General features: G+C 63.0%; 221 protein-coding genes, 3 tRNA genes, 1 other RNA gene, 2 pseudogenes and 1 riboswitch (1 of these 228 cut by a window edge). Of the genes and pseudogenes, 133 read left to right on the forward strand and 94 right to left on the reverse strand.

The annotated features are described in order from the left end of the window. Positions 1-76: 76 nt before the first annotated feature. Positions 77-1,066 (forward strand): AurF N-oxygenase family protein, encoded by a 990-nt coding sequence (locus RhoBH5_RS14845; protein ID WP_270008463.1) that lies wholly within the window; start codon positions 77-79, stop codon positions 1,064-1,066. Here RhoBH5_RS14845 and RhoBH5_RS14850 read toward each other — a convergent pair. Further along, complete coding sequence (locus tag RhoBH5_RS14850) at positions 1,063-1,812, reverse strand: TetR/AcrR family transcriptional regulator (protein ID WP_003944575.1); 750 nt, start codon at positions 1,810-1,812, stop codon at positions 1,063-1,065. The two genes, RhoBH5_RS14845 and RhoBH5_RS14850, sit on opposite strands and share 4 nt — an antisense overlap. A 96-nt stretch (positions 1,813-1,908) precedes the next feature. On the opposite strand from RhoBH5_RS14850, the gene recO reads away from it, so the two are divergent. From recO to RhoBH5_RS14865, 3 genes are read left to right on the forward strand one after another with little or no spacing between them, the layout of a single operon-like run. Then, entirely contained in the window at positions 1,909-2,724 is an 816-nt protein-coding gene (gene recO, locus RhoBH5_RS14855; RefSeq protein ID WP_029255636.1) for a DNA repair protein RecO, read from the forward strand. Further along, complete coding sequence (locus RhoBH5_RS14860; protein ID WP_003944543.1) at positions 2,681-3,499, forward strand: isoprenyl transferase; 819 nt, start codon at positions 2,681-2,683, stop codon at positions 3,497-3,499. The genes recO and RhoBH5_RS14860 overlap by 44 nt, the downstream gene beginning before the upstream one ends. Then, positions 3,496-3,918: a YbjN domain-containing protein gene (locus RhoBH5_RS14865; RefSeq protein WP_019749000.1), complete on the forward strand. Its 423-nt coding sequence runs from the start codon at positions 3,496-3,498 to the stop codon at positions 3,916-3,918. The genes RhoBH5_RS14860 and RhoBH5_RS14865 overlap by 4 nt, the downstream gene beginning before the upstream one ends. Before the next feature lie 5 nt (positions 3,919-3,923). Here RhoBH5_RS14865 and RhoBH5_RS14870 read toward each other — a convergent pair whose 3' ends face one another. Together RhoBH5_RS14870 and RhoBH5_RS14875 are read right to left on the reverse strand one after the other, a co-directional pair. Beyond that, complete coding sequence (locus RhoBH5_RS14870; RefSeq protein WP_003944514.1) at positions 3,924-4,355, reverse strand: Fur family transcriptional regulator; 432 nt, start codon at positions 4,353-4,355, stop codon at positions 3,924-3,926. Between the two features lie 11 nt (positions 4,356-4,366). After that, complete coding sequence (locus RhoBH5_RS14875; RefSeq protein ID WP_003944457.1) at positions 4,367-4,750, reverse strand: ArsR/SmtB family transcription factor; 384 nt, start codon at positions 4,748-4,750, stop codon at positions 4,367-4,369. Between the two features lie 198 nt (positions 4,751-4,948). On the opposite strand from RhoBH5_RS14875, the gene RhoBH5_RS14880 reads away from it, so the two are divergent. Both RhoBH5_RS14880 and RhoBH5_RS14885 read left to right on the forward strand, forming a co-directional pair. Beyond that, a complete protein-coding gene (locus tag RhoBH5_RS14880) occupies positions 4,949-6,340 on the forward strand; it encodes a glycine--tRNA ligase (RefSeq protein ID WP_003944491.1) in 1,392 nt (463 codons plus the stop codon). A gap of 94 nt (positions 6,341-6,434) precedes the next feature. Further along, positions 6,435-7,016, forward strand: a complete 582-nt coding sequence (locus RhoBH5_RS14885; RefSeq protein ID WP_030536596.1) for a dihydrofolate reductase family protein — start codon at positions 6,435-6,437, stop codon at positions 7,014-7,016. Here the strand turns inward: RhoBH5_RS14885 and RhoBH5_RS14890 are convergent. After that, a complete protein-coding gene (locus tag RhoBH5_RS14890; RefSeq protein ID WP_064113209.1) occupies positions 6,991-7,482 on the reverse strand; it encodes a MepB family protein in 492 nt (163 codons plus the stop codon). The two genes, RhoBH5_RS14885 and RhoBH5_RS14890, sit on opposite strands and share 26 nt — an antisense overlap. 48 nt (positions 7,483-7,530) lie before the next feature. Further along, a complete protein-coding gene (locus RhoBH5_RS14895; RefSeq protein ID WP_030536594.1) occupies positions 7,531-7,896 on the reverse strand; it encodes a nuclear transport factor 2 family protein in 366 nt (121 codons plus the stop codon). Positions 7,897-8,034: 138 nt separating this feature from the next. On the opposite strand from RhoBH5_RS14895, the gene RhoBH5_RS14900 reads away from it, so the two are divergent. Beyond that, positions 8,035-8,841 (forward strand): helix-turn-helix domain-containing protein, encoded by an 807-nt coding sequence (locus tag RhoBH5_RS14900; protein ID WP_054827649.1) that lies wholly within the window; start codon positions 8,035-8,037, stop codon positions 8,839-8,841. Here the strand turns inward: RhoBH5_RS14900 and RhoBH5_RS14905 are convergent. Together RhoBH5_RS14905 and RhoBH5_RS14910 are read right to left on the reverse strand one after the other, a co-directional pair. Then, a complete protein-coding gene (locus tag RhoBH5_RS14905; RefSeq protein WP_003944487.1) occupies positions 8,816-9,553 on the reverse strand; it encodes a polyprenol monophosphomannose synthase in 738 nt (245 codons plus the stop codon). The two genes, RhoBH5_RS14900 and RhoBH5_RS14905, sit on opposite strands and share 26 nt — an antisense overlap. 99 nt (positions 9,554-9,652) lie before the next feature. Beyond that, on the reverse strand, positions 9,653-11,719 hold the full coding sequence (locus RhoBH5_RS14910) for a TPM domain-containing protein (protein ID WP_064113212.1): 2,067 nt from the start codon (positions 11,717-11,719) through the stop codon (positions 9,653-9,655). 69 nt (positions 11,720-11,788) lie between these two features. Between RhoBH5_RS14910 and RhoBH5_RS14915 the strand changes: the two genes are divergently transcribed. Together RhoBH5_RS14915 and RhoBH5_RS14920 are read left to right on the forward strand one after the other, a co-directional pair. Beyond that, positions 11,789-12,478: a YdcF family protein gene (locus RhoBH5_RS14915; RefSeq protein ID WP_007731109.1), complete on the forward strand. Its 690-nt coding sequence runs from the start codon at positions 11,789-11,791 to the stop codon at positions 12,476-12,478. A 5-nt stretch (positions 12,479-12,483) separates the two neighbouring features. After that, a complete protein-coding gene (locus RhoBH5_RS14920; protein WP_270008464.1) occupies positions 12,484-13,782 on the forward strand; it encodes a deoxyguanosinetriphosphate triphosphohydrolase in 1,299 nt (432 codons plus the stop codon). Between the two features lie 13 nt (positions 13,783-13,795). Here RhoBH5_RS14920 and RhoBH5_RS14925 read toward each other — a convergent pair whose 3' ends face one another. Beyond that, the gene (locus RhoBH5_RS14925) at positions 13,796-15,346 is read right to left on the reverse strand and encodes a serine/threonine-protein kinase (RefSeq protein ID WP_064113213.1); all 1,551 of its coding nucleotides are present in this window, start codon (positions 15,344-15,346) and stop codon (positions 13,796-13,798) included. A 72-nt stretch (positions 15,347-15,418) separates the two neighbouring features. Here RhoBH5_RS14925 and dnaG point away from each other — a divergent pair, with 72 nt between their 5' ends. Further along, a complete protein-coding gene (gene dnaG / locus RhoBH5_RS14930) occupies positions 15,419-17,338 on the forward strand; it encodes a DNA primase (protein ID WP_030536590.1) in 1,920 nt (639 codons plus the stop codon). 1 nt (position 17,339) lies between these two features. On the opposite strand, the gene RhoBH5_RS14935 is transcribed toward dnaG, so the two are convergent. Then, complete coding sequence (locus tag RhoBH5_RS14935) at positions 17,340-17,591, reverse strand: hypothetical protein (protein ID WP_003941570.1); 252 nt, start codon at positions 17,589-17,591, stop codon at positions 17,340-17,342. Between the two features lie 136 nt (positions 17,592-17,727). Between RhoBH5_RS14935 and RhoBH5_RS14940 the strand changes: the two genes are divergently transcribed. After that, positions 17,728-17,800 (forward strand) — tRNA-Asn (locus tag RhoBH5_RS14940). A gap of 56 nt (positions 17,801-17,856) precedes the next feature. On the opposite strand, the gene RhoBH5_RS14945 is transcribed toward RhoBH5_RS14940, so the two are convergent. Together RhoBH5_RS14945 and RhoBH5_RS14950 are read right to left on the reverse strand one after the other, a co-directional pair. Then, entirely contained in the window at positions 17,857-18,480 is a 624-nt protein-coding gene (locus tag RhoBH5_RS14945) for an HAD-IA family hydrolase (RefSeq protein ID WP_223304513.1), read from the reverse strand. A 132-nt stretch (positions 18,481-18,612) separates the two neighbouring features. After that, positions 18,613-18,810 (reverse strand): hypothetical protein, encoded by a 198-nt coding sequence (locus tag RhoBH5_RS14950; RefSeq protein ID WP_003941659.1) that lies wholly within the window; start codon positions 18,808-18,810, stop codon positions 18,613-18,615. A gap of 177 nt (positions 18,811-18,987) precedes the next feature. Between RhoBH5_RS14950 and RhoBH5_RS14955 the strand changes: the two genes are divergently transcribed. Next, a tRNA-Ile gene (locus RhoBH5_RS14955) sits at positions 18,988-19,061 on the forward strand. Between the two features lie 580 nt (positions 19,062-19,641). Here RhoBH5_RS14955 and RhoBH5_RS14960 read toward each other — a convergent pair. Both RhoBH5_RS14960 and RhoBH5_RS14965 read right to left on the reverse strand, forming a co-directional pair. Continuing rightward, on the reverse strand, positions 19,642-20,610 hold the full coding sequence (locus RhoBH5_RS14960; protein ID WP_270008465.1) for an HTTM domain-containing protein: 969 nt from the start codon (positions 20,608-20,610) through the stop codon (positions 19,642-19,644). After that, positions 20,607-21,098: a hypothetical protein gene (locus RhoBH5_RS14965; protein ID WP_020969946.1), complete on the reverse strand. Its 492-nt coding sequence runs from the start codon at positions 21,096-21,098 to the stop codon at positions 20,607-20,609. The genes RhoBH5_RS14960 and RhoBH5_RS14965 overlap by 4 nt, the downstream gene beginning before the upstream one ends. Positions 21,099-21,464: 366 nt before the next feature. Here RhoBH5_RS14965 and RhoBH5_RS14970 point away from each other — a divergent pair, with 366 nt between their 5' ends. The 4 genes from RhoBH5_RS14970 (at position 21,465) to RhoBH5_RS14985 (ending at position 24,383) form a co-directional block, all read left to right on the forward strand. Continuing rightward, a complete protein-coding gene (locus tag RhoBH5_RS14970; protein ID WP_270008466.1) occupies positions 21,465-22,181 on the forward strand; it encodes an SGNH/GDSL hydrolase family protein in 717 nt (238 codons plus the stop codon). A gap of 158 nt (positions 22,182-22,339) precedes the next feature. After that, positions 22,340-22,492, forward strand: a complete 153-nt coding sequence (locus tag RhoBH5_RS14975) for a hypothetical protein (RefSeq protein WP_270008467.1) — start codon at positions 22,340-22,342, stop codon at positions 22,490-22,492. Positions 22,493-22,749: 257 nt separating this feature from the next. Continuing rightward, the gene (locus tag RhoBH5_RS14980) at positions 22,750-23,154 is read left to right on the forward strand and encodes a hypothetical protein (RefSeq protein WP_230793128.1); all 405 of its coding nucleotides are present in this window, start codon (positions 22,750-22,752) and stop codon (positions 23,152-23,154) included. Between the two features lie 710 nt (positions 23,155-23,864). After that, positions 23,865-24,383 carry a DinB family protein gene (locus RhoBH5_RS14985; RefSeq protein WP_030536585.1) on the forward strand — a complete coding sequence of 173 codons (519 nt, stop codon included), beginning with the start codon at positions 23,865-23,867 and terminating at the stop codon, positions 24,381-24,383. Here RhoBH5_RS14985 and RhoBH5_RS14990 read toward each other — a convergent pair whose 3' ends face one another. Both RhoBH5_RS14990 and RhoBH5_RS14995 read right to left on the reverse strand, forming a co-directional pair. After that, positions 24,384-25,856 carry a mannitol dehydrogenase family protein gene (locus tag RhoBH5_RS14990; protein ID WP_065352619.1) on the reverse strand — a complete coding sequence of 491 codons (1,473 nt, stop codon included), beginning with the start codon at positions 25,854-25,856 and terminating at the stop codon, positions 24,384-24,386. It abuts the gene before it with no gap. A 7-nt stretch (positions 25,857-25,863) separates the two neighbouring features. Beyond that, the gene (locus RhoBH5_RS14995; protein ID WP_228402289.1) at positions 25,864-26,874 is read right to left on the reverse strand and encodes an NAD(P)-dependent alcohol dehydrogenase; all 1,011 of its coding nucleotides are present in this window, start codon (positions 26,872-26,874) and stop codon (positions 25,864-25,866) included. Positions 26,875-27,013: 139 nt separating this feature from the next. Between RhoBH5_RS14995 and RhoBH5_RS15000 the strand changes: the two genes are divergently transcribed. The 13 genes from RhoBH5_RS15000 to RhoBH5_RS15060 all read left to right on the forward strand — a co-directional run bounded on the left by RhoBH5_RS15000 (position 27,014) and on the right by RhoBH5_RS15060 (position 41,851). Beyond that, positions 27,014-28,012 carry a sugar-binding transcriptional regulator gene (locus RhoBH5_RS15000; protein WP_270008468.1) on the forward strand — a complete coding sequence of 333 codons (999 nt, stop codon included), beginning with the start codon at positions 27,014-27,016 and terminating at the stop codon, positions 28,010-28,012. A gap of 63 nt (positions 28,013-28,075) precedes the next feature. Continuing rightward, entirely contained in the window at positions 28,076-29,428 is a 1,353-nt protein-coding gene (locus tag RhoBH5_RS15005; protein ID WP_030536581.1) for an ABC transporter substrate-binding protein, read from the forward strand. Beyond that, complete coding sequence (locus RhoBH5_RS15010) at positions 29,425-30,375, forward strand: carbohydrate ABC transporter permease (protein WP_019748978.1); 951 nt, start codon at positions 29,425-29,427, stop codon at positions 30,373-30,375. Before RhoBH5_RS15005 ends, RhoBH5_RS15010 begins: the two co-directional genes overlap by 4 nt. Beyond that, entirely contained in the window at positions 30,375-31,241 is an 867-nt protein-coding gene (locus RhoBH5_RS15015) for a carbohydrate ABC transporter permease (protein WP_050657016.1), read from the forward strand. The genes RhoBH5_RS15010 and RhoBH5_RS15015 overlap by 1 nt, the downstream gene beginning before the upstream one ends. Positions 31,242-31,268: 27 nt before the next feature. Then, positions 31,269-32,363, forward strand: coding sequence for an ABC transporter ATP-binding protein (locus tag RhoBH5_RS15020; RefSeq protein WP_042450146.1), 1,095 nt, complete (start codon positions 31,269-31,271; stop codon positions 32,361-32,363). A 47-nt stretch (positions 32,364-32,410) separates the two neighbouring features. After that, a complete protein-coding gene (locus tag RhoBH5_RS15025) occupies positions 32,411-33,328 on the forward strand; it encodes a carbohydrate kinase family protein (protein ID WP_007731141.1) in 918 nt (305 codons plus the stop codon). A gap of 95 nt (positions 33,329-33,423) precedes the next feature. Beyond that, positions 33,424-35,640 carry an MMPL family transporter gene (locus tag RhoBH5_RS15030; RefSeq protein ID WP_270008469.1) on the forward strand — a complete coding sequence of 739 codons (2,217 nt, stop codon included), beginning with the start codon at positions 33,424-33,426 and terminating at the stop codon, positions 35,638-35,640. Between the two features lie 18 nt (positions 35,641-35,658). Then, entirely contained in the window at positions 35,659-36,861 is a 1,203-nt protein-coding gene (locus RhoBH5_RS15035) for a sensor histidine kinase (RefSeq protein ID WP_058039428.1), read from the forward strand. Beyond that, positions 36,858-37,532, forward strand: a complete 675-nt coding sequence (locus tag RhoBH5_RS15040) for a response regulator transcription factor (RefSeq protein WP_042450142.1) — start codon at positions 36,858-36,860, stop codon at positions 37,530-37,532. Before RhoBH5_RS15035 ends, RhoBH5_RS15040 begins: the two co-directional genes overlap by 4 nt. Before the next feature lie 64 nt (positions 37,533-37,596). Continuing rightward, positions 37,597-38,901 carry an HNH endonuclease signature motif containing protein gene (locus RhoBH5_RS15045; protein WP_270008470.1) on the forward strand — a complete coding sequence of 435 codons (1,305 nt, stop codon included), beginning with the start codon at positions 37,597-37,599 and terminating at the stop codon, positions 38,899-38,901. Between the two features lie 308 nt (positions 38,902-39,209). Continuing rightward, positions 39,210-40,337: an NDMA-dependent alcohol dehydrogenase gene (locus RhoBH5_RS15050; protein ID WP_270008471.1), complete on the forward strand. Its 1,128-nt coding sequence runs from the start codon at positions 39,210-39,212 to the stop codon at positions 40,335-40,337. A gap of 36 nt (positions 40,338-40,373) precedes the next feature. Then, the gene (locus RhoBH5_RS15055; RefSeq protein WP_007735479.1) at positions 40,374-41,213 is read left to right on the forward strand and encodes a serine hydrolase domain-containing protein; all 840 of its coding nucleotides are present in this window, start codon (positions 40,374-40,376) and stop codon (positions 41,211-41,213) included. 128 nt (positions 41,214-41,341) lie between these two features. Next, positions 41,342-41,851 (forward strand): DUF3145 domain-containing protein, encoded by a 510-nt coding sequence (locus tag RhoBH5_RS15060; RefSeq protein WP_042445731.1) that lies wholly within the window; start codon positions 41,342-41,344, stop codon positions 41,849-41,851. 110 nt (positions 41,852-41,961) lie between these two features. Here RhoBH5_RS15060 and RhoBH5_RS15065 read toward each other — a convergent pair whose 3' ends face one another. The 6 genes from RhoBH5_RS15065 to aceE all read right to left on the reverse strand — a co-directional run bounded on the left by RhoBH5_RS15065 (position 41,962) and on the right by aceE (position 50,441). Continuing rightward, on the reverse strand, positions 41,962-43,395 hold the full coding sequence (locus RhoBH5_RS15065; protein ID WP_003941597.1) for an acyl-CoA carboxylase subunit beta: 1,434 nt from the start codon (positions 43,393-43,395) through the stop codon (positions 41,962-41,964). A 108-nt stretch (positions 43,396-43,503) separates the two neighbouring features. Beyond that, on the reverse strand, positions 43,504-44,754 hold the full coding sequence (locus RhoBH5_RS15070; RefSeq protein WP_003941591.1) for a KasA/KasB family beta-ketoacyl-ACP synthase: 1,251 nt from the start codon (positions 44,752-44,754) through the stop codon (positions 43,504-43,506). Positions 44,755-44,761: 7 nt separating this feature from the next. Further along, a complete protein-coding gene (gene acpM, locus RhoBH5_RS15075) occupies positions 44,762-45,037 on the reverse strand; it encodes a meromycolate extension acyl carrier protein AcpM (RefSeq protein ID WP_003941649.1) in 276 nt (91 codons plus the stop codon). A gap of 84 nt (positions 45,038-45,121) precedes the next feature. After that, the gene (locus RhoBH5_RS15080) at positions 45,122-46,030 is read right to left on the reverse strand and encodes an ACP S-malonyltransferase (protein WP_064689135.1); all 909 of its coding nucleotides are present in this window, start codon (positions 46,028-46,030) and stop codon (positions 45,122-45,124) included. Positions 46,031-46,157: 127 nt separating this feature from the next. Beyond that, complete coding sequence (locus RhoBH5_RS15085; protein WP_003941635.1) at positions 46,158-47,486, reverse strand: PucR family transcriptional regulator; 1,329 nt, start codon at positions 47,484-47,486, stop codon at positions 46,158-46,160. Between the two features lie 99 nt (positions 47,487-47,585). Then, positions 47,586-50,441 (reverse strand): pyruvate dehydrogenase (acetyl-transferring), homodimeric type, encoded by a 2,856-nt coding sequence (aceE, locus tag RhoBH5_RS15090; protein ID WP_270008472.1) that lies wholly within the window; start codon positions 50,439-50,441, stop codon positions 47,586-47,588. 233 nt (positions 50,442-50,674) lie between these two features. Between aceE and RhoBH5_RS15095 the strand changes: the two genes are divergently transcribed. The 6 genes from RhoBH5_RS15095 (at position 50,675) to RhoBH5_RS15120 (ending at position 53,831) form a co-directional block, all read left to right on the forward strand. Next, the gene (locus RhoBH5_RS15095) at positions 50,675-51,235 is read left to right on the forward strand and encodes a hypothetical protein (protein WP_238704674.1); all 561 of its coding nucleotides are present in this window, start codon (positions 50,675-50,677) and stop codon (positions 51,233-51,235) included. A gap of 177 nt (positions 51,236-51,412) precedes the next feature. Further along, positions 51,413-51,838, forward strand: a complete 426-nt coding sequence (locus RhoBH5_RS15100; RefSeq protein ID WP_003941575.1) for a DUF3052 domain-containing protein — start codon at positions 51,413-51,415, stop codon at positions 51,836-51,838. Between the two features lie 35 nt (positions 51,839-51,873). After that, a complete protein-coding gene (locus tag RhoBH5_RS15105) occupies positions 51,874-52,338 on the forward strand; it encodes a peroxiredoxin (protein ID WP_003941619.1) in 465 nt (154 codons plus the stop codon). Positions 52,339-52,370: 32 nt separating this feature from the next. Beyond that, positions 52,371-52,442: transfer RNA gene (locus RhoBH5_RS15110), tRNA-Val, on the forward strand. 91 nt (positions 52,443-52,533) lie between these two features. Then, on the forward strand, positions 52,534-52,758 hold the full coding sequence (locus RhoBH5_RS15115) for a hypothetical protein (RefSeq protein WP_161120648.1): 225 nt from the start codon (positions 52,534-52,536) through the stop codon (positions 52,756-52,758). 65 nt (positions 52,759-52,823) lie between these two features. Next, a complete protein-coding gene (locus tag RhoBH5_RS15120; RefSeq protein WP_270008473.1) occupies positions 52,824-53,831 on the forward strand; it encodes a cobalamin biosynthesis protein in 1,008 nt (335 codons plus the stop codon). Here the strand turns inward: RhoBH5_RS15120 and RhoBH5_RS15125 are convergent. The 3 genes from RhoBH5_RS15125 to RhoBH5_RS15135 are packed head-to-tail and all read right to left on the reverse strand — an operon-like array spanning position 53,772 to position 55,932. Next, positions 53,772-54,710, reverse strand: coding sequence for an SURF1 family cytochrome oxidase biogenesis protein (locus RhoBH5_RS15125; protein WP_042445745.1), 939 nt, complete (start codon positions 54,708-54,710; stop codon positions 53,772-53,774). The genes RhoBH5_RS15120 and RhoBH5_RS15125 overlap by 60 nt on opposite strands. Positions 54,711-54,758: 48 nt before the next feature. Beyond that, positions 54,759-55,250, reverse strand: a complete 492-nt coding sequence (locus RhoBH5_RS15130; protein ID WP_007735468.1) for a low molecular weight protein-tyrosine-phosphatase — start codon at positions 55,248-55,250, stop codon at positions 54,759-54,761. Beyond that, a complete protein-coding gene (locus RhoBH5_RS15135) occupies positions 55,237-55,932 on the reverse strand; it encodes an HAD hydrolase-like protein (protein WP_270008474.1) in 696 nt (231 codons plus the stop codon). The genes RhoBH5_RS15130 and RhoBH5_RS15135 overlap by 14 nt, the downstream gene beginning before the upstream one ends. A gap of 56 nt (positions 55,933-55,988) precedes the next feature. Here RhoBH5_RS15135 and cobC point away from each other — a divergent pair, with 56 nt between their 5' ends. From cobC to RhoBH5_RS15155, 4 genes are all read left to right on the forward strand, one after another. Further along, entirely contained in the window at positions 55,989-57,023 is a 1,035-nt protein-coding gene (cobC, locus tag RhoBH5_RS15140; protein WP_050656437.1) for an Rv2231c family pyridoxal phosphate-dependent protein CobC, read from the forward strand. After that, complete coding sequence (locus RhoBH5_RS15145) at positions 57,020-58,153, forward strand: Nif3-like dinuclear metal center hexameric protein (RefSeq protein ID WP_270008475.1); 1,134 nt, start codon at positions 57,020-57,022, stop codon at positions 58,151-58,153. Before cobC ends, RhoBH5_RS15145 begins: the two co-directional genes overlap by 4 nt. 108 nt (positions 58,154-58,261) lie before the next feature. Then, the gene (locus RhoBH5_RS15150; protein WP_003941604.1) at positions 58,262-58,999 is read left to right on the forward strand and encodes a zinc ribbon domain-containing protein; all 738 of its coding nucleotides are present in this window, start codon (positions 58,262-58,264) and stop codon (positions 58,997-58,999) included. Beyond that, positions 58,996-60,135, forward strand: coding sequence for a bifunctional RNase H/acid phosphatase (locus RhoBH5_RS15155; protein ID WP_042445757.1), 1,140 nt, complete (start codon positions 58,996-58,998; stop codon positions 60,133-60,135). Before RhoBH5_RS15150 ends, RhoBH5_RS15155 begins: the two co-directional genes overlap by 4 nt. A gap of 29 nt (positions 60,136-60,164) precedes the next feature. Here RhoBH5_RS15155 and RhoBH5_RS15160 read toward each other — a convergent pair whose 3' ends face one another. Together RhoBH5_RS15160 and RhoBH5_RS15165 are read right to left on the reverse strand one after the other, a co-directional pair. Next, on the reverse strand, positions 60,165-61,400 hold the full coding sequence (locus RhoBH5_RS15160; RefSeq protein ID WP_042445760.1) for an SLC13 family permease: 1,236 nt from the start codon (positions 61,398-61,400) through the stop codon (positions 60,165-60,167). A 28-nt stretch (positions 61,401-61,428) separates the two neighbouring features. Next, on the reverse strand, positions 61,429-61,956 hold the full coding sequence (locus RhoBH5_RS15165; protein ID WP_007735458.1) for a DUF1697 domain-containing protein: 528 nt from the start codon (positions 61,954-61,956) through the stop codon (positions 61,429-61,431). Between the two features lie 54 nt (positions 61,957-62,010). Between RhoBH5_RS15165 and rnpB the strand changes: the two genes are divergently transcribed. From rnpB to RhoBH5_RS15180, 3 genes are all read left to right on the forward strand, one after another. Then, positions 62,011-62,425: RNase P RNA component class A (gene rnpB / locus RhoBH5_RS15170), an RNA gene on the forward strand. A 319-nt stretch (positions 62,426-62,744) separates the two neighbouring features. Continuing rightward, positions 62,745-62,930, forward strand: coding sequence for a hypothetical protein (locus RhoBH5_RS15175; protein WP_007735457.1), 186 nt, complete (start codon positions 62,745-62,747; stop codon positions 62,928-62,930). Between the two features lie 108 nt (positions 62,931-63,038). Then, a complete protein-coding gene (locus RhoBH5_RS15180; RefSeq protein WP_007735456.1) occupies positions 63,039-64,448 on the forward strand; it encodes an RNB domain-containing ribonuclease in 1,410 nt (469 codons plus the stop codon). On the opposite strand, the gene pip is transcribed toward RhoBH5_RS15180, so the two are convergent. Genes pip through panB form a run of 3 tightly spaced genes read right to left on the reverse strand, consistent with a single transcriptional unit; the run spans position 64,432 to position 66,803 of the window. Beyond that, the gene (pip, locus tag RhoBH5_RS15185) at positions 64,432-65,445 is read right to left on the reverse strand and encodes a prolyl aminopeptidase (protein WP_270008476.1); all 1,014 of its coding nucleotides are present in this window, start codon (positions 65,443-65,445) and stop codon (positions 64,432-64,434) included. The genes RhoBH5_RS15180 and pip overlap by 17 nt on opposite strands. Next, a complete protein-coding gene (locus RhoBH5_RS15190) occupies positions 65,445-65,882 on the reverse strand; it encodes a hypothetical protein (protein WP_007735455.1) in 438 nt (145 codons plus the stop codon). The genes pip and RhoBH5_RS15190 overlap by 1 nt, the downstream gene beginning before the upstream one ends. A 51-nt stretch (positions 65,883-65,933) precedes the next feature. Continuing rightward, the gene (gene panB / locus RhoBH5_RS15195; protein ID WP_064074745.1) at positions 65,934-66,803 is read right to left on the reverse strand and encodes a 3-methyl-2-oxobutanoate hydroxymethyltransferase; all 870 of its coding nucleotides are present in this window, start codon (positions 66,801-66,803) and stop codon (positions 65,934-65,936) included. Between the two features lie 207 nt (positions 66,804-67,010). Here panB and RhoBH5_RS15200 point away from each other — a divergent pair, with 207 nt between their 5' ends. The 3 genes from RhoBH5_RS15200 (at position 67,011) to RhoBH5_RS15210 (ending at position 73,041) form a co-directional block, all read left to right on the forward strand. Beyond that, entirely contained in the window at positions 67,011-68,582 is a 1,572-nt protein-coding gene (locus tag RhoBH5_RS15200; RefSeq protein ID WP_030537557.1) for an alpha/beta hydrolase, read from the forward strand. Positions 68,583-68,689: 107 nt separating this feature from the next. Beyond that, on the forward strand, positions 68,690-70,030 hold the full coding sequence (locus RhoBH5_RS15205; RefSeq protein WP_003941637.1) for a glutamine synthetase family protein: 1,341 nt from the start codon (positions 68,690-68,692) through the stop codon (positions 70,028-70,030). After that, positions 70,027-73,041, forward strand: coding sequence for a bifunctional [glutamine synthetase] adenylyltransferase/[glutamine synthetase]-adenylyl-L-tyrosine phosphorylase (locus RhoBH5_RS15210; protein ID WP_042921890.1), 3,015 nt, complete (start codon positions 70,027-70,029; stop codon positions 73,039-73,041). Before RhoBH5_RS15205 ends, RhoBH5_RS15210 begins: the two co-directional genes overlap by 4 nt. Before the next feature lie 9 nt (positions 73,042-73,050). Here RhoBH5_RS15210 and RhoBH5_RS15215 read toward each other — a convergent pair whose 3' ends face one another. Continuing rightward, positions 73,051-73,911, reverse strand: coding sequence for a spermidine synthase (locus tag RhoBH5_RS15215; protein WP_007735449.1), 861 nt, complete (start codon positions 73,909-73,911; stop codon positions 73,051-73,053). A gap of 166 nt (positions 73,912-74,077) precedes the next feature. Here RhoBH5_RS15215 and RhoBH5_RS15220 point away from each other — a divergent pair, with 166 nt between their 5' ends. The 4 genes from RhoBH5_RS15220 (at position 74,078) to RhoBH5_RS15235 (ending at position 77,846) form a co-directional block, all read left to right on the forward strand. Beyond that, positions 74,078-75,205: an NDMA-dependent alcohol dehydrogenase gene (locus RhoBH5_RS15220; RefSeq protein WP_003941634.1), complete on the forward strand. Its 1,128-nt coding sequence runs from the start codon at positions 74,078-74,080 to the stop codon at positions 75,203-75,205. 188 nt (positions 75,206-75,393) lie between these two features. Beyond that, a complete protein-coding gene (locus RhoBH5_RS15225; protein ID WP_003941629.1) occupies positions 75,394-76,215 on the forward strand; it encodes an alpha/beta fold hydrolase in 822 nt (273 codons plus the stop codon). A 59-nt stretch (positions 76,216-76,274) separates the two neighbouring features. After that, positions 76,275-77,306, forward strand: a complete 1,032-nt coding sequence (locus RhoBH5_RS15230; protein ID WP_047270821.1) for a cupin domain-containing protein — start codon at positions 76,275-76,277, stop codon at positions 77,304-77,306. An 18-nt stretch (positions 77,307-77,324) separates the two neighbouring features. Beyond that, the gene (locus RhoBH5_RS15235; protein WP_270008477.1) at positions 77,325-77,846 is read left to right on the forward strand and encodes a hypothetical protein; all 522 of its coding nucleotides are present in this window, start codon (positions 77,325-77,327) and stop codon (positions 77,844-77,846) included. A gap of 48 nt (positions 77,847-77,894) precedes the next feature. On the opposite strand, the gene RhoBH5_RS15240 is transcribed toward RhoBH5_RS15235, so the two are convergent. Then, positions 77,895-78,581, reverse strand: coding sequence for a GntR family transcriptional regulator (locus RhoBH5_RS15240; protein WP_003941581.1), 687 nt, complete (start codon positions 78,579-78,581; stop codon positions 77,895-77,897). Positions 78,582-78,709: 128 nt separating this feature from the next. On the opposite strand from RhoBH5_RS15240, the gene RhoBH5_RS15245 reads away from it, so the two are divergent. From RhoBH5_RS15245 to RhoBH5_RS15255, 3 genes are read left to right on the forward strand one after another with little or no spacing between them, the layout of a single operon-like run. Further along, a complete protein-coding gene (locus RhoBH5_RS15245; protein WP_080961199.1) occupies positions 78,710-79,630 on the forward strand; it encodes a sulfurtransferase in 921 nt (306 codons plus the stop codon). A gap of 43 nt (positions 79,631-79,673) precedes the next feature. After that, complete coding sequence (thiM, locus tag RhoBH5_RS15250) at positions 79,674-80,519, forward strand: hydroxyethylthiazole kinase (protein WP_054186673.1); 846 nt, start codon at positions 79,674-79,676, stop codon at positions 80,517-80,519. Further along, entirely contained in the window at positions 80,519-81,628 is a 1,110-nt protein-coding gene (locus RhoBH5_RS15255; RefSeq protein WP_047270824.1) for an LLM class flavin-dependent oxidoreductase, read from the forward strand. The genes thiM and RhoBH5_RS15255 overlap by 1 nt, the downstream gene beginning before the upstream one ends. Here RhoBH5_RS15255 and RhoBH5_RS15260 read toward each other — a convergent pair. Both RhoBH5_RS15260 and RhoBH5_RS15265 read right to left on the reverse strand, forming a co-directional pair. After that, positions 81,621-81,971, reverse strand: a complete 351-nt coding sequence (locus RhoBH5_RS15260; RefSeq protein ID WP_047270827.1) for an inorganic pyrophosphatase — start codon at positions 81,969-81,971, stop codon at positions 81,621-81,623. The two genes, RhoBH5_RS15255 and RhoBH5_RS15260, sit on opposite strands and share 8 nt — an antisense overlap. A gap of 2 nt (positions 81,972-81,973) precedes the next feature. Then, the gene (locus tag RhoBH5_RS15265; RefSeq protein ID WP_230691714.1) at positions 81,974-82,753 is read right to left on the reverse strand and encodes a helix-turn-helix domain-containing protein; all 780 of its coding nucleotides are present in this window, start codon (positions 82,751-82,753) and stop codon (positions 81,974-81,976) included. Between the two features lie 56 nt (positions 82,754-82,809). Here RhoBH5_RS15265 and RhoBH5_RS15270 point away from each other — a divergent pair, with 56 nt between their 5' ends. After that, positions 82,810-83,202 carry a VOC family protein gene (locus RhoBH5_RS15270; protein WP_047270830.1) on the forward strand — a complete coding sequence of 131 codons (393 nt, stop codon included), beginning with the start codon at positions 82,810-82,812 and terminating at the stop codon, positions 83,200-83,202. A gap of 72 nt (positions 83,203-83,274) precedes the next feature. On the opposite strand, the gene RhoBH5_RS15275 is transcribed toward RhoBH5_RS15270, so the two are convergent. The 5 genes from RhoBH5_RS15275 to RhoBH5_RS15295 all read right to left on the reverse strand — a co-directional run bounded on the left by RhoBH5_RS15275 (position 83,275) and on the right by RhoBH5_RS15295 (position 86,664). Beyond that, complete coding sequence (locus tag RhoBH5_RS15275; protein WP_270008478.1) at positions 83,275-84,318, reverse strand: alpha/beta hydrolase; 1,044 nt, start codon at positions 84,316-84,318, stop codon at positions 83,275-83,277. A gap of 151 nt (positions 84,319-84,469) precedes the next feature. Beyond that, positions 84,470-84,808, reverse strand: coding sequence for a DUF3349 domain-containing protein (locus RhoBH5_RS15280; protein WP_118603013.1), 339 nt, complete (start codon positions 84,806-84,808; stop codon positions 84,470-84,472). 11 nt (positions 84,809-84,819) lie between these two features. Continuing rightward, positions 84,820-85,146: a DUF3349 domain-containing protein gene (locus RhoBH5_RS15285; protein WP_003941653.1), complete on the reverse strand. Its 327-nt coding sequence runs from the start codon at positions 85,144-85,146 to the stop codon at positions 84,820-84,822. A gap of 34 nt (positions 85,147-85,180) precedes the next feature. Next, entirely contained in the window at positions 85,181-85,462 is a 282-nt protein-coding gene (locus tag RhoBH5_RS15290; protein WP_003941641.1) for a hypothetical protein, read from the reverse strand. Positions 85,463-85,476: 14 nt separating this feature from the next. Next, positions 85,477-86,664 carry an inorganic phosphate transporter gene (locus tag RhoBH5_RS15295; RefSeq protein ID WP_270008479.1) on the reverse strand — a complete coding sequence of 396 codons (1,188 nt, stop codon included), beginning with the start codon at positions 86,662-86,664 and terminating at the stop codon, positions 85,477-85,479. Between the two features lie 187 nt (positions 86,665-86,851). Here RhoBH5_RS15295 and RhoBH5_RS15300 point away from each other — a divergent pair, with 187 nt between their 5' ends. From RhoBH5_RS15300 to RhoBH5_RS15320, 5 genes are all read left to right on the forward strand, one after another. Then, on the forward strand, positions 86,852-87,247 hold the full coding sequence (locus tag RhoBH5_RS15300) for a PPOX class F420-dependent oxidoreductase (protein ID WP_042445944.1): 396 nt from the start codon (positions 86,852-86,854) through the stop codon (positions 87,245-87,247). Positions 87,248-87,343: 96 nt separating this feature from the next. Then, on the forward strand, positions 87,344-87,802 hold the full coding sequence (locus tag RhoBH5_RS15305) for a DUF5994 family protein (RefSeq protein WP_270008480.1): 459 nt from the start codon (positions 87,344-87,346) through the stop codon (positions 87,800-87,802). 156 nt (positions 87,803-87,958) lie between these two features. After that, positions 87,959-88,390 carry a hypothetical protein gene (locus RhoBH5_RS15310; RefSeq protein ID WP_270008481.1) on the forward strand — a complete coding sequence of 144 codons (432 nt, stop codon included), beginning with the start codon at positions 87,959-87,961 and terminating at the stop codon, positions 88,388-88,390. A gap of 106 nt (positions 88,391-88,496) precedes the next feature. Beyond that, positions 88,497-89,633 carry a hypothetical protein gene (locus tag RhoBH5_RS15315; RefSeq protein WP_270008482.1) on the forward strand — a complete coding sequence of 379 codons (1,137 nt, stop codon included), beginning with the start codon at positions 88,497-88,499 and terminating at the stop codon, positions 89,631-89,633. Between the two features lie 264 nt (positions 89,634-89,897). Then, complete coding sequence (locus RhoBH5_RS15320; protein WP_143173040.1) at positions 89,898-91,124, forward strand: MFS transporter; 1,227 nt, start codon at positions 89,898-89,900, stop codon at positions 91,122-91,124. Positions 91,125-91,144: 20 nt separating this feature from the next. Here RhoBH5_RS15320 and RhoBH5_RS32685 read toward each other — a convergent pair. Next, positions 91,145-91,327 (reverse strand): annotated as a pseudogene (locus tag RhoBH5_RS32685) (transposase); the annotation flags it as partial. On the opposite strand from RhoBH5_RS32685, the gene RhoBH5_RS32690 reads away from it, so the two are divergent. Then, on the forward strand, positions 91,303-91,485 hold the full coding sequence (locus RhoBH5_RS32690) for a hypothetical protein (RefSeq protein WP_442972460.1): 183 nt from the start codon (positions 91,303-91,305) through the stop codon (positions 91,483-91,485). The pseudogene RhoBH5_RS32685 and the gene RhoBH5_RS32690 sit on opposite strands and share 25 nt — an antisense overlap. Here the strand turns inward: RhoBH5_RS32690 and RhoBH5_RS32695 are convergent. The 3 genes and pseudogenes from RhoBH5_RS32695 to RhoBH5_RS15335 all read right to left on the reverse strand — a co-directional run. Continuing rightward, positions 91,477-91,637, reverse strand: a pseudogene (locus RhoBH5_RS32695) (IS110 family transposase); the annotation flags it as partial. The gene RhoBH5_RS32690 and the pseudogene RhoBH5_RS32695 overlap by 9 nt on opposite strands. A gap of 102 nt (positions 91,638-91,739) precedes the next feature. Further along, the gene (locus RhoBH5_RS15330; RefSeq protein WP_125051370.1) at positions 91,740-92,282 is read right to left on the reverse strand and encodes a hypothetical protein; all 543 of its coding nucleotides are present in this window, start codon (positions 92,280-92,282) and stop codon (positions 91,740-91,742) included. A 129-nt stretch (positions 92,283-92,411) separates the two neighbouring features. Beyond that, positions 92,412-93,341 (reverse strand): GIY-YIG nuclease family protein, encoded by a 930-nt coding sequence (locus RhoBH5_RS15335; protein ID WP_270008483.1) that lies wholly within the window; start codon positions 93,339-93,341, stop codon positions 92,412-92,414. A gap of 655 nt (positions 93,342-93,996) precedes the next feature. On the opposite strand from RhoBH5_RS15335, the gene RhoBH5_RS15340 reads away from it, so the two are divergent. Next, positions 93,997-95,034, forward strand: coding sequence for an LppP/LprE family lipoprotein (locus RhoBH5_RS15340; RefSeq protein WP_270008484.1), 1,038 nt, complete (start codon positions 93,997-93,999; stop codon positions 95,032-95,034). A gap of 363 nt (positions 95,035-95,397) precedes the next feature. After that, on the forward strand, positions 95,398-95,661 hold the full coding sequence (locus tag RhoBH5_RS15345; protein ID WP_125051366.1) for a hypothetical protein: 264 nt from the start codon (positions 95,398-95,400) through the stop codon (positions 95,659-95,661). Between the two features lie 174 nt (positions 95,662-95,835). On the opposite strand, the gene glnA is transcribed toward RhoBH5_RS15345, so the two are convergent. Continuing rightward, positions 95,836-97,272, reverse strand: a complete 1,437-nt coding sequence (gene glnA / locus RhoBH5_RS15350; protein ID WP_003941609.1) for a type I glutamate--ammonia ligase — start codon at positions 97,270-97,272, stop codon at positions 95,836-95,838. Positions 97,273-97,485: 213 nt separating this feature from the next. Between glnA and RhoBH5_RS15355 the strand changes: the two genes are divergently transcribed. After that, positions 97,486-97,959 (forward strand): RDD family protein, encoded by a 474-nt coding sequence (locus RhoBH5_RS15355; RefSeq protein ID WP_003941579.1) that lies wholly within the window; start codon positions 97,486-97,488, stop codon positions 97,957-97,959. 73 nt (positions 97,960-98,032) lie between these two features. Here the strand turns inward: RhoBH5_RS15355 and RhoBH5_RS15360 are convergent, their stop codons facing one another. From RhoBH5_RS15360 to sucB, 5 genes are all read right to left on the reverse strand, one after another. Next, entirely contained in the window at positions 98,033-98,788 is a 756-nt protein-coding gene (locus RhoBH5_RS15360; RefSeq protein WP_003941625.1) for a DUF4191 domain-containing protein, read from the reverse strand. Positions 98,789-98,864: 76 nt separating this feature from the next. Beyond that, a complete protein-coding gene (gene lipA, locus RhoBH5_RS15365; protein WP_003941610.1) occupies positions 98,865-99,875 on the reverse strand; it encodes a lipoyl synthase in 1,011 nt (336 codons plus the stop codon). 51 nt (positions 99,876-99,926) lie between these two features. Further along, positions 99,927-100,688, reverse strand: a complete 762-nt coding sequence (gene lipB, locus RhoBH5_RS15370) for a lipoyl(octanoyl) transferase LipB (RefSeq protein ID WP_270008485.1) — start codon at positions 100,686-100,688, stop codon at positions 99,927-99,929. 29 nt (positions 100,689-100,717) lie between these two features. Then, complete coding sequence (locus tag RhoBH5_RS15375) at positions 100,718-101,605, reverse strand: TIGR01777 family oxidoreductase (protein ID WP_003941584.1); 888 nt, start codon at positions 101,603-101,605, stop codon at positions 100,718-100,720. A 120-nt stretch (positions 101,606-101,725) separates the two neighbouring features. Further along, on the reverse strand, positions 101,726-103,474 hold the full coding sequence (gene sucB / locus RhoBH5_RS15380; RefSeq protein ID WP_058039509.1) for a 2-oxoglutarate dehydrogenase, E2 component, dihydrolipoamide succinyltransferase: 1,749 nt from the start codon (positions 103,472-103,474) through the stop codon (positions 101,726-101,728). Positions 103,475-103,838: 364 nt separating this feature from the next. Between sucB and RhoBH5_RS15385 the strand changes: the two genes are divergently transcribed. Beyond that, positions 103,839-104,189 carry an oxidoreductase gene (locus RhoBH5_RS15385; protein ID WP_065456602.1) on the forward strand — a complete coding sequence of 117 codons (351 nt, stop codon included), beginning with the start codon at positions 103,839-103,841 and terminating at the stop codon, positions 104,187-104,189. 55 nt (positions 104,190-104,244) lie between these two features. Here the strand turns inward: RhoBH5_RS15385 and RhoBH5_RS15390 are convergent, their stop codons facing one another. Beyond that, positions 104,245-105,762 carry a leucyl aminopeptidase gene (locus tag RhoBH5_RS15390; RefSeq protein ID WP_019748919.1) on the reverse strand — a complete coding sequence of 506 codons (1,518 nt, stop codon included), beginning with the start codon at positions 105,760-105,762 and terminating at the stop codon, positions 104,245-104,247. A 158-nt stretch (positions 105,763-105,920) separates the two neighbouring features. On the opposite strand from RhoBH5_RS15390, the gene gcvT reads away from it, so the two are divergent. Together gcvT and RhoBH5_RS15400 are read left to right on the forward strand one after the other, a co-directional pair. Further along, positions 105,921-107,021, forward strand: coding sequence for a glycine cleavage system aminomethyltransferase GcvT (gene gcvT, locus RhoBH5_RS15395; protein WP_270008486.1), 1,101 nt, complete (start codon positions 105,921-105,923; stop codon positions 107,019-107,021). A gap of 32 nt (positions 107,022-107,053) precedes the next feature. Then, positions 107,054-108,157: a branched-chain amino acid aminotransferase gene (locus tag RhoBH5_RS15400; RefSeq protein WP_003941766.1), complete on the forward strand. Its 1,104-nt coding sequence runs from the start codon at positions 107,054-107,056 to the stop codon at positions 108,155-108,157. On the opposite strand, the gene RhoBH5_RS15405 is transcribed toward RhoBH5_RS15400, so the two are convergent. From RhoBH5_RS15405 to RhoBH5_RS15430, 6 genes are all read right to left on the reverse strand, one after another. Further along, entirely contained in the window at positions 108,151-108,972 is an 822-nt protein-coding gene (locus tag RhoBH5_RS15405; RefSeq protein ID WP_007730045.1) for a dienelactone hydrolase family protein, read from the reverse strand. The two genes, RhoBH5_RS15400 and RhoBH5_RS15405, sit on opposite strands and share 7 nt — an antisense overlap. A 123-nt stretch (positions 108,973-109,095) precedes the next feature. Further along, positions 109,096-110,070: a GlxA family transcriptional regulator gene (locus tag RhoBH5_RS15410; RefSeq protein ID WP_019748916.1), complete on the reverse strand. Its 975-nt coding sequence runs from the start codon at positions 110,068-110,070 to the stop codon at positions 109,096-109,098. A 9-nt stretch (positions 110,071-110,079) separates the two neighbouring features. Then, positions 110,080-110,847 (reverse strand): adenosylcobinamide-GDP ribazoletransferase, encoded by a 768-nt coding sequence (locus RhoBH5_RS15415; protein WP_080572302.1) that lies wholly within the window; start codon positions 110,845-110,847, stop codon positions 110,080-110,082. Between the two features lie 2 nt (positions 110,848-110,849). After that, on the reverse strand, positions 110,850-111,995 hold the full coding sequence (gene cobT / locus RhoBH5_RS15420) for a nicotinate-nucleotide--dimethylbenzimidazole phosphoribosyltransferase (protein WP_047270132.1): 1,146 nt from the start codon (positions 111,993-111,995) through the stop codon (positions 110,850-110,852). A 23-nt stretch (positions 111,996-112,018) separates the two neighbouring features. After that, positions 112,019-112,606, reverse strand: a complete 588-nt coding sequence (gene cobU, locus RhoBH5_RS15425) for a bifunctional adenosylcobinamide kinase/adenosylcobinamide-phosphate guanylyltransferase (protein WP_019748913.1) — start codon at positions 112,604-112,606, stop codon at positions 112,019-112,021. Positions 112,607-112,608: 2 nt separating this feature from the next. Further along, positions 112,609-113,265 carry a DUF3043 domain-containing protein gene (locus RhoBH5_RS15430; RefSeq protein WP_007730051.1) on the reverse strand — a complete coding sequence of 219 codons (657 nt, stop codon included), beginning with the start codon at positions 113,263-113,265 and terminating at the stop codon, positions 112,609-112,611. A gap of 134 nt (positions 113,266-113,399) precedes the next feature. Between RhoBH5_RS15430 and RhoBH5_RS15435 the strand changes: the two genes are divergently transcribed. The 3 genes from RhoBH5_RS15435 (at position 113,400) to RhoBH5_RS15445 (ending at position 116,142) form a co-directional block, all read left to right on the forward strand. Then, the gene (locus RhoBH5_RS15435; protein ID WP_270008487.1) at positions 113,400-114,467 is read left to right on the forward strand and encodes a glycerate kinase family protein; all 1,068 of its coding nucleotides are present in this window, start codon (positions 113,400-113,402) and stop codon (positions 114,465-114,467) included. Between the two features lie 150 nt (positions 114,468-114,617). Then, positions 114,618-114,968, forward strand: a complete 351-nt coding sequence (locus RhoBH5_RS15440; protein ID WP_007730053.1) for a HesB/IscA family protein — start codon at positions 114,618-114,620, stop codon at positions 114,966-114,968. Between the two features lie 196 nt (positions 114,969-115,164). Continuing rightward, positions 115,165-116,142, forward strand: coding sequence for a carbohydrate kinase family protein (locus RhoBH5_RS15445; protein ID WP_270008488.1), 978 nt, complete (start codon positions 115,165-115,167; stop codon positions 116,140-116,142). Between the two features lie 63 nt (positions 116,143-116,205). Here the strand turns inward: RhoBH5_RS15445 and asnB are convergent, their stop codons facing one another. After that, complete coding sequence (gene asnB / locus RhoBH5_RS15450; RefSeq protein ID WP_003941790.1) at positions 116,206-118,131, reverse strand: asparagine synthase (glutamine-hydrolyzing); 1,926 nt, start codon at positions 118,129-118,131, stop codon at positions 116,206-116,208. Positions 118,132-118,450: 319 nt separating this feature from the next. Here asnB and ctaC point away from each other — a divergent pair, with 319 nt between their 5' ends. Together ctaC and RhoBH5_RS15460 are read left to right on the forward strand one after the other, a co-directional pair. Further along, positions 118,451-119,515: an aa3-type cytochrome oxidase subunit II gene (gene ctaC, locus RhoBH5_RS15455; protein ID WP_030537048.1), complete on the forward strand. Its 1,065-nt coding sequence runs from the start codon at positions 118,451-118,453 to the stop codon at positions 119,513-119,515. 39 nt (positions 119,516-119,554) lie between these two features. Continuing rightward, positions 119,555-119,971: a cytochrome c oxidase subunit 4 gene (locus tag RhoBH5_RS15460; protein WP_003941723.1), complete on the forward strand. Its 417-nt coding sequence runs from the start codon at positions 119,555-119,557 to the stop codon at positions 119,969-119,971. 109 nt (positions 119,972-120,080) lie between these two features. Here the strand turns inward: RhoBH5_RS15460 and RhoBH5_RS15465 are convergent, their stop codons facing one another. After that, positions 120,081-120,470: a DUF3224 domain-containing protein gene (locus RhoBH5_RS15465; protein WP_030537047.1), complete on the reverse strand. Its 390-nt coding sequence runs from the start codon at positions 120,468-120,470 to the stop codon at positions 120,081-120,083. Between the two features lie 66 nt (positions 120,471-120,536). On the opposite strand from RhoBH5_RS15465, the gene RhoBH5_RS15470 reads away from it, so the two are divergent. Further along, on the forward strand, positions 120,537-120,833 hold the full coding sequence (locus RhoBH5_RS15470; RefSeq protein ID WP_042921853.1) for an antibiotic biosynthesis monooxygenase family protein: 297 nt from the start codon (positions 120,537-120,539) through the stop codon (positions 120,831-120,833). Between the two features lie 151 nt (positions 120,834-120,984). Here RhoBH5_RS15470 and qcrB read toward each other — a convergent pair whose 3' ends face one another. The 4 genes from qcrB to ctaE all read right to left on the reverse strand — a co-directional run bounded on the left by qcrB (position 120,985) and on the right by ctaE (position 125,315). Then, positions 120,985-122,589, reverse strand: coding sequence for a cytochrome bc1 complex cytochrome b subunit (qcrB, locus tag RhoBH5_RS15475; RefSeq protein ID WP_007730057.1), 1,605 nt, complete (start codon positions 122,587-122,589; stop codon positions 120,985-120,987). Positions 122,590-122,648: 59 nt separating this feature from the next. Continuing rightward, complete coding sequence (qcrA, locus tag RhoBH5_RS15480; RefSeq protein WP_007730058.1) at positions 122,649-123,791, reverse strand: cytochrome bc1 complex Rieske iron-sulfur subunit; 1,143 nt, start codon at positions 123,789-123,791, stop codon at positions 122,649-122,651. Next, entirely contained in the window at positions 123,788-124,639 is an 852-nt protein-coding gene (gene qcrC, locus RhoBH5_RS15485) for a cytochrome bc1 complex diheme cytochrome c subunit (RefSeq protein ID WP_270008489.1), read from the reverse strand. Before qcrC ends, qcrA begins: the two co-directional genes overlap by 4 nt. 64 nt (positions 124,640-124,703) lie before the next feature. Beyond that, the gene (ctaE, locus tag RhoBH5_RS15490) at positions 124,704-125,315 is read right to left on the reverse strand and encodes an aa3-type cytochrome oxidase subunit III (protein ID WP_007730060.1); all 612 of its coding nucleotides are present in this window, start codon (positions 125,313-125,315) and stop codon (positions 124,704-124,706) included. A gap of 127 nt (positions 125,316-125,442) precedes the next feature. Here ctaE and RhoBH5_RS15495 point away from each other — a divergent pair, with 127 nt between their 5' ends. Together RhoBH5_RS15495 and trpD are read left to right on the forward strand one after the other, a co-directional pair. Beyond that, positions 125,443-125,931, forward strand: a complete 489-nt coding sequence (locus RhoBH5_RS15495) for a hypothetical protein (RefSeq protein WP_030537046.1) — start codon at positions 125,443-125,445, stop codon at positions 125,929-125,931. A gap of 139 nt (positions 125,932-126,070) precedes the next feature. Continuing rightward, positions 126,071-127,162, forward strand: a complete 1,092-nt coding sequence (trpD, locus tag RhoBH5_RS15500) for an anthranilate phosphoribosyltransferase (RefSeq protein ID WP_003941751.1) — start codon at positions 126,071-126,073, stop codon at positions 127,160-127,162. An 8-nt stretch (positions 127,163-127,170) separates the two neighbouring features. Here the strand turns inward: trpD and RhoBH5_RS15505 are convergent, their stop codons facing one another. Both RhoBH5_RS15505 and RhoBH5_RS15510 read right to left on the reverse strand, forming a co-directional pair. Beyond that, entirely contained in the window at positions 127,171-127,446 is a 276-nt protein-coding gene (locus RhoBH5_RS15505) for an Lrp/AsnC family transcriptional regulator (RefSeq protein WP_003941677.1), read from the reverse strand. A 78-nt stretch (positions 127,447-127,524) separates the two neighbouring features. Then, entirely contained in the window at positions 127,525-129,285 is a 1,761-nt protein-coding gene (locus RhoBH5_RS15510) for a DEDD exonuclease domain-containing protein (protein WP_176741994.1), read from the reverse strand. Between the two features lie 521 nt (positions 129,286-129,806). Further along, positions 129,807-129,985: riboswitch (cyclic di-AMP (ydaO/yuaA leader) on the forward strand. A 14-nt stretch (positions 129,986-129,999) separates the two neighbouring features. On the opposite strand from RhoBH5_RS15510, the gene RhoBH5_RS15515 reads away from it, so the two are divergent. The 4 genes from RhoBH5_RS15515 to RhoBH5_RS15530 all read left to right on the forward strand — a co-directional run bounded on the left by RhoBH5_RS15515 (position 130,000) and on the right by RhoBH5_RS15530 (position 134,573). Further along, complete coding sequence (locus RhoBH5_RS15515) at positions 130,000-130,557, forward strand: C40 family peptidase (RefSeq protein WP_003941754.1); 558 nt, start codon at positions 130,000-130,002, stop codon at positions 130,555-130,557. A 324-nt stretch (positions 130,558-130,881) separates the two neighbouring features. Beyond that, positions 130,882-131,934 (forward strand): C40 family peptidase, encoded by a 1,053-nt coding sequence (locus RhoBH5_RS15520; RefSeq protein WP_003941704.1) that lies wholly within the window; start codon positions 130,882-130,884, stop codon positions 131,932-131,934. A gap of 74 nt (positions 131,935-132,008) precedes the next feature. Beyond that, positions 132,009-133,367: a peptidase MA family metallohydrolase gene (locus RhoBH5_RS15525; RefSeq protein WP_223304499.1), complete on the forward strand. Its 1,359-nt coding sequence runs from the start codon at positions 132,009-132,011 to the stop codon at positions 133,365-133,367. Positions 133,368-133,445: 78 nt separating this feature from the next. Then, positions 133,446-134,573 (forward strand): glycosyltransferase family 4 protein, encoded by a 1,128-nt coding sequence (locus RhoBH5_RS15530; protein WP_003941734.1) that lies wholly within the window; start codon positions 133,446-133,448, stop codon positions 134,571-134,573. Positions 134,574-134,669: 96 nt separating this feature from the next. On the opposite strand, the gene RhoBH5_RS15535 is transcribed toward RhoBH5_RS15530, so the two are convergent. Next, entirely contained in the window at positions 134,670-136,481 is a 1,812-nt protein-coding gene (locus tag RhoBH5_RS15535) for an AMP-dependent synthetase/ligase (protein WP_270008490.1), read from the reverse strand. Between the two features lie 159 nt (positions 136,482-136,640). On the opposite strand from RhoBH5_RS15535, the gene RhoBH5_RS15540 reads away from it, so the two are divergent. The 8 genes from RhoBH5_RS15540 (at position 136,641) to RhoBH5_RS15575 (ending at position 143,271) form a co-directional block, all read left to right on the forward strand. Next, entirely contained in the window at positions 136,641-137,027 is a 387-nt protein-coding gene (locus RhoBH5_RS15540; protein WP_003941776.1) for a hypothetical protein, read from the forward strand. A 63-nt stretch (positions 137,028-137,090) separates the two neighbouring features. Beyond that, complete coding sequence (locus RhoBH5_RS15545; RefSeq protein WP_003941701.1) at positions 137,091-137,528, forward strand: SRPBCC family protein; 438 nt, start codon at positions 137,091-137,093, stop codon at positions 137,526-137,528. Beyond that, positions 137,529-138,779, forward strand: coding sequence for an ArsA family ATPase (locus tag RhoBH5_RS15550; protein ID WP_270008491.1), 1,251 nt, complete (start codon positions 137,529-137,531; stop codon positions 138,777-138,779). It begins immediately after the preceding gene. Next, positions 138,776-139,171 carry a hypothetical protein gene (locus RhoBH5_RS15555; protein ID WP_065456612.1) on the forward strand — a complete coding sequence of 132 codons (396 nt, stop codon included), beginning with the start codon at positions 138,776-138,778 and terminating at the stop codon, positions 139,169-139,171. Before RhoBH5_RS15550 ends, RhoBH5_RS15555 begins: the two co-directional genes overlap by 4 nt. 124 nt (positions 139,172-139,295) lie before the next feature. Next, complete coding sequence (locus RhoBH5_RS15560) at positions 139,296-140,336, forward strand: ROK family protein (RefSeq protein WP_020969875.1); 1,041 nt, start codon at positions 139,296-139,298, stop codon at positions 140,334-140,336. 94 nt (positions 140,337-140,430) lie between these two features. Continuing rightward, complete coding sequence (locus tag RhoBH5_RS15565) at positions 140,431-141,237, forward strand: lysophospholipid acyltransferase family protein (protein WP_047270098.1); 807 nt, start codon at positions 140,431-140,433, stop codon at positions 141,235-141,237. 66 nt (positions 141,238-141,303) lie between these two features. Then, a complete protein-coding gene (locus RhoBH5_RS15570) occupies positions 141,304-141,795 on the forward strand; it encodes a polyadenylate-specific 3'-exoribonuclease AS (protein ID WP_003941683.1) in 492 nt (163 codons plus the stop codon). Between the two features lie 90 nt (positions 141,796-141,885). Next, positions 141,886-143,271 (forward strand): class II 3-deoxy-7-phosphoheptulonate synthase, encoded by a 1,386-nt coding sequence (locus RhoBH5_RS15575; protein WP_007730070.1) that lies wholly within the window; start codon positions 141,886-141,888, stop codon positions 143,269-143,271. Between the two features lie 83 nt (positions 143,272-143,354). Here RhoBH5_RS15575 and RhoBH5_RS15580 read toward each other — a convergent pair whose 3' ends face one another. Together RhoBH5_RS15580 and pknB are read right to left on the reverse strand one after the other, a co-directional pair. Further along, complete coding sequence (locus RhoBH5_RS15580; RefSeq protein ID WP_270008492.1) at positions 143,355-143,783, reverse strand: protein-tyrosine phosphatase family protein; 429 nt, start codon at positions 143,781-143,783, stop codon at positions 143,355-143,357. Between the two features lie 27 nt (positions 143,784-143,810). Further along, complete coding sequence (gene pknB, locus RhoBH5_RS15585) at positions 143,811-145,874, reverse strand: Stk1 family PASTA domain-containing Ser/Thr kinase (protein WP_270008493.1); 2,064 nt, start codon at positions 145,872-145,874, stop codon at positions 143,811-143,813. Positions 145,875-146,177: 303 nt separating this feature from the next. On the opposite strand from pknB, the gene RhoBH5_RS15590 reads away from it, so the two are divergent. Next, positions 146,178-146,546 carry an Rv2175c family DNA-binding protein gene (locus RhoBH5_RS15590; RefSeq protein ID WP_003941747.1) on the forward strand — a complete coding sequence of 123 codons (369 nt, stop codon included), beginning with the start codon at positions 146,178-146,180 and terminating at the stop codon, positions 146,544-146,546. 20 nt (positions 146,547-146,566) lie between these two features. On the opposite strand, the gene RhoBH5_RS15595 is transcribed toward RhoBH5_RS15590, so the two are convergent. From RhoBH5_RS15595 to RhoBH5_RS15610, 4 genes are all read right to left on the reverse strand, one after another. Beyond that, positions 146,567-147,511: a phytoene/squalene synthase family protein gene (locus RhoBH5_RS15595; RefSeq protein ID WP_007730072.1), complete on the reverse strand. Its 945-nt coding sequence runs from the start codon at positions 147,509-147,511 to the stop codon at positions 146,567-146,569. Positions 147,512-147,521: 10 nt separating this feature from the next. Next, positions 147,522-149,099 (reverse strand): alpha-(1->6)-mannopyranosyltransferase A, encoded by a 1,578-nt coding sequence (locus tag RhoBH5_RS15600; protein ID WP_003941737.1) that lies wholly within the window; start codon positions 149,097-149,099, stop codon positions 147,522-147,524. A 98-nt stretch (positions 149,100-149,197) separates the two neighbouring features. After that, on the reverse strand, positions 149,198-150,790 hold the full coding sequence (gene crtI, locus RhoBH5_RS15605) for a phytoene desaturase family protein (protein ID WP_030537040.1): 1,593 nt from the start codon (positions 150,788-150,790) through the stop codon (positions 149,198-149,200). A 2-nt stretch (positions 150,791-150,792) separates the two neighbouring features. Further along, on the reverse strand, positions 150,793-151,932 hold the full coding sequence (locus tag RhoBH5_RS15610) for a polyprenyl synthetase family protein (RefSeq protein WP_080961139.1): 1,140 nt from the start codon (positions 151,930-151,932) through the stop codon (positions 150,793-150,795). Positions 151,933-152,102: 170 nt separating this feature from the next. Between RhoBH5_RS15610 and RhoBH5_RS15615 the strand changes: the two genes are divergently transcribed. Further along, complete coding sequence (locus RhoBH5_RS15615) at positions 152,103-153,092, forward strand: methylenetetrahydrofolate reductase (RefSeq protein WP_003941803.1); 990 nt, start codon at positions 152,103-152,105, stop codon at positions 153,090-153,092. A 49-nt stretch (positions 153,093-153,141) separates the two neighbouring features. Here RhoBH5_RS15615 and RhoBH5_RS15620 read toward each other — a convergent pair whose 3' ends face one another. The 3 genes from RhoBH5_RS15620 to RhoBH5_RS15630 form a co-directional block, all read right to left on the reverse strand. Then, entirely contained in the window at positions 153,142-153,936 is a 795-nt protein-coding gene (locus RhoBH5_RS15620; RefSeq protein ID WP_064444269.1) for an LppM family (lipo)protein, read from the reverse strand. Between the two features lie 70 nt (positions 153,937-154,006). Next, positions 154,007-155,605 carry a phytoene desaturase family protein gene (locus RhoBH5_RS15625; protein WP_042452826.1) on the reverse strand — a complete coding sequence of 533 codons (1,599 nt, stop codon included), beginning with the start codon at positions 155,603-155,605 and terminating at the stop codon, positions 154,007-154,009. Then, positions 155,602-156,207: a GNAT family N-acetyltransferase gene (locus tag RhoBH5_RS15630; protein ID WP_003941672.1), complete on the reverse strand. Its 606-nt coding sequence runs from the start codon at positions 156,205-156,207 to the stop codon at positions 155,602-155,604. The genes RhoBH5_RS15625 and RhoBH5_RS15630 overlap by 4 nt, the downstream gene beginning before the upstream one ends. A 147-nt stretch (positions 156,208-156,354) precedes the next feature. Between RhoBH5_RS15630 and RhoBH5_RS15635 the strand changes: the two genes are divergently transcribed. Both RhoBH5_RS15635 and RhoBH5_RS15640 read left to right on the forward strand, forming a co-directional pair. Next, on the forward strand, positions 156,355-156,906 hold the full coding sequence (locus RhoBH5_RS15635; RefSeq protein WP_223304500.1) for an SAV_6107 family HEPN domain-containing protein: 552 nt from the start codon (positions 156,355-156,357) through the stop codon (positions 156,904-156,906). Positions 156,907-157,143: 237 nt separating this feature from the next. Next, positions 157,144-157,590 (forward strand): DUF3040 domain-containing protein, encoded by a 447-nt coding sequence (locus tag RhoBH5_RS15640; protein ID WP_003941660.1) that lies wholly within the window; start codon positions 157,144-157,146, stop codon positions 157,588-157,590. Here RhoBH5_RS15640 and RhoBH5_RS15645 read toward each other — a convergent pair. Next, entirely contained in the window at positions 157,587-157,781 is a 195-nt protein-coding gene (locus RhoBH5_RS15645; protein WP_003941749.1) for a hypothetical protein, read from the reverse strand. The two genes, RhoBH5_RS15640 and RhoBH5_RS15645, sit on opposite strands and share 4 nt — an antisense overlap. 403 nt (positions 157,782-158,184) lie before the next feature. Between RhoBH5_RS15645 and mraZ the strand changes: the two genes are divergently transcribed. The 23 genes from mraZ to RhoBH5_RS15760 all read left to right on the forward strand — a co-directional run bounded on the left by mraZ (position 158,185) and on the right by RhoBH5_RS15760 (position 184,697). Then, on the forward strand, positions 158,185-158,616 hold the full coding sequence (mraZ, locus tag RhoBH5_RS15650; protein ID WP_003941779.1) for a division/cell wall cluster transcriptional repressor MraZ: 432 nt from the start codon (positions 158,185-158,187) through the stop codon (positions 158,614-158,616). Between the two features lie 190 nt (positions 158,617-158,806). Further along, positions 158,807-159,820, forward strand: a complete 1,014-nt coding sequence (gene rsmH / locus RhoBH5_RS15655) for a 16S rRNA (cytosine(1402)-N(4))-methyltransferase RsmH (protein WP_007730079.1) — start codon at positions 158,807-158,809, stop codon at positions 159,818-159,820. After that, positions 159,817-160,461 (forward strand): hypothetical protein, encoded by a 645-nt coding sequence (locus RhoBH5_RS15660; protein WP_003941715.1) that lies wholly within the window; start codon positions 159,817-159,819, stop codon positions 160,459-160,461. Before rsmH ends, RhoBH5_RS15660 begins: the two co-directional genes overlap by 4 nt. Further along, the gene (locus tag RhoBH5_RS15665; RefSeq protein WP_003941764.1) at positions 160,458-162,332 is read left to right on the forward strand and encodes a peptidoglycan D,D-transpeptidase FtsI family protein; all 1,875 of its coding nucleotides are present in this window, start codon (positions 160,458-160,460) and stop codon (positions 162,330-162,332) included. Before RhoBH5_RS15660 ends, RhoBH5_RS15665 begins: the two co-directional genes overlap by 4 nt. A gap of 183 nt (positions 162,333-162,515) precedes the next feature. Further along, on the forward strand, positions 162,516-164,150 hold the full coding sequence (locus RhoBH5_RS15670) for a UDP-N-acetylmuramoyl-L-alanyl-D-glutamate--2,6-diaminopimelate ligase (protein ID WP_042921840.1): 1,635 nt from the start codon (positions 162,516-162,518) through the stop codon (positions 164,148-164,150). After that, on the forward strand, positions 164,147-165,715 hold the full coding sequence (locus RhoBH5_RS15675; RefSeq protein ID WP_050655309.1) for a UDP-N-acetylmuramoyl-tripeptide--D-alanyl-D-alanine ligase: 1,569 nt from the start codon (positions 164,147-164,149) through the stop codon (positions 165,713-165,715). Before RhoBH5_RS15670 ends, RhoBH5_RS15675 begins: the two co-directional genes overlap by 4 nt. Beyond that, on the forward strand, positions 165,712-166,794 hold the full coding sequence (gene mraY, locus RhoBH5_RS15680; RefSeq protein WP_003941699.1) for a phospho-N-acetylmuramoyl-pentapeptide-transferase: 1,083 nt from the start codon (positions 165,712-165,714) through the stop codon (positions 166,792-166,794). Before RhoBH5_RS15675 ends, mraY begins: the two co-directional genes overlap by 4 nt. Positions 166,795-166,799: 5 nt before the next feature. Continuing rightward, a complete protein-coding gene (gene murD, locus RhoBH5_RS15685; protein ID WP_270008494.1) occupies positions 166,800-168,323 on the forward strand; it encodes a UDP-N-acetylmuramoyl-L-alanine--D-glutamate ligase in 1,524 nt (507 codons plus the stop codon). Beyond that, on the forward strand, positions 168,320-169,798 hold the full coding sequence (gene ftsW / locus RhoBH5_RS15690; RefSeq protein WP_270008495.1) for a putative lipid II flippase FtsW: 1,479 nt from the start codon (positions 168,320-168,322) through the stop codon (positions 169,796-169,798). Before murD ends, ftsW begins: the two co-directional genes overlap by 4 nt. After that, positions 169,795-170,964: an undecaprenyldiphospho-muramoylpentapeptide beta-N-acetylglucosaminyltransferase gene (gene murG / locus RhoBH5_RS15695; protein WP_003941767.1), complete on the forward strand. Its 1,170-nt coding sequence runs from the start codon at positions 169,795-169,797 to the stop codon at positions 170,962-170,964. The genes ftsW and murG overlap by 4 nt, the downstream gene beginning before the upstream one ends. After that, entirely contained in the window at positions 170,961-172,469 is a 1,509-nt protein-coding gene (gene murC, locus RhoBH5_RS15700) for a UDP-N-acetylmuramate--L-alanine ligase (RefSeq protein WP_030537033.1), read from the forward strand. Before murG ends, murC begins: the two co-directional genes overlap by 4 nt. A gap of 164 nt (positions 172,470-172,633) precedes the next feature. Beyond that, positions 172,634-173,272 carry a cell division protein FtsQ/DivIB gene (locus RhoBH5_RS15705; protein ID WP_007733212.1) on the forward strand — a complete coding sequence of 213 codons (639 nt, stop codon included), beginning with the start codon at positions 172,634-172,636 and terminating at the stop codon, positions 173,270-173,272. Between the two features lie 239 nt (positions 173,273-173,511). Next, complete coding sequence (ftsZ, locus tag RhoBH5_RS15710; protein ID WP_003941788.1) at positions 173,512-174,699, forward strand: cell division protein FtsZ; 1,188 nt, start codon at positions 173,512-173,514, stop codon at positions 174,697-174,699. Between the two features lie 108 nt (positions 174,700-174,807). Continuing rightward, positions 174,808-175,575, forward strand: coding sequence for a peptidoglycan editing factor PgeF (gene pgeF, locus RhoBH5_RS15715; protein WP_007733207.1), 768 nt, complete (start codon positions 174,808-174,810; stop codon positions 175,573-175,575). Positions 175,576-175,581: 6 nt separating this feature from the next. Next, positions 175,582-176,331 (forward strand): YggS family pyridoxal phosphate-dependent enzyme, encoded by a 750-nt coding sequence (locus RhoBH5_RS15720; protein ID WP_030537030.1) that lies wholly within the window; start codon positions 175,582-175,584, stop codon positions 176,329-176,331. 85 nt (positions 176,332-176,416) lie between these two features. Next, positions 176,417-177,067: a cell division protein SepF gene (locus RhoBH5_RS15725; RefSeq protein WP_003941752.1), complete on the forward strand. Its 651-nt coding sequence runs from the start codon at positions 176,417-176,419 to the stop codon at positions 177,065-177,067. Positions 177,068-177,256: 189 nt separating this feature from the next. Continuing rightward, positions 177,257-177,535 (forward strand): YggT family protein, encoded by a 279-nt coding sequence (locus RhoBH5_RS15730; protein ID WP_003941780.1) that lies wholly within the window; start codon positions 177,257-177,259, stop codon positions 177,533-177,535. Positions 177,536-177,676: 141 nt separating this feature from the next. After that, positions 177,677-178,504 carry a DivIVA-like cell division protein Wag31 gene (gene wag31, locus RhoBH5_RS15735; protein ID WP_003941722.1) on the forward strand — a complete coding sequence of 276 codons (828 nt, stop codon included), beginning with the start codon at positions 177,677-177,679 and terminating at the stop codon, positions 178,502-178,504. A 49-nt stretch (positions 178,505-178,553) separates the two neighbouring features. Beyond that, entirely contained in the window at positions 178,554-178,868 is a 315-nt protein-coding gene (locus tag RhoBH5_RS15740) for a hypothetical protein (RefSeq protein ID WP_007733197.1), read from the forward strand. 281 nt (positions 178,869-179,149) lie between these two features. Then, positions 179,150-182,263: an isoleucine--tRNA ligase gene (gene ileS, locus RhoBH5_RS15745; protein ID WP_270008496.1), complete on the forward strand. Its 3,114-nt coding sequence runs from the start codon at positions 179,150-179,152 to the stop codon at positions 182,261-182,263. 68 nt (positions 182,264-182,331) lie between these two features. Next, the gene (locus RhoBH5_RS15750; RefSeq protein WP_270008497.1) at positions 182,332-182,670 is read left to right on the forward strand and encodes a TfoX/Sxy family protein; all 339 of its coding nucleotides are present in this window, start codon (positions 182,332-182,334) and stop codon (positions 182,668-182,670) included. Between the two features lie 36 nt (positions 182,671-182,706). After that, positions 182,707-184,071 carry a DNA polymerase IV gene (locus RhoBH5_RS15755; protein WP_042452844.1) on the forward strand — a complete coding sequence of 455 codons (1,365 nt, stop codon included), beginning with the start codon at positions 182,707-182,709 and terminating at the stop codon, positions 184,069-184,071. 131 nt (positions 184,072-184,202) lie between these two features. Continuing rightward, positions 184,203-184,697 carry a hypothetical protein gene (locus RhoBH5_RS15760; RefSeq protein ID WP_223304502.1) on the forward strand — a complete coding sequence of 165 codons (495 nt, stop codon included), beginning with the start codon at positions 184,203-184,205 and terminating at the stop codon, positions 184,695-184,697. A gap of 83 nt (positions 184,698-184,780) precedes the next feature. Here the strand turns inward: RhoBH5_RS15760 and RhoBH5_RS15765 are convergent, their stop codons facing one another. The 3 genes from RhoBH5_RS15765 to RhoBH5_RS15775 all read right to left on the reverse strand — a co-directional run bounded on the left by RhoBH5_RS15765 (position 184,781) and on the right by RhoBH5_RS15775 (position 188,005). After that, positions 184,781-186,172: a glutamate decarboxylase gene (locus tag RhoBH5_RS15765; RefSeq protein ID WP_042921836.1), complete on the reverse strand. Its 1,392-nt coding sequence runs from the start codon at positions 186,170-186,172 to the stop codon at positions 184,781-184,783. 142 nt (positions 186,173-186,314) lie between these two features. Continuing rightward, positions 186,315-187,082 (reverse strand): sensor domain-containing protein, encoded by a 768-nt coding sequence (locus RhoBH5_RS15770; RefSeq protein ID WP_270008498.1) that lies wholly within the window; start codon positions 187,080-187,082, stop codon positions 186,315-186,317. Then, positions 187,079-188,005, reverse strand: a complete 927-nt coding sequence (locus tag RhoBH5_RS15775) for a hypothetical protein (RefSeq protein ID WP_003941753.1) — start codon at positions 188,003-188,005, stop codon at positions 187,079-187,081. The genes RhoBH5_RS15770 and RhoBH5_RS15775 overlap by 4 nt, the downstream gene beginning before the upstream one ends. A gap of 68 nt (positions 188,006-188,073) precedes the next feature. Here RhoBH5_RS15775 and lspA point away from each other — a divergent pair, with 68 nt between their 5' ends. From lspA to dnaE, 5 genes are all read left to right on the forward strand, one after another. Continuing rightward, positions 188,074-188,760, forward strand: a complete 687-nt coding sequence (gene lspA, locus RhoBH5_RS15780) for a signal peptidase II (RefSeq protein WP_058039462.1) — start codon at positions 188,074-188,076, stop codon at positions 188,758-188,760. After that, positions 188,757-189,683, forward strand: a complete 927-nt coding sequence (locus RhoBH5_RS15785) for an RluA family pseudouridine synthase (protein WP_007733161.1) — start codon at positions 188,757-188,759, stop codon at positions 189,681-189,683. The genes lspA and RhoBH5_RS15785 overlap by 4 nt, the downstream gene beginning before the upstream one ends. Next, positions 189,680-190,363, forward strand: a complete 684-nt coding sequence (locus RhoBH5_RS15790) for a hypothetical protein (RefSeq protein WP_007733159.1) — start codon at positions 189,680-189,682, stop codon at positions 190,361-190,363. The genes RhoBH5_RS15785 and RhoBH5_RS15790 overlap by 4 nt, the downstream gene beginning before the upstream one ends. After that, positions 190,360-191,313, forward strand: a complete 954-nt coding sequence (rarD, locus tag RhoBH5_RS15795; RefSeq protein WP_007733157.1) for an EamA family transporter RarD — start codon at positions 190,360-190,362, stop codon at positions 191,311-191,313. The genes RhoBH5_RS15790 and rarD overlap by 4 nt, the downstream gene beginning before the upstream one ends. Positions 191,314-191,412: 99 nt before the next feature. After that, on the forward strand, positions 191,413-194,949 hold the full coding sequence (dnaE, locus tag RhoBH5_RS15800) for a DNA polymerase III subunit alpha (RefSeq protein ID WP_007733155.1): 3,537 nt from the start codon (positions 191,413-191,415) through the stop codon (positions 194,947-194,949). Between the two features lie 92 nt (positions 194,950-195,041). On the opposite strand, the gene RhoBH5_RS15805 is transcribed toward dnaE, so the two are convergent. Beyond that, complete coding sequence (locus RhoBH5_RS15805) at positions 195,042-195,275, reverse strand: hypothetical protein (RefSeq protein WP_003941759.1); 234 nt, start codon at positions 195,273-195,275, stop codon at positions 195,042-195,044. Between the two features lie 186 nt (positions 195,276-195,461). Between RhoBH5_RS15805 and RhoBH5_RS15810 the strand changes: the two genes are divergently transcribed. From RhoBH5_RS15810 to ilvA, 3 genes are all read left to right on the forward strand, one after another. Then, a complete protein-coding gene (locus RhoBH5_RS15810) occupies positions 195,462-195,896 on the forward strand; it encodes a nitroreductase family deazaflavin-dependent oxidoreductase (RefSeq protein ID WP_003941666.1) in 435 nt (144 codons plus the stop codon). Positions 195,897-195,993: 97 nt separating this feature from the next. Beyond that, a complete protein-coding gene (locus RhoBH5_RS15815) occupies positions 195,994-197,769 on the forward strand; it encodes a pyruvate dehydrogenase (RefSeq protein ID WP_042452851.1) in 1,776 nt (591 codons plus the stop codon). 78 nt (positions 197,770-197,847) lie between these two features. Further along, a complete protein-coding gene (gene ilvA, locus RhoBH5_RS15820; protein ID WP_270008499.1) occupies positions 197,848-199,203 on the forward strand; it encodes a threonine ammonia-lyase IlvA in 1,356 nt (451 codons plus the stop codon). A gap of 13 nt (positions 199,204-199,216) precedes the next feature. On the opposite strand, the gene RhoBH5_RS15825 is transcribed toward ilvA, so the two are convergent. After that, positions 199,217-199,738, reverse strand: coding sequence for a TetR/AcrR family transcriptional regulator (locus tag RhoBH5_RS15825; RefSeq protein ID WP_007733148.1), 522 nt, complete (start codon positions 199,736-199,738; stop codon positions 199,217-199,219). Between the two features lie 128 nt (positions 199,739-199,866). Between RhoBH5_RS15825 and RhoBH5_RS15830 the strand changes: the two genes are divergently transcribed. Further along, a complete protein-coding gene (locus RhoBH5_RS15830) occupies positions 199,867-201,408 on the forward strand; it encodes an MFS transporter (RefSeq protein WP_042452853.1) in 1,542 nt (513 codons plus the stop codon). Positions 201,409-201,429: 21 nt separating this feature from the next. On the opposite strand, the gene treZ is transcribed toward RhoBH5_RS15830, so the two are convergent. Next, positions 201,430-203,151 (reverse strand): malto-oligosyltrehalose trehalohydrolase, encoded by a 1,722-nt coding sequence (gene treZ / locus RhoBH5_RS15835; protein WP_208690521.1) that lies wholly within the window; start codon positions 203,149-203,151, stop codon positions 201,430-201,432. Between the two features lie 69 nt (positions 203,152-203,220). Continuing rightward, the gene (locus RhoBH5_RS15840; protein WP_270008500.1) at positions 203,221-204,582 is read right to left on the reverse strand and encodes an NAD(P)-binding domain-containing protein; all 1,362 of its coding nucleotides are present in this window, start codon (positions 204,580-204,582) and stop codon (positions 203,221-203,223) included. A gap of 96 nt (positions 204,583-204,678) precedes the next feature. On the opposite strand from RhoBH5_RS15840, the gene RhoBH5_RS15845 reads away from it, so the two are divergent. The 4 genes from RhoBH5_RS15845 to RhoBH5_RS15860 all read left to right on the forward strand — a co-directional run bounded on the left by RhoBH5_RS15845 (position 204,679) and on the right by RhoBH5_RS15860 (position 207,524). After that, positions 204,679-205,563, forward strand: coding sequence for a helix-turn-helix domain-containing GNAT family N-acetyltransferase (locus tag RhoBH5_RS15845; protein WP_208690523.1), 885 nt, complete (start codon positions 204,679-204,681; stop codon positions 205,561-205,563). A 64-nt stretch (positions 205,564-205,627) separates the two neighbouring features. Further along, positions 205,628-206,014: an ArsR/SmtB family transcription factor gene (locus RhoBH5_RS15850; protein ID WP_047270115.1), complete on the forward strand. Its 387-nt coding sequence runs from the start codon at positions 205,628-205,630 to the stop codon at positions 206,012-206,014. Then, positions 206,011-207,114 (forward strand): ACR3 family arsenite efflux transporter, encoded by a 1,104-nt coding sequence (gene arsB / locus RhoBH5_RS15855; protein WP_208690524.1) that lies wholly within the window; start codon positions 206,011-206,013, stop codon positions 207,112-207,114. The genes RhoBH5_RS15850 and arsB overlap by 4 nt, the downstream gene beginning before the upstream one ends. Continuing rightward, complete coding sequence (locus RhoBH5_RS15860; RefSeq protein WP_003941758.1) at positions 207,111-207,524, forward strand: arsenate reductase ArsC; 414 nt, start codon at positions 207,111-207,113, stop codon at positions 207,522-207,524. The genes arsB and RhoBH5_RS15860 overlap by 4 nt, the downstream gene beginning before the upstream one ends. Positions 207,525-207,545: 21 nt before the next feature. Here RhoBH5_RS15860 and RhoBH5_RS15865 read toward each other — a convergent pair whose 3' ends face one another. Genes RhoBH5_RS15865 through RhoBH5_RS15875 form a run of 3 tightly spaced genes read right to left on the reverse strand, consistent with a single transcriptional unit; the run spans position 207,546 to position 210,335 of the window. Then, a complete protein-coding gene (locus RhoBH5_RS15865) occupies positions 207,546-207,677 on the reverse strand; it encodes a hypothetical protein (RefSeq protein ID WP_007733137.1) in 132 nt (43 codons plus the stop codon). Next, positions 207,674-208,264, reverse strand: a complete 591-nt coding sequence (locus tag RhoBH5_RS15870; RefSeq protein WP_270008501.1) for a TetR/AcrR family transcriptional regulator — start codon at positions 208,262-208,264, stop codon at positions 207,674-207,676. The genes RhoBH5_RS15865 and RhoBH5_RS15870 overlap by 4 nt, the downstream gene beginning before the upstream one ends. A gap of 58 nt (positions 208,265-208,322) precedes the next feature. Then, entirely contained in the window at positions 208,323-210,335 is a 2,013-nt protein-coding gene (locus tag RhoBH5_RS15875; protein WP_270008502.1) for an MFS transporter, read from the reverse strand. 179 nt (positions 210,336-210,514) lie between these two features. On the opposite strand from RhoBH5_RS15875, the gene RhoBH5_RS15880 reads away from it, so the two are divergent. The 3 genes from RhoBH5_RS15880 to RhoBH5_RS15890 are packed head-to-tail and all read left to right on the forward strand — an operon-like array spanning position 210,515 to position 211,804. After that, complete coding sequence (locus RhoBH5_RS15880) at positions 210,515-210,709, forward strand: DUF1918 domain-containing protein (protein WP_003941743.1); 195 nt, start codon at positions 210,515-210,517, stop codon at positions 210,707-210,709. Between the two features lie 57 nt (positions 210,710-210,766). Beyond that, entirely contained in the window at positions 210,767-211,390 is a 624-nt protein-coding gene (locus RhoBH5_RS15885; RefSeq protein ID WP_050655320.1) for a TetR/AcrR family transcriptional regulator, read from the forward strand. Between the two features lie 57 nt (positions 211,391-211,447). Then, positions 211,448-211,804 (forward strand): PLD nuclease N-terminal domain-containing protein, encoded by a 357-nt coding sequence (locus tag RhoBH5_RS15890; protein ID WP_003941757.1) that lies wholly within the window; start codon positions 211,448-211,450, stop codon positions 211,802-211,804. Position 211,805: 1 nt separating this feature from the next. Here the strand turns inward: RhoBH5_RS15890 and RhoBH5_RS15895 are convergent, their stop codons facing one another. Further along, entirely contained in the window at positions 211,806-212,696 is an 891-nt protein-coding gene (locus RhoBH5_RS15895) for a LysR family transcriptional regulator (protein ID WP_042921818.1), read from the reverse strand. 83 nt (positions 212,697-212,779) lie between these two features. On the opposite strand from RhoBH5_RS15895, the gene RhoBH5_RS15900 reads away from it, so the two are divergent. Then, positions 212,780-213,676, forward strand: coding sequence for an EamA family transporter (locus RhoBH5_RS15900; protein ID WP_042921816.1), 897 nt, complete (start codon positions 212,780-212,782; stop codon positions 213,674-213,676). A 34-nt stretch (positions 213,677-213,710) separates the two neighbouring features. Here the strand turns inward: RhoBH5_RS15900 and RhoBH5_RS15905 are convergent, their stop codons facing one another. Beyond that, positions 213,711-214,304 (reverse strand): TetR/AcrR family transcriptional regulator, encoded by a 594-nt coding sequence (locus RhoBH5_RS15905; RefSeq protein ID WP_003941729.1) that lies wholly within the window; start codon positions 214,302-214,304, stop codon positions 213,711-213,713. Positions 214,305-214,359: 55 nt separating this feature from the next. Between RhoBH5_RS15905 and RhoBH5_RS15910 the strand changes: the two genes are divergently transcribed. Further along, the gene (locus RhoBH5_RS15910; RefSeq protein ID WP_230587613.1) at positions 214,360-214,779 is read left to right on the forward strand and encodes a PaaI family thioesterase; all 420 of its coding nucleotides are present in this window, start codon (positions 214,360-214,362) and stop codon (positions 214,777-214,779) included. Between the two features lie 18 nt (positions 214,780-214,797). Here the strand turns inward: RhoBH5_RS15910 and RhoBH5_RS15915 are convergent, their stop codons facing one another. The 5 genes from RhoBH5_RS15915 to RhoBH5_RS15935 all read right to left on the reverse strand — a co-directional run bounded on the left by RhoBH5_RS15915 (position 214,798) and on the right by RhoBH5_RS15935 (position 222,770). Beyond that, positions 214,798-215,727, reverse strand: a complete 930-nt coding sequence (locus tag RhoBH5_RS15915; RefSeq protein ID WP_047270119.1) for an NADP-dependent oxidoreductase — start codon at positions 215,725-215,727, stop codon at positions 214,798-214,800. Between the two features lie 66 nt (positions 215,728-215,793). Further along, positions 215,794-216,606 carry a mycofactocin-coupled SDR family oxidoreductase gene (locus tag RhoBH5_RS15920; protein WP_047270120.1) on the reverse strand — a complete coding sequence of 271 codons (813 nt, stop codon included), beginning with the start codon at positions 216,604-216,606 and terminating at the stop codon, positions 215,794-215,796. 94 nt (positions 216,607-216,700) lie between these two features. Further along, entirely contained in the window at positions 216,701-219,067 is a 2,367-nt protein-coding gene (gene treY, locus RhoBH5_RS15925; RefSeq protein ID WP_270008503.1) for a malto-oligosyltrehalose synthase, read from the reverse strand. A gap of 13 nt (positions 219,068-219,080) precedes the next feature. After that, complete coding sequence (glgX, locus tag RhoBH5_RS15930; protein WP_030537109.1) at positions 219,081-221,420, reverse strand: glycogen debranching protein GlgX; 2,340 nt, start codon at positions 221,418-221,420, stop codon at positions 219,081-219,083. A gap of 57 nt (positions 221,421-221,477) precedes the next feature. Continuing rightward, positions 221,478-222,770 (reverse strand): adenosylmethionine--8-amino-7-oxononanoate transaminase, encoded by a 1,293-nt coding sequence (locus RhoBH5_RS15935; protein ID WP_030537108.1) that lies wholly within the window; start codon positions 222,768-222,770, stop codon positions 221,478-221,480. Between the two features lie 38 nt (positions 222,771-222,808). On the opposite strand from RhoBH5_RS15935, the gene RhoBH5_RS15940 reads away from it, so the two are divergent. The 3 genes from RhoBH5_RS15940 (at position 222,809) to RhoBH5_RS15950 (ending at position 226,234) form a co-directional block, all read left to right on the forward strand. Then, on the forward strand, positions 222,809-223,954 hold the full coding sequence (locus RhoBH5_RS15940) for an 8-amino-7-oxononanoate synthase (protein WP_007733119.1): 1,146 nt from the start codon (positions 222,809-222,811) through the stop codon (positions 223,952-223,954). Then, positions 223,951-224,634 carry a dethiobiotin synthase gene (gene bioD, locus RhoBH5_RS15945; RefSeq protein WP_007733117.1) on the forward strand — a complete coding sequence of 228 codons (684 nt, stop codon included), beginning with the start codon at positions 223,951-223,953 and terminating at the stop codon, positions 224,632-224,634. The genes RhoBH5_RS15940 and bioD overlap by 4 nt, the downstream gene beginning before the upstream one ends. Positions 224,635-224,821: 187 nt before the next feature. Beyond that, complete coding sequence (locus RhoBH5_RS15950) at positions 224,822-226,234, forward strand: GGDEF domain-containing protein (RefSeq protein WP_231915827.1); 1,413 nt, start codon at positions 224,822-224,824, stop codon at positions 226,232-226,234. 61 nt (positions 226,235-226,295) lie between these two features. On the opposite strand, the gene RhoBH5_RS15955 is transcribed toward RhoBH5_RS15950, so the two are convergent. From RhoBH5_RS15955 to RhoBH5_RS15965, 3 genes are all read right to left on the reverse strand, one after another. Next, on the reverse strand, positions 226,296-227,678 hold the full coding sequence (locus RhoBH5_RS15955) for a tripartite tricarboxylate transporter permease (protein WP_003941745.1): 1,383 nt from the start codon (positions 227,676-227,678) through the stop codon (positions 226,296-226,298). After that, entirely contained in the window at positions 227,675-228,166 is a 492-nt protein-coding gene (locus tag RhoBH5_RS15960; protein ID WP_003941716.1) for a hypothetical protein, read from the reverse strand. Before RhoBH5_RS15960 ends, RhoBH5_RS15955 begins: the two co-directional genes overlap by 4 nt. A 76-nt stretch (positions 228,167-228,242) precedes the next feature. Further along, positions 228,243-229,100: the 3' portion of a hydroxymethylglutaryl-CoA lyase gene (locus RhoBH5_RS15965; RefSeq protein WP_270008504.1), read on the reverse strand. The gene runs 111 nt beyond the window's last position; the window shows 858 of its 969 coding nt (coding positions 112-969); the start codon falls outside the window, past its right edge; its stop codon occupies positions 228,243-228,245.

Genomic DNA, 229,100 nt, shown 5'->3' on the forward strand with positions numbered 1-229,100 from the left:
ACGCGGTGTCCCATTATGTTTGACCTCATTCAAGTCCGTCGACTGCAATCGACGGACTGGCCGTGAGGAGACACCGATGGCTCGGTCAGCGTCGATCGAAGTGGAAAAGCCGTACCACCAGGTACTGCAGACTTTGTCCGAGGGCTCAGTTGCCCGCAGTTTCGATCCCTATCTCGACATCGACTGGGATTCACCAGAGTTCGCGATCGATCCGCATGATCCGAGATGGGTGCTCTCGTCCGTGTCGGACCCCCTCGGGGCGACGCAGTGGTACCAGGATCAGTCGTTGGAGCGTCGAATCGCCATGGGAATGTGGCGTCAGGCGAACGTGACCAAGGTGGGTTCGGCCTTCGAGAGCATCTTGATCCGGGGAATGCTGCAATACATCATGGCGCTACCCAACCAGTCGCCTGAGTTCCGGTACTGCCTGCACGAGATGACCGAAGAGTGCAATCACATCAAGATGTTCCAGGAACTCGTCAATCGCATGGACATCGACGTGCCGGGTATGCGTCCGATGTTCCGGCGACTGTCGCCGATCATCGGAGTGCTGGGAGCAAAGTTCCCGGTCATCTTCTTCATCGGCATTCTGGCTGGTGAAGAACCGATCGACCACTTCCAGAAGGATCTCATCCGTGAGGGTAAGGACACGCCGCCGGCGATGCTCCGCACCATGGAGATCCACATCGCCGAAGAAGCGAGACACATCTCGTTTGCTCACGAGTTCCTGCGCAATCACGTCCCCAGACTCAGTCGTACGAGTCGAGCCATCACATCGGTCGCCTTCCCCGGCGCGATGCGTTGGCTTGCGGGTGAAATCATGTCACCGCCAAAGGAATTCGCCGAAGAATTCGGAATCCCGGACGAGGTGATGAAGAGCGCCTTCTGGGGGAGCCCGCATTCACGCCGCATCCTGGGTAACTACTTCGGCGAAATGCGAGCCCTGGCAGACGAACTCGGATTGATGAATCCGGTGTCGAAGCGTGCGTGGCGAAAGCTGCGCATCGACGGCGACTACGCCCGCTACCGCGGCGAGCCGAAGCGTTCCGACAAGACCCGGATCTAGTCCGGCCGCGAAGTTCCTCCGTCGGAGGACACCAGCTCGGCTATGAGCGTGGACAATTCGACATGGGGATCGATCTGTAGTCCGCTCGAGCGGGCAACGCCGTCGAACATGTACCAGGTGTATTTCGCGAGGTCGGCGACGATCTCTTCGCGGCTCGGTTTCGGATCGGTGCTTCGGACCCAGTGGGTGAGCGTGCCCTCGACCATTGTCACCACTGCGAACGGTAGTGAATCGAAGGGTGAGGAGTCGATCCCCACGGATCGACCGACTTCGGTGATAGTGGTGCGGGCGGAGTCGGCGATTGTGGCCTTCAGACTGCTGATCGCGTCGATGCTCTCGTCGTCGTAGTCGGTGGGGCCGGTACCCATGAACTCGTGAATCCGCGGATGCTCGGTGATCCACTCGGCGACGGCGCTGATGGTTCGGGTCAGGATCTGGTCGAGAGTGCCTACCGAAATGCTCATCGAAGCATCCAGGGCCGCCGCAAATTGGCCGAGCACAAACGCTCGCACTCGTCGATCGAGGTCGTCTCGGCCGCTGAATTGGCGGTACACCACCGACTTGGCGAGGCCGGCACGATCGGCGATCTGCTGGACGGACACCTCGGCACCTGCCGCACGCTCTTCGATCAGTTCGACCGCCGAGGTGAGTATCCGTTTCTGACGCTCGGAGTTGTGTCGCTCCCACCGCGCTTCGCGACCGGTCAACTCTGCAGTGACAGGTTGCACAATTGCGTCGCTCGGCATCGCGCCAGTCTATCCGGACGGACCTGCCGTGTTTCCGACTTGTCATCGGGCGCGGCATCGGGATCGGTCGTCGGTACAACGTGGGACACTGGTCGAGTGAGGTTGTATCGAGACACGGCGGTGGTGCTGCGCCTGCACAAACTGGGCGAAGCCGACCACATCGTCACGTTGCTCACCCGTCAGTTCGGGTTGGTACGTGCCGTGGCCAAAGGTGTCCGCCGAACCACCTCCAAATTCGGTGCCAGACTCGAACCGTTTGCTCACATCGACGTGCAACTACTTCCGGGCAAGAATCTCGACATCATCACTCAGGTGCAGACGGTCGACGCATTCGCCACCGACATCGTCGACGACTACAGCCGGTACACCACGGCCTGCGCCGTACTCGAAACTGCCGAGCGGTTGGCCGGCGAGGAACGCGCGCCGGCCCCGCAGCTTCAGCGATTGACGGTGGGAGCACTGCGTGCGATCGCCGAGCAGGCACGACCGGTCGAGTTCGTGCTCGACGCGTTCTTGTTGAGAGCCATGGGCTATGCGGGTTGGGCGCCTGCCCTCGAAGAGTGCGCCCGCTGCAGTGCTCCTGGACCGCACCGGGCCTTTCATGTCGCCGCAGGCGGAGCCGTGTGTACCTATTGCCGCCCGGCGGGTGCTGCGACGCCGTCGCCCGGAGTGCTCGACTTGATGGAAGCCCTGCTCCGAGGGGAGTGGGAGGGTACCGATTCGGCGCCCGCGACGCTGCGGACGCAAGCCAGCGGACTGGTCGCGGCACACCTGCAGTGGCATCTCGAGCGCCAATTGCGGACGTTGCCGCTGATCGAGCGTTCGAGGCCGCATGCAGCCGTCGAGGTCGACTTGCCCGTGAGGCAGGATGGAACACGTGATTCGACGACGCGAACCGCGAACTCCGCTTGATTCTGCTGCTGACCGGGTGATCCGACCACCGGACCCACATCCGTCCGGGGCGACCCCGCCGATCCTGCAGACCGAACTGATCCCGCGCCACGTCGCTTTGGTGATGGACGGCAACGGACGATGGGCGCAGGAGCGCGGTCTGCCCCGAACCGCCGGGCACGAACGCGGCGAAGCTGTCCTGATGGACACCGTCTGCGGGTGCATCGAGATGGGTGTCGAGTGGCTCTCCGCTTACGCCTTCTCCACCGAGAACTGGAAGCGCAGTCCCGACGAGGTTCGATTCCTGATGGGCTTCAACCGTGATGTCATCCGCCGTCGACGCGACGAGATGAACGAAATGGGTGTGCGTGTTCGCTGGGCCGGTCGTAAGCCACGCCTGTGGGCCAGCGTGATCAAGGAACTCGAGATCGCCGAAGAGCTGACCAAGAACAACACCGTCATGAACTTGACCATGTGTGTGAACTACGGCGGCCGGGCCGAAATTGCCGATGCGGTAAAGGAAATCGCGAAGCGTGTCGCGGCCGGTGAGATCAATCCGGACAAGATCACCGAGGCGACGGTTGCCAAGTACCTCGACGAACCCGACATGCCGGACGTCGATCTCTTCCTGCGTCCGTCGGGGGAACAGCGGACGTCCAATTTCTTGATCTGGCAATCCGCCTACGCCGAAATGGTGTACCAGGAGAAGCTGTTTCCCGATTTCGACCGCCGCGACCTTTGGGCCGCCTGCGTCGAGTACGCCTCACGCGACCGTAGATTCGGTGGCGTCAAATGACAGGGGAGAACATGACCGACACCACCGACGAAGCAGCCCGCCTACAAGAACGCGCGGCCGCCTCGCTGGCGCATTTCGTGACGGTTGATGTTGCCGCCGACGGATCACTGGGTTTCCAATACTCCGGCGCGCTGTGTTCCATCCAGGCGATGAATCTGTCCGAGGGTCTGGACGTGCTGTCCATGACGTGCGTTCTCGCATGGGACCGACCGGTGAGCGCGGCACTGCATCGCAAGGTGGCCGAGCGGAATCGCACCATCCAATTCGGCTCCATCGCGGTGTTCGGCCACGGCAGTCTGGCGGACGTCATCCTGCGTTACACGTTCCCTGCCGCCGGACTGGACGACGAGGCACTGACCACGATGTTGCTACTGGCGCTCACCGGTGCCGATACCGCCCGGCAGGGTTTGATTCCCTGACGCTCTCAGGCGGCGGCGCAGTCGCGGCAGGTGCCGAAGATCTCGACGGTGTGACTCACTTCGGTGAAACCGTTGTCCTCGGCGATGGTCTGTGACCACTGCTCGACCGTCGGGCCCTCGACCTCGACGGTGAATCCGCAGTTGCGGCACACCAGGTGATGGTGGTGCCCGGAGGAGCAGCGTCGGTAGACGGACTCACCTGTGTCGGTGCGTAGGACGTCGATGGTTCCGGCGTCGGAGAGTGCCTGCAGCGTGCGGTAGACGGTGGTCAGGCCGATGCCTTCACCTCGCTTGCGCAGTTCGTCGTGCAATTCCTGTGCCGACTTGAATTCGTCGATGTCGTCGAGCAGGGCGGAGATGGCGCTGCGCTGTTTCGTGGAACGAACGCCGACTGTGGCCGGTCCACGTTTCGAGGTCGTACTGCCCGGGGTGTTCATGCGGTGGAATCTCATCCTTCTTCGGCGTGGGCGACAGCGTCGACGACGATGTGTGCGAGGTGATCGTCGACGAGTCGATAGAGAACTTCTCGTCCGTTGCGCTCGCCGCGGACGACGCCCGCTGCTTTGAGTACGCGCAGATGCTGGCTGATGAGTGGCTGAGTGACACCGAGAGCTCCGACGAGTTCGTGAACGCAACGCTCCGACTCGTGCAACTGAAGCACGATCGCGATCCGAACGGGTGCAGCGAGCGCCCGCAGAATTTCGCCGGCGGCCGCCAGGGTTTCCTTGGGCGGCACGGGCGCGGGCGGTGCGGCTTCGAACGGGTCGTGCGTGTGTCCGAGGTCGGAATGATCATGGCTTTTGTGGAGATCGCCGGTATCCGCAATGCTCACAGCGAGGCTCCTTCGAGGGGTAGATCATGATGTCCGGGCATAGCCATCTCACCACATTATTGCAAATCACTTTCATTTTGATATGCACAAGTATGCATGTCAACCTTGGACGGAAGTGCGTGGCAGCCGCCAGATAGGCTGATGGTGCGAAAAGCGCACGAAAATCATGCATCTATTACCCAGATGGAGAGCAATCGAGTGGCACCCAAGTCCAAGATCGAAGCCGTTGTCAATCTCGCCAAGCGGCGAGGCCTGGTCTACCCGTGCGGTGAGATCTACGGCGGTACCAAGTCCGCATGGGACTACGGCCCATTGGGTGTCGAGCTCAAGGAGAACATCAAGCGCCAGTGGTGGCGCAACATGGTCACCAGCCGCGAGGACGTCGTCGGCCTCGACTCGTCGGTGATCCTGCCCCGCGAGGTGTGGGTCGCGTCCGGTCACGTCGGTGTCTTCAACGACCCGCTCGTCGAGTGCCTCAACTGTCACAAGCGTCACCGTCAGGATCACCTGCAGGAGGCGTACGCGGAGAAGAAGAAGCTCGACAACCCGGACGACGTCTCGATGGATGTCATCGGTTGCCCCGACTGCGGCACCGTCGGCCAGTGGACCGAGCCGCGCGACTTCAACATGATGCTCAAGACGTACCTCGGCCCCGTCGAGAGCGAAGAGGGTATGCACTACCTTCGCCCCGAGACCGCTCAGGGCATCTTCGTGAACTTCGCCAACGTGCTGACCACCTCGCGTAAGAAGCCGCCGTTCGGCATCGGCCAGATCGGCAAGAGCTTCCGCAACGAGATCACCCCCGGCAACTTCATCTTCCGCACCCGCGAGTTCGAGCAGATGGAGATGGAATTCTTCGTCAAGCCGGGCGAGGACGAGCAGTGGCATCAGTACTGGATCGACTACCGCCTTGACTGGTACACCGGCCTCGGTATCAACAAGGACAACCTGCGTCTGTACGAGCATGCGCCGGAAAAGCTTTCGCACTACTCGAAGGGCACGACCGACATCGAGTACCGCTTCCACTTCCAGGGCAGCGAATGGGGCGAGCTCGAAGGTATCGCGAACCGTACCGACTTCGATCTCTCGACGCACTCCAAGCACTCGGGCACCGAGCTGAACTACTACGACCAGACGACGGGTGAGCGGTACACGCCGTACGTCATCGAGCCGGCGGCCGGTCTCACGCGTTCGCTGATGGCCTTCCTGGTCGACGCCTACACCGAGGACGAGGCGCCCAACTCCAAGGGCGGCGTCGACAAGCGCACAGTGCTCCGCCTGGATCGTCGACTCGCTCCCGTCAAGGCTGCCGTTCTGCCGCTCTCGCGTAACGCGGACCTGACGCCGAAGGCCAAAGATCTTGCAGCGCAGCTGCGTCAGAATTGGAACGTCGAGTTCGACGACGCCGGCGCCATCGGTCGTCGTTACCGTCGCCAGGACGAGATCGGCACACCGTTCTGCATCACGGTCGACTTCGACACTCTCGAAGACCAGGCTGTGACGGTGCGTGAGCGTGACTCCATGGCGCAGGAACGCGTCGCCCTCGATCAGGTGGAAAGCTACCTGGCCGCACGGCTGATCGGCTCCTGATTCTCGTTCGAAGCTGACGGGCGGTCCTTCTCAATCGAGAAGGACCGCCCGTTTTCTCTTTCCCCGATGGTCCTTCAGGCGCAGGATCGAAGTTATGAGAAAACTCAGCGTGACCAACAGCGTGACTCTCGACGGTGTCATGCAGGCACCTGGTGGGCCGGACGAGGACCGTCGTGGCGGATTCGAGCACGGTGGGTGGGCAGCACCCTTCAACGATTCCGTCATGGCGCAGAAGATGGGGGAGGGGATGGCGAAGAAATCGGCGTTGCTGTTCGGACGCAAAACCTACGAAAACTTCGCCTCGTACTGGCCGTTTCAGACCGACAATCCGTTTACCGAGGTGCTCGACAACACGCAGAAGTACGTAGCGTCAAGGACTTTGGGTGAACCGCTGCCGTGGAAGAACTCGACCTTGTTGAAAGGTGATGCCGCCGACGCGGTCGCCACGCTCAAGGAAAGTGAGGGCCCGGATCTGGTGATTCTGGGCAGCGGCGACTTGATCACGTCCTTGGCCGCGCGACGTCTCGTCGACACCTACACTCTGCTGATACATCCGCTGGTTCTCGGAACCGGGCGCAGATTGTTCCCCGACGGAGCTGCGCTCGCTCAGTTCACCCTCACCGACAGCGTCCCTACGACAACAGGCGTCATCATCGCGACGTATCAGTTGAGCTGAACGCAGTTGAGCTGAACACAGTCGAGCTGAGTACATCAGGGAACTCGCCGAAATGCCGGATCTGCCAGCGCTGAGTTCTGACTGCTTGCGCGCTGGTCGGCGTAACCCAGGGCGCATAGACCCGGACAGCGCGCTTACCGCCGGAGAAGTTCGTCGAGACGATGTCGTGTTCGACGAGGGTTTCGACGGGAAAGACGAAGTGCCCCGAACGCTCTTCGTCGTATACCTTCACCACGAACAGCATCACGCGGTCGCCGATGTCGAAGGGGCGGATGGGCCCGGCTTCGGAACGGCGCCACAGTGTGACGAACTGACCGAGCTTGGTCGGCGTCGTCTTGGCGGTTCGATAGACGGTCGGAAGGCCGTTGACGGTCAACGTGTGAGCGCCGTACTCAGCACCCTCGGACTCGGGAATCGGTGTGGACCAGGTAAATCCGTCGGCGTTCATCGGCACCGATGATGCCACGAACCACCGACAGCCTTCGTGACGAACGCTGTCGGTGGTAGTCCCGATTCAGGCCGAAGGCACCTTGTCGAGGAACCCGAGGACAAGCGTCACCCGGCCGTCGTCGTCGCGTTCGAGTACGTCGAATCCGTCGATCAGTGACTCGGCCCCCGACGGGCCGAGAGCCCAACCGAATCGAGCCTGTCGGTGATGCGCGTCCACCGGTCCGACGAGGGTGAAGTGCATGCCCGGAAATTGTTGCTGCACAGCGTTGATCATCGCGTCGATCTGATCGTGTCCGGTGACGTCCGCGAGCGGATCGGTGTAGCGACCGCCGGGTGCGAACAATTGCTCGACCCGTGCTTTACGGGCGGTGGTTTCGGTTTCGTTCCACATGTCGATGTAGGCGTCGGCGATTGCGTCGAAGTCGCTCATGGTCGCTCCCTTGATCAGTTTCCGGTGGTGAATGTCCGGCGGCCTCGCCGGCTGAGACCACTGTTCCTCCGAAACTGCTTCGGGTCGATTACCTCTGAGGTCATGGCCTCGGCTACCTCGGGTCGCTAACTTGAAAGAATGACCTTCGAGACGATGGACGTGGGCTCCGAACTCAAGCGGTGGCGGGAGCGGCGAAGGCTCACTCAGTTGGGTCTCTCGGCCGCGGCAGGAGTGTCGACCAGGCATCTGAGCTTCATCGAAACCGGCCGCTCCAAACCAAGCCGGGACATGATCCTTCACCTGTCCGAATGTCTGGATGTTCCTCTACGACAACAGAACACGCTTCTGCTGGCAAGTGGCCACGCGCCGGAGTACTCGCAGAAGTCGTTGGCAGAAGCGCCGATGTCAGCGGTGAGTGAGGCTATCGATCGCATCATCGACGCGCATGACCCGTATCCGGCCGTGGTGGTCGATCAGCAGTGGGAGATGGTCGCCGGGAACCAGGCCGTGGGAATTTTGACCGCGGGCGCCGCTGATTTCCTCCTGGAACCACCGGTGAACGTATTGCGTCTGAGCTTGCATCCCGAGGGCATGGCGCCGCGGATCGTGAACCTCGCGCAGTGGCGGGCCCACCTGCTCACAAGGCTGGCTCGGGAAGTGGAGGTCAGTGCGGATGCGCAGCTGTCGTCGTTGCTCGACGAGCTGCGCGCCTATCCGAGCGGCGGAGACTGGCACGACGACCGCGCGAATTCCCTGCTGGTTCCGTTGCGTGTACGCGTCGGCGATACCGAACTGGCGATGTTCAGCACCACCACCGTGTTCGGTACGCCGCGCGACGTCACGCTCGCAGAGATTGCGATCGAATCGTTCTACCCGTCGGACACGCAGACGGCCGACTACTTTCGATCGGCCGCCGAGGTCACAGGGACTTCTTGCCGAACTTGAGCTTCCACGGCACCAGAGCAGACTCCAACTGAACCGAGAGACTCATCTTGGAGACGCCTTCGGTGCGCTCCTCGAAGCGGATGGGCGTTTCGGCGATCTTCATGCCGCGCTGAACAACTCGGTAGTTCATCTCGACCTGGAACGCGTAGCCGTTGCTCTGCACCGATTCGACGTCGATGTCGCGCAAGGTCTTTGCATGCCAAGCCTTGAAGCCGGCGGTCGCATCCTTGACGTGCAGTCGCAGAATGGCGTTGACGTAGAAGTTCGCCCAGGCGGACAAAGCCTTGCGGTGCCACGGCCAGTCGCCGGCGACTGCGCCGCCTTCGACGTAGCGGGAGCCGAGAACGACTGCCGCATCGGTAGTGGTGAGGATCTCGATCATGGCGGGGATCGCTTCGGACGGGTGCGAGAGATCTGCGTCCATCTGAATGACGATGTCTGCGTTCTCTGCCAGAGCCCGGCTCATGCCCGCGACGTAAGCACGGCCGAGACCGTCCTTGACCGTGCGGTGAAGCACTCCGACCGGGATGGGACCATCGATACCCAACTTGTCCGCAACCTCGCCCGTTCCGTCGGGGGAGTTGTCATCCACCACGAGGACGTGCAGGTTCGGGATCTTCAACGCGGCGAGGCGATCGACGAGCTTTGGCAGGTTCTCACGCTCGTTGTATGTAGGTACAACGACGGTTATCTGCGGGGCGACGCTTTCCATAACACCTTCGTATGATCTGTGATCCCGACTTGCCGGATGAAGCGTACGACGAGTGCGGTCGTGAACAAAGTAGGGATTTTACTACCTCGACGGGATCCGTCAGAACCGGCCGCCGCCGCCTCGACTGGTTCGGCCGCCGCCCCCGCCGCCGAAACCCCCGCCGCCGCCACCGCGACCGGAGCGTCCGCTGCTGCTCGGTCCGCCGTACGAGCGGGGCCCGCCGCCACCTCGCAGAATGCTGTTGATCAGGATGCCGCCGAGGATCGCTCCCGTCGCATCGCCGCCGCCACCGCGGGGTCGTTGGTTTGCTTCCCAGGTGTTGACGTCGTTCTGCGCGGCGCGAAGTGAGTGCGTCGCCAAGGTGGTCGCGGCCTGGGCGTGTTGCAGTGCCTTCGACGGATCCGAGGCCTGCAATTGCTGGGCCGCCTGCAGGTGCCGCTGAGCCTCGGCGTAGCGAGTGCGCGCCTCCGCCCCGATCGCGCCGCGCCTGGTTCCGAGGAAGTCGCCTGCAGCGGTCACCTGAGCCTGTGCGGCCAGAATGTCCTGGGCGAGGCGCTGCTGTGCACGTTCGAGCTGCTGCTTCTGCTCCTGAGCGTCGGCAAGAAGCGCGTCGAGTTGGGCGTCGGCTGCGACGATCTGGTTGAAGGCTGTCAGCGGATCGCTGTCCTTCGACGTCTGAGCATTCGCCAACGCTGCCTGGGCTGCGGCCTTCGCGTCCGCCAACTTCTGCCCGCCTTGCGCCAGGTAAGCGTCCGCAGCGGTGATGCCCTGCTGGACGTCGTCCATCGCGGACGGAAGTGTCGCGATGGCGTTTCGGATGTCGTCGGCGGCGTGATCGACGCCGTCGAGTAGCTTGCGTGCCTGATCGAGGGCGGCTTCGGCGGTGCGAATCGCAGTGACGGCAGCGCCTTGCTTACCGGCCGGCAGCGCGGTGGCATCGCGGCCTTCCTCGATCGACTTCTCGGCGAGCGTCAGGCGTTCACTGGCCATCGTGACGTTGTTCACGACAGATGCCAGCGTCGGCGCGGGGAATTGATCCTTCAATTTGGTCAGAATCGCCTCGGATTCGGGCAAGCGCACGCTGAGAGAAACAACACTCTGCGTCAACGCATCGAGGCGGGCGGGGGCGTTGATGAGAAGGTCGCGGAGTCCGTCGAATTCCTCGACGCGAGCTTCGAGTTCTTGGTCGGCTCGACCGCACGAGGAAATGATGTCGATCAGCATCTGTCGGCGTTGATCGGGAGTTTCCGGGATGGCGTCGTCGAGTCGCTGCCTGATCGCGAAGGCTTCGGCGAGGGTGGCCTTGGCCTTGTCGAATGCTGCCGAGAAGGGTGCGACGGCGGAATCTCCGAACTCGCTGCGGGCCAGATCGAGCTCCTCCTGGCTGCCGGCGATCGCGTTGTCCGTCTCGACGAGGATCTCCTTCGCGCGTTCGTCGAGCGTCGGCAGCGGGAGTGCGTTGAGGCTGGCGATGTCGTCGGGGGAGATGTTCTTCGCGGCTTCGACGCTTGCCTTGTTCTTGTCGTTCTTGCGCTTACGTGAGTACAGGACCACACCGCCCGTCCCGACCACCACAGCGCCGCCCGCGATGAGGAGTGTTCCGACTCCCATTCCGCCGCTCGTGTTGTTCGCGTCGCCGAGTGCGCCGGCCGCGGCAATTGCCGCGCCGGTCCAATCATCCTCGGCAAGAGCCGGTTCCACCGCGTCGGTATTGATCGATTCGATGTCGGAATCCGTGATGTTGCTCAGCTCAGCGGGCACATCGAGGTAGTAAGCACGCTCCGCCGTGGCAACTGCAAGCAGGACGGACTTGGTACTCAGCGTCGACTTCGTGGCTGTCTGCTGTGCCCACGCCTGGCCACCCAGGTTGTTGAAATCGGGGACGAACGCGACCCACAGATCGATCTGGTGGTCTTCGCCGAGTTGATCGATCGCGGCTTGTATATCGCTGCGTTGCCCGGAATCGAGGACCCCGGAGGTGTCGGTGATGTGATTCGGCAACACCATCGGGGCGTCCGCCGAGGCGAGCGCAGGACTGAAGACGAGCGCCAGCAAAGCGAAAATCGCAGCGACGGCGGCGGCGCTTCCCCGACGCCGAACGGGTCGGGTGGTTGTCCGACTCTGCTCTACCGAGGACAACTGCGCGAAGTGTGGTGCGAGGGCCATGACGCAAATCTATCCGTTGTGGCGCGTCGGCATCGGAGGTGATCGCTGCGAACTGGCAGAATTGCGGGAGTGAAACCTGCTTTCGGTAACCGCCCCCACGACCCATCACCCTCGCGGGCGGGCGGCTTCGGGGCAGGATTGGCTCGCTGGACGCGCCGTCTGATCGCCGGTGCGGTGTTGATGGCCGTGGTTCTGGTCGGGGGTACTGCGTTCCGGGTGTGGCAGGTGGCGCGCATCGACGACACGCGGCCGGCCGACGCGATAGTCGTTCTGGGCGCGGCTCAGTATTCCGGCACTCCGTCGTCCGTCTTCGAGGCCCGACTCGAGCAGGCGTACAAGCTGTACAAGCGCGGAGTGGCTCCGCAGATCATCACTGTCGGCGGTAAACAAGAAGGCGACGAGTACACCGAAGCGGCGTCGGGAAAGATGTATCTGACCGATCGCGGAATTCCTTCGAGTGCGATCACCGCGGTGGAGACCGGTTCGGACACACTGCTCAGCATCGACGCAGTCAGTGCCGAGATGTCTTCGCAGGGAATCAATTCCGCCGTCCTGGTCAGTGACCCGTGGCACTCCTTGCGAACGCGGACGATGGCCCGCGACACAGGACTCCAGGCGTGGACCGCACCTACTCGTCAGGGCCCGGCTGTCTTCACCCGCGAATCCCAGTTGCACGGAATCGCTCGCGAAACCGGCGCGCTGCTCTGGTATCAGCTCACGCACTTCTCGGCAGACTTCCCCTACACGGCAGGGCAATAGAGACCATGACAGCTCACACCACCTACGGAGGCGGCACCTACTCCGAACACGACCTCGAACGTCGTGTCGTCGAGGCGCCGAAGCGAGCGGGGTTGCCGGGTTCGCAGATCGCAGCGGCGCAGCATCGTTCGGACTTCTCGCGAGATCGGGCGCGTGTCCAACACTCCGCGGCTTTGCGGCGCTTGGCCGACAAGACCCAGGTTGTCGGCCCGCGCGACGGTGACACACCTCGCACGCGGTTGACGCACTCGATGGAGGTCGCACAGATCGGGCGAGGGATCGCCGACGGACTCGGTTGCGATCCGGACCTGGTGGACCTCGCCGGTCTCGCGCACGACATCGGGCACCCACCGTACGGTCACAACGGCGAGAAGGCCCTCGACGAAGTCGCCAAGGACTGCGGAGGTTTCGAGGGCAATGCGCAGAATCTGCGGATCTTGACCAGCCTCGAACCCAAGATCCTGCGCCCCGACGGTCTGAGCGCAGGCCTCAATCTCACCAGGGCGTCACTCGACGCAGCCATCAAGTATCCCTGGACCCGCCCTGAGCCCGGCGCGAAGTTCGGGGCATACGACGACGACGCAGAGGTGCTCGCCTGGGTTCGCGAGGGAGCGCCCGAGCGTCGGCAATGCCTGGAAGCTCAGGTCATGGACTGGGCCGATGACATCGCCTATTCCGTGCACGACGTGGAGGACGGGGTGATCGCAGGCCGCATCGACCTTCGCTCGCTTGCCGATCCGTCCGAGCAGCGCGCACTGGCAGAACTGGGGGCCTCCGAGTTTCGCGGATTGGTAGTCGACGATCTGATCGAAGCCGCCCAACGGCTGTCCGAACTCCCCGTCGTACGCGGGGTCGGAAGTTTCGACGGAACACTCGGAAGTTCCGTCGCGTTGAAGAATCTGACGAGTGAATTGGTGGGACGCTTCGCCACCGCGGCGATCGCCAGCACCCGGCTGACACACGGTGACCGACCCCTCTCGCGCTATCAAGCCGACCTCGACATACCCGAGGCCGTCGCATCCGAGGTGGCATTGCTCAAGACCGTGGCGCTGTACTACGTGATGTCCGACGCCGGACACAAAGCGCGTCAGGATCGGCAGCGTGATCGTGTTCATCGCGTCGCGGAATGGCTGCTGGCAACTGCGCCGGCCGGGCTCGATCCGATCCTGCTGCCCGCGTGGGAACGCGCCGCAGACGGCGGTGCTCGGGTCCGGGTGGTGGTGGATCAGATCGCGTCGTACACGGAGAGTCGGCTCGAACGGGTGGACAAAGCGAGCCTGGGCGCGCAGGCCAGCTGGGGCTGAGCCACTTACGCCCTCAGCAAGTCATCCGCGTCGACGGGTCGGTAGTGGTATCGAGCCACTTGCCGTAAGCGTCGCCACCTGCTGCGCGAACGTCCTTGCAGATCTTCGACTCGGTGTTCCCGGATTCGCGATACACCGTGTAGATCGCCGTCCCCGAATCGGAGACTTGACGCAGTGACGGGCAGGACTGGTCTGTGCGTAGGTATTTCGAGCCGGGGAACGCGTCGAGGTAGTTCTGGATCTCGCTGGCGTACGTTGCCGGATCGGTGGCATTGGCCAACACCACGATTCCGGTTCCTTTGCATGAGGGGACGGTGATCGGCTTGCTCACCCCGAGATCGCCGTTCTTCGTGGCGGGGTTCGGCGCCCGCGTGGTGGTGGTTGCCTGCTGTCCGGCGGTGGGTAGCGGCTCGAGCTTCGGCGTTCTGACCGGATCCTGAATGGGTGCCAGTGCCGACGTGGCGGTGGAAGCTGCTACAGCGGTTGGTGATTCGGGGCCCGAATTCCCCAGCGTCACCCAGGCCGCCGTGCCTCCTGCGGCCAGAACGAGTGCAACTCCAGCCGCACCGATCGCGATCGGTGCTCGGTTTCGCTTGGTCTTTGTCACGATGTGCGTGTAGTTCCCGTGAGCGGGATTCGCCGTGGTGTAGGTGGGCTGCCCGACGATCGTGGGTTGCAATCCGCCGGCGGCACCGGGGGTGTGGGTCGTCGAGAGGGCCTGCCGCGCTTGGAGTGCGAGCGCTCCCGTAGTCGGATAGCGGTGTGCGGGATCCTTTGCCATGCCGCGAGCCACGGTGGCGTCAAGGCCTTGCGGGAGCGACGGAACCGCCAGTGTGGGGCGTGGCGGCGGAGCGTTCAGGTGCGAATTGACCAGATGCTCGATGCTTGTGGTGTTGAAAGGTGTTGTTCCGGTGAGTGATTGGTAGAGGACACAAGCCAGGGAATAGACATCCGCTGCGGCCGTCGGCGTTTCGATTCCGAACCGCTCCGGCGCCATGTATGCATACGAACCGACTGCGCTTCCCTCGGTGGTGATCTTCGTGTCCGTCTGTGAGTATGCGATTCCGAAGTCGACGAGGTAGGCGAAGCCGTTGTTCGTGAGAATGATGTTGTCTGGTTTGACGTCACGATGGATGAGCCCGCGGGCATGGGCGGCGTCCAACGCCGACGCGATTTGCGAGACGATGTCGACGGCTCGTACGGGCGTGAGTCGGCCGAATTCGGTCAACTCGGCTCGCAATGTGTGGCCTTCGACCAAACGCATGTCGATGAAGAGGACTCCGTCGATTTCGCCCCAGTCATGCACCGGGATCACGTGCGGTTCGTTCAGGGCGGCGGTGGCGCGAGATTCTCGGCGGAAACGAGCTTGGAATGACGGGTCGGCCGCAAGCTCTCGATGGAGCAACTTGAGTGCGACCAGGCGATCCTTCGAGGTGTCGTACGCCTCGTACACTTCACCCATTCCGCCTCGGCCGAGGAGGCTACGCAACTCGTACACGCCGAATCGGGTTCCTGATCGCCCTTCGTGCGCGCTCGAGGCGTTTTCAGTCATCGTCGGTCCCATCGCTGCGGTGCAGAGTCGGCCATCAACATATCGTTGTCAGGAGGTGCCGGGGGACCGCCTAGACTGATGTACGTGGCGGGCCGAATTTCTGACAGAGACATCGCGGCCATTCGCGAACGCACTCGCATCGAGGACATCGTCGGTGAATACGTTTCACTCAAGCGTGCCGGTGGCGATTCGATCAAAGGTCTGTGTCCCTTTCACGACGAGAAGTCGCCGTCGTTCCACGTGCGACCCAATCACGGCCTCTACCACTGCTTCGGCTGCGGTGAGGGTGGTGACGTGTACTCGTTCCTGCAGAAGATGGATCACATCAGCTTCGTAGAGGCCGTCGAGCAGTTGGCGGATCGACTCAGCTACACGATTTCGTACGAGGGCGGCGGACCGTCCGTTCAGCGCGATCGCGGCACCCGTGCACGCTTGATCGCAGCAAACGCGGCGGCTCAGGAGTTCTACGCCGCTCGTCTGCGCGAACCCGATGCCCAGGCGGCTCGCGACTACCTCACCGAGAGAAACTTCGACGGTGCAGCGGCCCTGCAGTTCGGGTGTGGATACGCGCCAGAAGGTTGGGACACTCTCACAAAACACTTGATGTCCAAAGGTTTCGAGTTCAAAGAACTAGAAGCAGCCGGGCTGTCCAAAGAAGGCCGGCGAGGTCCGATCGACCGGTTCCATCGCCGACTTCTGTGGCCGATCCGCAGCGTCGCCGGTGACGTCATCGGCTTCGGTGCCCGCAAGCTCTTCGACGACGACACCATGCCGGGTAAGTACGTCAACACGCCGGAAACGATTCTCTACAAGAAGTCTCAGGTCCTGTTCGGCTTGGACCTCGCCAAGCGCGACATCGCCAAGGGACACCAGGCGGTAGTCGTCGAGGGTTACACCGACGTCATGGCGATGCATTTGGCCGGCGTCAAGACCGCCGTCGCTTCGTGCGGGACCGCCTTCGGTGAGGAGCACCTTGCGATGCTCCGTCGACTCCTGATGGACGACAGCTACTTTCGCGGTGAAATCATCTACACCTTCGACGGTGATGCCGCGGGGCAGGCCGCTGCGATGAAGGCGTTCGAGGGTGATCAAAAGATGGCCGGGCAGACGTTCGTCGCCGTCGCGCCCGACGGAATGGACCCGTGCGATCTGCGTCTGAAGTCTGGTGACGCCGCCGTTCGCGACCTCGTGGCACGGCGCACTCCGATGTTCGAGTTCGTGGTGAAGTCCATCCTCACCGAACACGATCTGGAGACCGCTGAAGGTCGTGTCGAGGCACTGCGTCGTACCGTGCCCGTCGTTGCGCAGATCAAGGAATCAACTCTGCGCGACAGCTACGCGAATCTGTTGTGCGGATGGGTCGGTTGGGACGATCTTCCGTCGGTTCGACGACGCGTGCGTGACGAAGCTCGCAAACGGGCGTCGACGCGCGGATCGTCACCGGCGCCCAAGCGTCGTCAGGTTGTCGACCAACCTGCTGCCGATGCGCTTGCGCTGCCGATCGGAATCTCCAGGCCCCGGCCCAACGATCCCGCGCTCTCGACGCAGCGAGCTGTCCTCAAGGCCGCATTGCAGCACCCTGGCATCGCCGGCAGTGTCTTCGACTCGTTGCCGCCCGAGACGTTCACCCACCCCGCCTACGTTGTCATCAGACAGGCAATGGCTGACGCCGGTGGAACGAGCAAGGGACTCGGCGGCGCCGAGTGGATCGAAGTCGTCACCAAGGGCGTCGAAGACATGACGGTGGCCTCGGTTGTATCTGAGCTGGCCGTCGAACCGATGCCGTGTGACGAAGACACGGTTCCGCGCTACATCAACGGAGTGCTCGCACGACTGCAGGAAGCGTGGGTGGGCGAGCAGGTTGCCGACCTCAAATCCAAGCTTCAGCGCGTTTCACCTGCTGCAGCCCCCGAGGAGTACAACTCACTGTTCGGCGACCTCGTGGCGCTGGAGCAGTATCGCCGACAGCTGCGTGAGCAGGCTGTCGGCGACCAAAGCGTCTGACCTAACGGTTTTTCTTCAACTGGTCGTGGGGGACCAGAATCGTAGTCTCCTCGTTGATCGGCTTCATCGGCTCGAGCTTGGGCTGAGTACTCAGTGAGTCGGCCAGCTTCTGCCGTGACGCGTCCAACACCTTCTTGGTGGCCGGACTGGTGGCCACCGCCTTCGCGGCCCGGCTGATCTGCTCGTATCGTGCGCGGCCCGCTTTGGTTCCCAGGACGTACCCAGCTGCAACACCGATCAACAAACGCATCATTCCTGCTTCCCTCCAGCACCGATCGTCCTGACTCCATCCTGCCTGATGACTCGCTGGGCAGGCGATTTGGTACTTCGGTGAAGGATTCGCTACAGTTTCTCAGGCAACGCCGGAACGGGCGAAGCGAGCAAGACAATCCCCTGTAGCTCAATTGGCAGAGCTTCCGACTGTTAATCGGACGGTTGCTGGTTCGAGTCCAGCCGGGGGAGCAGCGAAGTCCCTCACCTGAGAAATCGGGTGGGGGGCTTTCTTGTTTTGATCTGACCTAGTGCGCTCGCAGCAGACCCACCGATCGAAGTGCCGATTCGACGTCTGCCGCCTTGTTTGCTTGTTCGCCGCGAATTCCCAGCCGTCGAGCGCTGAGGACGTTCACCGGGTTGTCGTCGACGAAGAAGGTCTGCTGTGGACGCGCATCGAGCAACTCCAGCGCAGCCAGGAAGGCCGCAGGTTCGGGTTTGGTAGCTCCGAGCATGCAGGAGAAAACATGCTCGTCGATTGCCGATGGAGTTACGACACTCTCGATGGCGGCCAAGAGAACAGGTCCGTTGTCGGAGAGTGTGGCGACCACGACCCCCTCGCTTCGAAGCGCGATTGCGAGATCGATGACCGCGCGGTCCGGGATGAAGGCCTTGGCCCAGGCTCGGCGTAGCTCGTCGCGGTCACCAGGAAACCCGAGTCGTCGAAAGCGTTCCAGGATCGCGGTTTCGGAGTGAATGCCGAGATCGCATTCCTGGTCGAACCCGGACGCGAACACGAGGGCATGAATCTCGTCTTCCGTGACGCCGATTGCCGCAGCCAGTTCTGCGGCGCGACGGTCAGGCTCGAATCGACACAGCACACCGCCCAGGTCGAACAACACGAGTTCAGGTGGTCCGCTGTCGTTCGCCATGTCGGAGAGGATAGGCGGCATCAGCATCAGTGAACGCGAAGCGAAGATGATGGCGGCGGAGATGCGAAAAGCCCGACGCAAGTGTCTGCGTCGGGCCTTCGGTGGAACCGTCGAACTGTTTGACCGGTGCGCCTACTTCGCTGCGCGATCCGAAGGCTCGAACAGCCGGATGATGTGGCTGGGGTTGATGTAGTAGACACCATTCGGAGAATTGAGAACGAGAGTGTCTTCGGTGAAATCGGTGACGGTGCCGTTCAGTTTCGCGCCGTCGGACATGATGATCCGGATCGTGGCCTTCGAGTTCTTGAATTCGGTCAGTGCAAGCTTCATGTGGTGATCCTGTTCCGTGGGGTGTGCACTCCCACGGTATCGGCTCATCGCGCCTGTGCCGACCAACCTTGGAAGACTCGACTCGAAAGAGTGCAACGCGTCACCGCCTGCCCGATTGTGATCCGCGTCGGATGTGCCGGTAACATTCGGATTCGCCGCGATGCATCGCATCCGGATGGGGCGGTAGCTCAGTCGGTTAGAGCCGTGGACTCATAATCCATTGGTCGCGGGTTCGAGCCCCGCCCGCCCCACATTCAGTTGCCGTGAGCCCGCGGGTCAGCCCCAATGACTTTTGTCGAAGATCATGCTCCAGACGATCGCCAAGGCGACAAGTGCACAGAGTGCAATCACCAAGACATTCGCCCACACATTGTTGGGATTGAATCGCCTGGCAATGCGCCTGCGGTTGCGTCTGAGTCGAGCGTTCGTGGTCACACAAGGAATCGTCGCATCATGATCGTCGATCGCAGATGAGGTGAAAGTCTCGGATCCAGATGACCAATTTCCCGACAGTGTCGAATGTGCAACGCTTCTGGGCGTGACCGAGCAGACAGCTGGCAAGAAACCATTTTCGCCTGGTGTTAGTGCAGGCAGTCGAGCCGACCCCCGCGGCTCGACTGCCCCCAACACGCGACGTGGGGTCCGAATGGCGGCGCCGAATTGGCGATTGGGGCGCCCGTCTGCGAACCAAATGTCAGCGAAAGTAGAAGTTCTCGGAATTTCATTGGGAGACAGTAGGTTTCTTTGATCCCCAGGTTGAGGGAGCCTGGGGATCGCCTACCTGTGATTGGGGCACTCCCGAACTGTGACGGAAAGGTCCGCTCCCGGATATTAGATTTTCGGTGCGTCCGAACTGGCCGGAGATACTTGACGTGGAGTTTCCGGCGCCGACGTTCTACCGATATCGGGCCTTCTGCCCAGGGCTCGCTCGGTGACCCATACGGCAGGTGCCGACAGGAACGGCAGATACACGAAGATATAGCTGTCGAACTCGATGCCCAACGCGAGATAAACCCCAAGGTGAAACCCGAGTAAGACGACGATCCCGATTCTGAACAAGACAGGGAAGAGCACGGCAACGATCAACCAGCCTTCAGCAAAGACAGTGGCGTAGTCGAGTGCCTTCCATAGCCACTCCGAATGGATATCGAATAGTTCGTGGGTCAGCGGACCGAGCTTGGTGGGGTCAGCGACGTCTCGCGCAACGTAGCCCCGGGTTGCCTGCAATTCGGGTTTCAGCCAGCCCGACGCAGCTTTGGGTAGTGCCGCTGTAAACAGGGCGTAGGCGACCGTCACTGCCCAGATGAGCATGGGCAGTCCGCGGGTTTGAAGTGCTTTGCGTTGTGTGCGTGAACGTCGTGCGTCGAGGGACCATGCGGCGCCCCATCCAGCGGCTGCCATGGCCACCGGCAAGATTTCGAAAAGAATGAAGTGGTCGACCTTGCCGAAGGAATTGACCAACCCGCTGCCGGTCATGAGCGTGAGGGTCATTGCGATGGACGCGACCGTCGTTCGATATCCGACCAAGATGGCGATCGCCAGGATGAATCGGGCGACTTCGAGTCCGACGAGGAAGTTCTCGGAGGGTGGTGACGACAGCAGGGAGAACGGACCGGATTGCGGATGAAACAGAATCGAGGGAACCTCGCCCGCCCACGTGTAGTCGATGGGAAACGCGATCACATATAGCGCGAAGAGGATTCGAATGACAGCGAGGAACCTCGCATCCCCGCGGTACGCCTCGCACAACTGATCGATGTGGTCGCGCAGGAACAACAGAGTTCCCGCACGGGCACTCATAGATCAACCCTTGTCGTTTCGCACGGGTCAGTTGACGCATCGGTTCCGTCGGTGATGTCGATAATTGTTTTGCGCCAGCAGAACTCGATACTGTCCGGGATGGCACCACTTCCGACTTCGACGCTGCGGTTTCGGAGCCATTCGACCAATTCAGGGTCCGCGGTTCGGGTGTTGCGGTCGCCTGCCCCGCTGGGGCGGAACGCATAATCGAGTGATGCTCTCGCGGATGAGTAGCGAATATCGCCGGCGAGATCCACTGGGTTGGGACTGATCGTGGATCCGTCGGTGTAATGGAGAGTGATATCCAAGCCACTCCCACTGAACTCGCCGTCTGCATTGGGCACGCCACCGAAGCTGGGCATGCGAATTGTCGGGTACGGCTCAGGGCGGACACCGAACGAGTAGGCGCCTTGCACGAGGAGTACGACTGCGAGTGCTGCGATCGCGATCAGTCGCCGATTGCTGCGCTTTGCTTCTGTTTCCGGCATGTCGACGTTCTTCCTGGCACCTGGTGCCGGTTTCTTCGAATGAGAAAAATAGAGGGGATTGCCGAGCGAGGGGACTGGGTGTTGTCGCGCGTCCGTGCAGATGTGCCGAAAGTAGTTGAAGTGTCGACGAAATATAGCTGCGCGATTGCCGCTTGTCGCAGTGTTGATTTGAAAATGGACTTTGGTCCGTCGAATGGGGGACAGTGTGCCCTGAATGCTTTGCCGCGCCTTAACTTCCAGCAAGCTTCGCCCCAGTCTGCTGTGAGAGCGGGATTTCACTCCTTCGTTGATGGCCGATTCAAGCGGAACGACAGATGCTTGACACTCGCTCAGAGGCAACATGATTCGACCCCGTATGTTTACGGGGTGACCAAACCCAACAAGCGAACTGTCGCCGTCATCGGTGCCATGGTTTTCACCGTCGTAGCGGTGATCTTAGGATTTGCGTACGAGCAATCCCGAGACAGTCGGGCAACTGCCTCTGTATCGCAGCCTGACAATTCGGCGCCGGCGCTGAATGCCCCTGCCGACGACTTCGACACCGTCGCAATTTTGGGGGACTCGTACTCGATTCCGAACACGACGGGAGATCATTGGCCGGCGCTGCTCGCCTTCGATCGTCGCTGGTACCTGGCAGATTTTGCGAGCGGTGGCACCGGCTACGTCCAGGGAAACGAGGAAAAAGGCAAGATACCGTTCGGTGCGAAAATTGATCAGGTCGTTGCGGTGAATCCCGAGGTCGTCATCATCGCCGGCGGTCGGAACGATGTTTCGTACCCGCTCGAGGTGCGAGATGCGACTCGGGAGTTGTATGCGCAGCTACGAGATCGGCTTCCTCACGCCAAGGTTGTCGTCATCGGCCCCATCATGGACAACCGGCCTCCATCCGAGACCGCTGTCAATGTCAACGATCGAATCCGTTCCGCCGCTGAGCAGTACAAGCTGCCTTTCATTGATGCGCTCGCCGAGAACTGGCTGTCGGACCCGACGTTACTCAAGGAAGACGGCATGCATCCCACGCCGGCAGGTCAAAGGCTCATGTTCGAGAAGATCAGCGAGCACCTTCACTCGCTCGGTCTCTAGCTCTGAAGGAAAGCGAAGTGGACCCCGCAGGCGCGGGGTCCTCTTTTTCGTGAAAAGTATTGTCGGACTTAGGTCATCAGTAGCGAGGACTTTGGGCGCAGTCCTGGCTGGCCGGCTGCCTCACACGGTGATGGAGAAGTTCGGGTAAGAAAGCTCTCGTGGACTGTGTCGCCGCCCCTATCCGCGTTGCGGCTTTCGTGCATCGCAGTTCACCGCAGGTGATGCACGCGCGGCGATACCTACGCCGGGAGCTCGTCGGCGGAATGTCGTTCTTGTCCCTTGCCGGTGGCTCGACCATCACTGCAGCCTGAACGGAGATGGCAGGGACGGCGTAGATCATGTCGACAAGTTGGCCACCCCTGATGTTCTGCGCTACCCGTGATCAAACCGGGCAATCGGAACAAAGTGCTTGTCGAAGAGTTACAGTTGATGTTAATATGTAACGATAGGTCGCAAATGAACAGCGGCTTCGAGGTCGCGCTACCGGAAGCCGATGGGCGCCGGGGGAGATTCGTCTGCTGTCGATGGACGCGACGCCGTTGGGCCGCACGGATAAAGGCTCTGCGAATTGCGCCGGGTCGCACCCCTGATCAACCTGACAGACCAACGTAACGGAGAACATACTGTGACAATCAAGAACTCGATCGGGCCTGGTGTCGAAGCCGATCATGGAAACAGGCTGTTCGGCAACACTATTCGATCAGCTGAAGGTGAGGAACTGGTCCAGCGGCTGAATGCCATGTTCGAGCGAGCGAACAGCGCAGGTCAGGTGGTGAATCAACGAGAACTCTCGACCGTGCTTTCTGTGCGGAGATCCGAGGGTTCGCCGGGCGACCGGTCGATTCCGGCGCCTGACAGGCTGATGCATGCGATCGAGGGACTCTCGTACGAATCCCTTTCCCTGTTGATTTGTGCGGCCGAGCATTTACTGCGTTCGGAAGGGGTACATGTCGACTCGACGCCCTTCACGTGAGGGGCGACGAGACCCGTCGAGGAAATCGAAGTGATCGGTCCGTCGCCGACGAACGAGTATTTTGTCACGAACGGAATGACGTAGTTACGTCGTCGTTTGTAATTCTGTTGTGCGACCGGCGAATCAGGCCTCCGGCGTTGCTCAGTCGCACGATCCCGATTCCGCTGCTTCGAAGGCTTCTTGGTGCGCTCACGCGCCTCAGCGTCGAATCCTCTCCAGTCGTCGTGCGGTCCGCTCATGTCATCGCGGATTCGATCGATCGGCGACGTGGAATCAGTCGGAGTATGTCCAGTTCTTCGGCCGATCCGAGTATCGACCGGCAAATCTTGTCGACGGAGTCAGATGCCGGATACCGGCACCGAAATACGGATCAACATTCACCTCGGGAAGCCGCATGAAGTGAATTGACTATCGCAGTCTGCTGTTGTGGTGTGAACGCTGCCCAGGCGCTGGCGGAACCCACGAGTTCAGGGACATCGTTCCATCCAGGGCTCTGTAGCCGGGCCAACGCCGCCTCGACCGTCCCGAAAACTTCGAGGTACGCATGTGCGTCGTCGCATGTGAAGGCGAGTTCGTGGGGTTCCGCGTCGCCCACGTCCCCGCCACACGAAGTAAGCATCAGCACGAATGGAGTCGCAATAGCGATCATGATTCGCTTCATCGGCCAATCGAAGCAGACTGACCCCGCCCTGGCGGACTATTCTCGATCCATGCCGATCACCCCGGATACAAAGAACTGGACCTGGGTCCTCGAACGCCCATGCGCCGAGTGCGGGTTTGATTCGTCCGCTGTGGCGTTCGCGGATGTTCCAGATCTTGTGCGTAGCAATGCCGTCTCGTGGGCCGAGGTACTGGAGCGCGAGAATGTGACGGAGCGGCCGGACAGCGAAACATGGTCAGCGCTGGAGTATTCCGCCCACGTACGCGACGTGTTCCGGATCTTCAAGGTGCGGTTGGAACAGATGCTCGAATTCGACGATCCGCGATTCGAGAACTGGGATCAGGACGCAACAGCCGAGGCCGAGCGGTACAACGACCAAGATCCGGCAAAGGTGGCATCGGAATTGTCCGACGCCGCGGCGGAGGTCGCGAATGCCTTCGAAACCGTGCCAGAGGGTAGCCGCCAACGACGGGGTCTCCGCAGTGACGGATCGGCGTTCACCGTCGAATCGTTGGCGGCCTACTTCATTCACGATCCGATCCATCACCTGCACGACGTCTCGGTGTAGTCAGAGCCCGCGCACCTCCTCGAGGGTTCTTCTGGCTCCGACGGAGTGCAATGAGTCGAGGGTCTTTCGGAAGCTAGCGACAAATCGGCGATCGTCCACGAGATCGCCGAACACTTGGCGGTACCCGATGAAGGCCAACGGGTCGCTCGACTGTTTCTGGGCGAGCGGCACCAGAGTGTCCGACAGCTGATCGACGACGGTGATGGGATCTCCGTTCTCGTCTGTGCCCTCGGCGTAGCGGGCCCAGCTAGCGACAATTGCGGTGGACAGGTTGATCGACCCACCGGTGTCGAGTTGGTTCCGGATGACGGGCAACAGCCACTTGGGAATTCGATCGGACGACTCGGCACACAGACGTGCAATCGTGTCGCGGATCTGGGGGTTCGAGAATCTTTCGATGAGGGTCTTCTTGTACTGATCGAGGTCGACGCCGGGTACCGGGTCAAGGGTCGGCGTCGCTTCGAGATTCATGTAGTCGAGCAGGAACCCCGACAAGAGTTCGTCCTGGCATGCCTCGTGGACCAGGCGGTATCCGGCAAGGTAGCCGAAGTACGCGATGCCTTGATGGCCGGCATTGAGAAGGCGCAGTTTCATCAGTTCGTACGGGCGAACATCCGGCACGAGATTGACGCCGGCATTCTCCAGAGGTGGCCTGCCTGAGGTGAACTCGTCCTCGAGGAACCACGCGGTGAACGGCTCAGCCGCGACCGGCCACTGATCTTCCACGCCAAACGTCTCGGCGATCTCGGTGGTCACCTCGGCTGTCGTGACGGGTGTGATCCGGTCGACCATGGAGTTGGGGAAGGCGCCGTTCTCGTCGATCCACTCCGCAAGTTCGGGATCCTTCAGGGCGGCGAACGCTCCGACTGCCGTCCTGGCGACCGATCCGTTGCCTTCGATGTTGTCGCAACTCATGATCGTGAACGGGGCGAGGCCCCGGTCGCGACGGAGTGCGAGTGCCGCACAAATCAGACCGAAGGTGGTGTGGGGGAGTGTTCCCGGCTCGAGATCGTGCATTACAGCGGGATCGGACGCGTCGAACTCACCCGTAGTGTGCGAGATGTTGTATCCGCCCTCGGTGATGGTGAGAGATACGATTCTCGTCGATTCGGATGCCATCTTTTCGATCACCGCCTCCGGATCCTCCGGAGCGAACAGGTACTCGACGATCGACCCGATGACCCGGGCCTCGAGGGTTCCGTCAGAATGCTTGAGCGCCAGCGTGTAGAGGCAGTCCTGCGCGCGGAGAGCGTCTTTCATCCGCTTGTCCGACGGCATCACTCCCACTCCGCAGATTCCCCAGTCGAAGCCCTCACCGCGTCGCAGGAGATCATCGATGTACATGGCCTGGTGTGCACGGTGAAAGCCTCCGACACCGAAATGCACTATGCCAGTAGTGACTTTGCTCCGGTCGTAGTTCGGCACTTCGAGTGCAGCATCGAAGTCGAACAGGGTCTTCGTATTGAGTTCCATGAAAGTACTAGTCTCCTTCGGCGACGATGACTACGGCTTTGATGCTGCCGAGAATGCAATCGGCCACCAGGGCCTCTTGCGACTGTTCGAGTGAAAAGCGTGCTGTGACCATCGAGTCCAGATCGACGCGCCCGGCAGCGACCAATGCGGCGGCGATCGGCCACGTGTTGGCGTACCGGAACACTCCGGTCAGCATCAGTTCGCGATTCTGAATGATCGGGACCGGCAACGGTATCTCGTCGGCACCCATTCCGACCAGAACGACGGTCCCAGCGGGCCGAACTGCGTGAATCCCGTCGATCACCGCGGCCGTGGCACCCGAGGCGTCGATGAATGCGTCGACGGCCAGCGAGCGTACGTCGCTCTCACGTGGATCAACGACGGTTGTTGCGCCGAATTTCAGTGCCACATCACGTCGGGCCGCATCGATGTCCGAGACGATGACTTCCGTCGCGCCGAATGCCTTGGCCACCTGCGTCGTCACGATTCCTACCGGGCCGGCGCCGGCGATCAACACCCGAGAGCCGGCAGTGATCCCCGCCTTCTGGGCTGAGGCGATCCCTACGGAGAGTGGCTCGAACAGCGCAGCTGCCTCGTAGGACACGGAATCTGCGATGGGATGGGCGAAGTCGGCACCGATCGTGACGTAGTCGGTCAGCGCACCGTCGATCGGCGGCGTCGCGAAGAACTCCATATGAGGGCAGAGGTTGTATCTGCCTGCCTTGGATTCGGGACTTGTCGGATCGGGCTTCTGAGGCTCGATGGAGACACGCTGCCCGATGCGTGTTGGGTCGACGCCGTCACCGACCGCGGCGATGCGTCCCGATGCTTCGTGTCCGAGAACGAGCGGTGAGTTGACTACGTAAGGGCCGATGCGACCTTCGTGAAAGTAGTGCGCGTCCGACCCGCACACGCCCACGGCATGGATGCGAACGAGGACCTCACCCGCCTTCGGGGACGGTCGTGGTCTCTCGACCATCTGCATCTTTCCGGTCTCGACGAGGACATTTGCCCGAATTGTCGCAGGTAGATCGACGGATTCTCCGGAAACTGTTGTGTGGGTCACAACGTAGATGTTAGCTTAATGAGCATAAGAACATCTAGTGAGCATTTGCTCACGATCGAGAAACTTTGAACCTGATGCACAAGGAGACCGTGTGAACCAGTCGGCTCAGCCCACAGGACTCAAGTCGTCGAAGTTGCCCGCTTCCGAGGATGTGCGGCTCGCCTTGCGGGCGGCGACGATGTATCACCTCGAAGGCGCCACTCAGGCGGAGATTGCAGCGAAATTGGGCGTCTCGCGGCCGACAGCCGGGCGACTGTTGGCCAGGGCGCGGACGCAAGGTTTGGTCAGGGTCGAGATTTTGGTACCGCCGGAGCTCGAAGGTTCGGTGAACACGGAGTTGGAATCGAAGCTGGAGAAGCACTTCGGGTTGGCCGAAGTGTTGATCGTCCCCGAAGCGATTTCGGATGCGGACGACCCGGACTTCGACGCACTCGGTCGACGAGCAGCGGAAGTTCTGGTTCGTCGTCTGCAGCCTTCGAGCGTTCTCGGGTTTACCTGGGGTCCGGAAACCGTTGCGGTAGCAGGATCTTTGCCGGACAAGACCGCGAAGTGCTCGGCTGTGGTACAACTTGACGGCTCCATGACGGTGACCGACTACCAAACCGGTGTCGACTTCACCATCGGCCGATGTGCACAACAGTTGCAGGCCAATCCTATTCGTCTCAACGCTCCGCTGTATGCCGACCCGGCGACCGTGGAGTCGATGCGAAACGACTCGGTGATCTCGAAGGCGCTGCAAGCCGGAACTGATTCCGACATCATGGTTTTCGGAGTCGGTGCCGTCTCGACCGCGACGACCTTGTTTGCCGGTAGCTTCGTCGACTCGACCATGCTGGACGAGTTGGAAAGTCGAGGCGCTGTCGGTGAAATCGGCGGCCGTTTCTACTCGGTCGACGGCAATCCAGTGGAGGGGCCACTACCTGAGCGAACGGTCTCCGTATCGCTCGACGCAGTGAAATCCTGCGATCAGACGATTCTGATTTCGGGAGGAACACACAAACGCCAGGCCGTTCTGGGCGCATTGCGCGGAGGTTTGGCAAACGTACTCGTCACCGACGTCGAGTGCGCCCAGTGGCTGCTCGAAGGCTAGCGATCTCACGAGTTTCGCGGTCCGAGCGCGCGACTGACACGCAAGTGTGAAGGAAGGTAATCCGTGAAAACAGGAAGACGAGTGTGGGGCGCTGCCGCGGCGGCGCTCTGCCTCCTGGTGTCGGGATGTGCGGGCGCTGGTGCGCTCGGTGGTTCCGGCGAACGAACAGTCACCATCGCGATGGTGTCGAACTCGCAGATGCAGGACGCCATCAAACTGGCGCCGGCTTTCGAAGCCGAGAACCCTGGCATCGACCTCAAATTCGTCAGCCTTTCCGAGAACCAGGCGCGCGCCAAGATCACGGCGTCGACGGCAACCGGCGGCGGTGAGTTCGACGTCGTGATGATCAGCAACTACGAGACACCTCAGTGGGCCGCCAACGGTTGGCTCACGAACCTGTCCGACTATGCAGACACGACGCCCGGTTACGACGAGGACGACTTCGTACCGTCGATCAAGACTTCTCTGTCGTACGAGGACAGTATGTACGCGGTCCCCTTCTACGGGGAGTCGTCGTTCCTGATGTACCGCAAGGATCTGTTCGATCAGGCGGGGATTACAGTTCCCGAAGACCCGACGTGGCAAGAAGTTGCAGGTTGGGCAGCACAGTTCGACAACCCGGACGCCAAGATGGCGGGAATCTGCTTGCGCGGAAAGCCTGGCTGGGGTGAGGTACTCGCACCGCTGAACACCGTGATCAACACCTTCGGTGGACGCTGGTACGACGAGAATTGGAATGCGCAGCTGACCAGTCCGCAGGTCGAGGATGCGGTTCAGTTCTACGTGGACACGGTCAAGGAGCACGGTCAGCCGGGTCCTGCCACAAGCGGATTCGGTGAATGTGCAACACAATTCGCGCAAGGCAACACGGCGATGTGGTACGACGCGACGTCGGCTGTGTCGGTTCTCGAGGACCCTGCGTCGTCGAAGGTAGTCGGCAACATCGGATATGCGAAGGCCCCGAAGGTCGAGAAGTCCGATCCTGGTTGGCTCTACACGTGGGCGCTCGGAATCCCGGAGTCGGCAAAGAACAAAGATGACGCCTGGAAGTTCATTTCCTGGATGACGAACAAGGACTACATCCAGAAGGTCGGAACCGAACTCGGCTGGTCGAGAGTTCCTCCGGGAAGTCGCCTATCGACCTACGAGATTCCGGAATATCAAGAGGCCGCACAGGCATTCGGTCCGATCACCCTCGAATCGATCAACAATGCAGATCCGAAAAACCCGACAGTGCAACCGGTTCCGTACACCGGCGTCCAGTTCCTCACCATCCCTGAGTTTCAGGACCTGGGCACTCGCGTCAGCCAGCAGATCAGTGCGGCCATCGCGGGTCAGAAGAGCGTGAAAGAAGCACTCGAACAATCCCAGCAGTATGCCGAGGTGGTCGGCAAGACCTATCAGGAGAACCGATGACTACGGTTGCCGAGCCCAGAACTACGGTGGACGACGCGCCACCGGTCCGGGTCGAAAAGAAGATCTCCCGCGCCGAGGGTTGGCGTCGTAGAGGTCCCCTGTTGCCGGCGTTGATCTTCTCGATCGTCGTCACCCAGATTCCGTTTCTGTTCACCCTCTACTACTCGACGCAGTCGTGGAACCTAGTCCGGCCGGGATCGCGGCACTTCAACGGGTTCGACAACTACATAGAGGTTTTCAAGGACAGTCAGTTTCGGGAAGTCGCGGTCAACACGGTCATCATGATCGTGGGAACCGTCATCGTTTCCGTGATCCTCGGACTCGCGCTGGCGCTGCTACTCGACCGCGCATTCCTCGGTCGGGGGATCGTGCGGACACTGCTGATCACGCCGTTTCTCATCACTCCCGTCGCCGGCGCATTGCTGTGGAAGACAACAATGTTCGACCCGGTGTTCGGTATCGTGAACTTTGTCCTCCAGCCTTTCGGCGTCGGCCAGGTCGACTGGGTCAGTAAGTTTCCGCTCGCCGCCGTCATGATCAATCTGATCTGGCAGTGGACGCCCTTCATGATGCTGCTCATTCTGGCCGGTTTGCAGTCCATGCCCCGAGACATTCTCGAAGCCGCACGAGTGGACGGAGCCAAGCCGTTTGCGATGTTCCGCGAACTGACGTTGCCGCACCTGCGCCGCTTCATCGAACTCGGTGCAGTTCTGGGTGCGATCTACCTCGTGAACACCTTTGACGCGGTGTACATGATGACCTCGGGTGGGCCCGGCGTGGCCAGCTCGAACCTGCCGTTCTACATCTACCAGCGCGCGTTCCTCGGCTTCGACGTAGGTCAAGCTGCGGCGATGGGTGTCGTGACAGTGATCGCGACGATCATCGTGTCGACACTTGCGCTCCGATTGATCTTCAAGAGCTTCACCGGCAACGAGGAGGCGGCGTGATGACTGCCGTAGAGACGACAAGCGCGACGACCGACAAACCCGTCGTCAAGAAAAAGAAGAGCAGTAAGTTCAGTCCGTGGTCGGTCGTGGCGTGGATCGCCGCTCTCGGATTCTTCTTCCCGGTCTTCTGGATGGTCCTGACCGCGTTCAAGACCGAGGCAGACGCCTACACGGATCCGCCGAAGCTGTTCTTCACTCCCACCCTCGAACAGTTCCGTGCCGTCCTCGACTCCGGTCTCGGCACGACGCTGGCAAACTCCGCATTTGCGACGGCCATGTCGACGATTCTTGTTCTGCTACTGGGTGTTCCGGCTGCGTTTGCATTGTCGCTTCGCCCGGTAGCCAAGACTCAGGACGTTCTGTTCTTTTTCATCAGTACCAAGATGCTCCCAGTCGTCGCTGCAATCGTGCCGCTGTATGTGATCGTCAACGACATCGGATTGCTCGACAACATCTGGGCGCTGGTCATCTTGTACACATCGATGAATCTGCCGATCGCAGTGTGGATGATGCGTTCGTTCTTTCTCGAAGTCCCCGGCGAACTTCTCGAAGCTGCCAGCATGGACGGCGCGAGTTTGTGGACCTCGGTTCGCGAGGTGATCCTCCCGCTGATCTCGCCCGGAATTGCTGCGACTGCGCTGATCTGCGTGATCTTCTCGTGGAACGAATTCTTCTTCGCCGTCAACCTGACAGCTGTTCAAGCACAGACGATTCCGGTCTTCCTGGTCGGGTTCATCACCGGCGAGGGCCTGTACTGGGCTCGGCTCTCCGCGGCAGCGACCATGGCGGCATTGCCCGTCATCCTGGCCGGGTGGTTCGCCCAGAACAAACTGGTGCGCGGCCTGTCCTTCGGTGCAATCAAATAATTCTCCTCACCCTCTCAGGAGTTCGTCATGGCTGAAATCTCGTACCAGAAAGCGTCTTGCATCTACGAAGGTGCCGGGACCCTCGCTGTCGATTCACTCGATCTCGACATCAACGACGGGGAGTTCATCGTGCTCGTCGGTCCGTCAGGTTCCGGAAAGTCCACGGCCCTGCGCATGTTGGCAGGGCTCGAGGACATCGATTCCGGCGCGATCACCATCAACGGCAAGGACATGACCGATGTCCCGTCCAAGGATCGCGACATCGCAATGGTCTTCCAGAATTACGCGCTGTACCCCAACAAAACCGTCGGGGAAAATATGGGGTTCGCGTTGAAGATGCGCGGTGTGCCCGTCGAGGAGCGTAAGAAGAAAGTGGCCGAAGCGGCCAAACTGCTTGACCTGACTGACTATCTCGACCGCAAGCCGGCCAAGCTTTCCGGTGGTCAACGGCAGCGAGTTGCCATGGGCCGAGCTATCGTTCGTGAACCGCAAGTGTTCTGCATGGACGAGCCGCTCTCCAACCTCGACGCAAAGCTACGCGTCCAGACCCGCACGCAGATCGCGGCGTTGCAGCGTCGTCTCGGAACCACCACCGTCTACGTCACGCACGATCAGGTGGAAGCGATGACGATGGGTGATCGAGTGGCAGTGCTCAAGGGCGGCAAGTTGCAACAATTCGCCTCTCCGACCGAACTTTACGATCGGCCGGCCAATGCGTTTGTTGCCGGCTTCATCGGATCTCCAGGTATGAACTTGGTAACGGCGCCGGTCAGTTCGGGTGGGGTGCGTTTCGGTGACGTCGAGGTTCCGCTGGACCGCGAGCAGATGGCGGCAATCGCCGCGGCCGGTCTGGCTTCGGTCACAGTAGGAATTCGACCCGAGCAATTCCAGGTGGTTGCCGCTGGAGACGGAATCGCAGCTCAGATCGACCTGGTGGAGGAACTGGGCAACGAGTCGTACATCTACGCGCATGTGCCCGGTACCGAAGCCGACCCGATCTCGCTCGTTGCCCGCACCGGCGGGCGATCGAAGCTGCAGTACGGCCAGACGCTGGGCTTCGAGCGGGTGGACGGCCTCGTTCACCTCTTCGACCCGGCTACGGGCGAGCGTGTGGGTAGCTGAATCCCATCACATCCATCTTCGACTGGTGAGAAGGTTAGGGTCTACCGATGAGTGATACACGCGAACGATCCGTCGTGGTGTGTGGTGAGGGACTGGTTGATCTGGTTCCGGTGGGGGAGAACTTCTCACCCAAGTTGGGCGGTGGACCGTTCAACGTTGCGATTGCACTGGGTCGACTCGGATCCGACGTGGGATTCGTCTCTCGCTTGTCCACAGACGCTTTCGGAGATCGGATGATCGACTCGCTGGCCGCGTCCAATGTCGACACAACTGGGGTCGAACGTGGGCCCGAGCCGACAACTCTGGCCGTCGTGAACCTTGCAGCGGACGGAGGTGCGCGGTATTCCTTCTACCTCGAGGGAACGGCGGATCGACAGTTCGCGCTGCCGAAACTTCCCTCTGCCCGGGCATTCTCGTTCGGAACGCTGTCGCTGGTGCTCGAGCCCGGGGCCTCTGCCTACGAAGCTTTGCTGCACGAAGCACACGCCCGCGGTCGACTCACCATGGTCGACCCCAACATTCGTCCGGCGGTGATCTCCGACCCGGACGCGTATCGACGACGGTTTCGTTCGTGGTTGCCCGCCATCGATATTCTCAAAGTGAGCGACGACGACGCGAAGTGGTTGGGTTCGGTCGACGGCGCCGAGTGGCTCCACGAAGGCGTCGGCGCCGTCCTGCTCACCCGTGGTGGTGACGGGTTGCGGTTGATCACCGAGGAACTCGATGTTTCGGTGCCGGCGCCCGCGGTCGACGTCGCGGACACGATCGGTGCGGGCGATACCGTTCACGGAGCCCTGTTGGCCTACCTTGATCGTCACGACGCACTCGACGTCGCTGTTGTGCGTGCGTTCACCGAGGCAGATTGGTCGGCCGCGTTGACCTTTGCCGCACGCGCGGCAGCCGTCACCGTGTCACGTCCCGGGGCGGATCCGCCGTGGTCAAGGGAGTTGGGCCTGCCCGTCTAGCACTGGGGACCACCGCCCTACTGCGAGCGCAGTACGTCGAACTGCCTACCTGTGCACGATGTGCGACGGGGTCGTGTATCGGCACAGTGACACGCATGTCGATATTCCTGTACAAACTCTCGCGACTCGCGTTTCGGCGCCGTTGGGCAATGGTGGGCTTCTGGGTCGTCCTGCTGGTGGCGGGCGGAGTAGGCGCAGCAACGCTGTCCGGTCCGACCGTCAATACGTTGTCGATTCCGGGCACCGAATCACAAGCGGCGCAAGATCTTCTGGCTGAAAGATTTCCGCAATCGTCCACCGACGGAGCCAGTGCTCGCATCGTCTTCGAATCTCCGGCGGGCACGACGCTCACCGATCCGGCGATTCGACAATCCGTCAGTGACTTGGTCTCTGCGCTCGGGAAGGATCCTGAGATTGCAGCGGTATCGGATCCGTATGCCTCCGGCGGAGTGTCGCCGACTGGGACGATCGGATACATGCAGGTCTCCTATACCGCCGACTCGATGGACTTACCGGACAGTTCGAAAGAACTGCTCGAGTCCGCCGTCCACGACGCCGCGGATTCAGGGCTGGCAGTCGATGTTGCCGGCAACGTGCTGATGGAAAGCAGCGCCGAATCGATGGGAGAGGTGATCGGAGTCGCGATCGCCGCGGTGGTGCTGACCGTCACCTTCGGTTCCTTGGTTGCGGCGGGGCTTCCCTTGATCAGCGCGTTGATCGGCATCGGCATCGCGATCTGCACGATCACAATCGCAACTGGTTTCATCGAATTAGGTTCGAGCACAACCGTCCTGGCAATGATGCTGGGGCTCGCCGTGGCGATCGACTATTCGCTCTTCATCGTCTCGCGCTACCGCTCCGAACTACGTGACGGACATGATCCAGAAATTGCTGCGGGCCGCGCAGCGGGGACTGCGGGTTCGGCCGTAGTGTTCGCGGGGTTGACGGTGCTCATCGCATTGGCAGGACTGTTCGTCGTGAACATCCCGTTCCTGACGAGCATGGGTCTGGCTGCAGCATTCGCAGTTGCTGTTGCAGTGGTGATTTCACTGACGCTGCTGCCCGCCACACTCGGATTTGCAGGGTCGCGCGTCATGAGTCGGTCTGATCGTCGACTGCTGGCGTCCGGCGGTGAACTGACACACCGGAAACAGTCGGAGGGGGCGGGCTCGCGATGGGCCAAGTTCGTGATCCGGCGTCGAGTTCCGGTTTTGCTCGCGTCAGTCCTCGGGCTGGGATTGCTGGCGATCCCCACATTCGGAATCAACCTGAGTTTGGCGCGCCCACCAGTGCCCGACACAACTGCCGCCAGGGCTACCGACCGACTATCCGAGGGGTTCGGTGCCGGGTTCAGCGGTCCGCTCATGGTGGTCGTCGACGTTGCCGACGCCGCAGATCCGGCAGCGGCATTGAGCGGCGCCCAGGAAAAGCTCGGTGCTCTGCCCGACGTAGCGGCAGTGACGCCGCCAGCACTCAATCAGGCCGGCGATACAGCAGTCATCACGGTGGTTCCCTCGAGTGGCCCGGAAACCGAGGCAACAAAGGCGCTCGTCGCAGATATACGTGAGGTCGCCGGATCACTGACCGACGAGACCGGAGCCACGATGTCGGTCACCGGTCAGACAGCGTTGACGATCGACGTTTCGGATCGCCTGGCCGACGCCCTGGTTCCCTACCTCGCATTGGTCGTCGGCCTCGCCTTCATCCTCCTGATGTTGGTGTTCCGCTCGATCTTGGTACCACTCAAGGCAACTCTCGGATTTCTGCTCTCGATCGGTGCGACGTTCGGTGTGCTGGTCGCGATCTTCCAGTGGGGTTGGTTCGCCGGCATTCTCGGAATCGAAGGTCAAACCGGATCAGTTGTGGCGATGTTGCCCATCTTCATGATTGGCATCGTCTTCGGGTTGGCGATGGACTACCAGGTGTTCCTGGTGACCAGAATGCGTGAAGCGTTCGTCCACGGTGACGGACCGGATGAAGCAGTCGTGAAGGGCTTCGACCAGGGCGCGCGAGTGGTCACGGCCGCGGCGCTGATCATGATCGCCGTTTTCGCGGGCTTCATCTTCGGCGGCGACGCCTTCATCATGCAGATCGGACTCGGACTCTCGTTCGCGGTTCTGTTCGACGCCTTCGTGATTCGTATGACCGTCGTACCGGCCGTCATGTCCCTGTTGGGCTCGAGGGCATGGTGGTTCCCCTCATGGCTGGACCGGTTGGTCCCGAACGTCGATGTCGAGGGGGAGCAGTTGACTGCGCTGCTCGCAGATTCGAAGGAATCCAGTGAACCCACGAGCGACAAGTTGTCGGTGTGACCCGGATACGGTAGATCGATGACTTCGACATCGACGTGGGGTCGATGGTGTGCGGAACACCCGCGCACCATCGACCTGGCACTGGCGATTCTCGTGCTCCTTGCCACGTGGACGGCGCACCGCATCGCGCTCGACGGCAATGACACCCGCGAGGTCACGGTTGTGGGAGTGCTTGTAACAGCGATCGCAGCGGCAACCATCGTGTTCCGAAGGCGCTATCCGTTCTCGGCACTGGCGGTGGCAGTACTCCTCGGCGTATTGATGATTGCACTGTCAGCGCCGCCGAATGCCGGCACAGGTTCCGCAGCGATGGTGTGCCTCTACTACGTTGCCAGCACGAGTGACCGCCGGAGGACCTTCTTCGCAGCGGCGAGCACAGTCAGCTCGCTGATGCTCGTCACGATCTTCCTGGGAGTGGGGAACAATCTCCTGCAGGAGGCACTGGGGTTGTTGGCTTGGTTGCTGATGGCAAGTTTTGCCGGCGCCGAGGTCCGTTCTCGCCGAGCCTATCTGGAGTCCGTCGAGGCGCGCGCGGTGCAAGCGGAAAGAATGCGCGAGGACGAGGCCCGACACCGCGTCGTCGAAGAAAGGATGCGGATTGCGCGAGACCTGCACGACGTTGTCGCGCACCACATTGCCTTGGTCAACCTGCAAGTCGGGGTCGCGTCGCACTTGATCGGGAAAGACCCGGAGAAGGCGACGACTGCACTACGCGGAGTGGAGGAAACGTCCAAGGCGGCACTCGATGAAATTCGGGCCACGGTCGGAGTTCTCCGTGATGCTCAGGACGGTGATCGCTCGATGAAGCCGGCTCCGGGGCTTTCGGATCTACCGGCACTGGTGGATCAATTCGTCAGTGCAGGAATGGAAATCGATGTGCGCGCTGTGGGTTCGCTGCGCCCACTCGGGCCCGCAGTAGATCTCACAGCGTACCGAATTATCCAGGAGGCACTCGTGAATGCGAGCAAGCATGCGCTGCCAGGAGCCGTCACCGTGTCGTTGTCATACGAAGCCGAGGTTCTGATGCTGTCGGTCGAAAACGCCGGAACGGCAGTGCCTTCGACGTCACCACCCGGGTACGGACTGCTGGGAATGAAGGAGAGGGCACAGGCGATGGGAGGCGAGGTCTCAGCAGGATTCCGCGCCGACGGGGGATTTCGTGTGGACGCCCAACTACCGCTTGTCTCGGTGTCCAGGGGTTCGGAGCGTGAGGAGTCGTGAGTATTCGGGTGGTAGTGGCAGACGATCAGGCGCTCTTCCGTCAAACGCTTGCGCTGCTGATCGGTTCGGAAGAGGACATGGAGGTGGTCGCCGAGGCGGCAGACGGAGAGCAGGCATTCCAGGCGGCGCTCGAGCATCGACCCGACGTTGTATTGATGGACATTCGAATGCCAGGCACCAGCGGAGTCGAAGCGACCGCCATGATTGCCGATCATCCGGATTTGACCGACGTGCACGTGTTGATTCTTACCACCTTCGAAGTGGATGAGCATGTGGCACAGGCGATCCGGGCGGGAGCCAGCGGCTTCATCGGCAAAGGAATCCGAGCCGAGGATCTACTCGATGCTGTTCGGACGGTCGCAGGTGGGAACTCTTTGCTGTCGCCGATTGCGACCAGCGCGTTGATTTCTCGGTTCCTTTCCACTCCGTCGCGGGCCGACTCGACTTCTGGGATTTTCGGTCAGTTGACCCCACGCGAACTCGAAGTGGTAACCCTCGTTGCCCTCGGGATGTCCAACGACGAAATCGCTGCGGAATTGGTGATCAGCGCGGTCACGGCAAAAACGCACGTGAACCGGGCGATGACAAAACTGGATGTCCGCGACCGCGCGCAACTGGTGGTTCTCGCCTATCAATGCGGTGTGGTGATTCCGGGACGCTCGGTGGATTGACTCGAGAAACTCTTGACTCGAACGGGTGTTCGAGTATTGTTTGGGGAGGGGATCGGGGGATTCAATGAGTGTCTTGTTGTCGGATGTGGTGTCTGGTTCTGCGGTGGGGTTGCGCGGACGGTTGTGGCAGTTGACTGCTGCTGAGTTGCGTGAGGCTGCTGTCGACGCGAGTGTGGAGATTCTGCGCCTCGAGGCGGTTCGAGTGGCCGTGGTGGACGAGTTGTCGTTGCGCCCGGATGATCAGGTGATTGCCAGCCGCGGTGTGGGTGCGTGGTTGGCGGCCAACACGATGCTGCAGGTTCGGGACGGGAAGAAGATCGCCGCCCTGGGTGCAGCTTTGCGGCCGTTTCCGGCGGTGGCGGCTCGGTTCGATGGCGGGGACTGCTCCTTCGAGCACGCCGTGTTGATCGTGGCGTTCTGCGAGTCACCGCCGAAAGGCATGCCGGAGGAGGCACTCCCGAAGTGTATCGATTTGTTGTTGGCTGCTGCGTCGGGTGTGGAGGCGACGACGACGAAGGTGCGGAACGTGATCGCGACGTTGGAGAGGTTGTTCGAATCGGATGAGATCCCGCCCGCCGAGGACATCGACCGGAACGAGCTCCGCATCGCCTCGACATTGAACGGTCGAGTGGTGGTGCGTGGTGATTTCGACGCCCTCACCGGAGAAATGCTGCTCTCGGCCCTGTCGAATCTGACGATGCCCACCCCAGCACCGGATGGGACGCCGGATGCCCGGTCGGCGGCGAAACGCACCGCGGACGGGTTCACCGAACTGATCCGCCGCTATCTGGACTGCGCCAAGACCGGTACCGATGGTGGTCAGCGTCCGCACGTGAACGTGCACATCAACGCTCGGGATCTGGCGGAGCATCGGGACTGCGCCGCCGCACCCGCTGCTTCTGATGACGGAATGGCTGTGTCGGATCTCGATGTCGGGCACATGCCCTGGCTCGGGCCACTGTCCGTGTCGCAGACCAGGCTCCTCGGGTGTGACTGCTTCCTCTCCACCGTCCTGCTCGACGATCACGGCGCGCCGCTCGATGCGAAACCAGGGAAGAGGTTGGTCACCGCCGAACAACGCGTCGCCCTCATCGCCCGAGACAAAGGCTGCGCCTTCCCGGGCTGCACATGCGTGCCCGCCTGGACTGATGCGCACCATATCCGGCACTGGGCGAACGGCGGCCCGACGGTGATGAACAACCTGGTCCTGCTGTGCCGTTCACATCACCGGCTGATGCACCGCAAATCCGAGTTCGTCGGCAAATGGGAAATTCGGATCGGTGTCGACAACAAACCGTGGTTCATCCCGCCACCCTCGATCGACCCCGGACAGCAACCCAGGCCGGCGAACACCACCTTCAAAACCTGAGGACGAACCTCAGATGCACCAGAACATGCCCAGGTCTGTTTCAGACCCGCTGCTCTGTGTCCGACCGATTGGTGGGAGGTGGAGTCGAATGGTTGCGTGCTTTCGGGGCGGCTCTACTTTCGGGTGCCCGTGTGGCCTGTCCCACTCAGTGGGTCATTATTCCGTCGTTGCCGCGCCGGTTGTGCCAGGTCATTTGGACGTCTGACCTGCAGTGCAAAATCTTTCGTTAGAACACGTTCCAATTTCGCAGATTTGTGGCTATGGTCACAGAGATAGATGCGGGTGTGCGAATGAAAGGGTGAAGTGACGTGAAGACCAAGGGTGCAATCCTGTGGGGCCTCAATGAAAAGTGGTCCGTCGAGGAGATCGAGATCGGTGAGCCGGTAGCCGGCGAAGTTCAGATTCGCATGGAAGCGGCCGGAATGTGCCACTCCGATCACCACATCGTCACCGGCGCGACCCCGATGCCGTCGTTCCCCGTCATGGGTGGGCACGAGGGTTCGGGCGTCATCACCAAGCTCGGCCCGGAGGTCAAGGGTCTGGAGGTCGGCGACCACGTCGTTCTGTCCTTCATTCCGGCTTGTGGAACCTGTCCGGCGTGCTCGGCCGGCCATCAGAACCTGTGTGACCTCGGGATGGGCCTCCTCAGCGGCCAGGCCATCAGTGACGGTACCTACCGAATCCAGGCTCGCGGCGAAAACGTGATCCCGATGTGCCTGCTAGGGACGTTCTCGCCCTACATGGTCGTGAACCAGTCGTCAGTGGTGAAGATCGACAAGGATATTCCGTTCGAGGTTGCCGCACTCGTCGGTTGCGGCGTCCCGACCGGTTGGGGATCGGCAACCCACATCGCCGATGTGAAGCCCGGCGAAGACGTTGTGATCATGGGTGTCGGCGGCGTCGGTATCAGTGCGCTACAGGGTGCAGTTGCATCGGGCGCCCGGTACATCTTTGCCATCGACCCCGTGCCGTGGAAGCGTGAGCAGGCTCTGAAGTTCGGCGCAACGCACGCTTTCGAAAGCGCTGCCGCTGCCATTCAGCCGATCATCGACGCTACGTATGGCCGCATGGCACAGAAGACGATCATCACCGTCGGCGAAATGAAGGGTGAGTACGTCGAAGAAGCGATGATTCTGACGGCAAAGGCCGGCCGTTGTGTCGTCACCGCAATGGGGCACCTGACGGACATGGATGTGAAGCTGAACATGTTCCTGATGGCGATGCTTCAGAAGGACCTTCAGGGCAACATTTTCGGCGGTGGCAACGCTCGCCAGGACGTGCCGAACCTCCTCGCGATGTACAAGGCAGGCAAGCTGAACCTCGACGACATGGTGACTCGGACCTACACGCTCGAAGGCGTGAACGACGGCTACCAGGACATGTTGGATGGCAAGAACATCCGCGGCGTCATCCGCTACACCGAAGCTGACTGGTGATCGGAAGCACAACCCTTGTGCCAGTAGTCTGATCGGGTGCCCAGTACTCACAGTCTCGACGTAATCCAGCAGTGGCCGGTCGACAATGCGGCAGCGGTCGTCCTCTCCGGAAAGAATCCCGGTGAGGGCGACCGCATTCGTGGTTTCAGTGGCGACCAGGCGCATGTTTTCCCCCTGGCTTCGGTGACAAAACTGTTGTGCGCCTACGCGATTCTCGTGGCAGTGGAGGAGGGGGCGGTCGAGTTGGATGGGCCGGCCGGGCCTGAGGGGTCGACCGTTCGTCATCTCCTCGCACATGCTTCGGGATTGGCATTCGCCGAACGTGTTGTTCAGGCTCCGGTGGCGTCGAAGCGGATCTACTCGAGTGCGGGGTTCGAGGTGCTTGCCGAGTTGGTTTCCCGGGAGACCGAGATCGAATTTGCCGACTATCTGGCCGAGGCGGTGTTCGCGCCGTTGGCGATGACCAGCGCGGCTCTTGTCGGTCCGGCCGGTCACGGTGCGCAGGCATCGGCAGACGACTTGGCCAAGTTCGCGGCTGAACTGCTCTCGCCGACTCTGGTCTCGGCGCAGACGTTCGCAGAGGCGACAACTGTGCAGTTCCCGGGGCTCAACGGAATTCTTCCGGGTTACGGCTCTCAGCGCCCCAACGACTGGGGGCTCGGATTCGAAATTCGGGGCGACAAGCGTCCGCATTGGACGGGTCTCGAGAACTCGGCCGCTACCTTCGGTCATTTCGGCCAGTCCGGGACGTTCCTGTGGGTCGATCCCACGATCGATACTGCGTGCGTCGTGCTTACCGATCGCGATTTCGGTGATTGGGCCAAGCCTTTGTGGACCGAATTGTCGGATGGCGTGGTCGGTGAAGTTTCGCGGTAGAGCACAAATTTCTCTCCTTCCACTGGCGCAACACGGGTAACACAAGGCACACTGTTCAATCGAGCGTGCTGCACGAACTCGACAGAGGTCGTTGGGGAAGACGTCCCTCGTCGAAGCAGGAGGCTCGAGTGCGCGAAATGAATCAATTCGCGGACGTGACGACTGGTGTGGTTTACATCCACTCGTCGCCCGCGGCGCTGTGCCCGCACGTGGATTGGGCTTTGTCCGCCACGTTGGACAGCCCTGCCAAGCTCAGATGGACCTCACAGCCTGCCTACGACGGGCTTCTGCGTGCGACGACGGACTGGACGGGTCCCGTCGGAACCTGTGCCCGCCTGGTCGACTCGCTACGCGCGTGGCCGATGTTGCGGTTCGAGGTCACCGAGGACCCGAGTCACGGCGTCGACGGCGAACGGTACAGCCATGTGCCCGGTCTGGGCCTGTGGCGCGGATCCACCAGTGCGAACGGTGATGTCGTCGTAGGGGAGATGAAACTGCGGTCCATCATGAATTCCGGTGGAGACATCGCCGCGGAAATCGATCGGGCGATAGGTACACCGTGGGACGAGGAACTCGAACCCTTCCGGAGTTCAGGCGAAGGTGCCGAAGTGACATGGCTGCGAAGGCGTGTCAGCTGACCGAGGTCCATCCTGAACCCGGAGTGCTCTCGCGGCTTGAACGACAAAGACTCGAATGACAAAGGTGGGCCCCGCCGTATCGGCGAGGCCCACCTTGCTGTCCAGGGTTGTCAGAGCGGAATGTTCTTGTGCCGCGCGCGGACAGATGGTGCAGACGCGAGGGCAGCGGTCACGATGCTGCGAGTCTTCGCCGGGTCGATTTCCTCGTCGACGACGCCGATTTCGACCGCGCGGTCGACGCCGCCCGCGATTGCCTCGTGCTCGGCAGCGAGTCGGTCGTGCAATGCTTCACGCTCGTCGTCCGGTGCAGCTGCGAGGGCCCGCTTGTGCAGGATGCCGACAGCAGCCTTCGCACCCATCACGGCTACTTCGGAGTTGGGCCAAGCGAATACGGCCGTGGCTCCCAGTGCTCGCGAGTTCATCGCGATGTAGGCGCCGCCGTAGATCTTTCGAGTGACGACGGTGACGCGGGGGACCGTTGCCTCGGCGAAGGCGTGAAGTAACTTCGCTCCGCGTCGGACAACGCCTTCCCACTCCATCGAGACGCCCGGCAAATACCCGGGAACATCGACGACGACCACGAGCGGCACGCCGAATGCGTTGCACAGTCGCACGAATCGAGCGGCCTTCTCTGCACTTTCGGAGTTCAGGCACCCCCCGAGTCGCAGTGGGTTGTTCGCAATGACGCCAACGGTGCGTCCGGCCATCCGGCCGAAACCGGTGACGATGCTCCGAGCGTAATTGCCTTGCAGTTCTTCGAAACTCGACTCGCCTTCGACGTTGTCGAGCATTTCGTGAACGATCGGACGAACGTCGTACGCGCGTTTCGCGGAGGCAGGCATCATGGCGCGCAGATCGCTGTCGCCGAGTTCCGCTGCCCGCTGATCGAATTCGCCCTGCTCGCACATCATCGAGACCAGGCGGCGCGCGCGGTGCAATGCGTCGGCCTCGTCGTGTGCGGCGATGTGCGCGACACCCGACTTCTTGGTGTGTGTGTCCGGACCGCCGAGTGACACCATGTCGACCTGTTCGCCGGTGACACTACGAACTACGTCTGGCCCGGTGACGAACACTCGGCCTTCCGGCGCCATGATCACGACATCGGTGAGGGCTGGACCATACGCGGCTCCGCCAGCGGCAAAGCCGAGCACGACGGAAATTTGAGGTATGAGACCCGACGCGCGGACCATGGCCTCGAAGACCAGTCCGACGGCGTGGAGCGCCTCGACGCCTTCAGCCAGACGCGCGCCACCGGAGTGCCAGAGGCCCACGATGGGGGACTCTTCCTCGATAGCGGTATCGATGGCTTTGACGAGGTGTTTGCAACCGTCGACGCCCATGGCGCCACCCATGACAGTGGCGTCGGAGCAGTATGCGATGGTGCGGACGCCGTCGATGTTTCCGGACGCGGCGAGCACACCGGACTTGTCACGGGCGTGGAGCGGCACTGTTGTGCCGGGGTCGAACAGATTTTCCAGGCGCGCAAGAGGATCGCGCGGGTCTGTCGATGATTCGGACTTTGTCACGGGGGCCAGGATGGTCATCGCGTCCTCCTTCAGTACGAGCCTTGGGTGGAACGAAAGGTCGGTGTTGTCCGCGGGTGACGTTGTGTTGCAACGACACCCGCGGACAGGTGCAAACCGCGGTTCGGGCTAGGCCCGACCGAAGGCGAGCGCGACATTGTGCCCACCGAAACCGAACGAGTTGTTCAGTGCGAAATCGAAAGAGCCGGTTCGGGGTTCACCCTTGACGACATCGAGATCGATTTCTGGATCCTGGCTGTCAACATTGAGCGTGGGCGGGATGATCCCGTCACGCACTGCCAGAACCGTGAGGACTGATTCGAGGGCGCCGACAGCGCCGATCGAGTGTCCCAGCGCGGATTTCGGGCCGTACACCGCAGCGTGATTGCCGACCGCTGCGTTGATTGCCTTTGCCTCTGCGATGTCACCGATCGGCGTCGCAGTGGCGTGGGCGTTGATGTGCTTGATGTCGGACTTCGTCAGTCCGGCCATCTCGATTGCTCGGGTCATGGCTCGCGCCGCGCCCAGGCCTTCCGGATGCGGTGCCACGATGTGGTACCCGTCCGAAGTGATTCCGGAACCAAGCAGGCGGGCGTGAATCGTTGCCCCGCGTGCCTTGGCGTGCTCCTCGGTTTCGAGGATCATCAAGGCGCCGGCTTCGCCGAAGACAAATCCGTCGCGGTCCTTGTCGAAAGGACGTGAAGCTGCGGCCGGATTGTCGTTGTTGGTGCTCATCGCACGCATCATGGCGAAGCTCGCGATCGGAACGGCGTCGATGAAGCTCTCGACTCCACCAGCCACAACCATGTCCGCGTCACCCATGACAAGCATGCGGTGAGCGTGAGCAATTGCCTCGGAACCTGAGGAACATGCCGACACCGGAGTGATGACGCCACCGCGGGCCCCGAGTTCGAGTCCGACCGTTGCGGCCGGTCCGTTGGGCATGACCATCTGCACCGAGAACGGGGACACCTTGCGGTATCCGCCGCCACGGAGCTTGTCGACGGCGTCGATGAGCGTGTCGCCGCCGCCGAGTCCGGTGCCGATGACAACGGCCAGGCGGTCCTGATCGACTTCAGGGCTGCCGGCGTTGCTCCAGACCGTGCGACTCAACGTGAGGGCAAGGCGTTCCACCCAGCTCATCCGTCGAATTTCGACGCGGGACAAGCCCTCGTCCGGTGAAACCTTCAGGTGCCCGCCGATGCGAATGGGAAGGTCGAACTCGTCGATGAACGGGTCATCGAGGATTCCGATGCCGCTTTCGCCGGCGAGGAGCGCCTTCCACGTGCCATCCACATCACCAGCCACCGAGGTCGACGTCGCGAGGCTCGTGACGACGATGTCGGGGAATTTCCCTTTGCGGGTAGAAGCGGAAGTCACGGTCGGCTCACTCTGCGTTCTTGGCTTCGGCGCCTTCGGCTTCGAGCTTCTGGATGTACGCGACGATGTCGCCGACGGTGCGCAGACCTGCAAGATCCTCGTCGGGGACCTTCACGCCGTACTTGTCTTCGGTCTGAACGGCGATCTCGACCATGGACAGGGAGTCGATATCGAGGTCGTCCACGAAGGACTTGTCGACGGTGACCTCGGAAGGCTCGATACCGGTGACCTCCTCCACGATCTGGCCGAGTTCCGCGATGATTTCTTCCTGAGTGTGGGCCACTGGTGTGGCTCCCTTCTTGATCGATTGAGGTGGGGTGAAACGTCCGGCCGCCGTTCGGGCTGATCGGCCGGGTGGGCGTCCGAGCTAGGTCAGCTCGGACAGTGCGGAGATATCCTCCGGGTTCTTGAGGGCCACCGTCGGTGTGCCACGCATTTCACGCTTGGCAATTCCGACGAGGGTTCCGGCCGGCGGGAGTTCCACGATCGCGCTGACTTCTGCTGTCCGCAACGACGCGGAGCAGAGGTCCCAACGAACGGGGCGGGTTACCTGCGCGGCAAGCTTGGTGAGGGCGTCGGCGCCCGAGGAGACGGGTGCGCCATCCGAGTTGGAAAGCAGCGTGCGCGTCGGATCGGAAGGGGTGATCTTGGCGGCAGCAGCTGCGACGGCGTCCTGCGCAGGCGCCATGAAGCGGGTGTGGAAAGCTCCGGCGACGGGTAGTGCGCGGACTCGGGCCTTTTCGGGTGCGTTTGCTGCGAGTTCTTCGAGCGCGGTGAGCAGTCCGGCCGCCACGATCTGGCCGGCCGCATTGCGGTTGGCTGCTTCCAGCCCGAGTTCTTCGATTCGTGCGAGCACTTCGGCTTCGTCTCCACCGAGAACGGCTGACATGCCCGTGGGCTCGAGCGCACAAGCCTTGGCCATCTCGGCGCCACGGAGGGCGGCAAGCGCGACCGCGTCGTCAGCGGAGATAACACCGGCGACCGCAGCAGCGGCAAGTTCACCCACCGAATGGCCGGCAGCGATGACGTCGGCGCCGAGGAGCCCACGTGATTCGATTTCCTCGTATGCCAGCAGAGCAGCGGCAACGACGAGGGGCTGGGTTACCGAGGTGTCGGTGATTTCTTCGGCGGTCGCGGTCGTGCCGAGTCGGACGAGGTCCAGGCCGGCTGCCTTCGACCACACTTCGAGGCGGTCTTGTGCTCCGGGCAGTGCCAGCCAGGGGCTGAGCATGCCGGGTGTCTGAGAGCCCTGTCCCGGGGCGAGCAACGAAATCACTTATTAAGAGAACACCGCCGCGAGCGACCTGCGAGATGTCGGTCGCGATGAACTCTGGCGAAGTGTTTTGTAGGGTTCCCACAAAATCCCACGTCGCGCTCGGCCATCGAAATTGGACGCTCAGGGGTTACAGGTTTGTTTGTCCGGATGTTAAAGATGTGACTGAAGTAACCGAATTGTTCGATTTGAGATCGATTTGTGTCAATCGGCCCACGGTAGCGGCGATCCGTAGTACATACGCGTCGCGTGGATTCGTTGGATCCCGGCCGGTAACTTCGGCGATTCGCTTCAAGCGGTACCGAACGGTATTTGGATGAACAAACAGAAGACGTGCACAAGTCTCAACCGCACCTCCACAGTCGAGATAACTGTCTAAAGTATCGGTCAAGACTGTGCCGGATTCAGCTAAAGGTGCGACGAGGAAATCGCGAAGAGCCTTCACGGCAGCGGCGTCTCCCAGTAGTGCCCGTTCCGGGAGCAGTTCAGTCGCGAAAACGGGACGAGGTGCGCCGCGCCACCCGGCAACAGCCTTGATTCCCGCCAGCGCTTCGGACGCACTGAAGTGCGCTGCGCTCAACGAGGGTGTCGTCGGGCCGATCACCACCGGCTCGTCGGCGAAACTCATGAGCAGGTCTTGAAGGAATTGGCTGCCTTCCGTCTTACTGCTCAGCTCGCCGCTGACGATCATCACCAGTCGCGGACCCTGCACCACGGCGAGAACAGCGCGCCCGTGCGCGGCGGCAGTCGCGTGGACGGTGCCGGCAACCGAGACCCGCTCGTCCGGCGGGGGAGACCCGACGATGACGGTGGCCGGAGCCGTGGCATCCCAGTTCAAGGTGGCGGCGCGAGAGAGCATGTCCGAGCCGGTGTCTCCCTGCACGACGGCGTCGACGACGAGCGCTTCCAGTCGCGTGTCCAGGGCACCCCGCGACTCGGCAGCGCTTGCGTACACCGTCGCTGCTGCGAAACCGAGTTCACGCCCGTAGCGCAGGACGGCTTCTGTCAGCGCGATCAGCTGCTGATCGTTGCGGGCGAGAGCCGGCAGCCATTTCTCGAAGAACTCCATCGCCACCCGGACCATGTCGACGGTCTGGCGCAGCGTGAGCTGTCGAGCAAGATCCTGAGGGATGACCGGAAACGACTCGTATCCGAAGCTGATCTCCGAGTCGAGTTGCCGCAGCCATTCCAGGAAATTCACCACCGACGTCTGCACCAACAGTTGAACGTCGGCGCGTTGCGAAGCGTCGAGACTGTCGAAGAACGGAAGCTGCTCCTCCATCACGGTCACGGCCTCGGTGGAGAGCCGGCCGGAGAACTGTTTGACGCGGCGGAGCAAGGCTTCTGGAAGTGGATCGCGAACCTGACGACGGCGGGCGAGTACAGCCTGCAACCCGGACGACTGTGGTCGAGTGCGGCGTACGCCCTCTTCGGGTTTCTCGGGATCAGGTTCGGGCATGAGAAAAACCTACGCCCATCGCCGCAGCGGATGTCGAGATGACACCCGCGGCGATGGGCGTAGGTCTGTTTTCGATCGCTGGGACTGTTGCTTTACGACTTAGGCGCTACCGGTGTCCCCGGTCTGCTCGGGAGCAGCATTCACGTCGTCGATGCGGTATCGGCTCGCTGCTTCGACGGCCTTCGACCGCTCGATCGATCCTTCCTTCGCCAAACCGATCAGCACGGCAACGACGATGGACTCGGCATCGACGTTGAAGTAACGACGCGCAGCGGTGCGGGTGTCGGAGAAGCCGAACCCGTCCGTGCCGAGCGTGGTGTAGTCGCCGGGAACCCACTGACGGATCTGGTCCGAGACCGCCCGCATCCAGTCCGAAGCCGCAACTACGGGGCCTTGGGCCGACGACAACGCCGTGGTGACGAAGGGAACCGGAGCATCCTCGGACGGATTGAGCAGCGCCTGACGTTCGCATTCGACGCCTTCGCGGCGCAGCTCACCCCAGGACGTGACCGACCAGACGTCGGCCGAGACGCCCCATTCGTCGGCAAGTAGCTTCTGCGCGCGCAGCCCCTCGGGCATCGCGACACCGGAGACGAGGATCTGTGCCTTCGGGCCGGATGCTTCGGACGTCTTGTAGAGGTAGATGCCCTTGAGCAAGCCCTCGACGTCGAGACCTTCGGGCTCGGCCGGCTGAACGTACGGCTCGTTGTAGATGGTCAGGTAGTAGAAGATGTTCTCGCCACCGAAACCGTCGACGCCCTCGGTGCCGCCGTACATGCGGCGCAAGCCGTCCTTGACGATGTGCGCCAACTCGTACGAGAACGCGGCGTCGTACGTGACAGCTGCGGGGTTGGTGGATGCCAGGAGCAGCGAGTGTCCGTCGGCGTGCTGGAGACCTTCACCGGTCAGAGTGGTACGACCGGCGGTGGCGCCGAGAACGAATCCCCGAGCCATCTGGTCGGCAGCCGCCCACAGGCCGTCGCCGGTGCGCTGGAAACCGAACATCGAGTAGAAGATGTACAGCGGAATCATCGGTTCACCGTGGGTGGCGTACGACGTGCCGACTGCGGTGAACGAAGCCGTCGAACCGGCCTCGTTGATGCCCTCGTGCAGGATCTGGCCGATCGGGCTCTCCTTGTAGGCGAGCATGAGTTCGGCGTCGACGGACGTGTAGAGCTGCCCGTTGCGGTTGTAGATCTTCAGCGACGGGAACCACGAGTCCATACCGAACGTGCGAGCCTCGTCCGGGATGATCGGCACGATGCGCTTGCCGATCTCCTTGTCGCGCAACAGTTCCTTGAGGATGCGCACGATCGCCATGGTGGTGGCGACTTCCTGCTTGCCCGAACCCTTGCGGATGACGTCGTACGTCTTGTCCTCGGGGAGCTTGAGCGGCGCCGCATCGGTGTTACGGGAAGGCAGGAACCCGCCGAGTGCTTTACGACGGTCGAACATGTACTTGATCTCGGGAGCGTCCGCGCCCGGGTGGTAGTACGGAGGCAGGTACGGATCCTTCTCGAGCTCGGCGTCCGAGATCGGGATGTGCTGCATGTCGCGGAACGCCTTGAGATCGTCCAGCGTCAGCTTCTTCATCTGGTGCGTGGCGTTGCGGCCCTCGAAGTGCTTACCGAGGGTGTAGCCCTTGATGGTGTGCGCCAGGATGACCGTCGGCTGGCCCTTGTGTGCCATGGCCGCTGCGTAGGCGGCGTGGACCTTGCGGTAGTCGTGGCCACCGCGCTTGAGGTTCCAGATTTCCTGGTCTGTGAGGTCCTTGACCAGTTCCTTGGTGCGGGGGTCACGTCCGAAGAAGTGATCGCGTACGAACGCGCCGTCGTTGGCCTTGTACGTCTGGTAGTCACCGTCCGGCGTCACGTTCATCAGGTTGACCAGTGCGCCGTCGCGATCGGCGTGCAGCAGCGCATCCCACTCGCGACCCCAGACGACCTTGATGACGTTCCAGCCGGCACCGCGGAAGAACGATTCCAGTTCCTGGATGATCTTTCCGTTGCCGCGGACCGGGCCGTCGAGGCGCTGGAGGTTGCAGTTCACCACGAACGTGAGGTTGTCGAGGCCTTCGGTTGCCGCGACGTGAGCGAGGCCGCGTGACTCGGGCTCGTCCATTTCGCCGTCGCCGAGGAATGCCCACACGTGCTGATCGGTGGTGTCCTTGATGCCGCGATCGTTGAGGTAGTGGTTGAACCGGGCCTGGTAGATGGCGTTCATCGGGCCGAGGCCCATCGAGACCGTCGGGAACTCCCAGAAATCGGGAAGCAGCCGCGGGTGCGGGTAGGACGGCAGTGCGCCGCCGAAGTCGGCGTGGGACTTCTCCTGGCGGAATCCGTCGAGCTGTTCCGCGGGGATCCGGCCCTCGAGGAAGGCGCGTGCGTAGATGCCGGGGGAGGCGTGACCCTGGATGAAGATGTGGTCGCCACCGCCCGGGTGTTCCTTGCCGCGGAAGAAGTGGTTGAAGCCGACCTCGTACAACGCTGCCGAGGATGCATAGGTGGAGATGTGACCGCCGACGCCGACGCCCGGTCGCTGAGCGCGGTGGACCATGATCGCGGCGTTCCAACGGATCCAGGCGCGATAGCGGCGCTCGACCTCTTCGTCACCGGGGAACCACGGCTCGTTTTCGGTCGGAATCGTGTTGACGTAGTCGGTCGACGTGAGCGCGGGGAGTGCGACGTGCTTCTCGCCGGCGCGTTCGAGCATGCGGAGCATGAGGTAGCGGGCACGCGTGGGTCCGGATCGATCCAGAAGTCCGTCGAATGATTCGAGCCATTCGGTGGTCTCGTCCGGATCGATGTCCGGCAGGTACGACGCAACACCTTCGCGAATGACGCGAACGCGACCGTCGGTTCCCCCCGGCGTATTCGACGCGGGCGAACCCGACTCGCCGGCGGCGCCTGAATCGGCGTTCTGCCCGGACGCGGGACCCTGGATCAGGTCAGACAACGTGTGCTCCTCATTGGTTTGGGGACGCGTGGTGGGGCGTCCTTACATAGGTGATCGAGGCCTTGTTAGGTCCGACGCACTTCCATCGTGAATATGGCGCGTACCTCATCTTTCACCATCCCGGTCGGTCCGGCATACCTCGCCTCTGGTTACTCTCGGGTAGCGTTTTTCGGCGTGACGCAGGGGTGTGATGGTTCCCCGTAGTCACAGGCTTGGGGGATCGATCGGAACGTATGAAGGGGTGGGAAAAAATAAACAAAGAAATCAATTACGGCAGGGTCGGGGCGTGGGTCTCGGTCGGATCGATCGCAGTGGGACTGTCGGTGATCGTGGGATGTTCGGCGGCGGTGACCGGATCGGCAGTACCCAATGAAGCGCACGTGGCTGCATACCAATCCGAGGTGAGTATTTCGATGGCCGCCGCGTCCTCGTCGAAAGCGGCGGCAGATGCGGCAGAGGCAGCTTTCGCGATCTGTGAGGAAGCGGTCTCTCGATCGAAAAACGACGTGGTTGCGTTCAATGCCTACGTCGACGCCGGAAATCATGGTGAGACCGACCTGAGAGCCGAAGCAAGCGCTGCTGCTTCCTCGGCAAGGGAGACGGCCTCGTGGTTCGACTCGGTCGCGAGTGAACTTCCGACGCAACTTTCCGGACTGTTCGCCGAATTGGCCGCGAACCTACGTTCATCTGCTGTCGTGATCGAGAGTGATCATTCGGCCGATGAAATCAATTCGATCAGCGATACGAGCAATTCGATTCGCAAGTCGATCTTCGATGAATGTGGATCCCTGTGACCTGCGGTAATCCGCAGGCGTAAGGTTCGCCGTGTGTCAGAAGACGATCTTTGGTGAAAGTTTTCGGCGTGGTCGGCTTGCGCTAACGCCTCAGACCATGTTCGCTTTCCCTAATTGATCGTCAAACGGTAGGTGTGCGGGGTCGCCACACACCATCAACAAAAGGAGGACCCCACCGTGGTCGCCGCGGCGGATGCCCAGAACTACGCTCAGAAACTCGGGATTACCACTGACATGGTGGTGCAGGAACTGGGCTGGGATGAGGATACCGACGACGGCATTCGTGCCGCGGTTGAGGAAACCATCGGCGGGGAAATGCTCGACGAGGATTCCGACGAGGTCATCGATGTCGTGCTGCTGTGGTGGCGCGACGAGGACGGTGACCTGGTGGACGCCCTCATGGATGCCATCGGGCCCCTCGCCGACGAAGGCTTCGTGTGGGTTCTCACTCCCAAGACCGGTCTCGACGGACACGTCGAGCCCAGCGAGATCGCCGAATCGGCGCCGACTGCCGGCCTGACGCAGACATCGGCAGCCAACCTCGGTGACTGGTCGGGAAGTCGACTGGTTCAGCCGAAGGCTCGTCCGGCCAACAAGCGCTGACCCGGTCCTTTCCGCACTTTCCCAAGGAATCGCACATGCCTCTCGAAGTTGGTGCCCAGGCACCGGATTTCACCTTGAAGGACCAGAACAACCAGGAAGTCTCGCTAGCAGATTTCCGCGGTAAGAAGAACGTTCTGCTGGTCTTCTATCCGTTGGCCTTCACCGGGACTTGTCAGGGGGAACTCTGCAAGGTCCGTGACGAGCTTCCGAAGTTCGAGAACGACGACACTGCCATTCTCGCGATTTCTGTCGGTGCTTCGCCGACTCACAAGATCTGGTCAGCTGAGCAGGGATACACATTTCCCTTGCTGTCGGACTTCTGGCCGCACGGTGAGGTCGCTCAGAAGTACGAGGTGTTCAACGACAAGTTGGGCTTCGCGAATCGTGGCACCTTTGTCATCGACAAAGACGGAATCATTCGTTTTGCCGAGATGAACGGCCCCGGAGAAGCCCGTGACCACGGACTTTGGGCAAACGCGCTTGCCGCGCTAGAGTCTTAGAGCACTCCCGGTGAGGGTCTCACCGGGAGTTCGGGCGTGTAGCTCAGTGGTAGAGCTCTGGTTTTACACACCAGCGGTCGGGGGTTCGAAACCCTCCGCGCCCACCGAAGAATTCAAGCCCCGATCTGCGTCGACGCAGATCGGGGTTTTTTCATTTTCGGCAACGAATTGTCCGCAATACGCCATTCTGGACGCATGTCCAGTTCTGTGATCGAAGTAGCCGTCGACCCGACGCGCGTGCATCCCACCCGTCCGCACATACACATCGCCGAGATGCCCAGTCTCAGTGTTGCGTTGTTCGCGGGGCAGACGCTCCGGGTTCGTTCCCAGAGCGACGCACTGGCGACCGGGATTGCCCGTGTCTGGGAAATCAACCGAATGCACCGCTTGATCTACCTGACGATCGACTGGGACGGGTAGAGATCGGCTCGTGCAGACACGTGACGGTTGGCCAGAGAACGAGCGTCGCTGCTACAACTACGCTCGTGCAGATTTCGGTTCGTTCGTCCCAATCTCGATTCAATGCGCGAGCTGCCGGGCTTCTCCTCGGCTTCGTCGCGGATCGGGCATTCGCCGATCCGGGGCGGTTCCATCCGGTTGCCGGCTTCGGAACCGCGGCTATCGCGCTGCAGAAGATGTCCTACCGGGACTCGCGAGCGGCCGGAACACTTCATGTCGCTGTGCTCTTGGCCGGCACCGCTGGACTTGGGCTCGCAGCCGAAGCAGCGTCGCGCCGGGCCGGTTGGGTGGCCGTCACGGGTACGACGGCGATAGCTACCTGGGCCGTGCTCGGCGGGACGTCGCTTGCACGCACCGGCATCGATATGGCCGCTCGATTGGAGGCGTCACAGGTCGATCGCGACCTGACGAAAGCGCGTGAGCTACTTCCTTCACTCTGTGGACGCGATCCATCGGTGCTGGGCGAGGAGGGCCTCACGCGTGCAGCGCTGGAGTCGGTCGCCGAAAACACCTCGGATGCAAGCGTCGGTGCAATGTTCTGGGGTGCAATTGCGGGCGTGCCGGGTCTGTTCGTCTACCGCGCTGCCAACACACTCGACGCGATGATCGGCTACCGCTCCGAGAAATACCTCAGATTCGGGTGGGCTGCGGCGAGGTTCGACGACCTAGTCAACATCGTCCCCGCTCGGCTGACCGGTGCGCTGACGGCTGCGTGTGCACCGGTGGTAGGCGGCTCGGTTCAGGAATCACTGGCAGCGTGGAAACGCGACGCAGCGGCTCATCCAAGCCCCAATGCGGGCGTCGCGGAAGCGTCGGCGGCAGGGGCGTTGGGCATTTCGTTGGGTGGTCGGACCGAGTACGCGCACGGGGTGGAGATGCGTCCCGTCCTCGGCCGCGGGACTGTGCCGACGCCGAACGATCTGCGCCGCGCGTCGAGGCTTTCGTCGGCGGTGCAGATCAGTGCAGTTGTGGTGTCAGCGGGTATTGCCGTATCGATCGGCAAGTTTGGCTTCCTGCGCCGTCAGCGGCACTGATTCCGGCTCCGGCTTCTTGCGACGGCTGAAGGTACGAGTCGGTTCGGCGGGGGGTGCGGCAGGCGCGGATACCGGCGCTTCCGGGGTCGTCTCGGTAGCGGCGTCGTCCGCTGCGAAGCCGTCGACAGCTGCTTGAGCTGCCTTCTCCTTGCGACGTTCGCGCCACTCCGCGCGAATGAAGTAGGCCAGTCCGAGCGGCGCCATGATGCCGAACGCCAGCCACTGGAACCCGTACGAGAGATAGGGGCCTGCATCGAGTTGGGGGAGAGGGATCGTCCCCAGGCCGCCGGGCTGGTCGGGTTCGAGTTGGATGTACGCGTCGATCAGGTCCGTTCCGATGAACTCGCCGATAGGTTGTGCGTCGATCGAGTAGACCTGTTTCGCGCCGTCCTCGAACATCGGAACTCGGCCGGGCGCGGTGCCTTCCGACAGACGCACGCGACCGTTGAGAGTGACCGGATCGGTCGGCGGCGCGGCGATGGGCGGTGCCTCGGCGCCGTTGATCGGCCGAACGTATCCGCGATTGACGAGGATCGTGCGGCCGTCGTCGAGAAGGAAAGGCGTCAGGATCTCGTACGACGGTGCGCCCTCGATGGACTGCAGTCGAACGAGGATGTCGGCGTCGGGCAGATAGGTGCCTGCCGCGGTGATGTTTCGCCATTCGTCGTCCGGTGCGATCGTCGAATCGGCGATGACGTCACCGATCGGCACGGTCTCCGCGTTGATCGAGTTCGAGATCAGATCATTGCGGTGCTCGGTCTTTGTGTTCTTGCCGAGTTGCCATGGGGCGAGCACGGTGAAGCACAGGTAGGCGAAGAGCCCGACCACAGCTGCCAGTACCAACCAACCGGGCCGCAACAGGAATTTCAGTCTTCGCACACGTCCACGGTATCCGTTGCCCGAATGGGAGTGAATTTTGCTCCGGGTTCAGGCTCGCTCGCGGATCCAGTCGAGTATGTCGGGAATGGCTGCTTCGATCTGGTCTCGCACCAGTTCGAAGTCCTCCTGATCCCCGTAGTACGGGTCCGGAACCGATTCTCCGTCCGCCTCGGGGTCGAACGATCGCAGTAGGCGCCGACGCTCGGTGGGCACGCCGAGATGAGCAAGCTCACGTTCGTGCCCGGTGTCGAGGGCGACGACAAGATCGGCGGCGAGATGATCTGCATTGACCTGCGCGGCACTGTGGCCCGTCGGATATCCGGCCGCTCGGAGCACGACGTTGGTCCGCTCGTCGGCCTCGCTACCGGTGTGAAACCCCTCGGTACCTGCACTGCTGACACGGACTCGGTCGGCGAGGCCTTCACGGTCCAGATGCGCGAGCAAGATCTTTTCGGCCATCGGTGACCGGCAGATATTGCCGGTGCACACAAACGTCACATGAAGTGGTTCAGTCACGTGGAGTGGTTCAGTGGCGGCCATCGAGAAGTCCTCCCAGTTCGGATGCCGACGATACGGAGCGAAACGCTTGCCGCGCTTCCTCGGCGGAACCGTAGCCCCATTCGACGACGACGGTGGGGATGCCGTACTTCGCGGCGCCGAGCACGTCGTGATCACGGTCGCCGATCATGAGAACGTCGGGGGTTCCGCCGTCGGATGCGAGGACGGGAGTGATCCCGAGTGAGGTCAGCGAATGCGCGATCACATCGGGTTTAGCCCGACGAGTTCCGTCGTCACTCGCGCCGCCGATGAACTCGAAGTGCTCGGCCAGGCCGAAATGCTCGAGGATTCGAATGGCGAATCGCTCCGGCTTGGAGGTGGCGACGGCCAGTCGGGTGCCGCTCGCGCGAGCCTTACCCAGGACGACGTCCATGCCTTCGTACACCGAGTTCTCCTGCCACCCGGTCGCGTCGTAACGCTCGATGTACGCGGCGATCGCCCGATCCACGTCCGCCGGGGCCATACCGAGTGACCTGAAGGTGTCGACCATCGGCGGGCCGATCACCGATGCCAACATCGCTTCCGTCGGCTCCGGATGGCCGACAGTTGCCAACGCGTGTCGGAAGCCGCCGTGAATGCCGGGAGCGGAATCGGTGATGGTGCCGTCCAGATCGAACAGAACTACGGGAAAGCGGTCGAGCGGTGGTGTCGTCACGGCACTCATTGTCCCGGACGGCAGGGGTGATGTCCGCGCACGGTGCTCGACCGTAGGCTGACCGGGTGAGTACCGGAACGGTTGACCTGGAGAGCTTGCGACATCACGGCGATGTCGAAGCGGAGCCCGGGTTACTCGATTTTGCCGTCAACGTTCAAGGCTCCGGCCCGCCGAAGTGGTTGCGGGATCGGCTGGCCGCAGGGCTGGCGACGCTCGGTTCGTACCCGTCGGCCGCAGCGGAACTGAAGGCTCGCGAAACGGTCGCGCAGCGGCACGGGCGCCGGCCCGAAGAGGTGTTGTTGCTCTCGGGCGGTGCCGAGGGATTCGCGATGCTGCCGCGCCTGGGCGCTCGTTCGGCAGCGCTGATCCATCCGTCGTTCACCGAGCCGGAACTGGCACTGCGAGAGGCCGGTGTGCCGGTGACTCAAGTGATTCTGGAGCCGCCTTTCGAGCTTCGGACCGCGCAGGTACCCGAATCCGCGGACCTTGTCGTTCTGGGCAATCCGACCAACCCGACGTCCGTGCTTCACCCCAAGGCCGATGTGTTGGCATTGCGTCAGCCGGGCCGGATCCTGGTGGTGGACGAGGCCTTCGGCGACGCGGTCCCTGGCGAAACGGAGAGCATCGCCGGTGTCGAGTCGGCGGATGTACTGGTCCTTCGGAGCCTGACCAAGACGTGGGCGCTCGCCGGATTGCGGTGTGGATACGCGATCGGCTCTCCCGATCTTCTGGCTCGACTCAGTCACGGCCGAGCCCACTGGCCATTGGGCAGTCTGCAGATCGAGGCCATCACGGCGTGCTGCGAACCGTTTGCCGTCGAGCAGTCGAGGATCAAAGCCGACGCGATTGCCGTGGACCGCCGAGACATGTCGCGGCGACTGACCGAGATCGGGATTGCCGTGCACCAACCCGCTGCGGGGCCGTTCGTGCTCATCGATGTCCGTGACGGCGCCACGATGCGAGAGCACCTGCGTGCCCGCGGAATCGCCGTCCGCAGGTGCGACACCTTTCCCGGACTCGGCCCGGATCGGCTGCGCGTGGCCGTCCGTCCAGCCGAGCAGGTTGCGGTACTGATCGAAGCGATGAAGGAGATCTTGTGAGTGGCCCCACCCTTGCGGACGTCATAGCCGTGCTGGAATCCGCGTATCCGCCGGCCCTGGCGGAATCGTGGGACTCGGTCGGTCTGGTCTGCGGCGATCCGGCCGACGCTGTGACGAGAGTGGTTTTCGCGGTGGATCCGACCGAGGCAGTGGTCGACGACGCCATCGCCTCCGGTGGCGACCTTCTGGTCGTTCACCATCCACTTCTGCTGCGTGGGGTGGACACCGTCGGTGCTCACACACCCAAAGGTGCGTTGGTTCACAAGCTCATCAAGGCGGGATGCGCACTGTTCTCGGCGCACACGAATGCGGACTCGGCCGACCCCGGAGTGTCCGACGCGTTGGCGCAGGCTCTGGGCCTGACCGTGCTTCGCCCGATCGAACCCAAGCCGACGCAGCCGCTCGACAAGTGGGTCGTCATGGTTCCGGTGGAGAATGCATCGGCCGTGCAGGATGCACTTTTCGAGGCCGGGGCTGGGCGGATCGGTGACTACAGCCAGTGCAGTTGGACCGTCACCGGTACGGGTCAGTTCCTGCCCGCCGACGGAGCGAATCCGACGATCGGGACCGTCGGCGCTGTGGAGCAGGTTCGCGAGAATCGTGTGGAAGTGATTGCCCCTCGCGGAAAGCGAAGCGCAGTGCTGGGCGCATTGCGTGCCTCCCATCCGTACGAGGAACCGGCCTTCGATGTCTTCGAACTCGCAGCGTTCCCCAGTTCACTCGGACTGGGGCGGTTGGGTGAGCTCGACCACCCCGAAACCTTGCGGGAATTCACCGCGCGAGTGGCGCGCTCACTGCCCTCGACCGAGTGGGGTGTTCGCGCGGCCGGAGATCCAGACGCGACCGTTCGTACCGTGGCGGTGTGCGGCGGTTCCGGCGACTCGTATCTCGACGTGGTGGCGGCACTGGGCGCCGACGTCTACGTCACTGCGGACCTGCGGCATCATCCCGCGGACGAGCATCTACGCGCCGGTGGCCCGGCTCTGGTCGACGTCGCGCACTGGGCGAGTGAATACCCGTGGTGCGCACAGGCGAAATCGGTGCTCGACGCCGCGTTTGCCGACAATCCGGAGTGGGAAAGCCGGGTTTCGACAATTCGCACCGATCCGTGGTGTTTGAGTGCGCATTAGTGCAGCGCTCTGCAAGGTACGGTTGCACGAACAATTCAAGAGCAGTTCTTCGAGAGCCGTCCTTCGCGAGCACTGCCGACATCGGACTTACAGCAGGAGTTATACAGCGTGAACGTCGAACCACAGGTGCAATCCAAGCTTCTCGACCTCGCCGGGGTGGATGCTGAGCTCACTCGGATCACCCACCGACGCGGAGCGCTTCCCGAGCAGCAGGAAGTCGAACGTCTCGAGGCTGAGCGAATCAGCCGTAAAGACGCGTCCGTAGCCGTCGAAATCCAGATCGACGACATCGATCGCGACATTCGCAAGCTCGAAGGCGAGGTCGACGCGGTTCGTCAGCGCGAGGATCGTGACCGCACACTCCTGCAGAGCGGGTCGGTCGGGGCGAAGCAGCTCACCGAACTCGAACACGAACTCGGCAGCCTCGTCCGGCGTCAGGGGCTCCTCGAAGACGAGTTGCTCGAAGTGATGGAGCAGCGTGAGGCGTTGCAGGCCGATCACGATCACGCCGGTGCCCAGCTGTCCCAGGCCGAAGAAGAGCTGATCGACGCCAAGCGTCGCCGCGACGATGCCGTCGCTGATCTGGACAAGGCGCAGGAGCGTTGCGCCGCCGATCGTGAACGACTCGTCGGTGAATTCCCCGCCGATTTCCTTGCTGTATACGAGAAGCAGCGCAGCCTGGGCGGACCGGGCGCGGCGCTTCTGCAGGCACGCCGATGCGGCGCTTGCCGGATCGAGATCGACCGCGGCGAGATCTCGCGAATTGCCGCGACACCGGCCGACGTCGTCGTTCGTTGCCCAGAGTGCAATGCAATCATGGTGCGTACCAAGGAGTCCGGTCTGTGACTCCCACGCAGGTCATCGTCGAGGCCGACGGTGGATCGCGCGGCAACCCCGGCCCGGCCGGCTACGGCGCCGTGGTCTTCGACGCCTCGCGCTCGGTGTTGGCCGAACGCAAGGAAAGCATCGGTATCGCGACCAACAACGTCGCCGAGTACCGCGGACTGATCGCCGGGTTGACCGCTGCCGGTGAACTCGGCGCGTCGAAGGTCGACGTCCGCATGGATTCCAAGTTGGTCGTCGAGCAGATGTCCGGGCGCTGGAAGGTCAAGCACCCGGACATGATTCCGCTGCAGCGGCGCGCTGCCGAGCTGGCGACGCAGTTCTCGCGAGTGACCTACACGTGGATTCCTCGCGGCGAGAACTCTCATGCCGATCGTCTTGCCAACGAGGCGATGGACGCGGCTGCCGGCATCGAAACCGGCCCAGTCGCACCTTCGGCCCCCGCACCTGCTGCACCTGCCGCGCCGTCCGAAGAGACGTCGGAGCCGCAGATCGCCGGCTCTCCGGGATGGATCGCCACCACCGGCAAGCCGACACGAATGTTGTTGCTACGTCACGGACAGACAGCGATGTCGGTCGATCGCCGGTACTCCGGACGCGGGAATCCGGAGCTCACGGAACTGGGCCGCGCGCAGGCTGCCGGCGCAGCCGGACGCTTCGGGAACCGAGGCGGTATCGACGCCATCGTCTGCTCACCCCTCGGCAGAACCCGTGAGACGGCAGAGGCATCGGCCCGCGTGCTCGGTTTACCCGTCGTCGAGCACAAGGGTTTGATCGAAACTGATTTCGGCGACTGGGACGGACTCACGTTCCGCGAGGCAGCCGAGCGTGACCCGGACCTGCATCGCGAATGGCTCTCGGACACTTCGGTGCGTCCACCGGGCGGCGAGAGTTTCGACGAGGTACGCGAACGAGTCGTCGCCGCGCGTGACGACCTGATCTCGACCTACGGCGGCGCGACGCTGTTGGTCGTCTCTCACGTCACCCCGATCAAGACTTTGGTGCAGCTGGCCCTCGATGCCGGGCCGTCGTTGCTGTATCGGTTGCATCTGGATCTGGCGTCGCTGAGTATCACCGAGTTCTATCCCGACGGGGGAGCCTCGGTCCGGTTGGTCAACGACACGTCACACCTTCGCTGAAAGAGCCCCGACGGCTGATCAGCCTCTGATCAGATCACCAACCACAGGGCACTCACGGCGGCGAGCAATGTCAGTGGCGTCGTGATGACCCCGAGCAGAGTGAATGTCGCCAGCGTGGGCGGTGCGCCCGCGCTGGTGGCGACTCGTCGCCAGAGCATCGTTGCCAGTGAGCCCACGTAGGTGAGGTTGGGGCCGAGGTTGACGCCGATCAACATCGCAAGCACCAGCGCTGGAGGTGCCGCCGTTCCGAGCGCTGCGATCATCAGCAAGGTTGCCGGCAGGTTGTTGACGAGATTGGACGCAACCGCCGCTACCGCGGCGACAAAGAGCAGCGAGCCGTAGCTGGTGTCGCCTGGCAGGATCTGCGCAATCCATTCACCCACCGGCCCGTTCGCGACTCCGGCGACGATGATTCCGAGAACCAGGACGAACGCGCAGAACCAGAGGTCGGCAGCGTAGAGCATCTTGGCGGCGGTCGTACGGTGCCGAGACAGAGCGATCGCTCCCAGGACACTCGCACCCACCACCGCGATCCAGGCGGGCTCGATCCCGAAGAAACCCGAAACCGCGAAACCGAGCAGCGTCATTCCGATCACCGTCAGCGGCAGAATCGGCGCAGGCGCAGATCTGGCTGCCACCGGCGGTTCGGCGCTGTCGCCCCGCGCGAGTTCCGAACGGAAGAACAGTCGAAAAATCAGGTACTCGACAGCGATCGTCACAACCCACGGCAACGCCATCAATGCGGTGAAGTGCAAGAACGTCAAACCTGTTGCAGCAAACGCGATGAGGTTGGTCAGATTCGATACCGGCAGGAGCGTCGACGCCGAGTTCGACAGGTGCGCACTGGCATAGGAATGGGGCCGCGTACTTGCTCCGATGGATCGTGCGGCCGCGATCACCGCGGGTGTCAACAGCACGACGGTGGCGTCGAGGCTCAGGACCGCCGTGGTCAGGGCAGCGGCGCCGAAAACGTAAATCAGCAACCGGTGTGGATCGGCGAGGGATTTTTGCTGCAGGATCTGGCTGACCCAGCGAAAGACGCCGAGAGCGTCCGCGGCATGAGCGAGAACCAGCACGGCAACCAGGAAGACGACGGTGGGTGCCATGCTCGTCAGTTCTTCGCGGGCTTCGTCGAGAGTTACGACGCCGGTCAGGAGAACGATGACGGCTGCCGGCCCCGCGATGACGATCTCGGGAAGCCCGCGTGGACGCACTATCGCAAAGACGAGTACGGCGGCGACGAGCAGGATGGGAAGAAGAGTCACGCGTTGGTGCTCCGTGTCGGGGCGAGCGTCATTTGAGCAGTTTGTAGAGCGTGTTCAGGTTTCGGGTTGTGGTGAACGCCTTGAACTTCGGTTTTCCGGTGTTCCGGCCGAACGCGCTCTTGACGGTCTGCCCCTTCTCGACCTCCCAGTACAAGACTCCGTCGCCTGCCGCCACACGCTCGACCGAGGCATCGAGTTGCGCTGCCGCAGTGCTCAATTCCTCCAGGATTTCCGGCTCGGAGGCAACCATCGCATAAGCGTGCCAACCCTCGCGTTCGCGCTCGAACGGGTAGTTGTCCACGATCGCCTGCAGTGTCGGAAGGTCGAGGACGAACACCCAAGCCTCGTAGCCGAACTCGCGGGCAAGGGCGGATTCGATCTGTTTCTTCAGCGTCGGGATGTCGGTGCTCGGACTGTCGAACAGAACGTTGCCTGAGGCCAACACGGTTTTCACCCCTTGGAATCCGAGGTCACCGAAGACTCTCGCCAGGTCCGCCATCTTGATGTTGATGCCGCCCACGTTGATACCGCGTAGCAGGGCCACGTACCGAGTCATACGGTGACCATAGTGCCGGCCACCGACAGGCGCCCGGTAGCATACGGGGGCGGACGAGTTGGCCGGGCGGCCGCGGCTTCTGGAACCAGCGCGTATCGCGCACAGGCCTGGGGCCGAGGAAAGTCCGGACTCCACAGAGCAGGGCGGTTGTTAACGGCAACCCGAGGCAACTCGCGGGACAGTGCCACAGAAAACAGACCGCCTGCCTTTCGAGGCAGGTAAGGGTGAAACGGTGCGGTAAGAGCGCACCAGCACCTCGGGTGACCGGGGTGGCTAGGTAAACCCCGCCCGGAGCAAGGTTGAAGGTCGCATCGCTCGCGGTGCGGCTGCGCAGGTGTTCGAGGGCTGCTCGCCCGAGCCTGCGGGTGAACCGCTCGAGGCACCCGGCGACGGTGTGCCCAGATGGATGGTCGCCACTCGGCACTTCGGTGCCGCAGGACAGGATCCGGCTTACACGCCGACTCGTCCGCCCGCGATCTGCACAGTGAGAAAAAGAAGACCCCCACCGGATCGGTGGGGGTCTTCCTTGTTCGAAAAGCTGTCAGACAGGCTTGATGACCAGCAGCGTAGCCCAGTACGTTGCCGCGTCATGGCCCATGAGCGGGAGGAGGTAATCGTAAAGAATTGCGGACATGCGCACTCCATTTTCTGTTCGTAGCTTGTGTTGGGCATTCAAGCAGAACTCACCGTTCGAATGTCCGGTTCTCACCTGCCAGGCCAAGTAGAAAGAATATCAGTCTCACAGCGATCTACAAGCTTCTATCTCACTCTGATGTCACACTGTGGATATGACTGATGAAGATCGACTCTGGTACTTCGACGTGTCCGACGGTTCCGTCACGCAGGGAAAGGGTGCGTCCTCGCTGACGAGGATGGGGCCGTACCCTGATCGGGACTCTGCCGAGCATGCATTGAAGATCGCTGCCGAACGCAACAAAGCCGCCGATCGGGCAGACGAAGACTGGAACAACTGAGCCTTGGAATAACTGAGCCTTGGAACAGCCGGGACTCGAACAACTGGGACCGGTACTGCTGCTACACCGGCCCGAACCGATCATGGAGGATGCGTGCCCGCAAGTCGAATGATGGTGCAGGGAATCGACTTCGGAGTGGTTCGGGCGGAGTTCGACTTGCCAGGAGCATTCTCGGCTGCGGCGCAGGCCGAGGCCGAGAATGCCGTGGATCGTTTCGGTGCCGGGCGTGTCGACGAAACGGGTATCGCCTTCGTGACCATCGACCCTCCCGGATCGATGGACCTCGACCAGGCAGTGCACATCGAGAAGATTTCGACCGGGTACGTCGTGCACTACGCGATCGCCGACGTCGCGGCGGTGGTGACGCCGGGTGGCGCTCTCGACATCGAAACCCGCAAGCGGGGCCAAACCTTCTATCTCCCGGACGGTTCCGTCCCGCTGCATCCCCGAGCGTTGTCGGAGGGATCGGCGAGTCTGCTGCCGGACGTGGTTCGTCCCGCCGCGCTGTGGCGGATCGAACTCGACGCGCAGGCCGAGCCGACGTCGTGGCAGGTGAGACGCGCTCTGGTGAAATCGGTGGCACGTCTGGACTATTCGACCGTGCAGCGCGATGCCGACGCGGGAACCTTGCATCCGTCCATCGCCGCACTACCGGAGTTCGGACGATTGCGCAGTGTCTCGGCGGTTGCCAGGGGTGCCATCGAGCTGAAACTGCCCGAGCAGTCAGTGGTTCGGGATCAGCCGGAGGACGAGTCCTCGGCTCGCTGGCGGATCGAACTGGAGCCACGCACCGAAGCGGACGACTGGAACGCAGAAGTGTCGCTGCTGACCGGGATGTGTGCCGGCCGCATGATGATCGACGCAGGTATCGGGTTGCTTCGCACGCTGCCACCGGCCGAGGAGTCCGCGGTTCGGACCTTGCGGAGAACTGCAGTGGCGCTGGGTATCACGTGGCCGGAGGGGCAAAGCGTCGGGCAGATTCTTGCCGGACTCGATTCCAACGAGCCGTCGACTATGGCGCTGATGTCGGTTGCGCCGTCGTTGCTGCGCGGGGCAGACTACGCGGCCTTCGACGGCCGACTACCGGAGTTGACGGTGCATGCGGGGATCGGAGCGCCCTACGCTCACGTGACTGCTCCGCTGCGCCGGCTGTCCGATCGTTTCAGCACCGAGGTGTGTCTGGCGATCACAGCTGGTACGCCGGTACCGGAATGGGCGCGCACTGCACTTCCCGAGCTGCCCGACATCATGAGTGGGTCCGACTCGCTGGCGAACAAGGTCGACCGTGCGTGCATCGATCTGACCGAGTCCACGCTGCTCGACGGCCGGGTCGGCGAGGTCTTCGACGCAGTGGTGATGCGCGCCAAGGACGGAAAGCGCTCGGCGGAAGTGTTTGTCCCGTCGGTCGCGGTGATTGCGAAATGCGTCGGAACGCCCGACGACGGTGAGCGCGCAAAGGTGCGACTCACCGCCGTCGACACCGTCAAACGGACGGTGGAATTCACGTTCCCGGCGTAGGGAGCTGCCGGTAAGAATCGGTGGCTTCCACCAAGTGATGTGCGATGCCGGGCTCCATCGCGGAGTGTCCGGCGTCGTCGACGATCACGAGCTTGGATTCGGGCCACGCCTTGTGCAGCGCCCACGCGCTGGTGGCGGGGCAGACGACGTCGTAGCGGCCCTGGACGATCGTCCCCGGAATGCCGTGCAGTGCGGAGCTTTCGCGTAGGAGTTGGTTCTCGTCGAAGAACCCGCCGTTGACGAAGTAGTGGTTCTCGATACGGGCGAAAGCCAAGGCGAACCGGGTCTCGGAGTTCTGTTCGATCTTGTCCGCCTGTGGGTACAGGTAGCTCGTCGATCCTTCCCAAGCCGACCAGGCGATGGCTGCGCGGGCCGCGACGTCGGGGTCTTCGGAATGGAGCAGTTGGTGATAGACCGCGACGAGGTCTTCGCCGCGCTGCGCCTCGGGTACCGGTTCGAGGAATTTGTCCCAGCGCTCCGGGAAGATGTTTCCCGCGCCGCCGTTGTAGTACCAGTCGATCTCGCTACGACGCAGGAGGAAGATCCCGCGCAGGACCAGCTCAGTGACGCGCGTAGGAAACGTTTCGGCGTACGCGATGGACAGCGTGGAACCCCAGGACCCGCCGAAAACCATCCACTTGTCGATCGAAAGATGTTCGCGCAGGGCTTCGATGTCGGCCAGCAGCTTGTCCGTCGTGTTCACCGACAGGTCGGCGCCGTCGGCAACGTGAGGGGTGGACCGCCCGCAGCCGCGCTGGTCGAGTAGAACGATGCGGTATGCGGCCGGATCGAAGAACTGGCGTACCGCCGGTTGCGCACCACCGCCGGGGCCACCGTGCAGGAACACCACGGGCTTGCCGTCCGGATTTCCGCTGACTTCCCAGTACATGCTCTGGCCGTCACCGACATCGAGGAAGCCGGTGACGAAAGGCTCGATCGGGGGATACAGACTCCGGAGAGTCGACGGCTGCCCTGAAGTGGCTGACGTGTCGGTCATCAGAAGCCCACCAGGCCGGAGGCGAGATCGGGGATCTCGAGTGCGGAAATCGCGCCGCTCCGGACGTCGGGGCACGCGGCTGAGGTTGCCGCGTCGATGCTTTCGCGGTTCTGAGCGAGATCGAGCAGGTTGATGCCGTTCTGCGTCGCCCACGTGATGACGATCGTGTTCAGTCCGCCCTTGCCGAGCGTCGGGGTGACGGTCCGCCAGTTCTGCAGCTGCCCTTCCATATCCGAGCACAACTGCTGGACTTGAGCGTCGGTGAACGTCGAACCGGACGCGGTTGTTGCCGGCGCCGTCGTGGTGGAACTCGCGGGCGTAGTGCTGCTGGGCGCGGGAGAGTTGGTGGACCCTCCCGCGCATCCGCTCAGCACCGTGACGAGAGCTGCCGCGCCGACTACAGCTGCGGCAGTAGAACTTCGACGGTTACCGATCATTGAACGCACCCCTGGCTGGTTGAGAGACAGGCGGCGTTCGCCGGTCTCGGATCAGAAACTGTGTTCTGCGGCCGGGAATGCGCCAGTGCGAACTTCTGATGCATAGGCTGCGGCTGCGGAACGCAGTTCGTCACCGACGTTACCGAAACGCTTGACGAACTTGGCTGTCTTACCGCTCGTGTAACCCGCCATGTCCTGCCAGACGAGTACCTGAGCGTCGCATTCGGAACCGGCCCCGATGCCGACGGTGGGGATGGTGAGTTTGCGGCTGACCTGGCCCGCAATCTCGGCCGGAACCATTTCCATGACGACGGAGAACGCCCCGGCTTCCTGGACTGCAATGGCGTCCGCCACAAGCTGCTCGGCCGCGTCGCCGCGACCCTGGACGCGGAATCCGCCGAGCGAGTTCACGCTCTGCGGGGTGAATCCGACGTGAGCCATGACGGGGATGCCGGCCGAGGTGATAGCCGCGATCTGCTTACTCATCCGCTCGCCGCCCTCGAGCTTGACGGCGTGCGCGAGGCCTTCCTTCATGAACCGCGTCGCAGTCGACAGGGCCTGCTCGGCGGAACCCTCGTACGTGCCGAAGGGGAGGTCGGCGACGACGAGTGCGTGCGGGGCGCCGCGAACGACGCCACGCACGAGCGGGAGCAGTTCGTCGACGGTGATCGGCACGGTGGTGTCGTAGCCGTAGACGACGTTGGCGGCAGAGTCGCCGACGAGCAGCACCGGGATGCCTGCGTCTTCGAAGATGCGTGCCGTGGAGTAGTCGTAAGCGGTGAGCATCGACCAGCGTTCGCCGTTCTGCTTCATCTCGGCGAGGTGGTGAATGCGCGTCTTACGCTTCGGTGCATCGGTAGAGCTTGCAGTGGGTACAGAAACTGCACTGGGTACAGAACCGTAGAGAGGTGTTTCGGACATCGTTGTCCCTTTCTGGCCTCGAGGCCCTGAGCGTTGATCGCCTTCGGGTCCCCGGGTGTGGGTGATGACGTGTTCAGTCTGCCACCGGACATCGCCGACACGAATAGTTGACGGGGTGCAATGGGTCACATCACCGCGCGCGTATCAGGTAGGTGCCGAGACGAGGCGAACCGCTGGCTATCGCGGTTTCCTGGCACCATCGATGGCATGTCGAAGTTCGTTCGCCTCTCCGGTGCCCTCGCCGGAAGCGCAGCAGTGCTCGTGTTGGTTGTCGGTTGCACCAGTTCGGAAGGCACGCCCGAATCAGTGGAACCTGCTGGTTCTGCCGCGTCCGCGGTGCCGTCCGGCCTCGAGAAATTCTACGAGCAGACGCTCGACTGGGGTTCGTGCGACCAATTTGTCGAAGAAGGAACTGCGCCGCTGGGGCGTGGGGTCGACTGCGCCGAGGTGAGCGTTCCCGTCGACTACGCGAATCCGAACGGCGACACCGCGAAGGTGGTGATCTCGCGTTCGAAGGCAACCGGCGACCGCATCGGCTCACTGTTGCTGAACCCCGGCGGGCCGGGTGGGTCCGGGCTGTCGATGGCGACCTCGGGTTCGGGCACCGAATTGCAGGAACGTTTCGACATGATCGGCTTCGATCCGCGGGGGATCGGGGCGTCGACCCCGCAGGTTCGGTGTTTGACGCCGGAGGAGACCGACGCGGAGCGTGCGGAGGTCAACGTCGACATGACGCCGGAGGGCATCGCTCTCGCCGAGGCGGACAGCAAGGACTACGCCGCCAAGTGCGCTGAGCGGACCGGTACGGAGTTCCTCGCTCATGTCGGTACCTACGAGGTGGTGCGAGATATGGACGTCATTCGGGGCGTTCTCGGCGATCCGAAGATGAACTACCTCGGGTTCTCGTACGGGACCCGGCTCGGATCCACGTACGCGGAAACCTTTCCGCAGAACGTCCGAGCGATGGTCCTCGACGGCGCGCTCGACCCCGAGCAGGATCCGGTCGACGAAGTGGTCTTGCAGGGGCAGGGCTTCCAAGGCGCGTTCGACGCCTTTGTCGCCGACTGTGTCTCGCGAACGGATTGCCCGCTGGGTGATGATCCGGCGCAGGCGCAGGCACGCTTTCAGGCACTCGTCGATCCGTTGATCGAGAAGCCGGCACAGACCACCGATCCGCGCGGGCTGAGTTATTCCGACGCGATCACGGGCGTGCAGCAAGCTCTGTACTCGCCACAGTTGTGGACGCCGCTGCGTGGGGGTCTGTCGAGTCTGGCCGACGGACGCGGCGACTCGCTGCTCAATCTCGCCGACATGTACGAAGGCCGTGAGGATGACGGCAGCTACTCCAACATCAACGACGCGTTCAACGCCATTCGCTGCGTGGACGATCCGGCAACCACCGACCGCGCCGAGGCGGGCGAATCCGACACTCGGTACCGCGAGGCGGCGCCGTTCCTCGACGACGGCCGCGGGACGGGTCAAGCGCCGCTCGACCTGTGCGCGTTCTGGCCCGTTCCGGCTACCGGCAGCCCTCACGCGCTCGACCCCCAGGCGCTCGCTGACGCCGGTCTGCCGCAGCTGGTCGTCGTGTCCACGACGCAGGATCCGGCGACCCCGTATCAGGCCGGAGTGGATCTCGCGAAGCAGTTGGGCGCTGCTCTGATCACGTTCGACGGAACCCAACACACGGTGGTTCTGGACGGAAACTCCTGCGTCGACGATGCCGTCGTCGACTACTTCGTTTACTTGAAGGCTCCGGAAGAGGGTCTGACATGTTAACCGGCGCGACGCCGTACGCTGCGCCTATTCGATGGTGACCAATCACTCTGTTAACCGGGACCACTGATGTAACACAGATTTAACGTGGCTTGCTTAGTCTCGCGTGCATGGATCGCCAAAAAGAATTCGTGCTTCGTACCCTGGAAGAGCGCGACATTCGGTTTGTCCGCTTGTGGTTCACCGATGTTCTCGGGTACCTCAAATCGGTGGCGATCGCCCCCGCCGAACTCGAAGGCGCCTTCGAGGAGGGAATCGGATTCGACGGTTCCGCCATCGAGGGATTCTCTCGAGTCTCCGAAGCCGACACCGTCGCTCGGCCCGACGCCTCGACATTCCAGATCCTGCCGTGGGCCCACAAGGATGGTGCGCAGCATTCCGCTCGCATGTTCTGTGACATCACGATGCCCGACGGTTCGCCGTCGTGGGCCGATCCGCGCCACGTACTGCGTCGCCAGTTGAGCAAGGCCAGCGACTTGGGCTTCAGCTGCTACGTCCACCCGGAAATCGAGTTCTTCCTTCTGGAGAACGGCCCGATCGACGGCACTCCACCGATCCCGGCGGACTCGGGCGGATACTTCGACCAGGCTGTGCACGATTCGGCTCCGAATTTCCGCCGTCACGCCATCGACGCACTCGAGTCGATGGGCATCTCGGTCGAGTTCAGCCACCACGAGGCCGCGCCGGGTCAGCAGGAGATCGATCTGCGCTACGCCGACGCACTCTCGATGGCCGACAACGTGATGACGTTCCGGTACGTAGTCAAGGAGGTCGCGATCGGTGAAGGCGTCCGGGCAAGCTTCATGCCCAAGCCGTTCAGCGATCAGGCCGGCTCCGCGATGCACACCCACATGAGCCTGTTCGAGGGCGACACCAACGCCTTCCACAATCCGGACGATCCGATGCAGCTCTCCGAGACCGGCAAGGCGTTCATCGCCGGCATCCTCGAGCACGCCAACGAGATCAGTGCGGTCACGAACCAGTGGGTCAACTCGTACAAGCGACTCGTCCACGGGGGAGAGGCACCCACTGCCGCGTCGTGGGGCCCGTCCAACCGATCGGCTCTCATTCGCGTCCCGATGTACACGCCCAACAAGGCGTCCTCGCGCCGCGTCGAGATCCGTAGCCCAGACTCGGCTTGCAACCCGTACCTGACTTTCGCGGTCCTGCTTGCTGCCGGTCTTCGCGGCATCGAGAAGGGCTACACCTTGCCGCCCGAGGCAGAAGACGACGTGTGGTCGTTGACCTCCGCCGAGCGTCGCGCCATGGGTTACAAGGAACTGCCGAGCAACTTGGACAGCGCTCTGCGCGAGATGGAGAAGTCGGAGCTCGTGGCCGAAGCACTCGGCGAGCACGTCTTCGATTTCTTCCTGCGCAACAAGCGTCGTGAGTGGGAGGAATACCGCAGCCACGTGACGCCGTTCGAGCTCAAGACCTACCTCGGTCTGTGACGGTGAAACCGCCCGCTGCGAGATCAGCAGTTCCAGGACCGGGTCGACTCGGGCTGGTCGAGCCCACCGCTGCCGACGAGTTGCGTCAGCTCGGTTGGGTCGACGCCGAGAGCATCGAACTCTTGTGGTCGCTGTCGCGTGCCGCGAACGCCGACCTCGCTCTGCGCACCCTTGTGCGGATCAAGGACGGGCTCGGCGACGGGTGGCGCGAACTCGATCAAGCCCTTCGCAAGGACAAGAGCCTGCGCGGCCGTTTGTTCGCACTGGTGGGTGCGTCGTCGGCTTTCGGCGACCACCTGGCCGCGGATCCGATCGGCTGGAAACTGCTCGACGGCACCGCTCTGCCGACCAAGGACGAGGCGACTGCAGCGTTGCTCGAGGTCGTGGGTGCAACTGTCGACGAGGGTGCCACCGAAGGTTCATTGACCTACCGCGCCACGGTAACCGGGCCGGAAGCTGTTGTTGCTCTGCGTAAGAGCTACAAGGACCAGTTGATGCTGCTGGCTGCGGCTGATCTTGCGGCGACCGTCGAGAACGAACCCGTAGTTCCGTATCAGACTGTGGGGCACCAGCTTTCCGATCTGGCCGACGCCGCGCTGACCGCTGCACTTGCGGTGGCCATCGCAACGGTGTGTCCCGAGGGCAGCTGTCCGATCCGGCTCGCCGTGATCGCCATGGGCAAATGTGGTGCGCGCGAGCTGAACTACGTCTCCGACGTCGACGTGGTGTTCGTCGCCGAACCGGCCGATGCGACGGCCAGTCGCGTTGCCGGTGAGATGATGCGTATCGGTACCTCCGCATTCTTCGAGGTCGATGCTGCGCTGCGGCCCGAAGGCAAGCGCGGAGAACTGGTTCGCTCCCTCGAATCCCACATCACGTACTACAAGCGCTGGGCCAAGACCTGGGAGTTCCAGGCACTGCTCAAGGCTCGTCCGATGACCGGCGACATGGAGCTCGGTCGCCAGTACTCCGAGGCGATGAGCCCGATGGTGTGGATCGCCTCCGAGCGCGAGGACTTCGTCCCCGAAGTCCAGGCCATGCGTCGACGCGTCGAGGAAATGGTTCCCCCCGAACTGCGTGAGCGTGAACTCAAACTCGGCCGCGGAAGTTTGCGCGACGTCGAATTCGCCGTCCAACTCCTGCAATTGGTGCACGGGCGCGCCGACAGTTCGTTGCATGTCCAGAGCACCGTCGATGCACTGACTGCATTGGCGGCGGGTGGATACGTCGGCCGCGACGACGCCGCCAACCTGACTGCGTCGTACGAATTCCTGCGTCTGCTCGAGCACCGTCTGCAGTTACAGAAGCTCAAGCGCACACACACCCTGCCGCCGCCGGACGACGAGGAAGCGCTGCGTTGGCTGGCCCGCGCCGCGCACATGCGACCCGACGGTCGTCTGGATTCCCTGGGAGTCCTGCGCGCCGAGATCAAGCGGAATTCGCATCGGATTCGCCGCCTGCACGCCAAGTTGTTCTACCGCCCGCTTCTCGAATCGGTGGCGCGGATGGACAAGGAAGCACTGGTCCTGGGGCCAGAAGCCGCGGTTCGCCAGTTGGCCGCTCTCGGTTACACGGCACCCGAGCATGCTCTCGGGCATCTGACTGCACTGACGAGTGGCGCTTCACGCAAGGGTCGCATTCAAGCGCTCCTGTTGCCGACTCTGCTCGAATCACTCGCGGACACACCGGATCCCGATGCCGGTCTGCTCGCTTACCGCAGGCTCTCGGACGCGCTCGTCGACCAGACGTGGTTCCTGCGCCTGCTCCGCGACGAGGCTGCGGTGGCCGAGCGTCTGATGACGGTGCTGGGCTCGTCGGCGTACCTACCCGACCTGCTCATCAAGGCTCCCGACGTGATTCGCTTGTTCGCGGATTCGCCGAGTGGACCGCGCCTGGTCGAGCCGAAGCCCGAGGACGTCGCTCGCGGAATCCTCACCGCCTCCGGCCGACACAGTGATCCCAATCGTGCTGTTGCTGCGGCCCGCTCGCTGCGGCGACACGAACTTGCGCGAATCGCGTCGGCCGACATCCTCGGCATGCTCGATGTTCCTGCAGTCTGCAAGGCGCTGTCCTCGGTGTGGGCCGCGGTGCTCAATGCATCGCTCTCCGCGGTGATCAAGGCCAGCGTCACCGAACTCGGGACCGAGGCGCCGGCCAGTTTCTCCGTCATCGGCATGGGTCGACTCGGCGGCGGCGAACTGGGCTATGGATCCGATGCGGACGTGCTGTTCGTGTGCGAACCCCGCGAGGGCGTCGACGAGACCGTTGCGGTCAAGTGGGCCAACAGCATTGCCGACAAGGTCCGCAAGCTCCTCGGGGCACCGAGTACCGATCCGCCGCTCGAAGTCGACACCGGATTGCGTCCGGAAGGCCGTAACGGTCCGATGGTGCGCACTCTCGAGTCCTACGACGCGTACTACGCGAAGTGGGCTCAGGCGTGGGAGATTCAAGCGCTGCTTCGTGCGCACCCGGTTGCCGGTGATCCTGAACTGGGACTGCGGTTCCTGCACATGATCGACAAGACCCGCTACCCCGAGGGCGGCGTCAGTGATGCGGCGGTGCGCGAGATCCGGCGCATCAAGGCGCGAGTCGATTCCGAAAGGCTCCCGCGCGGAGCCGATCCGGCGACGCACACGAAACTGGGTCGCGGCGGCTTGGCCGACATCGAGTGGACTGTGCAATTGCTGCAGCTGCGCCACGCCGACAAGATCGAGTCGCTGCACAACACGTCGACCCTCGAGACTCTCGACGCCATCGGCGCCGCGGAACTGCTCAGCGAAGGTGACGTCGAACTGCTGCGTGACGCCTGGATCACCGCGACGAAGGCACGCAACTGCCTCGTTCTGGTGCGGGGGAAGCCGACCGATCAGCTTCCCGGCCCGGGCCGTGTTCTCGCGGCGGTGGCGCAGGTCGCTGGATACGGCGACGACGCAGGGGAATTCCTCGACAATTACCTGCGCATCACGCGTCGGGCAAAAGCAGTGGTGGAGAGGGTCTTCGGCGGGGAGTAGCGTTTTTGCTCAGTCTTGGCGAACCGGCGCATTCGCGGCGAACTTGCGGACTTCGGCGTCCTGCCACACGTGGGCGGGAACTCCGCCGCCGAGTAGCTCGCGCGCGAGCGCGGGTTGCCCGCCGATCGGTACGTCGCTGCCCGCGATGATCATGTTGCCGTAGCGGCGGCCCTTGAGCATCGCGGGATCGGCGATGATCGCCATGTGTTCGAACTGTGCGCCGATGGTTGCGGCCTCGCTGCGCGCGCCCTGGAGATCCGGGGTGTCGCCGCAGTTGACGATGTAGATGCCGCCCGGTGCGAGCACGCGTCGTACGTGGGTGGTGAATTGCGCCGTCGTCAGTGGTGTCGGAGTTGTGCTGCCGGCGAAGACATCTCGAATCACGATGTCCCGGGTGGACTCGGTGAGAGTTTCGGTGACGGCGCGGGCTTCTCCGACGCGGATGCGCAGAAGAGGCGCGCGCGGGAGGTCGAACCAATCGCGTACAAGTTCCGCCAGAGCACCGTCGATTTCGACCACCACTTGACGCGCGTCAGGGTAGGTGGCGGCGAAGTATCTGGCCATGGAGCAGGCGCCACCGCCGAGATGAAGCACCCGCAGGCGCTCGGCCTTGTCACGTTCGGAATCGACCAGATGCGCGATCCACCGCATGTACTCGAAATCGAGCACCGTGGGATCCGCGACGTTCACGTGGGAACTGGGCACTCCGTTGATCTGGATGATCCAACTGTCATCGGAGTACTGATCGCGGACTAGTTCGCACGTCCCGGTATCGATCGGAAAAGTGCCGGCGACGGGACCGGACTCGCCTCGCTCGGGAGTACTGCTGCGAGTTCTGGTCTTGCGAGTTCCCTTGGCCACTGTGTCCATGTTAGCCGTGCGCCTTTCTGGTAGAGGCGGCTACCAAAAAGGCACACGGACCGACGGTATTCTCGGGCTACTTCAGGCACACTCGTACATGGAGTGTGATCGGCGACACAAATGCCGGCGCGTTCTTTCGTCGTCCGTGCATCACGAAGAATTTCGAGGAGTGCAGGTGAAGGTCAAGGCAGCGGTAGTCAAGGCGCCAGGTCAGGCGTGGGAGATCGAAGAGGTCGAGCTGGGGGACCCGGTCTCGGGTGAGGTGCAGGTCCGACTCGCCGCATCGGGGCTGTGCCATTCGGACGAACATTTGCGTACGGGCGCCAGCCCGCTGCCCTTCTACCCGGCCCTGGGCGGGCACGAAGGCGCCGGAGTGGTGACGAAGGTCGGACCGGGTGTCGCGAGCGTCGAAGAAGGCGACCACGTGGTTCTCGCCTTCATCCCGGCGTGCGGACGTTGTCCGTCCTGTGCGAAGGGTCTGCAGAACATCTGCGACGAAGGAGCCGGCCTGTTGACCGGGCAGGCGATCTCCGACAAGACGTACCGCGTCACCCTCGACGACGAGCCGGTCATCCAGATGTGCCTGCTCGGAACATTTTCGCCGTACGTGACCGTCAACGAGGCGTCGGTGATCAAGATCGAGAAGGACATCCCGCTCGACAAGGCGGCCTTGCTCGGCTGCGGTGTTGCCACCGGTTGGGGATCGGCCACCGCAATCGGTGGAGCCAAGGTCGGCGACACGGTGGTGGTCGTCGGCGTCGGCGGCGTCGGAATCAACTCGGTGCAGGGTGCGGCGTCCGCCGGAGCACGATTTGTGATCGCGATCGATCCCGTCGAGTTCAAGCGCGACAAGGCAAAGGAATTCGGCGCCACACACACTTTTGCCTCCCTCGAGGAAGCGCTACCGGTGATCGGCGAGATCACCTGGGGCAAGATGGCCGACGTCACCGTGATCACCGTGGGCGAGATTCACGGCGACATCATTCAGCCCGCGCTCAGCGCGACGGGCAAGGGTGGCCAGGTCGTGGTCGTCGGAATGGGGCATTACGCAGATTCGCAGGTGACGCTCAGCCTCTTCGAGCTGACCCTTCTGCAGAAGCGTTTGCAGGGAGCCATCTTCGGCGGGGTAGGGCCACGGTCCCAGATTCCCAAGTTGCTCGATCACTACCGAAGCGGCGCGCTCAAACTCGACGAGTTGGTGACCAAGACTTACAAGCTCGAGGAGATCAACGAGGGGTACGCCGACATGCTCGAAGGAAAGAATCTGCGGGGGATGATCGTCTACACGGAGGACGATTACTGATCGTTTCCCTTTGACTGAAGGCTCCGGCCCGGCACCACGCTTCGTGGTGTCGGGCCGGAGTCTTCTGCCCCCACGCACATTTCTGTCGATCGATGAGTCGACTGCCCCCGTAGTGGGCACTCGCAGAGTGAGGAAACCGGGCACCGTGTCCGGATCTCAGTCCACGACTCGACAGAGAAGAGCAGAGCATGCCCTACATCACCACCTCCGACGGAACCGAGATCTACTACACCGAGCACGGCGTCGGCCGGCCGATCGTCCTCAGCCACGGGTGGCCGCTGAGTTCTGACGCGTGGCAGGTCGAGATGAAGTTGTTCGCCGACGCCGGATACCGGACCATCGCGCACGATCGTCGAGGACACGGTCGCTCGTCGAAGACGTACACCGGCAACGACATGGATACATATGCCAAGGACCTGGCTGAGCTGATCGACACACTCGACCTGAAAGACCTGGTCCTGGTTGGCCATTCGACCGGCGGCGGGGAAGTGGTCCGGTACGCGGCGCAGCACGGCAAAGGGCGCGTGGCCAAGGTGATCACCGCCGGCGCCGTACCGCCGATCATGGTCAAGTCGGACGGCAACCCCGAAGGCACACCGATCGAGGTCTTCGACGGCATCCGTGAGGGAGTTCTGCGAGACCGATCGCAGTTCTACAAGGATCTCAGCGAGAGCTTTTACGGCGCGAACCGCGAAGGTGCCGACGTCTCGCAAGGGGCGAAGGACGACTTCTGGCGGCAAGGTATGTTGGTCAATCTCGCCGCGGCCTACGACTGCGTCAAGGCATTCTCGGAGACGGACCAGACCTCCGATCTCGAAGCCATCGACGTTCCGTTCCTCATCGCTCAGGGCGACGACGATCAGATCGTGCCGATCGGCGCAGCGGCCGAGAAGGCGATCAAGCTGGTGAAGAAGGGCACGCTGAAGGTGTATCCGGGCGCACCTCACGGCATCTACGGCTCATATCAGAAGACACTGGACCAGGACATTCTCGCGTTCATCGAGGACTGACGTCAGCGAGGCGGAAGGACCGGAGTCGAAAGGACCAGAGTGGGAAGGATAAAATTGCCATGTCTACACACGTTGCCTCACTATGCAATGGCCCCAGTGTCTTCGAGAACGAACTTGGGTCGATCTCGCAACTCGACACGAGTTCGTTGCCGATCCTGTCCGGTCTGTCGATCAAACGAATTGTTCTCGGTCCCGGCGCGATCCGTGAACCACAATGGAACGTCAACGCGAACCAGATCGCCTACGTCACCAGCGGAACCGTGCTCGTCTCGATGCTGGGCAATGCTGACGAGTTCGCCAGCTTCGTGGTGCGAGCGGGGCAGATGTATCACGTCGAATCCGGCGCGATTTATCACATCGAGAATGTCGGAGAGGAGGAGGCGGAGATCATCGCTGCCCTGCGTACTTCACTCCCGCAGCACTTTTCGTTGCAGAGTAGCGTCAGCGCAATGTCGAACGCGGTGCTCGGCAACACGTACGATCTCGCCGCATCGGCCTTCGACGTCTTCGGTAGAGCCGATGCGTCCCAGATAGTTCGGCGGGACGGCGCCGCCGTCGTTCCCGATACCGCCGGCCTTCCCAACGCGCATCTCTTCGATCTCGAAGGCCAGATCGCGCCTCTCGCATATCCGTACGGACAGGCGAAAGTGGCGCGCAAGCAGTATTGGGCGGCGCTGGAGGATCTTTCGATGTACTCGTTGACTATTCGCGAGAGTGGGATGCGTGAGCCACACTGGCATCCCGTCACTGCCGAAATGGGATACGTGCATCGTGGTCACGGGCGGATGACGGTCCTCGATCCGGACGGTTCGCTCGACACCTACCTACTGGAGCCTGGTCAGGTGTATTTCGTTCCGCGTGCCTATCCCCATCACATCGAGGTTCTAGGTGACGAGGACATCAACTTCCTCATCTTCTTCGACCAGCCGACGCCGGGCGACATAGGCTACCGTGCAACGGCTTCCGCGTTCTCACGCGGCGTTCTCTCGGCCTCGTTCGGTGTTCCGGAACGGGATCTGCCGCACTTTCCTTTCACCCCGATCGATCCGCTCATCGTCTCGCGGATCAATCCGATCGACCGCCAGCACTGATCGGCAAGGACGCCCATTATGGCCACCGCGCTCACCGTGACCGATCACGGGACGACGCTCGACTTCACGTACGAGGACGCCCTCCGCTATCACGGTCCGCAGGCCCCGGGCGGCGTGGCGCATGCCTACAAGGTTCTCGAGCGCGCTCTCGGTGTGCTCGGCGGGGAAGGCTCCGTCGAGCGTCGCGAGCTGGTCGTCACCACCGCACACGGCGGACCAGGAGTGCGCGATTCGTTCGAGTTGGTCACGCGCGCGGTGACCGAAGGGCGGTACACCGTTGACAGTTCCTTGGCCAGGCGTGAACGTGGAAACACGCTCGCGCTGTACGTATTTCGGATCACCTATCGCGGCGCGAGCGTCACGCTGACTGTTCGGGAGGGGTTCGTCGTCGACGAGTTCATCACTCTGTCCCGTAAGTCCGACCGGACGGCCGAAGACGAGTCACGGCTGACAGAGCTCAAGCAGGAGATGGCGGATCGAGTGATGTCGAGCCCGGCCGAGAGCGTGTACGACGTCGAGACCGGCACGCTCCCCGTCTGAGCGACGGCGGCGCAGGCGTCGGCGTGCAGAAATCTGGGCTCTCTGAAGTCAGCGGCTGGCGAACATCCTTATTCGTTGGTCGCGGCTGCGCTCGAGATGGTTGCGCATGTGACCACGTGCGGACGATTCGTCCCGGGCGCGGATGGCGTTCAGGATCTCTTGATGCTCCGAATTGAGCAGGTCAGGTTCGCCGTAGTTCGACGGCGGGCCGCTGTCGTAGATTCGCAATTGGGTGGTGAGGCGGATCAGCAATGAGGTGATCGTGGAATTGTGGGCGGCCTGCCAGAGGGCCTCGTGAAACTTGAAGTTTCCGGCACGAACCTCGGTGCCTTCTGTTGCAGTGCAGCAGAACTCGTGCAATCCGTCCAGGCGGGCAAGGTCGAGATCGCTGTGGCGGAGTGCGGCGGCGCCGGCGGCTTCCGATTCGAGGGCAACCCGCGCTGCGTAGATTTCGATGACGTCCTCGGGTGTGCCGGAACGGACACGAAAACCGCGGGCGGCTCGTTCGAGTAGACCGTCGTGCGCGAGCCAGTTGAGTGCCTCGCGGATCGGGGTACGCGATGCGCCGTACGATTCGCACAATTGAGTCTCGTGCAGCGGAGAGCCCTGGGGGAACTTGCCGGCCAGGATGTCGGCTCGCAGGCGCAGGTACTGCCGCGAGGTCTGATCGGACCGGCCCAGCGCAGCCTCCGGCACCAGCAGATCGGTGGTGCTCGTATCGGCGTCGAGATCCATGTGTCCTCATTCCTGTGCATGCAAGTAGAGCGCGTTCGATTATGCCATCGGCGACGAGTGAGTACTTGCGTATACGCTAGTACTCATTTAGGTTCGTGCTTGTTCGTTTCCGAGGGAGAGGGTCTGAAGTGGCTGGAGAGACCGCGTCGCCGCTGGTGAGTGCTGCTGAACTCGACGCGATGCTGCGCGAGGGAGGCGTCGCTGTGCTCGACGCGACGGTTCATTTTCCTCCCGCGCGATTCGACGGCGACTATCGCCCGGAGTCCGGGTACGACGGCTGGGTTTCCTCGCACATCCCGGGTTCCCGACACGTCGACCTCATGGACGTCTTTTCCGAAAGGGAAGCGGCGCTGCATTTCACACGCCCGTCAACGGAGCAGTTGATGTCCGATCTCCAATCCAGTGGTATCGAACCGGGTGCGACAATCGTGATCTACGACCAGGGTTCGACCACTTGGGCATCACGGCTCTGGTGGGTGTTTCGCAACGCCGGCATCGAAGCAAGGGTCCTCGACGGTGGCCTCGCCGAATGGACTCGATGCGGCTTCGCCCTCGCGAGCGGCGACGACGTCACCCACACGTCGGCGTCGAAGCGTTGGAGTGTGACGGACCTTGGCCTGTGGGTCGATCTACCTCGCGTTGCCTCACTGTCCTCAGGAGAAGAAGCCGGAACGCTGGTGTGCGCGCTGGCGCCTGAGCAGTACGAGGGAACGGAGAAGACGCGATATTCGCGACGCGGACATATTCCGTCAAGTGTGAATCTGTCTGCGAAGGGTCTTCTCGACGCCGATGCCCGGATGCTTCCGGCGGACGATGTTCGGTCGAAATCTGCTGACGTTCTACCACCCGTCGCTGAACCTGTCGTGATCTATTGCGGCGGTGGAGTTTCGGCGTGCCTGACAGCACTCGCACTGATCCGCGGCGGCTATGAGGACGTCAAGGTCTACGACGGTTCGTTGGAGGAATGGACTGCAGATCCGACTTTGCCGATGGTTGTCGGCGGTGAGCCCGGCGGCGCGCTTGCGGATGTTCGATGTCCGCGGTCCTGAATCGCCGCAGTCCTCAATTGCCTCCCGTTCTGAAGGAATTCTCATGTCTGACACTGTCTCTGTCGAAACCGTCGCGTCGGCGATCGACGCACTCCGCGATCAGGTACCGCTCGTCCAGTCGCTGACCAACATCGTTTCTGCGAACTTCTTGACCAATGTTCTGCTCGCCGCCGGCGCAAGCAACGCTCACATCGACAACGTCCACGAAGCGGGTGGGTTCGCTGCCATCGCCGGGGGAGTGCTCGTCAACCTCGGAACGCCGGACGACGGGACAGCCGAAGCTTTCCTGATAGCAGCAGAAGCGGCCCGAACTGCCGGTACGCCATGGGTTTTGGATCCCGTCGGTGTCGGCGGACTACCCTGGCGGAGCGGTATCGCTGTGGATCTGCTGCGCTTTCACCCCAGCGCCATCCGCGGGAACGCATCGGAGATCATCGCTCTGGCCGGACTCGGCGGTGACACCCGCGGCGTCGACAGTGCCTCCGATTCCGCCGACGCGGTGCCCGCCGCTCTGTCACTCTTGAAGCATGCGGATGCCGTGTCGGCATCCGGACCGGTCGACTACATCGTCGGCCGCGATGCGGGCGGTGACACCCAGGGCATCCGAGTCTCCGGTGGCAGCGCGCTGTTGCCGCGCGTGACCAGTACCGGTTGCTCTCTGGGCGGTCTTGTCGCCGCCTACCTCGCCGTCACGTCGACCGCGCTGGACGGATTGGTTGCCGCGCACACGCATGTTGCCGTGGCATCGGAGATCGCCGAGGAAAATGCCTCGGGCCCCGGTTCTTTCGCGGTCGCATACCTCGACGCGCTCTACAGCGTGAATGCGGACACCATCCGTTCGCGTGCCCGAATCGAATCGTTCGACCTGCCGGCTGGAGTGCAGAACTGATGGGCATCAAGACATTCTGGTATCTCACCCAGGCCGACGGGGACTACCCGTGGAGCCCCGGTGGGCTGTTCCCCGTGGACGGGGCCAGGCAGATCGAGCTCGCGAAGACCATCGACGACGGCGGATTCGAAGGTGCGCTTGTTGCCACCTGGCCGAACGATCCGTTCATCTCGGCGACGTGGGCGGCAGCGCACACCACGCGCATGAAGTTCCTCGTCGCCGTCTACGCGAACATGACGCCGGCGCGACTGCTGGCGGAGAAGGCATTGACTTTCGACGCCTTCAGCGGCGGCCGACTGTTGATCAACTCGGTCAACGGACGCGAGAACATCCTGACCAAGTACGACATGAACGTGCCCCACGACGAGCGTTACGAGTTGGGGGAGCAGTACTGGGCGGACTTCCGCCGCATCTACGCCGAAGGCGCGGAGTCGAACTTTCCCAACACACCACTGCGTATCGATGCGCCCGCTGGGCATCAGGTTCCGCTGTGGGGTACCGGTGATTCGCCTGCAGGCCTGGCGAATTCAGGCAAGGTGCTCGACACCTACTTGGCGATGCTGCGCGAGACTTCGTTCATCGAAGACAAATTCTCTGCCGCACGGGCGGCGGCGGAGGCAGCCGGGCGCGAGTTCACCGACTTCGGTGCGCTCACCGGTGTGATCGTTCGCCCCACCAAGGCGCAGGCGCACGACCGGTTCCGTTCGTTGTTCGAGAAGACGGGCGTCGAGCAGATCGCTCATGTCTTGGACAACGCAGTGCGTCGTCGTACTCAGGGGAAGCAAGACCTCAAGACCTTCACCGCCCGCGACGCTCAGCGACAGGGTTGGGCGGACAAGATTGCCTCCGGCCGACTTCCGGAACCGGAGGAGTTGTACGTCGGTGACGGGCTGTACGCGGGTATCACGGCGTGGTCACCCCTCGACATCTTCGGCACCGGGTCATCGGCCGTGTACTACGTCGGCGATCCGGATTCGATCACGGACTCGGTACGCACGCTTCGCAGCCGAACCGGTTTGACTGCACTGATCCTGGCAGGTTGGCCTCTGATCGAGGAAGCGAAGTGGGTTGCGGAGCATCTTGTTCCGCGATTCGACGAACTCAGCTGACGGCGCGCCGCAAGACAGTGGCACCGAGACCTAGAACGTCGCGGAGAAATGCTGTGGCAGTGTCGATTTCAGACGCAGTACATTCGAGAAGGATCTTGACTTCCACGTCCTTCTTGACGATGTCGGCAACAACGGCCACGGCGACAACACCGTTGCCGACGGCCGAGCCTCGGAACAGATCGATCCCGTCGCCGTCCGCGCTGACCGTGCCGTCGAGATAGCCGTAGTCGAGCGGATAGATCGCATCGGGGTACCGCGGGTGTGCCGACCCTCGGGGGCGATCGATCACGACAGCTGACGTGGCAGCCAGGTGATCGAGGGCGGCGAACAGTTCTTCACTCATCGTTACCGGTGCTCGCGCAGTAGCTGAGTCGGTGTCAGGCCTGCCAGTGCACGCGTATCGCGTGCGAGGTGGGCTTGGTCGGCGTAGCCGGCGCGACCGGCCAGCGACGACAGCGTGAGATTTGCGCCGCGGCTGAGAGTCAACACGTCCTGCATTCGTTTCACCTTCTGAATCAGTTTGGGGGACAGCCCGACCGCCGATGTGATCGATCGTCTGAAATGACGTTCGGAAACACCGAGGTCTGCAGCAATCTCTCGTATCGGCGTGGAAGGGGAGGAGATGAGCGCGGAGTAACCACGCTCGATTCCGTGGTCGGGTTCCAGTCCGCGCCACAACTGGCCCAGTAGGTGAGCGTCGACTGCCTCGTGGCTCAGGGCGTCGGCAAGTACCCGCGCTTGTCTGGAAGTGAGGATGTCGTCGAAGGCGATCTTCGAATCCTGCACCGCGTCGGCAACTGTGCCGAGCAGGCTCCGCAGAGCCGGTGGATTGATCCGGATGCCCCACATGGTTGTACCGGCGGCGACCGAAACCAGATCGGCACCGGTGGCAGGTCCGACGAGCCACGACTTTCCGGTGCTGTCGACGATGAAGTCGGCGCAGAGATCGGGAAGAATCCGCTTTGCTTCCGTGGGTGTATGGGCTTCGCTGGTGCTTTTCCACGTGCAACTGAAGAGGCCGGCCGAACCGGTGATCCGAGTCTCGACATAGGTGTGGCCGTTTTGTTCAAGACTCGACGCTACCGTCCGACTACCGTCGAGAGCGAGGGTGTCAGTGCCGGTCATCAGATCATCGTCACACACTCGCCGATCACTTCTCGACCCGAAACAGGAGAAATACCGTGTCCGTCTCTCCGAGACTCGATCTCGTCGGAATCGTCACCAACGATCTCGCGCGTTCCCTCGCGTTCTACCGAACCCTCGGGCTCGACATTCCGGAAACACCCGCTGACGCTCCGCATGTGGAGTTCACTTTCGACCGTGGGCTTCGGCTGGCCTGGGACGCGCTGTCCACCATCGCGAGCTTCGATCCGGACTTCGCTGTCGGGGAAGGTCGACACCCCGTCGCTTTGGCCTTCGATTTCGGGACTCCCGCCGCAGTAGACGAGGCGTATCAGCGCATGACAGCCGACTTCCCCGGGCACAAGGCGCCCTTCGACGCCGTATGGGGGCAGCGTTACGCCGTTCTTCTCGATCCCGACGGCAATACCGTGGATCTCTTTGCCGCGCTCTGAATTCGAACGACGCAGGCCCCGAACGAATATCGGTCGGGGCCTGCGGTTGACGGTGATCGAGTCGTTGTCAGTTCACCAAGCGTTCAGGGTGTCGAGGATCTGGCCTCGGGCCTTCCACAGTTCTGCACCCCAGTACGGCCACGAATGAGTGCCGTTGGCCGGGAAGCTGTACGTTGCCGGAATTCCCAGGGAGTTCATGCGCAGTTGGAATGCCCGTGAGTTCATCAAGGCAAGGGCCTCGAGCCCGATGGCACTTCCGGTATTCACGAAGTCGACGGGCCGACGCGGTTGATCGAACTGCCCGGGCAGGCCGCTCGCAGCGGATATGTACAGCGAGAGCCCAGCCAGTTCGGGTGCAAACACGAAGGGATCGTTGCGGAGCCAAGCGGGGTTCCACGGCGGTCCCCACATTGCATCGACATTGAAGGACCCGGCGCTGACCATGGCCACCCGGATCGCCTCACGCATGCCTGGAGCTGAGATGTTGAGGTATCCCGAGAGCGAACCGGCGAACTTGAACTGATCGCGGTGGTAGGCGGCTAGCGTCAGTGCCGCGCTGCCACCCATGGACAGTCCGAGCACGCCGTTGTTGGTTCGGGAGACGCCGCGCGATTCCAGATAGGCGGGAAGTTCCTGGGTGAGGAAGGTTTCCCATTTGTACGTGACCGGCTGGCGATTCAAATTGCTGTTCGCATACCAGTCGGAGTAAAAGCTGGACTGCCCGCCGACCGGCATGACCAGGGTGACGTTGTCGCCGCGATACTGCTCGAGAGCGTTGGTCTCGAAACTCCATGCGTTTCGGTCGTCGCGTGCTCGTAGGCCATCGAGAAGATAGAGTGCCGCGTTGCCGCCGCGCGAAGCCCACTGGATCTGAACCTTGATCGGTCCCATCGACGAGTCTACGAACACTTCCTCGTAGCCACCGGCCGGGGCGGTACGCGCGGGCGCTGCGGTCGCTACCGATCCGCTGATCAGGCCTGCGGTCAGGGGGAGTGCGAGTGCTGTCGCTGCGAGGCCCAGGATCCGACGCTTGATTCGTTTCGAAATACGGTTTCTCGAAAGATCCGGGTTCGAAATATCTGGGTTCTTCGCCAAATCTGTGTGAGTCTCGTGCATGTATCACTCCCGCCCCAAAGGTGCTTGCACACCGAAATCCGACCGAGCCCCCCGAGGCGCGGAATTCCTTATGACACTAAGTGGTCTGTATTGACCTCGACGGCACCGTTACCGGTTCGTTATCAAACTGGTCCGATTTACCGTAATGCCGTCAGGCGTCGTCGACCGGAGGTTGTGCCACGATTTGCCAACCTCCACGAATCAGGTGTTCACGTACCCGAGCGATGTCCGATTCGTGCGGAATATCGTCGGTGACCTTGGTGATGAGGACGCCGATGTCGATCGGATCGACCGAACCGGGAAAGTCGATCGGATCGACCGGAAGCGGAAAGCCGGCGACGAGATCGTCAGCAAGAACGGCGATCTCGTCGTCGGACAGTTGTCGCCGGAGCAGGGCCATCAAAGGGACGTAGTCCTGCTCCGGCACACCGTTCGGATACCCGGCACGCAGCCAGCCGAGTATCGAAGCCAGAAGTGGTGGAAGACTCAACGAATCGAGCTTCAGTGGTTGTCGAGATCAGCGAGGGGCCACCCGGCGGCAGCAAGGACGGAGGCAACGCGCGCGATGTCCTCGTCCGAGGGAGTCTGGCTCGTCAGATCGGCGATCTGAGCGCTGATCTCGTCGCTCGAGATCACCTGGTCGCTGTTGACGTCGCTCAGTTCTGCGAGTGCAGCGCCGATGGCAATGTCTCGAATTTGCGCGTCCGAGAGTTTGCGTCGTAGCAATGCGACCAGCGGAATGCGGTCCTTGGGCGGTATGCCTTCGGGGTAGCCGGCGCGAAGCCAGTCAAGAATGGATTGAGGAAGGGATGGAGTCGGTGCAGTCACGGTGATGTCTTTCCGCTCGTGAGGGCGCACGGGATCAGAAGATCTCGATGCCGAATGTGTGGCTGAGGAAGCCCTGCATGATGAAGAGGATTCCGGTGACGATCGCGATGAGCACGACCGCGAAGCACACCACTGCGCCTGCCACGGCCAACGGACTGCGAGCCGCGACGGCAGTGCTCCCGCCGCCACTGCCACGTTGTCCGGCGTCGAGCGACTTCAGGCCGATTGCGAAGATCGCCGGTAGTCCGGCGCCCAGCAGGAGGCCGACCAGTACGACCTGCCAGAGCGAGTCGACGGTGTTTTTCAAGATATCCATGTCGATTCCCTCTTTCAGGCTTTGACGTCGGTGGTGACGCGGGCGTCCGGACCGGGGACCTCTGCGGGTACCAGGCCGCCGTCCCACTCGGCGTTGACGTTGCTCGGATCGATGGGCTCCTTGCGGGAGCGCAGGTACATCCAGCCGGCCAACGCGATGAGCACGGCGAAGACGACCAGGACACCGGGCAGGCCGCCGACGATGTCGGCCAGTCCCCAGCACAGAGCGCCGACGATTGCAGCGGACGGAAGAGTGATCAACCAGGCGACCGCCATACGTCCGGCTACACCCCAACGAACTTCGGCGCCCTTGCGTCCCAGACCGGTTCCCATGATGGAACCCGTCGCCACATGGGTGGTGGAGAGCGGAAGGCCGAGGTGGCTGGAGGTGAGAATGATTGCAGCAGAGGATGCTTCGGCTGCCATGCCTTGTGGTGCGGCAATCTCGACAAGTCCCTTGCCGAGAGTGCGGATGACTCGCCAACCGCCGAGGTAGGTTCCGGCAGCGATCGCGAGCGCACAGGTGAGCTTGACCCAGAACGGCATGTCCGCGTCGGCGGAGATGGTTCCGTGGGCGACCAGGGCGAGGAAGATGACGCCCATGGTCTTCTGAGCGTCGTTGGTGCCGTGTGCGAGGGAAACGAGTGAAGCCGAACCGATCTGGCCGAGTCGGAAACCTTTGTCCTTGGTTTCTTCTCCGACGTTGGAGGTGATGCGGTAGATGAGCCAGGTGCCGGCCGCGGCAACCAAGCCGGCCACGACGGGAGCGAGAACTGCGGGGATGACAACCTTGCTGAGGACGCCGCTCCAGGCGACACCGCTCATGCCGAGGGACGCGATGGCGGCGCCGATCAGGCCGCCGAACAGTGCGTGTGAGGAACTCGAGGGGATGCCGAGCAACCACGTTGCCAGGTTCCAGATGATGCCGCCGACAAGGCCGGCGAAGACGATGGTGAGCAGCGCTTGGCCACCCACATTTCCGAGGTTCACCACACCCTTGGCCACGGTGGCAGCAACCTCTACCGAGAGGAAAGCTCCGCCCAGGTTCAAGGAAGCAGACAGAGCGACTGCCACCTTGGGCTTGAGGGCGCCGGTTGCAATCGACGTGGCCATAGCGTTGCCAGTGTCATGAAAACCGTTGGTGAAGTCGAACCCCAGAGCGGTTACGACGACGACGAGGAGAACGATGAGTTCCGCATTCACGAGAAGTCATGTTCCAACACCGGCGGGCCACAAATCGACCTGAGACGGGGTCGTTCCGCGACATTTCCACCACTCGGCACCTGTTGTTCACCTTCGTCCGGATAATTGCCCGTTTTGAAACGCCTGAGGCAGAGAAAATTCATTCGCGTGCATGGTCGTGGAGGTTGTGGAGGCATACGCTCGTCTCATGTCCCTGGGCGAAGAGAAGACGATCTCGGTCACCACATTCCGTAAGAGCGGTGACGGCGTAGCCACGCCGACGTGGGTCGTGCCTCTGCCTGACGGACGTATCGGCTTCTGGACTTCCTCGAAATCGGGTAAGGCCAAGCGGCTGCGAAACAACCCACGCGTCACCGTAGTGCCGTGCAACAACCGCGGAAAGGTTGCCGACGGTGCGTCGCCGGTCACCGGGACCGCTCAGTTGGTGAGCGGTGGAGCTGAATTCGACGAGATCCGCAGCAAAGTCAAAGCGAAATACGGTGTGATGGTGCCTATTTCGAAATTCTTCAACACCCTCGGTCACATCGGTAATGGTCCGTTCCCGTACGGCGACACCGGCGTGATCATTTCCGTCGATGCGTAGTCGGGATTGCGTAGCGGAGTAGTCTGAAGGTATGGTACCCACGACCGGGCACCTCTGCCTGACGGTTCCACGAATCCTCCGTCAAGGAGCCTCGTCATGGCGCACATCAGCACTCTCGACTATGCAATGGAAGCGCCGCAGCGCCATGTCGGGCAACCTTTCCCGTCGCCGACGCGGACTCCGCGATTCCTGCTTCGTGGGCAAGGTGCCGTCAAGGCATCGGTTGACGGCGCGTGGTTCCCGTGGACCACGAACGTCACGGCGGAGCTTCACGATCTGATATCCGCACTTTCGTTGCGGCTGGGGCCGATCGCGAGGGTTGCGTTCGACTGGAACACGATCAGCAGCGCGCAGCGTCGTATCGACGAGGTCGACGGACTGGAAGTGCGGGGTTCGTACCCTGGCCAGCCCCACGATTTGATGTATCTCGACGACATCAATGGTCGTCAGCTCGTTTTGATGATGATTCCGCCGTACACGGATCCGGACCGCGCGTACGAGGTCATGCGGCGGTTGGTGGATCCTGTCCGCAGCGAAACCTATCGGGTGCAGTGAGATCTTTCTGACGTGCGGGGGTCGAATCTCTCGATTCCTGAACATGCGTCCAGTTTGTCTGGTTTGATGGTTCTCGTAACCACGATCTCAGGCGCATTCCTTCAGGTCAGCGCTTGGGCGCGGCAGCTTGACTCCCTGCCGTGTCGTCGGTCCGGCATGTCCACCACCCTCCCACTGTGCGTGAGCGCCGGACCGAAGGAAGCCCCACCCTCCCCACGGGGGTGGGGCTTCTACTTTGTTCCGGTGCAGGGGTCCGCGCCCGAGCCCAACGTGATGATCCGTCTGCCGTTCGCTCTGACGTATTTTCAGCCGTCACAGATCGGACCTGACGATGACCTGATCGACCTGGGTGCCGTGCGGCAAGCGGTGTTGGACACAGCCCGATCGTTGCACCCGGGAGCGGCTATAGAAGGGGGTGAATCGGTCTTCCGTCGAGTACCCCGTCAGCAGGGTGTCGGGATCAGTTGGCTCGTCGGGATCGACAGGGAGACGACCACTTTCGTGTCTGCTGTCACAGGTATCGGCAACGAGGTGATCGTTCACGAACTACCAGAAGATGGCAGCGCCACCTTCGTGTTCGACGAGTGATGCCCGATCCGCTGGGGCCGCCGGGGTGTGTGGCCCAAGCGCACAACACCGATAGGTCGTCACACTGGTACACACAGTCATGACGGAAAACGAGGAGCCTGAGGCAGTGAGCACAACGAGTACAGCGGATACGTTGCTGTCGGGGCCACGCGGACGGCGGATGCTGCTTGACTACGTGATGGATGCCGAACGGATCCGGCGACCCGAGCCACATGACGACTCGTTTGGTTCCGCGGTTTTTCTGGCCTCCTATCACCTCGACCCCGAGCGAGACTCAAGCGTGACGTATTCACGCGTGGCGTACGAGTCCGGCGCTGAAGAGCCTCCCGAAGAGCCTGTACGTGCCGTCGTCACTGCCGCCGATGTGGCGCACCGCCTGTCCGAGGTACCGATTCCCGAGGTGACCGAGGTTGCACTCCGTTCGGCCCTCGCCGCAGCGACGGACACAGCGCGCTACTGGCAGGACCCCGACGGTGAAGACATCCTCGTCACAACCGAGCCGGTACGGCATGAGCTTCGACGAGTCGCCGAGCACATCGCACGATCCCAACACTTGCAGTGGTGGACGACCGCGCTCGCCGAGACCGACCAATGGGTGATAGTGAGCCGGGACGACGACAGCCCCGATACCTTTGAGTCGACGGCTGCAGAACTCCTGAGCGACTGGCATGAGCACACTCTCGCAGCGGAAGCGCGAGCCGCTGATCGTCCGACCGATCCGAAGGCGAACTGGTTCGGTTACTGGTGGTCGAATCCGTCTGTTCGGTGTTCGACACGGGCACTGTTCGACGGGACCCCGGCAGAATTGTGGTTCGTCGAAGACAGCATGGGTTGGAAACGCATCGCCGTGCGACAAGTCGACGCACCCGCCGGCGCTCGCATATACGAGATCGACGGCGCGCAGGCGTGGGCGGAACTCTGCAGACGGTTCCCCCTCGAGGTCACCGCGGATAAACGACACGACTGGTACCGGACCACCGGACGATCAGGGCGCTGGGTCATCCCCAACTGGCAGCTCATCGCTGAGAGCTACACGGGCGTGCATCTCACCGTTATGGGATACCTGGCCGCGGCGGGAACCGCGATCGGAGTCGACGACGAGACGGCGAGCGTCATCGCCGGGTGGGCGCCCGACGCAACATGCTGGCTCACTGACCCCGACCGCATCGGCGACGAATCCCGTACCTGGGTGCTCGACGACAGCCGCGAACACCCCGACTGGGTCGAAGAAACGCAACAATGAGTGACAGCCAATCGTGTTCGCTGTGCAATGTCCACTCGGTGAGCATCGCGGAGTGCAAGTCGAGACGGGTAACCCCACCTACGCGGACGAGGTGAGGGGCTGTGTCCGCTCTAGTCCTTGGTCACGGTTGAGTGCTTCTATCAATTTGGCAATGCCAACAGCCGCCTCGTCCTCAGCACCGATATCGGGCGTGCTCGGTTACAGTGCCGTGCATGAGCGGGACAGACTGGTGCAGTCGGCTGTGTGGCGTCGTGGATGTCAGCGATGAGTGACGATTCGCCGGCAGGTCACCGTTCATCATTTCGACGCTTTCTCACGGCCGCGGTGATCAGTTCGGCCGGCTCGTCGGTGACAGCTGTGGCGATGCCCATTTTGGTAGTGCAGCTTTTGGACGCGACGCCGTTCGAAGTGGGTGTGGTGAACGCGGCTCAGTTGATCCCGTATGCGGTGCTCGGGTTGGTCGCGGGGGTCTACGTCGATCGGTGGCGGCGCAAGCCAATTCTCGTGTGGGCGAGCGTCGGTCGGGCAGTTGTGCTCGGTGCCGTCCCGCTTCTGTGGCTCGCCGGGCTTCTGCACGTCTGGGTTCTGGTCATCGTGTTGCTGTTGTTCGGCTCCTTCTCGGTGTTCGGCTTCGCTGCGATGCAGTCCTTGTTGCCCCGGCTGGTTCCACGCAGTCAACTGGTGAAAGCAAACGCTCGACTCGACCAAGCCGACGCAGCGGCAACGACATTGGGGCCAACGGTCGGAGGCACACTCGTAGGCCTGCTCGGCGCTCCCGTGGTGATTGCCGTCGACGCAATCAGCTATTTCGCTGATGCCGCACTCAATTTCGGGCTCGACGTAGACGAGCCTCGATCCGTTACTCGCTCCCGCAACCTGATGAACGAAGTGCGTGAGGGTCTGAGATTCACGTATCGCCACCGCACTCTCAACCCGCTCGCGATATCGACACACGTGTGGTTCCTTGCCAACGGAGCTGCGTTGACTGTGCTGTCGCTGTTCGCTCTCCGCTCGCTCGGGTTCAGCGCCTACACATACGGTTTGCTTCTGACGACGTTCGGTGTCGCAAGCCTCCTCGGCACATCTTGCGCTCACGCGCTCGGCACGCGCATCGGATCAGGACGAGCAGTCATCCTCGCCCGCACGGTATACCCCGTCACCTGGCTTCTCGTGGCCTTCGCGACGGACACAGGTGTCGGCCATGTACTGCTCTTCGCAGCACTGGGCCTGCAAGGGTTGGCAGCGGGCGCGGAGAACGCGAACGAGATGGGCTATTGGCAAACACTCACCCCCGATGAGCTTCTCGGGCGTGTGAATGCCGCCCGACGCTCCGTCAACCGCACCATGGCTGCGCTCGGCGCAGTGATAGCAGGTCTGCTGGTCGGCGCGATCGGTGAACGCCTAACCCTGCTCGGCGTCGTTGTTGTGTTCGCTATCGCTGCAGCCACATTGGGGTTCTCTCCGATACGACATCCGGCGCGCGAACTCTGACCTCGAGACGCGCACCAGCCACGCCTGCCCTCAGCTCGTTTTCGGTCGTAGTCGGCACGGGAGATCGGATCCTTGAGAGCAGCGAACGCTGAAAGATACTTGGCGCGTTTGAGTCTGGCGTTGCCGCTGTGTTGTCGGTGCTCACCTTTGACGGACGTTCCGGAGCGATGTGTGCGAGGTGCGACCCCGGCGTAAACCGCGAGCGCCCCTGCGTCGCGGAACGACCGATGTCGGTGATCTCGACGAGCATAGTCACACCGGTCCGTACGCCCATGGATTCACCGACAACAGCATCGACCGCAGGCGTCAACCGGTTTTCGTCGACCGCCAGATCGGCGTCGAATTCGGACAGCATGCGTAGACCCTCGACAAGGTCGCAGGCCTTTCCGATCGGCAACAGCGTATCGGAGAGTGTGCGGGCGGCATCGACGATGATGAAAGCATCTTTCGCGTCGGTCTTTCCGTTGCCGGGTACAGGTCCGCGAAACGCTGTATCCGCAGCCCTGGCAGGTAGGTCGACTACTCGCACTTCGCTACCGGCCTCGGCACAGAAAACTACTGGATCCGGTAGCCGTGCCCGGAGCAGAACTGCGCAGTGGAGAGAGATGTTCCCGGCTACGTGGTGGGCTGCTTTTCCTCGGGGGTGTCGTCGGTTCGGCTACGATTTCCGGTAATCCGGTCTCGGTACTGGATGAGGTGCGGGTCACCGAGTTGTTGCGGCCAGAGTTGGATGTGGAGTCGTATCTGCGGTTGGGTCTCCGGTGTCCGGTAGGCGTCCCAGTACTCAGTCCGTCCCCGAGCAAACACTCGCACTCGGCACGGGCCTGGCCTCGGATGGGGAATTGGATGCGATACCTCACCTGAGAATCCGTCGAAGCAGAGTGCGTCGCTCTCGATGGTGAACGAACCCTCCGCAATGTCTTCCCACACTGTGAGTAGCGAATCCGTGAGCGGAGGGGCAGGTGTTTCGGTGGAGGTGACTGTCACGCGCACGAGCCCGCGTCCACCGGTGTGGATGACGAGTCGGCCTGGTCCGCCAGTGACGAATTGGGGTTCGGTGGGAAACCAACCCGGCGCAAGTGGTTCGCAGTCATCCGGTGAGCGCAGGACGATCGTGTTGTAGAAGGAGTCCACTTCGATTGCGAACGGATCGGGCATCTGTTGCTTCTCCTGCACCCAAGTCGGTATCGGTCGAATGTATACCCGATGTAATTCCGCTCAGATGCGGCGATATCCATCGTCCGTCGGCGAGTATGACCAACCGTGAACAGCGAGGTGGCTGCAGATCTACTTCTCGAACTCAACTTCGTTTTGCTGCGCTACTGATGTCTTGGGAACCGAGTCGAGAGCTGCTCGTTCAAGGTCATTGATCGAATTGCCGAGAGAGTCTTTCCAGCTGTTTCGCCCGTTGATGTTGCCACCGATGAGGACAGTTCCCGCCATGGAAGGACTGTTGAAGAGATAGTCCTTGACGAAGATCAGTCCTTCAGTGTCGATCGTGACTACGCCCTCCGCTTGGAGTGCGTCACGGCGGCGGCTAATCGACGGGTAGGCAGAATCGCGTACCTCTGGACGGCCTCTTGATCCTGCGGCGACGAGCAGGCCTTCGGGTGTCTGATGCCCCGTGGCTCTGCAACCGCCCTCCTTGAAATACAGCACTTCGGATGCAGGCTCGCCGATCGTGTTTCTGCCGTCGCCAGCATTCGATGTCTTGAGGACTGGTTCCAGGATCGGAGCGCCTAGGGTAGCAAGTAGGACCGCGATAGTGTCGAGGAATTCGCGGCAATCGGCTTCGAGCGGGGCCGGCGTAAATGGGTTCGATGCGGCGTTGCCGTTCTGGAGTTCGAAGCGCCCATACTGTTTCGCGCGGTTGATCGACAGCCACTCCAGATACGCCACATGGGTCGATGTCCACTCGTTCGTCAAAGAGACCGCCACCAGGGCTTTGGTCCAGAACTCTTTCTGTCCAGTGTGCTGCTTCAGCCGTTCACCGACGCTGCCTGACTGACCGATATAGCACTGGGGGACGTCTGCGGGTTCGGAACCGAACAGATAGTAGACACCTACTTGGTTGGACTCCGACATCTCCAGAAAGTCCCTCAGCAGTGAGCGTGGCACTTCGAATACGCGCACTGTTCGTGTTGTCAGACTCGCCACCCGTATTCCCGAAGGATCACCTTTAGGTAGAAAGATCTGGATCGTCTGAGCATTTGCCATCGTCAAGTAGCTCCTCGGACATCGACTTCCGGTTACTGCGACAGTAATGGTCGCAGAGCTGGCTGGTGGGGCCGCAATTTGGTTTGCGATTTCCAGATCAGTGGTGCATTTGGTCTTCACAGAGATCTCTCCGAGCCATGTTTAGAGCTCATCCGTTAAACCGGTGGCGCAGATCCCAGGCTCCGGGGTATTCGTAGTCGAGGGGTCGGTGTACTGAACTTCTTCCTCCTCGGTGCAACCGATAGGCCACCAACCAGGATAAACGCTCCGATTCCGATCACGGACCTTATGGAGTAGAGCCGAAATCTTGACCTGCCAACGTCCAACACAATGCCTCCGTCGAGTCAGCGAAACTGGATCCTATCCGGAGGTGAATTCGAACCCTATTAATCCAGGAATCTGTGGCATGTCGAAGTGCAACTGCAATACTCATCGACAGTTGCATCAATCCGATCGTGGTTTGTGTATCGAATCAGGGGACATAGTGAGAACCAAACTAGCGATTTCTATCTGCGCGTCAGCCACATTGTTGTTGGCTGGGTGTGGGGCCGATCCAGTCGAAGGCGCTGCACAAGCGGGGGACAACGCAGCGGCTTCGTCACCGACCACGACGACTCCGTCCGCGCCTGATGTCTGTTCGGGTAAACAGGGCTGTGTGTCTTTGACTGTCGTGGATGTCGACGGCGACGGCAAAGATGATTCGATCGGCCGTGCAGGTGGTCAGATCGTGGTGCTGACAGCTACCGGCATCGAAGCTGCGGTAGCCGGTACGGACTCCAAGTTGCTGACCGATCCGAAGGTCCAGGATGCGGCAGGGTTTGCCGGAGCATGGGACGTTGACGGTGTGCCGGGTGCGGAGGTTGTCGTCGCCACGAAGGAGCTCGGCGGCTCTGCCTCATACAAGGTGTTGTCGTGGGAGGACGCGAATTTGGCCGTCATGTCACCGCCCGCCTCGTTGTACGAAGGCAATCCCGTCGAGTGGAAACTGCATCGAGGTGAAGGGGCCGAGACCGCGGTTCGTTGTACAGGCGACCCGTCCAGGCCGATCGAGGTCTGGAATTTCACCGCGCAGTACGGCGGAAGTTCCTCGCAACCGGCGATGAAGGTGACTTCGTACAGCTATGACGCTGCGAACGGTGGTCAGCTCGGTGACGGTTCCCTGTTCGGGGACGAGCAGAGTTTCTCCGCGGAACCGCAAAACCTCGGACAGATGACCGGATGGCCGTGGCTGTGTGGGGCAAACGCTGTCGATCCCGCAGCGGTTGCGACGGTCAAGTGTGGAACGACCCCGAAAGTCGCGGCGATATCGGCCGGCCTCGACCAGGTGCCGGCCGCAACCCAGATTCCTGGCATCGAGTGGACGTTCTTGGGGGAGACAAACTTTGATCCGTGTGCCGAGCTGAGCTATGCGATCGCCGAAACCAATGGCGGGACCGGTAGTTCGCCGCAGCACGTGATGTTCTTCCACCGTGGGGAGTATCAGGGGACAGCTACGGCGTGTTCGTTCGGCTTCACTTCGGTGATTGATTCCTCCAGCGACAGCGTGACGGTGCAGTACAAGTGGCCGCGAGGGATGGACTCGAATGCGAATCCGTCAGGTCTGGCCACCGCCATCTTCGTATGGGACGGAAACGAGGTCGTGATGCAGAATGACCTTCCCGCAGAGTTGCTCAAGGTCAGTGGCTGCAAGTAGCGGTTTCGACGACGGATGGTCACATCCTGGTGTGAGCTGTGGGCGCGCTAACCATGCAGCCGAGCTCGGAAGGCTGAAAGCTCTTGCGCGACGTCGCTTTCACCGTTGGGAACTTGACGGCAGATTGTTTCGGTATCCGCATCGAAACTGCCACCGGGCAGAGGTACGGCCGCCCTGGCGATACTGATGGCTTTGTCGTCACTGGGGGTATGCGCGTTATCGGGGTTATCCATCTGCCTCTGGCTTGCACTATAGATTGGCGATACTGCTCGGCGCGTTCGCGGGCCTTCGCATGGCAGAGACGTCGGGGCGTCGTGTTGCTGACGTCGATTTCACCCGTGGGGCTGTGCACCGGAAACAGCAGTGGCCGGACAAACCGTTAAAGACCAGGGGAGTGATGCGTCGATTTCGGTGCCGCAGACACTCACGCTCATGCTCTCCTCGTCGGAACTGCAGTGGCCGCATGAGCAGATGGTGACGAACGGGTCAGGAATGGACGCGGCGTCGGGGTTGATCGAGCGGACCCTGCGGACGGTGACGGTGACGGGGAGGTGGACCTACCGGACGAGTTCAGCTTCACGACTTGCGGCACTTTCTCGCCTCGCTGCTCATCGCGTCGGGAGCTGATATCAAGACAGTTCAGCCTCGGGATGCGGCTCCCGAGTGCGAAGGCAATGCTCGGCACTTACGGGCACATGTGCGGCGGACACATTCGATCGGACCGAAACAAGTCCACCCGCCCCGCAGAAGCGGGACGGGTGGACTCGGTATTCGCAGGTCTGACTTACGTCAGGATGCGGATCACACGTCGTAGTAGAGCTCGAACTCGTACGGGTGCGGACGCAGGTTGACCGGAGCGATTTCCTGCTCGCGCTTGAGCGAGATCCAGGTCTCGATCAGGTCGGTGGTGAAGACGCCACCCTCGGTCAGGTACTCGTGATCGGCTTCGAGGCGGTTGATGACCGTCTCGAGGCTGGTCGGAGCCTGCGGGATGTTGCGAGCCTCCTCCGGGGGAAGCTCGTAGAGGTCCTTGTCGACCGGAGCCATCGGCTCGATCTTGTTCTTGATGCCGTCCAGGCCGGCCATCATCTGTGCAGCGAAGTTGAGGTACGGGTTACCCGAGGAGTCGGGTGCGCGGAACTCGAGACGCTTTGCCTTCGGGTTGTTGCCCGTGATCGGGATACGGACAGCTGCCGAGCGGTTGCGCTGGCTGTACACGAGGTTGATGGGGGCTTCGTAGCCCGGCACCAGACGGTGGTACGAGTTGATCGTCGGGTTGGTGAAGGCCAACAGCGACGGAGCGTGGTGCAGGATGCCGCCGATGTAGTGGCGCGCCATGTCCGAGAGGCCTGCGTAGCCGGACTCGTCGTGGAAGAGGGGCTTGCCGTCCTTCCACAGGGACTGGTGGACGTGCATGCCCGAGCCGTTGTCACCGAAGAGCGGCTTCGGCATGAAGGTTGCGGACTTGCCGTGCTGCCAGCAGGTGTTCTTGACGATGTACTTGAACAACTGCAGGTCGTCAGCAGCTGCGAGCAGCGTGTTGAACTTGTAGTTGATCTCCTGCTGTCCGCCGGTGCCGACCTCGTGGTGGCCGCGCTCGAGCTCGAAGCCCGCGTTGGTCAGGTTGGTGGAGATTTCGTCGCGCAGGTCCACGTAGTGGTCGTACGGAGCGACGGGGAAGTAGCCACCCTTGGCGCGAACTTTGTAGCCGAGGTTCGGGGAGCCGTCGGCGTTGGTCTCTGCGCCGGTGTTCCAGGAACCGGAGATGGAATCCAGCTCGTAGAACGCGGAGTTCATGCCGGAGTCGTAGCGAACCGAGTCGAAGATGTAGAACTCGGCCTCGGCGCCGAAGAATGCGGTGTCCGCGATGCCGGTGCTGACCAAGTACTCCTCGGCCTTGCGGGCAACGTTGCGCGGGTCGCGGCTGTAGGACTCACGGGTGAACGGGTCGTGCACGAAGAAGTTGATGTTGAGGGTCTTCGCCTTGCGGAAGGGGTCGATCTGCGCCGTGGTGACGTCGGGAAGCAACATCATGTCGGACTCGTGGATCGACTGGAATCCGCGGACCGAAGATCCGTCGAATGCGAGGCCGTCCTCGAACACGTCCTGGTTGAAAGCAGACGCCGGGATCGAGAAGTGCTGCTGGACGCCGGGCAGGTCGCTGAACCGAATGTCGACGTACTCGATGTTCTCGTCCGCGATGTACTTGATGACCTCTTCGGCCGTGGTGAACGCCACGCTTGTGCTCCTTAAGTCGCTTCAGCCAAGTGATGTCGGTTGAATCCGTCGAGGCAGACGGTAGGGAGCTGGTGTTGCCCGCTCGTCAACCCTTTGTTTCGGCAGTGTTACGCGTCGCAGCATCCTGGGGATTTCCGAAGTCCATGTGACCGGCCACACAGTTAAAACCCGGCAAATCTGGACTACGGTGCTGCGACGCCTATCCTGGACAGCATGGCACGTATCACCGGAACTTGGCTCTCTGGGCCGCAAGCAGCTTTGCCGAAGAGCGCGGACGGCCGTGAGCAGTCGTACCGTGGCGAGCTCCTCGGTTTCCCTCAGGAGGGTCCGGGTTCGCTGGTCGGTTCGGGCCGTCGTATCGCGGCACTGTTGGTGGATTGGGTGATGGCTGTGGGAGTGGCCTCGCTCATCACCGGCGACTTCTTCGACGGTATGACCTCGACTGTCACGCTGATGGTGTGGTTCGCCGTCGGTGTCGTCACCGTGGCTCTGTTCAACTTCACCCCGGGGCAGTTCGTCCTCGGACTTCAGGTTGCGCGTATCGAAGGCCCGATCCGAGTGGGCTTCGTGCGCGCGCTCGGACGTCAGGCACTGCTTGTGTTCGTGATTCCCGCGACCATCACCGACATCGACGGTCGCGGTATGCAGGACCGCGCGACCGGCACTTTGCTCGTGAAATCGCGCTGACACAAATTTCTCGAAGTAAAGAAAGACCCGGGTCCGTGTGGGCCCGGGTCTTTCGTTTTGCTGTGGGGGAGTGTCAGCGACGACGAATGGTTCGCTGCATTCCCTTCATCTTCGCGCCTCCGGGCATCGGGCCCTTGGGAAGCGCTGCTCCGCCGCCGCGTGCGCTCAGTGCAGCGAGGCGACCTTCGATGTTGTCCATGCGCTTGGTGTCGATGTTGCGGGGCAACTTGTTCAAGTAGCGCTGGAGCTGCGAGAGCGGAACCTGGCCCTCGTCGTTGCCGATGATGATGTCGTAGATCGGGGTGTCGCCGATGAGGCGGGCGGTCTTCTTCTTCTCCTGCGCGAGGAGGCCCTTGACGCGTTGCGGCGAACCTTCGGCGACGAGGATGACACCCGGCCGTCCGACGACGCGGTGAACGGCATCGAGTTGGGTAGTGCCGGCGACGGCATTCGTAACGCGCCACGCACCCTGCATGTTGTCGAGCGCCCACGCAGCGGCACCGGCCTGACCTTCAGCCTTCTTGTACACCGATTTCTGGACGCGACGACCGAAGATGATGAAGGCGCCGAGGAGACCGAGAACGATGCCGATCGGCAGTAGGAACCACTGAAGGCCCCAGATGAGGCCGACCAGGAAGAAGACCAGAGCCGCACCGACGAGGGTGCCGATCATCAGCGGCAGGAGGAGCTTGTCGTCCTTGCGCTGCATCTGGAATGCCTGCCAGAGCTGAGTTCTACGTTCCTTGGAAGCCTGCTTGCGGGCAGCCTTCGCTGCAGCCTTTGCCTCTTTGGTGGGTTTGCCCTTACCGGATTTGCTGCCGTTCGCCATGTACCCAGGATACGTCCATTGCTGTGCGCCTTTACTAACCGCCCGCGGTTAATAAAGGCGCACAGCAAAAAGTGGATCAGCGATTCAGGCGCGCCATGAGTGAGCTGGCTTCCTGGGAAGCGTCGCCGCCCTCGGTCAGATGACGCTGCGCCTCGGGAAGTTCACGGCCGTGATGTGCCATGGCCTGCGCATACAGGCGGCCGGCGCGGTACGACGAGCGAACCAACGGACCGGCCATGACGCCGGCGAAGCCCATCTCTTCTGCAGCCTTCGAGTGTGCGACGAACTCCTCGGGCTTGACCCACCGCTCGACGGGGTGGTGCCGGGGCGAGGGGCGCAGGTACTGGGTGATGGTGAGGATGTCGCAACCGGCGGCGTGGAGATCTGCCATCGCCTCGGTGACCTCTTCAGGGGTTTCGCCCATGCCGAGGATCAGGTTGGACTTGGTGACCAGTCCGTAGTCGCGTGCTGCGGTGATGACGTCGAGGCTGCGCTGGTACCGGAATGCCGGACGGATCCGCTTGAAGATGCGGGGGACGGTCTCGAGGTTGTGTGCGAGGACCTCGGGGCGTGAGGCGAAGACCTCGTCGAGCAGTTCGGGCTTGCCGTTGAAGTCCGGAACCAGGTTCTCGACGCCGGTGCCCGGGTTGAGTTCGTGGATCTTGCGGACGGTCTCGGCGTAGAGCCAGGCGCCGCCGTCGGGGAGGTCGTCGCGGGCGACGCCGGTGATCGTGGAGTACCGAAGGCCCATGGCCTGAACGCTTTCCGCGACGCGACGGGGCTCGTCGCGGTCGAGGGCTTCGGGCTTGCCGGTGTCGATCTGGCAGAAGTCGCAGCGGCGTGTGCACTGCTCGCCGCCGATCAGGAACGTGGCTTCGCGGTCTTCCCAGCACTCGTAGATGTTGGGGCAGCCCGCTTCCTCGCAGACGGTGTGCAAACCTTCACGCTTGACCAGGCCCTTGAGCTCCGTGTACTCGGGGCCCATCTTTGCTCGGGTCTTGATCCAGTTGGGTTTGCGTTCGATGGGCGTCTCCGCGTTTCGGATCTCGAGACGGAGCAGCTTACGTCCTTCTGGGGCGATAGTCACGACAGTGATCCTACGCCCGGTGATTACTGCAACGGGGTTCGGGCGAGCCCGTCAGCTGTACTGAACGGTAGTAAAAGTCGGAGTAGGCGAGGCGCTTTCGAAGGTGACGCGCTCGACGTTCCGTTCGGTGACGTGCATGGTTCCGTCGAGAGCAGCGATCACTGCCTCGGTCACAGCGGGAGTGACTTCGTCCACGGTGACGTCGCGACCGAGTTCATGCGACAGCGTCGTGACCCCGGCGTCACGGATGCCGCAGGGAATGATGTTGTCGAATCCGGTCAGGACCGAATTGCAGTTCAGGGAGAAGCCGTGCAGTGCCACGCCCCGTTGGACGCGCACGCCGATGGCAGAAACCTTGCGCTCGGGCTTCCATTGCCCGTTTGCGAGTTCGGCGGGCAGCCAGACGCCGGAGCGGCCGTCGATGCGCCCGCAGTTCAGGCCGAGGTCCGTGCACACCGTGATCAGTGCTTCCTCGATGCGTCGGACATACCGCACCACGTCGATGGGCTCGGCCAGTTTCACGATCGGATATCCCACCAGCTGGCCGGGGCCGTGCCAGGTGATCTTCCCGCCGCGGTCGACGTCGATGACAGGCGTGCCGTCGACGGGACGATCTTCGGGTTCCGTGCGTCGTCCTGCCGTGTACACCGGCGGGTGTTCGAGGAGCAGTAGCGTGTCCGGTCCGATGTCGTCCGCCCGCGCAGCCGCGAGCTCACGCTGGCGGTCCCACGCGGCGTTGTAGTCGATCGAACCGAGTTGCTCGACGGCGATCGGCAGTTTCGAGAACCGGGCGGAAACGGCAGCGCTGCTCATGGACGTAGAGATTACGCCCGACTTCGGAATCAACCGAGTGCGGCCGCCAGCGCTTCGCCGATCGTGTTGTGGCGGAAAGAGAATCCCGCCTTTTCCAAAGCTGCGGGAATGGCGCGCTGGCCACCGAGGATGCCGCTCTTGGCGAATTCTCCGATCAACGCTTCGAGTGCGAACCCGGGAACGATCCAGGGAGCCGGGCGGTGGACCGCACGGGACATGGCGTCATTGAACTGGGCATTGGTGACAGGGGCCGGACCGGTCAGGTTGACGGGACCGGAGAGTTCGGAATTCGTGAGCGCGAACTTGATCGCGTCGCACTCGTCCTCGAGTGAGATCCACGGAAAGTACTGGCGACCGTTGCCCAGTCGCCCGCCGAGGCCGAACGAATAAAGGCGCCGAAGCCGACCGAGCATGCCCCCATGAGGTGAAATCACGACGCCGGACCGCAGATTGACGACGCGGGCGCCCGCCGCACGCGCCGGTTCGGTGGCAAGTTCCCAATCGCGACACGTCGTGGCGAGAAAGTCTGTGCCTGCCGGCGAATCCTCGTCGACGATCTTGTCGCCGGTGTCGCCGTAATAGCCGACGGCGCTCGCGTTGGCGAGGACGGGAACCTTCTGACTCGCGACCGCTTCGGCCAAGACGTCGGTCGCGACGATGCGGCTGTCACGGATCGCTTGCTTGTAGGAACCCGACCACCGTTTGTCGCCGATGCCGACGCCGCAGAGGTTCACGACGGCGTCGGCGCCCTGCAGGACGGAGAGGTCCAGACGGTCGTGGTCCGGGTCCCAACGCGATTCGTCGGGGCCGGCGGTCGAGCGTCGCACCAGACGCACCACGTCGTGGTTGTCGGAGCGCAACGATGACACCAAGGCCGTTCCGATCAAACCGGACGAGCCGGCGATGACTACTCGCATTCGGAAAGCCTCCTTCGATTCAGCGTGCTTCGATATCCGAACGTATATCTCCGACCGTACTGAAAAAGCCGGGGCGCCACCTCCTGATGGAGATGACGCCCCGGCCGGCCGAGCAGTTGCTTACAGGCCCAGATCAGCTTCGAACGAGGCTTCTTCCAACCGCTGCTTCACAGTGGTGAGGAATCGGCCGGCGTCGGCGCCGTCGACCAGACGGTGATCGTAGGTCAGCGGCAAGTAGATCATCGAGCGAACGCCGATGGACTCGTTGCCGTTCTCGTCGGTGACCACCATCGGGCGCTTGACGATCGCGCCGGTTCCGAGCATGGCCGCCTGCGGCGGTACCAGGATCGGGGTGTCGAACAGCGCGCCCTGGCTGCCGATGTTGGTGATGGTGAAGGTGCCACCCGAGAGCTCGTCCGGCTTCAGGCCACCCGAGCGTGCACGCTTGGCGATGTCGGCGATGGCGCGGGCCAAGCCGGCCAGGCCGAGATCGCCGGCGTTGTGGATGACGGGGGAGAGCAAGCCCTGATCGGTGTCCACTGCGATGCCGAGGTGTTCAGCGTCGTAGTAGGTGATCTGCTTGGCAGCCTCGTCGTAGCTTGCGTTGATGTTCGGGTGCGACTTCAGCGCCTCGACGACTGCCTTGGCGAAGAACGGAAGGAACGTCAGGTTGACGCCTTCGCGCTCGATGAAGCCGGCCTTGGCACGGGCCCGCAGGGCGACGATCTTGGTGACGTCCACCTCGAAGGTCTGCGTGAGCTGAGCGGTGTTCTGCAGCGACTCACGTGTCTTGGTGGCCGTGATCTGCCGAATACGGTTGGCCTTCTGCGTGGTTCCACGCAGGTGTGCCAGTTCGGGTCGGACGCCTGCGGCTGCGGTGGCGGCCGGTGCGGCCGCGGGTGCTGCAGCAGGAGCAGCGGCGGCGGGAGCCTTCTTGGCCTCCGCAGCGGCGAGCACATCCTGCTTGCGGATGCGGCCGCCGACGCCGGTGCCGGTGACGGTCGCGAGGTCGACGCCGTTGTCCGTGGCGAGCTTGCGCACGAGCGGGGTGACGTACGGGCTGCTGTCACCGGACGCTGCGGGGGCAGCCGCCGGTGCGGGAGCCGCAGCAGGCTTCGGAGCGGGTGCGGCCGGTGCGGCGGCAGGCTTGGGTGCTTCAGCCTTGGGTGCTTCGGCCTTCGGAGCTTCGGCCTTGGGGGCAGGGGGTGCTGCCGGTGCTGCGGGAGCGGCCTTGGGTGCCGGTGCCGCGGCGGGTGCGCCGGAGCCGACGACGGCCAGCTGGCCACCGATCTCGACGGTGTCGTCTTCCTGCGCATTGATCTCGAGCAGGATTCCGGCGACGGGGGACGGGATCTCTGTGTCGACCTTGTCGGTCGAGACCTCGAGCAGCGCCTCGTCGACGGCAACCTCGTCGCCGACAGCCTTGAGCCAGCGGGTGACGGTGCCTTCGGTGACGGACTCGCCGAGGGCGGGCATCGTCACGGCGGTACCTTCAGCGGAACCGCTCGAAGCAGCGGGTGCCTCGGCAGCGGGAGCTTCTTCAGCGGGAGCTTCGGCAGCCGGCGCTTCCTCGGCGGGAGCTTCCTCGGCGGCGGGGGCGGGTGCCTCTGCCGCGGGTGCTGCGGCTTCGCCGGCTTCACCGATCTGGGCGAGCTCGCCACCGATTTCCACGGTGTCGTCTTCCTGCGCGACGATCTTGGTCAGGACGCCGGCGACGGGAGACGGAATCTCGGTGTCGACCTTGTCCGTGGAGACTTCGAGCAAGGGTTCGTCGACTTCGACCGTGTCTCCTTCCTGCTTGAGCCACCGTGTGACAGTTCCCTCGGTGACGCTCTCACCTAGGGCTGGCATCTGGACGGAGAAGGCCATGTCTTTTGACTCCTCGACAGTTGTGTTCGGGTTGTTGAATTTTGTCGACTTGTGGTCGTAATGCATTGTGCTCGAGTGGCGCGCGACGTGCGGCTACTTGTAGCTATTTTGCCGATGTCGACGCGCGAGCGCGGCGTCACCGTCGTTCATCTTTCCATTGATACGCCGGGCGTGTCCGATGAGGGGGATGCCGTCCGTTTCGGGTGTGTCGGCTACTGGCGAGTAGGTATGCGTCGGGGGTCCGGCTGTAACGTCGTAAGCGGACCAAACGGTATGTCGTGCGCAGGCACAACGGACATCGCCTGGCAAACTTGACATATCGCCGGGGTGCATCCGCGGCGTCGGTACCGAGGAGGGTACGACCGTGGGACTGTTCGATCGTTTCAAGCGTCCGCCGAGTGCGGCTCAGGCCGCAGCGCAGAGTGATGCGGATCATCTGGCGAATTGGGCGCACTCGCACGAAGGCGTCGAGGCCTATGTGGAACCGCAGACGACGGTGACCGAGGTGACCGTCGTCCTGGTTGCGAAGGACGGGGAGTGGACTCGTCGTCGTGTCGGCGGCGAACGTGGCGCCCGCAAATTGGGACAAGACTTGAAGATCCCGGTCTACGACGTCCGCAAGACGGGATATCCGCAGCGTATGCGCGATCACGACGAACGTAGGCGAATCGAACGCAAGCGTGCCCGCGAGCAGGAATTACGCGACGGCGCCTGAACTGCTGTGCGCCTTTATTAACCGCGGGGGGTTAATAAAGGCGCACAGCAAGGGGTCAGCCGTTTACCGCGATGTCCTCCAGGACCGAGATCATCGTGCGAACGGGAACGCCGGTACCGCCCTTGCCGGTGTAACCCCACGGCCCTGACGTGTTGTAGGCCGGCCCCGCGACGTCGATGTGCGCCCACTGGACACCCTCGGGAACGAATTCCTTGAGGTAGTGAGCTGCGACCAGCATGCCGCCCCAGCGGTGCGGGGTGACATTGGCCATGTCGGCGACCTTGGAGTCGAGATCTCCGCGCAATTCCTCCGGCAGCGGCATGGCCCAGCCGTTCTCGCCGACGCTCTGCGAGATGGAGGCGACGCGGTCACGGAACTCGTCGGTGCCCATGACTCCGGGGGTGCGGTTGCCGAGCGCGACCATCTGCGCACCGGTCAGGGTGGCGGTGTCGATCATGTAGTCGGGATCGTCCTCACCCGCGCGAACCATCGCGTCGGCAAGAATCAAACGGCCCTCGGCGTCGGTGTTGACGACCTCGATGGTGATTCCGCCGTACTGGGTCAGCACGTCGCCGGGACGCTGCGCGGTCGCGGACGGCATGTTCTCGGCCATCGGTACGTATGCGACGACGTTGACGGGCAGGCCGAGCTTGGCGGCAAGCACGACGGTGGAGATGACGGCTGCGGCGCCGCCCATGTCCGAGGTCATGTTCTCCATCCCGGCGGCGGGCTTGATGGAGATTCCGCCGGTGTCGAAGGTGATGCCCTTACCCACCAGTGCGACCTTGCGGGCACCACGCTTCTTCGACGCGTATTCGAGGCGGACGAGACGCGGCTGGCGTGACGAGCCCTTGCCGACGCCGATGATTCCGCCGTAGCCACCCTTCTCGAGTGCCTTCTCGTCGAGAACCTGGACGGTGAGCCCGGCCTCGACGCCCAGTGCCTTCGCGCGCGCGGCGAACTCGGCGGGGTAGAGGTGGCTCGGGGGAGTGTTGACGAACTCGCGTGCGGTGGCGACGGCCTCGGCGATGGCAGCCGACCGTGCCAGCGTCGCTTTGGTCTCCTTCGTGCGCGGCGACGGCACCAGAAGTTCGACGCGGGCCAGTGGCTGCGAATCGGGACCGGGAGCCGTCATGGACGACTTGAATTCGGTGAAGCTGTACGCGCCCAACGCAAATCCCTCGGCGGCTGCACCGAGGTCGAGGATCGAGAGCGTGGTTGCGACGGTGTCGATGCCGGACAACGAGCGAGCTGCGGCGCCGGCGGACTTACGGATCTGCTCGCTGCCGAGCTTGTCGGCAGAGCCGAGTCCGACGGCGAGAACGCTGGTGACCGACAGTTCGCTCGGTGCCGGGACACGAGTGAGCTGCTCGGGCTTGCCCGTGGCGCCGACGGCGATGAGGCTGTCGAGGATCTCGGCGAGTACGTCTTCGGCGACGATGCCTTCGCTGAGTGCGATTTCGGGGCCGTCCGGACCCGACGTCAGACCGACGACCAATATCTCTGCGCGCTTGGCGACTGTGCCGGCGAGAACGAGGTCGGGTCCCAACGATCGGGCTGTGCGAGTGCTCAAGGTGTCTCCTGTGAGGTGAGTGTGCGATGCGTCCGGTTCTGGCGGATGCCTGAGTCGATGTTAGGCCCTTTGCAGTTTGCGGACGGGCGATCGTCACGGCCGAGTGAGCTCTCGCTGCGGACATGTTTCGATCGGCGAAGTCCGATAGGTTGTGGGCCATGACCGACGAACAACTGTTGCAGGGCCCGATCCACCCCGTCCACGTCGAACTCGGCGCGACGTTCGCGCCGTTCGGGGGGTGGCAGATGCCGGTTTCGTACGCCGGCGTCGTGGCCGAACACACCTCTGTGCGTGAGAATGTCGGACTCTTCGACGTCAGTCACCTCGGCAAGGCCGTCGTGCGTGGCGCGGGCGCCGCGGAATTCGTGAACTCCGCACTGACCAACGACCTGAACAAGATCGGGCCGGGTAAGGCTCAGTACACGTTGTGCTGCAACGAGTCCGGTGGTGTCATCGACGACCTCATTGCGTACTACGTCAGCGACGACGAGATCTTCCTCGTCCCGAACGCAGCCAATACCACGGACGTCGTTGCGGCTCTGGTCGCTGTGGCACCGGATGGAATCACCGTCGAGGATCAGCATCGTGCCTACGGTGTGCTGGCTGTGCAGGGTCCGAAATCGGTGGCGGTTCTGACCGCTCTGGGACTTCCCACCGAGATCGAGTACATGGCGTACGAAGATGCGGAATGGAACGGCGTGCCTGTTCGTGTGTGCCGCAGCGGTTACACCGGTGAGGTCGGCTACGAACTCCTGCCGCGGTGGGAGGACAGCGAGCCGTTGTTCCGCGCGCTTCTCGAGGCAGTGCGCGCCGAGGGTGGGCAGGCCGCCGGACTCGGCGCCCGTGACACTCTTCGTACCGAGATGGGGTATCCGCTGCACGGGCATGAGCTTTCGCTCGAGATTTCTCCGCTCGAAGCGCGCTGCGGATGGGCGATCGGTTGGAAGAAGCCGACATTCTGGGGCAAAGAGACCTTGACCGACGAGAAGGCTGCCGGCCCGGCTCGCAAACTCTGGGGGATCAAGGCTCTCGATCGCGGCGTGCTTCGTGCCGGCCTCGGTGTTCTGCGTGACGGCGAGGCAATCGGCGAGACCACCTCGGGGACGTTTTCGCCTTCGCTCAAAGTGGGAATTGCGTTGGCGCTCCTCGATTCCGGTGCCAATGTCTCGGCCGGCGACGAGATCGAAGTCGACGTCCGTGGTCGTGCTCTTCGGTGCGTCGTGGTGTCTCCTCCGTTCGTGGAGACCAACACCAAGTAGAGAGCTTTTTCACGTTCGATAGGATTGCGCCCATGACAGGTGCCGCCGATTTCGTTCGTGTTCAGAGCTCGTCCCCGAAGTCCGACGCCGAGCGCCGTGACATTTTGGCGGCGCCCGGCTTCGGGCGGCACTTCACCGACCACATGGTCTCGATCGACTACACCGCGGGCAAGGGCTGGCACGACGCCCAGGTGTTGCCGTACGGAAACATCGAGCTCGATCCGGCCGCAATGGTTTTGCACTACGGACAGGCCATCTTCGAGGGCCTCAAGGCATACCGTCAGCCGGGTGGCGAGATCAGCTCGTTCCGCGTCGAGGCCAACGCCGAGCGTTTCGCGGCATCTGCGCGCCGTCTGGCCATGCCGGAGCTCCCGTCGCAGATGTTCATCGATTCCATCACCGAACTGATCGACGTCGATCTCGACTGGGTTCCCGCAGCCGGTGGCGAGGACGCGCTCTACCTCCGTCCGTTCATGTTCTCCACCGAAGCCGGACTCGGTGTCCGTCCCGCCGACGAGTACCGCTACCTGCTGATCGCCTCGCCTGCCGGTGCGTACTTCCCGCGCGGCGTCAAGCCGGTCAGTGTGTGGCTGTCCACCGAATACGTTCGCGCGGCCCCCGGTGGTACCGGCGCGGCCAAGTTCGCCGGCAACTACGCCGCTTCGCTCCTCGCCCAGGCGCAAGCCGCCGACGAGGGTTGCGACCAGGTGGTCTGGCTCGACGCCATCGAGCGCACGTACGTCGAGGAAATGGGTGGAATGAACCTGTTCTTCGTCTTCGGCTCGGGCCCCGACGCTCGCCTCGTGACGCCGTCGCTGTCCGGTTCGTTGTTGCCAGGCATCACGCGCAACTCGTTGCTTGCCCTTGCCGCCGATTCCGGTTTCGCCGTCGAGGAGCGCAAGATCAGCACCGACGAATGGCGCACCAAGTGCAAGAGCGGTGAAATCACCGAGGTCTTCGCTTGCGGCACAGCAGCAGTCATCACCCCCGTCGGACGCGTCAAGTCCGCCGAGGGCGAGTTCACCATCGCCGACGGCGAGCCGGGTGAGGTGACGATGGCACTGCGCGACACCCTCACGGGTATCCAGCGCGGAACCTTCGCCGACACCCACGGCTGGATGACGAAACTTCACTGATCGCTGGTTCGTTCCGCGAGCAATCGCTCCCGGAAGAACTGCAGAATCTCGTCTCGTGCGACGGTGGTGGGCGATCCCGCCTCGTCGACGAGATGAGCCGTCACCACGCTGTGTGGATTGGCAATGACGTGTTCGAAGAACGGCGACGTTGTCGCGTTGGCCGCTTCGTCGGGTAGTACCTTCCCGACGAAGCGCTCGCCCAAGGCCTTCGAATAGGCGGCGAATCGTTGTGCGCGGCAGAACGAGTCACCTCGAAAGCGGTATGCAAGCACCGTGAGGTCTTCGGCCTCGAGTCTCGAGCGCACGGCTTCGAGTTCTTCGGGCCCGCTGTCGGTTTCGTCCGGTCGATCGAGCGGTAACGACGGTTGGGCGAGAACCGGCGCGATGACCGAGGGTTCGAGCATCATCGACAACGCGAAGTTACCGGTGAAGCACATTCCGATCACGCCGACGCCAGGTCCGCCGCTCTCCTCATGGGCGGAAGCGGCGAGTGAACGCAGCCAACGGACTGCCGGACTCGGTTCATCGGCAGCGAGGGCGCGGAATTCTGCACTGACGCAGGCTCTCTTGAATACCGTCAGCCCCTCGTTCACTGTGGGGACCGCGCCGTCGTGCCCGAACAGTGACGGAACGAAGACAGTGAAACCGGCGTCGCGCACCCAGCGGGCGAATCGCGCTACATGCGGGCTGATGCCCGGCATCTCCGGCATGACGATTACTGCGGGACCGGTGCCGGCCACGTACACGGACTTCGCCACTGCGTCGATGGTGATCGTTCGACGGTCGAAGTCTTCGAGCGGATCGTCTTCGGTCATGCTCCGGTTCGGCACGGTGAGCCCTCTCAGTAGTCGAAACAATTCCTCTGCACAGTCTTTCGGCGCGGGATCGACTACAGAAGAGGGCGGTTCGCCATGTTTTCGGGCGGGCTCGCCTCGCACCTATCCGGCGCCGCCGTTGCGGAATCGCTTTCGGTAGTCGGCCGGGCTGATGCCGACGCGGTCGGTGAACAGGCGACGGAAGGTTCCAGGATCCTGATAGCCGATGTGCCCCAGGATCTTTCCGAGAGGCCAGTCGGTCGATTCCAACAACCGTTTCGCTTTTCGGATCCGTGCACGCTGCAGATAACTGCGCGGCGATTCCCCGGTCTCGTCCTTGAACTTTCGAAGCATGGTTCGGGTGCTGAGGTGAAAAGCACTCGACAGCAGATCCAAGTCGTAAGGTTCCGCCATCCGTTCGACCAGCCACCTTCCGACGTCGTCGGCAAACTGTGTGTGTTTGGCGGGCAGCATCGAGTCGAGGATGTACGGAGCTTGACTGGTTCGGTTTTCGGGCGCCAGCGTAATTCTTGCGGTCGTACGCGCAATCTTGTCGCCGAGATGCTCGCGCACGAGTGCTGTTGCGAGGTCGAGCGCGGCGGTGAACGCAGCAGTGGTGGTGACGCCGTCGTCCTGGACGATCAACGAGTCGGTTCGAACCGTCGCACCGGGGTAACGACTCGCGAGGTCCGCACCGTACAGCCACGACGTCGTACATCGGCGTCCGTCGAGCAGTCCCGCCTCGCCCAGCAGATACGCGCCGACGCAGACCGACGACACCCGAACGCCGCGCGCCTCGCACGCACGGATGAACTCGATTTCTCTGTCCCACAGCGACAAACGCGTCGCAGGGTCTTCGGACGGCACGAGTTCGAACCCCGGCACAACCAGGTGATCGATGTCGTGATGCCCCTCCTGCACGCCGAGCGAAAATCCACCTGCCGCAACGACGGGCGTGCCGGACGCTGCGATGACCGATACCTCGAAGGGGTCGGCGGGCGCTCCATCAGCGACGCGATTGGCGATCAGGAGAAGGTCGGTGAAAACGAAGATCTCGGCCGCGAGGCAACCTTCGTACGCAAGGACACCTACTCGCACGACGTCGGATCACAGTCCGAGAGTGAGGCCGACGGCCGTAAGCGTCACAGTGAGTTCGAGTGCGAATCCGAGAACGTCTCCGTTGAGTCCGCCGAATCTACGGACGCAGTGACGCACGCACAGCACACTGATCACCAGCGCCGACGCGGTCACGAGAGGGCCGAGCCACCACCGGTCGGTGGCAAAGCCGGAAGCGGCGATCAGCGGAACCGACCACACGATTGCGGCCCACAACGGTTGTGAATCGGCGACGAGCGCACCGAATCCGCTCGGGCCAGACGCGAGAATACCTCGGCGGCAGGCAAAAACGACGGCCACACGACCCGCAGCGACAGATACGAGAACGGCGATCCACTGCGTGGGGGAGTCGGCAACAGCGAGGACGCCGAAGGAGACCGATTGCAGCCCAAGGAAGATGAACAGCGCCGCGACCCCGAACGGTCCGGCACCGCCGCTGTGCATGACCTCGCGGGCGCGCTCCGGTGGACCGTAACAACCCAGTCCGTCGACGGAGTCTGCCAGTCCGTCCACGTGCATCCCGCGTGTCCCGAGAGCGAGCGCACCTACCGTCAGCAAGCCTGCGAGATAGGGATTCAGGCCGACACTGGTTGTGCCCCAGAGCAGAAACGTCGCGGCAATGCCGAGAGCGATCCCGGTGAGCGGAGCTGCCGCGATGGCGCGACGGCCGGCAGTTCGGTCGATGTCGGAGGGACCACGAACCGGAAGGACCGTCAGCCACGAGAAGGCCAGTGGCACTCCGGACAGCGGGCCCGCCACGCTCACTCCGCCGTATCGGTCTTGGTCAGGTCGATCGACTCGGGTTCGTCGACAGGTGCGCTGCCCTGAGTGCTGACACCGGCTTCGGAGAATGTCGCCATCTTGCCCAGGATTGCCACTGCGCCCTGAAGAATCGGGAGCGCTGTGACTGCGCCTGAACCTTCACCGAGACGCATGTCGAACTCGACGATCGGGTCGAGACCCATGCGGGTCAATGCGATGGTGTGGGCGGGTTCGGTGGAGCGGTGTCCGGCGACCCACCATTCACGTGCGCCGAAAGCCAGTTCGTCGGCAACCATGGCGGCTGCGGTGACCACTACGCCGTCGAGGATCACCGGCGTGCGACGCGAAGCTGCCTGGGCCAGAAAGCCGGCCATCGCGGCGAGGTCGGCACCCGAAGACGTGCGCAGCAGCGCGACTGTGTCGCGAACGTGCGGACGGGCACGCCGGAGAGCGTCGCGAATCGCTGCGGTCTTGCGGATCCATCCGGCGTCGTCGATACCGGTACCTCGACCCACGACCGCGACGGGTTCACTGTCCGTGAGTGCGGCGATGAGTACGGTTGCGGGCGTCGTATTGCCGATGCCCATGTCGCCGGCGATGAGAAGATCTGCGCCCCCGTCGATTTCCTCGTCCGCGATCGCTCGGCCGGCGGCGATGGCCTGAAGGGTTTCCTCGTTCGACATGGCGTCTTCGCGGTCGATGGACCCGGAAGACCTGCGCACCTTGTGGTTCGAGACGGACGGATCGGTATCGCCGTCCACTGCGATGTCGACGACGCGTACCGTGGCGCCGGCAACCTCGGCGAGGACGTTGACTGCCGCGCCGCCCCCGAGGAAGTTGGCGACCATCTGTGCGGTCACTTCCGGCGGATAGGCGGAGACGCCGTTGCGGGCGATTCCGTGATCACCCGCGAACACGACGACGCGAGGCCGAGCGAAAGCGTGTGGGGGACAAACTCCTTGGCAGGCTGATGCCCAGCCGGCGAGAGCCTCCAGTCGGCCCAGCGAACCGGCCGGCTTGGTCAGATCACGCTGACGCGCATCGGCCTGCGCTCGCACCTCGCGGTCGGGCGGGGTGACGGGTTCGAAGTCGGCGCTACTGACTGGCGCGACGTCAGGGTTGGCATCTGGATTCGCCCCTGAAATGGCCCCTGGATTGGCCTCGGTACTCACATCGTGCCTTCCGGTTGTGCAGCAGTATCTTTCAAGATGAGCGGTAACCCTGCAACCACTAGTACGACACGATCGCACACCGCGGCGATACGAGCGTTGAGAGTGCCGATCTCGTCGCGGAACAATCGTCCGGACCGCGTCTCGGGGATGACGGCCAAACCCACTTCGGGGCTGACCAGCACCAGGTGTCCGCGGTAGTTCTCGACACTGGCGACCAGGCTGTCCGCCGCGGGCGTGACGGTGCCGCGCGGTGCGTCCCAGGCGCCTTGCCGATCGAGTTCCGCGGTCAGCCACGTTCCCAGATCGTCGACCAACGTCGCTGTGTGTGAATCGCTTTCGAGCTGCGCCGCGAGGTCACCGGCAGCTGCGGTTTCGACAGTCGACCAATGAGAAGGCCGTCTGTTGCGGTGCTGGTCGATCCGGCTTTCCCAGTCTGCGTCGGAGACATCACGTCTGGCTGTCGCCAGGTACCGGATCGGTGCCGAACTTTCGGGTAAGTGGCCTGCACAAACCAAATCCTCGGCGTGCGCGGACTTACCAGACCGCGCGCCGCCGAGGACTAAAGTTCTATACGTGTTCGTCACGCTCAGATTGCGTCGCCCGGCCCCACACGAGGCTTCGGTGCGCGCAGCTTACGGATCTGCGACGCGCGAACGAACGCGTACCAGCCGAGCTTGAATCCGCCGTCGGTGCTGTCGGGGAAGCGCTCGGCGACGCGGTTGTTGATCATGCGACCGAGCCAGATGCCTTCACCGACCATGAAGAGCATCATCACGAGCATTGCCAGCGTGACGATCTGCTGGAGCGCGGGCGTGACGAACATCGTCATGATGAGGATCAATGCGAGCGGCATGAACAGCCCGACGAGGTTGCGGCGAGCGTCGATGAAATCACGGACGTAGGCGCGAACCGGTCCCTTGTCGCGGGGGAGCAGGTACTTGTCCTCGCCGGCGAGCATGCGGGCGCGGCGGTCTGCCGACGATGCGCGACGCTCGGCGGCTTCGGCCTTGCGGTCCTCCTTGGAGCCGCGGGTCGCCTTACGGCGGGCGCGGGCTTCCTTCGCGGTCAGCGGGGCAGGGGCAACGGGGCCACGCCTCTTCGCCTCGGCGTCACGACGCTTGGGTGTGGGGCGGCCCTTGCCCACCTGCTCGATGGGCGCCTCTTCGGAGGCCGAGGATGCCTCAGTGCCCTCGACGTCACGTTTGTCGGAGTTGTCTGAGTCACCGCGGCGTAGCAATTTCACACCTCCAGGCTATTGGATAAGTGCACGGTCTGGGAAACCGACCTCGGTCTTTCTGAAAAACCCGATCGCCCGAGGCACTGAAACGCGCGAGATCGTGAAACATCGGGGTCATTCGGGACTCTTAGACTTCGGCTATGCGGGTAATAGTTGCTCCGGATTCATTCGGCGAAACCCTGACTGCCGTCGCGGCGGCCGAATCCATTTCTGCCGGTTGGCGACGTGGCCGACCCGAAGACGACGTCGTCACCGCGCCACAATCCGACGGTGGTCCGGGATTCGTCGACGTCTTGGCCACGGCCGGGGGCGACATCCGGACTGCACGGGTGTCCGGGCCTTTGACCGCCGCCGTCGACGCCACGTGGCTGTTCGATTCGGACACGGCATACATCGAGTCCGCCGAGGCCGTCGGGCTCGGCCTGCTCGGAGGTCCGCCGACGCGGGACACTGCACTCGCCGCGCACAGTCTCGGTGTGGGAGAGCTGATCGCTGTCGCGCTCGAGGCAGGCGTGAAGACGGTTGTCGTCGGACTCGGTGGGAGTTGCTGCACCGACGGGGGACGTGGACTGGTGGAGGCGCTGGGCGGCCTGGAGGCTGCAACGGCGGCTACGGCTGGCATTCAGTTGGTCGCCGCCACCGACGTCGAACACGTACTTCTCGGCGAGCACGGTGCGGCAGCGGTGTTCGGCCCGCAAAAGGGCGCCGACGCCGAAGCCGTCGCAGTCCTCGAAGCGAGCAACGCGAGATGGGCCGAACAGTTGGAGTCCGTCACCGGAAAACGAGTGTCGAATTTTCCGGGTGCCGGCGCCGCGGGTGGTATCGGTGCCGCGCTCTTTGCGCTCGGTGCACAGCGGCGATCCGGGGCCGACGTCGTCGCGGATCGCACCGGACAGGCCGCGCTACTGGCTTCCGCTGACCTGGTGATCACAGGCGAAGGCAAGTTCGACCACCAATCTCTGCGCGGCAAACTCGTCACAACGCTCGCTTCGGCGGGGGCAGCGCACGGCGTTCCGACGCTCGTCTTTGCCGGCCAGGTGACGCTCGACGAGGCGGACTATGCGTCGACCTCGATAGTCGCGGCGAAGTCGGTGACGGATTTCGCCGGGTCGGTGGAACGTGCGATGGAGGAAGCGTCGGCGTGTCTCGAGGGACTCGCCGAACACACGGCACGCGAGTGGAACATCTGGCGCGGCGTCCGGAGCTGAGGATCCACAAGCGTCGACGCGCCGTTGCCGTGTCGGGAAGACCGGATAGGATGAAGACGAATCGCACCCGGTAAAGGACTGGCGGGAATAAGTCGGCAGCGGCGTACCGTTGAAGCGTTCACGGGTTGGTACGAACATTAGGGAGAGCCCATGACTGTGCAGAACGAGACCGCCACCCACGGCGTCAAGATGACCGAGGCCGCGTCCGCCAAGGCGAAGGCACTCTTCGATCAGGAGGGTCGCGACGACCTCGCGCTGCGTATTGCAGTGCAGCCCGGCGGCTGTGCCGGACTGAAGTACCAGCTGTTCTTCGACGACCGCACGCTCGACGGTGACCTCACTGTCGACTTCAACGGCGTCAATCTGGTTGTCGACCGGATGAGCGCGCCGTACGTCGAAGGTGCGTCCATCGACTTCCTCGACACCATCGAGCAGCAGGGCTTCTCGATCGACAACCCCAATGCAACAGGCTCCTGCGCCTGCGGTGACTCGTTCAACTGAGTCTGTCGATCACAACTCAATTCACGAACAACTGACGCGGAACCGACATTCGGTTTCGCGTCAGTTGTTTGTGGTGACTCGTACGTAGACCGTTCCGATCCGACAGCTCGGACGCCGATGACGGCGCTACGGGCGGTAACGTGAACTTTTGCTCCTCTTTCATTCTTGTACTCACTTCGCTGAAAGGCCACGATCCGTGACTATTGCGGTAACCGGTTCCATCGCCACCGACCACTTGATGCGCTTCCCCGGCCGCTTCGCCGATCAGCTCCTCGCCGATCAGCTCGCCCACGTTTCGCTGAGTTTCCTGGTCGACGATCTCGTGATTCGCCGCGGTGGTGTCGGCGGCAACATCGCTTACGCCATGGGCGTGCTCGGTGGGTCCCCGCTACTCGTCGGCGCAGTCGGTGCCGACTTCGCCGAGTACCGCACGTGGCTCGAGGACAACGGCGTCGACTGCAGCGCGGTCCGTATCTCGGACAAGGCACATACGGCGCGTTTCGTGTGCACCACCGACGAGGACATGGCGCAGATCGCGTCGTTCTACCCCGGTGCGATGAGCGAGGCTCGCGAGATCGAAGTCGCGGCAGTGGCCAAGACTGCAGGCGCAGTCGAGTTGGTGCTGATCGGCGCCAACGACCCCGAGGCCATGGTTCGCCATACCGACGAATGCCGTCTGCTCGGGATTCCGTTCGCAGCGGATCCGTCGCAGCAGCTTGCCCGCCTGTCCGGTGACGAGGCCAAGGCGCTCATTCACGGCGCGAAGTACTTGTTCACCAACGAGTACGAGTGGGGTCTTCTTCAGCAGAAGACTGGTCTGAGCGAGGAAGAGATCCGCGCGCAGGTCGGCATCCGTGTCACCACCCTCGGCTCCAAGGGTGTGGAAATTGTTGACGCCGAAGGCAATTGGGTGCGCGTCGACGTAGTGCCCGAGACCGGCAAGGTGGATCCGACGGGCGTTGGTGACGGCTTCCGCGCCGGGTTCCTGCTCGCACACGGCGCCGGTCTGAGCTTCGAGCGTGCTGCACAGTTGGGATCTTTGGTCGCTGTGTTGATTCTCGAGACCGTGGGAACGCAGGAGTGGGTGTTCAATCGCGACGAGGCACTCAAGCGCCTTACCGACGCATACGGCAGCGCGGCAGCGGACGAGATCGCGACCATCCTGCCGAAGTAGGGCTCCGCCCCGTGAGTGGTTGAGGAGTTCGGAGACTCCCTAACCGCTCACGGGGCCGAAGGCCTAGATATTGACCGGGTACACCGGTTCCTGGATCTGCGGCACGATGCGCTTCTCCACGAAGATTCCGTGCCAGACCATGAAGGTCAGGACGGTCCACAGGCGTCGGCTGTGGTCGGACACGCCCTCGCGGTGATCGTTGAGCATCTTCACGACGGCCTGCTTGTCGAAGATGTGGTCGGTTCCCGACTCTTCGATCTGCAGATGTGCCCAGTCGAAGAGTTCGGTGCCGCGCAGCCAATGGCGCAGGGGAACCGGGAATCCGAGCTTCGCGCGGTGCAGAACATGGTGCGGCACAATGCCTTCCAGGGCCTGGCGCAGTGCGTACTTGGTCGTATCCTTCGTGATCTTCTGATCGAGCGGTACGCGTGACGCGACGTCGAAGACCTCGGGATCGAGGAACGGCACCCGCAGTTCCAGCGAGTTGGCCATCGTCATCTTGTCTGCCTTGACGAGGATGTCGCCGCGCAGCCAGGTGAACAGGTCGAGATGCTGCATCCGCGCAACCGGATCCCAGTCCCGTGACTGCGCGTAGATCGGCGCAGTGACGTCCTGGTGAGTCCACTCGGGGCGGAAATCGCGCAGGACGGCGCGGAGCTGAGCGTCGTTGAAGCTACGAGCATTTCCGTAGTAGCGCTCCTCGAGCGTCAAGGAACCGCGGTTGAGCAGACTCTTGCCGCGAGTGCCGTCCGGGATGCGTTCGGACAACTTGCCGGCAGCCCGACGCAGTCCCTTGGGGAGGTACTCGAAAGGCTTGAGCGACAACGGCTCACGGTAGATCGTGTAGCCGCCGAACAGCTCGTCGGCACCCTCGCCGGACAGCACGACCTTGACGTGCTTGCGCGCTTCCTTCGCGATGAACCACAGCGGAATCAATGCCGGATCGGCTACCGGGTCGTCGAGGTACCAGACGATCTCGGGAATGGCAGCGGCGAACTCGGCGGGGGAGACCACCTTGACGACGTGCTTCGCGCCGATCGCTGCGGCAGATTCTGCAGCGACGTCGACCTCGGAATAGCCCTCACGTTCGAAACCGGTCGTGAAGGTGATCAGGTTGGGGTTGTGGCGCATCGCCAGCGCCGCGATCGCCGTGGAGTCGATACCACCGGACAAGAACGAACCGACGGTGACGTCGGCGCGCATGTGCTTGGCGACCGAATCCTCGAGTGCCTCGGCGATTTCCTGGTAGCGCGCCTTCTCGGTGCCAGGTGCAAAAGGCTTGGCCGGGAACTTCGGCGTGAAATACCGCGTGAACGTGGGCTCCTCGCCCGGACGCACCCGGGCGAAGCTGCCCGACTCCAGGCGTCGGATCTGCTTGTGCAGTGTTTCCGGCTCCGGTACGTACTGCAGAACGGTGTAGTGCTCGATGGCACGCGGATCCAGCTCGGTACCGATGCCGATCAGATCGGTGAGTTCGAGCAGGCTCTTCTTCTCGCTGCCGAACGCGGTGCCGCCGGCGCCGGTCGCGATGAACAGCGGCTTGATCCCGAACGGATCGCGCGCGATGAACAGCTCGCGTGTGTCGGTGTCCCAGATCGCGAACGCGAACATTCCGCGCAGGCGCCGGACCGCGTCCTCACCCCAGTAGTGGAATGCAGCGACGATGGCCTCGGAGTCGCCCTCGGTGAAGAACTTGGCGTCGTGGTCCTTGACCAGTTCGGCGCGGATCTCCAAGTAGTTGTAGATCTCGCCGTTGAACGTGAGCGCATAACGCTCCGGGTTCTCCGGTGGGCCCCAACGCAGCGGCTGGTGGGAATGAGCGATGTCGATGATCGCCAGGCGGTTGAACCCGAAGACGAGGTGATCGTCGTTCCACGTCCCGTGTTCGTCCGGCCCGCGGTGACGAAGGCAATGCATCGCCTGGTCGACCCGCGAGACGGCGTCCTCGCTGGTTCCGCCAGATGTCAGTAGCCCGAGCAGTCCACACACAGCGTCCGGTTCCTCGATTCAGAATTTTTGTACAGAAGGCTCCCGGACACGAGTGTCGGGGAGAGGTCAACGAACTCTTGACGAAAGTATGCCGCAGATCGACGTCCCTGCCGATCGCGGCGGAACGAATCGACGTGATGTGCGTCGCCGAAACGACCTGAGCCGTTCCTGAGCAGCACCTGAGAGAGCTGTGTGACGTCCGCCGCGACACGGGCGAGGACCCGAGGATGGATAGCGCCCGGCTTTGGTCTACGCTGCGTAGTAATTGGGCCTTCCCTCCGGGCATGCCCTAGTTGAATTTTGTGGCGATCAGGAAGGCGTGAACGTGGCGCAAGGTCGGATCCTTCGGCGAGCGGGGCTGGCAGTATCTCTGGGCATTGCTGCCTTGCTGCTGTCGGGTTGCTCCATCGACAACGAAGTGCTTCGTTTCGGGTGGCCTTCGGGCATCACCCCGGAGGCGACGCGCATGCGTGAGCTGTGGACGTGGTCGGTTGTAGCCGCCCTCGTCATGGGTGTGCTGGTGTGGGGGTTGGTCTTCTGGGCCGTCATCTTCCACCGTAAGAAGAAGGACTCGCCGGAATTTCCGCGTCAGACGGCATACAACGTGCCGCTCGAACTCGGTTACACGGCAGTTCCCTTCGTCATCATCGCGGTTCTCTTCTACTTCACCGTCATTGTTCAGAACCATGTTCTGGACAAGACGGACAACCCTGACGTCGTTGTAGACGTCACGGCCTTCCAGTGGAACTGGAAGTTCGGCTACCGCTCCATCGAGTTCGGTGACGGCTCCGCCAAGTACAACGGAATCGACGTCGAGGCCGAAGAGGCTGCCAAGACCGAGGGTTCCACCGTGAACGAACACGGGGAAGAAGTCCCCGGCCCGATCCACGGCAACAGCACCGAGGACCTGAGCTACCTGCACTACGACAAGATCGAGACCGTCGGCTCCAGCCAGGAGATCCCGATCCTCGTTCTGCCCACCGGCAAGCGGATCCAGTTCGAACTTGCTTCCTCGGACGTCATCCACGCTTTCTGGGTGCCTGAGTTCCTGTTCAAGCGCGACGTTCTCCCGAACCCCAAGGAGAACCACTCGGACAACATCTTCCAGATCAGTGAGATCGAGAAGGAAGGCGCGTTCGTCGGGCGTTGTGCAGAAATGTGTGGCACGTTCCACGCGATGATGAACTTCGAGGTTCGTGCGGTTTCGCCCGAGGACTTCGCCAAGTACATCGAACTGCGCAAGGGTGACGCGGAGGGCAAGGGTGGTCTGACGACCGCTGAGGCTCTGCAGGCAATCGGTCAGTCGCCGGTGGCTACGTCGACCACGCCGTTCAACACCGACCGCGAGTACCGTCAGGCAACCGTCGCCACTGCAGGCAACTGAGCCGGCCAGCCTCTTCACTGAACAAGGACAAGTGCTGATATGAAGATCGAAGCCAAGCTCTTCGAGATCCTGACGATGTTCTTCATTCTCGTCGCGATCATCTACGGAGTGTTCACCGCTCTGTCACGCACAGGTATCGAGTGGGCCGGACTGACGGCCATCGTCCTGTCTGCAGGTCTGACGCTCATCGTGGGTACCTACTTCCGCTTCGTCGCCCGTCGTCTGGACACCCGTCCCGAGGACTACGACGACGCTGAAATCTCGGATGGTGCAGGAGAACTGGGCTTCTTCAGCCCGGGTAGCTTCTGGCCGATCCTGCTTGCCGCTGCTGCTGCACTCGCGGCAGTGTCGCTGGCGTACTTCCAGCCGTGGCTCATCGCAGTCGCAGTTGTCTGTGTGCTCGCCGCAGCCGCAGGCCTGGTGTTCGAGTACTACACCGGACCCGAGAAGCACTAGTTTCACCCGCACTCGAACAGAGGCGCCGCACCCACCCGGGTACGGCGCCTCTGTTGTCGTTTATGTGAGTTTCGGTGGTAGGAGAGTGCCTGTCAACAACCGCTCTCTGTCAATCGTGGAGCGAGTATTCGAGGTCGTAGCGGTGCAGACCGTCGACGACCTCCAGCTCGAGAGTGCCTGCGATGCCCTTCAACTCGCCGGTTCCGGACCCCGGCACGATCTCGTACAGAAGCTTCTGCGTTCCGTCGATCATCTGACCGAACTGCTGCAGGGCGAACGATCCCACAGCTTCGTCGACCTGCCCCGTGACAAACTCCAAAGCGACATAGCCCGCTGCACCGGCTGTCGGATCGCCCGCGGACAGCATCAGGCCGGACGACGTGCCTTCGACGCCGCCGATGAACGTCTTGTCGAACTCGAAGCGTCCGACGCGTCCGGAGAGCTCAGGATCGGCGGGGCGAAGATCGATCTCGAAGGTGCCGCGTGCATGGGATGTCATGGTCCGAGTATCTCACCAGGCGACAACGCCTCGAGGGGACTCCCGAGAACGTGCAACACTGCGTAGATGATTCTCGAACATGCCGTCCTGCAGGTCGATCCGTCGCAGTCAGCGCGTTTCGAGGCCGCATTCGACGTGGCCCGAACCATCATCTCCGAGGTTCCCGGATTCATCAGACTGCGGCTCTCGCACTGCCTGGAATCACCGGAGCGATATCTCCTGCTGGTCGAGTGGGAAGACGTGGAGTCACACACCATCGGCTTCCGTCAGTCCACGGGATACGAGAAGTGGCGAGAACTTCTCCATCACTTCTACGAGCCGTTCCCGACGGTGGAGCACTATTCAACTCTGTTCGAGGTCTAGTAAGGCGTAGTGCCCGCTGTTGTCGGCGCTCAGACAACGAACCGGGGGAGTGGTGCCCACTTTGGAGGTTTGTCCATACTGAATCGCTCAGAGAACGAGTGAGGCCCCGAACCGGAATCCGGTTCGGGACCTCACTGGTCAACTGACGTTCTTAGTGGAGTTCTCCACTTGAACCATCGGACTTGCCGTTGGTTCGGTTCTGGTAGTCCAGAAGGATCTGAAGCTGCTCGTGCTCAGCTTCGTGATGAGCGGCTTCGAGAGCCTCGCTCTCCTCGACTGGGTCAGCGGTGATCAGGCTACCGCTACCGGGCTTGCCGGCGAGGCCGAGCTTGTTCATCTTCTTCGGGACAGCAGCACCCTGGTACTCGAGCGGGATCGGGTGTCCGTGCTCGTCGACGGGGCCGAGCGGCTGGTGGATCTCGATGTACTGGCCGTTCGGCATCCGCTTGATGATGCCGGTCTCGATGCCGTGTTCGAGGACTGCACGGTCACTGCGCTGCAGGCCGATGCAGAACCGGTACGTCACGAAGTACGCGATGGGCGGAAGGATGACCATGCCGATACGGCCGATCCACGTCATTGCGTTCAGCGAGATGTGCAGGTGGTACGCGATGATGTCGTTGATGCAGGAGATCGTGAGCACCAGGTAGAACGCGATGGACATCGCACCGATAGCGGTACGGACCGGCACGTCGCGCGGGCGCTGCAGGATGTTGTGGTGAGCGTCGTCTCCGGTGAGACGCTTCTCGATCCACGGGTACGCGATCAACAGTGCGAAGACGAGGCCCATGATCAGGGCGACGGCGAACACTGCAGGGATCGTGTACCGGTTGAACAGGTAGATCTCCCACGCCGGCCACAGTCGAGCAAGGCCGTCCGTCCACATCATGTAGATATCGGGCTGGGAACCTGCCGAGACCTGTGACGGGTTGTACGGACCGATGTTCCACACGGGGTTGATCTGGAACAGACCACCGAGCAGTGCGAGCACGCCGAAGGTCATGGCGAAGAACGCGCCACCCTTCATCGCGAAGACCGGGAGGATGCGGACGCCGACGACGTTCTGTTCCGTACGGCCGGGGCCGGGGAACTGCGTGTGCTTCTGGTACCAGACCAACGCGAGGTGGCCGGCGATCAGGGCCAGGATGATGCCCGGGAACAGCAGCACGTGAGCGACGTAGAGACGCGGGATGATGAGGTCGCCGGGGAAGTCGCCGTCGAAGATCAGCCAGTGCATCCAGGTACCGACGATCGGGATACTCATCGTGATACCACCGAAGGCGGCGCGGAGGCCGGTGCCCGAGAGCAGGTCGTCGGGGATGGTGTAACCGAAGAAGCCTTCGAACATCGCCAGGATGAGCAGCAGGCAGCCGATGACCCAGTTCGCTTCACGTGGGCGACGGAAGGCGCCGGTGAAGAAGATGCGAGCGAGGTGAACGATGATCGATGCCGCGAACATCAGTGCAGCCCAGTGGTGAATCTGGCGAACGAAGAGACCGCCGCGCACCTCGAAGGAGATGTTCAGGGTCGTCTCGTAGGCGCGAGACATCGTGACACCGCGAAGCGGCTGGTATGCGCCCTGGTAGACGACGTGTGCCATCGACGGATCGAAGAACAGCGTCAGGAACACACCGGAGATCAGCAGGATCACGAAGCTGTAGAGCGCGATCTCGCCGAGCATGAAGGACCAGTGCGTCGGGAAGACCTTGTTGATCTGCCGGCGCATGCCTGCGGCGAGGTGGTAGCGGGAGTCCATAGCCTCCGCTTGTCCAGCCGCTGCCGCGCTGATCTTGGACGGTTTGGTTGTTGTTGTGGTCACGGTCGACGCTCCCAAAATGCCGGGCCGAGTGCTTCGATGAAGTCACCGTCGGCGACCAGGAAGCCCTCTTCGTTCACTGTAATAGGCAACTGCGGAAGTGCGCGAGCAGCGGGACCGAAGATCGGCTTGCCGTAGGTCAGTGCGTCGAACTGCGACTGGTGGCAGGGGCACAGAATACGGTTGCTCTGCTGTTCGTAGAGCGAGGTGGGGCAACCCAGGTGGGTGCAGATCTTCGAGTAGGCGAAGTAATCGCCGTAGTTGAAGCTTTCCTGGCCCTTACGCTTGGTGACACGCGCGGTGTCTTCCGTGCGGAGGCGGATGAGCATCACCGAGTTACGAATGCCGCGCAGTGCTGCGAGCAGAGCGTGCTCGTCGCCACGGTCGGACTCGCGGAACGGGAAGACCGTTTCCATCGAACCGGCATCGAGATCTTCCGGGCGAACGAGGACGATGTCCTCGGGACGGCCGGTGTCACGACGCAGGTAGATGGTCTCGCCCGGGTAGTTCGGGGTCCAGCCGGACACCCACAGAGGTGAGTCGTCGCCCTTGGCCCACGGGTTCTTGATGAGTCCGCCGAGGGGCATGACCATCATGACGCCGAGTGCGCCGCCGCCGAACATCAAGCTGCGCTTGATGGCCTTGCGGCGGGGGAGGGTGGACGTCTCGAGGGTGTCGCCGAGCTCGGCGACGATCGTGCGACGATCGACCTCGGTGGAACCACCGTCGTGGCGGTCCTGGATCGAGACCTCTTCGGGGATGAACTTCTTCGTGAACTGAACGGCACCGATGCCGACACCGAGGATCGCCAGACCCATGGTCAAGCCGATCAGCGGGGTGTACAGGCTGTACTTGCCGTAGTTCTCGTCACCGGCGCCTGCGTACTCCCAGGGCCAGAACAGGTAGATCGCGATGAACGCGATCGCCGAAACGCCGGCGAGGCCGAACCAGAAGGCGACGTTGCGCTCGGCGCGCTTTTCCGCCCTGGTGCCCTTTACCGACCAACGATCACGGCGGTAGACGACATCGACGCCATCGAGATTGGTACCCAGCTTGACCAGGTCGTCGCGTGACATCGCGTCGAGCTCTTCATCTGTGTACTTCTTAGGCGTATCGCCGCCATGCTGGCCAGCGTCGCTCATGACCTTGCTCCGATCCACAATGCTGCACCGACGACAGCGATGATTCCGACGGCCCACATGGCGAGACCCTCAGAGGCCGGACCGAGGCCACCGAGCCCGTACCCACCGGGGTCCTTCGACTCGCCCGACGACTTGACGTAGGCGATGATGTCCTTCTTCTCCTCGATCGTCAGCTGACGATCCGAGAACTTCGGCATGTTCTGGGGACCGGTAACCATGGCAGCGTAGATCTGCTGCTCGCTGGCCGGATCCAGGACCGGGGCGTACTTGCCCGAGGACAGTGCGCCACCGCGGCCGGTGAAGTTGTGGCACGACGCGCAGTTGAGCCGGAAGAGCTCACTGCCGCGTCCGACGTCGCCACCGCGCAGCGAGGACTGGGCGATTTCGCCGTTCTCGTCGCGGATGAGCGTCGGGCCGCCGCCGTTGGCCTGGATGAAAGCGCCGAGGGCGTCGGTCTGCGCAGCATCGAACTTGGGGTCCTTGCGTGCAGCCTGGGCCTCGTTGCGAGCTGCCGGCATACGACCAGAGGAGACCTGGAAGTACACGGCTGCTTCGCCGACGCCGATGAGGCTGGGACCGCGGTCCTGCACGCCCTGCAAGTTCGCGCCGTGGCACGTGATGCATGACGTGTCGTACAGCTGCTTGCCTTCACGAACCAGGGCTGCTGAATCGTCACTGGCGGTCGCAACCTGCGGAGCTGGTGTCAACGCCGAAGCGAGGAAACCTGCGCTGATCAATCCCATCATCAATACGAGCGCGCCAGTGACGCGCCGGCGGATTTTCCGCTGGCGACGCGACTTCGCGGCATTCGCTGAGTTATCGGATGCGGGAGGGGGGGATGAACTCATCTGTATCCCTTTGGTATGTCGGGACGGAACTGGACGTCAGGGGCTGCCTGGGGCGTACAGCTGATTAACGGATGAAATAAATCGTGGCAAACAGCGCGATCCACACGATGTCGACAAAGTGCCAGTAGTACGAAACAACGATCGCGGCGGTGGCCTGGGCGGGCGTGAACTTGCTGACCCGGGTACGTGCGATCAAGAAGACGAAGGCGATGAGACCGCCGATGACGTGCAGACCGTGGAAGCCGGTGGTCATGTAGAACACCGAGCCGTACACGCTGCTCGAAATCGTGGTGCCCTCGTGCACGAGGTGGTAGTACTCGTAACCCTGGCCGGCGACGAAGAACGCCCCCATGACCAAGGTGATGGTGTACCAGCGACGAAGTCCGAAGACGTCGCCACGCTCAGCCGCGAAGACACCCATCTGGCAGGTGAACGAAGATGCGATAAGCACCAAGGTCACCGGCACGGCCAGATAAAGGTTCAATTCGGTTGGCTCCGGCGGCCAATTTCCGTTCGCCTGAGCTCGTGCCACGAAGTACATGGCAAAGAGCCCTGCGAAGAACATGAGCTCACTTGACAACCACACGATGGTGCCAACGCTGACCATATTCGGCCGGTTCAGCGAGTGCACGCGTTGGGTGATTGCCGATCCTGAAGTCCCTACTGCGCTCGTCACAGACAGAAGTATGACGCTTCGTCGTAAGAGACGACCACTCGGGTCCACCATCGGCGCGTCGCTCGGCTCGAGTTCGCGGGATCGGGCGGCGAACGCGCTGGTGGCGTGGTCGGAATATGCTGGCGCGATGGCAGCTACACACAAGAGTAGACCGTGGTTCCTGAGAATTTTCGGCACGAAGATTCCGACACCGCTCGATGCAGGGCGGTCGGATCTGGTCGTCGTTGCCGAAGGCTTCGACGACGCCGAGGCGAGCTCGACGGCTCTCGAACGTGCCGCCTCCACCGAGCCGGAGTTCAGGGCGGAGTCCGAAGTGGTTCTGCGGCATCATCTCGACCTCCCGGAGGGCTCGGTAGCCGATGCCGAGAGCATCGTCGCCCAGGACGGATATGTGCGAGGCGTGGGTCGGCCCGAGGACGTGACTCCGGTGGTCGAGAATTCGGTTCGCGTCGTCTTCGAGCGTGTCCAGGTGCTTGACGCCCTGCATTGCTCCCAGGAGCGGTCACGAATGGCTGGTCTGGCGCAGCGACTCGGTGGTTCGGTCGCCGGGTGGGACGCGCTCCAGCCCCCGATACTTGCGGAGGCGCCGCCCAAACGCGGTCGCAGAAAGTCCTGAGCGGCCCTATTCGGTTTCCTCGTTACCTCACTGACTAGGCTGCGAGGGTCATCGGCAGCACAAAATGGCAGCGCGAAACGACAGCTCGAAACGACAGCTCGAAATCCAGCCCACTTGAACGACAGGGGACCAAGGCACTATGGCCGGCACCGACGCATCCAACGCCGTGAACGTCGATTCGAGTGCAGTGGTGCGGTCCTGGCCGATGATTCTCGGTTTGCTCACGGACGGCAGTGACTTGTCGGAAGCCGACAGTCGCTGGGCTATGGGCGAGATCATGTCGGACAACGCCACCTCCGCTCAGATCGCTGCTTTCGGGGTCGGTCTGAAGATGAAGGGAGAAACCCCCGCGGAGTTGGAAGGGCTCGCCGCCGCGATGCTCGAACACTCCAGGCGCGTGCCGGTCGATTCCGACGTCGTCGACATCGTCGGCACGGGTGGTGACCGCTCCAACACGGTGAACATCTCGACGATGGCCTCGATCGTGGTTGCCGCGTCCGGTGTGCGAGTTGTCAAGCACGGCAACCGCGCTGCTTCGTCCAAGAGCGGTGGCGCCGACGTGCTCGAGGCGCTCGGCGTTCGCATCAACCTCGGGCCGGAGCAGGTTGCGAGGTGCGTCGAAGAGGTCGGCATCGGCTTTTGTTTCGCGCCGGTCTTCCATCCCGCACTGCGCTTTGCGGCGGTGCCTCGCAAGGAAATCGGCATTCCGACGGCATTCAACGTGCTCGGTCCACTGACCAATCCGGCTCGTCCGCGTGCCGGGCTGATCGGGTGCGCATTTCCGAAACTGATCTCGGTCGTCGCGGGAGTCCTTGCGCAGCGCGGCAATTCGGCGTTGGTGGTACGGGGAGACGACGGACTGGACGAACTGACCACATCGACGACGTCGACGGTTCACATCGTCGGCGGTGGAAGTGTGCGAACTGTCACGCTGGATCCGCGTGACCTCGGAATCGACCGCGTTCCTCTCGAAGAGTTGCGTGGAGGCGACGCCGAAATCAACGCCACCGTCGCCAGAACGCTGCTTTCCGGGCAGAAGGGGCCGGTCCGGGACGCGGTCCTGCTGAACGCGGGAGCAGCCATCGCGGCATTCAACGGTGTCGGCGACGATCTCGAGAGTGCGATCTCTGCCGGGATGACTGCAGCCGCTGCCGCGATCGACAGCGGCGCGGGCGCTGAACTGCTTCACAAGTGGGCGGCGCTCACCGCCGAGCTGGCCGACCAAGCCTGATCGAGGGGCTATTCACCCAGCGAGAAACCGGCCTCGACGTCTGCGCTGGAGAATGACTGGAACGCAATGTGTGTGGCGGTTCGGAGAACGCCGGGCACCTTGTTGATTCCTCCGGTGACCACGTCGGCGATCTGGGCGTGGTCACGCACTTTCACGATGGCGATCAAATCGACGTCACCTGCGCACGAGTAGACCTCGGTCACTCCGGACAGGTCGGCGACGGCCTGCGCGGTTTCCGGGATCCGAGCGGACTCGGCGTGAATCATGACGATGGCGTTGATCATTTCTCTCCTCGATTTCCCTGCGGGTTGTGATGACCCGGTGGTTTCGATCGAGCTTAGGGGTGCCGCCCCGCCGTTACGTCATCGATGTTCGGATTCGGTTCCGGCTCGGGCGAGTCGGCACCAGGCTTCCCACTTGCCGGCGCCGCTCACAGGTTCGACGTATCCGGATGTCGCCGACACGATTCGGACACCGTCCGACGAGAGCCACCTTGCGATCAGTCCCAGTTCTTCGGGTGACGCGCCGCGGAACGGGGCGTCGTCCGGTAGGACGGTTTCGGCCGCCGCGGTGATGGCGTCGACGACGGGCATCGGGTGAGTCCCACGTCTGGCGAGCCCGGCGGACGCGAGACGCCCGGACCGGATCACCGACAGCTCCCAGCCGCCGTCTCCGGTGGGGCGGGCGAGAACGAGTTGTTCGATCGCCGCGACTGCAGCGAGTCGCTGAGTGCGCCGCACTGCGGTGGCGACTGCGACCGTTCGGTCACGCAGACGAGCAGCATTCTCGAACAACGCGTGTGCGGACAGCTCGTCGATCCGGGCCTGCATCTGTTGGAGGGGAGCGTCGTTGGTTCCTCGGAAGAATCCACGCACGGCCTCAGGGGCGGCCGCGTAGTCCTCTGCGTTGATTTCCGGGGTCCAGGAGGCTGGACACGCCCCCAGTTCGCGAGCGGGGCAGTCAGGGCCGTGAACGGCGCCGCGTCCGAGACGCTTGGTACACGTGCGCAGACGACTGAACTCTGCGACGGTGTCGGCGACGTCGACTGCGTCGCCGCGAGAGGTGAACGGGCCGATCGAATCGGCCGTGGGCGTGCGAACCACGGACAGTCTCGGAAACGCCTCGTCGGTGAGGGTGATCCACCAACCTCGCTTGGGAAACTTGGAGCGACGGTTGTACGGCGGCGCATGCGCGCTCAGCAGTCGTAGTTCACGCACCCCGGCCTCGAGAGCGTGCGCGCACTCGACATGGTCCACGCGGGTGGCCAGCGCGACCATTTCCTTCATCCGGCCGCGGGTCTCCGAACCGGTGAAGTAGTTGCGGACGCGGCGTCGAAGGTCGGTAGCAGTTCCTATGTAGAGGGCTTCGTCGGAAGGACCGCGGAAAAGGTAGACACCGGGGCTTCGCGGCAGGTTTGCGGCGAAGGACCGTTTGGCCCGTTGATGCGAGGAAATGTTGGGCAGGTAGTCGACTAGTTCGCTGTAACTGTGGACACCCTGGTTTCCGACCCTGTCGATCAGTCCGTGGAGGACGTCGACGGTCGCACGCGCGTCGTCGAGAGCCCGGTGCGTCGGCTGGGTGGTCACTTGGAAGAGATGGGCGAGTGCGGAGAGCTTCACCGAAGGTGCCTCGTCGCGTGTGAGTACGCGCCGGGCGAGTTTGACGGTGCACAGGACACGGAACGCGGGCCACGGGCGCGCGCTGCGTGACGCCGCTGCTTTGAGGAAACCGATGTCGAACGGCGCGTTGTGTGCCACCAGCACCGCGCCCTCGGCGAACTCGAGAAATGCAGGCAGGACACGTTCGATGGGAGGTGCGCCGATCAGCATGGCCGTGGTGATTCCGGTCAGTTCGACTATGTAGGGCGGAATCGACCGGCCGGGGTCGACGAGTGTTGCCATTTCGCCCAGTACCTCGCCGCCGCGGATCTTGACGGCGCCGATCTCGGTGATGGAGTCCTGGTCGGCGCTGCCCCCTGTGGTCTCGAGGTCGACGACGACAAATGTTGTCTCGCTCAGCGGTGTGTCCAGTTCGTCGAAGCTCAGTTGCCGCCCGACGTCGAACTTCTCCCCGTCGGAGAACGGGGGCGGAGACGGAAATTCTCGGGCCGAGGCGGGACTCACACCGCAGACAGTAGAAGTACCCCCCGACACGAATTCGAGAGTGCAGACACGGAATCCGACCCGCACGGACTTCCATTGCGAAATCGGTGGATGAACGCCCGACAAAAGTAGGAGAGACGAGGATCACACTTGCGGTGGGAACTCGCGAATGTGGACGCGCGCCTACTTGTGAGTAGGGCGAGTCGAGGGGTCTTCGGTGCGTCTGTCGACGGCTGAAACCGCGTCCGTGACCGGAACAGGTTCTAGTTTCAAGTAATCATCGTTGAACTGCATGGAAGATCGGATTGTCGGGTTTGGTGAGCCTTGGCAGTGGGTAGCGGGCGCGGGTTTGACGGCCTGGAGTGGGTCGCCGAACCGACCTGTTGTTATCTCCCCGTGACCCGCCGGGCGTATCGCGGGCGCGGCACCACGATTTCCGGCGAATCGGGCACGATTGTCACGAAGCGGTCGACATCGTCGCGATCATTTCGTAACCTTCCTGAGACCTAACGAAGTCTTGCCGGACCAAACAGGACCGGCATCGTCAGGAACCGCCTAATCGGGATCTCCGCGAGGAACCCGAACCGGGAACCCAAGTTTCCACTGGGGTGAATCCCGCCTGGGGTGCAGCACGCAGGATCGCTGCAGACCACGCGGGTAGGGCTGATCTTCCCAGCCCGAACCCGTCAGCTAACTCGGTCGGCGGATGAATGGAAGAAATGGAGCACCCCTTAAGTGGCGTCACAGAGTTTCAAGCGTTCAGCGCAGTTGGCAGTAGCCGGCGCGCTCGCAGTCGGAGCATTCGCTGCAACCGCTGCACCTGCCTCGGCAGACCCCATCACCATCCCCGGCGTCGGCACGTTCGAGGTTCCGGGCGTTTCTATTCCTCAGTTGCCGGTCATTCCGGGCATCACCGACATCGCACCGGCTGCACCGGCCGCTCCCATCTCCAGTGTTGGTGAGCAGGCAGTTCGCGCCGCAGAGAGCAAGCTGGGCTCCCCGTACGTGTACGGCGCAGCCGGCCCGGACGCATTCGACTGCTCCGGTCTCGTTCAGTGGGCATACAAGCAGGCCGGTCTCAACCTGCCTCGCACGAGCTACGACCAGGCTGCAGCCGGCGTTGCCGTCGCACAGTCCGATCTTCAGGTCGGCGACGTGATCTCCTTCTACGGCGGATCGCATTCGGGCATCTACGCCGGTAACGGCAATGTCATCCACGCGTCGACCGCTGGTCAGCCCGTGAAGCTCGCTCCGGTGTCCTCGATGCCGTACGACGGCGCTCGCCGTTACTGATTTCTGAACACGCTCGACGGCTGTCTCCGGTAGGCAGTCGGAACGATCCGCCGCTGTGATGCGGCGGAGCTCGGGGGAGCTCCGGATCTTCGAATGTGGGCCTCGAATCTTCGATTCGGGGCCCACATTTTCGTTTCGCGACAATTCGCCCGGTACTTCACCCCGACACGCCTACCGGCGAGTAGACACAAACGTATGCCGTTCCGTAACCTTATCGAGACATTGCGCGGCCGAGACAGGTACTGTGGATAGTTGACAGCCAGCTAACAGATCGTCGACCGGTCCCGGTCGGCGTCGCTTCACCGAGACGGAGAGTTGCATTCCGTGGTTTCATCGAAAAACAACAGTCGAGTACGGGCCGCATTGACAGTGGGAGTGCTGGCGTTCGGACTCGTTGCAGGGCCTTCGATGCAGGCCGGTGCCGACCCCGTCATCACCAACCCCACCGAGGCGCTCGACAAGCTCGGTGAACTCTCCCGGGTTTCCGAGCAGACCAACGAAGCGCTGCACAACGCGCAGATCGACCTCGACGCGAAGCTGGCAGTCGCGAATGATGCGGACGTGCGATCGGCAGCCGATCAGGGTCTTCTCGACGCGGCTTCGGCGCGCGTCGCCGAGTTCGCTCCGGCGGTAAACCGTATTGCCACAGCGAATTACCAGGGTGCGCGAACCAATCGCCTCTTTGCGTTGATGGTGAGCGACTCGCCGCAGCAGTTGCTCGACCAGATGTCTGCGCTCGACGTGATTTCCAACGACGCGGCAGTACAGGTCTCTCAGTTCAACCAAGCCACTGCCGATGCGCGTGCCGCCTCGGAAGCGTCGAAGCGATCGGCCGAAGAAGCGCGAACCGCCGCCGATCAAGCCCGCGCGCTCAGTGACGATTTGCAGCGCAAGCAGAGTGAACTGCAGACGCAGATCGCCGACGTGACCAAAGCCTTCCAGAATCTCACCGACGACGAACGTAACCAACTGAGCGGTACGCCTTTCCCGCCGGACGTCGATCTCAGCAAAATTCTGGCTAACTTGACCCCTGGCTCGGGTGCTGCTGCTCTGCAGGCAGGCCTCACGCGGATCGGTGACCCGTACGTCTGGGGCGCGACCGGCCCGAACGAGTTCGACTGCTCAGGTCTGGTGGTGTGGGCCTACAAGCAGATCGGAAAGACTCTGCCGCGATCGAGCCAAGCGCAGGCGCAGGGCGGTGTACCGGTGTCGAGGGACCAACTACAGCCCGGCGACGTCGTGACTTTCTACAGCGACAACTCGCATGTCGGCATCTACGCCGGCGACGGAAACATTCTGCATGCGTCGACGTTCGGCGTACCGGTGAAGGTCCAGTCGATGGCAGGCATGGAGTTCTCCACTGCGCGTCGTTACTGACGGCTTGCTGCGCCCGAGCGGCGTGTGGCCAGCCGCCGTGAAGCGTCGAGTCGAGTTCTCCTACACTCGGCACCGTGCCGACTGAACCGATGACGACGCCCGACGTCGGCGCAGATCGACCACGCCGTTGGGAGTATCCGGCCCTCGTGGCGCTCGGTGTAGCCGTGGTGCTCGTTCTGGGCCTGACGATCTTCCTGACGAACAGGTCCGATTCCGACGAAAATGCCGCCGCCGAACAGGACGCGGAACGCAGCGCTCAAGTCCAGAGCTTTCTCGATGCATGGGCCGCGGCTCAGATGTCCGACGATCCGTCGGGGCTGGCGAAGTTCGTCGACAGTGCCGCCGCACCCGGTGTGCTCGAGGCGGAAGTTCGACGAGCCACTGCTGCGGGAGCGCTTGAATTCTCCGACTGGGGATACGAGATTCCCAGCGGCGGCCTGACTCCGGCGCCGCGAACCGGTGCGCCGGGCGGAGACGTCGAAGTATGGAATGCGCAAGTTCTGTTGCGGTACGCCCTCGACGGCGTCGACGCATTGCCCACGCGCAAGGCAGTGTCCATGACGCTCGCGAAACGCGGCGATCAGTGGTCGGTTCTTGCGGACGGGTCGATCGTCGGACTGGACGGCGCCCGAACGGCGGGCGAATCCTGGAACGGCCCCTGGGACTTCGGCCCGCTTGCCGTCGCCGAGAATTCTGCGGGTAACGCGCTGGTGATCGGCCACCCGGGTCAGCAGGCGTTCGTCGACGCTTTGGCTGCCGATGTGGACTCAGCCATCGAGAACACGACGCAGTTGTGGGGGCCGTGGTGGTCCGAGCGCGCGGTGCTCATGGTGGCGGGGTCCGCTGAGGAATTCACCGCACTGGTCGGCTCCCATCACGACGGCGCTTCGATTGCTGCAGTGTCGGTCGCGGATGCGACGGCGGACGGGTCTTCCGACGTGAGTGGCCAGCGGGTGGTCTTCTCGCCTGCCGCGGCTTCGAGGTTGACCGACATCACCAGGCGAACGGTGTTGCGCCACGAACTGATGCACATAGCCGCCCGATCGAAAACCCGTGACGGGTCGCCGATGTGGGTATTGGAAGGGTTTGCCGAATACGCGGGAAACCGTGGATCCTCGCGGGCCTGGGGTGAGATCGCGCCGACTCTGGCGGCAGCGGTACGCTCCGGCGATACTCCGACCGAGTTTCCGGACGACACGCAGTTCAGCGGTGTACCGGTCGTGAGTTCACTGGCGTACGAATCGGCGTGGTCGATCAACGCGTATATCGCCGATCGATTCGGAGAAGCAAAGCTGACCGACCTCTTTCGCGCTCTCGCCTCCGGAAAGATGACGGCCGAAGACCTCGATTCGCGGATCCGAGCGGTCGTTGGCGTCGGAACCGAGGAACTGCGAGCCGGATGGGTCGACTGGACCAACAGCCATCTGGGCTGAGTAGTTCGCGGCTGGGTCGATTGCAGCGGCGAGGTGCCCTTCGCACGTTTGAAGCACCGAGTGCCCTACGGTGGACGGATGCGCCGGACCCTCTTGGTGACCAACGATTTTCCTCCTCGCCCCGGAGGTATCCAGTCCTATCTCCACACGTTCGCCGGGCATCTGCCGCCGGACAAGTTGGTGGTGTACGCACCGCGGTGGCGGGGCGACTCGCACAAGAAGTTCGATGCGGCACAGCCTTTCGAGGTCGTTCGGCACCCGACGACGCTGATGCTGCCGTCGCCTTTTGTCGCTCGTCGAGCCGCGAAGTTGGTCAAGAAGCACGACTGCGAGTCGGTCTGGTTCGGTGCGGCAGCGCCGTTGGCGTTGTTGGCACCGGTTGTTCGACGCGCCGGAGCGAGCCGAGTGATCGCGAGTACTCACGGCCACGAGGTCGGATGGTCGATGATTCCCGGTGCGCGGCAGTCGTTGCGTGTGATCGGTGACCACACCGATGCGGTGACGTTCGTCAGCAAATACACCCGTGGGCGGTTCTCGGCGGCCTTCGGCCCGCAAGCGGCGCTCGAGCACCTTCCTTCCGGAGTGGACACGTCAGTGTTCCACCCGGACTCGGTCGCCCGCGCGGAACTGCGTAAGCGATACGGGCTGGGCGAGCGGCCCACGATCCTGTGCCTGTCGCGGCTCGTGCCACGCAAGGGGCAGGACATGCTCATCAAGGCGCTGCCGACCGTACGCAAGAGCATTGACGGGGCGGTACTGGTGATCGTCGGAGGTGGGCCGTACGAGGACCATCTCCGCCAATTGGCGCGTAAGACCGGGATGGACGATCACGTCGTCTTCACGGGCACGGTGCCCGCCGCAGAGTTGGCAGCGCACCACACGATCGCCGACGTGTTCGCCATGCCGTGCCGTACCCGAGGCGCCGGATTGGACGTCGAAGGACTGGGAATCGTCTACCTCGAGGCCTCGGCTACCGGTGTGCCGGTCATCGCCGGGCGCAGTGGTGGCGCTCCGGAAACGGTGCAGCAGAACAAGACCGGGCTCGTGGTCGACGGCACCTCTGTTCGCGACGTCGCCGAATCCGTGATCGAGGTGCTGTCCGATCGTGATCGCGCGGCCGCGATGGGAGCAGCCGGCCGGGCATGGGTTGCCGAAGACTGGAAGTGGGACACGCTCGCTTCGAAACTGCGTAATCTCCTCGGCTGAGCAAACGGGACTCGAACGCGAACGGCCCGCACCGAATTCGGTGCGGGCCGTTCATGTCGGCACGTTCGTGTCGGCAGAGGGCTGATCGGCGAAAGACTACTTGGCGTAGATCTTTTCGATGTCGGCGGCAAAGCTCTCGTGCACGACGTTGCGCTTGAGCTTCATCGTGGGCGTGAGTTCGCCTGTGTCCTCGGAGAAGTCGACCGGAAGAATGCGGAACTTCTTGATCGCCTCGGCGTGTGAGACGAGCTTGTTGGCCTCGTCGATGGCGTCCTGGATTTCGCCGACCAGTTCGCCGTCCGAAACCAGGTCGGCCGCTGTGGTTCCTGCGGCCTTGTTGTTGCGCTCGTTCCAGGCGGGGAGAGCTTCGGCGTCGATGGTGATGAGGGCGCCGATGAAAGGCTTCTGGTCGCCGACCACGATGGCCTGGCTGATCAGCGGGTGCGCGCGAAGGGAATCTTCGAGCTGAGCGGGGGAGACGTTCTTGCCGCCTGCCGTGACGATGATTTCCTTCTTGCGGCCGGTGATGGTGATGTAGCCGTCCTTGTCGACGGTGCCGAGGTCGCCGGTGTGGAACCAGCCGTTCTCGATCGACTCGGCGGTCGCCTTCTCGTTGCGCCAGTAGCCGGTGAAGACCACCGGTCCCGAGAGGAGGATTTCGCCGTCTTCTGCGATACGAACGGAGTTGCCGGCCAACGGCTTTCCGACAGAACCGACCTTCTGTGCGCCGATGGTGTTGACGGCGAACGCTGCGGTGGTCTCGGTCAGTCCGTAGCCCTCGTAGATCGTGACACCGATACCGCGGAAGAAGTGGCCGAGTCGAGCGCCCAGAGGTGCACCACCGGAAATGGCCAGCTGGCACTGCCCGCCGAGCGCTGCGCGCAGCTTCGAGTACACGAGCTTGTCGAAGAGAGCGTGCTTGGCCTTGAGAACGATGCCGGCGCCGCCCTTGTCCTGCGCCTCGCTCCACGCGACGGCGGTGTCTGCGGCCGCGTCGAAGATCTTTCCCTTGCCGTCGCCGTGCGCCTTGGCGCGTGCGCTGTTGTAGACCTTCTCGAACACGCGCGGCACCGAGAGGATGAAGTCGGGCGTGAACTCGCCGAACGTCGGAACGAGGTTCGGGATGTCGCTCGTGTGCCCCAGCGCTGCACCGGCATCGAACGACGCGATGCTGACTGCGCGAGCGAGAACGTGCGCGAGCGGCAAGAACATCAGAGTGCCAACGCCAGGAGTCTTGAGCAGCGTGCCGAGGTTGGAGTCGAGGATGCCCTTCGACTCGGCAATCAGGTTGGAGTGCGTCAGCTGGCAGCCCTTGGGTCGGCCCGTGGTGCCCGACGTGTAGATCAGGGTCGCGGGATCGGATGCCTTCAGTGCAGCGACGCGGGCGTGGACGTCCTCGTCGGAGATGTCGGCGCCCAGTGCGGTCAATTCCTCGACAACACCTTTACCGCCTGCCGCGGCATCGATCTGGTACACCGTGCGCAGCGCGGGGGCGGCTGCAGCGACGTCCTTCACGGTCGCGGCATGTGCGTCGTTCTCGACGATGAGGTCGATTGCTTCGGAGTCCTCGAGAATCCAGCGAACCTGCTCGGCTGCGGAGGTTTCGTAGATCGGAACCGTCACGCCGCCGGCCGCCCAGATGGCGTAGTCGACGAGCGGCCATTCGAAGCGAGTCGCCGACATGAGGCCGACGCGATCGCCCTGCTCGACTCCGATCGCGATCAGGCCCTTGGCGACGGCAGTCACCTGAGCGGCGAAATCGCCTGCAGTGACATCGACCCATGCATTTCCGACTTTGCGCTTGTAGACAACCGCCGCCGGCTTCGTCTTCGCGAAGGCGAAGACCGAGTCGACCGCGGAGGCATCCTCGGGAATGGTGAACGTCTGGGGTGCGCTGAACTCAGGCACGAAATACCTCCGACACTGCGAAATACTGACGAGTAGGGTTTTCGTCTCCTACTGTAGTCGCATGTCCGACGCAGTTGTGGCCAGGCTTACAGTCTGTCCGGTATGTAGTGTTGCGACACCCCTCGACGCTTCGCGGACGCGATATGTGAAGCTACTTCGGTGAGCAGCATTCAGGTCGCAGACCAGACTTTCATCGCCGCCCCGCCCGAGCGGGTCGCCGAACTGTTGTCCTCGCGCGCGCAGTGGCGTCGCTGGTTCAGTGATCTCGAGCTCGAAGTCCGGGAAGATCGCGGTCCCGCAGGATTCCGTTGGGGGGTGTCCGGTCAGCTGGTCGGCACCATGGAGGTGTGGCTCGAACCGGTCATGGACGGGACGATCGCGCACTACTTCCTGCATTGTGAGCCGGTCGGCGTATCGCCGTCCGATCTGGCGACCCTCGACCTCGCCGGGATGAACCGCAAGCGTCGGGTCGACGGCAAGGTCATGTCGTTCCAGCTCAAACGCGAACTCGAAGCGGGACGTGCCGCCGGAGTAGCACCGGACTGATAATCGAAGCACTGCACGTTGTGCAGGTTCTGGACTTTTGACGAAGGAAGGTAGCGCAGTCGTATGGCCGAGAAGACCAAGGGGTTGATCAGCATCGACGCTCCTGCCGACGCCGTGATGGACGTCATCGCCGATTTCGAGCGGTACCCCGAGTGGGTGGCCGCGGCGAAGTCCGTCGAGGTGACGGCGCCGGGACAGGGCGGCCGCGCGGACCGAGTACGTTTCGTCCTCGACGCGGGGATGGTGAAGGACACCTACGAACTGCAGTATTCGTGGGCACCGGACGGTATGGCGGTGAGTTGGGAGCTGATCTCGGGCGAGATTCAGAAGTCCCAATTCGGTTCGTACACACTCGAGCCCGGCCCGAACGGCACCACGTCGGTCACCTACGAGTTGACGGTCGACCTGACGATTCCGATGATCGGACTGTTCAAGCGCAAGGCCGAGAAGATCATCACCGACACAGCTCTGAAGGAACTGAAGAAGCGAGTCGAGGGCTGAGTGCCGGAGCAACGATCGCGCGTCCAACTGTTCGTCGGTAAAGGCGGAGTAGGCACGACGACGCTTGCCGCAGCGACTGCTGTGTCGGCTGCGACCGATGGGGCGAGAGTGCTGCTCGTGTCGATCGATCAGGCAGGTTCTCTTGCAGACGTCCTGGGCGTGCCGAATCCGCGAACGACCACATCTCTCACCGAGCGTCTCGACGTCCGGCAACTCGACACGTCAGCGCTCCTCGAGGACAAGTTCCGAGGATTGTCGGGGTTGATCGACGCTGCAGGAACTTTCGGAGCGGGAGATCACGAACACGGTTCGTCATTCGAGGGCTTGGAACCGGAAGAGTTGACGGGATCCCTGGGCATCCAAGACATGCTCGGGCTCGCCGAGATCGTCGACCTCTCGGACAGCGGCGACTACGACGTCGTGATCGTGGACTGTCCGGCCGCAGCCGAAGCGCTGCGGATACTCGGCTCGCCGTCGATGGTGTCGGAGTATCTCGAGCGATTGTGGCCGCGGCACAGGCGGATGGTGGCTGTGACAGGTACGGACATGCGGCTGCTCCTGCTCGTGTCCGTCGTCGAATGCGTGCTCGCGTCGGTGGATCGGATCGCGGTTCACCTCTCGGATCGGGAGAACACCGGCGTGCGTGTGGTGACGTCGGCCGACGGCGTGTCGGTCGCGGCGACTCGTCGGACGTTGTCCGGGCTGGCTCTGGCCGGGTTGCGAGTTGACGGGATTGTGGTCAACAACCTTGTCCCGCAGTTCAACTCGTCCGCCGGGAAGGGTGTCGACGATTCACCGGCGGCGCAGTGGCTCGCGTCGATCCGGGCGGCTCAGGCACTCGTCGTGGACGAACTGCGTGGATCAACCGATGGAATGTCCGTCACAACGGTCGAACGCGCTTGCGCCGAACCGGTAGGGTTGGCCGCTCTGGGCGAGATCGCGGCCACGTTCGAGGGTGGAACGGGCACGGATTCGGGCACCGTCGGTACCGCGGACAACATCGTGGTGTCGTTGGAGTCCGGGACCGGAGTCGATTCGGTGTACGTGATGCGGATGTACCTTCCGCTCGTGGATCCGTCGTCGTTGTCGTTGGGCCGGGTGGAGGACGATGTGCTGGTGGGAGCAGACGGCGTACGACGCAGAGTTCGTTTGGCGTCGGTGCTGCGTCGTTGTGTCGTGAACGGGGCGGAGTTGGACGGCAGTTACCTGATCATCCGGTTCAGCCCGGATCCCGCGGTGTGGCCGGTATGAGCGAAGAGCACGAGCGCCTCGTCGCGGAGTTTCGCGCGCTGGCGGAAACCGTTCTGACGCGCCTGGAACCGGTGCTGCAGAAGGCCGCAGCAGCGACCCCAGACGTTGCGAGTGACTCGGCGTCCACGGACACGCAGCCGGTGTTCACCGGCTGCAGCTGGTGCCCGGTGTGCGCCCTCGCCGCACTGGTTCGCGGTGAGCACCACGAACTGTTGGCATTCCTCGCGGGTCAAGCAGCAGCATTCCTTGCGTTGCTTCGTGAGATTCTCGACGAGTTTCTCGGGGGGCCGTCAGGTCCCGATCGTGGACCGGACGGCGGTCCGACGACGCCAGGTGCGGAGCGAACTCGCACGGCGGCATTTGTCCCGATCAACGTGACGGTCAAGGACTGACTCAGTACCCCGGGTAGAGCGAACGGCCCGAGATGAGCACAATCGACACAATGGTCACCGACGCACGAGGCACCGATTCAGGGTGCGCACTCCAGCGGACGCCGCTCGCGCGGGAATCGTCGCGATGAGCGCGCGCCGCTTGAAAGCGGTCTCCGACTCCACCATGGACGACATCTTGACGGTCGGCATCGACGTCGGCGGGACGAGTATCAGGGCCTCCGTCGTGGACGTCGACGGACAAGTGCTCGAGATGATTCAAGCCCCGACCCCGCAGTCGGCCAGGGCACTCGAAGACGGTCTCGATCGCGTCGTGCGCGAATTGGTCACCAGGCACGAGGTATCGGCCGTGGGGTTGGCGGTCGCCGGCTTCATCACCTCCGATCGAAGCTCGGTTCGGTTCGCTCCGCACTTGCCGTGGGTGGACGCGCCGGTCGGAAGTGACTTGAGCAAGCGGCTCGGCTTGCCGGTCGTTCTCGAACACGACGCCAATGCGGCGGCGTTCGCGGAGCACCGATTCGGCGCGGCCGCAGGTGGCCGCAATGTCGTGATGGTGGCAATCGGGACCGGAATCGGTGGAGCGCTGCTGATCAACGGTGAGCTGTACCGGGGGAGTCACGGAGTCGCTCCCGAACTGGGCCACATCCAGGTCGTTCCGGGCGGGCGTCAGTGCGCGTGTGGCAAACGTGGGTGTTGGGAGCGCTATTGCAGCGGAACGGCGCTCGTCGACACGGCAATCGAACTGCTTGCCGCCGACCCGGCCGCGTCGACGGTCCTGGCGCGTGAGGTAGCGGTGGATCCTGGTTCGCTCACCGGTCGCCGGATCGCCAACGCCGCGCAGGACGGTGACCCACTCGCGCTGGCAACGATCGCCGAGTTCACCCGTTGGCTGGCCGTGGGTCTGGCCATGGTCGGTGACGTCTACGATCCCGATCTGGTCGTGATCGCCGGCGGCGTCGCGAGTTCTGCCCCACTGTTTCTCGACGACGCCCGCGAGCAATACGCGACATTGTTGACCGGGGCGAAGCACCGCCCACTGGCCCGCATCCGTTCCGCTCAGCTGGGCGAAGCTGCGGGCATGGTCGGCGCCGCCGCTTTGGCCCGATCGGTAGTGCCTCAGGATCTCGGTGGGGTCGACGGCGCTGGAACCACGTCTGCCGGACTGTGATCGGGTCGATCCTGCAGGGGCGTGTGTAGCGGGGGTTACCGGTCGGCAGTAAGGTCGTACTCAGCGAAATTCAGCTGTGAATGGGAGGGACGCCGTGTGGTATTGGCTCTTCAAGTATGTGTTGCTGGGGCCGATTCTCTGGCTGCTCGGGCGTCCGACGGTCAAGGGTCACGAGAACATTCCGACTGACGGGGCGGCCATTCTGGCCAGCAATCACCAGGCGGTTCTGGACTCGTTCTACCTTCCGCTTCGCGTCAACCGCCGCATCACGTTCCTTGCCAAGAGTGAGTACTTCACCGGTTCCGGTCTGAAGGGCGCTTTCCAGAAGTGGTTCTTCACCGCGGTCGGTCAGGTCCCCATCGACCGAACCGGTGCAGACGCGGCCCAGGATGCACTCAACGCCGGTCTCAAGGTCCTCGGTTCGGGCAGCTTGCTGGGTATCTACCCCGAGGGGACGCGCTCGCCTGACGGTCGCCTCTACAAAGGCAAGACCGGAATGGCGCGCCTCGCACTTGAATCGGGCGTCAAGGTGATCCCGGTAGCGATGGTCGGCACCGACAAGATGAATCCGATCGGCTCACGGATGTGGCGTCCCGCCAAGGTCACCGTGATCGTCGGCGAACCCATCGATTTCTCCCGCTTCGAAGGCATGGGCGGAAACCGCTTCGTCGAGCGCGCTGTGACCGACGAGGTGATGTACAAGTTGATGAAACTCTCCGGCCAGGAGTACGTGGACATCTACGCGGCGAGCCTCAAGAACCAGGCGCCCACGAAACCCGAAGCTGCCGTCGACGTTCCGGCGGAAGGCAGCGAGTCGGTTGTCGATCTCGTGGCCTCGGCCGAGTCGAAGGAATCCGCGAAGACCGACAAGGATTCGCTCCCGGACGCACAAGCCAGCTAGAGATTTCCCACACCGGCCGCACGCGCATTGGCTCCAGAGCCTGCGCGTGCGGCATAGTTTTCGGACGTGCGCTACTTCTACGACTGTGAATTCATCGAAGACGGTCGAACCATCGATCTCGTGTCCATCGGCGTTGTCTGTGAGGACGGCCGAGAGTACTACGCGGTTTCGACGGAGTTCGATCCCGCCCGTGCCGGTAGTTGGGTGCGCAAGAACGTGCTGCCGAAGTTGCCGCAGCCTTCGTCGCCGCTGTGGAAATCACGCGAGAAGATCCGCGACGATCTTCTGAAATTCTTCGTTCCGCGGCCGATGGTGGTTCCGGAGCTCTGGGCGTGGGTCGCCGCCTACGACCACGTCGCGCTGTGCCAGTTGTGGGGCGACATGACGGAACTACCGCAGTCGATGCCGCGGTACACCCGCGAACTCCGACAGTTCTGGGAAGACAACGGCAGTCCTGCCCTCCCGTCGGCGCCCGCCGACGCACACGACGCACTTGCCGACGCCAGGCACAACCTCGTGAAGTTCGACGCCATTTCGGCTGCACGGTCACTTCGCTGACCCAGGTTTCGGTGCGCGGGAAGTGTTCCGATTGGGCTGCGATCGAGAGCCTGTGTGACGCGCCGACGAGCGAGCGAATATCCTGTAGAGGTGAACTGGACTGTCGACGTGCCGATCGACCGCTTGCCCGAACTCCCGCCGCTGCCTGCCGGACTGCGTAAGCAGCTCGACGAGGCGCTCGCGAAGCCCGCTGCTCAGCAGCCCTCGTGGCCCGCTGACCAGGCGGCCGCCATGCGGACTGTGCTCGAGAGCGTGCCTCCCATCACGGTGGCCAGCGAAGTCGAGGCGCTGCAAGAGCGTCTCGCGCAGGTCGCGCGTGGTGAGGCATTTCTGCTCCAGGGCGGTGACTGCGCCGAGACCTTCGCGGACAACACCGAGCCGCACATCAAGGGAAACATCCGCACGTTGCTGCAGATGGCCGTCGTGCTCACCTACGGTTCCTCGATGCCGGTCGTCAAGGTCGCTCGCATCGCCGGCCAGTACGCCAAACCGCGCTCGGCCGACATCGACTCGTTGGGTCTGAAGTCCTACCGCGGCGACATGATCAACTCGCTCGTCGCCGACGAGGCAGTCCGCGCCCACGATCCTTCGCGACTGGTGCGTGCATACGCCAACGCCAGCGCCGCGATGAACCTGGTTCGCGCACTCACCGGCGCCGGCATGGCCGACCTGCACAAGGTGCACGATTGGAACCGCGAATTCGTCGCAGCGTCTCCCGCGGGCGCACGCTACGAGCAACTGGCAGCCGAGATCGACCGCGGCCTGCAGTTCATGAACGCGTGTGGCGTCACCGATCCGAGCCTGCACCAGGCACAGATCTTTGCCAGCCACGAGGCTCTGGTTCTCGACTACGAGCGCGCGATGCTGCGTCTCGACAACGACAGCGATCACCCCAAGCTCTACGACCTGTCGGCTCACTTCCTCTGGATCGGTGACCGCACTCGTCAGCTCGACGGCGCGCACATCGCCTTCGCCGAGTTGGTGTCCAACCCGATCGGCCTCAAGATCGGCCCGAGCACGACGCCGGAAATGGCGGTGGAATACGTCGAGCGTCTCGACCCCACCAACAAGCCAGGTCGTCTGACTCTGATCTCGCGCATGGGCAACGGCAAGGTCCGCGACCTGCTGCCGGCGATCATCGAGAAGGTCCAAGCCACCGGTCACCAGGTCATCTGGCAGTGCGATCCGATGCACGGCAACACCCACGAAGCCTCCACCGGGTACAAGACGCGCCACTTCGACCGCATCGTCGACGAGGTCCAGGGATTCTTCGAGGTCCACAACGGTCTCGGCACGCATCCGGGTGGCATCCACGTCGAGCTGACCGGTGAGAACGTCACCGAGTGCCTCGGCGGCGCGCAGGACATCTCCGACCTCGATCTCGGCGGTCGCTACGAGACGGCGTGCGACCCCCGATTGAACACCCAACAGTCGTTGGAGCTCGCGTTCCTCGTGGCCGAGATGCTGCGAGGCTGAAACCTTGCTTCGCCGAAGCTGATTCGCGCCGGCATAGATTTTCGGCAACCGCCCTCACCCGCTCGCGCAGGTGGGGGCGTTCGCTATTGCGTGAATCGTGTGACGAATCGGCGCTGCCAGGGCATTTCGACGGCGCGAGGTGAGTAACGTGCGCGAACGTACGCGGTGGCGTCCTTACTGGGCACTCCGTCCATGACGGCAAGAGTGGCCAACGCTGTTCCGGTGCGGCCGTATCCACCACCACAAGCGATCTCGACTCTTTCGGTTTCCGAGCGCACCCACACTTCGTGCAAGGCCCTGCGCAGCGCATCGGGATCGCTCGGCAACCAGAAATCTCGCCAGCGGACCCACTCCGACTCCCATTCGGTGTCGGGAGGTTCTTTGCCGGTCAGATAGACGCCGAAGGTGGGGAGAGGTCCGGAAGGAAGTGGATTGCGGAGTCCTCGACCCCGAATCGATCTCCCCGACGGCAAGTCGAGTATCCCAATGCTCTCGGGTTCCCACGTGGCCATGAATTCAGATTAGGCCGAAGCGGACTGTCAGGGAATTGCGACGACGCTGATGTCGGTGCCCTTGGCAACGAGGTCGTTCTTGACGCTCTGGCTGATGATGACCGAGCTGTCGTTCTGGGTGAGCTGACGCACGGTGATCTCGAGGCCGAGGCGGCCGAGTTCTTCGCGTGCTGAGGAGACGGAGCGGCCGATCAGCGAGGGAACCTTGACGGAATCGGAGATGAGGAGAACCACGGAGGTGCCGGCGTTGACGGAGGACCCGACTGCGGGATCGGTGCCGATCACGCTACCGCCCTCGACGGCGTCGTCGAACGTTGTTCTGGTGGTGCTGACTGAGATGCCTACCTTGTCGAGGGCGGCGCGCGCAGCGTTCTCGGACATGCCCTTCACATCGGGAATGTCTACGGGCGGTGACCCTTTGGACGTGATGACCTTGACCGAGGAGCCCACGGCAACTTCGGTTCCCGGTGCCGGGTCGAGCGCGGCCACGCCGCCGATCGGGATCTTGGAGCTGAATGTGTCCCCGCCGTCGACCGCGACGAGAGTGCGGTCGGCGAGTTGTGCGCCCAGGGCCGAGACGTCGCCGCCGGCCGGAATGGGCGGGACAGTCGGACGCCCGAGCGAAGTCAGTAACGCCACGGTCGAGCCTTTGGTAACCCTCGAGCCGGAGGCCGGGTCTGTCCCGATCACCGTGTCGATGGGTTGGGCGTCGGAGTACTGACCCTGGACGTCGGGGGAGAGCCCGGCGTCCTGCAGAGCGGTGACCGCAGTGTCCTTGGTCAGCCCGTCGATCGAGGGAACAGCTGTATAGCGGCCCGAGCCCATCCACCATCCGCCGAAGCCCAACGCGAGCGCGAGGACCGCGATGACGAGCAGCCAGATCAGGGTGGCTCGTCGCGATTTGCGTCGTGCCTCGACAAAATGAGCATGCGGATCGTCGTGCCCCGGGTGGTCGTCGCCGAAATCGGAACCGTCGTCGAAATCCGAGTCGCCGTCGACCGTCGCCGGACGAGCAGTTTGTGCGGTGACCGCGCGAGTGTGCTGGATACCGCCAGGGGGAGGAGAGCCCGTGCCGAGCGCCGTGGTGGCTGCCACAGCCGGGGCCACGCCGGACGCCAATACCGTCGTGGCAGCAGGGTTCGGGCGCGCAGCAGAGTTCGGGTGTACCTCCGTGGGAGGCGCAGGCGCCGGTTGTGGCCGGGCCGGGGCAACTTGCGCGCTCTGGTGCTGGGCGCTTCGACGCGGAGCGGGAACGCGGTATGACGGAAGTTCCAGTTGCTCGCTCACACTGCGAAGTGCAGCTGCCATCTCACCGGCGTCGGCGAAACGATGTGCGGGCTCGCGGTGAGTGGCTTCGGCGACCAGACGATCGAACTGCGCCGGTACACCGGGGATACGTGAACCTGGGCGCGGGACATCGTCGTGGATGCGTTGGTAGGCGATGGAGAGTGACGAATCGCCGGTGAACGGTGTTGTACCGGTGAGAAGTTCGAACATCAACACACCGGTCGAGTAGACGTCGCTTCGAGTGTCGGCAATTCCTGACGTCACCTGTTCCGGCGACAGATAGGCCGCGGTGCCGAGGATCACGCTGTTGGAGGTGGTGGTTGCTGCCGCAGCTGCACGCACCAATCCGAAGTCGGCGATCTTCACTTCGCCGGTGTCCGAGATCAAGATGTTCTCGGGTTTGACGTCACGGTGAACCAGTCCCGCTCGATGCGCCACCGCCAACGCGTCCAGGACAGGTGCCACGACTGCAGCGACTGCGTGTGGCGGCATCGGTCCGCGCTCACGAAGGAGTTCACGCAAGGTGCCACCGTCGACGAGTTCCATCACGAGGAACACGTGATTGCGATCGCTGCCTTGGTCGTAGACGGCCACAAGGGCCGGATGCTTGAGTCGGGCCACGGCCCGGGCCTCGAACTCGAAACGAGTCAGGAACGCTGGATCGCCGGCGAATTGCGGGTCCATCACCTTGATCGCGACAGGTCGATCCAACCGTGTATCGAGGCCTCGATACACGGTCGACATACCGCCGCGCGCGATCGGTGCGTCCACTCGATAGCGGCGCTCGAGCATTTCGCCGATCAACCCTCGACCTCCGTAATGACTGTTCCTCCGTGCTTGCGATCTGTCTGCTTGCGGTCTAGGTGGTAGCTGTCGGCATGTGGGTGGTTGTTTACCGCGTACTGGCTCCCGCAGTGAGGGCACCCATTTACATCCACCGCGAAATCCCGGTTACTGATACGCCGCATCCCGTCCATCGTAGCCAGCGATACCGACGCGGAAGTCTCGAGAACGTCACAGAGCGCTGTGACCTGAGCGGAGCGGCAGTTTCGAGCACTGCACCGGGCGGTACACAGCGGGCTCGCCGGACCGGATAAACTTCTCGCGGTGAGCGCGATTCCTTATTGTGATGATGTCCTGGATTCTTCGGTTTCCCTGTTCCAGCTGGTGGATGTGGCGAAGAACGTCGGGTTGCCGGTGAGCAAGGTTCACCAGTTGCTTCGCGATCACAAGATCATCGCAGTCAAGCGGCATGGCGTTCTCGGTGTCCCCGAAGTGTTCTTCGGCGAGGACGGCCAGATCGTCAAGTGGCTGCCCGGTCTGCTGGCGGTGCTGCACGACGGCGGCTACACCGATGTCGAAATCCTCCGCTGGTTGTTCCTGGCCGACGATTCCCTGCCGGGGCGCCCGGTGGACGCACTGCATGGTGATCTCGCGCGTGAGGTCATCCGCCGCGCACAGGCCATGGCTTTCTGAGCTGCCGGCCTTCTGACAACTCACCGCATGCGGTTTTTCGCCGCGTAGGTTGCCGACCGGACCAGACCCGGCGCAGCGACTCGAAGTCGCGTGCGTCCTGGAACGGACACACGTCGATGCAGTATCCGGAAGTCGGCGCGCTCGACCTGGTCGAGAATTGCTCCGTACAACACGAAAGCCGTGCGGATCGACGGCTGGACCCGCCGATCGAGCATCGGGATGCCAGATTCGGCAGACCGATACCGCCCCCGCGTCACGGCAATGAAGTGTGCCAGCGCGCGCTTGACCCGAACGTCCACCGTTCCGGTTCTTCGCCCGTGTTCGAGCATCTCGATGTCGACCCCGAATGCGGCGAACTCGCCCGCCGGTAGATACAGACGTCCCCGGTCGAGGTCTTCACCGACGTCGCGGATGAAGTTGGTCAGCTGAAACGCCTCACCGAGATTCGACGCGGGCACTACAGCTTCCTGCTGCGGAACGCTCACTCCGAGAATCGGGAGCATCTGCAAACCGATGACGACGGCAGAGCCGTACATGTACTCGCTGAGTTCGTCCATCGTGTTGTAAACGGGTCGAAACTTCGCCGTGTCGGGGGCGTCCATCCGCATGGACTCGAAGAAGGCGTCGAAATATGCGCGCGGGATGTCGAACGTCTTCACAGCATCCGCGAAGGCCGGGAGTACGCGTGTCAGGTCGAGGGGAACCGTCGACGGGAAGCCACCTGTCGCAGTGGGGTTGTCGAGTGCGTTGACGGCTGCACGTTCGACGTCGGCGAGCACCGTGCCTCGTTCATGCGGACCCGAGGGTTCGTCCACGATGTCGTCGACGACGCGAGCAAATGCGTAGAGCGCGTGAACTGCGCGGCGTCGAGGTACGGGCAACAACCGGGTGGCCAGAAAGTACGTTCGGCCGTGTTCCCTCGTCACGTCCTCGCAGAATTCATAGGACGCAGGCAGTGCGTTCATGACACGCGGATCACGCAGATCCTGACGTCGAGGGCGCCGAGGCGGCTGACGTCATTTCGATCGGTTTCTCGTGTTTGCGTCCACGAAGTCGCAGTGGGTCTTCCGTCTGCAAGGACATCGCCGCGATCACGGCAGCGACGATGGCCAGAGCCACGTGCGGGAACGTGTAGAGGCCGATCGATCCGTCCGGCTGGAACACCAGCATCAGCCAGGTGGACAGCCCGGTCAGTACGGCGAGAGTCGTCGGCGACATTGCGAAACCGGCAGCTACTGCCAGCGGCCAGGAGTAGTACCAGGGGAGTGCTGCGGGGGACAGAACGACGATGGCGACCATCACGATCACGATGCCCATGACGGCGTCGCGCTCGGTCTTGCGGTAGCGCCACCACACGACGGCGATGATCGCGATCAACACAACCGCCGAGATGGTCCGGGAGACTTCGAGGATGTCGTTGAAATGGTCGCCGGCGAACCAGGAGGTTGCCATGGTTCCGATGTGCGCCACGATCGTGGGCAGCGAGAGCCAGTTGATGATCTTTGCCGAACCGGAGAGTGCCGTCGTCCAGCCGAGGCCGACTCCGGCGATCAGTGAGGTGGATCCGAGTACCGCCACGAACACCGCGAAACCTGCGCCGGCCGTTTTGACGAACGATCGGATCGGTGACGCCGGTTCTCGCCCGGCCGCTGCGGCGTCCTCCCGCTCGTGGATCATCCAGATCCAGACTATGAAGGGAAGTGCGACGCCTGCGGTTGCCTTGATCGCGACGGCGAGCGCGATCAGCCCGATCCCGAAGAGGTGCTTGCGTTCGAGAGCGAGCGCAATGCCTGCGGCCATGAGGCCGACCATGAGCATCTCGTTGTGAACGCCGCCGATCAGGTGGATCAGGACGAGGGGATTGAGTACTGCGAGCCACAGGGCGATCGAGGTGTTTCCGCCGAGCTTCGTCGCGAGATGGGGAACGGCCCACATCATCAGGGCGAGTCCGGGGAGCATCGTGATCCGCAACAGCATCGTGCCGGCGATGACGTTCTCACCGGTCAGCCGAACGATGGCGTCGGCAAGGAGAAGGTGAACCGGACCGTACGGGGTAGTTGTCGTCGTCCACACGTTGGAGACGTTGTCGAGCAGGATTCCCGGATTGACGACGGGGCCGACGGCATACGGGTCGAAGCCGTTGCGCAACAACGCGCCTTGCGCCAGGTAGGAGTAGGCGTCACGGCTGAACATGGGCACCGCGAACAGCAGCGGAAACGTCCAGACCGGGACGACGTAGCGCAATCCGCGCAACGAGACGTCACCGCGCAGAGTCGAGCGGCCCAGTCGAACCCAGGCGGCGATCATGCACAGGACACCGATCCAGACGATGGCCGCCGACAGAATCGATCCGTGTCCGAAACGGAGCCAGGACAGATGCATCGACTCGAGCAGCGGATCTTGGCGCCGGACGCTACCGGCACCGAATCCGCCGAAAGTGATCATGACTGCGCCGAAGAAACCGAGCAGTGCACTGTGACCTTCGGGAGTCCGAAGGAAATTGGCGGCCCTTAGGTGCCACGGTCTTTCAGTGGCTGCGGCAGAGGACGTCATCGGTGCAGGTTCCTCCCCCGAGGAGATCGGTGTCGATCGGCGCATGCAGCGCCCGAGTCGGTGAATCGTGGATGAATGGTCGGTTACGAGGGGCTAGTTTAGTTGCTCGCACGAGTGCCCACCGCGCTGGCTCGCTCGCGTGTACCGGTAATACGTTCGGCGGCGAGCCGTCCGGACAGCAGAACGGTCGGTACTCCCACCCCCGGAACGGTTCCCGATCCGGCGAGAACGACGTTGTCGAAGCCGCGGGCGAGGTTCTTGCGTCGGAACGGCCCCGTCTGGGTGAAGGTGTGTGCCGCTGCGAACGGGCTACCCGCGGCCATGCCCTTCTCGAGCCAGGTCTGCGGGGTGTCGACGTGATCGATCTCGAACCCTTCGACCAGTCCCGTGTAGCCACGTTCTTGCAGCGTGAGGATGATTTCGCGCACGTAGGGCGGGCCGAGAGTCGACCAGTCGAGACTTGCACTGTCCAGATTCGGACACGGCGCGAGGACTGACAGCGGTTCACGGATTCGGCCGTCTCGCGAGAAGGCCAGGCTCGGATCGGTCTGTGCCGGTCGGGTGACGAGCAGTGACGGATCACTCATCAGTCGCCCGCGGCCGCGGCGTGCCGTGATCTCGGCGAAGGTACGCTTCCACGCCTCGCCGAAGTCGATCATGTGGTGTCGCTGCGCGGGCCATTCGTCGGCGACCGCGGAGGAAACAGTGCCGTGAATCACGACAGCGGACGGCGATGTACGCACCGGGCGCGGACGCAATCGCGTATGCGGGCGCAACAGCGAGTCCGTGACGGCCATGTCGGGAGTGAGGACGGCGGCGTCACAGTCGAAGCGCTCGCCGTCGCGTGTGTGAACGGTGTGCACGCGCCGATCGCTCACCTCGAGGCGTTCGACAGTGCGGCCGAGATGCAGAATTCCGCCGGCCTCGGTGAAGGCGTCGGCCATCGACTCGGCGATCGTGCGCATTCCGCCCTCGGGGAAGTAGACGCCGAGTGAGGTGTCCATGTGAGCGATCGCCCCGTACACCGCGAGGGCCCGAGACGGAGCAACGCCCGCATACAGCGCTTGGAAGGTGAAGATCCGCCGGAGGCGAGGGTCGCGGATCTTGCGATCCACCTGCCCGCCCAGTTTCCCGAATCCTCCCAGTGCGACGAGCCGGCTCAGATCTTTGACTGCGTCACGCGAATTGACCAGTCCGAGGGGAGAATCGAAGTCGGCGTCCATGAAGCGGTCGAATTCCGCGTCGAAGATCCGGTTCAGCCATCGCCGCAACGCACGGTATCGCTGCGCTTCTTCCGGCCCGCAGACACGGGATACCTCGGCAGCCATGTCTTCTGGATCGGCGTGGACATCGAGAGCGGTGCCGTCTGCGAATCGCGCGTGGTACGTCGGATCGAGCTTGTGCACAACGAATTTGGGGTTTGTCGAGGCTGGGTCGGCACCGACGGCGGCAAGCGCGTCTTCGACGAGTTCGGGCATCGTGAGCACCGTTGCGCCGTTGTCGATGCTGTAGTCATTGCCCTGGTAGACACCGACTCGCCCACCGACCGAGCTGTTGCTCTCGAGAATCGTGACGTCGCGGCCGGCGCCACGCAGATACAACCCCGCAGACAGTCCGGCAAGTCCCGCGCCGACGATCACGACTCGATCGGTCGGCGAGCTGACGGTTCGAGTGCGGTGCACGTGTGCCACGGTCAGTAGCTTCGCTTCGTGGCCGCGATCGCCATGTCGGTCAGGCGAGCCTTGGACTCTGCCGTTGCCGTGCTCGAGTCGAGGGCGTTCGCAGCTGCCTCGACGAGGGTGTCGATCTGCGTTTCGACGTCGGTGACGGCGCCCAGATCGGTGATCACCTGGCGCAGAGTGTCGACCTCGGTGTCGGTCAGCTGCGTGCCGATTCCGTTGCGGAGCAGTTCTGCTGCCGCCGGATCTGCGGCGTCGGCGCGGGCAAGCGCCATCGCGAACAGGACAGTTCGCTTACCGGCGATGAGATCGTCGCCCGACGGTTTGCCCGTGACGGACGGATCTCCGAAGACACCGAGCAGGTCGTCGCGAAGTTGGAAGGCGATACCGATGTCCGTGCCGAAGGACCGGTAGGCATCGACCAACTCGGCGTCCGCACCGAACAGCGCGGCGCCGAGGTGCAGTGGGCGTTCGATCGTGTACGCGGCGGTCTTGTAGCGGTTGACCCGCATGGCTGCCTCGACGGTCTCGTCGCCTCGGGCTTCGTTGCTGATGTCGAGGAATTGGCCACCGAGCACCTCGGTGCGCATTGCCGACCAGACCGGGCTGACACGTGCGGCCGCCTCGGGGCTGATCCCGGATTCTCGGATCATGTCGTCCGCCCAGGCCAAGGCCAGGTCGCCGAGAAGAATGGCGACGGCCTCGCCGAAGTGCGCGGAGTCGCCGCTCCACTCCTCGTCTCGGTGCTGGTCCTCGAATTCGACGTGAACGGTCGGGAAGCCGCGCCTGGTCGTGGATGCGTCGATGATGTCGTCGTGGACGAGCGCGCAGGCCTGCACCAGTTCGAGGGCGGCGCACGCACGAATCACCGCGTCTGCGTCCTTCCCGTTCGGGTCGCCTCCGGCGCCGAGCCATCCCGTCCAGGCGAACGACGGTCGGACGCGCTTTCCTCCGCGCAGGACGAAGGCCTCGAGGGTGCTGACGGCCTTCTCGTATCCACCGCCGATGTTCGTGACGAGTTCGCGGCGTGAAGCGAAGAAGTCGCGGAGCGCTGCTTCGAACAAACCTGGCAGTTCGAGTGAGGTCGGATGCGGTGCGGTGTTGGTCGAACTCTGTCCAACGCGCGCGGTTCCTGCGGACAGGGTGGCCTCCAAGATCGGTATGTTCTCGCGCCGGATGGTTACACGGAAGCGAGCTTGGGGCCCAGCTTAGTAGGGGCTGGAATCAACGGCGGGTCGGGCCGTGAACTGCGCGATCCTGACATTCGGGATACGCAGTACTGGGCGATGAGCTTGTTTGCAGCTGGAAAACATATGCTTGACCGGTGACATTCGATCCAGTCAGGGGCCGCTCCAGCGAGGGGTGGGCCACCCGAACACCGTCGATCGTCGATCGGATCGCTTCCTCGACAGGTAGCCGTATTCCGTTCTCGGTCGAGTTTTCGCCGCCGCGTGACGCGGACGCCGAAGCGCGCCTGTGGCGTGCGGTGCGTACCTTCGAGCGGCTCGGACCGGCGTTCGTCTCGATGACCTACGGCGCAGGTGGCTCGACGCGCGATCGTACGGTGCGTGTCACCGGCGAACTTGCCGAAGAGACGACCCTGCTGCCGGTTGCTCACCTGACTGCTGTCTCACACAGCACCGAAGAGCTTCGCGCCATGGTCGGTGCCTACGCCGATCGTGGGATCAGCAACATCCTCGTATTGCGCGGCGATCCGCCCGGCGATCCGCTCGGCGAGTGGAAGAAGCATCCCGAAGGCGTCGAGTACGCCGAGGAACTCGTGCGGATGGTCCGTGACCTGGGCGACTTCCACGTCGGCGTCGCATCGTTCCCCGAGGGGCACTACCGCGCTCCGGACTTGGCATACGACACGAAGTACCTGGTGTCGAAGTTGCGTGCCGGCGCAGAGTACTCGATCACACAGATGTTCTTCGACGTGGAGGACTACCTGCGTCTTCGTGACCGGGTGAGTGCGTACGACGCAGAACAGGGCGCCAAGCCGATCATCCCGGAGATCATGCCGGTGACGTCGCTGCGCTCGGTGCGGCGCATGCTCGAGCTCTCGGGCTCGTCGTTGCCCCCCGCTCTCGAGCGTCGATTCGACGCCGCGGCCGGAAGCGGTCCGGACGAGAACCGTGCAGCGGTCCGCGAACTCGGCATCGATCTGGCCACCGAGATGGGTGAGCGGTTGATCGCCGAAGGCGCTCCGTGCCTGCACTTCATCACGTTGAACTTTGCGCGCGCCACCAGTGAGGTCCTCGAGCGACTCGGTCTCACTCCCGACACTTCGGTCGGGACAGCACAAGCCGTCTGATCTCCGGTTGCCCCGCTCGACACCAATCGAGGGGGGCAATCGTCAGGCGCTATTTCGTGGTGTTTTTCGGATTCTTGTTGTCAGCTTGCTTGCTGGCAGGTGATTTCGTGACAGGCGTCTTCATGACCGGTGCTTTCGCGGCCGGCGCGCGCTTGATCGGTGCTCGATTGCGCGCCATCCAGGCCATCGCACCGACGACAATCGCGACACCGAGCGCCAGCCCGGCCATGATTCCTGCCCACCCGGCGAAGCTTCGGGTGCTTGGGTCCGCGTAGTTGACCTCGGCGCGCATCGTGGACACCTCGCCGGCGGGCAAGGTCCACGACACCCGGGAATCGCCGTCTCGTGTTCCGTTGGTCGTGCCGACCCGTGCCGGGAAGGCGATGCTGACCTGGACGTCGGCGCCCTGAGTCGGAACCGTCTTCAGGTCTGCCTTGCCGTCGAGCGTGACGGTGTCCCCGGATCGCTTGAGGGTGATCTGGAACGACCCGGACCCCTCGGCGTACATGGAGCCCAGTTGGGCGACGTCACCGAAGGACAAGTCGCTGAAGAACGCCTGGCTGCCGACGTACCCGTCCTTCTTGTACTCCTGAACCCGTATCTTGTCTTCCAGCGACGAAGGTGGGGTCAGCTGCGGACCCTTGTCCGCCTCGTTCGCCGGAATAGCGGCAGCTACCACCTGTCCGGTCACACGATCGTTCGCGGACACTCCCATCGACACCTGCACGCGGATGCACCCGGCAAGCAAGGGAACAAGCATGAGGGCGAGCGCGGCAACCGTCAGGAAACGTTTCCGACTGGTCGGCTTGGCGGCGGGATCGGTGGACTGTTGCACAGTGGTCATCGTGCCAGCCGTGGCGTAGCCAGTCATCGAGGCGGGGGCGTGTCGGCGGGTGAAGTTCGGCGGGTGACCTTCACGACCTGCTCGAACGACGCATCCAACGACGAGTCGCGCCCCGGCGGCTGTCCGACAGTGCGATTCGAGCCGCACTGCGACCGCTGGCTCCGGACACACCGCCACCGGGATGAGTCGATGCTCCGGTCAGATACAACCCGTCTGCTCCCGGAACACGATGGCCGGACAGTTCCGGAAGCGGTCGCCACAACATCATCTGATCGAGTGACATCTCGACGTGCATGACATTTCCGCCGATCATCCCCAATTCCGACTCGATGTCCCGGGGAGTCTGAATGAACCGGTCGAGGACGGAATCGGCGAACCCGGGTGCGAAAGCCTCCATCTCGCCGACGATCCGGTCGGCCTCCGCCTCGGCGACCGATGCCCAATCGCGATGTCCGCTGAGGCGATACGGTTGCCACTGCGACCACAGTGTCACCTGATGCCGACCGGCCGGGGCGATCGTGGGATCGATTCCGCTGAAACTCATTCCGAGAACCGCAGGGCGAGGAGGAAGTTCCCCCGCCAGTGCTGCGCCGTGTGCAGTGCGCAAGTGTGCGCGATCGGAGACGAGTAATTGCAATCCCGAGGTACTTTCCCGTGTCGTGGCGTCGCCGCGGTACGACGGAAGCGCGGATGTCGCCAGTCGAAGTACCGCGCCGATGCCGGGGCCGACCCTGATTTTCCGCCGCCAGTGATCGAGCGTGGTTCGGTCGAAGCCCCCTCGGCCCAGGAGGTCGAGCGTGGTCAGGATGTGGCACCCGGCGATTACCTTGCGAGCGTGAACTTCTCGACCGCTCTCGGTTGTGGCGGTCCAGTGACTCGAGTTTCGACGGATCGACGTCACGCCGTCACCGAGCGCGACCGTGGCGCCGTCGACAGCCATCCGGGAGGCCAACGCAGCACTCAGTGCGCCGCTTCCACCGACTGCTCGCCCTGGCGGCAAGACGTGCATGAGGGCCGCGAAGCCGACCATCGGAGCGGTTCCCGGTTCCGACATCGCAGGCCCGGACTGGGCGCCGAACCACGCAAGTGCTGCTTTGAGTGCCTCACTGTCGAAATACTCGTCGAGCAGTGCGTCGCCAGGCGCGAGGAACTGCCGAGACAGTTCGCTGTTGCCGCGTGCGGTGGCGAGACCTCCGAACGCACCGATCAGGTTCGATCCGGTGGGCGGTGCGGAAAACGCTTTCATGACATGTCGACTGCGCTCCGACCAGACCGCGACGAATCGCCGGTAGGAGTCGGCGTCCTTTGTCCCGCATGCTCGTTCGATGGACCAGCAGGTTGCGTCGAGGTCGCGGTGAAACACGATGCCCGGCCCGTCGGTGCCCGGGGCGGGCGGCGCGAACGCCCACGGGTCACAGTCGATGTAGCGCAGTCCGTGCGCGCCGAGTCCGAGTTCCTCGATGATGCCGCTGTGTCGGATCATGAGGTGTGCCGACGACCCCCGGTCCACCTTGTATCCGGGAAATCGCTCGACGGTCGAGACGGCGCCGCCGAGAACCGTGTCCTTCTCCAGAACCTCGACCGACCAACCCTCGCGTGCGAGGTAGGCGGCCGATACGAGCGCGTTGTGTCCGGAGCCGACGACGACGGCGTCGAGAAGCGCGCTCACAGCGGCAGTCCACGGCCGAGGACTGCGAACGGCCGGTTGTCGCCGGCAAAACGAAATCTGCGGAGCACGTCACGAAAGCCGAGGCGACGGTACAGCCGCCAGGCTCGGTTGTCCTCGTCGTACACCTCGGGTGTCGACAACAGAACACTGCGTTCGGGTCGATCGACGAGGAGGTGGCGCAAGAGCGATTCGCCCAACCGGTGACCTTGTCCGTTCGGATGCACGTGAAGTTCGGTGAGTTCGAAGTAGTCGCTCAGAATCGCGTCGATCTCGCTCTGGGGACGACCCGAGCGCCGAAGCCCGTGCAGTACCTGTTGATGCCACCACTGGTCCGGGCTCCCGCGATACCCGTAAGCGATCCCCACCAGCGGCAGATTTTCGTGTGACGGTTGCTGAGGAACCGCCAATGCGCCGACTGCCTTCCAGCCAGGCCGGTTCGCGTGCTCCTGCCACATCGGTGCGCGATGGAACTCGGTTCCTCGCGGATAGTCCATCGCGGTGACGTACACGGCCAGTGCCTCGTGGAGTCGACTCGCGAATTCTGCGCGATCGAGGTCGACCGTATGTGGTGTCCAGGCGATCTGCGGGTCGACCGGTCTCACCTCTTCTCTTGACGGCGTGTCGGTGGGTGCAGTTATATTGAATAGGTCGAACAGACGTTCGATGTGGGTGATCCGGAGATGCCCGAAGGGAAGCGGGCATCTCCGGCCCACCTGGTCTTGGATCCTCACGGTGCAGGAGGTGCCCCGATGTCCGAGCGTGTGAAGCCTGAACGTGTGAAGTGCCAACGAACTCTTCCTGCCGAGTTGTCGAGTCCGTCGGATGCCGCAATTTCTCGATTGCCGATGTCGGCGAGGCGGTCCTTCGGCGCGAGGGACGCCAGCGACCGCACTGCTCGAGTGGGAAAGTCCGGTGTGGCGTGGGGGCTGCTCCGGAAGGCGGATGCGCTTCTCGAGGAAGCGATTGGGGCGGGCGATCCTGCCGACCGGTTCCGGTGTGCCTACCTGGCGGCCCTACGTGGTGCCGGGGCAGTGTTGGCCGCAGCTCCTGCCGGTGCCGGCTCGAAGCGCAAGCGAAGCGGAAACGCGTGGGTTCTGATGGACGCCGCAGCGCCCGCGTTCGGAGCGTGGTCGAAGTTCTTCGCAGGGTGGTCCTCTACGCGTGCGGCCGTGGAAACCGGCGTGTCGATCGTGATCACGGACTCCGATTCCGACGCATTCTTCGCCGAGGTCGGCCGTTTTCTCACGGCGGTCGAAGATTTCATCGGTCAGGACGCGTCCGAGCATTTGCGAGCGTCGTGAACAAATGGTCCGTGTCGGCAGTTGTTTCCGGGGAATTTCCTGGTCCGCACAGGCAAATGGAGCCGAATCGGGGCCCTTCGACACGAATACGTACGCTTGTGGCGGAACTCGTACCCGGAGTTGGTGGTCCGAGACCTAAACTGCTCGTATTATGAAAACAGGTAATCGTCCAACTTGATTACCCGCCGCCTCACACCGTGGGGTGGTTGCCAAACTTCCAGTGCCGGGGGAGGTACCGTGCCACTCTCCGAGCACGAGCAGCGCATGCTCGATCAGATCGAGAGCGCTCTCTATGCCGAAGACCCCAAGTTCGCCTCCAATGTGAGGGGCGGCCGTATGCGGGCGCCGTCGAGTAGACGGCGGTTCCAAGCAGCGGCTCTATTCGTGCTGGGTCTGGTCCTGCTGATCGCGGGGGTTGCACTCCCGCTCAAGCCGGGCGGTTTTCCGATCATCAGCCTGTTCGGTTTCTTGTTCATGTTCGGCGCAGGGGTGTTGTTCCTCTGGGGTGGTGGACGTAAGTCTGCGCCGGCCGCCGACTCCGCTTCCGAAGGTGGCAATCATCCCTCCGGTCCGCCGGGTAGGGGTAGTGCCGGCGGATCCGGGCGGGGACGCGGCCGGAAGTCCGGCGGCGGATTCTCGTCGCGGATGGAAGATCGATTCAAACGCAGGTTCGAGCAGGACTAGCTCTCCCGCCCTTCTTCGGGCGTACTTCGAGAGTGATGCAGTTCGGACGTGACGCCCTCTTCAGGGCACGGACGACCACACGTGTGGCGGTCGGCAACCAAGGTTGCCGACCGCCACACGCCGTTGCTGTGGGTGTTGTACGTGTGCGCCGGCAATCCATCGAGTGAATCAGTGACGTGCGAGCGAATCACTCGCCACTCCTGCTGCCTCAGGGCATGCCCGCGGGCTTCCCCCACTTCGCTCCACTCGGCCCTCCACTTTCCTCCACCCTGGTCGAACTGCAACGCACGACCAGACCTCGTCCCGCTCACGTCTATTCGAAAACCGCGCTTGTACTGCGATTTTGTGTGGGGGAGCAACAGATCGTGGCGTAAAGTGTCGATCTGACGGCGGTGTGGGCCGGGACACGGTTGCAAATTTCCCCCACGTCTCCCCACCTGCGCTGACCTGCTATTTATCAGCAAATGATGCTGAATAGGGACCATGTGCTCCTTGTTTGTGGGGGAAAGTGGGGTACTGTGGGTTCGGGCGGAGAGCTGAAGCACGATCCGCTCGATAGGGAGGGTTTCAGCGCAAGCTCGCAGGAGGTGTCGAGTGTTCCTCGGTACCTTCACGCCGAAGCTCGACGACAAAGGTCGGCTCACGTTGCCGGCAAAGTTCCGAGACGAACTGGCAGGAGGATTGATGATCACCAAGAGTCAGGATCACAGCCTCGCCATCTACCCCCGGGACGAGTTCGTCAAGCTTGCTCGAAAGGCAGCGGCAGCTCCACGCAATGATCCGGCAGCTCGGGCGTATGTCCGTGCTCTGGCCGCCGGCACAGATGAACAGCACGCCGATGCCCAGGGGCGAATCACCCTCTCGGCTGATCATCGGCGTTACGCAAACCTGTCCAAGGAATGCGTAGTGACCGGCTCCGTCGATTACCTCGAGATCTGGGATCTAGCAGCCTGGGAGAGGTATCTCGGAGACAACGAAGAGGACTATTCGCAGGCAACAGGCGAATCTCTCAGCGAGATCGTCTAGGCGAAGAGCCCCCGGCGAATGCCGCGAGGCCTCTGCCCGGAAAGACCCTGACGCACTTCCCCAGCGCCAGGTTCTCCTTCGGGCAGGGACCTCGAAGCATTCGCCTTCTCGAACAGTCATCGCCTTCTCGGAAAGTCAGCACCTTTTCGAAAAGTCATCGGAAATCATGAAAGTAGGAGCCGGAGCAATCATGGTGGATCACGAGGTGAACGAACCCTCGGATGCCGATGGCTTCGCGCACGTCCCTGTACTTCTGCACCGCGCCGACGATCTTCTCGGCCCTGCCATCACCGCCGTCGGTGACGGTGGAGCGGGCGCATACATGATCGATGCGACGTTGGGGCTCGGTGGCCACTCCGAATTCTTCCTGGGCAAGTACCCGGGCCTTCACCTCATCGGTCTCGATCGCGACACCAACGCACTCCGGATCGCTTCCGAGCGTCTGGCGCCATTCGCGGACCGAACGACGTTCGTGCACACCACGTACGACGGGATCGAGGACGCGCTCGAACAGGCAGGTCTGCCGTCGACGGAGTCGGTTCACGCGATCCTTTTCGATCTGGGTGTGTCGTCGATGCAGTTGGACGAAGCCGACCGAGGTTTTGCGTACTCGATCGACGCTCCTCTCGACATGCGGATGGATCAGACGGTCGGGCTGACCGCGGCAGAGGTCCTGAACACCTACAGTCACGGCGACCTTGCTCGCATTCTGAGCACGTACGGCGAAGAACGGTTCGCGGGAAAGATTGCGTCCGAGATCCTTCGGCAGCGTGAGCGTGAACCCTTCACCACCAGTGCAGCTCTGGTCGAATTGCTGTACCGAACAATCCCGGCAGCCACGCGGCGTACGGGGGGACACCCGGCCAAGCGCACCTTCCAAGCGCTGCGGATCGAAGTCAATGCCGAGTTGGATTCGCTTCGTGCAGCCGTTCCTGCCGGGCTCGACGCACTGGCAGTCGGTGGGCGAGTGGTGTTCATGTCCTACCAGTCGCTCGAGGATCGAGTTGTGAAGGCGGAGTTGGTTCCCCGCTCGAAGTCCACCAGTCCTGAAGGACTACCGGTCGAGTTGCCGGGTATGGGACCGGAGTTCCGCATTCTCACCCGTGGCGCAGAACGTGCGTCAGAGCAGGAAATCGAAGAGAACCCACGATCAGCTCCGGTGCGTTTGCGTGCCGCAGAACGCATTTCCAGGAGGCGGGCATGAGTCGTCAGGGCAAATCCGGTGCAGCGCAACGTGCATACGACAAGCGCACCGCACGGGCGGCAGGCCGGACCGGAACTGTCGCTGCTGCCGGCCCGTCTATCTCTCCTCGGGCGATGCTCAAGGGGAGAGTGCCGTTCGTCGCCTCCGTCATCGGACTTCTGTCCATCGGTCTCGCGGTGACTCTGCTGCTGACCACTCGCGCTGCCGAGGATTCGTACCAACTCAGTGATGCACGTGCATACAACCAGTCTTTGGTCGAGCAGAAAGCAGCGCTCGAACGTGACTTCCAGTCGCGTAACTCGGCTCCGGAGTTGGCAAATCAGGCAAGCGCTCTCGGCATGGTCCCCGCCAAGGACCCTGCACGACTGGTAGTTCATCCGGACGGTTCGGTCGAGGTCGTCGGAACGCCGACTCCCGCGACTGCCGGAGCTATGCCTCCGCTCGATGCGCCCACATCGGTGCCCGCACCGACTGCGACACCCCCGCGCACCACAACGCCGGTTGCTCCCGGAGCCACGCCGAGCGTTCCGAATAACACGCGAAACCTCGCGCAGAGTGAACAATTGGTTCCTGTGATCCCCACGACGACAGCACCCGCCACCACGACGGCGGTGCCTGCTCCGCCTGAGGAACGTCGGTGAGTCAGAACTCCCGTAACAACCCCGGTCGGCGTCCGCGCCGCTCGGCCACCGCCTCATTTCCGTTTCGTCAGCGAGTCGGTCGTATCACCATGTGTGGTGCGCTCGCCGTTGCGGCATTGCAGCTCTTGTGGATTCAGGGAATCGACGCGCCGAGTCTGGCTGCGGAATCTGCCAATCAACGAACCACGACCCAGGTCGATCCGGCTGTACGTGGCTCGATAACCGATCGCAACGGAAACCCCCTCGCCTTCACCATGGAAGCCAAGGCGCTGACTTTCCAGCCGGTGCGGGTACGCAAGGAACTCGAGGAAGCGCGCGCCAAGAGCATCGAGCAGGGCGCCGAGGGTGACAAGCAGGCGCCGGAAGTGAGCGATCGCCTCGCCGAGATCGCCGCCGGAATCCACGCCAAGCTCGGCGATACCGTTCCGGAAAAAGATCTGCTTCAGAAGATGAACAGCAACGAGACTTTCACGTACCTCGCGCGCAGCGTGGATCCGGCGGTTGCTGCCGAGATCTCGGACAAGTTCCGGGAGGTCGGCCTCGAGCGTCAGGACATCCGCGAGTACCCCGGTGGCTCTCTGGCCGCGAATCTCGTCGGCGCGACCGGCTGGGACGGGCACGGTTTGCTCGGTCTCGAAGATTCGATGGACTCCACGCTCGCCGGAACCGATGGATCCGAAACGTATGACCGCGGTTCCGACGGCGCTGTGATCCCCGGTAGCTGGCGTGACAAGCAACCGGCAGTCAACGGTTCGGGTGTCGAGCTGACCATCGATTCGGACCTCCAGTTCTACGTTCAGCAGCAGGTCCAGATCGCCAAGGACAAGTCGGGCGCAAAGAACGCTTCGGTTGTGGTCATGGACTCCAAGACGGGACAGGTGTTGGCCATGTCCAACGACAGCACCTTCAACCCCGCAATCGGCATCGACAAGAACGCGCCGACAGCCGAAATGGGCAATCCGTCGGTCAGTACGCCGTTCGAGCCCGGATCGGTGAACAAGATCGTCACCGCAGCAGCGGCCATCGAGGACGGTAAGACAACTCCGGACGAAGTTCTGCAGGTCCCGGGCAGCATCACGATGTCCGGTGCCACAGTCAAGGACGCGTGGGATCACGGTGTGGCCCCGTACACCTCTACCGGTGTGTTCGGAAAGTCCTCGAACGTCGGCACCTTGATGCTCGCTCAGCGAGTGGGCGAGGATCGCTACGCAGACATGCTGAACAGGTTCGGCCTCGGACAACGCACCGACGTCGGACTTCCCGGCGAGAGCGCGGGCAGCGTTCCGAGTCGCGACCAGTGGTCGGGCGGAACCTTCGCGAACCTGCCGATCGGGCAGGGTCTCTCGATGACAACCCTGCAGATGACCGGGATGTACCAGGCCATTGCCAACGACGGCGTGCGAATTCCTCCGCGGATCGTGAAGTCGACTGTCGATTCTTCCGGCACGCGGACCGAGACGCCGCAGCCCGAGGGCGTCGAGGTGGTCAGCGCCCAGACAGCGGCGACCGTTCGGGACATGTTCCGGTCGGTCACTCAGGAAGACACCGGCAACCAACGAGGAACCGGTGTTGCCGCGGGCGTCGAGGGATACCAGGTCAGTGGAAAGACCGGGACCGCGCAGCAGGTGGATCCCGCGTGCAAGTGCTACTCCAACTCCAACTACTGGATCACCTTCGCGGGAATCGCGCCTGCGGACAATCCTCGATTCGTGATCGGAATCATGCTCGACGCACCGGTTCGCGGCGTGGACGGCGGCGGCGGTCAGTCGGCGGCACCGTTGTTCCACAACATCGCGTCGTGGATGCTCCAGCGTGACAGTGTCCCGATGTCGCCGGACCCCGGTCGCAAGTTGGTGTTGCAGGCGGACTGATTGCGGTGTGTCGGTTTCGACACGGTCTTCGGGTGAATCCCGGACACGGTAATCTCAAACGTCGCAGTAACCTCATTCAGCGCAGTGCGCCGAACTTTGCTTGCGTTGCGACCGCCATAGACAACGACCGCCATAGACAACGACCGCGATAGAACAACGACAATTGCCAGGAGTCGAGTGACAGTGCCGAATCGTTTGCAATCGTCGAACTCGGACGGCGCTCCCGGGACGCGTCCGACACAACCGGTTGCTACCGCGATCACGGCGCTCTCCGAACTGTCCGGGGCTCGCCTCGAATGGGTGGGGCAACCGGGATCACAGTCCTCGGAGGTCGTCGTCAAGGGCGTCGACCTGCGTGCGCAGGGAATCGTGACCGATGACCTCTTCGCCGCTCTGCCCGGTGCACGGACCCATGGCGCTCAGTTCGCCGTCGACGCTCTGGGGCGCGGTGCGACCGCGATCTTGACCGACGAGGCCGGCCTCGAACTGATCGAGGCCGCGGACAAGGCGCCTGACCGGTCCGTCCCAGTTCTCGTTCATCCGAACCCGCGGGATGTGCTCGGTGAGATCTCCGCGGAAATCTACGGCCGGCCCTCGGAGAAGATGCAGGTCGTCGGCATTACCGGTACATCGGGCAAGACCACGACGTCGTACTTGCTCGAAGCTGCGATTGCCGGAGCCGGCCGCAAGCCCGGCCTGGTCGGGACCATCGAGACTCGAATCGACGGCCGCCGGGTGCCCAGCGCTCTGACCACGCCGGAAGCTCCGCAACTGCATGCTCTGTTCGCCGTGATGGCAGAGCAGGGGATCGATACCGTCGTCATGGAGGTCTCCAGTCACGCTCTTGCTCTCGGACGCGTCGACGGCATCCGCTTCGACATCGGCGCGTTCACCAATCTTTCGCAGGACCACCTGGATTTCCATCGGGACTTCGAGGAGTACTTCCAGGCCAAGGCTCGGTTGTTCGATCCTGAGTCGACGGTGCGAGCCGAGCATGCCGTCGTCTGCGTCGACGACGTGTGGGGTCGACGGATGGCCGAGTTGGCCGCGACCGACGAGAGCGACGCGGTGACCACGGTCTCGACCTCGACGGCCGAGGCCGAGTGGACGGTCGGCGCAGTCGAGGTTGCCGAGGACGGCTCGCAGACCTTCGAGTTGGTCGGGCCGGATGGACAGTCGTGGCCAGTCTCACTTCGTCTCCCCGGGCGATACAACGTGGCCAACGCTGCGCTGGCGTTGACCGTCAGTTTTGCTGCGGGACTCGACCCGGACGCGGCTGTTCGAGCGCTCGGGACCGTGGACGTCCCGGGGCGAGTTCAGCGGATCGACCGGGGGCAGAGCTTTCTCGCCGTGGTCGACTACGCCCACAAGCCGGCAGCGCTCGAAGCCGTGATCGCCACGCTGCGCAACCAGGTTCCCGGCCGAGTGGCCGTGGTGGTCGGTGCGGGCGGTGACCGCGACGCCGGCAAACGGGCACTCATGGGTGAAGCGGGTGCGCGAGGCGCAGACCTGCTGATCGTCACCGACGACAACCCACGCACCGAGGATCCGGCGAAGATTCGCGCTTCGGTGATGCAAGGCGCCATGGACGTGCCCGAATCCGAACGCGGCGAGGTTCGCGAAGTGGGGGACCGGGCCGCCGCGATCGAGCAAGCAGTCCGGTGGGCACAGCCAGGAGATGTCGTCCTGGTGGCAGGCAAAGGCCACGAAGTAGGTCAAGAAATCGACGGGGTCAAACACCCGTTCGACGACCGCGAGGTGTTGGGCGAAATGATCGGCCGATTCGCGATCAACACAGCACATGGAGGCAAGCAATGATCCCGATGACGCTCTCTCGGATCGCCGAGATCGTCGGAGGAACCCTGCACGACGTCGACGATTCGTCGACGCAGGTGACTGGAACCGTCGAATTCGATTCGCGCAAAGTAGCTCCAGGTGGGCTCTTCCTCGCCCTACCCGGAGCGCGTGTCGACGGTCATGATCACGCGGAAGCGGCGGTGGCAGCGGGCGCTGTGGCGGTGCTCGCGGCGCGGCCGGTCGGAGTTCCGGCAATCGTCGTTCCATCGGTGCCGAACGACGGTCCCAGTGCAGTGATGCTGCTCGAACACGACACCGACGGGTCCGGAGCCGCGGTCCTGCATGCCCTCGGCCTTCTGGCCCGAGCAGTCGTCGACGAACTGGCAACTAACGGCGCACCGACCGATGGTGGACTGACGCTGGTCGGTGTCACTGGTTCTGCCGGCAAGACCTCGACCAAGGATCTGATAGCAGCGCTGCTGCGCGAGTGCGGCGAGGTGGTTGCGCCCCCCGGGTCGTTCAACAACGAATTAGGTCTGCCGTGGACAGTGCTCCGCGCCGACGAGAGGACCCGCTTCCTCGTTCTCGAGATGTCGGCCCGTGGGGTCGGTCATGTCGGCGAACTGACGAAGATCGCGCCGCCGAAGATCGGCGTAGTTCTCAATGTGGGCACTGCCCATCTCGGTGAGTTCGGTTCGCGTGAAGCGATCGCGGTCGCCAAAGGTGAACTGGTGGAAGCACTCCCGTCGGCAGCCGACGGTGGAGTTGCGGTCCTCAACGCCGACGACCGCATGGTCGCCGCAATGGCGAGTCGAACCAAGGCCCGGATCGTATTCGTCGGTCAGTCCGAAGACTGCGACGTTCGGGCGACCGACGTGGTTGTCGACGACCAGGCCAGGGCTTCCTTCACACTGAACTGTTCACAGGGTTCTGCACGTATTCGCCTGGCCGTTCACGGCGAACACCACGTGAGCAACGCCCTGGCCGCGGCGGCCGTCGCACTCGAGAACGGCCTCGCGGTTGCAGACATCGCGCGTGTCCTCGAGGGCACGAAGGCAGCGTCCGCGAGGCGGATGGAAGTCACCGAGCGCGCCGACGGCGTCACCGTCGTCAACGACAGTTACAACGCCAATCCCGATTCCATGCGAGCCGCCCTCAAAGCGTTGGTGTCCATGGCGCGATCGGATCGGCACTTCGGTCGCCGTAGCTGGGCTGTGCTCGGAGAGATGGGTGAGCTCGGACCGGAATCAGTTGTCGAGCACGACGCGATCGGTCGCCTGGCCGTCAGACTCGATGTCAGCAAGTTGATCGTCGTCGGGACGGGCCGCACCTCGCGTGCGATGCATCAAGGTGCGGTGATGGAGGGGTCGTGGGGTGACGAGTCCGTCGTCGTGCCCGACGCAGCTGCGGCAATCGCCATTCTTGAAGCGGAACTCGAACCGGGCGATCTCGTCCTGGTGAAGGCGTCCAAGTCGGTGGAACTGTGGACGGTCGCCGAAGCGATACTGGCTGCAACGCCCAACACCGACAGCGAGAACACCGACAGCGAGAACACCGATGGCGAGAACGGCGGGGATTCGCAGTGATCCAGATTCTTCTCGCCGCAGGCATCGCGCTGGCGGTCTCCATCATGCTCACGCCGATCCTGATCAAGGCGTTCTCGAAACAAGGTTTCGGGCAGGAGATCCGAACCGAAGGTCCAGCCAGTCACCAGGCCAAGCGCGGCACTCCCACGATGGGCGGCGTCGCGATCCTGACCGGAATCTGGGCCGGCTATCTCGGCTCACACCTCATCGGTCTCGGCATGGACAACGCGGAGGGACCGTCGGCGTCCGGCCTACTCGTTCTCGGTCTGACCACCGCGCTCGGTGGAGTCGGTTTCCTCGACGACTTCATCAAGATCCGCAAGCAGCGCAATCTGGGACTGAACAAGACAGCGAAGCTGGTCGGCCAGTTCGTCGCTGCCATTGCCTTCGGAATCCTGGCCCTTCAGTTCCGCGGTGACGACGGGCTGACTCCGGGCAGTGTTCATCTGTCGTACGTCCGCGACATCGCCACCGTCTCACTCGGTTCCGTGGTCTTCATCGCCTTCTGCTACCTACTGGTCAGCGCCTGGTCCAATGCCGTCAACCTGACCGACGGCCTCGACGGATTGGCCGCCGGAGCGATGAGTTTCGTTCTCGGCGCCTACGTCATCATCACGTTCTGGCAGTTCCGCTACTCGTGCGAGACGAATCCCGGTAAGGGTTGCTACGACGTCCGAGACCCGCTCGATCTCGCGGTGCTCTGCGCGGCCGGCGCCGGCGCGTGCATCGGTTTCCTCTGGTGGAATGCCGCACCCGCCAAGATCTTCATGGGCGACACCGGTTCTCTTGCCCTCGGCGGCATGCTCGCCGGATTGTCGATCACCACCAGCACGGAACTGTTGATGGTGGTCATCGGTGCACTGTTCGTCGCGGAGGCCGCGTCGGTGGTGATCCAGGTAGCGGTGTTCCGGTCCAGCCGACGGCGGGTCTTCCGAATGGCGCCGTTCCATCACCACTTCGAACTTGCCGGGTGGGCTGAAACCACGGTGATCATCAGATTCTGGTTGTTGGCAGCTATTGCGTCGGCTATCGGATTGGCACTCTTCTACAGCGAATACCTCGCAGCGCTCGGAGGCTGAAAACCATGACCAGCTCAGCGGATTCCGAGAACGACCTGTCCTGGCTCCGCGGTACGCGAGTGCTGGTCGCCGGTGGGCGGGTGTCCGGTCAAGCGACCATCGAACCTCTCGTCGCCCTCGGTGCTGTCGTGACGGTTGCCGATTCGACCTTGGACTTCGCGGAGCGCTGCGCGGAGCTCGGCGCGGGCATGGTGACCACCACCTCGATCGAGGATGCTCCGGATTCGATCACCGAGTACGGGCTCGTAGTCACCAGTCCCGGCTTTCGGCCGGATGCACCGATCCTTGCAGCCGCCGCCGGTCACGGGATTCCCATCTGGGGAGACGTCGAGTTCTCCTGGCGCGTCGACCACAGCGGGCACTTCGGCACACCGCGTAAATGGCTCGTCGTGACGGGGACGAACGGAAAGACCACGACGACGTCGATGCTGGCCTCGATTCTCGACGCCGCCGGAGTTGTCGGCCGAGCCTGCGGAAACATCGGGCTGCCGATACTCGACGCACTCGCCGAGACGTCGCCGCGCGTGGAGTACCTCGCTGTCGAACTGTCGTCCTTCCAATTGCACTGGGCGCCTTCGGTGCGTCCGGATGCCGGCGTGGTCCTCAACGTCGCCGAGGATCACCTCGACTGGCACGGCGGAATGAGCGCGTACGCCGAGGCCAAGTCGCGGGCGCTGAGCGGAAAGGTCGCGGTGGTCGGCCTCGATGACGCGATCGCTTCCGAACTGGGAACTCGCGCAACTGCAGACATTGTCACCGGGTTCAGATTGGGTGAACCGGGCGAAGGAGAACTGGGTGTCGAAGCGGGACACCTCGTGGACAACGCATTCGGCGATCACGTCCGCTTGGCCGAAGCAGCGTCGATAGATCCCGCCGGCCCGGCAGGCGTCATGGACGCGCTGGCCGCCGCCGCCTTGGCGCGGGCACTCGGATTCGAGGCAGACGTCGTCGAACGCGGTCTGGCCGCACACAAGGTCGGCCCACACCGAGGGGCGCTGGTCGGCCGTGTCGGGTCCGTTGTGTACATCGACGACTCCAAGGCCACCAATCCGCACGCAGCCAGACCGTCGATACTCGCGCACGATCGCGTCGTCTGGGTTGCAGGCGGTCTGCTCAAGGGAGCCAGCGTCGACCAATTGGTGAGCGAAGTCGGCCCTCGACTCTCCGGCGCTGTCCTTCTCGGGCGTGACGCTGGTGTGATCGAGGACGCGCTCGCGCGACACGCGCCCGATGTTCCCGTGGTGCACGTGATGTCGGGGGACGATGCAGTGGTGAGCGAAAACAGCAGCAACTCGACTCTCACCATCCGGCTGCCGTCGGGTGCCGACGCGGATGCCGTCATGGCCGCAGTGGTAGTCGAAGCTGCCGAGTTGGCGTCCCCCGGTGATGCAGTTGTACTCGCCCCGGCCGCCGCGTCCTTGGACATGTTCGCCAGCTACGGACATCGTGGTGACAGCTTCGCCGCCGCCGTAGCCGCATTACCCGATCCGTTCACGGATTCGCCTGGCCAAGCCGGGAACTTGCGATGACCAAGGGTCCCAAGACCCGAATCGGTGCCTGGTTGGCGCGGCCGTTGGCGTCGTTCCACCTGGTGGTGACGATTGCCACGATGTTGACTGTCTTGGGGCTCGTGATGGTTCTGTCGGCGTCGAGCGTCGAGCAGTACGTGTCCGGTGGCTCGGCGTATTCGTTGTTCACCCAACAGTTGATCTTCGCGATTCTCGGAGCTGTGCTCTTTTACGTCGCGCTGCGGATCCCGGCGAGAGTGCTCCGGCAGTATTCGTTTCCGCTGTTCGTCGTCGTGCTGATCATGCTGGTACTCGTCCTGATTCCGGGAATCGGCACAGAAGCGCAGGGCGCGCGTCGCTGGTTCAACGTCGGCGGGTTCTCGGTGCAGCCCTCGGAAATCATGAAGGTCGCGTTGGCGATCTGGGGCGCCCATCTGTTGGCTTCGCGGCGGCCGGACGACCGATCCGTGAAGTCGATCCTGATTCCGCTCGTGCCCGCAGCAATGCTGGTCTTCGCGCTGGTCGTCGCGCAACCGAACCTCAGTACGACCATCGCATTGGGAATCATCGTCGGGGCCCTGCTGTGGTTCGGTGGGCTGCCACTGAAGCTCTTCGGCTCGATCGCGGTGACGGGCGTCGTCGTGGCGGGCGTGCTGGCGATGACGGCCGGTTATCGTTCCGATCGAGTTCAAGCCTTCTTCAACAAGAGCGACGACCTGCAGGGCAACAACTATCAGGCCAAGCAGGCTTTGTATTCGCTCGCCGACGGGGGCTTTTTCGGACGCGGACTCGGTCAGAGCGTCGCCAAGTGGAACTACCTACCCAACGCGCACAACGACTTCATCTTCGCGATCATCGGCGAAGAGTTGGGATTTGTCGGCTGCGCAGTGGTGATCGGTTTGTTCGCTGTATTCGTCTACACGGGATTGCGGATCGCAGCCCGCAGCATCGATCCGTTCTGGCGGCTCCTGTCGGCCACCGCAACTACCTGGATCGTCGGCCAGGCAATGATCAACATCGGTTACGTCATCGGACTGCTGCCGGTGACCGGACTCCAGTTGCCCTTGGTCTCCGCCGGCGGTTCGTCCTTGGCGATCACGCTGTTCATGTTCGGTGTCATCGCCAATGCAGCGCGCCACGAGCCCGAAGCAGTTGCCGCTCTGAACTCCGGGCAGGACGGCAAGATCTCGAAGTTGCTCAGACTGCCGAAGCCCGTGCTGTACCACCCGCCGTCAGGGGGCCGGCCTATCCGTCGACCGAAGCCCGCACGACAGATCGAACCGGCACGCGGACGCGACGGCCGGCGCGCGATCGAGCCGGGCGATCGACGCAAGCGGGCAGATCAAGGCGCTCGCCCTTCCTCGGATTCCAACCGAGGTGCGGCCGCTGGGTCACGGAAGCGCACCGCGGGAGGGCAGAATGGTCAGCGTCGGCAGGCGCCGACACGTAGGGCACAAGATCCACGAGAAGTTCGAGAGCGAGGAATTCGTAGGTGAGCGGCAACAAATCGGCTCTGTCGGTAGTGGTGGCAGGGGGAGGCACGGCTGGTCACATCGAACCCGCACTTGCGGTCGCGGACGCGGTCAAGGCCGCTGCGCCCGACACCAGAATCACTGCGCTCGGGACGGCGCGTGGTCTCGAAACCACCTTGGTGCCGGCTCGCGGGTACACGCTCGAGCTCATTCCCCCGGTTCCGCTTCCTCGTAAGCCCACGATGGATCTCGTCAAACTGCCGACACGCATCCTCGCCTCGGTGCGCAAGACCCGCGAGGTACTCGATTCCGTCGACGCCGACGTGATCGTCGGTTTCGGTGGTTACGTCGCGCTTCCGGCGTATCTTGCCGCACGTGGTGGTGTTCTTCGGCGCCGCCGCAAGATTCCGATCGTCATCCACGAGGCGAACGCCAGTGCCGGCATCGCGAACAAGATCGGTGCTCGCCTGGCGACGCGGGTGCTTGCTGCTGTTCCGGGTTCCGGAGTGAAGAACCGCGGCGATCAGGACGCCGAGATCGTTGGCATTCCGGTCCGGGCGTCGATCGCCAATTTCGATCGAGCGGGACTCCGCTCGCAAGCTCGCGAGTACTTCGGACTACCTCAGGACGGTCCCGTTCTGCTCGTCTTCGGCGGATCGCAAGGCGCGAAGTCGCTCAATGACGCGGTGTCCGGAGCAGCGGAAGAACTGGCGAAGGCCGGGATCTCGGTCCTTCACGCACACGGACCCAAGAACTCTCTCGAAGTCACGCAGTACTCGGAGACGGCACCGTATGTGGCTGTTCCTTATCTTTCGCGGATGGATCTCGCGTATGCCGCAGCCGACGCGACTATCTGTCGTTCGGGCGCGATGACGGTCGCCGAGGTCTCGGCGGTCGGGCTTCCGGCCGTCTACGTTCCGTTGCCGCACGGCAATGGTGAGCAGGAACTCAACGCGAAACCCGTTGTCGCAGCGGGCGGTGCGATCATCGTCTCCGACAACGAGCTCACGCCGACGTTCGTCGCCGGTACCGTCGTCCCGATGCTGAGCGACAGCGCGCGCCTCGACAAGATGAGCAGTGGTGCTGCCAACGTCGGGCACCGCACCGCGGCAACCGAGATCGCACGGATCGTGCTCGACATCGCGGCAAAGGAAAACGCCGTCCAGGAAAACGCAAGGGGAAACCGATGACCGCGCTGCCCGCCCACCTCGAGCGAGTACACATGGTCGGAATCGGCGGTGCCGGTATGTCCGGCATCGCGCGAATTCTGCTTTCCCGCGGGGGCCTTGTCTCGGGTTCGGACGCCAAGGAGAGCCGAGGAGTCCTGGCGCTCCGTGCACGCGGGGCGCAGGTCCGGATCGGCCACGACGCCGATGCTCTCGATCTGCTGCCGGGTGGTCCGACCGTCGTCGTGACGACGCACGCGGCTATCCCGAAGGACAACCCGGAACTCGTCGAGGCCGCTCGCCGCGGAATCCCGGTGATTCTTCGGCCGGCTGTCCTTGCATCTCTGATGCAGGGCAATCGCACGTTCCTGGTTTCGGGTACACACGGCAAGACGTCGACGACCTCGATGCTCGTGGTCGCCCTGCAGCACTGTGGTTTCGACCCTTCGTTTGCCGTTGGCGGCGAACTCAACGAAGCGGGAACGAATGCCCATCACGGCAGCGGTGACGTCTTTGTCGCCGAGGCGGACGAGAGTGACGGGTCGCTGCTGCAGTACGACCCCAACGTGATCGTCGTGACCAACATCGAGGCCGATCACCTCGACTATTTCGGCAGCGTCGAAGCGTATGTGAAGGTGTTCGACGATTTTGTCGACAAGTTGCGTCCGGGTGGGCTCTTGATTGCTTGCCTCGACGACCCGGGATCGGCGGATCTCGCGAAGCGAATCGTGGCCTCGGGCCGTTCGGACATCCGGGTACTCGGTTACGGATCGGCAGACGCGCAGGAAGTGGAGGCGGGCACCGCCTTCGAGCCTGTCGACGGTGTCGAGGTCGGAGTCCGACTACTGGGCTTCCATGCGCACGACGTCGGGGGAGTCCTGCAGTTCCACCTGGCGGGCGAGAGCGCCGCGCGAACCGTGCGGATGGCAGTGCCGGGTCGTCACATGGCGCTCAACGCACTTGCGGCTCTACTGGCTGCCCGTGACGCCGGCGCCGAGACGGAGGAGATCGTCGAGGGGCTCGCCGGATTCGGTGGCGTACACCGCCGGTTCCAGTTCACCGGCCGCGAGCGTGGTGTCCGGGTGTTCGACGACTACGCCCACCATCCGACCGAAGTTCGTGCGGTTCTCGGCGCGGCGGCGGATCTGGTTCGACCGGAGGACGATTCGTCGTCGACCAATTCGGCAGCCGGACGCGTGATCGTGGTCTTCCAACCTCATCTCTATTCACGCACCGCCGCGTTTGCCGAGGAGTTCGCGCAGGCGCTGGACTTGGCCGACGAGGTTGTCGTTCTCGATGTCTACGGCGCTCGCGAAGAGCCGATGCCGGGCGTCAGTGGTGCGCTGGTCGCTCAGTCGGTCACGAAACCTGTTCACTATCAACCGGATCTGTCACAGGCGCCGAAGCAGGTGGCGGCGTTGGCTCACCCCGGCGACATCGTCATCACGATGGGTGCCGGTGACGTGACCATGCTCGGCAAACAGATCCTCGATGCTTTGCGTTCGGCGCCGCATCCCGCGCCGCGATGACACCCGACGCACGAAGTCGGCGCGGGCGTCGAGATCCTCGAGCCAGACAAGCCACCAGTACGCGTCGGCGCAGTACTCGCACCGAATCGCGATACTCGACGCGGTCGACGGAGCCGGCTCCCGAACCCACACCGACTCGTAAGTGGTTCAAGCGACCGCTGATCGTGGCACCGCTGGCAATCGTGCTGGTGGTGGGAATTGCGTTGACGGCTTGGTTGTCTCCGGTGCTCTCGGTCCGGGGCACCGAAGTTCTCGGTGCGACGACCGTCAGTGAGGAACAGATCCTTTCGCTCCTGGCCGTACCGACCGGTCAGCCGTTGATGCGGGTAGACACCGGCGCCGCCGCCGCACGTGTGGCGACGATTCCGAAGGTGGCCTCGGCTCGTGTGCAGCGGATGTATCCGTCGACTATCCGCGTCACCGTCACCGAACGGGTACCGGTCGTTTTCGTCGACTCACCCGAGGGTGCACACCTGCTGGACGAGAAGGGCGTCGACTTCGAGATGGGCGTCCCGCCGCCCGGGGTTCCGCGTCTGGTGACACCGACGCCCGGGTGGAACGACGAGCCCACGCTTGCCGCGCTCGAGGTGTTGTCGGTGTTGCCGCCGGATCTGAGATTTCAGGTGGGAGAGGTTGCCGCTCGGTCGATTTCGAGTGTCACGCTGACTCTGCTCGACGGTCGCGTCGTAAACTGGGGCGGTGTCGAGCACTCGGATCGTAAGGCTGCTGTGACGCTTCCGCTGTTGACCCAACCGGGGCAGACGTACGACGTGTCCAGTCCTGATCTGCCGACGGTGCGATAGCGCCCGGTGCAGCCGTGCGTCAGTGCGCAGCAAATACTTCGGTGTGTCTCGGCGCGCCTAATGGCGGAACGCGACGACGGTGCATAGCGTTTCGTTTCAGATCGAATACTTGACATAACTCTAACCCTGTGGTTGAGGTTTAGGGTTGTTCTCGAAGAGCATGAAGCTACAAAAACAGCAGTAACAAAGACAGCAGCACTGACAAGCAGCGTGAAACACGACACGGAAGGCGAGAGCCGATGACGCCCCCGCACAACTACCTCGCCGTAATCAAGGTCGTCGGCATCGGCGGCGGCGGCGTGAACGCAGTCAACCGCATGATCGAACAGGGACTCAAGGGAGTCGAGTTCATCGCGGTCAACACGGACGCGCAAGCCCTTCTGATGAGTGACGCCGACGTCAAGCTCGACGTCGGTCGTGAATTGACCCGTGGCCTCGGCGCCGGTGCCGACCCGGAAGTGGGTCGCAAGGCAGCCGAAGATCACAAGGACGAGATCGAAGAGGTCATCAAGGGCGCCGACATGGTGTTCGTGACCGCAGGCGAGGGCGGTGGCACCGGAACCGGTGGTGCCCCTGTCGTGGCAAGCATCGCCCGGAAGCTGGGCGCACTCACCGTCGGTGTCGTGACGCGGCCGTTCTCCTTCGAGGGCAAGCGTCGTGGGGGACAGGCGGATACCGGAATCCAGGCGCTCCGCGAGTCCTGCGACACGCTGATCGTCATTCCCAACGATCGCCTGCTCCAGCTCGGTGACGCGGCCGTCAGCCTGATGGACGCGTTCCGCAGCGCGGACGAGGTTCTCCTCAACGGCGTCCAGGGCATCACCGACCTCATCACCACTCCGGGTCTGATCAACGTCGACTTCGCGGACGTCAAGGGTGTCATGTCCGGTGCCGGTAGTGCGTTGATGGGAATCGGTTCCTCGCGGGGTGAGGGACGCGCGATCAAGGCGGCGGAATCCGCGATCAATTCCCCGCTCCTCGAAGCTTCGATGGAAGGCGCCCGCGGCGTGCTCCTGTCGATCGCCGGCGGTAGCGATCTGGGCCTGTTCGAGATCAACGAGGCGGCTTCGCTGGTGCAGGAAGCTGCCCACATCGACGCCAACATCATCTTCGGAACGGTCATCGACGATTCACTCGGTGACGAGGTTCGTGTGACGGTCATCGCTGCGGGATTCGACGGAGGAGCTCCGGCTCGTCGTCCCGTGGAGTCGACCGCGCAGGGACGTGGAGCTATCGGCGCCGGGCGCGCGGGTGAGGTCGGCCGGTCACCGGTGGCCGCCGAACCTGCTGGCGAGCAGCCGATTTCCGCAGCGCGCGAGACCACCGGTTCGGGCAGCTTGCCTCCGATCGGTGGCCCCCGCCATGCGCCGGTCCAGGAAGACGAGGGCGACGACGACGTCGACGTGCCGGTCTTCATGCGTCGCTGACGTAGGGCTACAAACAGTTTCGAGAACAGGGTGCCCGGAATTTCTGGGTACCCTGTTCTTGACTGGATGTCCGGTCACGTCTGAGCCGGACGACAACTTTCGACGTTTGTGAGCACACTTATCTTGAGTACCGAGAAGTCGACCACCCGCACCCGCATTCGCCGCGTCGTGACCAGCCGAGCCGGTGGTGTTTCCGCGTCACCGTACGAGTCGTTCAATCTGGGCGATCACGTCGGAGACGATCCGGCAGCCGTCGATGCGAATCGCCGACGTCTGGCACGCGAAATAGGCGTCGAGCCTGACCATCTCGTGTGGATGGAACAAATCCATTCGCGCAACGTCACTGTCGTGACGGAACCGACCGACGAAGTGATTCCGGTGACGGATGCTCTGGTCACCACTGTTCCCGGCCTGGCGCTCGCCACCCTCAGTGCAGATTGTGTTCCCGTTCTGCTCTCCGACGAGGAGGCCGGTGTGATCGCGGCCGTTCATGCCGGAAGGATCGGTGCCCGCATCGGTATCGTCCCGCGCGTCCTCGCGGAGATGGTGCGTCAGGGCGCGGACGTTTCGCGTATCGGCGCCTTCCTCGGTCCGGCTGCGAGCGGACGCCAGTACGAGGTTCCCGCTGCGATGCGCGCGGACGTGGAAAAGCACTTGCCGGGTAGCGCAACTCGCACCGAGAAGGGCACGCCGGGGCTCGATCTGCGTGCGGGACTGCGTAAGCAGTTGCTCGCCGCGGGTGTGTCCGGTGTCGCCGAGGACCCGCGGTGCACGATAGAGGATCGCGCGTTGTTCAGTCATCGCCGAGAATCTCTGACCGGGCGTCAAGCTGCAGTGATCTGGATGGAAGCGCCCGCAGCGCAGGAAACCGTCTAGGCAGAAATGCGCGAGACGGAAATGCGGCTGACAGAAATATCGACGGCACTCGACTCGGTGAGGGCGCGATTGGCGGCCGCCTGCCTTGCCGCCGGTCGCGAAGTTTCCGACGTAGCACTGCTGCCGGTGACCAAATTCTTTCCGGCGTCCGACGCTCGAATTCTGTACGAACTGGGTTGCCGTGAATTCGGTGAGTCGCGTGAGCAGGAAGCAGTGGAGAAGGTCGCGGACTTCGACGGCGCTGCACAGACGGGCGCGATCGATGATCCGGTTCGCTGGCACATGATCGGACAGTTGCAGCGCAACAAAGCTCGATCGGTAGCGAAGTGGGCCTATGCAATTCACTCGGTGGACAGTGCGCGACTGGCCGATGCACTCGATCGGGCTGCGCTGAGTGCTTTGTCGGACGGTGAGCGCACGGAGCCGCTCCGGGCGCTCATCCAGGTAAGTCTCGACGGAGACCCCGCGCGTGGCGGAGTTCCGACGGGCGAGCTAACGCCTCTCGCCGAGCGGATCGAATCAGCCGAAGGTCTCGAATTCGCGGGACTGATGGCCGTCCCGCCGCTTGGATCAGATCCGGACGAGCAGTTCGAAATCCTCCGCAGGGCACATCTTTTGATCCTCGAATCGCATCCCCGGGCAACCGAACTCTCGGCCGGTATGACCGGCGATCTGGAGGCTGCAGTGCGCCACGGATCAACCTGCGTGCGTGTCGGAACCGCACTGCTCGGCTCACGACCAGTAATCTCGAGGTGATCGCTCAGGTGATCGCCCAACCCGTCCACACCGCTGCGACCGGTCGCAGTCGGATTGATTCCGCCGCGCCAAGGAAGGTCGATCAATGAGCAACCTGCATAAGTTCAAGGCTTACTTCGGCATGGTTCCCCTCGATGACTACGAGGACGAATACGTGGAGGAGCCCGATCAGGCTCGCCGCGCACCCCGTCGTAGTCACGACGGCTATGCCGAGCGCGACGACCGCGAGTTCGTCGAACCTGCCTTCTCGAAGGCGAGCTACGCGCCCAGTCGTCGTGACGAAGAGGACGCGGAGTTCGATCGCTACGATTCCCGGCCCCGCGTCGACACCGTTCCCAGCCGCAGCAGCCGCCCGGCGATGGCGCCGCGCCCGGCAAGCCGTGGCAACCTCGCGGTCGACGCGCGCGCAGAGCGACCCGAAGCGCGACGTGCGCCGGTTGTCGACGACGGCGGCCCGCTCGCCAAGATCACGACACTGCGTCCGCAGAGCTACGCAGAGGCCCGCACGATCGGTGAGCGGTTCCGGGACGGCACTCCCGTCATCATGGATCTGGTCGACATGAGCAACGCCGACGCGAAGCGTCTGGTCGATTTCGCGGCCGGCCTGGCGTTCGCATTGCGTGGTTCTTTCGACAAGGTAGCCACCAAAGTGTTTCTTCTCTCACCGGCCGACATCGACGTTTCCGCCGAGGAGCGCCGTCGGATCGCCGAGACGGGTTTCTACAGCCAGAAATGATGGTCTCGACCGCAGTCCGGCCCCTGAGCAGGGGTGACGTGAGCACATTCGAACGGCGGCCCGCCTCGGCGGACGCCGCATTCGGACCCATCGCCGGCCGTTACAAGACGGACTCGATGCGGACCGGTTCCGGAATTGCTGCGGTGTGTCTGTTTTGGACACACCGCAGAAGTCAGGCAGAGTGAGGGTGTGGACGCGCTTCTCTCTGTGATCTATCTGGTGCTGGTTGTCTTCTGGCTGTTGCTGATCGGCAGAGTGATCGTCGAGTTCGTTCGTTCGTTTGCCAGAGATTGGCGACCGACCGGATTGGTCGCAGTCATTCTCGAAACCATTTTTACGATCACCGATCCTCCGGTGAAACTGCTCCGCAGGTTGATCCCCCCGATCAACCTCGGTGGAGTTCGCTTGGATCTATCCATCATGGTCTTGCTTTTCATCGTCATCATCCTGATGTCGGTTGTTCGCTGAGCGCAGTCCGAGTGAGTGGTGTGCCAGAATGGATGCCATAACTCATCCAGTGGTTCGCCACTACGTAGTTCGCCACTACGTAGACTGTGTTGCAACTGAATGCTTGCTAGACCGCCAAATGACGCGTGAAGGGATCCTTCCATGCCGCAACTGACTCCAGCTGACGTGCACAACGTTGCGTTCAGCAAGCCGCCTATCGGCAAGCGTGGCTACAACGAGGACGAGGTCGACGCATTCCTCGACCTCGTCGAGCAGGCGCTGTCGCAGCTCATCGAAGAGAATGCGGACCTGCGCCAGCGCGTAGGTGAGCTGGATCAGGAGCTCGCGGCTGCCAAGAAGTCGCCGGCACCTGCTCAGCAGGCAGCACCCGTCGCAGCGCAGCCCAAGCCGGAGCCCGCTCGGGTCGTCGAACCGCCCAAGCCTGCACCTGTTGCAGCGCCGGTTCCCGCCGCCGCTGCCGTTGCAGCGCCGCAGAGTGGCGACACCCACATGCAGGCCGCGAAGGTCCTCGGACTGGCTCAGGAGATGGCGGATCGCCTCACCAACGATGCCAAGACCGAGTCCGAGCAGCTGCTCGGCAGTGCCCGCACCAACTCCGAGCAGCTCATGAGCGAGGCTCGCAGCAAGGCTGACGGCATGATCGCGGATGCGCGCAACAAGTCGGAGGCGATGCTCACCGACGCTCAGACTCGCTCCGAGACCCAGCTTCGCCAGGCTCAGGAGAAGGCAGACGCTCTCAAGGCGGACGCCGAGAAGAAGCACACCGAAATCATGGCGACCATCAACCAGCAGCGTTCGGTCCTCGAGGGCCGTATCGAGCAGCTCAAGACGTTCGAACGCGAGTACCGGGTGCGCCTGAAGTCCTACCTGGAATCGCAGCTCGAAGAGCTCGAACAGCGCGGCTCGGCCGTTCCGGTCGACGGTGGACAGGATTCCTACAGCCCGTCCTTCGCCAAGGGAAACAGCTGACCGAGAGCGCCCCGTCGGCTCAGCTATCGGACCGGACAAAGGTTGATACGTGCTGGTCGTGACGTTGGTTCTCGCGGGAGTTGGTTTCGCTCTCCTGATCGTCGCCCTGACCACAGGGTCGTTGATCTGGGCGTGGGCATGTATCGCGATTTGTGTAGCAGGTGCCGTCCTCCTGCTGGTCAGTGCGCTGACCAGCAGGAAGGCGGTTCCTTCGTTGGATGACCCGGCATCGGGCAGCGGAATGTCGTCGCCTTACGGTCGAGTCGAGAGTTCCTCGAATTCGTCGATCGACGATGCAGCCACCGCCAACGATGACAATCAGAGAAATCATGGCGAGTCGCCGGGTGGCCCCGACAAGTCCTAGGGCGAGTTCCGACAAGGTCCAGGACGAGTATTAGACTGTCCAACACGAATACCAGGCTGTGATCCGGCAATCACCGGGGAGCTTTCGGAAGAACGGTTCTTGTCGCTTCAGGCGCCCAGAACTCAGTAGAACCGAACGGGTGAGCCCGTCACAGCTCGATCGAGTGGCACCTCGGGATCCAAGCGCGGATCTACGGGGTGCAAACGGGGTGGTACCGCGGTGTCGGCGCACAAGCGCCACGTCGTCCCCGTGCCGAGTCCGACTGGCACGAGGAGATCGCCATGGCGAGTAACGGGTACCCCAAAGTCGACTACGGTGTCCCCGCCGACACCGGAGTCAAGTTCCCCGAACTGGAACAGAAAGTCCTGAAACAGTGGGACGACGACGACACCTTCCGTGTGTCGGTTTCCAATCGGGACGGCAGCGAAGAGTTCGTTTTCTACGACGGACCGCCCTTCGCAAACGGCTTGCCGCATTACGGTCACCTGCTGACGGGGTACGTCAAGGACCTGGTGCCGCGCTTCCAGACCATGCGTGGACGCAAGGTCGAGCGACGCTTCGGCTGGGACTGCCACGGCCTGCCCGCAGAACTCGAAGCGGAGAAGCAACTCGGCATCAAGGACAAGGCCGAGATCGAAGTCATGGGTCTGGCCAAGTTCAACGAGTACTGCAAGGCCTCGGTGCTCAAGTACACCGACGAGTGGCGCGACTACGTCACCCGCCAGGCACGTTGGGTCGACTTCGACAACGACTACAAGACCCTGGACGTCGACTTCATGGAGTCCGTCATGTGGGCCTTCAAGGAGCTGCACGACAAGGGCCTGATCTATCAGGGCTTCCGCGTGCTGCCCTACAGCTGGTACGAGCAGACTCCGCTGTCCAATCAGGAGACTCGTCTCGACGACGCGTACAAGATGCGTCAGGATCCTGCAGTCACGGTCGACATGCCGCTGGTCGCTCCGGGTTCACCATTGGACGGCGCAAACGCGATCATCTGGACCACGACTCCGTGGACACTGCCGTCCAACTTGGCCACTGCGGTTCATCCCGAGGTCGACTACGTCCAGGTGCTCGGCGAGGACGGAAAGCGGTACGTGCTCGCGGAAGCACAGGTAGCTCATTACGCACGTGAGCTGGGGGAGGACCCCGAGGTCGTTTCCCGCCACAAGGGCGCCGAGTTGGTCGGACTGTCGTACACACCGCCGTTCGACTTCTTCCTCGGACATCCAAACGCGCACGTCGTGCTTTCGGCCGACTACGTGACAACCGATTCCGGAACCGGAATCGTCCACCTCGCACCGGCTTTCGGTGAGGAGGATATGGATGTCGCCACGGCCAACGGTATCGAGGTCGTGCAGCCGCTCGATCCGGGTGGAAAGTTCACCTCGATGGTTCCGCCGTACGAGGGCTTGATGGTCTTCGACGCCAACCCGGTCATCATCAAGGACCTCAAGGCCGCTGGAAAGCTGCTGCGGCACGAGACGATCGAGCACTCGTACCCGCACAGTTGGCGCAGTGGGCAGCCGCTCATCTACATGGCGGTTCCCTCGTGGTTCGTCGCGGTCACCAAGTTCCGCGATCGCATGGTCGAGCTGAACAAGGACATCACGTGGGTGCCCGAGCACATCCGTGACGGCCAGTTCGGCAAGTGGCTCGAAGGTGCACGCGACTGGAACATCAGCCGAAACCGCTACTGGGGCAGCCCGATCCCGGTGTGGGTGTCGGACGATCCGCAGTACCCGCGTACGGACGTCTACGGATCGCTCGATCAGTTGGAGGCAGACTTCGGTGTGCGTCCGACCGATCTGCATCGCCCGATGATCGACGACCTGGTCCGCCCGAACCCCGACGACCCGACCGGGAAGTCGATGATGCGCCGCGTTCCCGAGGTGCTCGACTGCTGGTTCGAATCCGGTTCGATGCCGTACGCGCAGGTGCACTACCCATTCGAGAACCGTGAATGGTTCGAGGGCCATTTCCCGGGCGATTTCATCGTCGAGTACAACGGGCAGACTCGCGGCTGGTTCTACACGCTGCACGTGCTGGCCACCGCACTCTTCGATCGTCCGGCGTTCAAAACCGTTGCTGCGCACGGCATCGTGCTCGGCGACGACGGACTCAAGATGAGCAAGTCCAAGGGCAACTACCCGGACGTGAAGGAGGTGTTCAACCGCGACGGCAGCGATGCCATGCGATGGTTCCTGATGTCTTCGCCGATCTTGCGCGGCGGAAACCTCATCGTGACCGAGCAGGGCATCCGCGAAGGTGTGCGTCAGGCATTGCTCCCGCTGTGGAACGCCTGGAGCTTCCTGCAGTTGTACGCGCCGGAATCCGGTGTGTGGCGTACCGATTCGAAGAACATCCTCGATCAGTACATCCTGGCCAAGCTCGCTACCACCCGCGACGTGATCACCGAGGCCCTCGAGGTCAACGACATCGCCGGCGCGTGCGACGAGCTTCGGTTGTTCTGTGACGCACTCACCAACTGGTATGTGCGACGGTCGCGTTCGCGGTTCTGGGACGAGGATCGCGACGCGATCGACACCCTGCACACCGTGCTCGAGGTCGTGACGCGTCTCGCTGCGCCGCTGTTGCCGCTGGTGTCCGAGGTGATCTGGCGCGGGCTGACCGGGGAGCGCTCGGTTCACCTGGCTGATTGGCCCGAGGCGTCGGAGCTCCCCGCGAACCCCGAGCTGGTAGCGGCGATGGACGACGTCCGGACCGTGTGCTCCACGGTGCTGAGCCTGCGCAAGGCGCAGAATCTGCGTGTTCGTCTTCCGCTGCCCGAGGTCACGGTTGCGGCGCCGGATGCCGAGCGTCTGCGTCCGTTCCTCGGACTGATCGCCGACGAGGTCAACGTCAAGAAGGTCGATCTGACCGATGACGTCGACGTGCACGGGCGCTTCGAGATCGCGGTCAATGCGCGTGCTGCAGGACCGCGTCTGGGCAAGTCCGTTCAGACTGTCATCAAGGCGGTCAAGGCGGGCGACTGGACCGAGAACGCGGACGGCGTCGTGGTTGCGGCGGGCATCGAACTGCTGCCCGAGGAGTACACGCAGAAACTGGTTGCGGCCGAGCCGGATTCGACGGCAGCACTGCCGGACGGTGCGGGACTGGTCGTACTCGATTCCGCTGTGACGGAGGAACTCGAAGCCGAGGGATGGGCCAAGGACCGTATCCGTCAGTTGCAGGATGCGCGCCGTGCTGCCGGTTTCGACGTCTCGGACCGGATCAACGTCGTGCTCGAGGTTCCGCAGGACTGCAAGGAGTGGGCGGAGCGTCATCGCGAATTGATCGCCGGTGAGGTTCTGGCCACCTCCTTCTCGGTGGGTGAAGCGGGAGACGACGCCGTCGATCTCGGTGACGGTATCCGCGCCGCGATCACGAAGGTCTAATACCGCCATATCTACTCCGGCTCCCCGATGAATGTCTGTATGTCGGGGTGCCGGAGTAGTTTGCTCTCATGAGCACGAGCAAGGAAACCGTGGCGCGCATTCTCGAGCAGTTGGAACCGCTCGACGTGCGGGCAAGGGCGATGTTCGGCGAGTACGGACTGTATTGCGACGAGAAGATCGTGGGCTTGATCTGCGGAGACGTTCTGTTCGTCAAACCCACCGAGGTCAGTACGGAGTTCGGATCAGAGGCCGATCTGGCTCCGCCGTACCCGGGAGCGAAGGATTATTACCGGGTGTCGGAGGAACGGTTGCAGGACCTCGATCACCTGCACGCCTTCATTCAACGGACTGCCGACGTATTGCCCCTGCCGAAGAAGAAGTCGCCGAAGAAGAAGGCGCGGACGTAAATTCTGCACCTACTTTTGAGAGAACCGTAACGCCCGATGAATCAAGGTGATCCCACACGAAGTCGTAGGTGGGTGCTGCATCTCGACATGGATGCGTTTTTCGCTTCCGCCGAGCAGTTGACGCGTCCCACTCTGCGAGGTCGCCCGGTGCTGGTCGGCGGCTTGGGCGGGCGCGGGGTGGTGGCCGGGGCAAGTTACGAAGCGAGAGTTTTCGGTGCGCGATCGGCAATGCCGATGCATCAAGCACGCCGGATGGTCGGTGGTGGAGCGGTGGTATTGCCGCCACGGATGTCCCTGTACTCGGTTCTCAGTAAACGCACGTTCGACGCGTTGCGCCTTCGTATGCCGATCCTCGAGCAACTGTCGGTGGACGAGGCTTTCGGGGAACCGGTGGAGTTGGCCGGTGTCGGAGCTGACGAGGTCCGCGCGTTTTGCGAGGACCTGCGGGCGTTGATCAAAGCCGAGACCGGGTTGGTCGCTTCGATCGGGGCCGGCGCAGGTAAGCAGGTCGCCAAGATCGCGTCGGGACTGGCAAAGCCCGACGGCGTCGCAGTGATTCCTCCCGGGATGCAGCACGAGTTGCTCGATCCACTGCCGGTGCGAAAGCTCTGGGGGATCGGCCCTGTTGCCGAGGAAAAGCTCAAGCGTCTCGGCATCGAAACCATCGGAGGGTTTGCCCGCACTCCCATAGCGGAGGTGGCGTCGATACTGGGAACCACTGTCGGTCCGGGGTTGCATCGGCTTGCGCAGGGGATCGACGATCGACCGGTCGCGGAGCGTGCCGAATCCAAGCAGATCAGCGCGGAATCCACGTTCGCCGCAGACATCGTCACCATGGCACAACTGCGCGCGGCCGTCGAAAGTAGTGGTCGCGCAGCATTTTCCAGGCTGGAGAAGGACGGAAGAGCTGCTCGCACCGTCGTACTGAAGCTCAAGAAGTCCGATATGAGTATCTTGACTCGATCCGTGACGCTGCCGTTTGCCACCATCGACCGCCAAATCCTCATTGCGACTGCGCAGAAACAGGTCATCGATCCACAGGAATTGGGGCCGATTCGCCTGGTCGGTGTGGGATTCGCCGGTTTGTCCACCGTTCGGCAAGGATCACTTTTTCCCGAGTTGGATCAGGATGTTCCCGGCTATCCGGTCGAGACTCTCACGGGTGCCCTCGATGAGGCCGAACTCGACGTTCCGGTGGCAGCACGTGTCCCTCAGCGCTACTGGCACCCCGGTTTGGACGTGAAGCATCCAGAATACGGACACGGTTGGGTGCAGGGCGCCGGGCACGGTGTGGTCACCGTTCGCTTCGAAACCCGTTCCAGCGGAACGGGAATCGCCAAAACCTTTGCCGAATCCGATGAGGTGCTCGAGGTAGCAGATGCGGTCGACAGCCTTCTCTGAGGATGTCCTTAGACTTTTTCCGCTTACCGTTGGGTAATGTTGTCGACGATCCTCGAGCAAGCACGATGTTCGACTGACGCTCGAATGTGAACACCCGAATGGATAGGACTGAGAAGTTGAAGCTTCAGAAGATGACCGTTGCAGCCGTGGCGATCGCAGCAGCCCTGACGATGACCGCTTGTGGCTCGGATGACAAGACCGACTCGCCCACCACGACGTCGAAGACCACGACGACCACGACGGCCTCGGACTCGACAGATGCGCCGGTCGCGTTGCCGACCGCCCCTGAGCTCAACGCCAAGGTCGCCCAGGCACTCGACGAAACCGTTCCGGCCGCAGACAAGGTCAACCTCGTCCAGGGCGCCGAGGCTGATCCCGAGCTCATCAACCAGGTCGCTGCTGCCGCCAAGGCTGCCGGCGCGCAGGTCGAGATCCTCGACCCGGTCACCGACACAGGCAGCGAGACGGCAGCAGCTTCGCTGAACATCGTCGTCAACGGCCAGCCGCTGCAGCAGGGCCTGCAGGCGTCGTTCGTCTACGAAGACGGCGTCTGGAAGCTCTCGAAGACCACCGCTTGCCAGATCGTCGGCGTTGCAGGTCTGACCTCGCCGGCTTGCGCTGCTTGATCTCTCGGTAACACCTGAAACACCAGAGCGGCCGCCGACTCCCGAAGTGGAGTGGGCGGCCGCTCTTCACGTGGTAAGCGACGTCAGTGATGGAATCCCTCGGTGACGCGCGGCCGCGGCATCGGGCTGTCCAGTTCGTCGAGGAACGCGGTTTCCTCTTCGATGATGCGCAGCAGATTGGCCGCCAGGTCCATGCTCAGTCCGTTACGAACCACGATGCGCTGCACTGTCAGATCCGCGAGATCGTCCGGCATGGGGTAGGCCGGCACCAACCAGCCCTTGCCTCGCAACCGGTCCGAGAGGTCGTACAACGTCCAGTTGGACGTGTGCCCCTCGGCGAGGCGCCACGCGAAGACCGGGATGTCGGAACCGTCGTTCCACAGTTCGAACGCGTCGAGTTTCCCGATCCCTTCGGCGAGAAATTTCGCCACGTCCTGGGAGGACTGCTGGATCGCGCGATAGCCGTCGTGGCCGAGACGCAGGAACAAGTAGAACTGCAGGATCACCTGAGCGCCGGGACGCGAGAAGTTCAGTGCGAAGGTCGGCATACTGCCGCCGAGGTAGCTCACCTTGAAGACGAGGTCGTCGGGAAGTAGATCCTGCGATCGCCAGACCACCCAGCCGAGGCCGGGGTAGACGAGCCCGTACTTGTGCGCCGAGGTGTTGATGGAGTGGACGCGCGGTAGTCGGAAATCCCATTCGAGTTCGGGCTGAAGGAACGGTGCGATCATCGCACCGGAAGCGCCGTCGACGTGGATGGGGACGTCGAGTCCCGTCTTCGCCTGGATCGCATCGAGTGCTTTCGAGATTTCCAGGACCGGCTCGTACATCCCGGTGTACGTGACGCCCATGATCGCGACGACGCCGATGGTGTTCTCGTCGACATACTTGTCCAGATCGTGACCGTCGAGGGTGCGGTGTTCCTCGCTGATCGGCACGTAACGCGCTTCGACGTCCCAGTAGTTGCAGAACTTCTCCCAGCACACCTGGACCGCGGAACTCATGATGAGATTTGGCTTTTCGGTGGACTTGCCCGCGGCTTTTCGTGCGTGCTGCCAGCGTCGTTTCATCGCCAGGCCGCCGAGCATGCAGGCTTCGGACGAACCGATCGTCGAGGTGCCGATTGCGTCCTTGGGGGAGGGCGAGTGCCAGAGGTCGGCAAGGATGCGCCAGCAATAGGTTTCGATCGCGGCGGTCTGCGGATACTCGTCCTTGTCGATCATGTTCTTGTCGAACGACTCGGCATACAGTTTGGTGGCGTGATCGTCCATCCACGTGCTGACGAACGTCGCGAGATTGAGCCGCGCATTGCCGTCGAGCATCGTTTCGTCGTGGACGATCTGATACGCGGTCTCGGGAAGCATGCCGTCGGGTTCGAGTGTGTACTTCGATGCAACCGAATCCTCGCCAGGCCTCGAGAAGATCGGATTGACGGCTACGTAATCGGTGTGATCTGACCTTCTGGGTTCCGGCATGAACTCTGGCTCCTCACATCAGTGTGTCGCGTTGGTCTGTTTCGTACCTACTCTCACCGTTCAGTGTGGACGGGCAGTTGTCAAAGGGTCTGTGGTCCCGAATCATTCGCGTAAGGCCGAGACGGGACCAATCCGCTCGTTGTCAGGGCGTTTGTGCGCGCAGGCGATCGGCGGCGGCCGATGCCATCGAGTGCGGCACGTCGGGGGCGATCGGACTCGGCGCAGTTGCGGACACCTGGGTCAACGTGGTCCCGACTGCGGCCACGATCGCATCGGCGACCAAGGTGAAACCGCCACTCTCCGTGATGATTCGGAACGCGAAAGACGCGTCGCCGACGTTCGGGTCCGACGCTCCGCCGACGCGATAGGTGATTGTCGTTCCGTCGGCATCGGTTCCTGAATATTCCGCGCACCCGGCCAGCGTGGTCTGAAGTTTCTCGAAAGCTGCTGCTGCCGCGGTGCCGTCGGCGTACGAAGCAGAGTCCTGATCGATGCTCGTGAAATCGGGGCCGGTGAACATGTCGGAGAGGTCGGCGACCGATCCGGGAGCCTGGGTGGCTATCGGCGCCAGAACCTGGGCGCAGACGGCGGGGTCGGTGCTCGACTTGTCCGCCTCCGAACTCTCCGGCGCCGGTGCGAGGCCGAGGTCGTCGACCGGGTCGGGAACTATGTCGAAGTCCGCAGGTAGCTCGGACAGGGTGAGCGCGGCTCGTTGCAGGCCGTCACGGTCGAGAGGCGCCCCGCTCAGCGGTGCGGCCGGAGCAGCCGTGAACGGCGCCAAGCCGACCTGTGGGGCGGAAACCTGCGTAGTCGTGTCGGCACCAGGCGAGTCGTCCGAGCCGCAACCGGTCACGACGAACAGTGCCGCCGTTGCGGTCAGACCAAGTGCGAGAAGCGACCGGCGTGTCACGATTCCCACCGAATGCTGTTGGAGATGGTCTGCCGGATCACCGAGGAGCTGTCCGGGTCGCCGTATGCCTGGTCGCCGCCGACGGTCATCTGTCCGTCGATCGGCAAGGGGAGTGAGAGGTCGACGGTGAGGTTTCCGGAGCCGGCCATGACGTACTGATCGATGTTCAGCGTTCCGGCGTCACCGGCCAGGTTCCAGACCGGGCTCTGCGGGGTCTGCGATACGTCCACCGCGAGCGAAAGCCGATTGCCCTCGCGCGCGGTGAGCGTGACGGTGGTTGTCTGATCGAGCAGGATTTCGCTGCTGACTTGCTGCCGAACCACCCAACGTGCGCCGACACCGACCGGAGCGTCGGGGAGTGCGACGGTCCGGTAGACCGCTTGGCCCAGCGCTTGTTCGATTGCAGCGCGGGCAGCATTGGCCGAGTTGGCGGAGGGCTTCAACCGTAGGGCGGTGATGGCGCCCGAATCCGTGACCGACAATCCGGCCGCAGACCCGTCGGCCCCGCTCAGCGCAGCCTGCAGCGTTGCATCGGGCGAGGTCATCGACGACAGCGTGAGGTCAACGACTGCGGTGGGATCGTCAGCGGTCACGTTTGCCGAGAGCGGGATCGTGATCTCCGGCGAAGAGAAATCCTGCGCCGGTTGTTGATCGATCTGCTGACTCACGACGGCCTGGGTGACGAGCGTCGCCGTCTGCGTGGTGCCGACAGGCAAGTTCGTACGCAAAACCTCGCGCGGCTCGCTTCCCGCCTCGAGAACTTCGACCGTCGCGGCGGTCACCGGAACAGTCACCTCACTCGGCGAGGAGGTCGGGGTGTTCGGAGGTTGATCCGAGTCGCCGCAAGCGGTGAGAACGGTGGTGAGAGCGAGGGCAGCGAGGGCGAACGGAACGCGTCGGCCGGTCGTGGACAGCAGTGGCACGCGCTCCAGGCTAGCCGCAGTTGCAGAGTGCGTGACCCGGTGCGGTGAACATGAGGGATGATGGTTGCGTGAGTACAGACCACCCCGACCGAGATGTCAACGCGGAGGATCAGCCGATTACCGAAATCTCGAAGGCCGACGAGCCCGAAACCGTGAAACCGGAAGCCGTGAAATCGGAAGACGGTGACCTGGCGGTTGCGCCGGTCGAAAAGCCCCGCCGGCTGACCATGCTCATTGCCATCGCCGCTGTCATCCTGCTCTCGGACATTCTCACGAAGGTGTGGGCAGTCGCCGCGGTCAAACCGGGGCAGCCGATCGAAATCATCGGTGACGTGGTCACATTCACGATGGTGCGCAATCCGGGGGCAGCGTTCTCGATGGCGACGTCGATGACGTGGATCCTCACTCTCGTCGCAATCGGTGTGGTCATCGGTGTGATCAAGATCGGTCGCACGCTCCGATCACCGTGGTGGGCGCTCGGTCTCGGCCTCGTTCTCGGCGGCGCGCTGGGTAACCTCGTCGACCGATTCTTCCGCTCTCCCGGAATCATGCGCGGACATGTGGTGGATTTCGTCTCCGTCGGCTGGTGGCCGGTGTTCAACATCGCGGATTCCGCGATCGTCTGTGGCGCGATTCTGCTCGTCGTCCTGACACTGTTCGGCTTCGAACCCAACGGTGAACGCCTGCGTGATCACAAGGCGGACGACAAGAAGTTCACCGAATCGAAGGCTGCAGCCGAGGGAGAAACCAAGTGAGGGAATCCCGTTCGATGCCAGTGCCCGACGGTCTCGATGCCATGCGCGTCGATGCCGGCCTCGCGCGCCTTCTCGGACTCTCGCGCACCGTGGTCGCGACACTCGCGGAAGAAGGCTCGGTACTCGTCGACGGTGTGGCCGTCGGCAAGTCCGATCGTCTGACCGCAGGGTCGTGGCTCGAGGTAGTCCTGCCCGAACCGCCGCGGCCCCTGACCATCGAAGCGACACCGGTCGAGGGAATGGAGATCCTCTACGCCGACGACGACGTCGTGGCAGTCGACAAGCCCGTCGGAGTTGCCGCGCACGCCAGCGTCGGGTGGACGGGACCGACCGTCATCGGCGGACTTGCCGCGGCCGGTTTCCGCATCTCGACGTCCGGTGCCCACGAGCGTCAGGGCATCGTCCACCGTCTGGACGTCGGAACGTCGGGTGTCATGGTGGTTGCCACATCCGAGCGCGCGTACACGTTGCTCAAGCGCGCTTTCAAGCAGCGGACCATCGACAAGCGCTACCACGCTCTGGTGCAGGGACATCCCGACCCGAGCAGCGGAACGATCGACGCGCCCATCGGACGCCATCACGGGAACGACTGGCGATTCACGGTCACGGCCGACGGCAAGCCCAGCGTCACGCACTACGACACCATCGAGGCGTTCCAGGCAGCGAGTCTGCTGGACGTGCACCTCGAAACCGGTCGCACACACCAGATCCGTGTCCACTTTTCGGCGTTGCGCCATCCGTGCTGCGGTGACCTGACTTACGGCGCGGACCCTCGACTTGCCGAAAGGCTCGGCCTCGAGCGCCAGTGGTTGCACGCCGTGTCTCTTGGATTCGCACATCCGGCGGACGGTCGCTGGGTCGAGATCAAGAGCAAGTACCCGAAGGATCTCGAACACGCACTCGAAGTTCTCCGGTCCTCATGACACCGCGCGGGCTTACCCCCGCGCCGGCCGTCGTCGCGGTGGTGGTCGGTGTGGCGGCGGTGGTGGGCGTGGGGTTCGCGAATCCCGTGCCGACCCCGCCGATCCGGACGGACACCCTGGGTCCGGACAGTGGGGAAGCTGTCCCGGACTACCTCGACCGAGCGCGAGATTCCGTCGCGTCGGTCGATGGGCCGGTATGGGCGTTGGTCTCGTTCACGAAGGCACTCACCGTCGACGAGGTCATCACGTCGACCAGCAGTGTTCAGGTGCCGGGCGCTGAGGTCTCGGGCGTTCGCGTGTCCAGGGTCATGTTCCGAGTTCCGATCGAGCGCGTCCAGACGCCGCTCATGTCGGTGCCCGTTCCCGACAACGACGAAGCAGTACGCAGATCGCCCGGTGTTGCAGCCACGCGACTGGTCTCGCTCGGCGGCGACACCGATCGTCAGCAACAGGTGGCGCTCGCGTCGGCGAAGCAATTGTCCGCCGGGTGCGCCTGCGCGGTGGGCGTGCTGGTGCGAGCGACTCCCGAAGGACTCGAAGCGATCGAACATGACTCGAACGTCCGTGCAGTGGAAGCGTTGCCGTCCGACGCCTCGCCGTGGTTGGCAGCCGTCCGTCCCTTGCTGCCGGAGTACGTGGACGTCGTTGCTCCCGGCCCCGACGATGGTCCGGTCCCGTGAACTCCGGTTCTGTGAACAAGGACGAACGCGCTGAGTCCCGTTCGTCCTCGGGGATCTTCTACGGTGTGGCGGCTTTCCTGTTGTGGGGAACGTTCCCGGCATTCTTCGGGCTACTCGACTTCGCCGATCCGGTCGAGATCCTGGCGCACCGGGTGGTGTGGACCCTTCTGTTGATGCTGATCGTGTTGGCCTTTGCCGGCCGCCTCGGATCGCTTCGCGGAATCAGCGCACGCACCTGGCTGCTGGTGACCGCGGCGTCAGCGGCGATCGCCGTGAACTGGGGGACGTACATCTATGCCGTGGTGTCAGGCCGCGTCGTGGAGGCGGCTCTCGGGTACTTCATCAACCCGCTGGTCACCGTTCTGCTCGGCGTCGTGATCTTCCGCGAACGATTGCGTCCCGCCCAGATCGCCGCGCTCGTTCTCGCTGCCACGGCAGTTGTGGTGATCACGGTCGACTTCGGGAAACCTCCGATCGTCGCTTTGCTGCTCGCCGGCTCGTTTGCCACCTATGGGTTGGTCAAGAAGGTGGTTCCGCTCGATCCTCGAACCAGTTTGACTGCCGAGGGAGTCGTTGCCGCACCGTTCGCGGTCGGCTACCTCGTGTTTCTCGGCCTGACCGGGGCCGGTGCATTCATCAGCAGCGGTACCGGGCACAGCCTGTTGCTGCTTGCCGCCGGCCCGGTCACCGCGCTGCCGCTGCTCCTGTTCGGCGTCGCCGCTCAGAGAGTTCCGTTGGCGACGATGGGCATGCTGCAGTACCTCACCCCGGCGCTCCAGATGGCGTGGGGTGTGGCCGTCATGCACGAGGACATGCCGGCGTCACGGTGGATCGGCTTCGTTCTGATCTGGGCTGCACTGGTGATCTTCACGACAGACACCTTCGTCGCCGGTCGACGTTCGCGGCGTTCGGTGAGGTCGAGCGCCGAACCCGAGGTTCCGGTCACGTGACCGGAGGCGGCGCACGGCGACTCCGCTACGTCGGTCGCCGGTCGTGTCGGCAGCGCGGCATACACTCGATCTCGCTCCCAGACCTTCAGAGAGGCGCACGTGGCTGACTCGTTCGTACATCTTCACAATCACACCGAGTACTCGATGCTCGACGGTGCGGCCAAGGTCGGCGCCATGTTCGAGGAGGCCGCTCGTCTCGAAATGACCGCAGTCGGCATGACCGACCACGGAAACATGTACGGCGCCAGCCAGTTCTACAACGAGGCAAAGAGCGCCGGCATCAAGCCGATCATCGGCATCGAGGCCTACATCGCACCCGAGTCTCGCTTCAACACCAAGCGAGTTCTGTGGGGCGATCGCAGCCAGAAGTCCGACGACGTCTCCGGTAGCGGTGCGTACACCCACATGACGATGGTGGCCGAGAACGCGACCGGACTCCGCAACCTCTTCAAGCTGTCGTCGCTCGCGTCCATCGAGGGCCAGCTCGGTAAATGGCCACGGATGGACGAGGAGCTCATCGCCGCGCACGCCGAGGGCATCATCGCGACCACGGGTTGCCCGTCCGGTGAGATCCAGACCCGCCTTCGTCTCGGTCACGATCGCGAGGCTCTCGAAGCTGCCGCGAAGTGGCAGGAGATCTGGGGCCCGGACAACTTCTTCCTCGAACTGATGGATCACGGTCTCTCGATCGAGCGCCGTGTGCGAGAGGGTCTGCTCGACATCGGCAAGCAACTCGGTATTCCGCCACTTGCCACCAACGACTGCCATTACGTCACCAAGGACGCCGCCGAGAATCACGAGGCGCTGCTCTGCATTCAGACCGGCAAGACGCTCTCCGACCCCACTCGCTTCAAGTTCGACGGCGACGGCTACTACCTCAAGTCCGCTGCCGAGATGCGCGCCATCTGGGACAACGAGGTACCGGGGGCATGCGACAACACCGTTGCCATCGGCGAGCGTGTGCAGTCGTACGAGGACGTGTGGGCGTTCCACGACCGCATGCCGATCTTCCCGGTCCCGGAGGGACACACGCAGCAGACCTTCCTGCGCGCCGAGGTGATGCGCGGACTCGATCGCCGCTTCCCGAGCGGACCGCCGCAGGAGTACCTCGCCCGCGCCGACTACGAGATCGGCGTCATCAACGAAATGGGCTTCCCGGCCTACTTCCTCGTGGTCGGCGACCTGATCAACCACGCCAAGGACGTCGGGATCCGTGTCGGGCCCGGCCGTGGATCGGCTGCCGGTTCGTTGGTGGCCTACGCGATGGGTATCACCAACATCGACCCCATCCCGTACGGGTTGCTGTTCGAGCGATTCCTCAACCCCGAGCGTGTGTCCATGCCCGATATCGATATCGACTTCGATGATCGCCGTCGCGGCGAGATGGTTCGCTACGCGACGGACAAGTGGGGCAACGACAAGGTCGCCCAGGTCATCACCTTCGGCACCATCAAGACCAAGGCTGCCATCAAGGACTCGGCTCGCGTCCAGTTCGGCAAGCCGGGCTTTGCCATCGCCGATCAGATCACCAAGGCGCTCCCGCCGCCCATCATGGCCAAGGACATCTCGGTTTCCGGTATCACCGACCCGAAGCACGAGCGGTACAAGGAGGCAGTCGAGGTTCGAGCGCTCATCGACTCCAGCCCGGACGTCGCGAAGATCTACAAGACCGCGGTGGGTCTGGAAGGGCTGATCCGCAACGCCGGTGTGCACGCTTGCGCGGTCATCATGTCGTCCGAACCGCTCACCGACGCAATCCCGGTCTGGAAGCGCGCCCAGGACGGCGCCATCATCACCGGGTGGGACTACCCCTCGTGTGAAGCCATCGGTCTGCTCAAGATGGACTTCCTCGGTCTGCGAAACCTCACGGTTATCGGCGACACGCTCGAGAACATCAAAGCCAACCGCGGCATCGACCTCGACCTCGACACGTTGCCGATGGACGATGCGGCAACATACGAACTGCTCGCCCGCGGCGACACTCTCGGTGTGTTCCAGCTCGACGGCGGCGGTATGCGCGAGTTGCTGAAACTGATGCAGCCCACCGGATTCGGCGACATCGTCGCCGCATTGGCGCTGTATCGACCGGGACCGATGGGTGTGGACGCCCACATCTCGTACGCCAAGCGCAAGAACGCCTTGGAAGACGTCAAGCCGATTCACCCCGAGCTGGAGGAGCCGCTAGCGGAGATCCTCTCGGAGACATACGGCCTGATCATCTACCAGGAGCAGATCATGCAACTGGCGCAGAAGGTGGCCGGTTACACCCTGGGTCAGGCCGACTTGCTGCGTCGCGCCATGGGTAAGAAGAAGCTGTCCGAGCTGGAAAAGGCCTACGCCGGCTTCCGGCAGGGCATGTTGGACAACAACTTCAGCGAAGCCGCCATCAAGGCGCTGTGGGACACGGTCCTTCCCTTCGCCGGGTACGCGTTCAACAAGTCGCACTCCGCCGGCTACGGACTCGTGTCGTACTGGACTGCGTACCTCAAGGCGAACTACCCGGCCGAGTACATGGCGGGTCTGCTGACCTCCGTCGGTGACGACAAGGACAAGTCCGCGATCTACCTCGCCGACTGCCGCAAGTTGGGCATCACCGTTCTCCCACCGGACGTCAACGAGTCACGCGTCGACTTCGCGACCGTCGGCGACGACATCCGTTTCGGTATGGGGTCGGTGCGCAACGTCGGCGCCAACGTCGTCGCTTCGATCATCAAGGCGCGCACCGAGAAATCGAAGTTCACCGATTTCTCCGACTATCTCGGCAAGATCGACGCGATGGCTTGCAACAAGAAGGTCACCGAATCTCTCATCAAGGCCGGTGCTTTCGACTCGTTGGGTCACCCGCGCAAGGGCCTGATGTTGGTTCATGCCGACGCCATCGATTCCGTGATGAGCACCAAGAAGGCAGAGGCGATCGGACAGTTCGACCTCTTCGGCGGTGCCGAGGCGGACGAGTCGATCACCTCGGTGTTCGACGTCAAGATTCCCGAGGAGGAGTGGGACTCCAAGCATCGCCTGGCACTCGAACGAGAGATGCTGGGGCTGTACGTTTCCGGTCACCCGCTCAACGGTGTCGAGCACATTCTTCGCCAGCAGTCCGACACGTCCATCGCTGCGATACTCGAAGGCGGCGTTCAGGACGGTGCCCAGGTAACTCTCGGCGGCATCATTGCCTCGGTGGACCGCCGGGTCAACAAGAACGGTCTGACCTGGTGCATCGTGCAGCTCGAAGATCTCGTGGGTGGAATCGAGGTGCTGTTCTTCCCGCAGGCGTACGCCGTTTACGGGATGGACATCGCCGAGGATGCCATCGTGTTGGTCAAGGCTCGCGTTTCGATCCGAGACGATCGGATGTCGCTGATCGGCAACGACCTTGCGGTGCCTGATATTTCGGCGATCGGGGTCGCGCGTCCCCTGTCGGTCTCGCTGCCGCTTCGCCAATGCACCAAGGACAAGCTCAGTGCTCTCAAGCAGGTGCTGACCAGGCACCCCGGAACATCCGACGTTCACGTTCGGCTGATCGGTGGAACCGAAATCAGCTTGTGGAAGGTCGACGACGTCCTTCGGGTCGAACCGTCCTCGGCACTGATGGGCGACCTGAAGGCATTGCTCGGACCGAGTTGCCTGACGGTCTGACCGCCGAGCGGACCTGAACCGAACGAAGGGACCTTGCTGCTGATGCAGCAAGGTCCCTTCGTGGTTCGCGGGAGTTCGGGGGAGTGCGGTGATCAGGTGGTGCGTGAGTAGTGCACGCGCCGTACCCACCACGTGACTACAGCGGCCGTTGCGGCAGTCAGTACGGCCACCTGCATCGACTGCGTGACGGCACCGGCGACGACGAACAGCACGAACCCGACCACGAGAGCTTCGATCTTGTACAGCGGCCACCGAGTTCCGGCCAGATCGACGCAATAGTCGGGGGAGGGGCGTGATTCGCGAGTGGAGATATCTGCGGTGGTCATCTCGTCCCTTTCCGATACGGCTGTTCGAAGCTGTGGTTTCAGAGTAGCCAGAGATGAGAGTTCGGGCAAGCGAACTTTATTGATCGGCAGCTCACTTAATCGATCAACCAGGGGAGTGCGCGGGCGACAGGCCTGGTCGGCGTGGTTCGGTGGCCAAGGTGCTCGAGTGGGTGTTCACTGGTACACATGCCAATCACAGGTGAGTACGAACCCAGTCCAGCGTCGTGGGCCGCCGATCAGGTCGCACGCATCGAGAACTCCGGTGGCACCGAGGGAAACGACATGAACGGCATGCCCGTCGTCGTTCTCACGACCATCGGGGCAAAGTCCGGCAAGGTCAGGAAGACGCCGCTGATGCGGGTCGAGCACGACGGTTCGTATGCCGTTGTGGCTTCGCTCGGTGGCGCCCCGAAGAATCCGGTCTGGTACTACAACGTCAAAGCCGACCCGCACGTCACGCTGCGTGACGCGACGCAGGTCTTCGACCTGGTTGCTCGGGAAGTCACCGGCGACGAGAAGGCGGTCTGGTGGGAGCGCGCTGTCGCTGCGTACCCCGACTACGCCGATTATCAGACGAAGACCGATCGTGAGATTCCGGTGTTCGTGCTCGAACCCAAGTAACCCCGCATTCCACAAGAAGCGCTGCATCAATCACAAGTAAATCGTCACTCCCGGGGGTCGGCGATCCCGACTCCCGTGAGTGTGTCATGGAGGTCTGATGAGTCCGAAAACCGTTGCAGATCAATTGGTTCAGCAGCTCGTTGACGCGGGTGTCAGTCGGATCTACGGCATTGTCGGTGACAGTCTCAATCCCATCGTCGATGCGGTTCGTCGCACCGGTGGTTCCGAGAAGGGCGGAATCGATTGGATACACGTCCGGCATGAGGAAGCAGCCGCCTTTGCGGCCGCAGCGGATGCCCAGATCACCGGAAAACTCGCAGTGTGTGCCGGATCCTGCGGTCCCGGAAACCTTCACCTGATCAACGGCCTGTACGACGCTCATCGTTCGGGCGCGCCGGTCCTCGCGATCGCCTCGCACATCCCCAGCGCCCAGATCGGAATGGGTTACTTTCAGGAAACGCATCCCGAGCGGATCTTCATCGAATGTTCGAGTTACACCGAACTCGTCAGCACGGCAGTCCAATCACCACGCGTGGTGCAGTCGGCGATTCAGCATTCGGTGGCTCGAAACGGCGTCTCGGTGATCGTGCTTCCCGGGGACATCGCCGATTGTCCGGCAGAAGGCACCCCGCCGACACTCGTCGAAACTCGAAGGCCGACAGTCGTTCCGGATGCCGGTGACGTCAAGGCGTTGGCAGACGTGATCAACGGCGCACGCAAAGTTGCGATCTTCGCCGGCGCGGGCGTGCGAGATGCGCGCGCGGAGGTTCTGGCGTTGGCCGAAACCGTCGGCGCTCCCATCGGGCATTCACTGCGTGGCAAGGAATGGATCCAGTACGACAATCCATACGACGTCGGGATGACCGGATTGCTCGGTTACGGTGCGGCGCACGACGGTATCCACGGCGCCGATCTCCTGCTCCTGATCGGTACGGACTTTCCCTACGATCAGTTCTTGCCCGACGACGTTCGTACCGCTCAGATCGACATCGCGGCCGAGCGGTTGGGGCGTCGAACCAGCCTGGACCTGGCTGTGCACGGCGACGTCGCGAGCACCTTGAGCGCACTGATTCCGCAGCTCGATCGAAAGACCGACCGCGGGTTCCTGGAGGACACGCTCGCCAAGCACAACACTCTGATGACCAAAGTGGTTGGTGCATACACGGATCCGGTCAAGCAGCGCACGCCGATTCACCCCGAGTATGCGGCCTCGATCTTGGACGATCTGGCAGCCGACGACGCAATCTTCACCGCCGACACCGGGATGTGCAACGTGTGGACGGCGCGCTATCTCAATCCGAACGGATCGAGACGCTTCATCTCCTCGGCGCTGCACGGATCGATGTCCAATGCGCTCCCACATGCGATGGGTGCTGCATGGTCGAGTCCGGGGCGTCAGGTCATCTCGGTGTCGGGCGACGGTGGATTGTCGATGCTGCTCGGTGAGTTGGTCACCGTCGCGATGTACAAGTTGCCGGTCAAGATCGTGGTGTTCAACAACTCGACGCTCGGAATGGTCAAGCTCGAGATGCTGGTCGACGGCCTTCCGGATTTCGGGGTCGACGTGCCCGCGGTCGACTACGCGGCGGTTGCTGCTGCGCTCGGTATCTTCTCGCGCCGAATCGAGAATCCTGCGGACATCGAAGCGGGCCTACGCGCCGCGCTCGATCATGACGGTCCGGCCTTGGTGGATCTGGTGACCGATCCGTTGGCATTGTCGTTGCCGCCCACCATCACCGGTGGTCAGATGAAGGGCTTCGCTTTGGCGATGTCGAAGATGGTGATGAACGGCGGCGTCGGCGAGGCAGTACAGATGGCCAAGTCGAATCTGCGGAACGTGCCACGTCCCTCACAGTTGGATCCGCGCGGCTGACCTACCGCCACCCTGCCTCGCAGACCATGCGGGGCGGGGTGGTGGGAAGGTTGATCTCCGACGTGCGAAAATGGCGGGGTGTCTAACTCGCCCGATGTCGTAGTAACGAAGTCCACCGTCCCCGCGCTCGACGCGCAGGAGATCGACGCGGCCATCGAGCGAATTCAGCACGTCATTGCGGCGACGCCCCTGCAGTACAGCGATCGTCTTTCGGTGTTGACCGGGGCACACGTGTATCTCAAGCGTGAGGACCTCCAGGGCGTTCGTTCGTACAAGATTCGTGGCGCGTACAACCTGATCGCTCAGCTCAACGAGGCCGAACGCGGTGCCGGCGTAGTGACTGCCAGTGCCGGTAACCATGCGCAGGGTGTTGCTTTCGCGTGCCGAACGATGCAGATCAAGGGTCGGATCTACGTTCCGGCCAATACCCCCAAGCAGAAGCGTGATCGCATCCGCGCGCACGGTGGAGCGTTTGTCGAACTGTTCATGATCGGTGAGACCTATGACGCCGCCGCTGCTGCGGCCGCCGAGGACGTAGCCGAAACCGGCGCAACCATGGTTCCCCCGTTCGACGACGTGCGCACCGCTGCGGGGCAAGGAACCATCGCAGCGGAGATTCTCACGCAATTGGACGCCCCTCTCGACACGATCGTCGTGCCGGTCGGCGGCGGCGGTTGCATTGCGGGCATCGCCACCTACCTGCACGAACGGTCGCCCAAGACGTCGATCGTCGGGATCGAGCCGTCCGGTGCGGCGTCAATGACGGCCGCTCTTGTTGCCGGGGGCCCGGTGACTCTTCCCGACGTCGATCCATTTGTCGACGGCGCAGCGGTCAAGAGGATCGGCGATGTTCCCTACGAGGTCGTCTCACGTCTGGGTGCCGCCGTGGTGTCGCACGCGTCGTTGCCGCTCGTGGCTCGTCAACTTCAGACACGGTCCGGTTCGGGATCGTTTGTCGTCAATCAGATCGACGAGGGCGCTATCTGCACGGCGATGCTCGAGCTGTATCAGAGCGAGGGCATCATCGCCGAACCCGCGGGAGCGCTTTCCGTTGCGGCACTTCAGAATTTGACGTTCGAGCCGGGTTCGACCGTCGTGTGCCTGATCTCCGGTGGCAACAACGACGTCTCTCGTTACGGCGAAATCCTCGAGCGTTCGCTCGTTCACCTCGGGCTCAAGCACTACTTCCTGGTCGACTTTCCGCAGGAACCGGGAGCGCTCCGTCGCTTTCTCTCGGACGTGCTCGGGCCGGACGACGACATCGCGCTGTTCGAGTACGTCAAGCGAAACAATCGCGAGACGGGTGCCGCGTTGGTGGGTATCGAACTCGGTTCCGCCGACGGGTTGGCGGCGTTACTCGAGCGGATGGAGCGCGCGCCGATGCAGTCCGAGAGGCTCGAGCCGGGAAGCCCGGCGTACCGCTATCTGACGTAAGAGACGCCCCCGGTCAGGGCCGCAGTCGCTCGACCACCTGTCGATGCAATTCGGGATCCGGCTGGGGGAGCCCGAGCATCGCCGCCAAATACAGGCCGTCGCCGACGAGTCGGATGATCTCGGCCTGCACAGGGTCGGCGATCTCGGTCTGAAGGCCCTTGTCCCAGCTCCGCATCACATGTGTGACGGCTTTCTGGATTTCGTCGTGTTGTCCGTCGACTGTTCTCAGTGCCGCGATGATCGACCGGAAGAGTGAGAGTTCTTCGCTTTCGTTCGCATCGGGGATCTGCAGATAGAACTCGGTGACCGTCGTACCGCCTGCTACGGCGTCTTCGAGTTGCTGATCCGAGCGTTCTCCGAGTCTGCGGACCATCGCCGCGAGCAGTGCTTCCTTGCTGGGGAAGTGATAGAGAAGTCCGCCCTTGGAAACCCCGGCTTCGGCGGCAACGCCTTCGAGCGTGACTTGGGCGACGCCGCTGACCAGCAGCAGCTTCTCCAGTGCGTCGAGAATTCGATCGCGAGTGTCGGCAGCCATGTGATGTGACCCTACCCGGAAATAACTTTACCGCTCGGACGGTTCACTGTTACCGTAGACCTACTGTACCGGCTGGACGGTGCAGTGAAGTCTTTTCGAAAGAACTCAGAGAAAGTCGCAGGGGAGCAATGTCAGTGTCGGCAGATACGTCTGCAATCAATCCCGACGAGGTTCGGGCGACAAAGCGTGACTGGGCGGGCTTGATAGTCCTTGCCTTTGCTGTGTTGCTCATCGCAGTCGACGGCACGGTGCTCGATCTTGCGCTTCCGTTCATCAGCGCCGACCTCGAGCCGAGCAGCACGCAGTTGCTGTGGATCATCGACGTCTATTCGTTCGTGCTCGCCGGTCTGCTCATCACCATGGGTACGCTCGGCGACCGGATCGGTAGGCGAAAACTGCTCCTGATCGGCGCAGTCGGCTTCGGTCTCGCCTCGATCATCGCCGCTCTCGCTGTCAGTCCCGAGATGCTCATTGCCGCCCGCGTGCTGCAGGGTATTTCCGGTGCAACGCTGATGCCGGCCACCCTCGGTCTGATCCGCACGATCTTCGTCAATCCGCGTCAGCGCACCGAGGCGATCGGTGTCTGGGGCGCGATGGCCGGTGGCGGTACCGCGGCAGGCCCTTTGGTCGGTGGTTGGTTGCTCGAGCACTTCTGGTGGGGTTCGGTCTTCTTGATCAACATTCCGGTCATGATCGCGCTGGTTGTACTCGGCCCGATCCTGATCCCGGAGTCGAAGGACCCCAATCCGGGTCGATTCGACCTCATCAGCGCTGGTCTGTCGATGGCGACCATGTTGCCGCTGGTGTACGCGGTCAAGGAATCCGTGGTGCACGGCGTCAGCATCACGTTGCTGGTGATCGGCCTCGTTGGTCTCGCGGCGGGTTACGTGTTCGTGCGTCGTCAGCGGATGCTGAAGGATCCGATGTTGGATCTGAAGCTGTTTGCCAACGCGTCGTTCTCCACCGCCGTCATCACCAACCTGCTCTCGATCTTCGCGCTGGCAGGTGTCCTGTTCTTCGGCTCGCAGTACCTGCAGTTGGTGCTCGGTAACTCGGCGCTCGACGCCGGCCTGCTGATGCTCCCGGGTATGTTGCTCAGCGCATTCACCGCGGTTGCGGCGGCCTGGTTGATTCGCCGGTGGTCGGTGTCTCACGTGCTCAGCGCGGGCCTCGCGGTTGCCGGTATCGGTGCTGCGATGCTGCTCGCGCTCGGCGTCGACAGCGGCCCGTTGATGTTCGTGATCGGCTTCGGTCTGGCCGGTGCTGGTGTCGGTGTCGCGTTGACGTTGACATCGGATCTCGTGGTCAGCTCGGTGGAACCCGAACGCGCCGGCGCTGCGTCCGCTGTGTCGGAGACCGCGTACGAACTCGGCATCGCGCTCGGCGTGGCGATCCTGGGCAGCGTGGTGATGGCGATCTTCCGCAAGGGAATCGACACCTCGATGCTCGAAGCAGATCAGGCGCACGCTGCACAGGGCACACTCGGCGGTGCCCTGCAGGAAGCAACGTACCTACCTGGTGAACTCGGTTCGGTGCTTGCCGATTCCGCGAAGTCGGCGTTTGTCGACGGTATGCACGTTGCTGCCGGTGCAACAGCTTTGGTTCTGTTCGTCAGTGCCGCATTGGTGTTGAGGATGCTGCGGAGTACACCAGAGAACGCGAAGCGTTAATACCGGAATCTCGAGGGTTAGTCAGCTTTCGAGTACGACGAACGAGTGCCCCGGCACCACTGTTGCGGACGCGGTCTCGTCCTGTGTCGGCGGATCCCACCAGAGGATGGGGGTTCCGCCGGCCGGGACCGAGGCCGCGTCCGTTCCCAGATTGCACACGATCTGTAATGCGCCGCGGCGCAGGGTGATCCACTGGTCGTCCTCGTCGTAGTCGACGTGCAGGTGCCCCAGCCAAGGGTCGGTGATCTCGATTCGCTTCCTGCGCAGGGCAAGTAGATCGCGATAGCAGGCCAGGACGCGAGCGCGTGTCTCGTCGTCTCGCTCGTCCCAGTCCAGTTTCGATCGCAGAAATGTCTGTGGGTCTTGCGGATCCGGAATGTCGTCACTGTTCCAGCCGTGCGCCGCGAACTCCGCTTTGCGGCCTTTGGCAGTGGCCTCGCCGAGTTCCGGTTCCGGATGCGAGGTGAAGAACTGGAACGGCGTGGTCGCTCCCCATTCCTCGCCCATGAACAGCATCGGCGTGTACGGCGATAGCAGGACCAGCGCCGCCTTGATCGCCAATTGTCCTGGCGTCAGATAGGCGCTCGGGCGGTCCCCGATCGCGCGGTTGCCGATCTGATCGTGGGTGCACGTGTATGCGAGCAGGGCGCTGGCGGGCTGATGCGTGATGTCGATCGGCCGGCCGTGAACCCGTCCACGGAACGAGGAATACGTTCCGGCGTGGAAGAAACCGCGCCGCAATGTATTTGCAAGGGATTCCAAGGATCCGAAGTCGGCGTAATAACCCTGGCGTTCGCCGGACACGGCCGTGTGAATGGTGTGGTGGATGTCGTCGTCCCACTGCGCGTCCAAGCCGAACCCGCCGGCCGCTCGTGGCGTGATCAGAGTGGCGTCGTTGAGATCGCTTTCGGCGATCAACGTGAGCGGTCGACCCAGATGGGCCGACAGTGTTTCCGTTCGGACGGCGAGTTCCTCGAGGATGTGCGTTCCGGTGTGATCGACCAACGCGTGGACGGCGTCGAGGCGTAGACCGTCGATGTGGAAATCGCGCATCCATCGCAGGGCATTGCCGATGATGTACTCGCGAACCTCGCCCGACTGCGGACCGCCGATGTTGATCGTTCGGCCCCAGGTGTTCGCTCCATCGGCAATGTAGGGGCCGAACTTTTCGAGGTAGTTGCCCGACGGGCCCAGGTGGTTGTAGACCACGTCAAGAATCACGCCGAGTCCGCGTTCGTGGGCCGCATTCACCAAGCGTTGCAATCCGTCCGGGCCACCGTAGATCTCGTGGACCGTGTACCAGAGCACACCGTCGTAGCCCCAGTTGTGAGTTCCGTTGAAGCCGTTGACCGGCATGATTTCCACGAAGCCGACGCCGAGGTCTACCAGGTGATCGAGACGTTCGATCGCGGCGTCGAATGTTCCTTCGGGGGTGAACGTTCCGATGTGCAGTTCGTAGACCGATGATCCTGGGAGTTGTCGTCCGGTCCACTGAGAGTCGGTCCAGGACGCCTCGTCGAGTTGGTGCAGTTGGGAGCTGAGATGCACGCCTTCGGGCTGGCGTGGTGAACGTGGATCCGGGAGTGTTTCACCGTCGACGACAAAGCCGTAGCGAGCGCGGTTGTCGCAGTCGACCTCGGCGCGCCACCACCCGTCGTCGGTCCGGTCCATCTCGTGCGTGATGCCGTCGACTTCGACCCGGACCGATTCCGGTGTTGGCGCCCAGACCTCGAATGTATGCACACGATCAGCATGCCTTGTTCGGCCGGATGTGGCAGCCCGGCGGGCTGGTTCCGTCGTCAAGGACTGTTTCTATCCGCAGGTGTTGCCGGACGGTGCAGACAGCGTGATCAGTTTCGGAGCGGGGGCGCTGCAGCATCCGCCCTCGGCTTTCCCTGTGTCGGTTTCTGCTGTGTCAGGTTCGTCGAAAATACCTGCGCCGCCGCAGACTCCGGTCTCCGGAAGGATCAACTCGACGCGGGCCGCTGCTTCGTGATCGCCGGCGAGCTCGGCTGCGATGCTGCGAACCTGCTCGTAGCCGGTCATCGCCAGGAAGGTGGGTGCTCGGCCGTAGCTTTTCATTCCAGCCAAGTACACCCCCGGCTCCGGATGGCGAAGCTCCTTCGCGCCATGCGGGTAAACGGTGCCGCACGAGTGGACGTTCGAATCGATCAGCGGAGCAAGCTCGACCGGTGCTTGTAAGACCGGGTCGAGGCCGAGTCGAATTTCCGAGAGCCAGGACAGATCGGGGCGGAAGCCGGTCAGCGTTATGACGTTGTCCACGTTCTCGATGCGATCACCCGCATCGGAGGCAAGTATGAGTTGTCCCGAAGGGGTAGTTGTCACCTCTGCGGTGCGGAAGCCGGTGACGACGCTCAACAGGCCATCCTCGACGGCCTTCTTTGCGCGCAATCCCAGGGCGCCGCGCGCGGGCAGTTCGTCAGCGTCGCCGCCTCCGAATGCAGAGCCGATGTTTCCTCGGCGGACCGCCCAGGTGATGCGGGTGCTCGGAGCGTGCTCCGCCAACCCTGACAGCGCAACGATCGCCGTCAGCGCGGAGTGGCCACTACCTGCGATGACGGTGTGCGTTCCGGCGAACTGTGCCCGCACTGCCGGATCGTCGAGATCCGGAACCCGGTACCGGATCGCAGTACCCACAGCGCCTTCGCCGAGTGCAGGAAGACCTTCACCACCGAGCGGGTTGGGGGTGCCCCAGGTGCCGGACGCATCCACAATGGCCTGGGCGAACATCCGATCCTCGGTTCCGTCACGGCGCCGCAGGTGAATCGAGAGGGGTTCGCTGTCGCGTCCGGCGTCGACGACCAGGTCACGTCCGCGTCGAGCGACGCCGATCACCTCGGTGTCGAACTGGACCAGGTCGGCGAGGGCCGAGGCGAGTGGTTCGAGGTAGAGCTCGCACCATTGCCGGCCGGTCGGATAGGTCTGCCCGTCGGGTGAGCTCCATCCATTCTGGTCGAGGAGTCGCCGCGCGGCGGGGGAGACGAGTTCGGACCACCGGGAGAACAGTCGAACGTGATTCCACTCGGAGATCGCAGCACCGGCTGTGGTTCCGCGCTCGAATACAAGGGGTGTGAGTCCGCGCTCGCGCAGTTCTGCTGCGGCTGCCAGGCCGATCGGGCCGGCCCCGATCACGACAACGGGTAGGGGGTTCATTTTCGTGCCTTTCATCGACGATTATCGATCTACGGAGAACTGTATCGACGATCATCAATGTAGGCAAGCATCGACAGCTGTCGATATAGTGGAGAGATGACTTCGCTGCAGACTCCGACGGTGCGAGTCGGCGATTCGGACCCGGATCAGATCCGTTCTTCCGTCCTCGCGCAGGGCGATGCCGATACCTACGCGCAGTGGTTCGCCTGCCTTGCCGAGCCGATGCGCGTCCGATTGCTTCACCGGGTAGCGAGCGCGGTCGGTGGTATTACCGTCGGAGCGCTCGCCGAGGCGTTGGGGATCGGGCAACCGACGGTGTCGCACCACCTGCGCAAGCTCGCCGATGTGGGTTTTGTGACCATGCGTAAGGAAGGGACGAGCACGGTCGTCGCGATGAGTCCGACGTGTTGCGTTGCCTTGCCGCAGGCGGCGGATTTGGTGATGGGAGTCCTTGCTCCGCGTCCGTGCTGCCCGAGTGATCTGCCCGACGATGTCTCTGTCCGGGCCATGATCGACGACGACTGGGATGCGGTTCGCCGTATTTACGGCGAGGGTATCGACACTCGAAATGCCACCTTTGCCGCTGAGGTCCCCTCGCGTGAGCATCTCCACGAACGGTGGCTGCCGCAGCATCGATGGGTGGCGACTATCGGGGGTGTTGTTGTCGGATGGGCTGCGTTGAGTCCGGTTTCCGAGCGTGACTGCTACCGCGGGGTTGCCGAGAACTCCGTGTACGTTGCGGACGGCATGCGTGGTCGTGGCGTCGGAAAGGCGTTGTTGCGCAAGCAAGTCATGGCCGCCGACGCCGACGGACTCTGGACTCTGCAGACGTCGATGTTCCCGGAGAACCGTGCCTCCATCTCGCTCCATCATTCGGCCGGGTTTCGAACGGTCGGCCTTCGCGAGAAGATCGCCGAACTCGACGGCGTGTGGCGCGACACTGTTCTGCTCGAGCGTCGAACGGCGATCGCCGAGGGATGAGTCCGGGATCCGGCTGACCGGATGCCCGATTGCGCGTTGATTCGATATCTGTCAATATCGAAGAATGTCGAATCAAGAGCTGCCGGACTCCGAGGCTTGCTGCACCCCGCTCGTTCGTGAACCGTTGACCGAGGATTGGGCCGGCGACTTGTCTCGGATGTTCAAGGCCCTCGGCGATCCGGTTCGTCTCCGCTTGCTCAGCTTGGTGGCAAGTCACGAGGGTGGTGAAGCCTGCGTCTGCGACATCTCCGACTCGTTCGACTTGTCTCAGCCGACTATCTCGCATCACCTGAAGGTGTTGCGCCAGGCCGGGCTGCTCGATTGTGAACGACGCGGGACCTGGGTGTACTACTGGGTTATTCCGGCTGCGCTGCAACAGCTTTCCGCCGTTCTGCTGGTAGAAGGTGCGAGCGTGAGTGCCGTGGACGCTTGCGCTGAGGTCACCGCATGAGCAACACCGCTGCCACCACCGAACACCCCGAAGTCGTCGGAAAACTCTCCACCCTCGACCGCTATCTGGCGGTCTGGATCGGCGTGGCCATGGTCGTCGGCCTGCTGGTTGGACGCTGGATCCCCGGTGTGAACACTGCCCTGGACAAGGTGCAGATCGACGGCATCTCGCTACCGATCGCCCTCGGTCTGCTGATCATGATGTACCCGGTCCTGGCGAAGGTCCGCTACGACCGCCTCGACACAGTCACCGGGGACAAGAAACTCCTCGCCGGCTCCCTGTTCCTGAACTGGGTTCTCGGCCCGGCGCTGATGTTCGCCCTCGCCTGGCTGTTTCTTCCTGACCTGCCGGAATACCGAACCGGTTTGATCATCGTCGGTCTCGCTCGCTGCATCGCGATGGTGATCATCTGGAACGACCTGGCCTGCGGAGACCGCGAAGCCGCCGCGGTGCTGGTCGCCATCAATTCGGTGTTCCAGGTGATCATGTTCGCCGTGCTCGGTTGGTTCTACCTCTCGGTCCTGCCCGGGTGGCTCGGCCTCGAACAGACCACCATCGACACCTCGCCCTGGCAGATTGCGAAATCGGTCCTGATCTTCCTCGGTATCCCGCTGCTGGCAGGTTTTCTGTCCCGCTTCTTCGGCGAACGCGCCAAAGGCCGCGACTGGTACGACAACAAGTTCATCCCCAAGGTCAGCCCCTGGGCGCTCTACGGTCTGCTGTTCACCATCGTCGTGCTCTTCTCGATGCAGGGCGAACAGATCACCTCCCAGCCTTGGGATGTCGTCCGGATCGCGCTGCCCTTGCTCGCGTACTTCGCGCTCATGTGGGGCGGAGGCTACATCCTCGGCGCCGCAATCGGATTGGGCTATGAACGCACCACGACCCTGGCGTTCACCGCCGCGGGCAACAACTTCGAACTCGCGATCGCGGTAGCCATCGCCACCTACGGCGCCACCTCGGGGCAAGCTCTTGCCGGTGTCGTCGGCCCGCTGATCGAGGTACCGGTGCTCGTCGGGCTGGTCTATGTCTCCCTTGCTCTACGCAAACGCTTTGCAGTCGAAGAGGTTTCATCCAGTCGAGAAAGAGCGAGGTCATGAGCAAACCATCGGTGTTGTTCGTCTGCGTCCACAATGCCGGTCGATCTCAGATGGCCGCGGGATTCCTGAGCCATCTCGCAGGCGACGCCATCGAGGTCCGTTCCGCCGGATCCGCACCCGCCGAGACCGTCAATTCGGCAGCGGTCGAGGCGATGGCAGAGCGCGGTATCGACATCTCAGCGCAGTCTCCGAAGATCCTCACTGTCGACGCCGTCCAGGATTCGGATGTCGTCATCACCATGGGCTGCGGCGACACGTGCCCGATCTTCCCCGGCAAGAGTTACCGAGACTGGGTTCTCGACGACCCGGCCGGACAGGGCCTTGAAGCAGTTCGCCCGATCCGTGACGAAATCGAGCGGCGCGTTCAAGCCTTGATCGCTGAACTCACCACTGCCGCGAAGTCTTCCTGACCGATCGGGGACTCGACAGGATCATTCGCCCGCGGGCTCGATGTGTTCGGCACCGAGGACGGAGAGTCGGTATTCCTGTGCGTCCTGCTCGGTTTCGAAATCTTTCTCTTCGAGGAGATTCCGGTCGGCGTCGAGGTATCGGTAAGTAGTCATTCCCCCACCGTGTCACTGATGAACGATTCGTGCTCGGATACCGGTTCGATTTCGTCTACGGCTATTTGAATCAGCCTTCCGTAGCGCCGGATCAGATCCTCCGACGACAGTGAATCCTCACCGAGGAGTTCGAGCGTCCGCATGCCGGTGGCCAGTCCGAGCAGCAGTGAGACGACGATCTGGCTGCGTACCAAACCGGGCTCCGTGTCGCCGATGCGGCGCGCGATCCCGTGAACGTATCGTTGCTTGATCTCGGCCCGAGCGGCGGCCGGATCTGGCGCCTCGTGAACGTGTACTGCGAGCATTGCCCACGGATCGGTTTCATCGGATTCTCTACGAGCGACAAGTTTCTCGACCAGTTGACAGCCGATGTCTCCGGTGGCGTCGGCATTCGGATCCTCGTCCGTCGGAGGTGCGGACGGGATCGCAGCCGAGTACAGCCGAGCTTTGCTGCCGTAGATCTTCATGACCAGGGCAGGGGAGTAGCCGGCTGCGACCGCGATGTCCTTGATGGTCGTCGATGCGTAACCGCGTTCCGCGAACAAGGCTTTCGCTGCTGTGAGGATGCTGGCTTCGCCGCTGCTCATGTCGCTCGCCTCCGCCTCGATACCCGATCGCCATGCGTTCGGTTGCTCGTACTGGCGTTCATACTGTCGTCAACGGCTCGGCATCGACGGGTACGTCGAAGTCGACGACGGTGGACTGCGCGATGACCGCTATCTGACGAGCCAATGTGCCGTGTCCGCTCTCGGTCAGCGCGGTCAGGATGTACCGGCCGGATGTGGGAAGTGCGATTCCGTAGTGCCCGGTTCCGTCGGTGACCGTGGATGCGACGAATTCGCCGGTCGGTTTCGTGAGTGTGACGACGGTTCCCGAGGTTGTTCGGCCGCCGACTCCGACCTTGCCGGAGATGGTGAGGCGGTCACCGAGTTCGACGGTGTGCGTCGATTGCGCGCTGTCGAAGCTGATTACCTGTGATCTCGGGGACCAACCGTCGGCACTCGTCACTACCAAGTACCGTCCGGGCCGGGGTAGTGCGAGGGAGAAGTTGCCCTCGTTGTCGGCGCGACTCCAGTCGATCGGTCGCCCCTCCATGTCCATCACGGTGACAACGGCCTGCCGGATCGGTCGGCTGTCGGCCCGGACCACACGACCGGCAACCACAATTTCCGTTTCGGACACGGCGGCGTCGGGAAGCTCGAACCCTTCCGGGGTCACCGGGCGAAGTGCCGCTTCCGGTTTTGCGCCGCGGCGAGGAATGAACGCAGCGGCAGCGGCAGCAGCCACGGCGGCGAGGGCGGCCAGCCAGAAGATGTTCTTGAAGGCGTCGATCGACGGAAGGCCCTCGCCCGGCCCGGACGGGATGACCATCGAAGTGAGCATGGCGGCAACCACCGCGCTGGACGTGGAAGTACCGACTGAGCGGAGCAGCGAATTGAGGCCGTTTGCCGACGCGGTTTCGGTGATCGGAACCGATCGCATGATCAGCATCGGCATCGCGGAGTAGGCGATTGCGGTTCCGATGCTGACCACCGCCGCGCTGATGATGATCAGTGCTATCGAACCGGTCAGGAACACTCGCGCGATGTAGGCGAGCGCGAGCACCGTGCCGCCGACGATCAGGGTGATCTTGGCTCCGAATCGCTTCGTGATGTTCGCGGAGACGGGCGCGAAGAAGACCATCGCGAGGCCTGCCGGAATCATGCACAGTCCGGCCGCCATCACGCCCAGTTCGAAGCCGTAGCCGGAGATCTTCGGCATCTGAAGTTGTTGGGTGGTGGAGAGGTTGTTCGCGTACATCGAGAAGCCGACGAGGATCGAGGCGACGTTGGTCAGCAGAACAGGCCGCTTGGCCGACGTTCGAAGATCGACCATCGGCTGGGTGACGCGGAGTTCGTAAGGGAACCACAATGCGAGAGTCACGATTCCGATGACGAACATCAGCAATGTCAGTTCGCTCGTCCACCCCCAACTGGCGCCCTTGGAGATGGCGAGGAGGATCGCCGTGAGTGCTGTCGAGAGCATGACCGCGCCCAGGAAGTCGAATTTGCCGCGGGTACGAACACTCGATTCCGGGACGACGACGGCTACCGCGATGATCAGCAGGACGCCCACGATCGCCGAGAGCCAGAAGATGGCGGGCCAGCCCAGATGCTCGAAGATCAACCCGGACAGCGGGAGCCCGAGTGCGCTGCCGATTCCGAGAGTGGCACTCATCAACGCTGTTGCCGACGCCACCTTCTCCTTGGGCAGTTCGTCGCGCATGATGCTGATTCCGACGGGGATCATCGAGATCGCGAAGCCCTGGAGACCACGTCCGATCAGCAGGGCGACAAAGTTGCCGCCGATCGCCGCGACCAGTGATCCGACCACGATCATCGTCATCGAGATCAGCATCATGCGTCGTTTTCCGAACATGTCTGCCAGGCGGGAGACGATCGGAGTGGCGACGGCACTCGTGAGGAGCGTGACGGTGACGAGCCAGGAGGCGTCGTCAGCGCTGACGCCGAGGATCTTCGGGAAATCGGGCAACAACGGAATGACCATCGTTTGTTGCAGCGCGACCACGGTGCCGGAAAGACAGAGAATTGCGGTAATGAGCCGACTTGAACGGCGAGTGGTCGGAGACGAGTGCAATGCCAAGAGACGGTCCTTCACGCGGCGATGGTGAACGGGAATTCACCCATGAGTGAACCACTGTTCACCGGTCGGTGTCACCTTCGGTGAATATGCGATTTCTCACGACGGCAACTCGCCCCGGGGTTTCCGAGTCGGCATGGCGGGAACAACGTCAGTGGTTGGTCTGCGCCTGCGCGAGCGGGCAGCGAGGAGGAGTGATGCATGCCGAAGTGGGTGACCGTCTCCACGTCCAGGGGCGCGTGGTGGGGCAGGCGGAGGTAACTGCCGAGGTTCTCGAGGTGCACGGCGAGGACGGCGGTCCTCCGTATCTGGTCAGGTACGACAACGGCCACGAGGCGTTGGTGTTTCCCGGTAGCGACGGCTGGATAGATCACCCCGGAAAAGGCTCCTGAGCTGCACGATTCTTTCCATGCATGGTCGTTGCATCGAATGCGGCTAAAGTGTGCGCAATGGAGGGCAGACGCCAGTACCACTCCCGCGTGCGTGAAGCTTCCGCGCAGCGAACGCGTGAACTCATTCGTGATGCGGCGACGGCCTTGTTTGTTCGAGACGGGTATGTCAAAGCCACCGTCAAGCAGATTGCCGCCTCGGCCGGCGTCGCCGATCGGACGGTGTTCACAGCCTTCCCCGGCGGGAAACTCGAGATCTTCGAAGCGGCCCTCGCTGCGGCGCTCGATGCCGAAGAGGTTCCACTCGGCGCGCCGAACCTGGCCTCGGACCCCGATGACGTTCGCCGGATCGTCTCCCAGATCGTGGCTCAGGGCATCGGACTGCTCGAACGTGCCGGCGCTCTGATGATGGTCGCGGTCGAATCCTCGGGTGCGGATGCCGACATGCGTCGACTATCCGAGGAGTCGTCGGATCAGTCGGCCGTCAATGCGATGTCGATAGCCGAGGGTCTCTCCGAGCATGGCTTGTTGAGGCCTGAGATTTCGCTCGAGAAAGCCGCGGGCATACTTGCCGCTTTCGTCTCGCCTCAGCTTCATCAGCAATTGCGTCGGGTCAGTGGATGGGACGTCGATGCGTACCGAGGATGGCTCGAGTTCAACATTCGCCAGAATCTAATGTACTAATTGGTCTGTTTTCGTTAGCATGGCGAGGGTTTTTTATTCTCGGGAGGAATCGCCAGCGTGCCCTATGCCTTGTTCGGCCTCATCACGATGTTGCTGTGGATTTTCTGCATCGTCGACGCCATCACGAGAGATGACGCCTACATCCAGTACCTACCCAAGGTCGTCTGGATTCTGATCATCATCTTCCTTCCTACTTTGGGATCGGTTCTGTGGCTGGTGGTCGGGCGCGGACAGAACGCGCCCCGCGGTTACGTCGGCCCAACCGGTTACGGCGAATACGAGCGCCCGGGACGTGCCGTTGCGCAGGATCCGGCGGCGGACGAAGCCTTCTTGCGTCAGTGCCGCGAGCGGGCGGAAGAGCAGCGTCGAATTGCCAAGCAGCAGCGCCGCGACGGCGACGCTGATCGGATGTGAGTTATCGGTAGGCCGTGAGTCGGTCCAACACGAGCCGAAGCGGCGGCCACGACGATCGGCCGCGACGCGTCACCGCATAGGCAGTGAGGATGACGGGCGGATCGACGAGTGGTTCGACGCGCACGCCTTCGCGAGTCTTGCGTTCGAGCGGCATCAGCCCCACGCCGTAACCACTGAGGATCAAGAGTTCGACCAAGTCGAGACTGTCGATCTGGTGAGTGATCCGAGGGGTGAACCCGGCCAGCGACGCGAGGGTTCGCACAGCGCGCTCGTCTGCCGTGTTGCGTGAGTTCACTATCCATGACGTGTCGGCGAAGGCGCGGAGATCGATTCCGGATTCTGTGGACTTGTCGGGAGCTTTGGCGTCGTCGGGAACACACAGTCCCCATGGCGTCGACCAGAGCGGAATTGCTTCGAGTAGTGGGCTCGGCGACGCGGGGGCAAGGTTGTAGTCGTACGTCAGTGCGAGGTCTAGATCGTCGCGTTCGAGGAGTGCAAAAGCCTCGACGGGTTCGTATTCGTAGATCATCACGTCCACCTGCGGGTGACTGCGTTGCAGGCTTCGAGCGACGGGGAGCATCGCGGTTCTGATCGCAGTTGCGAATCCGCCGACTCGCAGGGTCCCCACCGGTTCCGCGTCCGGATCGAGGTCCAGGCGAGCTGCATCGACGGCTGCCAGGATGGTGACGGCATGATCGGCCAGTCGTTGACCGGCCGGCGTCAGCCGCACCCGGCGACCGTCGGGCTCGATCAGTGCGGTACCGGTCTCCGCGGTCAAGGCCGCGAGTTGTTGGGACACTGTCGACGTCGTGAGGTTGTGCGCTTCGGCGACCGCACGCATCGAACCCAAGCGGGAGAGTTCGAGGAGGAGATGGAGTCGACGGGTTTCCATCCTTCGATCATTCACTAATCGTGAACATAATGTAGGTCAAAATCGCGTGGACACGAACGGTTGGCCTCCCGTTCAATTCAGCTATGGATACGAAAGCGCGGGCCGGAGTGGGCCTGGCTGTTTTGGCGATGTTGTGCGTGCAGCTCGGGCTCGCCGTGTCGGTGGGCCTGATCGATCAGCTCGGCGCAGACGGAGCGGCGTGGCTACGACTCGCTTGGGCAGGCATCATTCTTCTGATCATCGTCAGGCCCCGCCCTTCGGCGTTCACTCGCAAGGCGTTTCTGGCTTGCGTGGTTCTGGGTGTGGTCACCGCAGGCATGACGCTCCTGTTCATGGCAGCGGTGGAGCGCCTTCCGCTGGGGACAGCAAGCGCATTGGAATTCTTGGGTCCGCTGACGGTTGCTTTGCTCCGGGGGCGTGGCCGCGTTCTGTGGCCGGTTCTGGCAGGCGTGGGCGTCGTGCTTCTCACCGAACCGTGGGCCGGGACAGTCGATCTGGTCGGTGTGGCGTACGCACTCGGTGCGGCGCTCTGCTGGGCGATGTACATACTGCTCACCCAGCGCGTCGGCGACGAGGTTGCCGGTATCAACGGGCTGGCGGTGTCGATGGCGGTAGCCGGGTTGGCCGCGACAATTGCCGTAGGCCACTCGGCTATCGGGCGGCTGACTCCGCATCTGATTCTCGTGGGCCTCGGACTCGCGATCTTGCTGCCCGTCGTGCCGTTCGTTCTGGAGATGGTCTCGTTGCGAAGGCTGTCCACGGCGGCGTTCGGCACGCTGATGAGTCTCGAGCCTGCTTTCGCGCAGCTTATCGGTCTGGTTGTGCTGCAACAGGTTCCGAGTGTTCTGGCCGTGGCAGGTATCGCGTGCGTCGTCGTCGCAGGGATCGGCGCGGCCCGCGGTGGTGCTCGAGGTGGCGCCCGGAAGCCGACTGAGCCACCCTCCGATTCCGAGCGAACGTACCTTTCGGCGCCTTCATGAGACCGAGAGTGCCGTTCGCTCAGGTCGCGTTCGCTCAGTGCGAGTGCGCCGCGGCGATTGCTCCGTCGAACACGTCGGCGACCTCGCCGAGGGAATCGAGAATCGGCTGACCGGATCGTTCGACGCGAGCCCGCACCAGCGAGCCCTCGAGCGCGGACACTGCCAGGACGGCAAGCCGTTCCGCTCGCGCACGTCCGACCCCGGACGCGATCAGTGTGTCGCGCAGTAGCGAAGTCCACTGTCGATACACCGCCTGTCCGGCGGCTGTCACGCTCTCCGAATCGGGGGCAAGTTCCAACAACACCGTCGTGATCGGCGAGCCTTCGTGGAAATCCGAATCGCTCACCCATCCGGCGAGCAACCGCGCGTACTCGCGCAGCAGCGACCCGGCGTCCGATTGGCTGTCGGCGAGTTCGGTCAGGGTGTCGGTGACCAACTGCCCGCCGACGCGGACGACCTCTTCGCCGATCTGCTCTTTGCCGCCGGGAAAGTAGTGGTAGAGCGAACCTTTCGGCGCCCCGCTCGACTTGAGGATCTCGTTGAGGCCCGTTGCCGCATACCCCTGGCGGCGAAACAGATCGGCCGCAGCTCGTACGAGTGCTTCGCGGTGTTTCGGGGGAGTCGCCACGAGTTGGAGCTTAAACACCCCAGCGATCCACCACAATCTATGTAGACTGGTCTACATGGGAAATTCTGAAATGCTCGAACAGTTGCGCGCGGTCAACGCCTCGGCGGCCTTCAACCGGTGGGCCGGATTCGAAGTCACGGAGGCCGAACCGGGTCGCGTTTGTCTGCGGCTCGAATGGCGTGAGGATCTGGGCCAGTACTCGGGACACCTGCACGCTGCGCTTGTGGCGGGACTCGTCGACACCGCGTGCGGATTTGCTGCTTTCACCCAGGTAGGTGTCGTGGCGGCGTCCAACTGCGCGGTCAATTTCGTGAGTCCGGGCGTCGGAACCGCATTTGTCGCTACGGCGCGCTCGGTCAAGGCCGGGCGCAAGCAGGTGTTCGTCACTGCCGAGGTACATGCCGAACGCGAAGGCGAATCGGTGCTCGTCGCGTTCGGCACCACCCTGTTGGTTCCACTCGCCCCTAAGGCCTAGGCAAGACAGAGCTGAAGGTCACGGAACGAGGATGAACTTTCCCGCGGGGTGCGAACTCTGCAACTCGGTGTGAGCGAGTGCCACGTCCGCTAGCGGGAAGGTCTTGGCGATCTTCACGATGAGGTGTCCGGAACCGGCTTGTTCGACAAGTTCGGATCGTGCCTTCAAACGCGCTTCCGCACTTGCCGGATTGCCTCCGCCGACGGAAGCGAAGCCGTCGGTCTGGGCGCGTCCGAACGCGACGATGGTGACGATGCGACTCTTGTCGGTGACCAAAGCCAGAGATGCATCGACGGCTTCGTCCGTTCCGGCGGTGTCGAACGCCGCATCGACGCCGTTCGGCGCGAGTTCACGGACACGCGCTTCGAGGCCGTGGCCGTAGAGCACAGGCGTGGCGCCGAGCGAGCGCACGTAATCCTGATTCGAGGCTCCCGCAGTGCCGATCACCGTAGCTCCGCGACCAACTGCCAGCTGAACAGCGATCGCGCCGACGCCGCCGGACGCGCCGTGGATGAGAACGGTGTCGCCGGAACCGACCCGAATGGTGTCGAGGGCGTCGACTGCAGTTCCGCCGACCAGAAGGAGGCCGGCTGCCTGTTCCCAGCTGATGCCTGCGGGCTTCGCGGTGACAGAGGAGACCGGCACGACTACTTGTTCGGAGTAGAGGCCGTTGCCGGGGCTGACGATCACTTCGTCGCCGACGTTCACATTTGTGACGCCGTCGCCGACAGCCGAGACGACGCCCGCTGCCTCGCCGCCGAGGCGGATGGGAAGTTTCTCGGGGTCGGTGCCGAAAGCGCCGCTGTAGAGCTTGAAGTCGAAGGGATTGACGCCGATCGCCTTCACGTCGACCAGGACTTCACCTGATTTCGGTGCCGGTAAATCGACGTCCACCAGCTTCAGGACCTCGGGCGTGCCGTACGTCTGCGCTACAACAGTTTTGGTCATGTCTCGCGCAACCGTCCTCGGGGAAACGATATTCCCCGAGGACGGGAAAAACTCGAGAAGATTCGATCAGCGGATCAGGGTGCCCAGATCGAGCGGCATCGCGATGCCGGTGATGTGATGGGCCTCGTCGGAACCGAGGAACGCGACGGCGGCGGCGATGTCCTCCGGCTGGCTGACCGGGTCGGGCAAGGTCTGCATGAAGATCGGACCGAGTGTGTGGGCGTTGGCGTCGATGAGCGGCCGCATGTCCGTCATCTGCATTCCGGTTTCCACGCCGTGTGGGTGGATGGTGTTGACCCGAATGTTGTACTGCCCCAACTCCGAGGCCATCGTCTTGGCCAGACCGGTGATGCCGTGTTTGCTCGCGACGTAATGGCCGAGGAAGGGGAGGCCGCGCAGGCCGGCGACGGAGCTGGTGAAGATGATCGAGCCACCGGTGCCTTGCTTGATCAGGTGCGGGATCGCTGCCTTGGCGGTGTGGAAGACGCCGGTCAGGTTGACGTCGAGCGTTTCCTGCCACTGCTCGGGCGTGATTTCCCAGGACATGTTGGCAGAACAGATTCCGGCGTTCGCGACGACGACGTCAAGTCGCCCCAATTCGTCGATGCCGGCCGCGAGCGCCGCGGACAGCGCAGAGAAGTCGCGAACGTCGGTCTTGGTAGCGACAATTCGACGGTCCAGGGCCTTGACCATTTCGACTGTCTCGGCCAGGTCGTCGTCGGTGGCGCCGGCATACGAGGTGGATTCGAATTGAACACACGCGTCGACGGCGATGATGTCTGCGCCCTCTTCTGCCAGCCGGACAGCTTCGGCGCGCCCCTGACCACGGGCGGCTCCGGTGATGAAGGCAACTTTTCCGGTGAATCGACTGGCGGCCATGCTCAAACCTCCGACTAGTGGTGATGATCTGCTCTTCGGAAGTTAGCGCGACGAAGTTCTTTTCGGGGGTGAATGCCCAGTCAGCGGAAACCGCTCAGCGCACCCTGGTCAACAGGGCACATGGCCCGGCAGCGAAGATGTCCCGCGCATCCGAAGACAAGACGGGTTGTCCGCTCAGTGCGTCGACCCATTCGCCATCTGGCAGGTCCACTCGCGTATCTCTCCAACCGTGCGACGAGAGTCTGAGCGAATGTCGCGTCGCCAGAGCAACGACCATAGGCGGATCACCTGCCGGGCCGCGCGAGAAGCCGACCAGATGACCGGATCCGGAACCTGAAGCGAAGACCGGCCGGTACTCACCGTGATCGAACCACGAGGGGTTCTCCCGCCGCAGTGTCAGTGCCGTGCGAACGAGGTGCAACTTTGCGGTTCCTGTTGCGTCGATCGGCGCGGCGCCGGAATCGAGCAGTGATCGCCTCGTTCCGTAGTCGACAAGCCGCCGGTTGTCCGGATCGACCAACGAGTCCTCCCACAGCTCAGTGCCCTGGTAGACGTCGGGAACGCCGGGCCCGAGAAGTTGGAGCAGCTTTTGGCCCAGAGAGTCCGACCAGCCGTGACGCGCGATCCGGCCGACGAATTCGCTGACCGAATCACCGACCGGGCCGTCGATCACCTCGTCGATCCAGCGGTGCACTGCCGACTCGAAGTCGACGTCCGGATCGTTCCAGGAAGTTCTGGCGCCGGACTCGCGGACGGCTTTCTCCGCATAGGCGTGCAAACGCTCGCGCAGCTCTGGAACCGAGGCTGCCGAGCGGCCGTCCGCCGGCCACACACCGATGATGTTCTGCCACAAGAACAATCCGGTAAGCGGATCAGGGCTGGGGCACACGTCTTCCCACTCGCGAATCAGCCGGGCCCACAGCGTCGGCACCTGAGACACAACACCGATCCGTGCCCGCACGTCCTCGCCGCGTTTGGTGTCGTGAGTGGACAGACTCGTCATCGCGCGCGGCCACCGCTTCGCTCGGTCCGCGTTGTGGAGATGGAATTCGGCGACGGAGACGGCAAGCGATGCCGGGTTGCCGCCGACTTCCTGACGTGAGACCAGGCGCGCCGTCCGATAGAAGAGTCGATCTTCGACGGACTTGGCCATGACAGCGCCACACACCTGCTGGAAGCGAACTGAGGCTTCACCGCTGTTCACCAGGGATTGCGCCAACACGTTGAACGATGGTTCATGTCCGGGAGCCAATTCGTGCATGTCGCCGACGATCCGAGCGGCCAAACCGGCGAGGGGACTGTAGTCGGATCGGTACACCGGCATCCGAGCGATCGCGACGACAACTGCGTCGTTCAGTTCGGTCTCACTGCAACGACTTCCGGTTTCGCGTCGGATTGCACGTACGAGCCTGCGAACCTCCGGTGCCAGGTCACCGCGCCCGGTGTCGCGTTTGAACTGACGTTCGGTGTGATGCAACCACGTACTGTCCCCGTCGTCGCCGGTCAGATCTGCCGAGAGTTCGGTCAATTCGAGTTCGGCGGCGGGATCGACGAAAATGCCGCCCAGCTGATTGAGGGCGTCGTATCCGGTGGTGCCGTCGATCGGGAGCATCGGATCGAGTGGTTCCGTATGGCCGAGGATCTTTTCGATCACGAGCCACTGATCTGGTCCGATCAGTTCTCGCAGGCGCCCGAGATATTCCGCCGGATTCGCGAGTCCGTCCGGATGATCGATGCGAACGCCGTCGATCAGTCCTTCGTCGACCCACGACTTCACTTGCCGATGGCAGAGTTCGAAGACTTGGGGGTCCTCCTGGCGCAGCGCAGCGAGTTCGTTGACGGAAAAGAACCGTCGGTAGTTGACGATCCCGGCGTTCCACGGTACGAGTCGGTACGACTGCCTGGAGTGCACCTCCTGTGGAGATCCGAATTCAGTACCGGCAGCGATGGGGAAGCGGTGCTCGTAGAACGCGAGAAGTGTTTCCTCGCCATCTTTCTCGACAGTCAGTGCGTCGAGATCGTCCGGGCTGCCCAGTACCGGGAGTGAGAGTTTGCCGTCGGCGCCGTTGGCTCCGTTGTCCTCGGCCCAATCGATGTCGAAGAAATGCGCGTACTCCGACGACTGCCCGTGCGTGAGAACGTCCCACCACCAAGCATTTTCGCGAGGTTTGGCGACACCGACATGGTTGGGGACCAGATCGACGATCAGGCCCATCCCACGTGATCGAACGGCGCGCGAGAGCTCCACCAGGGCCTCGCGGCCACCAAGTCCTTCGGACACGGTTGTCGGATCGGTGACGTCGTAGCCGTGCGTCGATCCGGACGTTGCCGTGAGGATGGGGGAGAGATAGAGATGTGAGACCCCCAATGCCTCGAAGTAGTCCACCTGTGCGGCCGCATCACGAAGAGTGAATGCATCCGGTCGCAACTGCAGTCGGTAGGTGCTGGTTATCGGGGCCATGTGCACGTCTCCCTCAAGCGGTTCTGCGAAGTACCGTCAATGCTCGCGCTTTTACATCCAATGTTGTTCCGGCTTTGATCACGGTATCGCTCTCACCGGTGGGGACCGAGGTGTCGAGTACGACGGTCCACTCCGACGCGTAGTCCGCGTTGGGGGTGGAGAATTCGAGATCTTCGTAGTGGGCGTTGAAGCAGAGAAGGAACGAATCTCCGGTGACGCGCTCGCCACGGTAGTTCGGTTCCGGGATCGCGTCACCGTTGAGAAAGACAGCCAACGACTTGCCGAAACCGCTGTCCCAGTCGGCCGGAGTCATCTCTTCGCCAGACGGCGTGAGCCAGGCGATGTCGCGACTCTGATCGCCGCTTCGAATAGGTCGCCCCTCGAAGAATCGACGACGCCGGAAGACCGGGTTCTTGGCGCGCAAGGCAATTGCGCGCTTGGTGAACTCGACGAGGTCGGCGTTGGTTTCCGCGAGAGTCCAATCCATCCATGACAGTTCCGAATCCTGGCAGTAAACGTTGTTGTTACCCTGCTGAGTTCGGCCCATCTCGTCGCCGTGAGCAAGCATCGGGGTGCCCTGGCTGAGCATCAGCGTAGCCAGTATGTTCCGGCTCTGACGGCCACGCAGTTCGAGGATTTCCGGGTCGTCGGTGGGGCCTTCGACCCCGCAGTTCCACGATCGGTTGTGCGATTCGCCGTCGTTGTTGTTCTCGCCGTTGGCTTCGTTGTGCTTCTCGTTGTACGAGACTAGGTCGTGGAGGGTGAAACCGTCGTGAGCGATGACGAAGTTGATGCTCGCGCCAGGGCGACGTCCGGTGGCCTCGTAGAGATCAGAGGATCCGGTGAGACGGGAGGCGAACTCCCCCAGCGTTGCCGGCTCACCACGCCAGTAGTCGCGGACGGTGTCGCGGTATTTGCCGTTCCATTCGGTCCACAGGCCGGGGAAGTTGCCGACCTGGTAACCGCCTTCGCCGACGTCCCACGGTTCGGCGATCAGCTTCACCTGACTGACGATCGGATCCTGTTGCACGAGATCGAAGAAGGCCGAAAGGCGGTCCACGTCGTGCAGTTCACGGGCGAGTGTCGAGGCGAGGTCGAAGCGGAAACCGTCGACGTGCATCTCCGTGACCCAGTACCGCAGAGAGTCCATGATCAATTGCAGCGTATGCGGATGACGGGCGTTGAGGCTGTTGCCCGTTCCGGTGTAGTCCATGTAGTGCTCTTCGTCGCCGTCGACCAGGCGGTAGTAGGCGGCATTGTCGATACCGCGGAAGCTGATGGTCGGCCCCATGTGATTGCCCTCGGCGGTGTGGTTGTAGACCACGTCGAGGATCACTTCGATACCCGCCTGGTGGAAGCTGCGCACCATGGCTTTGAATTCCGCTACGGCCGCATCGGGTTTCGTGGCCGAGGAGTAGTCGGTGTGTGGAGCGAGAAAGCCGAAGGTGTTGTAACCCCAGTAGTTTCGCAGACCTTGGTCGAGAAGCACCTGATCGTGCATGAACTGGTGGACCGGCATCAGTTCGATCGCCGTGACACCCAGATCGGTGAGGTGCTCGATGATCACCGGATGAGCGAGCCCCGCGTACGTGCCGCGCAATTCCTCCGGAACTCCGGGATGCGTCGCGGTCATACCCTTGACGTGCGCTTCGTAGATGACCGTCTCGTGATACGGACGCTTCGGCGAGTGGTCGGACGCCCAATCGAAGAACGGGTTGATGACGACGGTCGACATCGTATGGCCGAGCGAATCATGTTGGGGGAAAGGGATGGTGGCGGGTTCGTCGACGAGTGGTTCCGGCTCGAAGGGTTCGGGCTCGAGGATCTCGTCCGATTCCTGATCGCCCGTGGGCGAGTCGTCTTCGAGGCCCACCTCGTCCGATTCGGCTTCCGAACTCGTTTCGTCGGTAGCCTCTTGCGGCCCCACGGCGGGAGATTCGTCGTCTCCTGAAGGTTCGGGGTCCGCCGCCGATTCGACGTCGTACGAGAACAGCGAACGGTCTCCGTCGAAGTCTCCGTCGAACGCTTTTCCGTATGGGTCCAGCAGGAGTTTGCTCGGATCGCATCGCAGACCTGCAGCCGGATCGTACGGCCCGTGTACGCGGTAGCCGTATCGCTGGCCGGGGGATACCGACGGAAGGTACGCATGCCAGACGTAACCGTCGACCTCGTCCATCCGAATGCGGGTTTCGGTTCCGTCCTTGGCGATCAGGCACAGCTCGACGGCCTCGGCGACCTCGGAGAAGAGCGAGAAATTGGTCCCAGCGCCGTCGTAGGTGGCACCGAGTGGGTACGCACTGCCAGGCCATACCGGGATGGGAGTGGCTGAGGTCTCGCTCGGCGGTTGATCCATGAATCAGACCCTATCGGGTGCAGCCGATCGAATCTCGTCGACTGTCTACGGTGCCGATCACCGTTTCGCCTGGCTGCGGGCGGTTGCAAGCATTCCGGCTGTGATCTGTTCCACCTCTGCCTCCGAACACAGGTACGGAGGCATCGCGTATACGAGGTTGCGGAACGGCCGGAGCCAGACGCCGGCGTCGACGGCTGCATCGGTCGCGCTCTGCATGTCGACCGGCTGTTCGAGTTCGATCACTCCGATTCCGCCTTTGACGCGGACGTCGACGACCCCGGGAATTGTGACGGCTTCGGCGAGGCCTCGAGCGAGGCCACGTTCGAGGGTTGCGACGTCACGCCGCCAGTCCATCGCAAGCAGAAGTTCGGTCGACGCCACCGCGACGGCGCACGCGAGTGGATTGCCCATGAAGGTGGGGCCGTGCATCAGCCCGCCGCCCTCACCGGCAGTGATGGTCTCCGCGATCTCCGTGGTGCACAGCGTTGCCGCCAGACTCATGTACCCGCCGGTCAGTGCCTTGCCGACGCACATGACGTCGGGACTGACGCCGGCGTGATCGGCGGCGAACAATTCTCCGGTGCGTCCGAATCCGGTCGCGATCTCGTCGAAGACCAGGAGGACTTGGTACTTGTCGCAGAGGTTACGCAGGTCGATCAGGTACGCGGGATCGTGGAAACGCATTCCGCCGGCGCCTTGGACCACCGGTTCCACGATCACCGCTGCGAGGTCCTCGTGATGCTCGGCCAAGAGCGATTCCAACTCCTGCACGTATTCGGGGAGATAGCCCGCCGGGGGAGCCTGCGCGAAGACCTGAGGGCGCAGGACGTCGGTCCAGAGAGAATGCATGCCGCCGTCGGGATCGCAGACGCTCATGGGGGTGAAGGTGTCACCGTGGTATCCGCCGCGCCAGGTCATCAAACGATTCTTCGACGGCTTTCCGAGGCTCCGCCAGTACTGCAGGCACATCTTCACTGCGACTTCGACCGCCACCGAACCGGAGTCGGAGAGGAACACCTTGTCGAGGTGAGGTGGTGTGATGTCGACGAGCAGTCGCCCGAGGCGAGCGGCGGGTTCGTGCGTCAGTCCGCCGAACATGACATGGCTCATTTTGCCGAGCTGCCGTGCGGCGGCGGTGTCGAGCACGGGATTGCGGTAGCCGTGAATGGCGGCCCACCACGAGCTCATCCCGTCGACCAATCGGCGGCCGTCGGAGAGCGTCAGGGTAGCCCCCTGCGCAGAGTCGACGATCAGCGGACGAGTCGACGCGGGAAACGATCCGTACGGATGCCAGAGGACATCGGCATCGATGGCGGAGACGTCATGGGGATCAAGTCCGGTTGTGAGCACGGATGCACCCTAACCATTGAGTTGAACGGTGTTCAAGTATGGTCGGAAAAGTGAACACCTCGCTGAATTGGCTGACGGCCGTCGAAGCGGACCGCAGGGCCGCTGGACTGCGTCGCGAACTCCGTCCTCGCACGGTCGACTCCCCGTTGATCGACCTGGCGTCGAACGATTACCTCGGACTCGTGCGGCACCCCGATGTGATCGAGGGTGCCGCGGCGGCTCTGCGCCGTTGGGGCGCGGGCGCCACGGGCTCTCGTCTGGTCACCGGCACCACCACCGAACACGAACTGCTCGAAGTCGAACTGGCCGAGTTCGTCGGGGCGGACTCCGGACTTGTCTTCTCCTCCGGTTACACAGCCAATCTCGGCGCGGTGACGGCGCTCTCGGGTCCAGGGTCGTTGATCGTCTCCGATGCGGGATCGCATGCCTCGCTGGTGGATGCCTGCCGCCTGTCACGTGCTCGGGTCGCCGTTGCTCCGCATTCGGACGTGGGCTTTCTCGCCGACACGTTGCGCAGCAGAGTGGAAGAGCGAGCGCTGGTCGTCACCGATTCGGTCTTCAGTGCCGACGGAGACCTCGCGCCACTGCGGCAGATGCATCAGGTGTGCCGCGAGTACGGGGCGATCCTGTTGGTCGACGAGGCGCATGGCATCGGTGTGCGCGGTGCCGGTGGACGTGGACTCGTCCACGAGTCGGGCCTGGCCGGTGAACCCGACGTCGTCGTGACGGCAACACTGTCCAAGTCGCTCGCCAGCCAGGGCGGAGTTGTGCTCGGTGACAACAAGATCCGCGCGCATCTCATCGACGCGGCAAGAACGTTCATCTTCGACACCGGTCTCGCACCGGCCGCCGTAGGCGCGGCCAGGGCTGCACTCGCCGTACTCCAGCGTGAGCCGACGCGAGCGCTCGACGTCCTGGCCCGGGCATCCGAGTTGGCGGACGTCACCGGTGCTCCGTCGCCTGAATCTGCTGTCGTCTCAGTCGTTCTCGGTGATCCGCAGCGGGCGTTCGATGCCGCGTCGGCGTGCCGGGATCAGGGGTTGCATGTCGGTTGCTTCCGCCCGCCGTCGGTTCCGGAAGGAACGTCACGGCTGCGTCTGACCGCACGAGCGACGCTGTCCGCATCCGAGATGGAGCAGATCGCTCTCGTACTGCGCGAAGTATTGGCCGGAGCCCGAGCATGAGCATTTTCCTGGTGACCGGAACGTCGACCGACGTCGGAAAAACAGTGGTGACAGCCGCATTGGCATCGGTGGCCTTGCAGTCGGGAAAGTCGGTTGCAGTGCTCAAACCGGCCCAGACCGGCGTCGACGTGGACGGTGCGGGTGATCTGGCCGAGATCGAGCGTCTGACCGGCGGCGGCGTGACGCTGGTCGAGTTGGCGCGGTATCCCGAACCTTTGGCGCCGGATACTGCTGCCCGTCGAAGTGGTCTGCCGTTGTTGGCGCTCGACGAAGTAGTCCGAGTTGCTCGCGACCTGGACACCACCCACGACTTGACCCTGATCGAAGGCGCCGGCGGCTTGCTGGTCCGCTTGGGCGTCGACGGGTTCACCGCTCGCGATCTTGCCGCGGCTCTGGCAGTGCCAGTGGTGCTGGTGGTTGCGTCCGGCCTGGGCACGCTCAACCACACCGCACTGACCGTGGAAGCCCTACGTGCATCCGGCGTGGACTGCGCCGGGTTGGTGATCGGTTCGTGGCCGCAGGAACCGGACCTCGCCGAGAGATGCAATCGCGAGGATCTGGTTTCAGTCAGCGGTGTTCCCCTTCTCGGGGTAATGCCTGCCGGAAGTGGAGGCGCGAGTGTCCGAGAGTTTGCTCGCACCGCTTCGATCACGCTCGGTGAACTTCATTTGACCAACTGACGACGTAACATCCGATTTGTCCGCATCGATAGCCAAGGCACAGTGGGGCGCCTTGGGTTTCGACGTCCCTCGCGTACGATTCCGGTCGGTATATTTCGACGGGTGTCTTGCGGCGACCCTGCATCCGGGGCGCCTTGGTCACCGACAGTGGTTGTCGAATTGTGAGTAGGTCAGTCGAATGTAGGTGGTGAGCACGGTCGAAAAGTCGTTGTCGTCATCGGCCGTACGTCGCGCACTGCTTATCGGCGTAGTCGTCTTCGTCTCGTGCCTGGTCGGAATTCTGAGCCGTCTGCCGGGCACGCTTGCAGTCTTCTGGCCGGCGAACGCGCTGCTACTCGGGATCCTCTTTCGGTCGCCGCGTTCCGCCACACTGCTCACCTGGATCTGCGTCGTAGTCGGTTATGTCGGAGCCGACCTGATCACCGGTGGGGCATGGGAGTCCACGGTGTGGCTCAACGCGGCCAACATCGTCGGGGTTGCGAGCGGCTTCTACGCCTTTCGCTGGGTCGACAGTGAGGACCGTCGACTGACCAGTATTCAGTCCGTCGGATATCTCGTGTCGATGACTGTCGCCGCCGCGTCGATGGCGGCGCTCGTGGGCGGAATCGCGAACCGCGTGCTGTTCGGCGGGCAGTGGTGGGACGGCTGGTTGCTCTGGTTCTCGAGTGAGTTCGTCAACTACATGACCATCGTCCCCTTGGTGCTGACATTCCCTTCGCTTCGACGAGTGGATCGAGAACCGAAAGCTGTTGCCACGCTTGTGCGTCGATCAGTCGTTCCGACGGCGCTGCTGGCCGTCTGCATCATCTTGGAGTGGGTGATAGGCGGTGCCGGAGCGATCGCGTTTGCCATGCCGGCGCTGGTGACTGCAGCCTTGCTCACCAATGTATTTGTCACGTCGGTGCTCACCGCTGTGTCAACTGCCTGGACGTTGGTACTGACGGCCGACGGCCATCTCGGATTGTCCAGCGAGGGCGTCTCGCCGGTCAGCGCGTCGGTCCAGATCGGATTGTCGCTGCTGGCGGTAGCGCCGATCGCGGTGGCCTGCGTGATCCTCGAGCGTCGCCGCGCGCTCGAGGCACTCACCCAGGCCGTCACCCACGACGATCTCACCGGTGCGTTGCGCCGGGACGAATTCTTGCGGCGAGGCGGCAGCGTGACGGGTGCGACCGATCCGCGTCGCCACTCTGGACGTCCGGTCAGCGTCCTGATGATGGATCTGGATCACTTCAAGATGGTGAACGACAACCTCGGTCATCGTGCCGGCGATACGGCGTTGGTGAGTTTTGCCGATCAGGTGCGGCGGCACCTCGATGACAAGCATCTCTTCGCCCGATTGGGCGGCGAGGAGTTCGTCGTACTGATGGCCGGTGTCGATCTCGAGGGTGCGACCGAAACAGCCGAGATGATTCGACGCGCGCAAGCGGAGAATTCGTCGGCAGTATTGGGTGAATTCGGGCCGACGGTCAGCATCGGTGTCGCGTGTTCACCCCACGGCGACGCAGACCTGACGCAATTGGTCGATTGCGCTGACGAGGCGTTGTATCGAGCGAAGAAGTTGGACCGCAATCGAACCGTGGCGCTCACGGTCGGTAGCTGAAGAAATACGTGCGGACCCGCAGTTTGTTGCGGGTCCGCACGTGGTGGTGGAGTCGACCGATTCAGAACAGATTGATCAGGGCAGGAACACTGAACAGCGCTACGTAGTAACCCATGAACAGAACTCCGCCGTGAATCTTGAACAGGCGCCCGAGAAGGCCACCGACCAGGCCGACCGTCACGGTGATCAGAAGCCCGAGGATGCCGCCCTCCCAGATGCTGATGACGACGACGAGTCCCGTGAACACCGCGATCACAGCTTCGTGACTGATGTGCTTGACCACCGCTGACGCAGCGCGGTACGCGTAGTTCATGGCAAACGGGTATGCGATGACCGTTGCCGTGACCACTGCGAGCAGGCCGTAGAGCAGGAACTCCCACTGCGTCAGGTACGTGGAGAGATTGTTGATCACTCCGGTTTCCTGATTGGTCTCGAACACCGGTGGAGCGTTGAACAGAGGGGCTGCGGGGCCTGCCGCGAGCGGGCTGAGCGGAAGGCCGAAAGCGACGAGTGGGATGAGGGTTTCCGCGATGTAGGTGGATTCCGTCGTACCGTTCTTCGCCGAGACCATTGTGGTCAGTCGGTGATAGCCGTTCTTGATCCGCGCACCTACCAGCTCACCCATCAGAACAGTCATGGCGACCGGGCTGAAGACGAAGGTTGCGCTCGACACCGTGGAAGCGGCGGCGGTGTAACCGATCTGCTTGCGATCGAGGACCTTCAGAGGATTGGGGAAGTATCCCTTCCATCCTTTGATGTCCGGGGCCAATGCAACGGTTTTGGGTTCACTGCGTTCCATGTCCTTACGGCTCGACGGGCCCAAGGTCAATGCGAGGTCCGCGATCAGCGGCCCGACTGCGATCGCAAGGAAGTAGCTGATGTTCAGCGATACATCGTAATTCGACGTCAACGCGCGGGCGCCGAGGATCAAGATGACGAAGGGAACGAGGGCGACAACCCCGGCCCAGCGGCCTGGTGAGGCGTAGGCGATGCCGATGGCGGCGACCAGGAACAGCCACGGTGCTATCGACTGAACGGTGTCCGCGAACGGCGCGAGGATGGTCGCGAACAAAACGGCAACCGGCACAGCGACGAACGCCGAGATCACTGCTCCCGAGATCGCCTTGCGGAGTGCGATGTGCGGGATGCCGAGTGAGCGCATCATCTGCGCTTCCGGCAAGAGTGGAATCGCCATCGTGTCGCCGGGAATGCCCAGCAGCATCGTCGGCACCGCGTGTGTCATGTGTTTGGCGATCGCACCGGAGAGGAAGAACGTGAAGACCGCCGCCGGGGGAGCGCCGAGCAGAATCACGAGCAGAGTCAGTGGTGCGATCGTGGCGGTCTCGTCCGTGCCGGAGATCAATCCGATGAACGTGAATGCGACCGCACCGATGATGCCGAAGAGAACGGCAATCAGAATTTCGTTGGTCAGAACCGAACTCATGCGCGCCCACCGTCCTTCGGTGTGTTCGAGACCCGTGCGTGCTCGGCCTCGGCAGCGGCGAAGTGGTCGTACAGACCCAGCTCGCGAAGTTCCTGTCGGCTCTGCTCCGGAATGTCGGCGAGAGTGCCCAGACCCTGGCGCTGTTCACTCATCGTCGTGATGACACCGTCGATCGACTCCGCGTCGGCGGCGGCCAAGGCGACTATCCGCTTCGGCTTGATGAAGATTCCGCAGACCACGCCGGCGAGCAGGCAGGCCGCGATGCCGACCAGAAGGCTGTACGCCTGGGCCAACGACGGTTCGCTGACGACCCGTTCGAACAGTGCCTGGGCCGCGAGAAGGGCCGAGGCGCCGACGACACTGCCGACTGCAACGGAGATCGCGAGGTGTCGACCGTTGACGGTGTCGCCCCAGACTTCGAGGTATGTCTGCTGCTCGGTCGGCTCGGTTGTGGTGGTCGGCGTCGTTGCCGGCTGCGGTGGTGACATCAGTCTTCTCCAGTGTCATGCATGGCGGGGTCGTACAGGGAAGGGCTTGCGAGATGAGGGGCTTGCGTTGCGGGTGTCAGGTGCGTGCTGCGCGGAGGGCGGTGACAACTCGGGACGGGCTCGAGTGGCCGATCTGTTCGGCCATCCAGATGCTTGTATCGGTGAGCGAATCCAGGTCGATGCCGGTGTCGATCCCGAGGCCGTGGAGCATCCACACCAGATCCTCGGTGGCGAGATTTCCGGTCGCGCCCTTGGCATATGGGCACCGTCCGAGACCACCTGCGGAACTGTCGAATTCGGATACCCCAGCGGTCAACGACGCATAGACGTTCGACAGCGCCTGGCCGTAGGTGTCGTGAAAGTGCATGGCGATCTGCGATGTGGGGATGCCACGTTCTCGGAGGGCGCCGAGCAAAGCGAGCACATGGCCAGGTGTGCCGACGCCGATGGTGTCGCCGAGTGAGAGTGACGTGACACCGCTGTCGATCAGGGTCTTTGCGATGTCGGCGACACGCTCGACGGGCACGGAGCCTTCCCAGGGGTCGCCGAAGCACATGGAGATGTAGCCGCGGACGGGAAGTCCCAGGGCTCGGGCGACCGTAGTGACCTCGGCAGCCGCGGCGATCGCGCCGTCCACCGTGGAATTGAGGTTGCGTTTCGCGAATTCCTCTGTGGCGCTGACGAATACTGCAACCTCGCTTGCTCCGGCGGCGACGGCCCGCTCGAGACCCTTGCGGTTCGGGACAAGAACGACCGTACGTACCGAGTCCGGCAGGTGCAGCCGACCCATCAATTCTTCCGCGTCCGCAAGTTGCGGGATCCATCGAGGTGAGACGAAACTCGTCAATTCGACAGTGCGGGAGCCGGCCGCGACCAGGCGTTCGATGAACTGGGCTTTCGTCTCGGTCGGGATCACCGCTGTTTCCGCTTGAAG

The sequence above is a fragment of the Rhodococcus sp. BH5 genome, from assembly GCF_027583855.1.
Classification (GTDB): domain Bacteria; phylum Actinomycetota; class Actinomycetes; order Mycobacteriales; family Mycobacteriaceae; genus Rhodococcus_F; species Rhodococcus_F qingshengii.

Bases quoted from the DNA above. Each gene is read 5' to 3' on its own strand.
- RhoBH5_RS14845 (WP_270008463.1), top strand. From the start codon at position 77: ATGGCTCGGTCAGCGTCGATCGAAGTGGAAAAGCCGTACCACCAGGTA.
- RhoBH5_RS14850 (WP_003944575.1), bottom strand. From the start codon at position 1,812: ATGCCGAGCGACGCAATTGTGCAACCTGTCACTGCAGAGTTGACCGGT.
- RhoBH5_RS14860 (WP_003944543.1), top strand. From the start codon at position 2,681: ATGGAACACGTGATTCGACGACGCGAACCGCGAACTCCGCTTGATTCT.
- RhoBH5_RS14865 (WP_019749000.1), top strand. From the start codon at position 3,496: ATGACAGGGGAGAACATGACCGACACCACCGACGAAGCAGCCCGCCTA.
- RhoBH5_RS14870 (WP_003944514.1), bottom strand. From the start codon at position 4,355: ATGAACACCCCGGGCAGTACGACCTCGAAACGTGGACCGGCCACAGTC.
- RhoBH5_RS14885 (WP_030536596.1), top strand. From the start codon at position 6,435: ATGAGAAAACTCAGCGTGACCAACAGCGTGACTCTCGACGGTGTCATG.
- RhoBH5_RS14895 (WP_030536594.1), bottom strand. From the start codon at position 7,896: ATGAGCGACTTCGACGCAATCGCCGACGCCTACATCGACATGTGGAAC.
- RhoBH5_RS14900 (WP_054827649.1), top strand. From the start codon at position 8,035: ATGACCTTCGAGACGATGGACGTGGGCTCCGAACTCAAGCGGTGGCGG.
- RhoBH5_RS14905 (WP_003944487.1), bottom strand. From the start codon at position 9,553: ATGGAAAGCGTCGCCCCGCAGATAACCGTCGTTGTACCTACATACAAC.
- RhoBH5_RS14910 (WP_064113212.1), bottom strand. From the start codon at position 11,719: ATGGCCCTCGCACCACACTTCGCGCAGTTGTCCTCGGTAGAGCAGAGT.
- RhoBH5_RS14920 (WP_270008464.1), top strand. From the start codon at position 12,484: ATGACAGCTCACACCACCTACGGAGGCGGCACCTACTCCGAACACGAC.
- RhoBH5_RS14925 (WP_064113213.1), bottom strand. From the start codon at position 15,346: ATGGGACCGACGATGACTGAAAACGCCTCGAGCGCGCACGAAGGGCGA.
- RhoBH5_RS14935 (WP_003941570.1), bottom strand. From the start codon at position 17,591: ATGATGCGTTTGTTGATCGGTGTTGCAGCTGGGTACGTCCTGGGAACC.
- RhoBH5_RS14945 (WP_223304513.1), bottom strand. From the start codon at position 18,480: ATGGCGAACGACAGCGGACCACCTGAACTCGTGTTGTTCGACCTGGGC.
- RhoBH5_RS14950 (WP_003941659.1), bottom strand. From the start codon at position 18,810: ATGAAGCTTGCACTGACCGAATTCAAGAACTCGAAGGCCACGATCCGG.
- RhoBH5_RS14960 (WP_270008465.1), bottom strand. From the start codon at position 20,610: ATGAGTGCCCGTGCGGGAACTCTGTTGTTCCTGCGCGACCACATCGAT.
- RhoBH5_RS14965 (WP_020969946.1), bottom strand. From the start codon at position 21,098: ATGCCGGAAACAGAAGCAAAGCGCAGCAATCGGCGACTGATCGCGATC.
- RhoBH5_RS14985 (WP_030536585.1), top strand. From the start codon at position 23,865: ATGCCGATCACCCCGGATACAAAGAACTGGACCTGGGTCCTCGAACGC.
- RhoBH5_RS14990 (WP_065352619.1), bottom strand. From the start codon at position 25,856: ATGGAACTCAATACGAAGACCCTGTTCGACTTCGATGCTGCACTCGAA.
- RhoBH5_RS15010 (WP_019748978.1), top strand. From the start codon at position 29,425: ATGACTACGGTTGCCGAGCCCAGAACTACGGTGGACGACGCGCCACCG.
- RhoBH5_RS15015 (WP_050657016.1), top strand. From the start codon at position 30,375: ATGACTGCCGTAGAGACGACAAGCGCGACGACCGACAAACCCGTCGTC.
- RhoBH5_RS15020 (WP_042450146.1), top strand. From the start codon at position 31,269: ATGGCTGAAATCTCGTACCAGAAAGCGTCTTGCATCTACGAAGGTGCC.
- RhoBH5_RS15025 (WP_007731141.1), top strand. From the start codon at position 32,411: ATGAGTGATACACGCGAACGATCCGTCGTGGTGTGTGGTGAGGGACTG.
- RhoBH5_RS15030 (WP_270008469.1), top strand. From the start codon at position 33,424: ATGTCGATATTCCTGTACAAACTCTCGCGACTCGCGTTTCGGCGCCGT.
- RhoBH5_RS15035 (WP_058039428.1), top strand. From the start codon at position 35,659: ATGACTTCGACATCGACGTGGGGTCGATGGTGTGCGGAACACCCGCGC.
- RhoBH5_RS15045 (WP_270008470.1), top strand. From the start codon at position 37,597: ATGAGTGTCTTGTTGTCGGATGTGGTGTCTGGTTCTGCGGTGGGGTTG.
- RhoBH5_RS15065 (WP_003941597.1), bottom strand. From the start codon at position 43,395: ATGACCATCCTGGCCCCCGTGACAAAGTCCGAATCATCGACAGACCCG.
- RhoBH5_RS15085 (WP_003941635.1), bottom strand. From the start codon at position 47,486: ATGCCCGAACCTGATCCCGAGAAACCCGAAGAGGGCGTACGCCGCACT.
- RhoBH5_RS15095 (WP_238704674.1), top strand. From the start codon at position 50,675: ATGAAGGGGTGGGAAAAAATAAACAAAGAAATCAATTACGGCAGGGTC.
- RhoBH5_RS15105 (WP_003941619.1), top strand. From the start codon at position 51,874: ATGCCTCTCGAAGTTGGTGCCCAGGCACCGGATTTCACCTTGAAGGAC.
- RhoBH5_RS15115 (WP_161120648.1), top strand. From the start codon at position 52,534: ATGTCCAGTTCTGTGATCGAAGTAGCCGTCGACCCGACGCGCGTGCAT.
- RhoBH5_RS15130 (WP_007735468.1), bottom strand. From the start codon at position 55,250: ATGGCCGCCACTGAACCACTCCACGTGACTGAACCACTTCATGTGACG.
- RhoBH5_RS15135 (WP_270008474.1), bottom strand. From the start codon at position 55,932: ATGAGTGCCGTGACGACACCACCGCTCGACCGCTTTCCCGTAGTTCTG.
- RhoBH5_RS15165 (WP_007735458.1), bottom strand. From the start codon at position 61,956: ATGACTCGGTACGTGGCCCTGCTACGCGGTATCAACGTGGGCGGCATC.
- RhoBH5_RS15175 (WP_007735457.1), top strand. From the start codon at position 62,745: ATGACTGATGAAGATCGACTCTGGTACTTCGACGTGTCCGACGGTTCC.
- RhoBH5_RS15180 (WP_007735456.1), top strand. From the start codon at position 63,039: ATGATGGTGCAGGGAATCGACTTCGGAGTGGTTCGGGCGGAGTTCGAC.
- pip (WP_270008476.1), bottom strand. From the start codon at position 65,445: ATGACCGACACGTCAGCCACTTCAGGGCAGCCGTCGACTCTCCGGAGT.
- RhoBH5_RS15190 (WP_007735455.1), bottom strand. From the start codon at position 65,882: ATGATCGGTAACCGTCGAAGTTCTACTGCCGCAGCTGTAGTCGGCGCG.
- panB (WP_064074745.1), bottom strand. From the start codon at position 66,803: ATGTCCGAAACACCTCTCTACGGTTCTGTACCCAGTGCAGTTTCTGTA.
- RhoBH5_RS15200 (WP_030537557.1), top strand. From the start codon at position 67,011: ATGTCGAAGTTCGTTCGCCTCTCCGGTGCCCTCGCCGGAAGCGCAGCA.
- RhoBH5_RS15205 (WP_003941637.1), top strand. From the start codon at position 68,690: ATGGATCGCCAAAAAGAATTCGTGCTTCGTACCCTGGAAGAGCGCGAC.
- RhoBH5_RS15215 (WP_007735449.1), bottom strand. From the start codon at position 73,911: ATGGACACAGTGGCCAAGGGAACTCGCAAGACCAGAACTCGCAGCAGT.
- RhoBH5_RS15225 (WP_003941629.1), top strand. From the start codon at position 75,394: ATGCCCTACATCACCACCTCCGACGGAACCGAGATCTACTACACCGAG.
- RhoBH5_RS15230 (WP_047270821.1), top strand. From the start codon at position 76,275: ATGTCTACACACGTTGCCTCACTATGCAATGGCCCCAGTGTCTTCGAG.
- RhoBH5_RS15235 (WP_270008477.1), top strand. From the start codon at position 77,325: ATGGCCACCGCGCTCACCGTGACCGATCACGGGACGACGCTCGACTTC.
- RhoBH5_RS15240 (WP_003941581.1), bottom strand. From the start codon at position 78,581: ATGGATCTCGACGCCGATACGAGCACCACCGATCTGCTGGTGCCGGAG.
- thiM (WP_054186673.1), top strand. From the start codon at position 79,674: ATGTCTGACACTGTCTCTGTCGAAACCGTCGCGTCGGCGATCGACGCA.
- RhoBH5_RS15255 (WP_047270824.1), top strand. From the start codon at position 80,519: ATGGGCATCAAGACATTCTGGTATCTCACCCAGGCCGACGGGGACTAC.
- RhoBH5_RS15260 (WP_047270827.1), bottom strand. From the start codon at position 81,971: ATGAGTGAAGAACTGTTCGCCGCCCTCGATCACCTGGCTGCCACGTCA.
- RhoBH5_RS15265 (WP_230691714.1), bottom strand. From the start codon at position 82,753: ATGACCGGCACTGACACCCTCGCTCTCGACGGTAGTCGGACGGTAGCG.
- RhoBH5_RS15275 (WP_270008478.1), bottom strand. From the start codon at position 84,318: ATGCACGAGACTCACACAGATTTGGCGAAGAACCCAGATATTTCGAAC.
- RhoBH5_RS15290 (WP_003941641.1), bottom strand. From the start codon at position 85,462: ATGGATATCTTGAAAAACACCGTCGACTCGCTCTGGCAGGTCGTACTG.
- RhoBH5_RS15300 (WP_042445944.1), top strand. From the start codon at position 86,852: ATGTCCCTGGGCGAAGAGAAGACGATCTCGGTCACCACATTCCGTAAG.
- RhoBH5_RS15305 (WP_270008480.1), top strand. From the start codon at position 87,344: ATGGCGCACATCAGCACTCTCGACTATGCAATGGAAGCGCCGCAGCGC.
- RhoBH5_RS15310 (WP_270008481.1), top strand. From the start codon at position 87,959: ATGTCCACCACCCTCCCACTGTGCGTGAGCGCCGGACCGAAGGAAGCC.
- RhoBH5_RS15320 (WP_143173040.1), top strand. From the start codon at position 89,898: ATGAGTGACGATTCGCCGGCAGGTCACCGTTCATCATTTCGACGCTTT.
- RhoBH5_RS15330 (WP_125051370.1), bottom strand. From the start codon at position 92,282: ATGCCCGATCCGTTCGCAATCGAAGTGGACTCCTTCTACAACACGATC.
- RhoBH5_RS15335 (WP_270008483.1), bottom strand. From the start codon at position 93,341: ATGGCAAATGCTCAGACGATCCAGATCTTTCTACCTAAAGGTGATCCT.
- RhoBH5_RS15355 (WP_003941579.1), top strand. From the start codon at position 97,486: ATGGCACGTATCACCGGAACTTGGCTCTCTGGGCCGCAAGCAGCTTTG.
- RhoBH5_RS15360 (WP_003941625.1), bottom strand. From the start codon at position 98,788: ATGGCGAACGGCAGCAAATCCGGTAAGGGCAAACCCACCAAAGAGGCA.
- lipB (WP_270008485.1), bottom strand. From the start codon at position 100,688: ATGAGCAGCGCTGCCGTTTCCGCCCGGTTCTCGAAACTGCCGATCGCC.
- RhoBH5_RS15375 (WP_003941584.1), bottom strand. From the start codon at position 101,605: ATGCGAGTAGTCATCGCCGGCTCGTCCGGTTTGATCGGAACGGCCTTG.
- sucB (WP_058039509.1), bottom strand. From the start codon at position 103,474: ATGGCCTTCTCCGTCCAGATGCCAGCCCTAGGTGAGAGCGTCACCGAG.
- gcvT (WP_270008486.1), top strand. From the start codon at position 105,921: ATGACCGACGAACAACTGTTGCAGGGCCCGATCCACCCCGTCCACGTC.
- RhoBH5_RS15400 (WP_003941766.1), top strand. From the start codon at position 107,054: ATGACAGGTGCCGCCGATTTCGTTCGTGTTCAGAGCTCGTCCCCGAAG.
- RhoBH5_RS15405 (WP_007730045.1), bottom strand. From the start codon at position 108,972: ATGACCGAAGACGATCCGCTCGAAGACTTCGACCGTCGAACGATCACC.
- RhoBH5_RS15435 (WP_270008487.1), top strand. From the start codon at position 113,400: ATGCGGGTAATAGTTGCTCCGGATTCATTCGGCGAAACCCTGACTGCC.
- RhoBH5_RS15440 (WP_007730053.1), top strand. From the start codon at position 114,618: ATGACTGTGCAGAACGAGACCGCCACCCACGGCGTCAAGATGACCGAG.
- RhoBH5_RS15460 (WP_003941723.1), top strand. From the start codon at position 119,555: ATGAAGATCGAAGCCAAGCTCTTCGAGATCCTGACGATGTTCTTCATT.
- RhoBH5_RS15465 (WP_030537047.1), bottom strand. From the start codon at position 120,470: ATGACATCCCATGCACGCGGCACCTTCGAGATCGATCTTCGCCCCGCC.
- RhoBH5_RS15470 (WP_042921853.1), top strand. From the start codon at position 120,537: ATGATTCTCGAACATGCCGTCCTGCAGGTCGATCCGTCGCAGTCAGCG.
- qcrB (WP_007730057.1), bottom strand. From the start codon at position 122,589: ATGGACTCCCGCTACCACCTCGCCGCAGGCATGCGCCGGCAGATCAAC.
- qcrA (WP_007730058.1), bottom strand. From the start codon at position 123,791: ATGAGCGACGCTGGCCAGCATGGCGGCGATACGCCTAAGAAGTACACA.
- qcrC (WP_270008489.1), bottom strand. From the start codon at position 124,639: ATGAGTTCATCCCCCCCTCCCGCATCCGATAACTCAGCGAATGCCGCG.
- RhoBH5_RS15495 (WP_030537046.1), top strand. From the start codon at position 125,443: ATGGCAGCTACACACAAGAGTAGACCGTGGTTCCTGAGAATTTTCGGC.
- trpD (WP_003941751.1), top strand. From the start codon at position 126,071: ATGGCCGGCACCGACGCATCCAACGCCGTGAACGTCGATTCGAGTGCA.
- RhoBH5_RS15505 (WP_003941677.1), bottom strand. From the start codon at position 127,446: ATGATCAACGCCATCGTCATGATTCACGCCGAGTCCGCTCGGATCCCG.
- RhoBH5_RS15530 (WP_003941734.1), top strand. From the start codon at position 133,446: ATGCGCCGGACCCTCTTGGTGACCAACGATTTTCCTCCTCGCCCCGGA.
- RhoBH5_RS15545 (WP_003941701.1), top strand. From the start codon at position 137,091: ATGGCCGAGAAGACCAAGGGGTTGATCAGCATCGACGCTCCTGCCGAC.
- RhoBH5_RS15555 (WP_065456612.1), top strand. From the start codon at position 138,776: ATGAGCGAAGAGCACGAGCGCCTCGTCGCGGAGTTTCGCGCGCTGGCG.
- RhoBH5_RS15560 (WP_020969875.1), top strand. From the start codon at position 139,296: ATGAGCGCGCGCCGCTTGAAAGCGGTCTCCGACTCCACCATGGACGAC.
- RhoBH5_RS15580 (WP_270008492.1), bottom strand. From the start codon at position 143,783: ATGGCCACGTGGGAACCCGAGAGCATTGGGATACTCGACTTGCCGTCG.
- RhoBH5_RS15595 (WP_007730072.1), bottom strand. From the start codon at position 147,511: ATGAACGCACTGCCTGCGTCCTATGAATTCTGCGAGGACGTGACGAGG.
- RhoBH5_RS15600 (WP_003941737.1), bottom strand. From the start codon at position 149,099: ATGACGTCCTCTGCCGCAGCCACTGAAAGACCGTGGCACCTAAGGGCC.
- RhoBH5_RS15620 (WP_064444269.1), bottom strand. From the start codon at position 153,936: ATGACCACTGTGCAACAGTCCACCGATCCCGCCGCCAAGCCGACCAGT.
- RhoBH5_RS15635 (WP_223304500.1), top strand. From the start codon at position 156,355: ATGTCCGAGCGTGTGAAGCCTGAACGTGTGAAGTGCCAACGAACTCTT.
- rsmH (WP_007730079.1), top strand. From the start codon at position 158,807: ATGGTGGATCACGAGGTGAACGAACCCTCGGATGCCGATGGCTTCGCG.
- RhoBH5_RS15660 (WP_003941715.1), top strand. From the start codon at position 159,817: ATGAGTCGTCAGGGCAAATCCGGTGCAGCGCAACGTGCATACGACAAG.
- RhoBH5_RS15675 (WP_050655309.1), top strand. From the start codon at position 164,147: ATGATCCCGATGACGCTCTCTCGGATCGCCGAGATCGTCGGAGGAACC.
- murD (WP_270008494.1), top strand. From the start codon at position 166,800: ATGACCAGCTCAGCGGATTCCGAGAACGACCTGTCCTGGCTCCGCGGT.
- ftsW (WP_270008495.1), top strand. From the start codon at position 168,320: ATGACCAAGGGTCCCAAGACCCGAATCGGTGCCTGGTTGGCGCGGCCG.
- murC (WP_030537033.1), top strand. From the start codon at position 170,961: ATGACCGCGCTGCCCGCCCACCTCGAGCGAGTACACATGGTCGGAATC.
- ftsZ (WP_003941788.1), top strand. From the start codon at position 173,512: ATGACGCCCCCGCACAACTACCTCGCCGTAATCAAGGTCGTCGGCATC.
- RhoBH5_RS15720 (WP_030537030.1), top strand. From the start codon at position 175,582: ATGCGCGAGACGGAAATGCGGCTGACAGAAATATCGACGGCACTCGAC.
- RhoBH5_RS15725 (WP_003941752.1), top strand. From the start codon at position 176,417: ATGAGCAACCTGCATAAGTTCAAGGCTTACTTCGGCATGGTTCCCCTC.
- wag31 (WP_003941722.1), top strand. From the start codon at position 177,677: ATGCCGCAACTGACTCCAGCTGACGTGCACAACGTTGCGTTCAGCAAG.
- ileS (WP_270008496.1), top strand. From the start codon at position 179,150: ATGGCGAGTAACGGGTACCCCAAAGTCGACTACGGTGTCCCCGCCGAC.
- RhoBH5_RS15750 (WP_270008497.1), top strand. From the start codon at position 182,332: ATGAGCACGAGCAAGGAAACCGTGGCGCGCATTCTCGAGCAGTTGGAA.
- RhoBH5_RS15755 (WP_042452844.1), top strand. From the start codon at position 182,707: ATGAATCAAGGTGATCCCACACGAAGTCGTAGGTGGGTGCTGCATCTC.
- RhoBH5_RS15760 (WP_223304502.1), top strand. From the start codon at position 184,203: ATGACCGTTGCAGCCGTGGCGATCGCAGCAGCCCTGACGATGACCGCT.
- RhoBH5_RS15765 (WP_042921836.1), bottom strand. From the start codon at position 186,172: ATGCCGGAACCCAGAAGGTCAGATCACACCGATTACGTAGCCGTCAAT.
- RhoBH5_RS15790 (WP_007733159.1), top strand. From the start codon at position 189,680: ATGACACCGCGCGGGCTTACCCCCGCGCCGGCCGTCGTCGCGGTGGTG.
- RhoBH5_RS15805 (WP_003941759.1), bottom strand. From the start codon at position 195,275: ATGACCACCGCAGATATCTCCACTCGCGAATCACGCCCCTCCCCCGAC.
- RhoBH5_RS15810 (WP_003941666.1), top strand. From the start codon at position 195,462: ATGCCAATCACAGGTGAGTACGAACCCAGTCCAGCGTCGTGGGCCGCC.
- RhoBH5_RS15815 (WP_042452851.1), top strand. From the start codon at position 195,994: ATGAGTCCGAAAACCGTTGCAGATCAATTGGTTCAGCAGCTCGTTGAC.
- RhoBH5_RS15825 (WP_007733148.1), bottom strand. From the start codon at position 199,738: ATGGCTGCCGACACTCGCGATCGAATTCTCGACGCACTGGAGAAGCTG.
- RhoBH5_RS15830 (WP_042452853.1), top strand. From the start codon at position 199,867: ATGTCAGTGTCGGCAGATACGTCTGCAATCAATCCCGACGAGGTTCGG.
- RhoBH5_RS15840 (WP_270008500.1), bottom strand. From the start codon at position 204,582: ATGAACCCCCTACCCGTTGTCGTGATCGGGGCCGGCCCGATCGGCCTG.
- RhoBH5_RS15845 (WP_208690523.1), top strand. From the start codon at position 204,679: ATGACTTCGCTGCAGACTCCGACGGTGCGAGTCGGCGATTCGGACCCG.
- RhoBH5_RS15850 (WP_047270115.1), top strand. From the start codon at position 205,628: ATGTCGAATCAAGAGCTGCCGGACTCCGAGGCTTGCTGCACCCCGCTC.
- arsB (WP_208690524.1), top strand. From the start codon at position 206,011: ATGAGCAACACCGCTGCCACCACCGAACACCCCGAAGTCGTCGGAAAA.
- RhoBH5_RS15860 (WP_003941758.1), top strand. From the start codon at position 207,111: ATGAGCAAACCATCGGTGTTGTTCGTCTGCGTCCACAATGCCGGTCGA.
- RhoBH5_RS15865 (WP_007733137.1), bottom strand. From the start codon at position 207,677: ATGACTACTTACCGATACCTCGACGCCGACCGGAATCTCCTCGAAGAG.
- RhoBH5_RS15870 (WP_270008501.1), bottom strand. From the start codon at position 208,264: ATGAGCAGCGGCGAAGCCAGCATCCTCACAGCAGCGAAAGCCTTGTTC.
- RhoBH5_RS15880 (WP_003941743.1), top strand. From the start codon at position 210,515: ATGCATGCCGAAGTGGGTGACCGTCTCCACGTCCAGGGGCGCGTGGTG.
- RhoBH5_RS15885 (WP_050655320.1), top strand. From the start codon at position 210,767: ATGGAGGGCAGACGCCAGTACCACTCCCGCGTGCGTGAAGCTTCCGCG.
- RhoBH5_RS15895 (WP_042921818.1), bottom strand. From the start codon at position 212,696: ATGGAAACCCGTCGACTCCATCTCCTCCTCGAACTCTCCCGCTTGGGT.
- RhoBH5_RS15900 (WP_042921816.1), top strand. From the start codon at position 212,780: ATGGATACGAAAGCGCGGGCCGGAGTGGGCCTGGCTGTTTTGGCGATG.
- RhoBH5_RS15910 (WP_230587613.1), top strand. From the start codon at position 214,360: ATGGGAAATTCTGAAATGCTCGAACAGTTGCGCGCGGTCAACGCCTCG.
- RhoBH5_RS15915 (WP_047270119.1), bottom strand. From the start codon at position 215,727: ATGACCAAAACTGTTGTAGCGCAGACGTACGGCACGCCCGAGGTCCTG.
- RhoBH5_RS15920 (WP_047270120.1), bottom strand. From the start codon at position 216,606: ATGGCCGCCAGTCGATTCACCGGAAAAGTTGCCTTCATCACCGGAGCC.
- treY (WP_270008503.1), bottom strand. From the start codon at position 219,067: ATGGCCCCGATAACCAGCACCTACCGACTGCAGTTGCGACCGGATGCA.
- glgX (WP_030537109.1), bottom strand. From the start codon at position 221,420: ATGGATCAACCGCCGAGCGAGACCTCAGCCACTCCCATCCCGGTATGG.
- RhoBH5_RS15940 (WP_007733119.1), top strand. From the start codon at position 222,809: ATGGTCGGAAAAGTGAACACCTCGCTGAATTGGCTGACGGCCGTCGAA.
- bioD (WP_007733117.1), top strand. From the start codon at position 223,951: ATGAGCATTTTCCTGGTGACCGGAACGTCGACCGACGTCGGAAAAACA.
- RhoBH5_RS15955 (WP_003941745.1), bottom strand. From the start codon at position 227,678: ATGAGTTCGGTTCTGACCAACGAAATTCTGATTGCCGTTCTCTTCGGC.
- RhoBH5_RS15960 (WP_003941716.1), bottom strand. From the start codon at position 228,166: ATGTCACCACCGCAGCCGGCAACGACGCCGACCACCACAACCGAGCCG.